This is a genomic window from Ornithinimicrobium sediminis, from assembly GCF_021272345.1.
In the GTDB taxonomy this organism is placed as follows: domain Bacteria; phylum Actinomycetota; class Actinomycetes; order Actinomycetales; family Dermatophilaceae; genus Ornithinicoccus; species Ornithinicoccus sediminis_B.
This window is the reverse complement of sequence record NZ_JAJSDQ010000002.1, coordinates 111,664-336,494: the sequence shown is the minus strand read 5'-3', so window position 1 is coordinate 336,494 and position 224,831 is coordinate 111,664. Positions and strand designations below refer to the sequence as shown.

The window sequence follows — 224,831 nt, the reverse complement described above, 5'->3', positions numbered from 1 at the left end:
GGCGCGCTCGGCAGCCGCGACGACCTCCTCGTCCCGGATCGAGCCGCCAGGAGCGACCACCGCACGGACACCCGCGTCGAGCAGCACCTGGAGCCCGTCCGCGAACGGGAAGAACGCGTCGGAGGCCGCCACGGAGCCTCGAGCCCTCGCACCGGCACGGTTCACCGCCAGATGGCAGCTGTCCACCCGGTTGACCTGACCCATGCCGATGCCCACGCTGGCGCCGGAGTCGGCCAGCAGGACCGCGTTGGACTTCACCGCCCGCACCGCCCGCCACGCGAACGACAGGTCGGCCATGGTGGCCTCGTCGGCCGCATGGCCGGCGACCAGGCGCCAGCGCTGCGGCGCGTCCCCTCCCCCCTCGACCTCCGCGTCGATGGCGTCGCGGTGCTGCATGAGCAGGCCCCCCGACACCGGCCGGATCTCCACCCCGCCGCGGGCCGGGGACGCGGCGCGGATCAGCCGCAGGTTCTTCTTGCGCTGCAGCACGGCCAGGGCGTCGGCCTCGAAGCCAGGGGCCACCACGACCTCGGTGAAGATCTCGGCGAGCTGTTCGGCCATCCGGCCGGACACGGGGCGGTTGGTGGCGACGATGCCGCCGTAGGCCGAGACCGGGTCGCAGGCATGTGCCTTGCGATGGGCCTCGGCGATGTCCGACCCGACCGCGATGCCGCAGGGGTTGGCGTGCTTGATGACGGCGACGGTCGGCTGCTCCCCCTGGTCGTGGGCGGCCCGGCGGGCAGCGTCGGCGTCGACCCAGTTGTTGTAGGACATCTCCTTGCCCTGCAGCTGCTCGGCCTGCGCCAGCCCGGGGCCGTCGGGGTGTCCGTCGGCGTAGAGGGCGGCCGGCTGGTGCGGGTTCTCCCCGTAGCGGAGCACCCCGACGCGCTCCCAGGTCGCGCCGACCCAGCGCGGGAAGCCGGTGCCGTCGGAGGTGTCGGAGACGACGTTGCCCATCCAGGAGGCCACCTGCACGTCGTAGGTGGCCGTGTGGACGAAGGCCTGCGCGGCCAGCTGCTGTCGCGCGGCGAGCGTGAAACCGCCCGCCCGGACGGTGTCCACGACGGTGCCGTATGCCGTCGCGTCGACGACCACGGCGACGCTGCGGTGGTTCTTCGCCGCGGCCCGCACCATGGACGGGCCGCCGATGTCGATCTGCTCCACACAGGCCTGCGGGTCGGCCCCCGCGGCGACGGTCCGGGCGAACGGGTAGAGGTTGACGACCACGAGGTCGAACGGCTCGATCTCGAGGTCGCGCAGCTGGGTGACGTGCTCGGGGTCACCCATGTCCGCGAGCAGGCCTGCGTGCACACGAGGGTGCAGGGTCTTGACCCTCCCGTCGAGGCACTCGGGGAAGCCGGTGAGCTCCTCGACCCGGGTGACGGGCACCCCGGCGTCCTCGATGCGTGCGGCGGTGGAGCCCGTCGAGACCAGGGCGACCCCGGCCTCGTGCAGGCCACCGGCGAGCTCCTCGAGACCGGACTTGTCGTAGACCGAGATCAGGGCCCGGCGCACCGGACGGCGCTGGTCGGTGGAGTTCACAGGAGCGTGACCTTTCTGTCGGTGAGGGTGTAGCCGTGGGTGACGATGCGACCGACCGTGCGCACCAGGAGGTCACGCTCGACGACCTTGATGCGTTCGTGCAGGGACTCCTCGGTGTCACCGGCGCGCACCGGCACCGCCCGCTGTGCCACGATCGGGCCGGTGTCGACGCCGGCGTCGACCAGGTGGACCGTGCAGCCGGTGACAGCCACACCGTGCGCCAGCGCGTCGCGCACGGCGTGGGCGCCGGGGAAGGCCGGCAGCAGCGCGGGGTGGGTGTTGAGGACGGTGCTGCAGCCGAGCACGGCCGGCCCGAGGACCTTCATGAAGCCGGCGCTCACCACCCATCGCGGGTCGACGTCGGGCAGGTGCTCGACGAGCAGGCCCGCCATGGCCCTGTCCCAGGCGCGTCGGTCGGGGTGGTCCCCGACACGGCAGACGAAGGTGGGGATGCCGGCTCGCTCGGCGCGCGCGAGGCCGGTGACCGCCGGCCGGTCGGCTCCGACGGCGGCGATCCGCACACCGTAGGACGGGTCGGCTGCGGCGTCGACGAGCGCCTGGAGGGTGGTGCCGCTGCCGGAGACGAGGACGACGACCGGCCGGGCTGCACTCACGGGGTGAGCCTATCCCCCCGTGCTCAGAGGCGACGCCGGGCGAGATGAAGGACGGTGACGGCCACCACGGCTCCGACGAGCAGCTGGCCCAGGAGTGCCGCCGTCACGCCCACCGGGTCGACCCCCACGGTGCCGAGCAGACCAGGGGTCAGCCCACCGCTGGACAGCCAGCTCAGCACGAGCACGGCGACGGCGACCCACGCCGAGGCCGCGAGGGCCACCTGGGCCTTTGTCCACCACGAGGCCAGGCGTGGTGCCGACCGGGCACCACGGAACCCCAGCCACACGCCCGCCAGGACCGGGACCGCGCCGAAGGCCCACATGGCTGCCGGCATCGGACCCGGCTCGGGCAGCGTCGCCAGGACAGGGATCAGCGGGAGGTCCCCTCCGGTGACACCGGCCCAGCTGACATGCACCGTGCCGACGCTCACCCCGGAGCCGACCAGCCAGGCCAGAGCCCACAGCATCACGTTGGGCAGCAGCAGCAGCTGCCCCAGGGTCATGACGGCCACGCCCACACCACCGGCGTCCAGCGCCGTCGTGAGCGTCAGCACCCGGTCGACCCGCACCACGAGCAGCACGACGACCACGAGCAGCGAGGCCACCATGAGCCCGGCCAGGGCCTCGCCCGCGGGCGCCAGCCCTCGACGGACCAGCACAGGGATGCGCGCGGCGACCCAGCGCAGGGCGCGGTCGACGGTGGGGTGCTCCTGACGACGGTGCTCACGCACCAGGGCCAGGACGATGCCTGTCGTGGCCACCAGCACCAGCCCGGGAAGCAGGGGGACGACCGGGACGGGCGCCTGCCCCAGCCCGGTGAGGAGGGCCAGGACCACGCCGAACCCGACGTAGCCGAGCACGAAGATGACGAGCTCGGTGGCGCGCAGCGCCTGCCACGCACCGGCGAGCCCGCCGATGCGCGTCGGTCCCGAGGCGGAGGGCGGGTCGGCGAGCACCTGGCGCACGGCATACCTGGTGAGCAGCACCGCGGCTCCGGTCAGCACCAGCGGGGCCAGCCGCACGGAGACCTCAGGAGTGGTGACCACACCGTGGTGGGCCAGAGCCCAGACATCCCCGGCGATCCCCATCGCCGGCCACATCGGGACCGTGCTCATCGGGTCGGCCAGCCAGGCGAGCAGCACCGGCACGGCGACGAGCAGCCACCCGACGAGGCCGGCCATCGCACCGGCGGCCAGCGCCAGCGCGACGGCACGGGCCCGTGCGGCCAGCGAGGGTCTCGGCGCGCCGGGGCTGGTCCGGTCGCGGACGGCGGCGATGCGTTCCTGGACAGTCATGACGGGACCATGGTCACCTTCCCTGCCGAAGGTGGCGGGGAGGCGCACCGAGGGCCAAACAAAATTTCCGTCCGGCCCTGCGGGTCGTGGGTGCCGGCGGAGCCGGCCCGGGCTCAGCCCTGCAGCCCCCGCACGATCTCGTGGAGCAGCTCCGCGGTCTGCGACGGCGTCTTGCCGACCCGCACGCCGGCGGCCTCGAGCGCCTCCTTCTTGGCCTCTGCCGTGCCGGAGGACCCCGAGACGATGGCACCCGCGTGGCCCATCGTCTTCCCCTCGGGTGCGGTGAACCCTGCGACGTAGCCGACGACCGGCTTGGTCACGTGCTCGCGGATGTAGTCGGCGGCACGCTCCTCGGCGTCCCCGCCGATCTCACCGATCATCACGATGGCCAGGGTGTCCGGGTCCTCCTCGAACGCCTTCAGACAGTCGATGTGCGTGGTGCCGATGACCGGGTCTCCCCCGATGCCGACGCAGCTGGTGAACCCGACGTCGCGCAGCTCGAACATCATCTGGTAGGTGAGCGTGCCCGACTTGGACACCAGACCGATCGGCCCCGCCTTGGTGATGTCGGCCGGGATGATGCCGGCGTTGGACTGTCCGGGGCTGATGAGGCCCGGACAGTTGGGGCCGACCAGGCGGGTGGTGCCCGCCTGTGCTGCGTAGGTGTAGAGCTCCGCGGTGTCCTTGACCGGCACCCCCTCGGTGATGACCACCGCGAGCGGGATGCCCGCGTCCACGGCCTCCACGACGGCACCCTTCGTGAACTTGGCCGGGACGAAGATCACCGTCACGTCGGCACCGGTGGCCTCCACGGCCTCGGCCACGGAGCCGAAGACAGGCACCTGCACGCCGTCCTCGAAGTCGACGGTCTGGCCGCCCTTGCCGGGGGTCACACCGCCCACGATGCTGGTGCCGGAGCGCAGCATGCGCTGGGTGTGCTTGCGCCCCTCGGAGCCGGTCATGCCCTGGACGATGACCTTGGAGTCGGAGTCGAGAAAGATCGCCATGTGTGTAGTCCTTCGTCCTCAGCTGTTCGTGGTGACGGCGAGCTCGGCGGCCTTGCGCGCCGCACCGTCCATCGTGTCGGCCAGGGTCACCAGCGGGTGACCGGCCTCGGTCAGGATGCGTCGCCCCTCCTCGACGTTGTTGCCGTCGAGACGGACGACCAGCGGCTTGGTCTCCTTGTCGCCCAGCATCTCCAGAGCCTGGACGATGCCGTTGGCCACCGCGTCGCAGGAGGTGATGCCACCGAAGACGTTGACGAACACCGACCGCACCTGCTCGTCACCCAGGATGACGTCGAGGCCGTCGGCCATCACCTCCGCCGAGGCACCTCCGCCGATGTCGAGGAAGTTGGCCGGGCGCGCCAGCACCCCGTCGACCTCGCCGAGGTCCTCGCCGGCGTAGGCCACGACGTCGAGGGTGGACATGACCAGCCCCGCGCCGTTGCCGATGATGCCGACGTTGCCGTCGAGCTTGACGTAGTTGAGCCCCTTCTCCTTGGCCTTCGCCTCGAGCGGGTCCGCCGACGCGGCGTCCACGAGCTCGGCGCGGTCCGGGTGGCGGAAGTCGGCGTTGTCGTCCAGGCTGACCTTGCCGTCCAGCGCCAGGATCGCGCCGTCCTCGGTCTTGACCAGCGGGTTGACCTCGACGAGCGTCGCGTCCTCGGCCTCGTAGACCTTCCAGAGCTGCTGCAGGACGTCGGCGATGGCGTCCTGGTCGGTGGTGAAGCCCGCCTGCTGCACGATCTCGGCTGCTGTCGCGGCGTCGATGCCGACCAGCGGGTCGACCGGCACCCGGGCCAGCGCCTCGGGCCGCTCGACCGCGAGCTGCTCGATCTCCACGCCACCCTCCTTGCTGCACATCGCCAGCAGGGTGCGGTTGGCCCGGTCCAGCAGCAGCGAGACGTAGTACTCCTCCGCGATCCGGGCCCCCTGGGCGATCATCACGGTGCCCACGGTGTGGCCCTTGATGTCCATGCCCAGGATCTGCTCTGCGGCCTCGGTGGCCTCCTGCGGGGAGCGGGCCAGCTTGACGCCGCCGGCCTTGCCCCGCCCGCCGGTCTTGACCTGTGCCTTGACGACGACCACGCCGCCGCTGGCGGCCCCGACCCGCTCGGCGACCGCCGCTGCCTCGGCCGGGTCGGTGACGACCTCAGCCGGCAGGACGGGCACACCGTGCGCCTCGAACATGTCGCGTGCTTGGTACTCGAACAGATCCACGTGTCAGCTTCCCATCGTTATGTCGGTGGAGGTGGTCCCGAGCGCACAGGGCGCTGCGGACCGGATCACGCGCGGGCCCGGGCCAGGTGCTCGTGCACCCACCCCGTGATCTCCCCGGTCGTCGCCCCGGGCGTGAAGATCTGGGCGACCCCCATCTCCTGCAGGAGCGGGATGTCGGCCTCCGGGATGATCCCGCCGCCGAAGACGACGATGTCGGAGGCGTCCCGTGCGGCGAGCAGGTCGATGACCTTGCGGAAGAGGGTCATGTGGGCGCCGGAGAGGACGGACAGGCCGACCGCGTCGGCGTCCTCCTGGATGGCGGCCTCGACGATCTGCTCGGGGGTCTGGTGCAGCCCGGTGTAGATGACCTCGACCCCCGCGTCACGCAGAGCCCGGGCCACCACCTTGGCGCCCCGGTCGTGCCCGTCGAGACCGGGCTTGGCGACGACCACGCGCAACGGTGAGTTGGTCATGCAGCGCAGGTTAGCGCACTCACGACGAGCCGCGACCGCTCGCACCGGCGGCTCACCCGGCCCGCCGGGGCCGTCCACATGCTCGGTCCGGGCCTTGGGTGAGACGCGCGGTTGCGCTAGCCTCGGTGGCCCGACGACCGCACCCTGCCGTGGTCGACGGATGCCCGTGCTGACCCGACCCTGGAGTCCCCCTGTGTCCTCGCGTCGAACCGGACGTCACCGCTGCGTCGCCGTGACCCCGGACGACGCCCTGGCCAAGGACGACCTCACCCGGCGGGAGTACCGCGCGCTCGTCCAGCAGAGGCCCGGTCACGTCCCGGAGCACCGCACCTCGCCCCGGCGCCGCCGTCGGGAGCACCTGAGGCGGCGACGCCGGCAGCATCTCCTCGGCCGGGTGGCGCCCACCCTCGCCACGGCCGCGCTCGTCCTCGGCACCGGCACGGTGGTCGCCTCGCAGCAGACCGGCCTGGCCGCCGGCTCCGCGGAGGCGGCCCTGCCGTCCGCCCAGGTGGTCTCCTCCGGCAGTGGCGGGCAGCCCGCCCGGGTTGCCGTCGCGGCACCGGACCCCCGCGCCCAGGGTGCGTCGCGCTCCCAGGCCCGCCCCGCGCTGGCCGTCGTCGCCGCTGTCGCCGCCGACGTCACCGCGGCCCGCTCCGAGCTGCACGCCGGCGTCCGCGCGCACGCGGCCGTGGCCGCCACCACCGCGTCGACAGCAGCCGCGACGAGCGAGACGCTCGACGGGGCGCGGTGGCGGGAGTCGTTCCACCCTCCGATCACCGACGCCTCGGTGACCTCCGACTACGGCCCACGCTGGGGTCGCATGCACCAGGGGATCGACTTCGGCGCTCAGACGGGCCACCCCTTGCACGCCGTCGCCGACGCCGTGGTCACGACGGCCGGCTACAACAGCGGGCTCGGCTACCACGTCCGGCTCACCCTCACCGACGGGACCGTGGTGTCCTACGGCCACCTCTCCCGCGTCCTCGTCGAGCGCGGTCAGCGGGTCGACGCCGGTGACATCGTGGGCCGGGTGGGCAGCTCGGGACTGAGCACCGGGGCCCACCTGCACCTCGAGGTGTGGCAGGACGGGGAGCCTGTCGACCCACGACCGTGGCTCGTCGAGCGCGGCCTGCTCTGATCAGAGCTTCTCCAGCGGCGCGTAGCGCAGCAGCAGCCGCTTGACGCCCGTGCTGCCGAAGTCGACATGCGCCATGGTGTTGTCGCCCGCTCCTTCCACCCGCACCACGGTGCCCAGCCCGAAGCTGTCGTGTGTGACCCGGTCACCGGATGCCACGGACACCAGCGCCTCGGGACGAGGACCCCGGGGCCGCGAGCCCCGCGGGTCCAGACGGACCACGCCGGGGCTGCTCGAGGCACTCGGCCTGCCCCGCACGCTCGCACGGTCGGCGTCCGAGCGCTCCCACGTGACCAGCTCGTGGGGGATCTCGTCCAGGAACCTCGACGCAGGGTTCCACTGCGGCGAGCCGAAGGCGGCCCGGCTGCCCGCCCGGCTCAGGAACAGCCGCTGCCGCGCCCGGGTGATCCCGACGTAGGCCAGACGCCGCTCCTCCTCCAGCTCCGACGGCTCGTTGAGGGACCGGACGTGCGGGAAGGTGCCGTCCTCGAGCCCGGTCAGGAAGACGACGGGGAACTCCAGCCCCTTGGCCGTGTGCAGGGTCATCAGCGTCACCACACCGGCGCCGGCACCGGGCTCGCCGTCGGGGATCTCGTCGGCGTCGGCGACGAGGGACACCTGCTCGAGGAACTCCACGAGGGTGCCGTCGGGGTAGGAGTCGTCGAACTCCTTGGCGACGGCGACGAGCTCGGCGAGGTTCTCGACGCGGGACTCGTCCTGGGGGTCGGTGCTGGCCCGCAGCTGGTCCAGGTAGCCCGAGCGGTGCAGCACGGCCTCCACCAGGTCGGCGACCCCGGTGCCCGGGTCGGCTGCCAGCTCCTGGAGGCCCTCGAGCAGCGCGGTGAAGCCCCGGATCGCCGTGACCGACCGGGACACGATGCCCGGAGCGTCCTCGGGACGTCCCAGGGCCGCGACGAAGGGGATCCGTTCGCGCTCGGCGAGCGAGGCGATGCTGCCTTCGGCGCGGTCCCCGATCCCCCGCTTGGGGACGTTCAGGACCCGTCGCAGGTTGACGTCGTCGGTGGGGTTCGCGACCACCCTCAGGTAGGCCAGCGCGTCCTTGATCTCTCGCCGCTCGTAGAACCGCGTCCCCCCGACCACCTTGTAGGGAAGTCCGGTGCGCACGAGGACCTCCTCCAGTGCGCGGGACTGGGCGTTGGTCCGGTAGAAGACCGCCACGTCCCCCGGTCGGACGCCGTGCGCGTCGCCGAGCGCGTCGATGCGGCCCGCGACGAAGGAGGCCTCGTCCCGCTCGTCGTCGGCCACGTAGCCGACGATCGCGTCCCCGTCACCCTCCTCGGTCCACAGCCTCTTGTCCCGGCGGGTGGTGTTGCGTGCGATGACCGCGTTGGCCGCCCGCAGGATGGTGGACGTGGAGCGGTAGTTCTGCTCCAGCAGGATCGTGCGCGCCTGCGGGTAGTCCTGCTCGAACTCGATGATGTTGCGGATCGTCGCACCACGGAAGGCGTAGATGGACTGGTCGGCGTCGCCGACCACGGCGAGCTCTGCCGGGGCCGTCCCGGTGTCGTCGCCCTCGTGCCCGACGAGCTCCTTGATCAGGACGTACTGCGCGTGGTTGGTGTCCTGGTACTCGTCGACCAGCACGTGGCGGAAGCGTCGGCGGTAGTGCTCCCGCACGAGGGGGAAGGCCTGCAGCATGGTCACCGTCATCATGATGATGTCGTCGAAGTCGAGGGCGTTGGCCTGCCTCAGCCGCTGCTGGTAGAGCCGGTAGGCGTCGGCCACGGTGCGCTCGTAGTGGTTGCTGCCCACCTGGGCAGCGAAGTCCTCGGGGTCCAGCAGCTCGTTCTTGGCGGCCGACACCTTGGCCGTGAACGCGCGTGCGGGGTAGCGCTTGGGGTCGAGGTCCAGGTCACGGATCACCATCGACATGAGCCGCTGGCTGTCCGCCGCGTCGTAGATGGAGAACGAGGACCGCAGGCCGACGGTGGCGGCCTCCTTGCGGAGGATGCGCACGCATGCGGAGTGGAAGGTCGAGACCCACATGGCGCGCGCCCGGGGGCCCACCAGGGCCTCCACCCGCTCTCGCATCTCGGCGGCCGCCTTGTTGGTGAAGGTGATGGCCAGGATCTGCCCGGGCTGGGCGCCACGCTCCCCCAGCAGGTGGGCGATGCGGTGGGTGAGCACCCGCGTCTTGCCCGACCCCGCCCCGGCGACGATCAGCAGCGGGCTGCCTGCGTGGACCACGGCCTCGCGCTGCGGGGGGTTGAGCCCGGCGAGCAGGTCCTCCGTCGAGGTCGCCGCCCTGCTGCGGGAGGGGACGTCGGCGAAGCCCGGCGCCGGGGAGTCGCCCGCGCGTGCCCACGCAGGCAGGCCGCTGTCGTCCACCTCGGTCCGGGAGGTGCTGGAGACGGGCAGGGGGACGTCGTCGAAGAGGCTGCTCATGTCCGTCCCATTCTACGGTCGGGTCCCGACAGGAGCCCGCGAGCCGCGGCATACCCTGGACCTCGTGATCCGCGCCGCTGAACCAGCCGACCTGCCCCAGATCCTCGACCTGGTCCGCGAGCTCGCGGCCTACGAGCGCGAGCCGGAGGCGGTGACCGGCACGGTCGAGAGCTACGGCTCGTGCCTCTTCCCCGACGGCGGCTCCCCGACGGCGTGGGCTCACGTGGCCGAGGTCGAGGGGCGGGTGGTCGGCATCGCCGTGTGGTTCCTGACCTTCTCCACCTGGACCGGCCGCAACGGCGTGTGGCTGGAGGACCTCTACGTCTCCCCCGCGCACCGCGGGGAGGGGCTGGGTGCGGCCCTGATGGCGGCCCTGGCCAAGATCTGTGTCGAGCGCGGCTACCCGCGCATGGAGTGGACGGTGCTGGACTGGAACGAGCCGGCGCTGGAGGTCTACCGTTACCTGGGCGCCGTCCCGATGCACGAGTGGACCACCCAGCGGCTGACCGGAGACGCGCTGCGCACCCTGGGCGGCCGAGCGTGAACGAGCCCGCCGGCACCGGCTACCTCGACGTCTGGACCGGGATCTCGCTGGCGCTCGGGCTGGTCGTCGCCGGCATCTGCGGCGTCGCGGCCCTCCGCGGACGGCCGCCGGGCCGGGTCACCGTCGGGGCGACCCTGGTGCTGCAGGCCGTCCTGCTGGCCTACACCGTGCGCTACCTCGTCGTCTCGCTCCAGGGCCAGTCGCCCGTCGGTCCGGTCTGGGAGCTGTGGGCCTACCTCGTCACGGTCGTGCTCCTCCCCGCCGTCGGGCTGCTATGGGCCAGGGACGAGCACACCCGCTGGGGGACCCTCGTGCTGGCTGCAGCCGCGTTCATCGCCGCCGTGATGTGCGGGCGGGTCGCACAGATCTGGGCCGGGGTCGGCTTCTCGTGAACCCGGACCACCGCCGGCACGGCCCGGGCAAGGTCATCCTCGTCCTCTACGTCGTCTTCGTCATCGGCTCGGTCTCGCGCGCCGGCTACCAGATCCTGACCCGCTGGGAGGAGGCACCCCTGGCCTACGGGCTGTCCGCGTTCGCGGCGGCGGTCTACGTCGTGGCCACCGTCTCGCTGGCCCTGCCCGGGGACCGCGCATGGTGGCTCAGCGTCACGACGATCAGCATCGAGCTGGCAGGGGTGCTGATCGTGGGGCTGTGGAGCGTGCTGGACCCCGCGGCGTTCCCCGACGCCACGGTATGGTCCCGGTTCGGCCAGGGCTACCTCTACATCCCGCTCGTGCTGCCCGTGATCGGGCTCTGGTGGCTCCTCAGCCCCAGAGGACGGCCACCAGCACGTTGAGGGCGGCGAGGGCCCCGGCGGCGTGCACCAGGCCGGGGGCAGCGGACCCGCGCTTGCGAGCGCGCGCCGCGGCGATCTCGGCCACGGCCACGACCACCAGCGACACCGCCAGCTTGACGCCCACCTTCGCGTGGTCGTAGTCGTAGTCGAGCACGGCCTCACCCAGACCGACGATGACCAGCCCGGTGAGCAGCTGCACGCGGGCCCCCCACAGCATCACCGGTCCCGGCCCCCCGGAGCGGTCGCCACCGGTGCCCGCCACGACCAGGTAGCCGCCCACCAGCGCCGCCATACCGAAGAGGTGCAGTGCCACGACCAGGGAGTAGATGAGGTCCATGCCGGACAGGGTAGGTCACCCCAGGACCCGCTGGACCAGCGGGACCGCCCACGGCTGCAGCCTCCTGGAGGCGAGCACATCCACGGGCACCCAGTCTGCGCTGTCGGTCGACCCGCCGACGTCGTGCACCACCGTGGGGCCGGGCTGCGGGCAGTCGGCGACGTAGACCAGGCGCACCGCGTGGAAGTCCTCCCACCGGCCACCGGGCGAGCGCCCGGTCCAGTGGGCCGAGTCGACGGCCAGCTCCTCCCTGAGGTGCACCCACTGCCCCGTCTCCTCCCAGACCTCCCGCAGCACTGCCGCCCCCGGGTCCTCGCCGTCGTCGATCCCGCCTCCCGGGAGGCCCCAGAGCTCCGGTGCCCCCGTGAAGCTCGTCAGCAGCAGGCTGGGCGTCCCACGGTGCCGGGCCACGACGACTGCGTATGCCGCGACGCGCTGGAAGGGGTGCGGCCGCGGAGCCGGCAGTACGGCATACCGGATCACGGTGCGCCCGTGCTCGTGGTGGGCCCCGGTCCAGCGCCCCTGCCAGCCCGCGCCGCTGAGCACCGTCTCCGGGTCGGCGCCATGCGGGAGGTCGACCTCGTGGACGACCTCACCACTGCCGTCGACGGCACGGATGCGCACCCTGCTCACCTCGCGGTCCGCCCGTCCTCGATCCTCACCCCGACAGCCTGCCACGACGGGTAAGGTGCCTGAGTGCTCCGTACGCCTGCTGCGCCGACCCGGCCGCGGGACGGACACCGTCGCATCGGGAGGGGGGACGGGTGAGAAGGCCCGGCTGGAAGGAGCTGCTGCAGTCGGTCGTCGGCTTCGCGATCGCGATCGTGCTGGTCACCTACGCCCTCCCTGCGGTGACCGGCACCACCTGGCCGCAGATCGGCACGCAGCTGCGTCGCGTCGGCACCGGGCCGGCCGTGCTGATGTTCGTCCTGCTCATGGTGGGCCTGCTCTGCTACACGTTCACCCTGATCGCCTCGCTGCCGGGGCTGACCAACCTGCGGGCCCTGATCGTCAACGCCGCCGGGACGATGGTGAGCACCATCCTGCCCGGGGGCGGGGCCGTCGGGGTCGCGCTCACCTACATGATGTACCGGTCCTGGGGCTTCAGCCGGCGCAACATCTCGACCTCGATCGTGGTGACCTCGATCTGGAACATCCTGTCGCGTCTGGCGCTCCCGGTGCTCGCGGCGGTGGTCATCGTCTGGTGGACCGCGGACGCGCCGGATGCCCTGGTGTCGGTGGCCGTCGTCGCAGGGGTGGTCGGCACCGTCATCATCGCGCTGTTCGTGGCCGTGCTCTTCAACGACACCGTCGCCGGCGTCGCCCACCGGCTCGTCGGGAGCCTGACCCGGCCCCTGGCACGGCGGTGGCCGAGGGCGGCTCACTTCGAGCGGCTGCTGGCCGACCAGCGTGCCCGCACCGGCATCGTGGTGCGCACGGGGTGGGCGGGCATGACCTTCGGGCTCGTCGGGATGTTCGCCTGCTTCTTCGTGCTCTACGTCGTCTCGGCGCGCACGATGGGGCTGGACCTCGCGCTGCCGCAGCTGTTCGCGGCCTACGCCATCCGGCAGTTCCTCACCACGGTCGCGGTCACCCCCGGTGGGCTCGGGGTGACGGAGGTGGGCACGGCCGGTGTGCTCGTGGCGTTCGGCGGGGACCCGTCGGCAGCGGCGGCGACCGCCCTCCTCTACGCCATCTACACCCACCTGCTGCAGGTCCCGATCGGGCTGACGGCCTGGGGCGCCTGGTGGTTCGGTCCGCGGGACCGGCAGGCGCAGGGCCAGATCGCCTACGAGCTCCTGGACGACGTCGAGGAGGCCGAGGACGACCGCTCCCGGGTCATCGACGACGACCGGTGAGCCGCACCACCTGACGCTGGTGAGCCTCGTCGGCGATGCGGTCGTCGAGCTCCCCGGGCACGAACTCGCCCGTCACCCGCCGCGCCGCGATCTCCAGCAGGCCGTCCGCCAGGCGAGGGTTGGCCGGCAGGATGGGCCCGTGCAGGTAGCTGCCGACCACGTTGTGGGTGCGGGCGCCCTCGGTCCGGTCCTGGCCGTTGTTGCCCTCGCCGTGCAGCACCGAGCCGAAGGGCTGCTGGCCAGGCCCCAGCACCGTCGACCCGGAGTGGTTCTCGTAGCCCACCACGGTGCCGAAGTCGGTGTCGAGCACGACCGGCCCGATCATCCGGGTCCTGTTGCCCGTCGTCGTGACGTCCAGGACACCCAGGCCGGGCAGGCGCCGTCCCTCCACGGTGATGAAGGCCTCCCCGAACAGCTGGTACATCCCGCAGATCATCAGCATGGGCACGCCGTCCGCAGCGAGCTCGCGCAGCCGGTCGGCCTGACGGTCCAGGTCGTCCTGGACCCGCACCTGTCCGGAGTCCTGGCCACCTCCGCCGAGCACCAGGTGGGCCTGGGCGGGCCACCGCTCCCCCGGGTGGTGGCCATGCACGACCGGCTCGTAGCCGTGCCAGCGCAGCCGCGCCGCGAGGCACCGGGTGTTGCCCAGGTCGCCGTAGATGCTCATCTCCCGGGGGTACAGGTGGACCAGGTGGACCTCGCCCTTGTGGGCTGCGCTCATGCGTCCGGGTCCTCTCCGAAACGGGCCAGGTCGTAGCGCGTCGCCAGGCGCCGACGCAGGTGCATCATGGCCGTGTACGTGCAGAAGATGCGGGTCGGCTCGCCCCGGTGCAGGCCGAGGAAGGCATCCAGCGCGGTGTCCAGGTCCGCCTCGACCCGGTCGACCTCCACCGCGTCGTAGCGCAGCCGTAGCGCCATGTCCCAGGCCCGCACACCGGACGTCACGGAGACGCCCCTGTCCCGCAGGGACTCGAACGACACGTCGTAGAGCCACGACACGTCACGACCGTCGGCGTAGTTGTCGTTGATGGCGATCATCGTCGCCACGGGCTCGTTGCCGTACGTGCCGAGCGCCACCGTGAACCCGGCGGGGTTCTTGACCAGGACCAGCTCGAGCGGGGCGCCGTCGACGTCGATGACCTCACCCCGGCCGAAGGGCGGGTGCACCGCCTCGAGGGCCGACGAGGCCGTCGCGGCGTCCCAGTCTGGCCCGAGCAGCACCCGCGCCATGGTCGTGGCCGCCGTGGCGTTGATCATCGCCGCCAGCCCCCGCTGCCGTAGGGTGAGCGGCCCGACGTCGACGCCCCCCGGGAAGCGGATGGTGAAGGAGCGCTCGTCGTGCGGCAGCAGCAGCCCGTCCTGGTCGCCCAGGGTGGGCGCGTCCGCAGGGTCGTCGAAGCGGACGTCGGCCTCCTGGATCTCGGGCAGGCGGTCGGCGACCGCGGGGTCGACGGCGAACCACTGGACGCCGACGCCAGGAGCCAGCTGTCCCGCGATCCGTGAGACGAAGGCGTCGTCGGCGTTGAGCACCACGGCCTGGGTGGTCTGCTCCGCGAGCGTGGTGAGCAGCCGGGCGGTGTGGTCGATCTCGGCGAACCGGTCCAGCTGGTCGCGGGCGACGTTGAGCAGCAAGGCGTGGGTGGGCGCCACGACCTCGGCGAACTTGAGGGCATGCGCCTCGTCGAGCTCCAGGACCGCCACGTCGGCGTCCACCCGGCCGCTGATGCCGACCTCGCCCAGCAGCGCCGAGATCACCCCGCGGGTGAAGTTGCTGCCGGTCGGGTTGGTGAAGACGCGCAGCCCGTGCGCGCGCAGCAGCGCCACGACCATCTTCGTGGTGGTGGTCTTGCCGTTGGTGCCGCTCACCACGACGACGCCACGCGGCAAGGAGCCCAGGGTGTGCTGCAGGATCGCCGGGTCGACGCGCTCGGCGACCAGGCCGGGCAGCGCGGAGCCGCCACCTCGCATCCGGGACGCCACGCGAGCGGCCTTGCCGGCGGCGATCGCTCCACTGGTGCGCAGTCCGGCGATCACCCCCACGTGCTCGCCGCTCTCGTTCCGGGACCGATCCGCATGGGCGACACGCTACCGTCCGCCGCCGCGGCCCCGGCACCGAGGCACGCTGGTCGGCGCAGGACGAGCGGGCGTGGCTCCACCTGTCCGTCGACGGTGGGAGCCACGCCCGTCAGGGCCGGTCGACTACGCGCTGGGCACGCAGTGGGTGGTGTCGAGGTCGACAGGCTTGCCCTGGTGGTTGTAGCACGCCACGACGTAGGGGTCTCCACCACCGGTGGTCTCCATGGAGAAGCCCTCGCCGGCCGCAAGACGGTAGACGGTCTGCTCGCCGGGGTAGTAGACGTCCACCGTCCACTCCTGCTGCGGGTGCGACGCGGGCACACCGTAGTCCGTCCAGCCCTCGGTCCCGACGGTGCAGGTCCGGACCCGGTCACCGCCGGGACCCGAGTCGTCGTAGGTGCCGCCTGCTGCCAGGCACGCCGCCTCGTTGGCGGCCAGGTTCGCGCCGGGCTCGTGGTCATCCGCCGCGGCGGGTGCGGCCGCCAGCCCGAGGACCATCAAGGGTGCTGCGAGTGCTCCGAGAATGCGCTTCATGGCAGTTGCCTCCTCGCCGGTGTCACTCACCGGCCACGGTGTGGGAGGGGCCCCGTGTGGCCCGTCCCGGTGCGCGCACGAGACCCCACACCCCCGAGCCCCCGACGAGCCTCGTCCGACACAAGTGACCTTACTCACACCTCGGCGGTACCGCACTCGCACTGCCCCGCCCGATCCGTTGTGTCGCAGTCACTCCCACTCGCAAGTTCTAACAACAGTGCTTGGAGTACACTTTGAGATCTCCCGCCAGGACGAACAGCCCGCGCATATGCACGGGCAGAAAGGTTTTGGCGATGGGAGTTACTTCTATCTCGCTCGAAGCGGCGATCGAGCAGTACCTTCGCAACCGGTCCTCTCGGTGCGCGGCTACGACGGTCCGCAACGAGGGCCACGTGCTGCGTCGCTTCTCGTCTTGGTACGGGCCGTGTCAAGTCCGACACCTGCGAGCGGCACGTGTAGAGGAGTGGTTCGTCAGCCTGAGGTCTCAGCACCGGACGAGGGACAGACGCCTCCGGCCAGCGATCGGCGCTACGACGTACAACTACTACCGCACACGCCTGGCGATATTCTTCACATGGTGCACCCGCCAGGGTTGGCTCAAGAGTGATCTGTTGGCTGATGTGTGGCCGCTCCCGGTCACGAGGCGTCCCCGGCTCCGCCCCGACGCTTACGTCCTCAGCGAGTTGCCCACCCTGACGGACAATGCCCGTGACAGGGCGTACCTGACTCTGATCATCAACTCGGCCCTTCGGGCAGGCAGCGCGGCTCAGATCACGGTGGGGGACGTCGATCTGGACGGCGGCTGGCTGACCGTGAAGATCACTAAGACCTACGAGGTCGACCGCTTCCCGATCACAGCCGACCTGTCGCCTGAACTTGAGGGCTGGTTGCACGAGTACGCACTCACCATCGGCAGGCCGCTCAGGCAGTCGGACTACCTCTTTCCCGTGCGTGTCCCCAGCCGGTATGCCTGGGTCACGCTGGAGGACGGGACCAAGGAACGTCGCCACACTCCGTCATCCTGGGAACCCACCCGGCATGTGACCAAGACCGAGCGCATCGTTCAAGGCGCACTGAAGAAGGCGGGCTTGCCCACGAGGGGTGAAGGGACGCATACGATCCGCAGGGGGGTTGCTCGTGCCTACTTCGACATGCGCAGCCAGGTCGTGGGGTACGACGGGGCTCTACGAGACGTCAGCGCCATGCTGCACCACTCTAGTAGTGCCACCACGGAGAAGTACCTAGGCATGCAGGCCGAGCGGGAGCGCCGGGACAAGGTCTTGCGAGGTCAACCCTTCTTGTCGGCTATGACCGGGACGAGTGCCTCGGTGCTGCCCCTTCATCGCGCGGGGGCCTCTTCCCCCCACCAGTGAGCCCGTCGCGCGGCAACTCGGTCTGGGCGGGGCTGGCTGGGGTCACGGGGGTCCGGGTGCGTCCGGCCCTGTCCCTTTGCGGCAAGCACCGACTAAAGGCTGGACGGGGCACTCACGCTCCGCTCAGGGCCCCACAAGGCCCTGCGTGCCGACCCTCGGGAGCCAGCGTGAACTCCGAACACGCAACCACTAGTCCTTCTCTCCATCTTGATCACCTAGGTAGGACTTTCGACAAGTCGTTGATGTTGCCAAACGGATCCAGACACCGGCGATGCGGCGAACGACCGAGCCTGTGTCCGCATCGACCTTCTTGGCTTGATCACAGCACCGGAGAGGTCATCCAGGACCAACGTTGTCGTCGTCTGACCTGCGACCACTGCGTCCACACGCATGTCTTCCACACCAGCCTTGCGATCATCCTGGCCGAGCCCGAGCAGATGGTCACGCTCACCCTGCTGCCTGACTCCGCTCATAAGGCGCGCCCATGCATCACCAGAGTCTTCAGGACCCTACGAAGACACTATGGCACCGCTCACTGCGCCACCATCGAGCGCCACCGGTCGGGTCGTCTGCACTGCCACGCGCTCACGCACGGCAGGCCGCTCCCCAGATCGGAAGTCCAAGAGGTCGCGACCAGGGCAGGGCTGGGAGCGAGCCATGTCTCCGCGATGAGGGTGCAGACGGTCAGTGGAGGCGGCTACCTGATGAAGGAGTCACTCGATCCGGCGACGAGGTCCGCATACCTAGCCAACAACGGGGGCCGGCTGCTGCTGTCGGCCTCGCGTTCATTCTGGCGGGACGGTGTTGACGGTCCCCTCCTCGGCGGCAGGACGGGAGCCACCGCTCGCGTGCGGCAGTCATACCGGCTTGCCAACAGGTGAGGTGAGAGGCGTGCCTCTGGGCACCTCGTTGACCCTGGCACGGTCAGGCCCTGTCTCAGACGACCCCACTCCTGGCGAAAGGGTGGAGGACCTGTCATCCGGACGGGTCCGGAAAGCACGAGGACCACGATGATCCATCAACCAGAGCACGTGCCAACGCTGATGACCCTGCGTCAGGCGGCGAAGTACACCACGTTGAGCGAGCGCACCCTGCGCCGCGAGATCGCAGGGGAGCGTCTGGCAACTGTCCGTGTTGGACGGTGCCTTCGCCTGCGCCGACAGGACCTCGACAGTTACGTGGGGCAGCACCGCGTTCCGGCCCGTGACGAGTTCAAGACAGAGGGCGACGGTCGCCGCGTTGGCGGAAGGAGCGACCGATGAAGGATCACGCTGGCGACGGCAACTCGCGGCAGGTCAAGGTAGAAGTAACTCAGCCTCCACCGACCCGACGACTGCACCATCTGTGCGAATGCGGCCATTACGCAAGTGAGCATCCCTACAAGGGTCTCAGGAAGTGTCATCGCCATGGCTGCCCCTGCACGGTGTACAACCGGACTCCCCTGCCCGTGTGCAAGACCTGCGGGCACCGCGCGTCACTACACGGCTCGCCCGAGCGCAACCCGGACGGCCACTGCAAGGCCCTCTATTGCAGGTGTGCAGCATGGGCAGGGGACGGCCACGGCTCCTCGTCGGCGTCAGTAGTCGTGAGCATCGCTGGAACGGCGGAGATCATCATCAACATCACCGTCACCTGATGAGGACAAGGACGAGGCACACCCACCTTCACACCCAGCGTTGTGGGTGTAGCCCTCGCTCGGACCTATACCTTGGACGACGCTATAAGTCACGCACGGCGCGGGTCGCGGATCCTGGGGCATACCAAGGACGCTTGAAGTGGCGGTGCACTAAGTGGTAGCGCTGGACCGCTTGGTGCATCGCCACAGAAGGCCTAGGCCGAAACAGCGCTGTAGTCTTTGGCCCGACTGCAGAACAGAGACGGCATCCAGCGATGAACAGGACGATGGGGACTAAATGCGACACACCGTGACCATGGTGGTCTGTCTCGCCTTCCTTTTGGCTGGGTGCTCCCAGGACTCGGAGACGTCGGGCACGACCGGAACACAAGGCGTTGCGGCACCTGTGGCCACGGCCACTCCCGACCCAGCGCCTGTGACGGTCACTGTCACCGCTGAGCCGACCGCCACCGTTACCCAGACGGCGGAGCCCGAAGCGGACACGAGTGAGCCTCCTGTTGACCTTGACGACCTTCAGCAGGCGGCCATGGAAAGAGTGTGGAGCGACAGCAGCGAGGAAGAGCAAACGTTCATGTGTCTGGACGCACAGGATCGGGGTTACGACGAGGTCGGCAAGTTCTTGGCGGACGTGGAGGGCAGCCTCGCTGACGCGGGACTGGCTGCGGACTTCCTGCGGACCACCTGCACTGCACTCTTCGCCTCCGAGGACTTCTGCGACCCCTATGCGCTGCCTGAGACCGAGGACGACATCTGCTGGTTTGGCGACGAGGAGTTGGGCACCGATGCGGGGGGCGGCTCCTCGGAGTTCGAAGACACGCTGGAGTGGACTGCATGGGAGCGGACGTGGAGCGAGTTGTCCTCGGCAGACCGGTCGGACTGGTGCGAGAGCATCGATCTGTTCGGGATGGACTACGTCCTGGACGCGGGTGAGGAACTCGACCCGCTGTTCGATAGGGAAGTGTCGCGTGCCTTCTTCGAGTCCAAGTGCGGTTCCTGATGTGTAAGGCGGCGCGGCATGAGTGAAGACTCCGTCACGCTCGACAGCCACCCCCGTTCACCATCTGGTAGGGCTGTCGTCAGCGGACTCCTGGCAGTGCTCCTCGTCAGTGCGTGCAGCGATGGCGGAAGCGACGCTGACACGGCCAGCGGGCCCACTCCGGCGTCAGCCAACGAAGACCGTGCAACCGTCACCGTGACAGCCACTGCGACCGTGACGGTCACCTCGCCAGAGCCCACTCCAGCAGCATCAAGCGAAGGCAATTCGATCGACTCGTTGGCCGAGTCGGTGCTCTTGCAGATGTGGTTGGAAGGTGACGACGACGACCGTGCCGTCAGATGTGACCTCGTCAACGATGACGGTGATCTGTACCTGGACATGACCAGAGATGCCCTGACCCTGAACCCCAACATGGACGGCACGCCATCTCGGGAGGTCATCGAGCAGTTCTACGCGGAGCGCTGTGGCGACGTCGAGACCGAGAACGGCGAGGAGGAAACGGATGCTGGGTCTGGGGCTGGCACCTCGACCGAGTCTGGTAGCCGCGCCGATCCGTACCCCCCTGGTGAGCCGAGCACCCTGCCGAACTGGGAGGTCACCGTTGGCCCTACGACTCGGGACTGGGAGGCAGCGGTGATGGCAGAGAACCAGTTCAACGACCCAGCGGGATCCGGCAACTCTATGGTGCGCACCCAAGTCGATCTCACCTTCACGGGTCGGGCCGACGGTGAGGAGTACGACTCTCCCTGGCTATCCCTGGACTTTGCCTTCGTCGGCAGCGACGGCAGGGAGTACGCCGAGGACTGTGGCGTGATACCCGAGGACGTCGGCGACATCGACGACCTGTTCCAGGATGCCTCTGCCAGTGGCAACGTGTGCATGATTGTGGCGACAGATGCGATCGAGGGTGGGACTTGGTACGTCCAGGAGTCCTTTGGAGACCAGGAGCGCTACTACTACGCCACTGATTGACCGGTCCCAAACCTGGTCTCGACACTCGGATGCGGATGGCGCCCTAGTGGCTGATGGCCGGGCGCACGTGGGTCAGCGGACGCACCCCGAGTAAACAGCCCATTCACTGGGGTCAGCCCAGGCCATCTGGGTGCGCCTGTGCGGGAACCGATGAACGGCGCCCGACGTCACACAGGCACATTTACTTGCATCTCTGCCAACGGAGCCATGTCGTGCCTGCTGCTCGTCCCGTCATTGCCTTGCCCTTCCCCGCCGACAGCCCGGACTGGGCCACCGCCGCTGAGGTCTTCCTCCGTCGAGACCTGGCCCCGGGCACCCGCCGGGTGTACCGGCTCACCCTGAAGCGGGTCGGAGCGCACCTGCCATCAACCTCCCTGCACGGCCTCTCAGTGGGCGACGTGGCCCTCGGGGTGGCCAAGGCCTACCCGGCGGCCTCAGCGGCCTCCTGGAACCGCGTGGTGGCCACCGTGCGGTCGTTCCTGGCGTTCAACGCTCGCCACGGATGGGCGTCCGAAGGACTGGCCTCCGGCCTGGAGCGGCGCACCGTCGTCGTGGACCACAACCGGGCCCTCTCCCGCGACGAGGTGGACCGGCTGCTGAGCCTGCGCACCGCCCACGTCCGCGACCGGGCACTGTGGACGTTGCTGTACGAGAGCGCCGCCCGAGCCAAGGAGGTGCTCCTGCTCAACGTCGAGGACCTCGACCTCTCAGCGCGCCAGGCACACACCATCCGCAAGGGCGGCGACATCGATACCCTCCACTTCGCCACCCGCACCGCCCGGCTGCTGCCCAAGATCATCGACGGGCGCGCCCACGGTCCCCTCTTTCGCACGCACACCCCCTACGGAGGCACCCGCGTCGTGGCTGCCGCAGACACTTGCCCTGACACCGGCAGAGGCCGGCTGTCCTACGACCAGGCCCAAGCCATCTTCAAGGAAGCGAGCCGAGGCAGGACCCTGCACCAACTCCGCCACTCAGCCATCACCCACCTCGCCGAGCAGGGAGTCCCCCTACCCCTGCTGATGGCCAAGTCCCGCCACACCTCCCTGGCGACCCTGCAGCGATACGCCAGACCCTCCCAGGACGCCGTGGCGCGCCTGACCGCCACTCACGACCCCCTGGCACGCCGCTGAGAGAACAGCCCAGCGGGATGCAGCCAAGTGCAGGGCGGGGCGAGCGAAGGTGTGACAACTCGGTCCTGACTGGTCCCGCATCTTCTGGGCCCATGCTCTCGTCACGGGCTCTGCGGCGGGTCGTCCGTGATCTCGGCTTCGTCTCGGCGAATATGGCTAAGGCAAGATGCATGGTTGGAGAGATGCCGTCGCGGGCTGATCCCAGTCGATCCCGCTGGTGGGGTCCCGACGGGGGTTGCACCTGGCCGGGGGTGCTCCACGTGCACTGTTACCCGGCATAGTGGCGGACTCGGAGGAGTGGAAGACGTGGGGAACCCCAACAATCCAGCCGGGAGGTTGCACACCGTTCTCGCCAGAGTACGTGAAGCCTCCAGTGGATCGGTCTCAGTGCGAACAGCGTGGGCCAGTGTGCTCGGTGTGCAGGACGATTCCGCAGCCGTGATGCGTGGTCTGGCGATCGTGGCAAGTCTGCTCCGCGATCTCGAGCGGAGGGTGGACAGCACCAATTCTCAAGAGGTTCGAGACATTTTTGATCAGCACTGGGGCGCTTGGGCCTCGCCTGTGTTCACCCCTGGCTTGCTCTGGAAGAACGCGTCGGAAACGCTGGTGGACAACAGTTCTCTGGTAGCGCTTAACGGACTCTCGTTCACACTCGCTGTGGCTGCTCCCGACGGCCCTCCTCTGCCCGATCCCGAGGTGACCGCCGACTTGGCGCAAAGTCTGCGCGACCTGGAGCAACTGGTGCAGGAAGCGAGCGACCTAGGCGAGGACCTACGGGCGCTGCTCCTCCGCCGCATCGCCGACATTCTCTGGACGCTTGAGCATGTCGATATCGTTGGCCCAGGGGGTGTAAGGGACGGTGTAGCCGGGCTTGCCGGGGAGGTAGCCATTCATGTCAACAAGGATCCCTCGTCTGTCAGCAACCCGCTGCTAAAGAGGTTGATGCTCATCGCCGGTGTGGTTTGGGCCGTCTTCACCGGGGTGCCTGAAGCACAAGACGCCTGGGACGATTGGGCCGCCATGGTGCCTGTCATGTCGCTGCCCACCGAGGTGCCGGAGCCGTCAGAACTCCCCACCTACCCGCTCCAGGCCGCTCTACCGCCTGGTCGAGGCGACCTCGAGGAGGTCTCACCGGAATCGAGACAAGTGCCTGAGGACGAGGACTCCCCGTAGCGGAACGGCTACCCGGGGCCTGCCTCGTCGTCGCCCAGGGTGCGTGAAGGCAGCCGGAACTGGGCATACAGGAACATGGCGGAGAAAGATCCCCTGGTTGCACCTGCAGCATCGACCAATGCAACCGGGATAGCGCGGCGGTCACTACCCAGTTGAGCAGGCGGAGACTGCCTCGTTCTCAGTGAAGTACGTGATCCAGGTTCCACCAGAGGGGACAGAGCAAGTCGGGTTCAAAGACAAGAGGTCCTCGTTTACGAAAAGGCGGTCTGGGGAGACGATCACCCCTGAGTCGCCAAGCATGCCCTCAATGACCGGCTGAGCCTCTTCCTCAAGGACCGACCTGAGCCTAGCCTTGTGGTCCAGCGAGACGACCGACGAGTCGCCGACGTCCAGATTGGGGATGTTGAAGGACACTAGGTCTCGCGAGCAGTAGTCACCTAAGGAGACACCCCTTATGGTCCTAACCCAGTCCGGGCAGAACTCGATGGGGGTAAAGACCTCCAGGCTCGCGCCCATGTCCTCCGTGTTACGTCCGTCCGAGACATTCGTCACCCTGACTGTCCCGAAGGTCTCGATGAAGATTTCCGTCTCACCGGCGTCAGCGTCCGCCTTGTCTTCCCTGACATCGAACGAGCCGTCCAGTTCCAGACGCACTGTCCGGTCAGCGTCCATCCGGACCTCCCAGGTGCCCTGCATCTCCCTCTCACCTTCGGCATCCTCCTCAGCCTCGGTCTCCTCGGCTTCAGCGGGAGGGACTGGTGGTGGGTCCTCGCGCGACGCCTCTGGCTGGGCTCCGGGATCCGGTTCATTCCTGTCGGCTGCACAGGCACTCAACAGAACCAGTGCTGCACCCACCCCGACAGCAAACATCGATGGTCCCCCTGCTGTCCGCCCTACATGTGTGCCCCAAGGTGAACGCATACCGGCACTCTAGCGGCGACGTCACGGCTCCCATGAGATGTTGGTCGCGAGTTGGTCGAAGGGCAGCAGCCGGTAATTACCTCTGCCCGGCGTGCCATCATGAACCATGACTAGTGGTTGCCCAGCGCGAAGATCGCCAGGGACCTCGGCATCGGCCAAGCGACTCCGCACAACGCGTTGCCGCCCGTAGGGCCTCTTCATGAGCACTCGTCATCAGCCAGGCTGCGACCGCTGTTCTCACCCACTGGGCCGGTACACAGCCCGGTCGAGTGGGGACTCTGCCGACCTGGAACGAAACGGTGAACCGTACATGGCAGTCAACGTGCTGAGTTCGAAGGGCGTAGCACCGTTGTACGAGGTGCAGTTCAGCGACGGCATCTGGAGGCTGGCCTCGCTGTGCGACCTCCTACCGGCCTTCCGTCTGCCCTGCTGGTCCCCCCATACGTGGCTTGCATGGGACTACTCCGAGAAGTGGAAGGGCTGGGATACGCCCGTGATTGATCGAGACACACTGACCGATCTCCTCGGGTGGACAGCAGAGCCTCACGAGTGGGCGAGCCAGTGCCTAGTCGCGCAGGACCGGCTAGAGCCCCGTTGCGATGGTCTCTATGACCTCAGCGCTCTCGGCTGGACCATTAGGAAACTGCCCCTACCTCAGACGCGGCGTCACCTCGGTTGACCACTTGAGTCCTGCCGGTCGCTTGCCGGGATGAGCGGCCCCCGCTCCCGGACACGACGGTGAGGTTGTACTTGACGCGGTGCTGCGAGATCGAGGAGTAGCGGGGTGGTCCGGACTCCCACCCAGGAACGAGGCGAAGCCGTAGCGTCGATCGACAGCCCTGCTCCCTGTTGAGAACGCCGACCTTCATGCTTCGGGGATCGACACGTTCGCCGCCGCCGGACAGGACGGCGACGAGGCTGCACCGCGCGGAGGACCGATGACGACCTGGCCGTCCGGTTCTCCCTGACGGCGTCCACCGGGGCGGGCGCTCGGGACCAAGGGGCATGGGTGCACACGGCGTCGCCCCGACGCTGCCGCTCGGGTGCGGAGGGGTGTGATCACCGTGACGTCCTCTCGAACCGACAGGTGTCGCGCAAGGGGCTGAGCAGTGCGGGCCGACAGATGACCATGCGACCGGGTCAGGCTATGCGTCTCCTCGCGGCACACCTTCCTACTGGTTTGCCTCTCCTTGCTCGTCGAGCATGATCTCGCTATCCAGACCACGGATCTCCGCCTCGACTCCTAGCGCCTGCTGCAACAGGACTCTGAAGTCCAAAGGAAGTCCGTGCCGCTGCACCTTGCCTATGGCTTCACCCAAGGTGGACCCAGTCTCCATGTGCTGATGAATCTGGGTGAGCACCTCATCAATCCGCTGCCGCTCGGGAGCCGTGTGCGAGCGGACCTCATCACCGTCTCCCTCGAGTTCAAGCACGAAGTCGGCCAGCGCCTTGGTCCCGGAGTAGGTGGACAGTTTCACCCACAGGTTCTCGCGCTCCACAATCTTCCCCCGCCTCAACATCCCTGCCCGTGCGCGGTGACCCTTCCGGCGGTACTCGTCTGCCAGTCGTTGTCCCAGTCCGTTGGTCTCATGGTCGACCGCAACTTGGTTCAGAGCCTGCGGCAGCCTTTCCCATCGCACCCCATCGACCCACCCCCGACTGGACTCCAGGAGTCCGTACTCGGCCAGGAACGCGCGACTCCTCTTAGACGCAGTACTGCTGGTGCCTACGGACTCCAGGCGCGCAGTGGACCAGGGGCCGGTGGTCAACGACAGGTGCAGGACCAGCGGATAAGCAGCACGTGCGCGACGCGCTCGCCAGCCATCGTGCGCAGGCATCGTCCGCCTCAACCAACCGCGAAGGTCCGTCGAGTACGGATAACTACCACTACTACTACTAGAAGAGACGTCAGCATGCGTACTCAACGGACCATTGGACGGTCTGCAGTGCAAGTCGTAGACAGCCGACGTCATCGTGAGGAGGTCACCCTCGCGGATCTTCGTGACGTATGTCCCAACCGCTTCGTCCGTGATGGGACGGCCCGCAAGCACCTTCTGCACAACCGACTCCGAGTACGCACACCGCTGGGAGATACCGAAGGCCCCCTCTTGGATGCGCCCGGCGTCACGTGCAGCATCGGCCATGACCATGAGCACGATCTGCTTGGCTGCCGTGAGCGCGGCGTCGCTGTGAACTTGTTCAAGGAACCGTTGGACGTCCCAGGGTTGCTCCGGGGGTGGCGTCTCCGTCCTGTCCGGCGGTGGGGTCACTGTGGAATCACCAACCTTCGGGGACGCGGTGACGCATCCCCGTGAGGTGGGAGCGCAGCGACCACCGAGCCGCGAAAAAGAGCGACCGAGCGTCCGGGAGCGAGCGCAGCGAGCGGTTCGGCGCGAGGGAGAGTTACCGCGCGGAGCGCCCGCAAGGATCCCGTCTCAGCACCACGGCAGCGCTTCAGCGCTGTCATCTCGGGTCAGACCCTGGAGACGAGACTCGGGACAGGTCCGTGACCAGTCTTCCGAGCGACCGGAGTTCGATGATCACCTGCTGCAAGGTGATGTCGGGCGGGTATTGGACTCTGGCTCCGAAGAGGCAGCCACCCCCGCGTTGGCGTGCCTGGGCTTCACCGAACCCGACACCGAGGTAGCGGGGCGCTCCGGCGGCCACGATCCGCTGGTGGCCCTCCCGGTCATGAGCGGCGCGGGGCCGGGCTGCGTGGGTGACCCAGTCCGTGCGGGCGGCTGCCATGGTCGGCCAGAGCGCGTGCAGGTACTCCCAGTCGAACCCGGCGGAGGTGCGCACTTCGGGTTGCATGAGCATCACCTTGGCGCTGGGGCCGAGTGGTTGGTGCCGGTTGCTGGCGTAGTGGTACTTCGGGTAGTCCCGCACCGGCAGGTTCTCCTCAACTTCGGCGACCATCTGGTAACCGGAGCGGGGGGCGTCGGCGATCTGCCGCAGGACCCAACTCACGCCGGCTGCGGAGCCGACGAGGTCGAGGTCGATTCCCTCAGGAGGCTGGTAGTTGCTGTAAAGCCACGCCATGCGGGCCCTGAGAGCCAGAACGAAGTCCTGCCCCTCGTCCAGGTCACCCCAGACCGTGGAAGCGTCCACGCGGGGCAGCGAGGTAGCCAGATGGTGGCACCACGCAGCCGCTGTCTGAGCGACCCAGGGGTGGCTGCTGGAGGTGTAGCAGTCGAGCAGGTCCTCCCAGTCCAGTCCTCGCCAATCCGGCGCACCGGTCACGTCAAGCGCGAGCCTTCGCGGATACACCAAGACGTAAGCCCTCGCCCCGGGCTCGGCGGCCTGGTACCGCAGCAACTGGCGGTACCCCAGACCGGCCAGGACCTTGATTTCGATGACCGCGACCCGTTGACCGTCGTGGGTCAGGACGATGTCGGGTCGGTTGGCCCGGTCCACCGCTACCTCACGGTGCACCTGCACCGCAGCAGCCGGGACCTCCAGATCCAGGAGGCGGCACATCGGTTCGGGGTCGGTGGCGACCAGGGTGGCGAGCATGTCGGACCACCGGGATTCCGAGCCCAACGGCAACGCGTAGTCGATCCGCAGGGTCATGGTCAGTAGTCCGTGGCGACGTCGCCGGTGTACAGGGCTTTAGCGTCCTCGGTCTGCCGGACGGCGGACCGGACGTGGGGTTTTGTCATGTCGAGGACTCGCAGGTCTCCTGCGACCTTGGCGACGGACTCGATGCGTCCGTACTGCTGGCCGTGCTCTTCGGCGAACTCGGCCAGGCCCCGGAGTTTGGGGACCGCGTCGGCGAGGTGGGCTTGCATCCGGCAAATGCTTGGTTCATCGCTCCTCGTCCATCTCCGAACCCATGACCTCTGCCTGCTTCAGGATGAGTTCGGTGGCTTCGTGGGTCCTGTCGGGCGGGTAGCCGTGCTTGAGCAGCAGCCGCTTGATGGTGGTCCGCAACTTTGCCCGTACTTGCTCTTTGACTGCCCAGTCGGTCTTGGCGTCGCGTCGGACGATCTCGGTCAGTTCGTGAGCGATCTGTTTCATCACCTCGTCTTGCATGGCCTTGACGGCGGACTCGTTGGTGCGCAAGGCGTCGTAGAAGGCGAGTTCGTTCCCCGACAGGCCGGTGCTGGCCCCTCGGTCGTGCTCAGCGTTCATGGCGCGCGCGAGGCCGACGAGTTCGGCCACCACGGTGGCCGTGTCGAGGCTTCGATTCTGGTAACGAAGCAACGAGTCGTTTAGCATCTCGGAGAACTCGCGACCCTTCACCACGTTGCGCTTGGCGATGGCCTTGATCTCGCTGCTGAGCAGTCGCTTCAGCGCTTCCAACTGGATGTTGGGGCGGTCGGACTCGGTGATCTTCTGGACGAATCCCTCGTCGATGAGAGAGATGTCGGGGTTGGCGATCCCAGCCTCGGCGTAGATGTCTACCACCCCAGTCCCGGTCATATTCTCCGAGACGATCTGCCGGATCGCGGTGTCAAGTTCGGCGTTGGCGTCTGTGGCTCCCCGGCCCTGGTTCTCGATCTTGGCGATGGCAGCCCGTACGGTGTCGAAGTACGCCACATCCTCGCGGATGCGGGTCGCCTCTGGGGTGGCTGGGACGAGGGAGAAGAACGACCGTAGCCGCTTGGTGTGCTCCACGAACCGCTGCTTCACGGTGAGTGGCTTCTGGGCTCCGGCGGCCCCCAGGCCGTCCGTCGCGTTCCGGGCGTGCTCCCCGGCCATCAGCCATTCCACGCACGCCAAGACAGCGTTGAGGAATGCCTTGGGAGAGGTGTCGTCTACCAGGGGACGCCACTGAAAGCCAGCCAGGATGGAGCACACAATGTGGTGCTCCTGAAGCATCTCCGGGACGGCGGTGTCTTCGATGGCGGCACCGATCTGGCCGTTTTCCTGGTCGCGCTTGGTGTAGTTAGACAGGGCTTCCTTCAGGTCTTCCGCGACGCCGATGTAGTCCACGATGAGCCCTGCGGGCTTGTCCTTAAAGGTCCGGTTGACCCGGGTGATCGCCTGCATCAGCGACACGCCGCGCATCGGCTTGTCCACATACATGGTCGTCATCGACGGCGAGTCGAACCCTGTCAGCCACATGTCCCTGACGATCACGACTTCCAGTGGGTCGTCCGGATCTGAGGCCCTTGCCTTGAGCGCTCGCATTTGAGCCTTGTTGCGAATGTGCTCCTGCCATCCTTCGGGGTCGGTTGCGCTGCCGGTCATGACGACCTTCATCCGTCCCCGTTCGTCGTCAGCGTCGTACCACTGCGGACGCAACGCCTTGAACTTGTCGTGGAGGGCAACTGCGATCCGGCGCGACATGGTGACGATCATGCACTTGGACTGGGGCATGATCTCGTGAGTGCGGTCCCAGTGGGAAAGGATGTCCTTGGCCAACTCCTCTAGTCGCTCGTCCGCACCGACGATGGCCTCGATCCTCGACCACTTGCTCTTGAGACGCTCCTGAGCCTCTTCCTCGGTTCCGGAGACGGCTTCTGCGAACGCCTCGTTAATGTCATCGAACGCCCTTTTGGGGAGCCGCACCTTGGCGAGTCGGGCCTCATAGAGCACCTTGACCGTGGCACCGTCCTCGACCGCCTGGGTGAGGTCGTAGGCATCGATGACGGGTCCAAAGACGGCTATCGTGGATTTGTCTTTGGCCTCGATCGGGGTGCCGGTGAAGCCGATGAACGTGGCGTTGGGCAAGCCATCCCGCAAGTGACGAGCGAAGCCGTCGATGAAGTCATAGTTCGAACGGTGGGCCTCATCCACCATCACCACGATGTTCGTGCGCTCCGAGAGCGTGGGGAAGGAGATGCCCGCTTCCCGCTCGTCCTTGGTCAGGCCGAACTTCTGGATCGTGCTGAAGATGATCCCGCCCGACTGCCGCCCTGTGAGCAGGTCCTTCAACTCCTGACGGGTCTCGGCCTGCACCGGCGGGTCCAGCAGTGGAGCGCCCGGCTTGGTCGCGGCGAACGTCTCCTCGAACAGTTGGTTGTCCAGGTCGTTGCGGTCTGTGAGCACGACCAGAGTCGGGTTCTCCAACGCTGGGTGTCGGCTCAGCGCACCCGCGTACCAGGCCATCTCGAAGGACTTGCCCGACCCCTGGGTGTGCCAGACGACCCCCGCCCGACCGTCATTCTCGACCGCCTCAACAGTCTGCGCTACAGCCTTGGTCACCGCCCAGTACTGGTGGTACTTCGCTCCGATCTTGGTGGCTCTTTCCCCATCGCCCGAAAAGGCCACAAAGTTGCGCACCCAGTCCAGGAACACGTCGGGGCGAAGGTACCCGGCAACCATGACCTCGACCTGAGGGCGGTAACTGGACACCAGGTTGCTACCATCGATGGTCTTCCACGCCTGGAAGTGGTTCGCCGGAGCCGTCACAGTCCCCATCTGAGCGAGCAAGCCGTCCGAGATGACCACGCCTTGGTTCCACGTGAACAGGTCAGGGACCTGCGACTTGTAGGTCTGAATCTGGTTGAAAGCCCCCCCGATCGTGGCGTGTTCCTCGCCCGGCTTCTTCAACTCGACCACGCACAAGGGGAGCCCGTTGACGAAAAGGACCACATCGGGACGCCGCGTCTTCTTGGGCCCTTGCACCGTGAACTGATTTACGGCCACCAGGTTGTTGGCGGCCAGGTCGCACCAATCCACCAGTCGCGCCCGAACGCTCCGCAGCGCTCCCTCGGTGTCTCGGTACTCGACCGGCACCCCGAACACCAGCAATTGGTACGTCCGCCAATTCTCAGTCTGGATGACTCCCGACTCCGGGCGGAGCGCAGCCTTGATGGCGTCCTCGACGGCGCTGCTTGGAAGGCCGGGGTTGAGCCCGTGGATTGAGTCACGAAGTCGCTCCACCAGAACGACCTCGCGATAATCCGAGCGCTCCGCACTCGGCATGCCCGGCGCGATGTCAGCCCCATGTATGGTCTGCCAACCCTGATGGGCCAGCATCTCCATAACCCAGTCCTCCAAGTCAGCCTCCGCCACGACCATGACTAGGCAACCCCCTCCAGGCTAGACACCCTTAAATCGCCCGACATCAAGAGCGGAAGGAGTTCATCGCGCTGACTGACAAGTTCCGCAGCCTCTGTCCGACCTTGGCCCGCTCCTTGCACTAGAGCGGTGATCGCCACGCGGGCACTCGGCGCTAGCATGCGAACGTCTGGAACCATGATCCTTGGGACTGCGGCCTTGTCTACGCGCTGACGACTGTTGGTGGTGCCGCTGGCAGACCCTTGCATCTGGCTCCAGAAGTCATCCGTGCTGGCCACGGCCCATACCTCCTCGGCGTCCACATCGGCGGCACCCATAGCCACGACAAACTCGGGCGAGCAGACCGCCTCTCTCTCTCCGGGATATGCCATCCAGGTCCGCGCTGTGGACGGGTTCAAGCGCGACACTAGAACAGAGGGTTCAGTCAAGGTGTGCTTGCCGCTGAGGATCCTGTCACCAGATTCGCGCAGCGAGAGGCGGCCCGCGTCGAACGCCGGAATCGAGAAGTGGTCAACTGTCCCCAGCGGGCGACGCTGTTTCAATTTCGGAAAGGTCGCCAGTTGGTCCAGGGGCACCTGCTCCGGGACCTGGGAAGCCAGCACCTGCGCCAGGCGCTCCTCGCTGATTGCGAGTCTTAGGTTCGTGTCGATGAGATCATCGAAGGCCCCGAGCACACGTGCTATGCGCTCCTGCTCAGGTCGCGGCGGTAGTAGGACGGGGAGGCGACTGAGGATGTCGGTGTTCAGGTTTGCCATGGTGGCGCCCACTGACTGGTTGAGCAACCACCGGTGGATCTTTGGTTGACTCAACCAAAAGGACAACCAGAGCGGATCAACTCGTGCGGACGGCCTCACTAGCAGACACCCGGTCCCGCACAGCCAGCCTGCCTCGGTCGGGGTGATGAGACCCCGCTTCGTGATGTCGCCTCGCCGGGAGTACACGATGTCACCCGGTTCCACCCTGTGGCGGGCAAGAGTTGTGGCGATGTCCGCATGATCCCCAACTCAACGACGCGACCATCGCCGATGTTCGTAGGCATAATGACGGGCACACCGACCGCCGTGTAGTCGCTCATGTGCAACTGCGAACCGAACGGACCAGTCTGGATCAAGCCATCCCCCGCGCAGACGGATTGGAGGTCCGACTCTTCCCACTGCGTGTTCACTCGTCCGACTCCAGCGAATCTAGCGCCGCGACGATGCGTCCCTGGAGTTCGGCCCGCCGCTCGAAGGCCTCCCGCACCGTGCGGCTGAGCAGGGCGATCCGTTCGTCGACCGGCATGGCATCGACCTCGGCCTCTTCGGTGCCAACGAAACGTCCGGGACTCAAAGCATAGTTTGCTTCGGCCACCTGTTCGTTTGTCACCGAGACGCAGAAGCCCGGTACGTCCTCAAACGGTGGGAGGTCTGGGTCGCCGCGCCAGGCGTTGTAGGCCGCCGCGATCTTCGCTGCGTCCTCGGGTGAGAGATTGCGGTGGGTACGTGACTCCATGTATCCCATCTCGCGGGCGTCGATGAAGAGAACCTCACCTTGGCGATCCCGCTGAGGGCGCTCCGGCTTCACCCTTCGGGCGCTTTTGTCCTTGGTAAGGAACCACAAAGAGACGGGGATCTGCACGGAGTAGAATAACTGGGATGGGAGAGCGACGATGCACTCCACCGCATCGTCCTGGACCATTCTGCGTCGGATGTCAGCCTGGCCAGACGAGTTGACCGTCAACGACCCGTTCGCCAAGACCACTCCCATCGTTCCCGTGGGTGCCAGGTGGTGGAACATGTGCTGGAGCCAGGCGTAGTTCGCGTTGCCAGGAGGCGGCGTGCCGTACTCCCAGCGGGGGTCAGTCGTGAGCCGTTCGCCACCCCAGTTCGAGACGTTGAACGGCGGGTTGGCCAGGATGAAGTCGGCCCTCAGGTCGGGGTGCTTGTTGTCGTGAAAAGAGTCGCCCCACTCCGGGCCAAGGTTTGCTTCGATACCCCGGATGGCCAGGTTCATCTTCGCCAGACGCCAGGTCGTGGGGTTCTGCTCCTGGCCGAAGACCGAAATGTCGTTGCGCGCGCCACCATGAGCCGTGACGAAGTGCTCAGCCTGGACAAACATTCCGCCCGACCCGCAGCAGGGGTCATACACCCGTCCGTTGAAGGGCTGGAGCATCTCCACGATCAGCGAGACGACCGAGCGGGGGGTGTAGAACTCTCCGCCGTTCTTCCCCTCATCGGAAGCGAACTGCGCGAGGAAGTACTCGTAGACGCGTCCGAGCACGTCTAGGCCATCGTGTTCGGCGGCAGCGAGGTCATCCCGCGAGAAGGTGTCGATGAGACCAGCGAGGGTCAGGGCGGTGAGTTCGCGCCGGTTGAAGTTCTTGGGAAGCACACCTTTCAGTGAAGGGTTGTCCTTCTCCACCGCTTCCATCGCGGTGTCGATCCGGGCACCAAGGTCGGCCTGCTTCGCAGCCTTACGCAGGTCGCTCCAGCGGTGACCTTCCGGTACCCAAAAGACCCCGACAGCGGTGTACTCATCGCGATCGTCCAGCACGCTCTGCCGTGCCGCCGCCGTGGGCATGAAGTAGTCGCTCGACTCGTCCTGGACTAGATTGTTTAGACGGACGCGGTGGAACTCGAACTTGTCCGAGATGTACTTCAAAAAGAGCAGCCCCAGAACGACGTGCTTGTACTCAGCAGCATCCATGCTCGACCGCAGTTGGTTGGCAGATGCCCAGAGTGCATCCTCCAAGCCAAGTGAAGCCGTCTTGGTCCCACGTGGTGCCATATGTGCTCTCGATTCCAGTGTCTAGGGTGCGTCGCCCAGCCTAGGACGACGGCGCTGCAGGTGACGGGTCAAACTCGCTCGGATCAGAACCCCCCATCAACGCGGCCCCTGTCGCACATACACCACTCGGCACTTATTGCATGCTTCCGGAGGTGTCATGGGGCGGACGCTAGTAGCCCTCGCGCCGAGGTGCACAGTCAGTCGAGCCACCCCGTCGATCAATCTGGGTATCCAGCCGCCCGCAGTTCGGCCAGAGCGATGGGCTCATCGAACTGCGCCTCCCAGTACGTCCAGCCGTCAACATCCTCAGCGCCGTCTGCTTTGGCTGCCAGATCCGGAGTCCGATGCTCGGTGTCGTCGAGCCGGATCGTGCCATCCTCCGTTACTTCCGCGATGGAATCAGTCTCGGCATCGGCGGGGGTCAGGAGTGTACCGATCGGGAGCACCCCCGACCTGACGAGGGCGTCGAATGTCGGCATCGCCGGTTCGGTCCGTGGCGCGTCCGCTGGTGGGGAGGGCCGGTAGTTCGGATCGGCGAGTTTGCGGAAGCCCTCGCGCGTGACATCTGCGATGAGTCGACGCCGTCGTTCCAGAAAGACGGAGTAGCCCATACCGACCCATCCCTCGGGGAGGGCATGCCACCAGGCTTGCTCAGCAAGCCGATCGCTGCCGATCTGCTTGTCCTCAACCTGAGCAGGCCAATACGTCGCTGGTGCAGTGTTGGAGATATCAATGTTGTCAGACCACTCCACGAGCGCCTGATTCGCGACTTGGTTAATCTGCCTGGTCGTGGTCACTCCCAAAGCAGTGCGTAGGTGGTCCTTCGGGAAGAGGTGGTGCTTCTCGATACCCTTTACAGGTCGCCGGTTGGGGTCGATCCAGTCCTTGACCTTCAGGGTCGAGAGCAAGACATCGGCATCAAGGATGTTCAGGGCCGCGATGTAGCCCGTGTACGCGGGACCCGTCATGGACGAGGTGTGCAGGTCCTCCGGGAGAGTGACCCTCCACCAGTCATCAGTGAGCGCGGTCTCGATCTGCCCGTTGATGGCCTTGACGAACTCTTCCGGGCGGGGTGACAGCCCGGAGAACCGGTTGAGGTCCTCTTGACCTCGCGTCTCGGCGCTGCCGCTGTACCGGCCAGTGATCTGAGCCATGAAGTACCACCTGGCCATCACCTCGCGTAGATCATCGACGGGCACGTGGAACTCGGTCCGCCCGATGAGCCAGTACGCGTAGCAGAAGAGGAGAGCATTCTTGGACGTGACCATCGTGCTGGTCCGGATGCCGGCCCGCTCGATGACCTTGAGGAACTCGTCCCAGTGCTTGGGATCTAGCGCTCGTGCCTGACCGTCCTTGAGGCGGCTTAGTTCGGCCTCGCGGAGGCTCTTGACGATCTGTCGGGTTCGTGGGTCTCGGCCACGTAGTGCGTTGTACGCATCTTGCAGTTGGGCACGCTTGTTCCCCACAGCCACGACGACGCGCAAGACGTTGCCCGGATCGAGTGTCAGATAAGCGTTCTTGGGGGTCCAGCGTACCGTCGGGTCCTGGCCCATCCGATTCATCTCCTCTGGGGTGAAACGAGAGGCCCGAGCGAAGTCTTCCATCTGCGTGCGGCCCTCCTCCCAGAAGACCGACAGCCAGGTCAGGATGAAGTCAGTCGAGGAGAGTTTGACTCCCTCGGAGTTGATCCTGACGAACACGTCAGCGACGGTCTCCCGGGTCACCGCTGGCTTGAGTTGAACGACCTGGAACTCGTAATTAAGGACCTCGCCCAACCGCGTGATGGCTGTCTCGATCTGCTCTTCGTCCTCGGGCTCCAGACCGTCGACCTCCCGCGCCTTGGCCAACCGCTTCAGGAAGGCCTTTCTTGCCTTGATCGGGGAGTCGAACACGTCCCTGATGTCCTGTACCCACTCTGCTGACCGAGTAGCCGCCGTTGGCACCTCGAAGCGTTGCGTCAGAGGATTGAACGCGATGGTGATCCGGTCGGGGAGGTAGTCATCTCGGAGGACGGGAGCACCCTTGACGACGGCGTATAGGGATGTAAGACGCTGCTGTCCGTCGATGACCTGCATAGACCCGTGTTGAGTCTTGGGCTCTGAGCCGATAGTCCGGGAGTGAGACTCATCGGTGTTCTCCCAGAACATCAACTCCCCCACTGGGAAGCCCTTGTACATCGAGTCGACTAGGTCCCGCACCTTCGCATTGGCCCAGACAAAGGGCCGTTGAATGTCTGGCAGACGCACTGTCCCGCTAGCAACCCCGCCCACTAGGTCCTGCACCGTCCACGGGTGGTGACCGAAAGTCTCAGCCATGAACATGCCCCGTCATCCGAAGGCTGCTAGGTCGTGCAGAAGCACGCAAGGGCGCATGGCTCGCTCGGACCGCCGAGAGCCAGCCCACGCGTGTCTGTCTGCTGCATGGATGCGCAATCCCGTCCGGAAACCGCTGAACGTCACCTAAGGGTCTTCCGCCCTCTGGGATCACACGAACCAGGTCGCCTCGCCGCACTCCCCCCTGGGACGGTCCTACAGCCTTCGGCTGATGTGGCTCGCTGTCCAGGCCGGACGAGCGTTGGGCGTGGAGCGTCTTGTAGTCCGGCTCCCTTTGAACAGCCAGGACTGAAGCGTTGGCTTGCACCTGCCGGATCAAGCCCATCCGTCGTGACATCGAATCCCCTGCATATCGTTTAGTCACCTTCCGATCCCGGCAGCCTACCTAGCGGCGAAGACAGTTGCACGAGCGACACCCCGGCAGTGAACCGAGACTGTCCAGGCTGCCGCACCGCCGGTACGCTGTCCCAACCGGGGCATCCGCCCCGTCCACACGCTTGATGGCGGGCCGCAAAACTGCAGATCAGAGTTGCTGTCTCACTCCCACTCGATGGTGCCCGGCGGCTTGCTGGTCACGTCGAGCACGACCCGGTTGACCTCGGCCACCTCGTTGGTGATCCGGGAGGAGATGCGGGCCAGCACGTCGTACGGCAGCCGGGTCCAGTCGGCGGTCATGGCGTCCTCGCTCGACACCGGGCGCAGCACGACCGGGTGGCCGTAGGTGCGGGCGTCGCCCTGGACCCCGACGGAGCGGACGTCGGCGAGCAGCACCACGGGACACTGCCAGATCTCGCGGTCCAGGCCCGCGGCCGACAGCTCCTCACGGGCGACGGCGTCGGCACGGCGCAGCGTCGCGAGCCGGTCGGCGTCCACGGCACCGACGATGCGGATGGCCAGCCCCGGGCCGGGGAAGGGCTGACGCCATACGATGGCCTCCGGCACACCCAGCTCCAGGCCGACCTGGCGCACCTCGTCCTTGAAGAGCGTGCGCAGCGGCTCGATGAGCGTGAACTGAAGGTCGTCCGGCAGACCCCCGACGTTGTGGTGGCTCTTGATGTTGGCGGCTCCGGTGCCCCCGCCGGACTCGACCACGTCCGGATAGAGGGTGCCCTGGACGAGGAACTCCACGGGATGGCCCTCGGCGTCGGCCGAGCCGGCGATGTCACGGGCTGCCTGCTCGAACACCCGGATGAACTCACGCCCGATGATCTTGCGCTTCTGCTCCGGGTCGCTGACGCCCGCCAGGGCGTCCAGGAACCGCTGCTGTGCGTCGACGACGACGAGATCCACCCCCGTGGCGGCCACGAAGTCCTGCTCGACCTGCTCCGCCTCCCCCTCGCGCAGCAGTCCGTGGTCGACGAACACGCAGGTGAGCTGGTCGCCGACGGCGGCGTTGACCAGAGCGGCCGCCACGGAGGAGTCCACTCCCCCGGAGAGCCCGCAGATGACGTGGGCGTCACCGACCTTCTCGCGGATGCTCGCGACGAGCTCCTCGGCGACGTGCGCGCTGGTCCAGGTGGGCTGCAGACCCGCGCCACGCAGCAGGAAGTTCTCCAGCACCTGCTGGCCGTGGGAGGTGTGCAGCACCTCGGGGTGCCACTGCACACCGTAGAGCCGGCGCTCGTCGTCCTCGAAGGCGGCCACCGGCGCCCCCGGCGTGGTCGCGGTGACCCGGGTGCCGGAGGGCGCCGTCGTCACGGCGTCACCGTGCGACATCCACACGGACTGCTCGGCCGGCTGCCCGGCGAACAGCGTGCTGTCCGGCTCGGTGATGGTTGCAGGCGTGTGACCGTACTCCCGCTGTCCGGTCCGTGCCACGTCCCCACCGAGGCAGCCGGCCATCGCCTGGAAGCCGTAGCAGATGCCCAGGACCGGCACACCGGCCTCGAGCAGCCCCCCGTCCAGCCACGGTGCACCGTCGGCGTAGACCGACGACGGCCCCCCGGAGAGGACCACGGCCGCGGGCTGCCTGGCCAGCATCTCCTCGGTGCTCATCGTGTGCGGCACGATCTCGCTGTAGCAGTGGGCCTCCCGCACGCGGCGGGCGATGAGCTGGGCGTACTGCGCGCCGAAGTCGACGACCAGGACGGGGCGCTCGTGCAGGGTGTCGGTCACCCGGACAGGGTACCGGCGGCGTGCCGATCGGAGATCTCCTGCTGGGCGCCCGCGCTCACCCTGTGCTCGACCCAGAAGGACAGGAACGGCACGGTGCCGGCGAGCATCACGCCCACCATCTTCAGCAGCCCCCACCGCAGCTCGAACCCGAGGAGGGCCACGGCCACGAGGTAGACCATGTAGAGGAAGCCGTGCGGCTGCGCCCACCAGTCGAGCAGATGGTTGTCGAAGCCGTAGCGCAGCACCATGTGCAGTGTCAGCACCAGGAGGGCGACACCCACGACGAAGGCCATCACCCGGAAGAACGTCAGCTTGCCCTGATCGGTCACGACGGCACTGTATGACGTGAGCCTGAGGCCTCCTTGAGGAACCTCAGGTACATGTAGACCGCGAACCCGGCGAAGACCCACCACTGGAGGGCGTAGCCCAGGTTGCCCCAGTCCACCCCCCGGCTGCTGAGCAGGGGGGGCGGCACGGGCTCGACGGCCTCGGACGTCAGCGGGGGCTCCTCGCCGGTGGCGAAGACGAAGGCGTTGTAGAGGTCGCCCTCCCAGGTGTTGGCCAGGACCGCGAGGTCGACCGAGGCCAGCTGCCCAGGGGGCAGCACCTCGGTCGCCGGCGACTCGCCCGGCGCGAGCGTGCCGGTCACCGACACCGGCGTGCCCGGGGGCGCATCCGCCTCGGCAGGGTCCGCGACCCAGCCGCGGAGCACGGTCAGCAGGTCGCCCTGCTCCGTGCGGAGCGGCGTCATCACCCAGTAGCCCTCGCGCCCCTCGAGCAGCCGGTCCGGGACGAGGAACTGCAGCTGCGCGTCGTAGGACCCGTCGACCTGGACGGGACGTCCCGACGCGTCGTTCGGGAACGGGCTGAAGGGTTCCAGCACCTGCGCGATGGGCACCTCGGGCTGCGCGGCCTGGGCGGCCAGGGTGTCCTCGAAGACGCGGTCCTGGGCGACGGCGAGCTGCCACAGTCCCAGCCGGACGAAGGTGTAGACCACGACGACCAGGACAGCCAGCAGCGCGAGCCAGCGTGGCTGCAGGGCCGTCCTGATCACGTCGCGGCGGCCTGGTCGTCGAAGACGTAGATGCTGCCGCCGTAGCAGGCGACCCACACGGTGTGCGTCACCGGGTCGTAGGTGATGCCGATCGGGTTGGCGTCCGTGGGCTCCTTCTGCAGGACCTGCATGTCCTCGGTGGAGATCTTGGAGACCGAGGGCTCGTAGTAGTTGACGACGTAGAGGGCCGTGCCGTCGGAGGACAGGATCATGCTGCGCGGCTCACGGCCGGACTCGACCTGGTCGACGATCTCGTCGGTCGCGGTGTCGATCTTGTAGATCGTGTCGGAGCCGCTGACGGCCATGTAGAGGTAGGCACCGTCGTCGGAGAGGTTGAGGTGGCGAGGCTTGCGTGGTGTGTCCATCGCCACCTCGCTGGTGCCCGCCTCCAGGTCGACCTTGAACAGCTTGTCGGCATACATCGCCGCGACGTAGGCGGTCGTGTTGTCGGGCATCACGTCGATGCCCCGGGGGGCCGCGGCGATCGGGATCGTCTCGGTCTCCTGGGCGGTCTCGATGTCGACCACCGAGACGGTGGAGTCGCACCAGTTGCTGACCAGCACGCGGGTCTGGTCGGGTGTGATGTCGACATACTTCGGCACGGCGCCCACCTCGATGACCTGGTCCCAGGCCATATCCTCGGCGTCGAAGCGGTAGAGCATCGAGGCGCCCACGCCGCTGTCCGGTGTGCAGTTGTCGAAGCCCTCGACGCCGAACCCCTGGCCGTACATCGTGTACTGCGACACGTAGGCGTAACGGCCGTCCTCGGTCCAGGCCGCCTCGACCGGGGCCCCACGTGAGGTGCCGGGGTGTCCCTCGATGCCGTAGTCGGCCAGGTCCACCGCGTCGTCCAGCGTCGCCACCAGCTCGCGGCTCCCGGTGTCGTAGACCGTCGCGGTGTGGCTGTACATCATGTTGTTGGCGATCACCAGGCCGTGCCCGTTGGCCACGACGGACTTCGGCGTGATGCCGCCGGTGATGTAGTCGACCCGTTCCATCTGCGACTGCGCGGACGGCACCGCCGGGGGCTCAGGGGTCGTGCCACCGGCCTCCGCCTGCTCGTCCGCCCCGGAGCCGCTGTCCTCGTCCGCCCCGGAGCCGCTGTCCTCGTCCGCCCCGGAGCCGCTGTCCTCCGCCGCCGCCGTCGCGTCGGCCGTCACGTCGGCGTCCTCGGCCGTCGACGACGCCGCCGGAGGGGTCGGCTCGTCCTCCCCTGCGGTAGCGAGACAGGCCGTCAGGCTCCCCGCGAGGACCAGCCCCAGGCCGCCGAGCACGGCCCGTCGGCGACGACGGTAGACGGCTTCCTGGCGCACCTGCATGTGGGACCTCCCGAGAGTGTGTGCCTCCAGGGTAAGTCGCGAGCCCCCCAACCCCGGAAACGCCGGGCCACGACGCGCGGCGGCGTCCTCAGTACGGCGAGACGACGACCTCGACGCGCTGGAACTCCTTGACGTCGGTGTAGCCGGTCGTCGCCATGGCGCGGCGCAGGGCACCCATCAGGTTGGTCGCACCGTCGGCGTCCCGGCCGGGGCCGAGAAGGATCTCCTCGAGTGTGCCCTTGGTGCCGACGTGGACGCGCTCACCACGGGGCAGCAGCGGGTGGTGCGCCTCCGAGCCCCAGTGGTAGCCGCGGCCCGGGGCCTCCTGCGCACGGGCCAGCGCCGCCCCGATCATGACCGCGTCGGCACCGCAGGCCACTGCCTTGACGATGTCACCGGACTGGCCCATCCCGCCGTCGGCGATGACATGGACGTAGCGGCCGCCGGACTCGTCGAGGTAGTCCCGCCGCGCTGCGGAGATGTCGGCGATGGCGGTCGCCATCGGGGCGTGGATGCCCAAGGTCGTGCGGGTGCGGTGCGCCGACCCGCCCCCGAAGCCGACCAGCACCCCCGCTGCGCCCGTGCGCATCAGGTGCAGGGCCGCGGTGTAGGTGCCGGCGCCCCCGACGATGACGGGCACGTCCAGCTCGTAGATGAAGCGCTTGAGGTTGAGCGGTTCCGCGTGGCTGGAGACGTGCTCGGCGGAGACGGTGGTGCCCCGGATGACGAAGAGGTCGACGCCCGCGTCGACGACGGCCCTCCAGTGCTGCTGGGTGCGCTGCGGGGACAGCGCTCCGGCCACCGTCACGCCGGCCTCACGGATCTGGCGCAGGCGGGCGGTGATGAGCTCGGGCCGGATGGGCGCGGCATACAGCTCGCGCATCCGGGGCGTGCACTCCTGCGGGGCGAGCTCGGCGATCTGTGCGAGGTGCTCGCTGGGGTCCTCGTAGCGGGTCCACAGCCCTTCGAGGTCCAGCACCCCCAGCCCTCCCAGACGCCCCATGGTGATGGCCGTCTCGGGGGAGACGACGGAGTCCATCGGCGCGGCGATGACGGGCAGGTCGAAGTGGTAGGCGTCGATCTGCCAGCCGATCGACACCTCCTCCGGCCCGCGGGTGCGCCGCGAGGGCACGACGGCGATGTCGTCGAAGGAGTAGGCGCGGCGGGCCCGCTTGCCTCGGCCGATCTCGATCTCGCTCACCGGGCAAGGGTACAAGCGAACTGCCCGGGCGCGAGCGCCCTCACCGGGAGGAGTAGTTGGGCGCCTCCGCCGTCATCTGGATGTCGTGCGGGTGCGACTCCTTCAGCCCGGCCGCGGTGGTCTGGACGAAGCGTCCACGCTCCTTCAGCTCCGGGACCGAGCGGGCCCCGACGTAGAACATCGACTGCCGCAGCCCGCCGATGAGCTGGTACGCCACGTTGGCGAGGGGGCCGCGGTAGGCGACCTGCCCCTCGATCCCCTCCGGGATGACCTTGTCGTCGTCCGCCACGTCGGCCTGGAAGTAGCGGTCCTTGGAGTAGGAGCGTCCCCGTCCGCGGGACTGCATGGCACCGAGGCTGCCCATGCCACGGTAGGACTTGTACTGCTTGCCGTTGATGAACACGAGCTCCCCCGGCGACTCGTCGCAGCCGGCCAGCAGCGACCCGATCATGACCGTGTCGGCCCCGGCCACGAGTGCCTTGGCGATGTCGCCGGAGTACTGCAGGCCACCGTCGCCGATGACCGGGACCCCCGCCGGACGGGCTGCCCTCGCGGCCTCGTGGATCGCGGTCACCTGGGGCACGCCGACCCCCGCGACCACGCGGGTCGTGCAGATCGAGCCTGGGCCGACCCCCACCTTCACGGCGTCAGCACCGGCCTCCACCAGCGCTCGGGCGCCGGCGTGGGTCGCCACGTTGCCGCCGATCACGTCGACGTGAGCGGCGCGAGCCTCCCTCTTGATGCGGCGGATCATGTCGGTGACGCCCCGCGCGTGGCCGTTGGCGGTGTCCACGACCAGCACGTCCGCCCCCGCGTCGACCAGAGCCATGGCCCGCTCCCAGGAGTCGCCGAAGAAGCCGATCGCCGCACCGACCCTCAGCCGACCCTCCTCGTCCTTGGTGGCCCACGGGTACTGCTCCGACTTGGTGAAGTCCTTGACGGTGAACAGCCCGCGCAGCACGCCCGCGTCGTCGACGATGGGGAGCTTCTCGATCTTGTGGGTCGCCAGGAGCGCCAGTGCCTCCTTCTTGTCCACGCCGACGCGTGCGGTGACGAGCCCTTGTGCCGTCATCACCTCACCCACCGGTCGCGAGAAGTCGTCCTCGAAACGGATGTCCCGGTTGGTGATGATGCCGATGAGCCGGCCGTCGTCGTCCACGACCGGCAGGCCGGAGATGCGGAAGCGGCCGCAGAGCTCGTCCATCTCGGCCAGCGTGGCCTCCGACCCGATCGTCACAGGGTCGGTCACCATGCCGTTCTCCGAGCGCTTGACCCGGTCGACGTGAGCCGCCTGCTCCTCGATGGACAGGTTGCGGTGCAGGATGCCCAGCCCACCCTCGCGAGCCATCGCGATGGCCATGCGGGCCTCCGTCACGGTGTCCATCGCGGCTGAGACCAGGGGCATCCGCACGTCGATGCGCCGGGTCAGCCTCGTCGTCGTGTCCGCCTCGCTGGGGATGACGTCGGTCTCCCCGGGCAGCAGGAGCACGTCGTCGTAGGTGAGCGCGAGGGCGGCGAAGGTGGACGGGGCATCAAGGGGGATCTCGCCGGACGTCATACCAGCGATTGTAGGCGTCCGGTGCGGTCAGCCGGTCGGCCCGCCGTCCCCCAGGTCACCGGTGGTGGGCTCCACCGGAGCGATGTCCTGCGACGGGTCCGTGCCGGTCGCTCCGCCGCCGCCGGGGGCTCCTGCACCGCCGGGGGCTCCTGCACCGCCGGGAGACGTCGCAGCGGGGTCCGTCGGTGCGGGGTCCGTCGGTGTGGGGTCCGTCGGTGTGGGGGGCGTCGGTGACGAGGGCCCGCGGCGCGGGTCGTCCGTGGCGGTCGGCAACGACGACGGGGTAGGCAGCTCGCTGGGACGTCCGGTGTCGGTCGCCCTCGGCGGGTCGGTGCGGCTCGGCGGCGCAGTCGGGGTGGTGCGGCCCTCCTCGACCTGCCCCGGAGGGTCGGCCGGCCGCGGCGGGTCGGTGCGGCGCGGCGGCGCAGTCGGGGTGGTGCGGCCCTCCTCGACCTGCCCCGGAGGGTCGACCTGCCCCGGAGGGTCGGCCGGCCGCGGCGGGTCGGTGCGGCTCGGCGGCGCAGTCGGGGTGGTGCGGCCCTCCTCGACCTGCCCCGGAGGGTCGGCCGGCCGCGGCGGGTCGGTGCGACGCGGCGGGTCGCTCTGCGTCGCCGAGCCGCTCTGCTGCGGGCTGCTCGTCCCGTCCCCCTCGGGCTCCTCGGCCGAGGACGACACCGGGCCCTGAGGAGGATGTGTGCCGTCGTCCTCGCCCACCACCGTCGAGCCGCTCCCGGTCCCCTGGAGCACGTCCGCGGTCTCCTGAAGCACGCCCGCGGAGCTCTGCAGCCAGTCCGAGCCGGACCAGCCGTCCAGGACCGCTGACAGCAGGACACGCGTGCTGGAGGCCTGCTCCACCTCGTGGTCGTGGTCGTGGTCGTCGGCCGTCACACCGGTCGCATCATGCTCTGCCGAGGCACGGTCGTCGGCTGCGGCCGACGCCGCGTCGACCTCGGCCAGCCACGCGTCGCCGCCCGGGGCGAGCGCCAACACCTCGCGCCCCATCGCCGTGAGCACCGGCACGTCCGCACCGGTGAGGGCAGCCGCCACGGACGAACCGCCGAGGGTGAGCACGACCGCTGAGATCAGTGGGACGCCCGGAGACCGCCGGCGATGGCGCCCGCGGGCTCGCGGGCGGCTCGTGGCGGAGAGATCCGCGTCGATGTCGTCCACCCAGGCGACCAACCCGCGCACCACGGGGTCCGCGGAGCCGGTCGGACGCCGGGAGCCCAGCGCATCGAGCAGCGCGTCGTCGGCGGCGATGTCCCGCAAGGAGTCCTTCATATCGCCACCTTCCACTGGTCGCGGAGCTGGTTCAGCGCCCGGTGCTGTGCCACCCGGACCGCGCCGGACGTCATGCCCAGGGCCCGGCCCGTCTCCTCGGCGGTCATCCCGACGGCCACCCGCAGGACGAGGATCTCGCGCAGGTGGTCAGGCAGCGTCCCGAGCATGCGGGACACGCGGCGGGACTCGTCGCTCGAGAGCGCGATGTCCTCGGGGCCCGGAGCCGGGTCGACGGAGTCGGGGACGTCGTCGGTGGGCCGCGGGGCGCGCAGGGCACGTCGCTGCGCGTCGCTGACCTTCCTGCTGGCGACGGCATACACGAAGGACTCGAACGGTGCCCCTCTGTCCTCGAAGTCCGGCAGGGCTGCCAGGACGGCCACACACACCTCCTGGGCGACCTCCGCGGAGGCCCCCGCTCCGTCGGGAAAGGCTCCCAGCCGGCCGCGGGCGTAGCGCAGGGCGATGGTGTGGGTCTGCGCCAGAAGCCGCTCGCGCGCGCTCTCGTCCCCGGAGCGTGCCTGCCCCACCAGCTCGGACAGGCAGGGAGGCCCGGGCACCCGGTCGAGGCTGCGCACTACGGCCGGGCGGGGGGCGCGCTCAGCCACGGGACGGGGGCCGCGCCCAGCGCCTGCGTTCGGGACCGGCACGGCCCACATGGTCCCCCTCCTCGTCTTCTCGCTCGCACAGAGAGTACCGCCTCGACGGCGCCCGTGGACAGCCTCGTGTTTGCGGAGTCTACGGATGGGTAACTACCCCTGTACGAGGTGCACACGCGCCGGACTACGACATGAGGAGGAGCACGGTGGCCGAAGTAGCACGTCAACCCGGGCCGGTAGCCGAGCTGTGGGAGTGGCAGTACCGCGGACTGTGCCGGACCGTCAGCCCGGAGGTCTTCTTCCACCCCGAGGGTGAGCGGGGGCCGGCTCGCCGGCGCCGCGACGAGCGGGCCAAGCAGGTATGCCGTCAGTGCCCGGTGCTGGAGCAGTGCCGTGAGCACGCACTCCAGGTGCGGGAGCCCTATGGGGTCTGGGGCGCCATGACCGAGAGCGAGCGCGAGGCGGCCTACGGGCCGGCCTGAGCGACGACGACGGCCCCGGACGATCCATGGATCGTCCGGGGCCGTTGCCGTGTGCGCGGCAGGGTCGGTCAGTGACCGTGCCCGTGCCCGTGCCCGGCGGCGGCCGGCTCCTCCTCCTCGGGCTTCTCGACCACCAGGGTGTCGGTGGTGAGGACCATCGCGGCGATGGAGGCCGCGTTGCGCAGGGCGGAGCGGGTGACCTTGACCGGGTCGATGACACCCGCGCCGAAGAGGTCACCGTACTCGCCGGTGGCCGCGTTGAGTCCCTGACCGGGCTCCATCTCGGCCACCTTGGCAGTGGCCACGTAGCCCTGCATGCCGGCGTTCTCGGCGATCCAGCGCAGCGGCTCGGCGGCCGCCTTGCGCACGATGGTGGCACCGACGGCCTCGTCACCGGCGAGGTCGAGCGAGTCGATCACCGCAGCGGCGTGGATCAGCGCAGACCCACCCCCGGCGACGATGCCCTCCTCGATGGCGGCGCGCGTGGCGGAGACGGCGTCCTCGATGCGGTGCTTCTTCTCCTTCAGCTCCACCTCGGTGTGGGCGCCCACCTTGATGACGCAGACACCGCCGGAGAGCTTGGCGACCCGCTCCTGGAGCTTCTCGCGGTCCCAGTCGGAGTCGGTGGCCTCGATCTCGGCCTGCAGCTGGGCGACGCGCGACTGCACGTCCTCGTGGCTGCCGGCACCCTCGACGATGGTGGTGCCGTCCTTGGTGGCGACGATGCGACGGGCCTTGCCCAGCACCTCCAGCCCCACCTGGTCGAGCTTGAGGCCGACCTCCTCGGCGACGACCTGGCCACCGGTGAGGATCGCCATGTCCTGCAGCATCGCCTTGCGGCGGTCGCCGAACCCGGGCGCCTTGACCGCGACCGCGTTGAACGTGCCGCGGATCTTGTTGACCACCAGGGTCGACAGGGCCTCGCCCTCGACGTCCTCGGCGATGATCATCAGCGGCTTGTTGTCGGCGACGACCTTCTCCAGCAGCGGCAGCAGGTCGGAGACCGAGGAGATCTTGCCCTGGTGCAGCAGGATGTAGGCGTCCTCGAGGACGGCCTCCATGCGGTCGGTGTCGGTCACCATGTAGGGCGAGAGGTAGCCCTTGTCGAACTGCATCCCCTCGGTGAAGTCCAGCTCCATCAGCGTGGTGGAGGACTCCTCCACGGTGATGACACCGTCCTTGCCGACCTTGTCGAACGCGTCGGCGATGAGCTCGCCGATGGTCTCGTCCTGGGCGGACAGGCCCGCCACCTGGGCGATCTCGTCACGGCCCTCGAGCTCGCGGGCGGTCTCCAGGAGACGGTCGGACACGGCGGTGACCGCCGCGTCGATGCCGCGCTTGAGGCCGGACGGGGCGGCCCCCGCAGCGACGTTGCGCAGACCCTCCTTGACCATGGCCTGCGCCAGGACCGTCGCGGTCGTGGTGCCGTCACCGGCCACGTCGTTGGTCTTGGTCGCGACCTCCTTGGCGAGCTGTGCCCCGAGGTTCTCGAAGGGGTCCTCGAGCTCGACCTCGCGGGCGATGGTCACGCCGTCGTTCGTGATCGTGGGGGCGCCCCACTTCTTGTCGAGGACGACGTTGCGGCCCTTGGGGCCGAGGGTCACCTTGACAGCGTTGGCCAGGGCGTCGACACCCCGCTCCAGCGCCTTGCGCGCGTCGTCGTTGAATTCCAGTTGCTTGGCCATGGGCAGCCAGTTCCTTCCTACGGGTGGACGGACGACGCCCCGGCTCCCCGACGAACGTGGGGTGACCGGGGCGTCCTCGGTTGGCTCAGACGACGACGGCGAGGATGTCGCGCGCGGACAGGATCAGGTAATCCTGGCCGCCGTACTTCACCTCGGTGCCGCCGTACTTGCTGTAGATGACGCGGTCGCCGACGGACACGTCCATCGGGACACGGTTGCCGTTGTCGTCGATGCGACCCGGGCCGACCGCCAGGACCTCGCCCTCCTGGGGCTTCTCCTTGGCGGTGTCCGGAATGACCAGGCCGGAGGCCGTGGTCTGCTCGGCCTCGACGGCCTTCACGACGATCCGGTCTTCGAGCGGCTTGATGGAAACCGACACGGTGGGGCCTTCCCTTCGTCAGTGTCGACTGGGTGATGTCAACTGCTGGTGGTGAGTCACTCGTCCTGGTCGGACCGCCGTCGCGGGGGTCGACCCGACCAAGCTCTGGCACTTGCATGCCGCGAGTGCTAAGTCGAATCTAGGCAGTCTTTAGCACTCGGTCAAGCCGAGTGCCAGAGGCCCGTCCTCACAGCAGGGGCTGCAGCGGGCGCAGCACCCGCTCGACGGCCCGGTGCACCAGGTCGCGGTCCTCCCACTCCTCGAGCGTCATCTCGACACTGTTGGCGAGGTCGGCGCGGAAGATGGACTCCATCACCTCGGCCTGCCCGGCGTCGAGGATCTCCAGGTTGACCTCGTAGTTGCCACGCAGGGAGAGCCGGTCGATGTTGGCGGTGCCCACCGTGGTCCACGCACCGTCCACCGTCGCGGTCTTGGCGTGCACCATGGCGTCGCAGTAGAGGAAGATCCGCACGCCGCCGCGGAGCAGGTCGGCGAAGTAGCTGCGGGCCACCGCGTCGGCGACGACGTGGTTGGACCGCTCCGGGGTGAGCACCCGCACGTCGACGCCGCGGGCCGCCGCACTGAGCAGGCCGTGCATGATCTCCCGGTCGGGGATGAAGTAGGCCTGGGTGATCCAGATGTGATGGCTGGCCCGGTCGATCGCCTCGAGGTACACACCGCGCACCGGGAAGACCACCCGGCTCGGCTCGTTGCGGGCGGCCCGGATCGTGGCGTCCCAGCGCGGTGAGCCGCTGTCGTGCAGCGCCGGCAGGCCGGGTCGGCGATGCCGGTTCCAGAAGTCGACGAAGGTGTTGGCCAGCTCCCACACCGCCTCCCCCTCCACCTGCAGGTGGGTGTCCCGCCACTGCGTGGCGTAGAGGTCGCCGATGTTGTAGCCGCCCACGAAGCCGATCCGGTCGTCGACGACGAGGACCTTGCGGTGGTCCCGGCCCGTGCGACGGACGTCGACCAGGGCCAGGCCCGGGCGCAGCGTGGGGAACTTCATCAGGTGGACGCCGGGAGGGAACTCCTTGAACTCCCGTGGCACGACGAGGTTGGCGAAGCCGTCGAAGACCACGCAGACCTGCACGCCCCGGTCGGCCGCCGCGACGACGGCGTCCTTGAAGCGCTGACCGACCGCGTCACCCTTCCAGATGTAGCTGGCCAGGTAGACATGGCTCTCGGCCTGCTCGATGGCCTCGAGCATGGCCTCGTAGAGATGGTCCCCGTAGGTGAAGGTGGTGAGGGCGTTGCCGCTCACCACCGCGCGTCGCGGCGGGTGGTCGGGTGCCTCGTGGACCTCCGTGGTGCGCCGCTTGCGCACGGCGTCGACGCCGGTCACCACTGCGGCGACGCCCAGCGGGGCGCCGGCCGCCAGCGCTCCCGTCCGGAGGACCCAGGACTTCCATGCGTGCCCCATGCGCCCATTCAACCAGCAGGTCACGGCAGGATAGGGGGGTGGACGCCCGCACCGTCGCCTGGCTGGCCGGCCCTGAGGGGCGGGCCGTGCTCGGGTCCCTGCCTCCCTACACGGAGGACCAGGCGCTCGCGGTCGCCGAGCGGCTGCGGCACACCGGGCTGGGCGCCGACCTGGTCGCGGCCGTGATGACCCAGTCCCGGCTGCGGGGGCGCGCGGTCACCAAGCTCGGTCCGGCCTCGCAGCGGATGCTGTTCACCGCCGACGGCCTCGAGCAGGCGTCCCGGGCCGCAGTGGCGCGGCGCCATGCCGGACGGTTCGCCGACGCGGGCACGCAGCACGTCTGGGACCTCGGGTGCGGCATCGGGGTGGACACCGCAGCGCTGGCACAGCGAGGTCTGGAGGTGACGGCGGTGGAGTCCGACCCTGTCACAGCAGCAGTGGCAGCGGCCAACCTGGCGGACCACGACCGGGTCAGGGTGCTGCACTCCCGGGCCGAGGACGTGGTGCTGCCCACCCCCCCGGCCGAGGGCGCGGGGGCCTGGCTGGATCCGGCCCGGCGGGTCCCGGGCGTCGCGGACGCCCGTGGCCGCACCAGGCGGGTCTTCCGTCTCGGCGAGGTGTCACCGTCCTGGGACTACGTGCGGTCCGTCGCTGCCCGGCTCCCGGCCGTCGGAGCCAAGCTCGGCCCCGGCTTCCCGCATGCCGAGGTGCCCGACGGGGCTCAGGCGGAGTGGCTGTCCTACGGCGGGGAGGCGCTCGAGTGCACCATCTGGTGGGGCGACCTCGTCGACCGGCCCGGCCGCAGTGCCGTCGTGCACGACGGCGCCCGGTGGCACGCGCTGTCGGCTCCGGTCGCGGACCGACCGGAGACCGGAGGGACGGTCACCGCCGGTGACTACGTCTACGACCCCGACCGGGCCGTCCTGGCCGCAGGCCTGGTCCCGGCGGTGTGCGGGGTCGTCGGGGGCGGCGAGTGCGCGCCCGGTGCGGGTTATGTCGTGTCCGACCGTCGGGTGCTCACGCCCTGGGCACGCTGCCTGCAGGTGCGCGAGGTGCTCCCCCTGCAGGTCAAGGTCCTGCGGCAGTGGGCGCGCAGCAACGACATCGGCCCCCTGACGGTGAAGAAGCGCGGTGGCTGGGTCGATGCCGAGGAGCTCCGCCGCAGGGTGCGCCCGCGGGGGAGCCAGGAGGCGACGCTGGTGCTGGTGCGCGTGAGCAGCCGGGGACGGACCGCGGGCCCGGCAGGCACGGCCCTGTGGGTGACGCCCTGCGCCGGCGGGTCGACCTGAGGGCGGTCAGCCCGTGCACCCGGTGCCGATGGCGTGCCGGCCGACCTCCACCGGCAGCGTGCCGGGGGCGTCGGCGGCTCCGGTGAGAACCGCCACCACGGCTGCCATGGCCGCCGCCGAGTCGTCGTAGGCACCGATCACCACCTGGTCGGGTGCCGCCTGCGCCAGGGGGAACGGTGCACCGAGGCTCACCACCACGTCGGCCTGTCCCGCCACGCCAGCCGGGTCACCGGGGTCGTCACCGGCAGCGCGCAGGCCACGTGGCGGCACCAGCGCGACCACGGGCCCCGTTCCCGTCGTCAGCCCGGCCTCCGTGGCTGCGGTGCTGAAGCGCTGCCGGTCCTGCTCACGTCCGCCCGCCACCTGGACGGCGTCGTCCAGCACGGGCTCGGCGCAGCCGTCCCCGAGCCAGGTGACCGCCGCGGCGGCGAGCTCGTCGGCCAGTGCGCCGTCCGCCCCGACCCGTCCCGGGTCCGGTCCGGCGACCGCTCCCGCCGCGCGCACGGTGGCCACGACGACCGCGGCCGACCGCTCGAGGCGAGCACGGTCCAGCCGTCCCTCCTCCACGGCAGCGACCAGCGCGTCGACCGCAGCGCCGGGGTCCGCCGGCATGAGCACGACGTCGGCACCGGCCTCGACCGAGCGCACGACCGCCTCACCCGACCCGGCGACCCCGGCCACCGCCTGCATGTTCAGCGCGTCGGTGACCACCAGGCCGCCGAACCCCAGCTCATCCCGCAGCAGCCCGGTGAGCACGGGACGCGACAGGGTGACGGGCGCGTCGGGGTCGAGGGCCTCCAGGACGATGTGAGCGGTCATCACCGCCGGCACCCCCGCGTCCACCAGCACCTCGAAGGGCAAGAGGTCACGCTGCGCCAGGGTGTCGAGGTCGGCCTCCTGGCGGGCCTCCTCCACATGGGTGTCCGCCGGCACCGACCCGTGCCCCGGGAAGTGCTTGGCGACGGGCACCACCCCTGCCTGGAGGTAGCCGTGGGTCTGGGCGAGGGCGATCCGGCCCACCAGCGCCGGGTCGGAGCCCGGTGAGCGCAGGCCGATGGTGGGGTCGTCGGGCCCCGTGGTGACGTCGGCGACCGGCGCGAGGACGACCGTGTAGCCCAGGGCCCTGATCTGGCTGCCCGAGGCCCGCGCCACCCGGCGGGCCAGGTCGGTGTCCCCGGCCGCCCCGAGGGCCATCGCAGCCGGCCAGCGGTCCAGCGGGGCGCCGACCCGGGTCACGGGCCCGCCCTCCTGGTCGATCGCGAGGAAGGCGGGCCAGTCCCGTCCGTCCGCGCGCACCGCGGCGTCGACCGTCTCGGTGAGCGCGGTGAGCGTCTCGACCCGCTGTCCGGGGTCCGCAGGCACGTTGTCGCCCAGCGTGATCACACCGGCCAGGTGGTGCTGCGCCACGAGGTCTGCGGCGGCACGAGGGTCGGTGCCACCGTAGGAGGCGACCACCAGCTGGCCGGCGAGGCGGCGGAGGCTGAGCTCGCCGACCTCGGACCCGGCCTGCGCCACGTCCTCCTCGGACGGCAGGCCCGGCAGGACGGCGTCGGTGGCGGTGGCGGTGGGTGTGGCGGTGTCCCCCTCCGAGGGCGTCGCAGTCCGCGCTGACGGTGCCGTGGCGGTGGCCGTGGCCGCCGGCGCCCTGGTCTCCCCGCCGCCGTCACCCTCGGAGGTGCTGCACGCGGTCAGCAGCAGGACCAGCGCGGCGGCCGCGGACCCCGTGCGGCGCAGAGACCTCATACCTGGACGACCTCCACGGGCTGGGAGGAGTCGGCGGGCAGGTCGAGCCGGGAGGGTGGCCGTCCCGCCGTGACCATCAGTGCGCCCAGCGCAGCGACCATGGCTCCGTTGTCGGTGCAGAGCCCGGGGCGTGGGACCCGCATGCGGATGCCGGCCGCGTCGCACCGTTCCTGGGCCAGCGCACGCAGCCTGGTGTTGGCGGCCACGCCGCCGCCGATGAGCAGGTCGTGGACGTCGTGCTCGCGGCATGCAGCGACGGCCTTGCGGGTGAGCACGTCCACCACCGCCTCCTGGAAGCTCGCGGCCACGTCGGCCACCGGCACCGGGTCGCCCGACTCCTCACGGGCGTGCACCCACCGGGCGACAGAGGTCTTCAGACCGGAGAAGGAGTAGTCGAACCGGTGTCGCTGGAGGTCACGACCAGAGGTGAGGCCGCGAGGGAAGTCGATGGCGACACGGTCACCCTCCCGGGCGACGCGGTCGATGTGCGGTCCCCCCGGGAAGGGCAGCCCCAGCACGCGGGCGACCTTGTCGAACGCCTCTCCGGCGGCGTCGTCGACCGTGGCGCCGAGCGACCGGATGTCGTGGGTGACGTCGGGCACCAGCAGCAGGTTGGAGTGACCACCGCTCACCAGCAGCGCCATCGTGGGCTCCGGCAGGGGACCGTGCTCCACGACGTCGACCGCCACGTGCGCCCCCAGGTGGTTGACCCCGTAGAGCGGGACATCGAGCGCCAGGGCGAGCGCCTTCGCGGCAGCGACGCCCACGAGCAGCGAGCCGGCCAGGCCCGGGCCGGCAGTGACGGCGACGGCGTCGAGGTCCTGGAGCCGCACCCCCGCCTGCGTGCAGGCGCGCTCGACCGTGGGGACCATGGCCTCGAGGTGGGCGCGGCTGGCCACCTCCGGCACGACCCCGCCGAAGCGTGCGTGCTCGTCGACGCTGCTCGCCACGGCGTCGGCCAGCAGCGTGTGGCCGCGCACGATGCCCACGCCGGTCTCGTCGCAGCTGGTCTCCAGGCCGAGCACCAGCGGTGCGTCAGACATCGTGTCCCTCCTGGGCCTCTGCTCCGAGACTGCGCCGGAGCACGAGCGCGTCGACACCGGACGGCTGGTAGTAGCCACGCCGCCGGTGCACCAGGACGTAGCCGTGCCGGTCGTACAGCCCACGGGCGGCACGGTTGTCCTCCCGCACCTCCAGCAGCACGGAGTCGCAGCCCGCACGGGCAGCCCGGGAGTGCAGGTGCTCCATCAGCGCGTCACCGTGTCCCTGGCCCTGCCGCTGCGGGTCGACGGCGACGGTCATCACGTCGGCGCTGTCGCCCGCGAGGTCGAGCCCGGCGTAGCCGACCAGCTGCTCGCTCTCGACCCGCACGACGTAGTCGCGACGAGGGCGCTCGGCGAGCTCGGCCCACCACGTGGCCACGCTCCAGGGGTCGTCCGGGTGCAGCAGCTGCTCCAGCGAGGCGACCGCGGACAGGTCCTGCCAGCGCAGGGGCCTGGTGACCGCACTCATCGTGCTCGCGCTCCTGCAGGAGCCGCCGCGACGGCGTCCGGGCGGCGGAGGTAGAGAGGCTCCGGGGGCAGCAGGACGGTGTCGGGGCCGTGCCCGGCCAGCGCGCGCACCGCCAGGGAGGCGAGCGCGCCGGGTCGCACGTCGCGAGGGCCCGGTATGCCGTGCAGCGCCTCCGGGTAGAGGTCCGGCCCGCGCCCCACCGCGGGGAGGCCACGCAGGTCCTCGGGCAGGTCCGTCGCCCGCGCCACCCCCGGGCCCTGGACGCGTCGCGCCAGCCCCCCGGACACGGCATACCGCGCCCAGTAGACCTCCTTGCGGCGCGCGTCGGTGGCGACGAGCAGGTCGGCCGGCGCAGACGCGGACGTGGCGGCGTCGGCCGCCATCGCGTCCAGGGAGCACAGCCCGTGCACCGGCACCCCCAGCACGTGCCCCAGCACGAGGGCGGTGACCACACCCACCCGCAGCCCGGTGAAGGGTCCCGGTCCGACGCCGACCGCCACGACCGTGACGTCTCGGCGGGAGCACCCCGCCTCCCCCAGCGCCGCCTGCACGGCCGGGGCGAGGAGCTCACCGTGCCGACGGACGTCCTCCCTGGCCACCTCGCTGCGCAGGACGTCGCCGTCGTGCACGGCCGCCCCGACCAGGGACGTGGAGGTGTCGATCGCGAGCAGCACCGCCTCAGGCTAACGTGGGAGGCCCAACCGCACACGGAAGGACCACCATGCTTTCCCGTCTGTTCTCCCTCGTCGGCATCGAGACCCTCGAGGTCTCCGCGCACTGCGACCTGCCCTGCGGTGTCTACGACCCGGCTCAGGCTCGGATCGAGGCCGAGTCGGTCAAGAAGATCATCGAGAAGGTCAACGACAGCGACGACACCGACATGCGCATGCGCGGGACGATCATCAAGGAGCAGCGCTCCGAGCTCGTGAAGCACCACCTGTGGGTCCTGTGGACCGACTACTTCAAGCCTCCGCACTTCGAGGCCTACCCCGAGCTGCACACCCTGTTCAACGAGGCGACCAAGCTCGCCGGGGCGTCCGGCACGAAGGGCTCCTGGGACGTGGCCAAGGCCGACGAGCTGCTGGCCAAGATCGACCGGATCGCACAGATCTTCGCCGAGACCAAGAAGGCCTGAGCAGCGCCGCGGCGGCGGTCAGAGGTCGAGCGAGCGGAGCTCCTCGTGGGTGATCTGGCCGCCGCGCCGCAGCACCCGGCCCAGCGCCCTGAGCACCTGGGGGTCGTAGTCGTACCCCGCGCCGAGGCGTAGCCGCTCCAGGGCCGCCACGCGGTCGCCCTCGCTCCCGGTGCACCCGGTCAGGTCGTCGTAGGCGTTGACCACGCGGACGATCCGGCTGCCCAGCGGCAGCACGCCCAGCTGGTCGGTGCGCCAGTAGGGCGTCGCCTGGTGGGCCACGACCGCGGAGAGGCGGGAGAGCTCGGCCGTGCGGGCCAGCAGTGCCGCCCCCGTCGCCGCCATCCGCCGCTGGTCCACCGCGGAGATGTGCACGGTGGCCCCGCCGGGGATGGGGCGGTCGAGGGAGACCTGACCGAGGTCGTGCAGCAGCGCTGCGTACTCCACGTCACGCAGCTCCGGCTCAGGCATGCCGAACTCCCGACCCACCTGCACGGACAGCCGGGCCACCCGGGTAGCGTGCCCCGGCCGGGTGAAGCCACCCTGGTCGGTCAGCCGGGACAGCGCGTAGACGGTCTGGCGCTGGGCGGACCGGACGACCGCCTGCCGCCGGATCGCGATCACGAGGAGCACCAGGGGGAGCAGGAAGACGGGCACGGCGACCGCGCCCACGGCGCGCGCGGCCAGCGCGACCATGACAGCGCTGCTCACCATGCCCAGGCCCAGCGGACCGAGCGCGATGACCTCCTCGGCGACGGCGTGCCGCAGCACGATGTGCTCGCGGACGCTCCGCTCGACGCTCCAGACCATGAGCTGCAGCAGCACGGCGACCGCCGCCACGATGAGCAGGCTCAGCGCCAGGGTCCAGCCGTAGCCGGACCAGTCCCCCTGCTGTTCCAGCAGCGCCTCGCCGCCCGGGAGCGGGACCCGCGTCAACGCGATGACCAGGCAGGTGACCAGCAACCGCGTGGCGATCTCCGGCATGGTCCAGGTGCGCCCCTCTCGTCGCAGGCGGACCCACGAGCCGACCAGCATGCCGGCACCGACGACGAGCACGACCAGACCGCCCGGCAGCGTCACCACCTGACCACCGGGGAGCTCGGCGATCATGGGCAGCGCCATGCTCGCGGTCAGGCCCACCGGGGCGCTCTCCCGACCGTCGGCGATGATGACCGGTCGGCTGTCGGCCACGACGATGACCCCGAAGGTGAGCAGGATGAGCAGCCAGACGTGCCCGTCCGACGGCGGCGGGGGCACCGGCGGGGAGAGCACCAGCAGGAGGGCCACCAGACACGCCGAGGCCAGCACGACGGCCTGCCGCAGGCGTCTGGCGCGGTGCGCGATGCTCACAGCCGCAGGCTCTCGACGTCGGGCTGCCACGCGGCGTAGTGGTCACTGACCTCGGGGTCGTCGTGGTCGTAGACGTCACCCGTCCGCTGCAGGACCGCGTCGTCGATGATGGTGGGAGTCCACGGGGAGGCGTCCAGCACCTCGTGCAGCGCCTGCACGACGCGCGCGTCGAGGTGCGATCCTGCACGGCTGTCCATGCGACCCAGGGCCTCTCGCTGCGTCAGCGCGGGCCGGTAGGACCGGGTGGTCGTCAGGGAGTCGAACGCGTCGGCCACGGCGATGACCCGGGCCGTCAGCGGGATCTCCTCACCGACGAGACCGGCCGGGTAGCCTCGTCCGTCCACCCGCTCGTGATGGTGCAGGATGCCCGGCAGCGCCGGCGCGAGGAAGTCGATGTCCTCGAGCATGCGCACCCCGGCGGCCGGGTGCTCCACGACGGCGGCGAGGTAGCTGATGTCGACCGGACCGGACCCCCGGGGCAGCCGGGGAGCGGTGGCGACCAGCCCGAGGTCGTGCAGGTGAGCGGCATACAGGAGCGCCTCCGCGTCCTCCCCCGCGATGCCCAGCCGCGGAGCCATGCGGTCACACAGCTCGGCGACACGCGCGCTGTGGCCGACGGAGTAGGGGTTGGCCAGCTCCAGCGCTCCCATGAGGGTCGAGACGGTGCGTGCGTGGGCGCGGCGCTCGGCGGCGTCGCGGCTGAGCGTCCACTGGGCCAGGAGCAGGGGCCCGAGGATGAGCACCGCGCTGAACACGCCCACCTCGACGGGCACCCACAGGATGACGAGCAGCAGACCGAGCACCACATGCATCAGGTATCCCGGGCCCAGGCTGCGCAGGACCTCCCAGGCCGCGCGGAGTGCCGGGCCCCCGCGGACCAGACGCGCCATGACCCCGATCAGCAGGGTGTTGATGAGCGTCATCACCAGGTAGCCCAGCACCAGGGGACCAGCGACCCCGACGAGGATCTCGCGTGGTGAGATCGCCACCGGGATGGGCGTCAGCCCCCCGGCGGCCACATAGACGAACCCGCCGACGCCCCCCAGGCATCCGGTCATGCCGGCGTTGAAGAGCCGTGTCCGGAGCCGCTGCCGGCGGACGTCCGCGAGGTAGCTCAGGAACCCGACCACGACCGCGCCGCCCGGCCCCACCAGCGCCAGGGCTGCGGCCAGGACGACGGTCGCGAACGAGACCCCCAGGTATGGGCCCAGCTCGCGCTCTCGCAGGGAGGCGCCGGTGGCACCGAGGGCCGTCAGGACGGCGACGAAGTGCCAGGCGGGGGGGTCGACAGCAGTCAGGCCGGCCCAGCACAAAGCCCCCGCACCCGCCACGACGAGCGCGACGTATGCGGGGACGAGGCGAGGGGCAGCGTCCGGGCCCGCTCGCCGCGGGCCCCGTCGGCGCCCTATTTCTTCTTGTCCTCCCAGGACACCACATCGAGACCGGCGGTCCCGGTGCCGAAGGGCGAGGACAGGGTCAGGAAGTCGAGAAGGGAAAGCATATGTCGTCCTTTCGTCCGTCCCGGGCTCGCGGCTGGTCAGGGGTGTTGCTCGCCGACTGGGACCGGGATCTGCAGTAAGAGTGACACATCCGCAGCCCTGACACCTACGCACAGGCCCTTGCGCCCCAAGCCTTTAACAAACCTTTACCCTTGCAGGCCCCCCGGCACGCCTCGGACCGTGTGCGAAAATGAGGTCCACGGCCCCGCACGCACGGTGCGGGCGCCCGCACATGCGTTGGGAGTGACATGAGCAAGCGAGCCCGCAAGCGCCGCGACCGCAAGAAGAAGGGCGCCAACCACGGCAAGAAGCCGAACGCCTGAGCGTGGCCGCGAAGGCCCCGTGACCGGAACGGTCGCGGGGCCTTCGCATCTCGGGCAGCGCGGCGCACGGGAGGGTGTCCCTGTCAGGAGCCGTCCTGGGTGACGTCGCTCCGCACGACCGTCACCGAGGTGATCCGGGTGAGGATCTGCATCCGGAGCTGGTGCGGTGCTCGCTCCGGGCCGCAGGCCCGACGGACCAGGGACTTCAGGAGCAGGTCGCGCTCGTACTCGCGCAGGCAGGAGCCGCAGGCGTCCAGGTGCTGCTCGATGCGCTCGCGGTCCTCGGGCCCCGCCTCGTTGTCGACGTACTCGAACAGCCGGAGGACGACCTCCGCACAGTCCGGCTCGGTCGACCGGCGCTCGGGGTGGACGTCACTCACCGGTCCACCTTCCCTTCGTTGACGAAGCCACGGTCGACGGCGTAGTCGGTCAGGAGGTCGCGCAGCTGGCGACGGCCGCGGTGCAGCCGTGACATGACCGTGCCGATCGGCGTGTCCATGATCTCGGCGATCTCCTTGTAGGCGAAGCCTTCGACGTCGGCCAGGTAGACCGCCATACGGAAGTCCTCACCGATCGAGGCCAGCGCCTCCTTCACGTCGGAGTCGGGCAGGTGGTCCAAGGCCTCCGCCTCGGCCGATCGCAGACCCGAGGACGTGTGCTGCGCGGCACGCGCGAGCTGGTAGTCCTCGACCTCGGCCGCGTCGGACTCCTTGGGCTGCCGCTGCTTCTTGCGGTAGGTGTTGATGTAGGTGTTGGTCAGGATGCGGTACATCCAGGCCTTGAGGTTGGTGCCCGGCCGGTACTGGTGGAACGCGGCGAACGCCTTGGCGTACGTCTCCTGCACCAGGTCCTCGGCGTCGGTCGGGTTCCGGGTCGTGCGCAGAGCGGCGCTGTACATCTGGTCGAGCAGGGGCATGGCCTCCCGCTCGAACCGTGCGGCGCGCTCCTGCGGGCTCTCGGTGGACACGTCCACCGTGGCGTCCGCCTCGCGCTGGGTGTCGTCGTCGGTCGGCAGTGTGGTCATCGCCCTCCAGGCTACCGTCCGGCGCGCGGCGCCCGTGCAGCGCAGGGCGCTGGTGCGCACGCCGTCGACGGGCGCGAAGGCCGACACTGTCATGGCTGCTCTGCTCCTCCGGGTGGGCACGGGTCCTGTGAGGCTCAACAGGGCCAACCCGGTCGCCATTCCCCCACGTCCTGCGCGATCCGGACGGACGAGCCTCACCGGCTCACGGCGCGAGGGCCTCGCTGACCCGCTGTGCCCACAGGTCCGCCGCCTCGGCGGTGGGGTTGCCCTCCGCGTCGTTCACCCCGACGTCGGGGGTCTGCTCCGCCCAGGCCGCGTCCACGTCCAGCACGGCGACGTCCGCCGACCCGGCCCACTCGCGGACCGCCTCCGTCGTCTCCTCGTCCCCGCCGGGCTGCACCACGACGCCCACCGGTGCGTCCGGGGCGATGGCGCGCAGCTCGTCGACGAGCTCCTCCAGGCCCGAGGCCACCTCGTCCGCCTGGTCGTCGCGGCCGAAGCTCAGCAGCACGAGGTCCGGGGCCTGCGGGACCAGCGCCTCCAGACGGTCCGCAGCATCTGCGGCCGACGAGCCCGTCACGCTGCCCGACCACACGGTGGCCGGCTCCTCCCCCTCGGTCAGGGTGACGTCGTCGTTGTACCCCTCGTCGTCGGCCTCGTCCCAGTGCGCGACCGTGACGGCACGGTCCTCACCCAGCCCCTCGGCCCACAGCTCGACCCACTCGGCCCGCGAGTTGCTCGTCGAGTCGCCCAGCACCAGGACCTGCACGTCCTCGACGGCGAGTGCGGTGCGCAGCGTCCCGAGGTCGACGGGAGCACTCGTCGCGGTGAGCTCGGTCTCGTCCCCCGGAGCCGGCGACGTGACGGCCGCGTCGTCGGGGGCCGCGCCGGTCGCGGTCGCACCGACCGCCTCACCCTCGGAGCCCCCCGGTCCGGGGAGCACCTCGACGTGCTGCAGGGCGAGGTAGGCCAGGCCGGCCGTCGCGACGGCGAGCACACCCAGCCCGAGATCGACTGCCCGCATCGGTGCCCTCCTCGTCTCGACCGCCTCACCCTCTCCAGGGTGACACCATAGAGGGGTGAACGCCTCGCCCGCCGTCGCCCGGCAGCTCCGTCCCCTGGGACAGTCCGGCAAGCTCGCCAACGTGCTCTACGAGATCCGCGGGCCCGTGGCGGCACGCGCGGCTCAGCTCGAGGCGGACGGGCACCGCATCCTCAAGCTCAACATCGGCAACCCTGCACCGTTCGGCTTCGACGCGCCCCAGACGATCCTGCACGACATGCTTGCCGCGCTCCCGGACGCGCAGGGCTACTCGGACTCACGCGGCATCTACCCTGCCCGACGGGCCATCGTCTCCCGCTACCAGGAGATCCCGGACTTCCCGCGGTTCGACGTCGACGACGTCTTCCTCGGCAACGGCGTGTCCGAGCTCATCATGATGACCCTGTCGGCCTTGCTCGACACCGGTGACGAGGTGCTCGTCCCTGCCCCCGACTACCCGCTGTGGACCGCCGCCACGAGCCTGGCCGGAGGCACCCCGGTCCACTACCTCTGCGACGAGCAGGACGACTGGAACCCCTCCGTCGACGACATCAGGGCTAAGATCACGCCACGCACGAAGGCCCTGGTCGTGATCAACCCCAACAACCCGACGGGCGCCGTCTACGCGCGGGAGGTGTTGGAGCAGATCGCGGAGATCGCCCGCGAGCACTCGCTGCTGCTGCTCTCGGACGAGATCTACGACCGGGTGCTCTACGACGGCGCCCGTCACGTGAGCACGGCCGAGGTCGCACCCGACCTGCTGGTGCTCACGTTCAACGGGCTCTCCAAGACCTACCGGGTCGCCGGGTACCGCTCCGGGTGGCTGGTCATCACCGGGCCCACGGCACACGCGCGGGGGTTCCTCGAGGGGATCGAGCTGCTCGCCTCCACCCGGCTGTGTCCCAACGTGCCAGCGCAGCACGCCATCCAGGCGGCCGTGTCGGGACATCAGAGCATCACCGAGCTCATCGGGCCCGGGGGCAGGCTCAGCGAGCAGCGGGACGTCGCGTGGTCGATGCTCAACGCCATGCACGGCGTCAGCTGCGTGAAACCCAGAGGGGCGTTGTACGTCTTCCCTCGCCTGGACCCGGAGGTCCACGAGATCCGCGACGACGTGCAGCTGTGCCTCGACCTGCTCGAGCGCGAGCACATCCTGGTCGTGCACGGCAGCGGCTTCAACTGGCCCGCCGCCGACCACTTGCGCATCGTGACCCTGCCCGGTGAGCGCGACCTGCGCACCGCGCTGGAGCGGATGGGCAACTTCCTGGCGGGCTACCGCCAGTGACCGGCCGAGGTCTGCTCTGATGTGCGGGAGGTATGCCGCGAGCGCGCAGCCCGACGAGCTGGTGGAGCTCTTCGAGGTCGAGCTCGACGGCACGGGAGAGCCCACACGCAGTGTCCTGGTCAACCCCCAGGACCCTCCCCCTGCCACGCCCGACTACAACATGGCACCGTCCAAGCAGGCGCAGGTGGTGCTGGAACGAGCAGGGCGTGACCCTGCCGACGACGCCGTCCGTCGCCAGCTCCGGCTGCTCACCTGGGGCCTCGTCCCCTCCTGGGCCAAGGACGCCCGCACCGGAGTGCGGATGACCAACGCCCGTGCCGAGACGCTGCTGGACAAGCCCGCCTACCGTCGCGCCGCGACCTCCCGCCGGTGCCTGGTCCCCGCATCCGGGTGGTACGAGTGGCAGGCGTCCCCGGTGGCCGTCGACGCACGCGGCCGCCCGCGCAAGCAGCCCTTCTTCGTCCGCCGCCACGACGACGACGTGCTGGCGATGGCCGGGCTGTACGAGTTCTGGCGGGACCCCGCGACCGCACCGGAGGACCCGCTCGGCTGGCTGGTGACCTTCACGGTGGTGACCACCGCGGCCGAGCCCGGCCTGGACCGCATCCACGACCGGCAGCCCGCCGTCCTGGACCGGGACCGCTGGGACGCCTGGCTCGACCCGGGCCTGACCGACCCCGACGCCGTCGCCGACCTGCTCAGCGCCCCCGACAGCGCCAGGTTCCGGGCGTGGCCCGTGAGCCGGGCGGTGAACACCACGGCCCACAACGGGCCCCACCTGCTCACCCCGGTGCCCGACGAGGACCTGGTCGGCGTCGTCGACCCCGCGACCGGCGAGGTGCTCGGAGCGTGACCGGCCGGGCACGGGGGCGACGCGTCGACACGCCGCAGGGGCCGGCAGAGGTCCGGCTGCACCGTGCCGAGGGGCCGGGCGGCGGCACCCTCGTGCTGGGTCACGGCGCGGGAGCGGGAGTCGAGACGGCCGACCTGCAGGCGCTCGTCGGGCTGGTCTCCAGCGGGTGGACGGTGGCTCTGGTGCAACAGCCCTGGCGGGTCGCCGGACGCCGGGTCGCCACCTCGGCGCCCACCCTGGACGCCGCGACGACGGCTGTGCTCTCGACGCTGCGTCACGGCCGGTGGCGTGTGCCCGAGCCGGTCGTCCTGGGTGGACGCAGTGCCGGTGCCCGGGTCGCCTGCCGGCTGGCCGGCGCCGTCGGTGCGGCCGGTGTGGTGGCGCTGGCCTTCCCGCTGTATCCACCCGGCCGGCCGGAGAGGTCGCGCGCCGACGAGCTGCTCGCCCCGGTCCGCGACGGCATACCGACCCTCGTCGTGCAGGGAGCCCGTGACCCCTTCGGCGGACCGCGCGAGATCCGCTCGGTCCTCGCCGGTCGTGCGGCCCGCGTGGTCGAGGTGCCCGGCGACCACGGGCCCACACGCGACCTGCCCACCCTGCGCGACGCCGTCAGCGACTTCCTGGACGGACTACGGTTGTCGCCTGCCGCGGGCCCCTCGGGACGGGCTCAGGAGCCGGACACCGACGAGCACCCGCCACCGACCAGGAGCACACACGTATGACGTCCCCGCAGAGCGCCGCGGCATGGGCCGCCCCGGCCACCCGTGACCCGGTGCACGGGACGGTCCGCGTCCCCGGCAGCAAGTCGCTCACCAACCGCTACCTCGTGCTCGCCGCGGTCGCCGCAGGCCCCACGACGCTGCACCGTCCACTCGTCTCGCGGGACACGCTGCTGATGGTCGGCGCCCTGCGGCAGCTGGGCGTCACGCTGGACCGTGGGGACGACAGCACCTGGGTCCTCACCCCGCCGGCGCGGCTGCGCGGCGGCGGTGACGTCGACTGCGGCCTGGCGGGCACCGTGATGCGGTTCGTGCCCCCGGTGGCCGCCCTGGCCGAAGGCCCGGTGCGCTTCGACGGTGACGCCGCCGCCCGCACCCGTCCGGTCGCCCAGCTCGTCGGTGCCCTGCGCGACCTGGGCGTCGTCGTCGACGCCGGGGGCGACGACGACCCTCGTCTGCCGTTCACCGTCGCCGGCTCCGGCTCCGTCACCGGCGGCAGGGTCGTCATCGACGCGTCCGCCAGCTCCCAGTTCGTCTCCGCCCTCCTGCTGGCCGGGGCTCGCTACGACCGAGGCCTCACGCTCGTGCACCGCGGGGAGGCCCTGCCGTCCCGGCCGCACATCGACATGACGCTGCAGGCACTCGCCACCGTGGGCGTCGTCGTGCACGAGGACGCCCAGGACACCTGGCACGTGGAGCCCGGGCCGGTGCAGGGCGTCGAGGTGACCATCGAGCCCGACCTGTCCTCGGCCGCCCCGTTCCTGGCCGTGGCCGCGGCGACCGGGGGACGTGTCACGGTGCCGGACTGGCCCGCGTCGACCACCCAGGCGGGCGACGCCATGCGTGAGCTGCTGAGCCGGATGGGGGCCGCGGTGACGCTCGGGCCGGCGGGTCTCACGGTGACGGGCCCACCACGGGGCGAGCTGCGGGGTCTGGACCACGACCTGGGCGACGTCGGCGAGCTCACACCCGTGGTCGCCGCGCTGTGCGCCCTCGCCTCGTCACCCTCCCGGCTGCGTGGTGTCGCCCATCTGCGGGGTCACGAGACCGACCGGCTGGCGGCCCTGGAGACCGAGCTCGGCCGCATCGGTGCCGACGTGACGCAGACCCACGACGGGCTGGTGGTCCGGCCCGGGCGCCTGCGGGCCGCGACCCTGCAGACCTACCACGACCACCGCATGGCGATGGCGGCCTGCCTGCTCGGCGCCCTCGTCCCGGGCACCCGGGTGGTCGACGTGGCCACCACCGGCAAGACCTTCCCCGGCTTCGCCGAGACGTGGGCCGGGCTGGTGGGCTGACCGTGGGGCGCTACGACCACTACGACGAGGACTCGGTGCGGGTGCGGCCGGCACGGCGGAGCCGGCCTCGCACCAAGGACCGCCCCGCCCACAGCGATGCGGAGGTCGCCATGGTGGTGGCCGTCGACCGCGGCCGCTACACGACACAGCTCGACGGTCGCCGGGTCGTCGCGATGCGGGCGCGCGAGGTCGGTCGCAGGCAGGTGGTGGTCGGAGACCGGGTCGCCATGGTGGGTGACCTGTCCGGCGACCCTGACACCCTGGCCCGCATCGTGCGTGTCGAGGAGCGCGACACCGTGCTCAGGCGCAGCGCGGACGACACCGACCGCGTCGAGCGGGTCATCGTGGCCAACGCCGACCAGCTGGTGGTCGTCACCGCCCTGGCCGACCCCGAACCGCGGCCCCGCATGATCGACCGTTGCCTGGTGGCCGCCTACGACGCCGGGCTGGACCCGCTGCTGGTCCTGACCAAGGCCGACCTGCAGGACCCCCGACCGCTGGTTCAGCAGTACGCCGCACTGGAGGTGCCCTACGTCGTCCTGGCTCTCGGACCGGACGGGCTGGACGGCGACCAGGCCGGCCTGGAGTCGCTGCACGAGCATCTCGACGGCCGGGTCAGCGTGCTCGTGGGCCACTCCGGCGTCGGCAAGTCGACCCTCGTCAACGCCCTGGTGCCGGACGCCGACCGCGCCGTGGGTGTGGTCAACCTCGTCACCGGGCGCGGCCGGCACACCAGCACCAGTGCCGTCGCCCTGCCACTGGCCGGTGACGGATGGGTGGTGGACACACCCGGGGTCCGCTCGTTCGGTCTGGGTCACGTGGACCCTTCCACCTTCGTCTCACACTTCCCGGACCTGGCCGACGGCATCGCCGGGTGCCCCCGCGGCTGCAGCCACGACGAGCCCGACTGTGCGCTCGACACCTGGGTCGAGCAGGGGCATGCCGGGCCCAACGGTCCGGCCCGCCTGGAGTCGCTGCGCCGGCTGCTGCGCAGCCGCACGGGCGAGTAGACGCACCACCCCGACGGGCCGCCGGATACGGTGATGCCCGTGGCCACCTTCGCTGACGACCTCCGGCTCGCCCATGTCCTCGCCGACGCGGTGGAGCGCTACACCCTCGAGATGTTCCACTCGGTGGACCTCCACGTCTCGCTCAAGGAGGACGGCTCCCTGGTGACCCAGGCCGACCGGCACACCGAGGAGCTCCTGCGACACCAGCTGGGGCGCACCCGCACCCGCGACGTGGTGCAGGGCGAGGAGCTGCCGACGACCGGGCACGGCCATCGCCGGTGGATCCTGGACCCCATCGACGGCACCACCAACTACATCCGGGGCGTCCCGGTCTGGGCCACCCTCATCGCGCTGGTGGTGGACGACGAGCCGGTGCTCGGCCTGGTGTCCGCACCGGCGCTGTCGCGGCGGTGGTGGGCCGCCGTCGGCTCAGGGGCCTGGACCGGCCGCACGCTCAGCAGCGCACGGGAGATCCAGGTCTCCGACACGACGGTCCTCGAGCACGCCTCCCTGTCGCACGCCGCCCTCGACAAGTGGTGGGACCACCCCCAGCACGCCGGCTTCCTCGCGCTCGCGGAACGCTGCTGGCGGACCCGCGGCTACGGCGACTTCTGGACGCACGTGCTGGTGGCCGAGGGCGCGGTGGACATCGGCGTCGACCCCAGCCTGGCTGTGCACGACATGGCGGCGCTGGCCCCCATCGTCTCCGAGGCCGGGGGTCGGTTCACCGACCTCGACGGCATCGACGGACCGTTCGGGCTGAGCGCTGTCTCCACCAACGGCATCCTGCACGAGGACACCCTGCAGACCCTCCGGATGGTCGGTGAGGGCTGAGCGCCGGCAGCACGCTCCGGCCGGTGACGTCAGCCGCGGACGACGGTGACCTCCCCGAAGCCGGTCGTGGCCAGGCCCTCGGCGTGGAGCGTCGCGTCACCCACGACGACCAGGGTCCACGCAGGACCGGCGCGGACCTCGTCCCACGCTGCCGCGACCCGGCTACGGTCGAGGGTGCGGACCTGCTCCACGGTGCTGGTGACCGTGTCGACGTCGAGGCCGTCCAGGCCCAGCCGCACCACCTGGTCGGCGACCGCGTCCGAGGTGGCGTAGCGACCCGGAGCCGTCTTCGCCACGAAGTCGGCGGCATGCCTGACCTCGTCGTCGGTGAGGTCGTCACCGGTGAAGGAGAGCACCTCCTGCAGCGCCGCCACCGCCTCCACGGTCGCGTCGGCGCGCACTGCGCCGCTGACGACGCACAGCCCGCCGCTGCGCCGCGGTCGGAAGCCGGCCCGGATGCCGTAGGTGTAGCCGAGACCCTCTCGGAGCACCGCGTCGATCCGCGCCTGTGGTGAGCCGCCCAGGAGGAAGGCCAGCACCTGGAAGGCGCCCCAGCCGTGGGGCGTCCGCCGGTCCGGCCCGGGACGGCCCAGGTAGAGCTCGGTCTGCGCCGCCCCCGGCCGGTCGACCAGGACGACACGACCGGCGTCCGGCGCCCGCGCCCCTGACGACGCACCCGGGCGGCGCTGTCCCTGAGTGGCGGACCACCGCCCCAGTGCCCGGTCCACGAGGTCGGCCGGCGCACCCGGCATGCCGTTGACGTCACCGGCCACCACGACGAAGGCGCGGTCGGGATGCACGTGCGCGGCATGGAAGGCCCGCACGTCCGTAGCACTCACCGCTCCCACCGTGTCAGCGGACCCGCCGGCGGGCCGGGCGGCACGGTCGGTGGCGTCGTAGTAGGAGCCGATGAACTCCAGCGCCGCGCGGGAGCCGGCGTCGGCCCGTTCGTGGGCGATGTCGGTCAGCCGGCTGCGCACGTGCCGGGCGACCTCGGGCTCTGGGAAGACCGGGTCGACCAGGCACTCGGCGAGCAGTCCCAGCGCTTCGGGGAACGAGCTCCCCGGCACCTCGAGCTCGACGACGAGCCCCCGTTCGCCGACGCCGGCCCCCAGGGCGATGCCCGCCCCCTCGATGCGCTGGGCCATCTGCTCCGCGTCGTGCGCGCGGGTGCCCTCGTCGAGCGTGCGTGCCATGACCAGCGCCACACCTTCCCTGTCCCGCGGCTCTGCGGTCAGGGTGAGCGGCACGGCGACCCTGACCGAGACGACGTGCTGACCCGGGAGGTCGACACACCGCACGCGGAGCCCGGAGGGCAGGACATGGTCGGCCACCTCCGGGAAGGCCCAGGCCGGTGGGGGTGTCACCGCGGGGCAGGGCCGCCGGCTCACCGTCCCCGCCCCGCGTCCGACGCACCCGGCCCGGCCCGGTAGGACAGCACGGTCCTGCTCTCCGGTGTGAGCCAGCGGCCTGCCACCCTGGCCACGTCCTCGGCCGTGACCCCACGGACCAGGTCGTGGTGCGCGTTCACGTAGCAGGCATCACCGTGGGTCGAGGCCGCGCGGGAGAGCAGCTCGGCCCGCTCGTCCGTCCCCGCCAGGGCCTCCAGGTAGGACCGTTCGGTCTGGGCCAGGGCTGCCCGCACCTGCTGGTCGCCGGGCCCGCGCCGGGCGAGGACCTGCAGCTCCTCGCAGACCGCGGCGTCGACCTCGGCGCCGCTGTGCCCGTCCTCGACGTCAGCGACCAGGTAGCCGAGGGAGGTGCCGTCCACCAGCCCCATGGCTCCCGCCCCGCAGCCGGAGACCGACTCCTCGCGACGCACCAGGCGCTGGTGCAGCGAGGACACCGCCAGCCCGGCCAGGACGTCCAGGGCGACCGTCGCGACGAGGAAGTCACGGTCGGTGACCGCAGGCAGCCGGAAGCAGGCGTAGACGCGCTCGGAGGGGACGTCGTCCACCACGGTCTCGTTCACGCCTCCGGCAGGCGGGAGCGGGTCGGTTGCAGGCATCCGTGGGACGGTCCGGTCCGCTGCATCCCCGAAGTAGCGCTCGGCCAGCTCGAAGGCCTCGTCGGGGTGCACGTCCCCCACCATCGTCAGCACGGTCGTGGAGGGCCCGTAGTGGTCCAGGTAGAAGCGGTGGACGTCCTGCAGCGTGGCGGCCCGGAGATCGGTCATGTCGCCGATGGGTGTGTGCCTGTATGGGTGTCCGTCAGGGAAGACGAGCCGGCACATCCGTTGGAACGCGTCGCCGTAGGGGTGGTTGTCGTAGCGCTCGCGCTTCTCCTCGAGCACGACGTCTCGCTGGTTGTCGAGGTTGCTCTGGGTGACCGCCGGCAGCAGGTCGGTGTGCCGGTCCGACTCCAGCCACAACGCGAGCTCCAGGGCGCCCGTCGGCATCGACGACAGGTAGGTCGTGCGGTCGAACGAGGTGGTGGCGTTGGCGTGGCCGCCGTGCCCCTGGAGTGCGCGGAAGTGCTCCCCCTCGGCCACCTGCGCCGAGCCCTCGAACATGAGGTGCTCGAACAGGTGCGCCAGGCCGGTGCGACCCGGCGACTCGTGGCGCGAGCCCACCTCCACCCACATGTTGAGGCTGACCCGCGGCACCAGATGGTCCTCGCTCACCACCACGCGCAGTCCGTTGTCCAGGGTGCGGGTGGCAACGGGGTAGGTCAGTGACACCTGTCCACTGTAGGTCGACGGCGCGCGCGGCCCTCGCGGTGCCCCCTCGGGGCCGGGGCTCAGCCCCCCTGGGGTCCGGGCTGCTCCGTCGCCGCGTCCGGGATGTCGCCGTCGGGCACCCCCGGACCGATCTTGCGCGCGGCCTTGTCCCGGATCTCACGGCCGGACGCCAGCATCGCCAGCCTGCCGAACACCTGCTGCTCGGTGATGGTGCGCTCCCCCCGCTCGCTGCCCAGCCAGGTCACGGCCCAGTGGATGAGTGTGGTCACCTGTGACTTGAACCCGATGATGTAGAAGAGGTGGACCACCAGCCACATCACCCATGCCGTGAAGCCGGTGACCCGGAGTGCGCCGACCTCGGCCACGGCCCGGAAGCGCGAGATCGTCGCCATGTTGCCCTTGTCGTTGTAGACGAAGTCGCGACGCTCGTGGTCACCGCGCAGGGCCCGCCGGATGTGGTCGGCGGCGTGACGCGCGCCCTGGATCGCGACCTGCGCCACGCCCGGCAGGTCGTCCAGGGCCATCATGTCGCCGACCACGAAGATCTCGGGGTGACCCGGCAGGCTGAGGTCGGACTGCACCGGCACCCGCCCTGCACGGTCGACCTCGACCCCGCACTGCTCGGCCACCATCCGGCCGAGCGGGCTGGCGCTCACCCCGGCGGCCCAGACCTTGGTGGCCGCTTCGATGCGGTGCTCGGCACCGGCGGCGTCCACGTAGTCCAGGCCGCTGCTGTCGAGGTCGACGACCTTGGCACCGAGGCGCACGTCCACCCCCAGCTCGCCGAGCTCGGCCCGGGTGCTGGCCTGCAGCTCGGGGTGGAAGGTCCCGAGCACCGCGTCCGCGGCGTCCAGCAGGACGATGCGGGCGTCGCGCGGGTCGATGTGTCGGAAGTCGCGTCGCAGCGTGCGGTGGGCCAGCTCGACCAGCTGCCCGACCATCTCCACCCCCGTCGGTCCGGCCCCGACCACGACGAAGGTCATCAACCGGTCGAGGGCCTCCTGGTTGCCCCTGGCCGCAGCCACCTCCGCCAGCTCGAAGGCACCGTAGATGCGGCCGCGCAGCTCGAGCGCGTCGTCGATGCTCTTCATGCCCGGTGCGTTGCGGGCGAAGTCGTCGTTGCCGAAGTAGGACTGCTCGGCTCCGGCCGCGAGGACGAGGTAGTCGTAGTCGTAGTCCAGCTCGATCCCGAGCGTGGTGGCCGTGATCCGCCGGGACTCCACGTCGATCGCGGTGACGTCACCGAGCACGACCTCCACGTTGTCCTGCTTGGCGAGCACCTCACGCGTGGCCGGGGCGATGGCGCCCGGGGAGAGGATGCCGGTCGCGACCTGGTAGAGCAGAGGCTGGAAGAGATGATGCGTGGTCCTCGCGAGCATCGTGATGTCGACCTCGGCCCGCTCGAGTGCCTGGGCAGCGAACAGGCCACCGAAACCGGAGCCGACGATGACCACGCGAGGGCGTCCGGGAGTGGTGTCCATGACCCGACGATAGTGGCCAGGAGCCGCAGCGCTCATGCCGAAGGGGCCCCGGCGCGCCGGGCGCACTAGGGCTGCGCCTCGATGACCCCCATCATCCCCAGGTCCTCGTGGTCGAGGATGTGGCAGTGGTAGACGGTGCGTCCTGGGATGTCCTCGAAGGCGATGCGGACGGTGACCTCCGAGCGCGCCGGCACGTTGACGACATCCAGCCAGAGCGGGTCGCGGACCTCGCCGTCCGCGTCGCGGACCACCTGCATCGGCCAGACGTGCAGATGGAACGGGTGGTCCATCGGGCTGTCGTTGCGGACCGTCCACTCCTCCACGGTCCCCAGACCCACCTGCTGGTCGGTGCGGTCCGCGTCGAACTCGCGCCCGTCGATGGTGAACGCCATGCCGGGCCCGCCGCCCGGGCCGCGGCCACCCCCGGGCCCTCCCATCGCGAACGTCAGCGTGCGGCTGCCGTCCACCGGCGATCCGCGCAGGTCCCGCGGCCCGGGGCGGGACGGCGGGGAGTCCGGCTGCTCGACGGACTCCCCGGAGCCCTCCAGCACCACGAGGCCCATGGTGCCTCCGCCGCCGGGGCGGGAGCCCTGCATCATGCCCATGCCACCGCGGTCGACCGGGTCGGTCATCAGCGCCCCCTCGCCCGGAGCCACGGTCACCAGCAGCTCGGCCCTGTTCCCCGGTGCCAGCAGCAGGCCCTCTCCGAGGTCGTGGGGTGTTCCGAGCACCCCGATGTCACGTCCGAGGACCTGCGCGTCGTGGTCCCCGGCCATCCGCAGCGACAGGAAGCGGGACGTGCAGGCGTTCACGACGCGCCAGTGCTCGCGCTCACCCGGCCGGGCGGCGAGCCGGGGCTCGACCTGGCCGTTGACCAGGAGGAGGTCGCCCTCGCGCCCCGCCATCCGGTCCATCATCGAGGCCTGGACGACCCTGCCGTCCGAGCCGAGGGCGATGTCGCCGACGACGAGGAGCCGCTCCCTGCTCGCCTCCACCGGGGAGGGGCCCTCCACCACGATCGCCCCGTAGAGGCCCCCGAAGAGCTGGTCCGCCACGGTGCCGTGATGGTGCGGGTGGTACCAGTAGGTCCCGGGTGGGTGGTCACCGGGCAGGACGTACTCGTAGTCGAAGGAGTCCCCCGGCGCGACCATGAGGAAGACGTTGTCGCTGTTGCCTTCCGGCGAGACGTGCAGACCGTGCACGTGCAGGTTGGTCGGCTCGTCGAGGCCGTTCGCCAGGCGGAGCCGGATCGTGTCACCGGGCCGCACCCGCAGCGTCGGGCCCGGCACCGCACCGTTGAAGGTCAGGGTCGTGGCCTCCCGCCCGGCGAGCCGGTGCGTCGTCATGGCGGCGTCGAGCTGCAGCTCCAGCACGCCGTCCTGGCTGCGCAGGACCTCCGGCTCGACGACCTCGCCGCCCTCCACGGGCGAGAGCCCACTGTCCGTCCCGGAGACCTCGGTGTCCGGAACGAGCCATCGCTGCGAGAGGCCGACGGCGCCGAGCGCGACCGAGGCTGCCCCCGCTCCCCCCAGGACGAGGACCCCACGGCGGCTGACCGGCTGCATCAGTCCTCCTCCAGCGCGCGCACCCGCTCGCGGTACTCCTCCGTGGTCAGCTCACCCCCGGCATACCGCTCGTCCAGCCGTTGCCGTGCCGCACTGCGGGCTGCGTTCCGGCGGCCGGAGGAGCCGACCCCGCCCACCAGCACCCACACCACCAGGACCACCAGGAGCACGATCCCGACCATCACCAGCAGACCCCACAGGCCCATCCAGCCCATTCCGTTCCAACCCATGCCGTTCCACATACGGGCCTCCTCGTCCTCAGGCTACGCCTTGCACGGGCTCTGTCGTCAGTCGCCGAGCCCGGCGACGCTACGGCCACCATCCACCGAGTGCAGGTTGCCTGTCCCGGTCACCACGAGCACGTCGGGGTCACCGGTGCCGGACGCGACCCAAGTGAAGGCCTGGATGTCCGTCCTGACCTCATCCCGCACCTCCCACGTGCTCGCGTCGTCCGTCGGGACCGCTGACACGCAGCTACCCGTCGAAGCCGACGACATGCCCTGGTTGAGGCGGAGAGTGCGTGGAAGCCGGAGTCCCCCACCCGTGACAGGAGCCCGTGCCCCCGAGGCCACCAGTCGTCGTGGTCCGACCACCGCGAACCCCGTGCGGTCGATCTGCGGTCCCACGCGCTCAGTGTCGTCGGCGCCGTCGTGGTACAGGCCGTCGTGCGCCACGACGTGGACCGTGCCGTCAGCGGGGTCGACGCCGACGCTGCTGCCGTGGCAGCGGAAGTCCGGTGGCACTCGAGTCCGCGACCGCGGGCTGCCGGTCCGTGTCGCGATCGGAGCACGCCGCCACGGCAGGCCCCAGCGCGATCGTGACGACCAGGAGAGCACAGGCTCGCGACGTCTTCATGCGGTGAAGGCCACGCCGGGTCGAACGCGACAGGGCGGGCTCCCTGCGGGAACAGCGCTTGGACGTTCGCCGTTGCCGCCACCGTCCCCCACGAGAGGTATGCCGTGAGCGCCCCCCGGATCTACGCCCTGCACGAGAACCCCGAGTGGTTCCCACCGTTCGCCCGGGCGTTCGCCGCCGAGGGCCTGCCCTACGAGGAGTGGGTGCTGACCGAGGGCACTGTCGACCTGGACTCCGCACCTCCGGAAGGAGTGTTCTGGTCGCGCATCAGCGCCTCGGCGCACACCCGCGACCACGGGCTGTCCAAGGACTACACGCGCGCCGTCCTGTCCTGGCTGGAGGCGCATGGTCGGCGCACCGTCAACGGCCGGCGCGTGCTGGAGCTGGAGATGAGCAAGGTCGACCAGCTCGCGCAGCTGCGTGCTGTGGGGATCGAGACTCCCCGCACCGTGGCCGCGGTGGGACGCGAGCAGATACTGCGCGCGGCACGCCGGGTCGCTCCTCCGTTCGTCACCAAGCACAACCAGGGCGGTAAGGGTCTGGGAGTGCGCCGCTTCGACTCCTTCGACGAGCTCGCGGCCCACGTCGGCTCGGAGGACTTCGAGGCGTCGCCGGACGGCGTCACCCTCGTCCAGGAGTTCGTCGTGGCCGCCGAACCGACGATCACCCGTGCGGAGATCGTCGCCGGGGAGCTCGTCTACGCGATCAGCGCCGACACCGCTCGGGGCGGGTTCCAGCTGTGTCCCGCGGACGCCTGCGCCGTCGACCCCGCCACCGGGCAGCCGGTGATGCCGCCCGGCGCGACGATCGCCCCTGAGCCCGGGCAGGAGCTCTTCAGCCTGCGCGAGGGCTTCGAGCACCCCGTCATCGACCGCTACCTGGAGTTCACCCGCCGTGTCGGGCTCGAGGTGTGCGGCATCGAGTTCATCGAGTCCGCCGACGGGCGGCTGCTGACCTACGACGTCAACACCAACACCAACTACAACGCCGCCGTCGAGGCCGTCGCCCCCAGGTCGGCGCCTCGGGCCCTCGCCCAGCACCTCGGGCGGCTCCTGCAGGAGTGCGTCTCCCGGTGACACGGAGAAGGCCCCCAGGGTCTCCCTGGGGGCCTTCTCCAACGTGGTAGCGGGGGCAGGATTTGAACCTGCGACCTCCGGGTTATGAGCCCGGCGAGCTACCGAGCTGCTCCACCCCGCGTCGGTGTCACCACCATACGTCAGGCCCCGCAGCCCCACCAAATCGGTGCGGCGCGGGGCCTGACGTGGCCGTCCCAGCCTGGCTTCAGGGGGCCTGCGTCTCCTCTGCACTGTCCTCTGCAGGGGGGTCCAGCTCGACCGAACCGCCCTCGGGTGCGGCCGCCACGGCCCGCTCGATGGCCTCGGCCAGCCGGTCCTGGGCCTCCGCATAGGCTGCGAGGTCGCCGTCGCGCAGGGCTGCCTGGCCCTCGTCGTAGGCCGCCTGGATGTCGGCCAGCGCCTCGGCGAGGTCGCCTGCCGGCTCCTCCTCCTCCGGCGGAGGAGCGGTCGAGTCGGCGCCGTCTCCCTCACCTTCGGCGTCCGGGTCGAGCACCGGGTCGTCCTCGGGGTCGATGGGAGTGTCCGTGCCCGTGCCCGAGTCCGGAGCCGTGGCCCCCGAGTCGCCGCCGTAGAGCTCGTCCAGCGCACCGTCCAGGGTGTCCGACCAGGCCAGGTCGTTGCCGAAGGCCACCACGACCAGCCGCTGCAGCGGGTAGGACGACCCGCTGCGCGCGCTCACGTAGATCGGCTCGACATAGAGCAGCCCACCACCCACCGGCAGCGTGAGCAGGTTGCCGAGGTCGACCGTCGACCCCGCCTGGCGGTTCAGGCTCAGGAACTGCGAGAGCGTCTGGGTGAACGCCTCGGAGTTGGCGTTCGAGCTCTCGATGTCGTTCTGGAACTGGCCTGGCCCTCGCACGGTCGAGTCACGCGGCAGCTCGAGGATGCGCAGCTGGCCGTAGTCCTCCCGGCGCATCCCGTCCTCGGAGCCTGCGTCCGCGTCGGCCGCCATGTAGCCGACCAGGTTCTGCCGGTCCTCACCACGTGGGATGAAGTTGGTCGTCAGGGAGAAGGTCGGCGCGTCCTGCCCGGGCATCTCGATGCTCAGGTAGTAGGGCGGCATGTCGACGTCGATCTCGCCCCCGGCGCTGGGGTCCTCGGAGACCCGCCAGAAGTCCTGCCCGCCGAAGAACGCCTCGGCCGACTGCACGTGGTAGCTCGACATGATCTCGCGCTGCACCTTGAACAGGTCCTCGGGGTAGCGCAGGTGGCTCATGAGCTCACCGTCGATCTCGCTGAGCGGCTGCACCGTGTTGTCGAAGGCCTGCGACCAGGCCATCAGCAGCGGGTCCTCCTCGTCCCAGGCGTACAGCTCGACGCTGCCGTCGTAGGCGTCCACGGTGGCCTTGACCGAGTTGCGGATGTAGTTGACCCTGCCCGCGCCGATGGACCGCACGTTGCCGGCCTGGGCCACCAGGGAGTCGGTGGTCACCGACTCGAGCTCGGCCAGCTGGGAGTAGGGGTAACGGTCCGACGTCGTGTAGCCGTCCACGATCCACGTGATCCGCCCACCCACCACGGCGGGATACGGGTTGCCGTCCAGCCGCAGCCACGGCGCCACCCGCTCGACCCGCTCCCGGGGCTCCCGGTGGTCGAGGATCCGCGACTCGGAGTTCACACCGTCCGAGAGCAGGATCTCCAGCTGTCGGTACTTCAGGGCGTAGGCCACCTGGCGGGGCAGGGAGCCGATCGGCACGCCGCCCTCGCCGCTGTACGTGTTCCGGGTCTCCCCCGTGTCGCTGTCGCTGTCGGGGAAGTCGAGCTCGCGCGGTGTCGCCCCTTCGGGCGCGCCGACGATGGAGTAGGTCGGGGAGTACTCCCCGAAGTAGATCCGCGGCTCGTAGTCGCCGAGCGCGCCCACCGGCGGGATGTTGCGCTCGAAGAAGATGGGCTCCCCCTCGGTCGAGCGGCGGTTGCCGTAGGCCGCCACGGCGCCGAAGCCGTGTGTGTAGACGGTGTGGTCGTTGACCCAGTTGCGCTGGGCCTCCGGAAGGCCGCTGAGCCGGATCTCGCGCAGTGCGATCACCGTGTCCACCAGCTCGCCGTTCACGTCGTAGCGGTCCACGTCGAGAGCCTCGGGGAACTGGTAGTAGCTGCGGACACCCTGCAGCTGCCGGAAGGTCGGCGAGACGATGGAGGGGTCCACGATGCGGATGCCGGGGATGGTCGCCGCGTCGTCGCGCAGCTGGCCGCGAGTCGCCTCGACCTCCTCGTTGCCGTACGGGATGAACTCCGCCTCGTCGATGCCGTACGCGGTGGTGGTGGCGTCGATGTTGCGCTGGATGTACGGCTCCTCCAGGATCGCCTCGGAGGGGCGGACCCGCAGCGACTGGATGAGGGCCGGGTAGGCACCGCCCACGAGCAGCGCGACGACGACGAGGCCGACGAGGCCGACGATGGGCAGTCGCCAGGTGCGGGTCCAGATGGTGCTGACGAAGAAGGCCGCACAGAGCAGGGCCGCCACGGCCAGGACACCGCGGGTGGGCAGCACCGCGTTGACGTCGGTGTAGTTCATGCCTGTGATCCGTGGGTGGCTGCTGGTGGTGAGCCCGTACCGCTCCAGCCAGTACCCGGCGGCACGCACGGCCACCAGGGCCGCGAAGAGCAGGGCCAGGTGGATGCGGGCGGCCGGGGTGGTCTTGTCCCCCGGACCCTGCAGCTGGACGCCGCCGTAGACGTAGTGCGTCAGCACGGCACCGAGGGCGGACACACCGAGCGCGAGCGTGGCGAAGCCGACCAGGAAGTCGAGGAAGGGCAACGTGAACACGAAGAAGCCGACGTCCATGCCGAACTGGTCGTCCTGCACGCCGAACGGCTGTCGGTTGAGCCACAGCAGCACGGTCTGCCACTGCGCGAGCGCGGCCGCGCCTGCGAACAGGCCCAGCACCACCGGGACGGCGACGAAGACGAGCTTGCGGACCGGCTCCAGCGCCGCGCGGTAGCGGTCCAGGTTGGCCTGCTCCGGGCTGCTGGGAGCGTAGATGGGCCGGTTGCGGTAGGCCAGCCACAGCGAGGACCACACGAGTAGCCCGGTGACCAGACCAGCGAGCAGGAACAGGCCGACCTGGGTGAGCAGGCGTGTGGTGATGACGTCCCGGTAGCCGACGGACTCGAACCACAGGAACTCGGTCCACAGCTGGGCGACCCACGTGATGCCGGCGAGCACCGCGACCACGATGGCGATCGTCGGACCGAGACGTCCGCCCCCGCCGCGCCGCGGCGGGGCAGGCCGGCGCGGCCCTGAGGGGCCTCCCCCTCCCGGCCCGGGGACTGGGCCCCCACCGGGCACTCCCGCGGCGCCGAAGGCGCTCGTCGGGTCCTGGGGCTGCTCCGGACCCGCCGGTCCCCCACCCCCGGTGCTGTCACGTCCGAGGTCGTCGTCCCGACCATCCTCGTCGCGGGGCTCTGGCCCGTCCATCTGACTCACTGCAGACCTGCTCCTGTGCCATGGGCCGACCTCACCGCGAGGGTGTGCGCCGGGTGCGTGCGTGGGTGCTCAACCTAACCGACGTTCCTGACAGACAGGTGAGCGCATCGCCTGGGAGACCGGCGGTCCGTGGTGAGACCATGCCGGGGTGTCCTCACCGAACCAGCCCGACCGCACGTCCGCTGCCCTGCACCCGCTCACGGCGGCCGCCGCCGACACCGAACGCCACGTGGCGCGCGCCGGGTGGGACCAGCCACCGCGTATGTTCGCCCTGGTGCGCAACGCGCTCCTGCTCGAGCGGGAGCCGAGCATGGCCGAGCAGCTGCGGGAGGCCGAGCCCGCGGGCTACACCGCCGTGGAGCAGGACGGCCTGCCGCGCACCACCGACCTCGAGTCGCTGCTGGCACGCGTCGGGTGGCCCGAGGAGGTCGCCGGCGTCGCCCTGGCGGTCGAGCGGATCGTGGTGCCGCCCGACGCCGAGCGCGACCTGCCCAGGAGCCGCGACGAGGCCACCGAGCAGCTCGCCGCCCACCCGGACCGCAAGGACGTGCGGCTGCTGGTCGCGGTCACCCGGGACGGCGGCTCCGTCTGCCTGCTGCGCCAGCGCGACCACGACGACGACGACGCGGTCGCCGTCGGTCAGGACATCGCGCCCGGGCTGGTGCACGCCCTCCGGGTCACCCTCGAGGACTGAGCGCCGGCTACGCGGCGTCCGCGCAGGTGGGCACCTCCACCTCGGCTCCCTCACCGAGCGCCTCGACGAGCTCGAGCGCCTGGTCGAAGGTCTCGATGCGGGCCACGGTCAGCCCCTCCGGCTCGTGGCCCAGGACCTCGGGACAGTTGGCGGCCGGCGCGAGGAAGTAGTCGGCTCCCGCCCGGTCGGCTCCCACCAGCTTCTGCTGGATCCCTCCGATGGGCCCGACCTCCCCCAAGGAGTTGATGGTCCCTGTCCCGGCGAAGTCCAGGCCTCCGGTGAGCTCGCCCGGGGTGATCGTGTCGTAGAGGGCCAGGCTGAACATCAGGCCGGCCGACGGTCCTCCGACGTTGCCCGCGTCGATGGTGACCTCGTAGGGCAGGTCGAAGTCGGACCGGATGTAGACCCCGATGACGGTGCGGCCCTCGTCCTCGCCGGTGGGGACCTCGATCGTCTGCTCCTCGCCGTCCCGCACCAGCCTGAACGGCACGTCGGTGCCGGGCTCGAAGTCCTGCAGGATGTCGCGCACGTCGTCGGGGTTGGCGACGTCCCTGCCGTCGACCTGACGGATCTCGTCGTTGACCCGCAGCACCCCGTCAGCAGGAGCGTCGACGATCACCTGTGCCACCTTGACCTGTTCGGGGACGCTCTCACCGACGGCCCGCAGCGCCACGACCGCCGCCTCCTGCTGCGAGTTCTGCATGAGGGCGACGTTCTGCTCCCGGATCTGGTCTGCGGTCGCGTCGGGAGGGAAGACGTCGGCCTCGTCCGCGACGGTGGTGGAGGGGTCGAGGTAGGACGTCAGCCAGTCCCAGGCCGTCACAGGGAAGCGTGGGCCACCGGACACCGTGACCGTGGTGAAGTCGAGGCGTCCTGTCGTGGGGAAGGTCTCGACGTCCTCGATGGAGACCACCGGTCTGCCGTCGACCTCGCCCAGGGTGTCGTAGACCGGGCCGGGACGGTAGATCACCTTGGGCACCTCGACGAGGTTGAGCAGAGCCACCACGGACACCGTGGCGACGACGAGCAGCAGCGCGATCGCGGCCCTGGCCGAGACCCCGGTGTGCTCCGGACGGGAGAGAGGGGTCTCGGTCACAGTCCGACCCACTGCTGCTCGCCGTCCTGGAAAAGCTGGTGCTTCCAGATGGGCACCTGCGCCTTCAGCTCCTCGATGAGCGCACGGCCGGCCTCGAAGGCCTCCGCACGGTGCTCGGCGGAGACCACGCAGACCACCGCCAGGTCACCCACGGCGAGTGCGCCCTGACGGTGCACGGCGGCGACCCCGCATACGCCGTCTCGCCCGGCCACACGGTCGACGGTCGCGGCCAGGACCTCCTGGGCCTGTGGGTGCGCGGTGTAGTCCAGGCGCTGCACTCCGGCACGCCCGTCGTCGTGGTCCCGGACGACGCCGATGAAGGCCACGACGGCTCCCGCGCGAGAGTGCTGCACCACCTCGAGGGCAGCATCGACGGACAGCGGCTCGGACTGCACGGCCGCCCAGGTCGTCTCACTGCGCACGGTCATCGGGCCATCATCCACGATCTCTCCTGGGCGGTCGCTGGGAATGCGGGACGGCGACCAGGGCCGACGGCTCAGCCGCGCTTGCGACGCCGTCGCATGATCGCTGCCGTGGCGGCCACGGCCACCGCCGCGCTGGCTGCCCCGGCGGCACCGATGGCGGCATCACGACGCTCCACGCGCCGGGCCATCACCGCGTGCCGGCCCCGGACCGTCTCCAGCAGGATGCTGAGACAGGTGGAGTTGTCGTAGGCGGGGTACCACCCGTGCTGGCTCAACGCGGTCGGCGCGACCACCCAGGGGAAGGAGACGTAGGCCAGGTCGCTGGAGGGCACCGGGATGACGCCGAGGCGGTGCAGCCGCTCGGCGGCTCCCTCGGCCGAGGCCGGCGAGAGCTCCACCCTGCGCAGGCCGGAGATCTCCTCCACCTCATCCTGGGTGAGACTGCCCCAGGCACCGACGGCGACCGCGTCGGCGAGCTCCTCACGCACCACGACGGAGACGGCGGTCGCGAGGTCCTCCACGTGGCAGAACTGCCAGGCCGGCACGCGTCCGCGCAACGTCAGCAGGCGCGGCGCCTCGAAGTGCCTGGAGACCATCGTGTCGAGGCCGGGTCCGACGAGCGCGGCAGGTCGCACCGAGGTGACCAGCAGGCCCGGGTGCACCTGTCGGGCGACCTGCAGCAGCTCCTCGACCTCGACGAGGTCGGCCACGATGCCCTCGGTGTCGTCGGCCCGCAGAGGGGAGTCCTCCGGCAGAGGGACGGGGTTGTCCTCCCGGGCGCCGTAGACCATGGCGCTGGTGACGACGACCAGGTGGGCCACACCCGCGGCGGCCGCCGCCGTCGTCAGCGTCTGGACCTCCCGGATGAGCCGGGCCCGTCGTGTGGACGGCTGCTCGGCCAGCGCAGCCTCGAGATCGGCGTCGTAGGCCAGGTGGACCAGGGCGTCGATGTCGCCGAGCGCGCCGACCACCGACGGTGACGTGATGTCCGTGAGGCGCCAGTCGACATCCCCGGCGGTGCCGCTGCGCTGGTCCAGACCGACGACGCGCTCACCCCCGCTGGCCAGAGCACTCGCCAGTGCGGATCCCACCGCCGAGGTGGCCCGGGTGACCGCGACCCGCTGCGGTCCGACGCGTCGCCGGGAGCGGACCGGACTGGGCTGGGAACTCACAGGCCCTCCTTGTGGTTGTCTGGTGGGAGACCATCCTGTCAGCACGGACACGCCGATGCACCACCCGATGTGGAAGGAACCCCAGCCGTGTCGCACCCCGAGCACAGCCCGGACGACCAGCCCGACGACGACCCGCTGTCCGCGATCTTCGGTGGGCAGGTCCCTCCGGAGATGCGTGAGGCCCTGGAGTCGATGGGCCTGACCAACCTGGACCCCGCCATGGTCCGACAGATGCAGGCCCAGGTCCAGGCCATGATGAGCACCTCCGACGACAGTGCGATCCACGAGGACCTGGCGAGGGACACCGCACGCGGGGTCGTCGCGCAGCAGGGTGACACGTCGTTGTCCGACCGCACCCGCAGCGACGTCGAGCAGGTGGTGCAGGTCGCGACCCTGTGGCTGGACGCCGTCACGGACTTCCCACCCCCGCAGGGCCGGGGCACGGCGCTGAGCAGGGCCGAGTGGGTCGAGCAGACGCTGCCGCTGTGGCGCACCCTGACGACCCCGGTGGCCGAGGGAGTGCGCGCGGCGCTGACCTCGGCGATGCAGCAACAGCTCAAGGACCTGGGCGAGGGCGACATGCCTGTCGAGATCCCCGGGTTGCCTCCGGGCGTGAACCCAGCAGCGGTCATGGGACAGATGGAGCCCATGATGCGCCGGATGAGCGGCGCCATGTTCGGGGCACAGGTCGGTCAGGCGGTCGGGACGCTCGCGGGCGAGATCGTGAGCGGCACCGAGGTGGGTCTCCCGCTCATGCCCGACGAGACCGTCGCCATGCTCCCGAGCAACGTCGCGGCGTTCGCCGAGGGACTGGAGGTGGATGCCGGTGAGGTCCACCTGTACCTGGCGGTGCGCGAGGCGGCCCGCGTGCGGCTCTTCGCCGGGGTGCCCTGGCTTGGCCCCCAGCTGCTGACCGCGGTGCAGGACTATGCGCGCGACATCCGCATCGACACCGAGGCCATCGAGCAGGCGGTGCGCTCGGCCGACCCGAGTGACCCCGAGGCGATGCAGCAGGCGCTCTCGGGGTCGATGTTCTCGCCGGAGCCGAGCCCCGCCCAGCAGTCGGCCCTCAGCCGTCTGGAGACCTACCTCGCCCTCGTCGAGGGCTGGGTCGATGTCGTCAGCGAGCGCGCCAGCTCGGCTCACCTGCCTCATGCCGCGGCCCTGTCCGAAGCGGTCCGCCGGCGCCGGGCCACCGGTGGCCCGGCCGAGAAGGTCTTCGCGTCGCTGGTCGGCCTGGAGCTGCGGCCACGACGGCTGCGGGACGCCGCCAACCTGTGGTCCGCCCTGGAGTCGGCACACGGAAGCCACGCCCGGGACGAGGCATGGGCCCATCCTGACGTGGCTCCCACCGCGGCCGACCTCGACGACCCACTGGGGTTCGTGGACCGACGCAGTGCCGCTGCGTCGTCGGAGACCTCCCTGGACGACGAGCTGGAGGCTCTGCTGCGCGACGAGGGGGAAGCCGGCCCGTCGGGCCGCGCCTGACCGCCGAGCCCGGAGGTGCCCAGGAAGGTCGGCCTCAGTCCCGGCCGTCCGGGCCCTCCGCGGCGGTGGCCCCACCCCGTGCCCATGCCGCCCCGGAAAGGAAGGCCTGGGCCTCGGCGTAGCGCGGGTAGCGGCTGACCCAGGCGTGGAAGGCCGCAGAGTGGTCGGGCACGAGCAGGTGGGCCAGCTCGTGCACGAGCACCGCGTCGACCACCCAGGAGGGCATCTGCTCCAGGGCGTCGGAGAGGCGGATGGTCCGCGAGCCGACCGAGCACGACCCCCACCTGCGGCCCTGGTTCGTGACCCACCGCACGGACACCGGGTCGGCCCGCCCCTCGAGGTAGGTCTCGGAGAGACCGCGGGCCCGCCCCAGCAGGTCCTGGGTAGCGAGCCGGAGCCGTCGACGGGAGCGCTGCAGGCGGGCGACGAGTTCCTCGACGTGACGCTCCTCCTCTGCCGGGGTCAGCCCGCTCGGCATCAGCACGACCACCCGGTCGGCCTCCACCCGCGCGCTCACCGTGCGCCGTCGGCGGGCGCTGCGACGGATCTCGATCCGCTCCGGGACGGTAGGGCCCCCGTCGATGCCGCTCTGCTCGCTCACAGGAGGCACGCTAGCCCGCAGCGCCGACACGGGTCCCGTGGCCGCAGCTCGCTCCGACACGCCAACGGCCCGACCCGCCACGCAACGTGGCGAGAACCCGCAGGTCGTCTAGGGTGGTCCAACAAAGCAGGGCCCGCGCGCCCGCTCACTGCCGGGTGCGTGCACCCGGCCCGGACCCAGGAGGCACCCCATGGCTGAAGGCACCGAGACCTACGCAGGCGAGTTCTACTGCGTGAAGTGCAAGGAGAAGCGCGAGGCAGAGGGCCGCGTCGTCGAGACCAACGGCCGCAGGATGGCCAAGGGGGTCTGCCCCGTCTGCGGCACCAACCTGAACCGCATCCTGGGCAAGGCTGCCAGCGCCTGAGCCACCCCGTGACACCGCCGTAGGGCGGGACCGGCCACGTGTGCCGGCCCCGCCCTACGGCCGTCCTGTGGACGGTCACCGTCGAGCGACGGGCCGAGGTGACACGCTGGCGACATGTCCCAGACAGCTGCTCGCCGCACCGGCCCCGCGGGGAGCCCCCGTCCCGTCGACCCTCAGGCGGTGGCCGCCGCTGAGGGTCTGCGACCGCTCGTGACTCCGCTGCGCAGAGGTGCCGGCGAGGTGCAGTTCGGGACCGCGCCGGGCAGCGGCGTGGTGCTCGCCGGCCTGACGGAAGCGGAGTCGGCCTGGCTCCTCTCGCTCCGTCCGGGCCGCACCTCCCGGCCCCCGGGCGCCGGTGTCGCCTGGGGACTGGACCCGGTGCGGGTGACCGCGCTGGCCGACCTGCTGCGCGCCCACGGTCTGGCCGACGTCGACCGGTCCCCGTCGGCCCGTGAGGGCCGCAGCGTCGCGGTGCTCGGCCGTGGTCCCCTGCACGACCAGGTGTGCGGCCAGGTCCGGAGGGCGGGGGTCCCACAGGTCACTTCTGCGCTGGACCCCGAGGACCCTCCCGACCTCGCCGTGCTGCTCGCGGCCGAGGCGGTCGCACCCCACGAGGCGAGGTCCTGGGCAGCGTCCGGCGTCCCGCACCTGCCCCTGGTCGTGTCCGGGCGTCGCGCCGTGGTCGGACCCCTCGTCGGCAGGTCGGGTGCTCCCTGTCTGCACTGCCTGGACCTCAGCCGCCGGGACCTGGACCCTGCCTGGCCCTGGCTGTTGAGCCAGCTCCTGGCTTCGGACCGGCATGCCCAGGTCGGTCTCTCGGTCGATCCGGCACTGGCCACCACCGTCGCCGGACTGGTCGGGATCCTCGTCCAAGGGCACCTCGACGGCATACCCGTGCCGGCGGGGGTCACCTGGGAGGTGGCACTGCCCTCCCCCACGGTGACCGCCCGCCGGTGGAGCCGACACCCGCGCTGCCCCTGCGCGCAGGAGACGGGTCAGGCTGCCACGTCGTTCTTGCGTGGCCGCCCCCTGGGGCGCTTGCGGGCGACGACCACTCCCGAGAGCACGAGCTGACCGCCCCAGACGCCCCATGGCTCGGCACGCTCGAGGGCACCGGCCAGACACTGCTGACGGATCGGGCAGTCGGTGCACAGGGCCTTGGCCGCCTCCACCTGTTCGGGCAGCTCGGCGAACCACAGGTCCGCGGGGTGCTCATGGCAGGGCAGGCTCGCGGCGGGCCGGAGGCCCACCCGGTCGAGAGTCGCTGCGTGAGTCGACACGCTGGGTCCTTCCTGGTCTGCGGGGGGTGGTGCTGGAGGGCGGTGCAGGTCGGTCATCGGGGTTCTTCCGTGTGCTGGAGGATCCGCCGGATGCCGCCGCACCGCCCCTGTGCGGGGCCCGTGGGCAGACACATCGGCCGCGGATCCGGTCCTGGTGGGGACGGGGCCGCGGCCGGGGCTGAGGACGTCAGAGGGTCATGAGGTCCGTGAGCCGCACAGGCCGGAGGCCACGTCGGGGGCAAGGTGGGCGAACAGCGCGCGAGGTCGCTTGGGCAGGGTGAACCCCTGCGCGGAAACGACGGGTGCACCGCTCGGCACGACGCCGACCGTGGTGATGATGAGCTTCATCGTCTCCGCCTCCTCTCGCATGGCAGCTGCTGCCCCACCGCCGACGCCTTCTCGGACACGACCTGTGGGACGGACGACGAACAAACTACGCCCCCCTCGGCCCGTGGCGCAACGCCTTTTACTGCGACACCTCTCCCGGGACCTCCTCGGCGAGGATCGACAGCACCTCGTCCCCGTAGAGGTCGAGCTTGCGCGGCCCGACACCCGAGATGCCGGCAAGGTCACCGTGGGAGCCCGGCCTGCGCTCCGCGATGGCGGTGAGCGTCGCGTCGGTGAACACCACGAAGGCGGGCACCTTGGCGTCCGTGGCTGTCTGCAGCCGCCAGGCACGGAGGCGCTCGAAGGTGGCCTCGTCGTAGGACGGCGGACAGTCCGAGCACCGCCCGACCTTGCGCTCCGCGGCAGCGGCGAGCTCGGTGCCGCAGACCCGGCACACCCTCGGCACCGGCGCCGACCTCGAGGCCCTGGAGCGTGGGCGCGGCGTGGAGGCCGCCGACGCACCGAGCACGGAGGCCGCGGGCGCGAGGAAGCGTGAGATCTTGCGCGTGCCCCGCCCTCCGGCCCCGCGGCCGGCCGCCCAGCTCAGCCGGAGCTCCCGTCGGGCCCGTGTCAGGCCGACATAGAGCAGCCGCCGCTCCTCCTCGACCCGCTCCGCGGAGTCGGCCATCGAGATGGGGAGCAGCCCCTCGCTGCACCCGACCACGAAGACCGTGTCCCACTCGAGCCCCTTGGCCGCGTGCAGGGAGGCCAAGGTGACCCCCTGCACCGCGGGCGCGTGCTGCTCGCTGGCACGCCGGTCGAGCTCGGTCACGAGCTCGCGCAGCCCGGCGCTCGGTTCCACCTTCGCCAGGTCGTCAGCGAGGTGGCACAGTGCCTGCAGCGACTCCCACCGCTCCCGGGTGGCACCTCCGCGCGAGAGCGGCTCCTGCGTCCAGCCCGCACCGCCCAGCACGTCCCTGACACGGTCGCCGAGTGGCATACCTCCGTCGTCACCGCGCACCTGGCCCCGCAGGAGCAGCACGGCCTGGCGGACCTCGGTGCGCGAGAAGAAGCGCTCCCCTCCACGCACCAGGTAAGGGACCCCTGCCTGGGACAGCGCACTCTCGACCGCCTCGGACTGGGCGTTGGTCCGGAAGAGCACCGCGACCGAGGCGGGGGGCACTCCCCCGTCGACGATCTCACGCACGGCCGAGGCGACCCCCCGTGCCTCCGCCTCGTCGTCGGGGTATGCGGTGAGCCTCGGCTCGGGGCCGGGGTCCTGCTGGGAGCGCAGCCGACCGGATCCACCGGGGAGGACGAGGTTGGCCAGGTGCACCACCTGGGGGGTGCTGCGGTAGTTGCGGACCAGGTGCACGGTGCGCGCGCCGGGGTGCCGGGCTGCGAACCCGCGCAGATGGTCGGCAGACGCGCCGGTGAAGGAGTAGATCGTCTGGGCGGGGTCGCCCACCACACAGACGTCCTCGCGCTCACCCACCCAGAGGTCCAGCAGCTGCTGCTGCAGCGGGTTCACGTCCTGGTACTCGTCGACCACGAAGTGCCGGTACTGCTGGCGTACCGCCTGTGCGACCTGGGGGTGCTCGGCCAGGACGCCCACCATGAGCAGCAGCACGTCCTCGAAGTCGATGACATGCCTCTCGGCGGTCACCTCCTGGTAGGTCTGCATGAGCCGGGCGAAGGCCGTGCCGTCCAGCCCGGCGGGCCTGCGGTCCTGCTCGCGCGCGACGCGAGGGTAGTCCTCCGCGGTGAGCAGGCTCACCTTGGCCCACTCCACCTCGGCCGCGACGTCCCGCAGCTCGGTGCGGTCCAGGCCCAGCCGAAGCCGGCCCGCGGCCTCGGCGATGGCCGGCGCCTTGTGTGCGAGCACCTCCGGAGGTGGTCCCCCGACGGCCTGGGGCCAGAAGAAGTGCAGCTGACGCAGGGCAGCGGCGTGGAAGGTCCGTGCCTGGACACCAGGCACACCCAGGGACCGCAGACGTGTGCGCATCTCGCCCGCAGCGCGGGCCGTGAACGTCACAGCGAGCACCCGGGGGGCCTGCAGCGCACCCGTCCGCACGCCGTAGGCGATGCGGTGCGTGATGGCCCGGGTCTTGCCCGTGCCCGCACCGGCCAGCACCACCATCGGCCCCAGCGGGTGGGCGGCGACCTCTCGCTGCTCGGGGTCGAGGTCCTGCAGCACCTCCTCAGGGCTGCCGGGTGCCGCAGCACTCACGATGCGTCGCGACCACGGAACGGCCCCGCGGGCTCCGCGAGCTGCTCGATCGGGCCGCCGTTCCAGTCCTCGATCAGGCGTCGGGCGATGGACACCCGTGGAGGCAGCGCCACCCGGCCCGAGCGCACCGACCAGCCGAGCTCCCCGCGGGCGAACCACGCGGCCTCCGCGATCTCCCGTTCGTCCAGGACGAGCTCCTCCTCCAGGGTGCGCGCGGTGAAGCCGACCATGAGGGAGGCGGGGAAGGGCCACGGCTGGTTGCCGCGGTAGGTCACGTCGCGCACCGTGAGGCCGACCTCCTCGCGCACCTCGCGGGCCACGGCAGCCTCGAGCGACTCGCCCGCCTCGACGAAGCCCGCGAGCACCGACATACGACCCTCGGGCCAGTGCGGCCCACGCGCCAGCAGGATCCTGTCCTGGGTGTCCGTGACCGCGACGATCACGGCGGTGTCCGTGCGGGGGTGGTGCTCGGAGCCGTCGTTATCGCAGAACCGGACCCAGCCCCCCTGGGCGGGCGTCGTCTCGGCCCCGCACCGTGGGCAGCGAGGGTGGCGGGCGTGCCAGTTGGCGAGGGCGACCGCACTGGTGAGGATGCCGGCGTCGGTCGCCCCCAGCTCGGCACCTGCCTCCCGCAGGTTGCGCCACCCCTTGGCGCGGGCGTCGGGTCGCTCCGGGTCGGCGTCGGCCCGGACGACGGCGATATGGTCCCGTTCCTGGTCGTCACGCCCCAGGTAGAGCGTCAGACGGCCGGCGTCGGCGACCTCGGGCGCCCGGGGCACCAGCCGGAGAAGGCCGTCCACCCTGCAGGTGCGGACCTTGCCCTCGACGAGGTCGTAGACACGTGTGCCCGAACGCCCGAGGGCCTGCCTGACCAGCTCGGTGTCCCGACGGGCGTTGCCGACACGGTCGAGGGTGCCCCGCGCGAGCGAGAGGTCGAACAAGGTCTCGTCCGCGTTGCTCACACCATCACTCTAAGACCGATCCGGACCGCCAGCGGCCTCGCCTGCGGCGAATGCGCGGGTCGACGTCCTACGGTGGCCGTGTGACCCGCAGCGACCTTGCCCTCGCAGGACTCGCCTGTGCTGCCGTGCCCGGCATGAAGCCCGTCTCGGTGCAGGAGCTGCACCGAGGCCCGGAGGCCGAACCCGCCGGACACCAGACAGCACTGGTGGAGGACTCGACCGGCCGACGCTGGCTCGTCGTCGCTCCGTTGACGGCCGCCGCTGCCGCCGACCTGGAGCGCAACGACGTGCTCGTCCGCCAGCTCGGGAGACATCTCCCGTTCAAAGTGCCGGTGGCGACCGGGTATGCCACGGCCGGTGACCACGGGAGGGCCGCGGTCTTCCCGTACGTCGAGGGAGCAAACCTCAACCTGCACACGCTGCCGGCCGGTCCTGGCCTGGCCAGCGCCATCGGACGGGCCGTCGCGGCGGTCCACAACATCTCGGCCGGGCTCTTCGAGGAGTTCGGTGTGCCCGTCTTCGACGCTGCCGCCCACCGCGAGCGTCGGCTGTCCGAGCTGGACCGCGCGGCAGAGACCGGTCGTGTGCCGACCGGGCTGCTCGCCCGCTGGGAGCATGCCTTCGAGGCGCCGGCCCTCTGGCACTTCGCCAGCACTCCGGTCCATGGGTCCCTGGACGGCTGGGCCTTCCGTGTCGCCTTCTCCGAGAACGACGCCTCCACCGGCCGCGTCGTGGCTCTCACCAACTGGGGACAGGCCAGCGTCACCGACCCTGCCGAGGACTTCGCCCTGCTCGTACAGCAGGCCACGCCGGCTGCTGTGGACAGCGTGCTGGAGAGCTACGCGCTCGCACGGTCCCAGCGTCCCGACCCGCACCTGCTGACCCGCGCCCGCCTTGCGTCCGAGATGCGCCTCATCAGGGGCCTTGCCGCTGCGGTGGGCGCAGGCGACGAGGAGACGGTCCGCGACAGGGTCGACCAGCTCCGCAAGCTCGACCGGCTGACCTCGGCCGACGACTCCCTGGTGCCGGCTGCGCCGGTGGAGCACGTCGTGGAGACCAGCCCCGCGAACGACCCTGAGGAGGAGACCGAACAGGAGATCGACAGGGCGGAGGGCGAGCAGGAGCTCAACCAGGCGGAGGACGTGCCTGCGCACCGGTCGCCCGCCGGTGCGGAGACGGAGGCGGACACCGCCGACCCTGGGACCGGGCAGCCCTCTGGGCACGAGCCGGCACAGGGACCGCTGGAGACCGACGAGGACTCCCCCTCCGACCCCACCGAGACGATCCCGGTCGTCCGTCTCGGGGAGGGGCTGGACGAGCGCACCCGGCTGCAGGACCTGTACGGCATGCCCGAGGACGTGGTGCACGACCTGCGGGCGCAGGACCCGGACCGGTCCGCGGCGCAGAGCGCTGCCGAGGAGTCGCCGGCACCGTCGGAGGTCTCCGGCAGCACAGACAGCCAGGAGACCTCCCCCCTTCACGAAGGACGCACCGAGGTGCCCCCTGACAGCGAGCCCACGGATGGCGACGACGGCTCGGCCGACGCGTCGGAGGCGCCCCCGGACGCGCGACCGGACGGTGCGGCACCGCCACCTTCCCGCTGACCTGCGCCACCGGCGGTCGCGGCGTCGGCCATGACCGCTGAGAGGCGCCGCTCCAGCTGCTCGGCGGAGGGCAGCTCAGGGCGGAAGGTCTCACCCGTGGAGGCGAAGTAGAAGGCCGCGTCGACGGTGTCCACCTCACACCCGTGCAGGCGCGCGTAGGCGACGCGGTAGACCGCCAGCTGGAGGGACCTCACCTCCTGCTGTGTGGCCGTGCCGGGACGGCCGCTCTTCCAGTCCACGACCGTGAACCCGCCGTCCACCCGAGGGAACACGGCATCGATGCGGCCTCGCACTGTCCTGCCGGCCAGGGAGGTCTCGACGGCCACCTCGACCTCGACCGGGACGCGCGTGGCCCACTCGCTGGCCAGGAAGCGCGCGCGCAGCTGCTCCAGGTCATCGGCGGTCGGCTCGTCCGCGCTGCCTGGCAGGTCGTCCAGGTCGACGAGGCTGGCCGCGGAGTAGTGCTGCTCGACCCAGGCGTGGAAGTCGGTGCCCACCTGCGCGAGGGGAGACGGGGGGCCGGGCATGGGCCGTCGGGTCCGTCGCAGGAAGTCCTCACGGTCCTGTGCGAGCGCCAGGAGTGCCGATGTCGACAGGTGTTCGGGGAGGGCAGCAGGCTGCGCCGACCGTCCACGCTCGGCGTCCCGCTCGGACAGCAGCATCCGCGCCTGCTGAGCGCGGGCGTCGTCGTGAGGCATGGTCCCCGTGGTGCCGCGGCGTGCCAGACGGCTCTCCCGCACCGCCTGCACGACCTCGGCCGCCGCGCGCCGGCGGGCCGAGGGCTCCACCGGCCACGGCGCCGTCGTCTGCTCGGCCAGCAGCGGGTTGTCCTCGCTCCCGTCGACCGGCATGTCGGCCCACGGGTCGGCCGGGATCCCGGTCGTGGGACCGTCCGCCCCCAGCACCTCCTCGAGGAAGCGGGAGGTGACCCGCGGGGTCTTGCCGGTCGACCAGACCGGCGCCGTCAGCAACAGCTCGTGCCGGGCACGGGTGAACGCGACGTAGGCGAGCCGTCGCTCCTCCTCTACCCGGTGCGCGATGCCGGCCTGGTAGACCTCCTGGAGCGCATCGTCCAGGTCGTGTGTCGTCCGTTGTGCCTCCCAGGCCAGCGATGGCAGCCCGTCCCTGTCACCCCGGAGCGGGTAGGGCAGCGCACCGATGCCGGTGAGCCAGCCCTTCACAGCGTGGGGGTGGTGCACCCACCTGCCCTCCACGACCCTGGGGGTCCCCCGGACGACAGGGAAGACCCCCTCGGCCAGACCCGGCACAGCCACGACGTCCCACTCCAGCCCCTTGGCGGCGTGCACTGTCAGCACCTGGACGGCACCTGAGCGCACCGAGACCTCTGCCAGCTCGGGCACCTCGACGTCCTCCAGACCACGTTCGTGCTCACGGGCCGCTTCCAGCCAGTCGAGAAAGCCCCCGAGCGTCGGCCTGTCCGCCGTGGCCGCGAAGGTCGCAGCGACGTCGGCCAGCGCATCCAGGTGCGCCCGGGCCCAGCTCTCGCCCCAGCCGTCCGGCAGGTCGGGGTCGGCCCCGACCTCGATGTCCAGACCGAGGGCTCGCTCGGCCTCCACCACGAGGTCAGGCAGCGGCAGTCCCGTGGCAGCGCGCACCCGTCGGACCACCTGGGACAGCATCTCCAGACGCCCGTGGGCGGTCCCCGAGAGCTGGTTGCCACGCGGGCTGGTCCACTGCGGCGGCGGCAGATGGTCCAGTGCCTCGCCCAGACTCGCGTCGTCGTCGGGGTGCTGCTCCACCAGGTGGCGTGCCCAGGCCCACAGGACCTCCAGGTCTGCCGCTCCCAGACGGCTCACCGGACCGGTGAGCAGGCGCATCACATGGTCACCGCGGCCGGGGTCCTGGACGGTCCACAGCAGGCTCACGAGGTCGAGGAGCTCCGGGGCGTTGAGCAGCCCGCCCAGCCCGACCACCTCGACCGGCAGCCGCTGCGCGCGCAGCGCGGTCACGACCGTGTCGAACTGCGCTCGGTTGCGGCACAGGACCGCCGCGCTCCGCCCGGTCCAGGCACCCTCTGCGGTGTGGAAGCGCTTCTTGACCCACCGCGCGACGTGGTCCGCCTCCGCCACGTGCGTCGTGAGTCGGGCGGACTGCACCTCCCCCTGCACGGCGTGCGGTGCTGCCCGCAGCTCACGGACGTCGACGCGGCTGAGACGCCGCAGGGGCTCGGAGACCGTGTTGGCCACCCGGAGGACGGCGTGGCTGTTGCGCCACGACGTGCTGAGTGGCATCACCGGTGCGGGTTCGGACGGGGATCCGAACAGCCGGGGGAAGCGACTGAGCGTCGTGGCGCTCGCTCCGCGCCAGCCATAGATCGACTGGTGGGGATCGCCGACCGCCGTGACCGGGACGTCGCTGTCGGCGAACAGCGAGGCGAGCAGCACCATCTGCGCCTCCGAGGTGTCCTGGAACTCGTCCAGAAGCACGACCCGGTAGCGGCTGCGCTCCGTCGCCCCCACGGTCGGCAGGTCACGTGCCAGCCTGGCCGCCAGGGCCATCTGGTCGGCGAAGTCGAGCGCGGACCGGGCCCGCTTGGCCGCACCATAGGCCTGGACCAGCGGGACCACCAGCGCCTTCGTCCGCAGCAGCGCCGCGGTCTCCGCCCCGTGCCGGGTCACCTTCTTGCCGTCCCGGCCAGGGAGCGCCACCAGCGCGTCGGCCTGCCGCTCCAGCCAGGCACTGACCTGCGAGGTCTCCACGAGATGCTCTGCCAGCTCGCCGGAGAGGTGCATGACCGCATGCACCACCGTGCTGCCGGCCAGGTCCAGACCGGGCATCTCGCCCGTGTGGGAGTGCACCACCTCGTGTGCGAGCTGCCATGCGGCCGCCTCCGTCAGGAGCCGGGCATCCGGCTCCACCCCGACGCGGAGGCCGTGCTCGCTCACCAGGCGCCCGGCATACGCGTGGTAGGTCGACACGGTCGGCGGGACCAGGTCGGCCTCCCCCGGGCCACGACCTGCCGACCAGACCCCGGCCTGGCGGAGCAGCCGGAGCCGGTCACCCAGCCGGGTCGCCAGCTCCATCGACGCCTTGCGGGTGAAGGTGAGACCGAGGATCTCACCAGGGTCCACCAGGTCGTTGGCGACGAGCCAGAGCACCCGGGAGGCCATCGTCTCGGTCTTGCCCGAGCCGGCACCTGCCACCACGAGTGTCGAGCGCAGGGGACCTTCGATGACGGCCTGCTGCTCCGGTGTCGGAGGCGGGGCGTCCAATGCCTGGGCGATCTGCCGGGCCGACCAGGTGACGGCCTCCTCACGACGCGCGGTCATCGCGAGTCGCCGTCCGGCTGGAGCGGGCAGGAGAAGGTCACCGGACAGGTGCGGCACCAGTCACCGACGGTCGCGGTGAAGGACGCCCCGGCCATGCCGTCGGCCGAGGAGCGCAGCAGCGCCTCCGCCCACCCCGGGTCCTCGTCCTCCTCCAGCGGGGGCTGTACCTGCGGGACGCCGGTGCGGACCGCCGCCCGTCCCAGGTGTGCCAGAGCCGCCCCCGCCGAGACCGGCGACGGCCCGGTGACCTCTGCGAAGGCTCCTGCCCGGAGTGCCACCTGGTAAGCCCCGAGCTGCGGGTGCCTGGGCACGTCGGCCTTGGCCGGCTTGCCCGATCCGGTCTTGAGGTCGACCACCAGGAACCTGCCATCGGCGTCCTGCTCGAGCCGGTCGACCTGGCCGACGACGAGCGCCCTCCCGACCTGCACGCGTCCGGGGACCTCGACCCCCACCAGCTCACGGCCCTGTCCTCCTGCATGCTGTCGGTAGGTGACGTAGGCATCCAGCATGGCCTCTGCCCGGGTGAGCTCCCGACGGGAGACCCACGAGTCGTCCATCCGGAGCTCGGGCCAGCGCGCCCGGAGCTGCTCGCACAGGACCGACCTCTCGGCGTGCGGGGACGCGGCCACGACTGCGTGCACGAGCGTGCCCACGGCGCTCGAGACGACCGTGCGACTGTCACCGCCGTGGCTGGTGAGCAGCCAGCGCAGGGAGCACTCGCTGAAGGCCTGGACCTTGGACGGCGACACCGGCACGGGGCCGTCCGGGACGCGGGGCAGGTCGGTCGAGGGCTCCCGTGCGTCCCACCACCGCGCCGGGTCGCTGCCCGGGACCCCTGCGTCGGCAAGGACCTCGAGCAGGTCGGCCCTCGCGTCACGCACCGCGGCGTCCCCGTCGGCGTGGGCCCGTGCCAGGTCCCGTCGCAGCGCCGCGACGAGACCACGCAGGGTCGGCGCCACCGGGACCTGGCGTGCCGCGGACAGGTCGGTGTCCGGGTCGACGAGCGACAGGAACGAGGAGGGCTGCTCGTCCGTGCTCGCGACCGCGGTGACCAGGAGCCGCCGGCGCGCCCGGCTGACGGCCACGTGGAACTGGCGCGTCTCGTCGGCCAGCACCGAGGCGTGGGCGGCTCGGATGCCGGCAGCTCCGTCGACCGGTCGGCCACGCAGCACCTCCACGAGGGCCTGTGCCCCGAGCAGCGAGTCGCGCAGCCGGAGGTCCGGCCACACGCCCTCCTGGACACCCGTGACCGCGACCACGTCCCACTCCCGTCCTGCGGCTGCGAACGGGGTGACCACCTCGACCGCGTCCACGCGGAGGCCGTGCGGGACGAGGCTGTCGGGTGCCAGCTCCTGCGCGGCCACGTGCTCGAGGAAGCCGCGCGCGTCGCTGCGACGCAGCCGGGTGACGTAGTCCTCGGCTGCTCCGAAGAGCACCAGCACCGCGTCGAGCTGACGGTCTGCACGCGCACCTGCCGGCCCGCCCTGGAGCGCCTGGCGCTCCCAGACCGGGGCGAGCCCGCTGGCCTGCCACAGCGACCAGAGCAACGTGTGCGCGTCCTTGGCCGCCCCGGAGTCGCCGCTGAGCACGGCGACGCCCTCGCGCAGCAGGTCCGCCAGACGCACGGCAGGAGCCAGGTCCTCCGTCTCTCGCACCGCGGGGTCGAGGGACCACACCGGGTCGCACACGACGCGGGCGAGGAGCTCGTCGGCGGTGGGCTGCAGCGCCGGCCGCAGGTCGACCGGCTCCCGAGGCGCGTGAGGAGGCGGCCCACCGCCGTCGACCGCTCCCCCGCGCTCGGCGTGGTCCCGGCGCAGTGCGCGCCGGAGGCGTCGCAGCGTCACCGGGTCGGCACGCCCGAGCGGCGAGCCGACGAGCTCGACGGCGTGCTCAGCCGTCAGGGCGGGGGACGCCCCGTCCCGGGCACGCAGGACAGCACCGTAGGCCAGCAGAAGTGGTCGGGTCGCCGGATCCTGGCCCAGCGGCACGGTGCTGCGCCCGGGCTGCACCGGGACCCCTCCCGACTGCAGAGCACGGCTGACGGCCCCGTGCGCGGACCTCGACCGCGCGACCACGGCCATGTCCGACCACGCGACTCCCTCCAGCAGGTGGGCCCGCCGGAGGCACTGAGCGACGTAGGCCGCCTCCTGCGCAGCGGTGTGCAGCGTGACCACCTCGACCTGACCGTCACCGGGTCGGCCGGTCACGGCGGGACGTCGGTGCCCGGCTCCCGCGGAGACACCGATGCGGTCCGCCACCCGTGCCGTCACCTCGGCCAGAGCCGGAGCCTGGCGGTATGCCGTGGACAGCACCAGTCGCACCGGGGAGCGACGAGGGGTCCTCGCCGCGAGCTCGTCGGCGAGTCCGACGAACCGCTCCGGCGCCGCGCCGCGAAACCCCTGGACGACGGCATCCCCGTCACCGATCAGGACCACCGTCAGGCCCGCGCCGTGGAGCGCCGCCAGCAGCCGTGCCGCAGAGGCGGACACCTCCTGTGCGTCGTCGACGACGACCAGACGCAGACGCTCGGTGAACCGGCGGCGCAACATCTCGTCGCCCTCGAGACGGTCGGCGGCCGCAGCACAGATCCAGGCAGGGTCGTACGCGCCCGGCGTCGACAGCGCGGTGACCTGGTCGTACTCCTCCATGACCCGCGCCGCAGCGACCCATTCGGGCCGGCCCAGCCTCCGCCCGAGGTCGGCCAGAGCGTCGGCGCCGACGCCGTGCTCGACGGCTCGCATCAGCAGGTCGCGCAGCTGGGTCCGGAACCCGGAGGTCCCCAGCGCCCCCCGGACGTCCTCGGGCCATCCCGGGGCCGGCGCGTCACCGGAGGCGTGGCCCTCCAGGAGGTCCCGCAGCACGGCGTCCTGCTCCGCCCCGGTCAGCAGCCGCGGCGCACCGAGACCCTCCGTGGCAGCTGCATGGCGCAGCACGGAGAAGGCCAGGGAGGACGCCGTGCGGACCAGGGGCTCGGTGTGCGTGCCACCGATGTCCCGATCCATCCTGGCTCGCAGCCTGCCGGCCTGGACACGGCTGGCGGCCAGCACGAGACACCCGTCGAGGGCCACACCGTCGCGCACGGCCCGGTGGACGACGGCCCTCGCAGCGGTGGTCTTGCCCGTGCCGGGCGCCCCGGTGACCAGGGCGACCGACCCCGGCTGGGCAGCGACGACGTCGGCCACCCCGTCGGGCTCGGTCGTCCTGGTCTCCGGTGGCATGCCCCTATCCGACCAGGCGGCACCGACAGAGGTGTCGCCGGGTCGTCGCACCTCGCCTCGATCGGGCCTAGGATCAGGGCGAACCGACAAGGGAGTGACCGGTGGCCATCCAGAGCAGCGGAACCCGTCAGCGCCTGTCCCGCACGGAAAGACGGGAGCAGCTCCTCGATGCCGCGCGCACCGCGTTCGTCCACACGGGCTACCACGCCACCGCGATGGACGACATCGCCGAGCGGGCCGGCGTGTCCAAGCCCGTCCTCTACCAGCACTTCCCGAGCAAGCTCGACCTCTACCTGGGACTGCTGGACCAACAGGCACACACGCTCGTCGACCTGATCGAGCAGGCACTGCAGTCCACCGAGGACAACGAGCAGCGCATCGCGGCCACCGTGGACGCCTACTTCGAGTTCGTGGACACACCCGACGGTGCCTACCGCCTGGTCTTCGAGTCGGACCTCGTGGCCGAGGCCGACGTCAAGCGGCGGGTCGAGGCCGTGACGGACGCGTGCGCCGGCGCGGTCGCCGAGGTGATCCAGGAGGACACGGGGCTGGACGCCGACCAGGCCTTCCTGCTGGGGGTGTGCCTCGCGGGCATGGCCCAGGCCTGCGCCGCGCGATGGGTGGCCCTCGGCCGCACCGTCCCCCGGCAGCGGGCAGCCGACCTGGTGAGGGCCCTCGGCTGGGGTGGTCTGGAGTCGTTCCCGCTGACCCGGCCGGAGGACTGAGGCCAGGATCAGGCACCATGGCTGTGACCAGCCCACCCGCACCGGTGGGCAGCACGAGCAGGAGGACCACTGTGGAAGTACGGATCGGAGTGCGAGAGGTCGCACGCGAGGTCACCTTCGAGTCGGCCCAGTCCCCGGAGGAGGTCCAGGCTCTGGTGACCGCGGCACTGGAGGGGAACGACCAGACGCTGACCCTGGCCGACGAGAAGGGCCGCACCGTCGTGGTCCCCGTGCAGGCGATCGGCTACGTCGAGATCGGCGCTCCCGAGAAGGGAAGGGTGGGCTTCGGCACCCGCTGAGCGCAGCGCGGGCGTCACCGGCCTCAGCCCCTGGCCCACCGGGTCAGGCGCTGAGGCCGATCCGTCGCATGCGCAGCGTGTGCGCCTCGGTGAGCCGGGTCAGCATGCGACCGAGCTCCACAAGATCCCCTTCCGCTCCCGGCACGTCCCACGCGCCCACCAGGAGCGCGGCCAGGGCGTCCCGCTCGACGGCCACCCGCTGAGTCTGGGCGATCGCCTCGCCCACGAGCCGTCGGCCCCAGAGGGCGAGCCGCCCGGCCTCCTGAGGGCTGCGCTCGAGCGCATCGCCGATCACCTCCGCGAGCAGGGCCTCCTGCCCTCGGTCGGCCAGCACGCTGTCCATCAGGTCCCGGGTCTGCGGGTCCACCCGGCGGGCCACCTCCCGGTAGAAGTCGCGGGCGATGCCGTCACCGACGTAGGCCTTGACCAGCCCCTCCAGCCAGTCGCGCGGCTCCGTGCGCTCGTGGAACCCGTCGACGGCCACCGTGAACGGGCTCATGACCTCCTCCGGGGACTCGCCGAGGTCGGTCAGGCGCGACTCCAGACGCGTGTAGTTGTCCCAGGAGTGAGCAGCGATGCGCGCCAGGGTCAGGCGCTCCGACAGGCCCGGAGCACGGTCGGCGTCCACCGACATGCGCAGCGAGCCGGACAGCTCGGCGTACGCCAGTGCTCCCAGCACGTCCACCACTGCCTGGTGGTAGGTGGCCTCGCCGACGCTCGCGGGATTCATGCCCTCACGCTACTGCGGCCTACACTGGAGGCACCACGGTGCCCGGTCGGCACGAACGGAGTGGCCGCCGGCGCGGCCTGCAGGAGAAAACCCCGATCGGCTCCGCCGCTTCGCGGCGTCTCCCGCGCCGCGACCACCGATCAGAGGACCTTCATGGAAGAGCACCGCAGCTTTGCCGATTTCGGCATCCACCCCGACGTCGTGGCCGCGCTGGCCGACCACGGGATCACCCACCCCTTCCCGATCCAGGCGATGACGCTCCCGGTCGCCCTCGGCGGGCACGACATCATCGGCCAGGCCAAGACCGGCACCGGCAAGACCCTCGGGTTCGGCATCCCGATCCTGCAACGGGTCGTGGCCCCCTCGGACCCCGGGTTCTCCTCCCTGGCCGTCCCCGGCGCCCCTCAGGCGCTGGCCGTCGCCCCCACGCGCGAGCTCGCGGTGCAGGTCTCACAGGACATCACCCGTGCCGGCGCCCGCCGCGGCGTCCGCGTCCTCACCGTCTACGGCGGCCGCGCCTACGAGCCGCAGATCGAGGCGCTGCAGAAGGGCGTGGAGGTGGTCGTCGGCACCCCGGGCCGCCTCATCGACCTGGCCCAGAAGGGCCATCTGTCCCTGGGACACGCGCGGACGGTCGTGCTCGACGAGGCCGACGAGATGCTCGACCTGGGCTTCCTGCCCGACGTCGAGAAGATCCTGGCCATGACCCCCGCGGGGCGCCAGACGATGCTCTTCAGCGCCACCATGCCGGGGGCCGTGGTCTCCCTGGCCCGCGGCTACATGACCCAGCCCACCCACATCCGCGCGATGGCCGAGGGTGACGAGGGCGCCACCGTCGCCGCGGTGGAGCAGTTCGTCTTCCGCGCGCACGCAATGGACAAGGTGGAGATGCTGGCCCGCATCCTCCAGGCGCGGGAGCGTGGTCTCACGATCGTCTTCACCCGCACCAAGCGCACGGCCGCCAAGGTCGCCGACGACCTGGCCGCGCGCGGGTTCGCCGCGGCGGCCATCCACGGCGACCTCGGGCAGGGAGCCCGTGAGCAGGCGCTCCGGGCGTTCCGTGGCGGCAAGATCGACGTCCTCGTGGCCACCGACGTCGCCGCCCGCGGCATCGACGTCGAAGCCGTCACCCACGTCATCAACTTCCAGTGCCCGGAGGACGAGAAGACCTACCTGCACCGCATCGGTCGCACCGGCCGCGCCGGGGCGACCGGCATCGCCATCACCTTCGTCGACTGGGACGACCTGCACCGCTGGGCGATGATCAACAAGGCCCTGGACCTCGGCATCCCCGAGCCCGAGGAGACCTACTCGTCCTCGTCGCACCTCTACTCCGTGCTCGACATCCCGACCGGGACGACCGGGGCCCTGCCGAAGTCGGCACGGACCCGTGCCGGTCTGGAGGCGGAGCAGGTGGAGGACCTGGACGGTCCGGGGGGCAGGCGGACCCGTCGCCCGGAGCGCGGCCAGACCCAGGGACGCTCCTCCGGCGCACGTTCCGGTGGCGGCCGCAGCCGCGGACCGGCCCAGGGCTCGGGCGAGGGCGGGTCACGCCGCCGCCGGCGCCGCACCACCCCGGGCAGGGAGGCCTCCGCCTCGGGCGAGTGAGCCGACGTCGGGAGCCCGGGGGCGGGAGTCACCGGAGCGGAGCGCCCCGCGTCGACGTGCCGGAGGCCAGGGAGACGATCGCCTGCAGGACCTCCGGTGAGGTGGTGTTCTCCCCGAGGCGGTTGGGCTTGCCCAGCCCGTGGTAGTCGCTGGCCCCCGTGGCGAGCAGCCCGAGCCGACGGCACAGACGACGGGCGTGCGCGCGCTCGGCGGCCCCGTGGTCGCGGTGGTCCACCTCCAGACCGCGCAGCCCGGCCTCGACCATGGCCTCGATGACCTCGTCCCCGACCGTCCGGCCCCGAGCCGCGGCGAAGGGGTGTGCCATGACCGGCACTCCCCCCGCCGCGGCCACCATCTGCACCGCCTCGACCGGGTCCGGGGCCCAGTGCTGCACGTAGTAGCGGCTGCGCCCGTGCAGCACGTCGGTGAAGGCCGCGTCGCGGTCGGGGTAGCGCCCGGCACGCACCAGCGCGTCCGCGACGTGGGGCCGTCCCAGCGTGGCGCCCGCGCCGGCATGGGCCACGACGTCTGAGTAGTCGACGGGGTACCCGTCCGCGGCCAGCAGCTCGACGGTGCGCTGGATCCGCGTGTCCCGGTGCCTCCTGACCGCCTCCAGCGTGCTGCGGAGCCCGGGCTCGTCCGGGTCGGGCAGGTAGGCCAGGAGGTGCACCGAGACGCCGGAGACCTGGCAGGACACCTCGATGCCCGGCACCAGCACGATGCCGAGCTCCGTCGCCGCCTGTTCGGCCTCGTCCCATCCCGTCACCACGTCGTGGTCGGTGAGCGCCACCACGTCGACGCGCGCGCGGACCGCCGCGTGCATCACCTCCGCGGGGGTGTCCGTGCCGTCACTGCAACGGGAGTGGGTGTGCAGGTCGATGACCGGACCGATGGATGACATGACTGCACGGTATGCCAGGAAGATCGGCATACTGAGACCGTCCGCACGCTGACGGTGCCCGCGCTCGGGTGCCTGCCCGGAGGAGTCAGATGAGCAACCGCGCCCGCGCCTGGGTCGTCCCGACGACCGTGGCACTGTCCCTGGCCCTCCTCACCGGGTGCTCCGGGGAGGACGACCCTGCAGGGTCCGCCGACCCGGTCACCGACGTCCAGGAGACCTCCGCGCCGGACGACGCGGCGGTCACGACGTCTCCGCCCGACGACGCGGAGTCCACCACCGAGGCACCGGCTCCCGTCACCTCCGCCGACGACGCGTTCTCCTTCGAGGTCCCTCAGGAGTGGAGCGACGCGGGCGACCAGGCCGGCGCCGACGCCGTCGCGGCCGCGAGGGCCGACGAGCGCACCGACGACTTCTTCACCAACCTCGTCGTCGTCACCGAGGAGCCCATCTCCGACCTCGAGGAGGCCATCGAGGAGGCGGCTGAGACGATCGCGGGCGAGGACGGCAGCCACGAGATGCTCGAGGACATCGAGATCGACGGCCGCACCGCGTACGGCTACCAGCTGACCCGGACCGTCGAGGACGTCGACATCGTGCAGGTCCAGCGCTGGGTCGAGCACGAGGACTCGCTGTACATCCTCACGCTGTCCGCCGCGGAGAGCAGGCTCGAGGAGGCGCAGGCCGAGCTGGAGGAGATCCTCGGCTCCTGGACCTGGCAGTGAGCTCGGGGGAGCGCGTGCCTCAGGAGCGGTAGGCACCCACCGACCGTCGGCGTGCCCGGATCGAGGCACGGTCGAGGCCGAACCTACGGCGCGCCGCGTAGGCACCCAGGGACAGCCCGGCCGCGAGCCCCAGCCCGGTCGACGCCGCCGTGACGAACTCCATCGCCGCAGCAGTGACCAGCTGCGGCGAGTCCGACATGATGTAGAAGAGACCGCGGTAGACCGCGAGGCCGGGCAGCAGGCTGACGATGGCTGCCGTCGTGATCGCGAGCTCCGGGACCCGCAGCACCCGGTAGACGGTGTGTCCGAGCACCCCGACCACCGTCGCTGCGGCGGTGACCGTGGCCGTCGTGCCCACGCCGAGCACCGACACCAGCTCTAACGCGACCCAGGCGACGGCCCCCAGCGCCGCTGCGACGGCCGTCGCCCGCGGGCCGCTGTAGCTCGACAGGGAGAACCCGATGGCCACCACCGTCGCACCGATGGTGCCGAGGACCGGTGAGCCGCCGAGCGCGATGAAGGGCGCGATCTCCATCGGGACGCCCAGGCGGTTGGCGGTAGCGAGAACGGCCGAGATACCGATCGCGATGCCCAGGGTCATCATGACGACCTCCAGGCCGCGGGCTCCCGCCGTCACGTAGTAGCCGTCGACCGCGTCCTGGGCTGCACCCATGACCCCCAGGCCGGCCAGCAGCACGATGATCCCTGAGATGACGACCAGCGAGGGCGAGTCGACCCCGGGCACCGACAGCCCGACGTCGTCCAGGGTGAACAGCAGGACCGCGATCGTCGTGGGGATGCCGGCGCTCACGGCCTGGCTGAAGAAGGCGGCGACCCCTGCCGAGTGCAGCAGCCGCTGCACCCGGTCGACGATGGCCGCGCTGAGCCCGGCGACGACCCACATGCCGGGCCCTCCTCCGAACAGGACGACGACCCCGACGGCGATCAGCACCTGGCCCATCGTCACCACCCAGCGCCGGTAGGGGTGCGGCGCCGAGAGGATGTCACCGAGGTCCTGCCGGGCCTCCTCGACCGGGCGCATCTCCTCCCCGCGCCGCGCTCTGCCGGCGACGTCGTCCACGAGCAGCTGGATCTGCTCCAGCCGTGAGTAGTCGGGCGAGCGCGTCTTGATGACGCGCATGACGGCCAGGGGGTCCTCGTCGACCCCGCGCTGGATCGACACCGAGATGGAGGTGTAGGTGATGTCGACGTGCGCCGAGCGCACGCCATAGGCGTAGGTCAGCCGCAGGACGGTGGTGACGACGTCCGCAGCCGAGGCGCCGGTGCTCAGGAGAGCCTCACCGATGCGCAGCGCGAGGTCGATCACGGAACGGGCGTGACGCTGGGACAGGTCGTCGTCACTGCCCGGCAGCGCGAGGGGCACGGTGGGCGGACCGAGCCCGCGCACCGCCCACTGCGCCTTGGCGCGCCAGACCCGACCGACGTTCGTCGCGGGCCTCACCATGGGTCCGGTGATCTCGGTGCGACCAGGGAGGGCGGCGTCGTGCCGGGGGGGCTGCTGCGTCACGCCCTCAGCGTAGGCAGGCGGGGCGACGGGAGCGAAAACTCCATGCCACGATGGCGGGGTGAGTGAGAAGCAGCCCAAGGCCGAGCACCGCAGCCGCCCCACGGGGGCGGCCTTCCGACGTTTCATGACCCAGGGCTGGGCGGCGCGCGCCGACGCACGCCCCGACCTGACGGAGGCGGCACGGTATGCCGTCGCACGACGGGACGCCGTGTCCGCCGCGTTCCCCGGCGAGCGTCTGGTCGTCCCTGCCGGTGGCTTCAAGGTCCGCAGCAACGACACCGACTACGTCTTCCGCCCGCACAGCGCCTTCGCGCACCTCACCGGCCTGGGTGCCGACCGTGAGCCGGACGCGGTGCTCGTGCTGGAGCCCCTCGCAGAGGGTGGTCATGAGCCGGTGCTCTACTTCCGTCCGCCGGCCGACAGGGACAGCGACGAGTCCTTCGCCGACTCGCGCGTCGGGGAGTTCTGGGTCGGCGACCGGCCCACCCTGCGGACCGCGGCCACCGAGCTGGGCGTCACCACGCGGCACCTGGACGAGCTGTCGGACGCGCTTGCCAAGGATGTGGGCTCGGTCGGCGTGCGCGTCGTGCGCGACGCCGACCAGGAGGTCACATCCCTGGTGGAGCAGGCGCGGGCGCAGGCGGCGGAGACGGTCTCCGCAGAGGAGCAGACCGAGCAGGACCTGGCCCTGGCGCGCTTCCTGTCCACGCTGCGGCTGGTCAAGGACGAGTGGGAGGTCGCCCGGATGGAGGAGGCCGTGGAGGCCACCGCCGAGGCGTTCGACGCCGTGGTCGCCGGCCTGCCCGAGGCGATCCGCCGGGGTCGGGGAGAACGCTGGGTGGAGGGCCTGTTCGGGCTGCACGCCAGGCACCGAGGCAACGGTGTGGGCTACGACTCCATCTGTGCCGCCGGCGACCACGCCACCACCCTGCACTGGATCCGGAACACCGGAGAGGTGCGCGACGGGGACCTGGTCCTGGTCGACGCCGGTGTCGAGACGGACGCGCTCTACACCGCCGACGTCACCCGCACGCTCCCGGCCAACGGCACCTTCACCGAGGCACAGCGGCGAGTCTACGACGCCGTGCTGGCGGCCCAGGAGGCCGGCCTGGCTGCGGCCCGTCCGGGCAACAGGTTCAGTGACATCCACGCGGCCGCGATCGCCGTGGTCGCCGAGGCCCTGCACGACTGGGGTCTGCTGCCCGAGGGGGTCGACGTGGAGGAGACCCTGCACGAGGAGCGTGGCCAGTTCCACCGGCGGTGGATGGTCCACGGGACCAGCCATCACCTCGGCATCGACGTCCACGACTGCGCGCAGGCCCTGCGTGCCGACTACCTGGACGCCGAGCTGCGCGAGGGCATGGTGCTCACGGTCGAGCCTGGCCTCTACTTCAAGTCGGACGACGAGCTCGTGCCCGAGGAGCTGCGGGGCATCGGGGTGCGCATCGAGGACGACGTCGTCATCACCGCCGACGGCTGCCGCAACCTGTCCGCGATGCTGCCTCGCACGGCCGACGACGTGGAGAGGTGGGTGCGCGCAGGGGGTCAGCGCTGAGGCGCTGCGGGCATCCGCTCCAGCAGGTCCCGCGCCTGCTGGGCGAACTTGTGCTCGGTGAGCAGCTCGTACCGCGTGGCCACCACCTGGGAGACGGAGGTGAAGTCACGCTTGCCCCGGGTCAGCGCGTACCCGGTCATCGCCCAGACCAGCCCGAACACGGCGCCGTAGGCGATGCACCACATGATCGTGGTGAGCGTGTCACCCGGGGTGGCGAAGAGCGCGAAGATGAGGCCGACGAAGAGGCCCAGCCAGGCGCCGGACAGCAGCCCGCCCAAGGCCACACGGCCGGTGCTGAGACGACCGGTGACCCGCTCCACCTGCCGCAGCTCGGTGCCGACGATCATGCAGTTCTCGACCGGGAACTCCTCGTCGGAGAGGTAGTCCACCGCGCGCTGCGCGTCCTCGTAGCGGTCGAACACGCCCAGGGACATCGGGTAGTTGAGGGTCAGGCCGGCGGTGCGACGAGGCTTGCCCTGCTGCATCGGGGAGGTCACCTCCCCATTTTGTCATCATGGACGCCCGTGTGCCGTCCCTCGCGCCGGTGAGGCACGACGAAGCCCCCGTGCCGGCGGTCCGGACGGGGGCTGGGCGCACAGTGAGGCTGAGGCGTGCTCAGCCCCGGCGGGGCCGGCGGCGTGGCTTGACGGGCCGGCGCGACACCTCGGCGGCGTGGGTATGCCGGAACGCACGTCCGGCGGCGGGGGTGTACGTGATCCCGGAGGGGATGGCCATTGCGGGCGACGACCTTTCGGTGGTCTCGACGAGTTCAGGGGCATCATGGTCAGCGCCGCAGGGCCCGCAGGCATTCCCGCCGGGCGGGTGACCGCCGTCACCCGACCCTCCCGGCTCGGTATCCTGCAGCGGTGAGCAGCACTCGCGTCTTCGTCGCCCGGTTGAACGGCCTCAGCGTCTTCGACCCGCTCGGTGACGAGGTGGGCCGGGTGCGCGACGTGGTGGTGGCCCTCTCCGGCCGCGCCTCCGAGCTGGCCCCTCCCGTCATCGGGCTCGTGGTGGAGGTGCCGGGCCGACGCCGGGTCTTCGTCCCCATGACCCGCGTGACCAGTGTCGACGCCGGGCAGGTCATCACCACGGGCCTGGTCAACATGCGGCGCTTCGAGCAGCGTCGCGGCGAGACCCTGGCGGTGGCCGAGCTGCTGGACCGTCGCGTCACCGTCCGCCATGACGGCGAGGGCTTCCCCGCGGTCGTGGTGGACCTGGCGATGGACCTGCAGCGCAACCGGGACTGGCGGATCACCAAGGTCTTCTGCCGCAAGGGCGACGGGGACGAGCGACGGCACCGTGGCCTGCGCCTGCGGCGCCGCGGTGGGGAGACGCTCCTCGTCGACGTCGACGAGGTCGTGGGCCTGGCGAGCAGCGGGCCTGTCCAGGCCGCCGACGCCCTCCTCGAGGCCTACGAGGACCTCAAGCCCGCGGACCTCGCGGAGGCGGTCCACGAGCTCTCGGTCAAGCGTCGGGGCGAGGTCGCCGACGCGCTGGACGACGCCACGCTGGCCGACGTCCTGGAGGAGCTGCCGGAGGACGACCGGGTGCACATCCTGGTCAACCTCGACATCAAGCGGGCCGCCGACGTGCTCGAGGCCATGGAGCCCGACGACGCGACCGACCTCATCTCCGAGCTGCCCGAGGAGAAGGCCGAGCAGCTCCTGCAGCTGATGGAGCCCGACGAGGCCGCGCCGATCCGTCGCCTGCTCACCTACGACGAGGACACCGCGGGCGGCATGATGACGACCGAGCCGGTGATCCTGGGGCCTGACGCCAGCATCGCCGAGGCCCTGGCCGTGGTCCGCCGGGAGGAGCTCTCCCCGGCGCTGGCCTCGCTGGTGTTCGTGGCCAGGCCGCCGCACGAGACCCCGACCGGCAGGTACCTCGGGCTCGTCCACATCCAGCGGCTGCTGCGCGAGCCCCCCCACGAGGCGATCGGCGGCATCCTCGACAAGGGCGTCGACGCCATCGGCACACAGGCCAGCCTGCCGGTGGTCACGCGTCTGCTGGCCGCCTACAACCTGGTCGCCCTCCCCGTCACCGACGACGAGGGCCGCCTCGTCGGGGCGGTCAGCGTCGACGACGTCCTCGACCACCTGCTGCCCGACGACTGGCGCGAGCGGGACATGACCCCGGAGGCCGCAGATGTCTGAGCCCACGCGCCCCCGGGCGGCGGTGCGACCCGGCGGCAGGCCGGCCGCCCGGCTGGACCAGCCCCTCGTCGACCGTCGCAACCCGTTGTGGCAGCCCCGCATGGACCCCGACGCCTTCGGACGCTTCGCCGAGACGTTCGCCCGGTTCATGGGCACCGCGCGGTTCCTGTTCTACATGACGATGTTCGTCATCGTCTGGCTGCTCTGGAACAGCCTGGCCCCGGCGGACCTGCGGTTCGACCCCTACGCGTTCATCTTCCTGACGCTGATGCTCAGCCTGCAGGCGTCGTATGCCGCACCGCTCATCCTGCTGGCACAGAACCGCCAGGCCGACCGCGACAAGGTCATGATGGAGCAGGACCGCACCCGCGACGAGCGCAACCTCGCCGACACCGAGTTCCTCACCCGGGAGGTGGCGGCCCTGCGCATCGCACTCAGGGACGCGGCGACGCGTGACTTCGTCCGCTCCGAGCTGCGGGGCCTGCTGGACGACATGGAGGAACGCGGGCTGCGGGTCGTGAACGCGGAGGTGGCCCACGAGCCGGACGAGGCCGGGGACCGGGACCGCTGAGCGGCGACCTACCATAGGGAGCATGCCTGTCCCCTCCCTCGACGCCCTGCATGCTGCTCTGGCCACCGTCGACGACCCAGAGATCCGCAAGCCGATCACCGAGCTCGGCATGGTCGAGTCCGTCGACGTCGACGAGTCGGGCGGGGTGCTGGCCACCATCCTGCTGACCGTCCCCGGATGCCCCATGAAGGAGACCATCACCAAGGAGGTCACCGCCGCGCTGACCGGGGTCGAGGGGGTGCGCGAGGTGCAGGTGCGGCTGGGCGTCATGAGTGACCAGCAGCGCGCCGACCTCCGCTCGAACCTGAGGGGCAACGCTCCCGAGCGCGAGATCCCCTTCGCCCGGCCCGACACGCTCACCCGGGTGTATGCCGTGGCCTCCGGGAAGGGGGGCGTGGGCAAGTCGTCGGTCACCGTCAACCTCGCGGCCTCCATGGCTCAGCAGGGGCTGCGGGTCGGCGTGGTCGACGCCGACATCTACGGCTTCTCGGTGCCCCGGATGCTGGGGGTCGCCCACGCGCCGACCCAGGTCGACGACATGATCCTGCCGCCGGTCGCCCAGGACGTGAAGGTCATCTCGATCGGCATGTTTGTCCCCGGCAACCAGCCGGTGGTGTGGCGCGGGCCGATGCTGCACCGGGCCATGCAGCAGTTCCTCGGGGACGTCTTCTGGGGCGACCTCGACGTGCTGCTGCTCGACCTGCCGCCCGGCACCGGGGACATCGCCATCACCGTGGCGCAGCTGCTGCCCAACTCCGAGCTCATCGTCGTCACCACCCCGCAGCAGGCGGCTGCCGAGGTCGCCGAGCGGGCCGGCGCGATCGCGCTGCAGACCCACCAGCGGCTGGTGGGCGTCATCGAGAACATGTCGTGGCTGGAGATGCCGGACGGCAGCCGCCAGGAGATCTTCGGGTCCGGGGGCGGCCGGCAGGTCGCCGACTCGCTCAGCCGCTCGATCGGCGCGGAGGTGCCTCTGCTGGGCCAGGTGCCGCTGGACACCCTGGTCCGCGAGGGCGGCGACCGCGGGGTCCCGGTCGTGCTCGGCGAACCCGACTCGCCGGCCGCCACCGCACTGCGGGCGGTCGCCCGGGGGCTCGCGGCGCGCGGGCGTGGCCTGGCCGGACGCAAGCTCGGCATCACCCCCACCTCGCGGGTGTGAGCCGCAGGGCTCAGGTCGCGTCGACGTCGAACGGGGTGGGCAGCGCCGGGTCGTGACGCACACGGGTCCGACGAGGGCGGGAGCGAGGGCTCCGCGCGCCTGCGGGCGACCGCTGGGACGTCGTCGGCTCCACCGGCACCATGCCGGCGGCGGCCGCGGTCGTCGTGGCCCCTGCGGCGCTCTGGCCGGGCCCCGCGGGGGAGCCTGACGGCGTGGACAGCGCGTCCCGGACGATCCGTCGCGGGTCGTACTGCCGGGGGTCGAGCTGGCGCCAGTCGATGTCGTCGAACGCCGGGCCCATCTCCTGCTTGATCTGGGTCTTGGCGCCCTCGGCCATGTCGCGCAGCGCACGCACCGCGTGGGCCAGCTTGGCGGCATACTCCGGCAGCCGGTGGGGGCCCAGGATGACGACGGCGAGGACGAGCAGGAGCAGCAGCTCGCCACCCTGGATGTTCAGCATCAGCAGACCCCTCGCGTCACGGGGTCAACTATGGCAGCCGTCACCCGTTCGACCCCTGCAGCGTCACCGAGACGGTGCGCTCGTCGCCGTCGGAGGACCGGACCAGGACCTGCACGCTGTCCCCGATCCGGTAGGAGCGCAGCACCACGATGAGCTGGCTGCTGTCGTCGATGCGCCGACCGTCGATCTCCAGGATCACGTCACCGGGGCGCACCCCGGCCTCCGCAGCAGGTCCACCGGGGATGACCGGCTCGACGTCCTCGGTGGCCTCGGTCAGCACGCGGGCACCCTCCCCGGCGTACTGGACGTCCACGTGGATGCCCATCACCGGGTAGTCGCTCGTCCCGGTCTCGATCAGCTGGGAGGCCGTGCGCTCCGCCTGGTCGGCAGGGATCGCGAAGCCGAGGCCGATGCTGCCCCCCGGGCTCAGGCCGGCACTGTTGGGCAGCTGCGCGATCGCCGAGTTGACCCCCACGACGCGCGCGGCCATGTCCAGCAGCGGGCCACCCGAGTTGCCCGGGTTGATCGCGGCGTCGGTCTGGATCGCGTTGATGTAGGAGGTGCTCTCGACGTCGCCGGCCACCACCGGGCGGTCGAGGGCCGACACGATGCCCGAGGTCACCGTGTTGTCCAGCCCCAGCGGCGCACCGACCGCCACGACCGGCGCCCCGACCTGCAGGGCCTGGGAGTCCCCGAACTCCAGGGCCGGCAGTCCGTCCCGGTCGACCTTGAGCACCGCGATGTCGTAGTTGGCGTCACCGCCCACGAGCTCGGCGGGCAGCGACTCGCCGTCGGTGAACTCGACGGTCACCTCTCCGTCACCGTCGGCAGCCGCCTCGATGACGTGGTTGTTCGTGACGATGTAGCCGTCCTCCCGGATGACGAAGCCCGAGCCGACGCCGCTGTCGCTGTCCGACTCCACGGTGATGAACACGACGCTGGGCAGTGCGACCCGGGCGATCTGGCTCACCGTCGCACCGCCGGAGGACGAGTCGGACGACACCGGCACAGCCTCGGTGACGGTCGGACCACCGGCCGAGGTGTCGCCGCCCCTGCTCACCGCATACCCTCCGGCCAGGCCGCCCACGAGACCGGCCAGGAGTGCGGTCAGCAGGACGGTGAGCGGACCCGCGCCCCGACCGGCGCGGTTCCCCTGGCGCGCAGGGTGGGCCGACGTCGGGGGCGCGGGGTGGGCTAAGGGTGGAGGCAGAGGTGCAGGCCCGGTCCGGGACCATGGGGTGTCCACGGGGAGACCCTGGGTGCGCTCGTCGTCGGGCATACGGCTGATTCTGCCTGATCGACGGTGCTGCCCGGTCCCCCGGACCGGTCAGCCCAGCACCGGGACGGCGCGCCCCGGGCGTGCGGGCCGTGTGGCGCGTGCGGGCTCGCGGTGGGCCAGCGACTGGCGCAGCTGCGCGCGGCCCCGATGGATGCGGGAGCGCACGGTGCCCAGCTTGATCCCGAGCGTCTGGGCGACCTCCTCGTAGGAGTAGCCCTCGATGTCGCAGAGCACGACCGCGGCCCGGAACTGCGGGGAGAGCGCGTCCAGCGCTGCCTGGATGTCCCCGTCGAGGTGGGTGACGTCGAAGACCTCCTCCGGGGCACCGGTCCGCGACGGGAGACGGGCCGCGAGCTCGTCGGAGAGCGCGTCGAAGCGGATGCGCTGCTTGCGGCGGGCGCGGTCCAGGAAGAGGTTGGTCGTGATGCGGTGCAGCCAGCCCTCGAAGGTGCCGGGCCGGTAGGAGTCGAGCGAGCGGAAGACCCGGACGAACACGTCGTGCGTGAGGTCCTCGGCGTCGTGCTGGTTGCCGGTGAGCCGGTAGGAGAGCCGGTAGACACGGGCGGAGTGGTCGCGCACGACGTCCTCCCACGTGGGTGGCTGCCATTCCGGCGCGACGGAGGAGGGCGGGACCTGGGGGACGGGGGTCTCCATCTCGCGAACCTCCTCACGGGCGTCGCACGGGGGGTGCGTCGGGCCTCGATCGTGGCAGCGCAACCTGTGGATTGTCTGACAGGTCACGCCGTCGGGCACGTGCGGCCCCGCGCACTAGGCTGGGTCCCATGGCAGCCCCACGCATGGCCTCATGGACCTACGCCGAGGAGTTCATCACGCCCGCCGAGGTGGTGGAGCAGGCGACCCTGCGCGGTGAGGGGCTGGGCTGCACCCCGGTGCCGTCGTCCGTGGGTGCGACCCTGCGCCTGCTGGCCGCCGCCGTCGCTGCCCGGCACGTGGTCGAGATCGGCACCGGCGCCGGTGCCTCAGGCCTCTGGCTGCTGGAGGGCATGAGCCCGGACGGGGTCCTCACCACGATCGACGCCGAGCCCGCCCACCAGCGTGCGGCCCGTCAGGCCTACGCCGCAGCGGGCGTGCCCCCTCAGCGCACCCGGGTGATCGGTGGCGACGCCGCCCAGGTGCTGCCCCGGCTCACCGACGGCGCCTACGACATGGTGCTCGTCGACGCGGACAAGGACGCCTACCCGGTCTATGTCGAGCAGGCGGTGCGGCTGCTGCGCAGCGGAGGGGTCCTCGCGGTGGACAACATGCTCTGGCAAGACCAGGTGGCCGACCCCGCGGCCCGGGACGAGACGACGGTGACGCTGCGCGACCTCGGCAAGCAGCTGCGCGAGGACGAGCGCCTGCTCCCCTGCCTGCTGCCCGCCGGCGACGGGCTCTTCGCCGCAGTCCGCCGCTGAGCGAGCCGTCCGCACCCGCACGCACGAGGGCCCCGTCGTCTCGAGACGACGGGGCCCTCGTGCTGACAGGGGAGACTCAGCCCAGGCAGTCCTTGATCGCGTCGCCGAGGGCGCCCGCCTCCTCGGCGTTCATCTCGACGACCAGGCGGCCGCCCCCCTCGAGCGGCATGCGCAGGACGATGCCCCGTCCCTCCTTGGTGACCTCGAGGGGCCCGTCCCCGGTGCGAGGCTTCATAGCTGCCATCGTGAACCTTCCTCCTGACGCGGCGGCGCCGCAAACGCCCACCGCTCGTCTGCGGCTGAGCTGAATTAGTCGCAGCCCAGTATCCCCCGATCTCCAGCACACGTCCTAATCAGTCGGGCACACTGGACCTCGTGCAAGCGCGTTCAGCGGTATTCGACCTGTACGGCGACCATCTGGCCGGTCACGGGTACTGGGCACCCATCTCGGCGGTGATCACGCTGACCCGGACGTGCGGCATCCAGCCACCGGCCACCCGCACCGCCGTCTCCCGGATGGTGGCGCAGGGGTGGCTGCAGCCCCGGACCATCGACGGGCTCCGCGGGTATGCCGCGACCCCGGTGGCCCGGGAGCGGCTGCGCCGTGCACACCAGCGCATCTACGCCGCAGGCGGAGACCCGTGGGACGGACGCTGGCACGTGGTGGTCGTGGACGCGCCGAAGGACCGCTCCCTGCGCGACCGGCTGTCGGCCAACCTGGGCTACCTCGGCTACGGCCGGCTGGCCCAGTCCACGTGGGTGAGCCCGCACCGCAGCACCGAGCTCGCCGAGACACTGCAGGACGCCGACGTCACGTGGACCGACTTCCACGGGCCCTCCCAGGAGGACCCGGTGGCCCTCGTGCGGCAGGTCTGGGACCTGCAGGAGCTCAGCGAGGCCTACGGCGCCTTCCTGGCCGGCATCCCCGACCTCGAGGTGGCCTCCGCGCTGGCCCCCGAGGACGCCTACCCCGTGCGCACCGACCTCGTCCACCGGTGGCGCAAGTTCATGTTCACCGACCCCGGGCTCCCCCGGGAGGTGCTGCCGGCCGGCTGGCCGGGGCAGTCCGCACGGGAGCGCTTCCTCGAGGTGGCCGACGAGCTGCAGCCCGCAGCCCGTATGTTCGTCACGGCAGTCCTGGCCGAGACCCGTGACCAGGCACCCGCGACACGAGGAGGACCCGATGACTGAGCCGGTGAGCGTGACCCGTGGCGGTGGCGTGGCCACGGTGCGCTTCGAGCGACCCGAGGCGATGAACTCCCTGGACATCGCCACGAAGGAGTCACTGCTGGCGGCGTTGCAGGACGTCGCGGAGGATCCGGCGGTGCGGTGCGTCGTCCTCACCGGCAGCGGGCCGGCCTTCTGCGTGGGACAGGACCTCAAGGAGCACGTGAGGCTGCTCCAGGAGGACGCCGCGGCACTGTGGTCCACGGTGCGCGAGCACTACAACCCGGTCGTCCGGCTCATCGCCACGATGGACAAACCTGTCGTCGCCGCTGTCAACGGGGTCGCGGCCGGCGCCGGAGCAGCCTTCGCGTTCGCCGCGGACCTGCGCTACGTCGCCGACACCGCGGGCTTCAACCTCGCCTTCGCGGGGGTCGCGCTGTCCTGCGACTCCGGGTCGTCGTGGTCGCTGCAGCGGCTTGTCGGCGTGGCCAAGGCCAAGGAGCTCCTCTTCATGCCCCGCACGGTCAAGGCCGCCGAGGCCGCCGAGCTCGGACTGGCCACCGAGGTGGTCCCCGTCGACGCACTGGAGCAGCGGGTCGCCGAGGTGGCGGCCCAGCTCGCTGCGGGCCCCACCCTCGCCTACGGAGCGATGCGGCGGGCGCTCGCCTTCTCGGCCGGGCACCCGCTGACGGAGTCGCTGGCCCACGAGGCCGACATGATGGACCGCACCGGGACCAGCGCCGACCACGCCGCGGCGGTGGCCGCCTTCCTCGCCAAGGAGCGGCCCACCTTCACCGGGCACTGACCCCGGAGCCGCGAGGGCTCACGGCGGGAAGTCGCTCGGCGGGACGAAGCGGAACAGCTCCCAGGTCCACCACACCTGCCACCCCACGAAGAGGGTGACCAGGACGGCGGTGCGCACGCCCAGCAGCCACCCGGGTTGTCGTCCTCGCCGGTCGTCGCGCGCCCAGCCGGCCCCGACCAGCAGCACGAAGAGCGGGAAGAGCGGCAGCAGGTAGCGGTAGATGCTCGTCCACGGGTCGAGCGCGGCGGCGAGGTAGAGCGGGTAGGCCAGGCACCACGTGCGCAGCTCGACGCCCAGCCCGCGGGCCCACGGCCCTGCCACGGCCAGCACCAGCAGACCACCGGCCCCCAGCAGCAGCAGCGGCCCGCGCAGGTCACCGAAGAGGAGCTGGGTGACCTCGACCGTGGGCACGAAGGGGGTGATCGGCTCTCCCTGCCGCCAGGCCGACATCGTCACCGTGTAGGCGTCGGGCCTGCCCGTCCGCACCCAGGCGACGGCCGGCCAGATGAGGCCGGACGCGGCACAGGCTGCCAGGGCGGAGACCATGCCGAGCCCCTCGCCCCGCGAGATCGGCTCCTCGTGCCGCGAGCGCCAGCGCACGAGGACGGCGACGAGCGCCACCAGCCCGAGCGGGAGGGCGATCGGGCGCGCCAGCCCGGTCAGCAGGGCGACACCCGCTGCGGGCAGCCAGCGGCGACGCACCAGCAGCCACAGGACGGTGGCGAGGAGCAGCAGTGCCAGCGACTCGGTGTAGGCCACCTGGAGCGTCGGTGCAGCAGGGAAGGCTCCCACGAGGGCTACCGCAGCCAGCGCGCCCGGTGCCCCCACCAGGTGCCGCAGCAGCCCGGCGATGGCGAGAGCGGCGGCATACCCCAGCACCGTCGCGACGGCGGTCGCAGCGACGCCGAAGGGCAGCCCGGTCCCCCCCATGAGGAGGCGGACCGTCAGGGGGAACACCGGGTAGAAGGCCCAGGGGTTCTGCTGCACGTCGCCGGCAGCGTCGACGGGCAGCTCGCCGGGGTAGCCCTCGACCGCGATCCGCTGGTACCACTTGCCGTCCCACAGGATCGCGACGTCGAAGAAGGGGGGCTGGGTCCCGGTGAAGACCGACGGGTCCTGCTCGGCATACGTGACCCAGAGCAGGATCGTCGTGGTCACGATCCGCAGAAGGGTCCAGACGGCCAGCACCGTCAGGACGAAGGGCACCCGCTCCCCCGTCAGCGCCCGACGGATCATGCGTCCGCCCGGTGACACCCGGCCAGGTGGTCGTCGACCACGCCGCAGGCCTGCATCGCGGCATACACCGTGGTCGGTCCGAGGTGCGCGAACCCACGGTCCTTGAGCTGCCGGGCCAGCACCACCGACCCGGGGGTGCTCGCCACGACGTCCGCCGCGGTCGCCGGCCGACGGTGCACCGCGGGCTGCGCCGACCAGACGAGGGCGTCCAGCCCGCCGCGGTCGCGCAGGGCGAGCGTGGCACGGGCGTTGGTGACCGTCGCCTCGATCTTGCGCCGGTTGCGCACGATGGCGGGCTCGTCCATGAGCGCCTCGACCTGCCCGGTCCCGAACTCTGCCACGACCTCGGGGTCGAAGCCCGCGAAGGCCGCGCGGAAGGCGGGCCGCTTGCGCAGGATCGTGAGCCAGGCCAGCCCCGACTGGAAGGCCTCGAGGCAGAGCCGCTCGAGGAGCGCACGCTCGCCGTGCACCGGACGCCCCCACTCGAGGTCGTGGTAGTCCCGGTAGTCCTGGTGGCGCTCCAGCCCGGGCCACGGGCAGCGCACCAGCCCGTCCGGCCCGGGCAGCTCCCCGGGCCGGTGGTCCTGCGCGCTCACCCCTGCTCCGCCCGCCGCACCATCCGGTCCAGCGCGCGGCCGAACATCCACCGGTTGACCGGGTCGAGCAGCGGCCCCAGACGGCTGCCGAGCACCGCGGGGCGGGGCACGATCTCCTCTCGCCACACGAGACGGGTGAACGGGCCGTCCTCACTGAGGTGCACCTCGGCCCACCCGTCGAGGGCAGGGCCCCGCTTGTCGACCCGGAAGTGCCGGTCCGGCTCCCAGACGGTCACCTCCATGCGGTCGACCAGGGCCAGCGGGCCCAGGCCGCTGCGCCCCACGAAGCGCCAGCCGGGTCCGGGCGACCCGGCGTCCGTCTCCATCCGGGTCAGCGGGATGAACTCGCCGTGCGAGCCGAAGTCGGAGACCACCGCGAACACCCGGCTCCGGTGGGCCCGGGCCGTGCGGACCACCTCAAACGTGCCCATCGCCGTCCTCCCCCCGCAGCCGCGTGATCTCGGCGTCGCGCTCGGCCAGCTCCGTGGCCAGCCGGGCCAGCGTCTCGTCGACCTGCGCCATACGGTAGCCGCGCAGGGCCTGGTCGAAGCGCAGGTCGTGCAGGTCCTCGCTGCGCAGCGGCCCCTCGGGCACACCGGGGAAGGACTCGGTCGTCACCGCCGGCGCGACGCCGGGCACCTGGATGCGCGCCAGGGCGACCGCCGCCAGCAGCCCCACCAGGAGCACCCCGAGGGCGACGAAGACGATGATCACGGGGCGATGGTGCCACGGCGGGCTGTGACGATGATGTCGACCGCCTCGTGGGGGTCGTCGGTCAGGTGCAGCAGGGCCACCTCGGCCTCGGAGATGGTGCCGTGCCCGACGAGCGACTGGCGCACCCAGTCGACGAGGGGGCCCCAGAACTCCGTGCCGACGAGCACGATCGGGAAGTGCGTGACCTTGCCGGTCTGCACGAGGGTGACCGCCTCGAAGAGCTCGTCCAGGGTGCCGAACCCACCAGGGAGCACGATGAACCCCTCGGCGTACTTGACGAACATCGTCTTGCGGGCGAAGAAGTAGCGGAAGTTGATGCCCAGGTTGACGTGGTCGTTCAGGCCCGTCTCGAAGGGGAGCTCGATGCCGAGGCCCACCGACGTGCCACCGGCCGTCGCGGCACCCTTGTTGGCGGCCTCCATGGTGCCTGGGCCGCCCCCCGTGATGACGGCGAAGCCGGCCTCCACGAGAGCCGTGCCCACCTGTTCGGCCAGCTCGTAGGAGGGGTGACCGGGGCCGGTGCGTGCGGAGCCGAAGACGCTCACGGCCGGGCCGACCTCGGCAAGAGCGCCGAAGCCCTCGACGAACTCCGCCTGGATGCGCAGCACGCGCCACGGGTCGGTGTGCACCCAGTCGGCCGGCCCACGGCTGTCCAGCAGGTTCTGGTCGGTGGTCCGCTTGGGGACCTTCAGTCCACGCAGGGTGACCGGGCCTCGGTGGTAGTCCTTCTCGTCGCTCACCCGCCTGACGCTACCGGTCAGGACAGCCAGCGTCGCAGCGCCTCCTCGCAGGCCGGGATGTGGCGGACCGGGCACCGCTCGTCGTCGGTGTGCGCGTAGCCGGTGAGCCCGGGGCCGAAGTTGACCGCGGGCACGCCGAGCGCGCTGAAGCGCGCCACGTCGGTCCAGCCCAGCTTGGCCCGCACCGGGAGCCCGACCGCGCTCACGAAGTCGGCGGCAGCCGGGCGGTCCAGGCCGGGCCGGGCGCCGTCTGCGGTGTCGACGACGTCGAGCTCCAGACCGGCGAAGACCTCCTCACGCAGGTGTCGCACGGCCTCGTCGGCGCTCCGGTCCGGGGCGAAGCGGTAGTTGACCCGCAGACGCGCGACGTCGGGGACCACGTTGTCGGCGACCCCGCCCTCCACGGCCACGGCGTTGAGGGACTGCCGGTAGGTCAGCCCGTCCACCTCGACCGGGGCGGGCTGCGCCACCGCGATGCGCTGAAGCACCTCGCCGAGGTCGTGGATGGCGTTGTGCCCCTTCCACGGCCGGGCGGAGTGGCTGGCCACCCCACGGGTCGTGACGGTCACGGTGGCGTTGCCGTTGCAGCCGCCTTCGACCCCCTCGTCCGTGGGCTCGAGGAGCACGGCGAAGTCGCCGCCCAGCAGCTCCGGACGCTGTGCCGTGACGCGCCGGAGGCCGTTGAACTCGTCGGCGACCTCCTCGCAGTCGTAGAGCACGTAGGTGACGTCGCGGGTGGGGCGCAGGAGGCCTGCGGCCAGCCGCAGCAGCACGGCACAGCCGGCCTTCATGTCGGTGGTCCCCCGGCCCACCAGGTCGTCTCCCTCGACGCGCACCGGCAGGTTGGGCGGGTCGGTGAGCGGGACCGTGTCGATGTGGCCGGCCAGGACGACGCGCTGGTCGTGCCCCAGGTCGGTCCTGGCCACGACCGTGTTGCCGACACGCTCCACCTGCAGATGGTCGCGTCCTCGCAGCGCCCGCTCGACACGGTCGGCGAGCTCCTGCTCCTGGTGGCTGACCGAGGGGATGTCGCAGAGCGCCCGGGTCAGGGTGACGACGTCGGTGTCGAGGTCGAGCTCGGGAAGGTCGGCGTCCATGAGGGCTGAGCGTAGCGCCCGCGGCTACAGTGCCCCCTGTGCCACCGACCGCTCGACTCCTGACCGCGCTCACCGTCGTGGCCGTGGTCGGCACCGCGGGTGTGCTCGGGGCCGGGTGGGCGGTCGACGCGCTGCGCGACCCGGTGTGCCGCTTCGAGGCCACCGAGAGCACCCACGAGGTCACGCCGGAGCAGGCCGCGAACGCCGCCACCATCAGCATGGTCGCCGTGCAGCGCGACCTGGCCCCGCGCGCCGCCACGATCGCCCTGGCGACCGCCGTCCAGGAGTCGAAGCTGCGCAACATCTCCTACGGCGACGCCGACTCGCTGGGGCTGTTCCAGCAGCGCCCCAGCCAGGGCTGGGGCACCCCGGAGCAGGTCACCGACCCGGTGTATGCCGCAGGCCGCTTCTACGACGCGCTCGTGGAGGTCGAGGGGTGGCAGGACGGCGTCGTCACCGAGGTCGCCCAGTCGGTGCAGCGCAGCGCCTTCCCGGACGCCTACGCCGACCACGAGGGCGAGGCGCGGGTGATGGCCACGGTGCTGACCGGGCAGACCCCTGCCGCCCTCACGTGCCGCCTCGAGGCCCCGGCGGGGCCTGCAGACCCTGCGGGAACGGCCCGGAAGGCCCGTGAGCAGGTGGGCGCGGCTCCCGAGGTCGACGGTCCCACCCTCACCTTCCAGGCACCGACGTCGGCCTCGGCGTGGGCCACGGCCTCCTGGGCGGTGGCCCACGCCGAGGCCGAGTCCGTCGTGCGGGTCGACGTCGCGGGTCAGCGGTGGACGCGCGGCACCGATCCGCACCGGTGGGGCGGGTCGGGCCTCACCGTCGACGGCTCGACGACCGTCGTCGTGCGGCTCTCGAGCGGCTGAGGGCGCACCCGCCGAGGGTGTGCGGTCAGCGGCTCTCGACCGGAGAGTAGGCGCGCTCCGGGGAGCCGGTGTACAGCTGGCGGGGGCGGCCGATCTTGGTCTGCGGGTCGTTGATCATCTCGCGCCACTGGGCGATCCAGCCGGGCAGCCGGCCGATGGCGAAGAGCACGGTGAACATGTTGCTCGGGAAGCCCATCGACTCGTAGATGAGGCCCGTGTAGAAGTCGACGTTCGGGTAGAGCTTGCGGTCGACGAAGTAGTCGTCCTCCAGCGCCGTCTGCTCCAGCTCCATGGCCAGGTCGAGCAGCTCGTTGGTGCCGATCTTGCTGAGGATCTCGTGTGCCGTCTCGCGGATGATGGCGGCCCGGGGGTCGTAGTTCTTGTACACCCGGTGGCCGAAGCCCATCAGACGGACGCCCTCCTCCTTGTCCTTGACCTTGCGGACGAACTCCTTGACGTCGCCACCCTGGGCCTTGATGTCCTCCAGCATGGCGAGCACCGCGGAGTTGGCACCGCCGTGCAGCGGCCCGGACAGCGCGTGGATGCCGGCGGACACCGAGGCGAAGAGGTTGGCCTCGGAGGAGCCGACCAGGCGCACCGTGGAGGTCGAGCAGTTCTGCTCGTGGTCGGCGTGCAGGATGAAGAGCAGGTCCAGCGCCTTGGCCAGGTCGGGGTCCATCTCGTACTTCTCGGTGGGCTGCCCGAAGGTCATCCACAGGAAGTTCTCGACCAGGTTGTAGTCGTTGTTGGGGTAGAGGAACGGCTGCCCCAGGCTCTTGCGGAAGGCGTAGGCCGCGATGGTGGGCAGCTTGGCCATGAGCCGGATCGTGGAGATCTCGACCTGCTCGGCGTCGAAGGGGTCCAGGCTGTCCTGGTAGAACGTGCCCAGCGCGGAGACCGCGGAGGACAGCACCGGCATGGGGTGGGCGTCGCGGGGGAACCCGTCGAAGAAGCCCTTCATGTCCTCCACCAGCAGGGTGTGCCGGCGCAGCTTGTCGTCGAACGCGGCCAGCTCGTCGGCGGTCGGCAGCTCCCCGTAGATGAGCAGGTAGCTGGTCTCCAGGAAGGTGGACTGCTTCGCCAGCTGCTCGATCGGGTAGCCCCGGTAGCGCAGGATCCCCTCGGCACCGTCGATGTAGGTGATCTCCGAGCTGCAGGACGCGGTGTTGACGAAGCCGACGTCCAGCGTCACGTCTCCCGTGGTCTTCAACAGCGCTGAGATGTCCAGCCCGCTGTTGCCCTCCACCGCAGGCACGATCGGGAGCTCGAGCTCGTGGTCACCGTGACGGAGCGTGGCGTTGTCGGTCATGCGTTCCTCCTGGTCGCGCCCGTCGTCGGGCGTGTCTGCGGACGTTGCGTGTGTGGACAGCGGTGAGTCACCGTGCGGGGCTGCGGCCCCCTCGGGTCACTCGTCGTGTGACTGCGGGGGCAGGTCGGCGATGATCGGGTGGTCCTTGGGGATGAGCCCCAGCTTGGCCGCGCCACCGGGGCTGCCGAGGTCGTCGAAGAACTCGACGTTGGCCTTGTAGTACTCAGCCCACTGCTCCGGCACGTCGTCCTCGTAGTAGATCGCCTCGACCGGGCAGACGGGCTCGCAGGCACCGCAGTCGACGCACTCGTCGGGGTGGATGTACAGCGACCGCTCACCCTCGTAGATGCAGTCGACGGGGCACTCCTCGATGCAGGCCTTGTCCTTGAGGTCCACACACGGCTGGGCGATCACGTATGTCATGCCGACAGTATGCCTGCCCTGCGGCCCGTCCCGAAGTTCGGCCCGTGCTCGGCGCCGCTACCCCGTGCAGGTGACTCCGGGCGAGGGCTGGTACGTCGTCGTCCAGCTCTCCTCCCGCACGACGTCTCCCGAACGGGACAGGGTGCGGGTGACCGTGACCGTGAACCCCTCGACCGCGGTCTGCGTCAGGCAGTCAGGGCTGTCGTCGGTGAAGGAGTCCGGCTCCTGGATGTCGCGACGGGGGCCGGTGGTGGTGTCCACGGTGTACTGCCGGTCCCCCCAGAACCGCATGACGATCTCGTCACCCTCGATGCGGGTCTGGACCACGACCGGGCTGTCGGTGTCGTTGGTCCAGACGTTGTCGATGAGCCCGACCGCGATGGTCGCCTCCCGGCCCTCGGGGTAGCGGGAGATGTAGAAGGAGTGCGGCGTCCACTCGTTCAGCTCCACCCCGGCGAACCACGCCGTGTTGAGCAGGGTCGTGGACACCTGGGACAGGCCACCGCCGATCCCGTCGACCAGCCGCCCGTCGACGATCACCCCCGCCTCGACATACCCGCGGTCGGCGGTGATGGGAGCCAGGGTGTCGGCCAGGCTGAACTGCTCGCCGGGCATGACCACCGACCCGTTGACGTAGCGCAGGCCCACCCGGATGTTCTCGGTCCGGTCCTCGTTGGCCTCGCCCGTCGGGAACTGGCTGCGGAACTCCGACATCACGGCGTCCACCTGCCACGCGTCGGCGTCCTCGTCGGTGATCTCGGGCTCCACCTCGATGGTCTGGACCGTCACGGTGCGGTCCTCGACCGTGGGCTCGGCGGCGGGCTCGGGCCGCTCCGGTGACGAGGTGGCCTCCGCCTCCTCACCCTCGCCGTCGGACTCCGTGCCCTGCGGCAGCGCGTCGTCCACCTGCAGCACCTCGCGCACGCCGAGCAGGACGGCCGCGTCGTCGATCTCGGCCCCCACGCGCGCAGGCAGGACCTCCGGGCGACCGGACTGTCCCAGGCGGACGGCGGCGTCCCGCGGTGCCTGGGCGACGTCGCCCAGACCGCCGTGCACGAGCTCGAGCAGGCCCTCCTCGTCGAGCAGCAGCACCAGGCCCTCGTCGTCGGCACCCTCGCCCGGCTGCTCGACCGTGAGCAGACGGGAGAGCTGGTTGGGGGTGACCGTGGCGGTGCTCTCGTCGACCACGACCTCCACGGGCGAGGCGACCGCCGGCTCGACGACGTCGGCGACGAAGGTCTCGACCTCCTCCGCCGTGAGAGCGGCCGGGACGGCGCTCACCGCGGCCTCCACGACAGGCTCCTGCGGCCACTGGTCGGCCACCCGTTCGGCGGTCTCCTCGACCTCGACGGCCACACCCGGCTCCGGCAGCACCACCCGCACCTCACCGCGGCTCAGCGCGACCTGGGCCTGGACCGGCTCGGCGTCGAGCTCCTGCGCGACGGAGGCCAAGGCGCCGTGGAGCGCGTCCTCGTCGACGGTGGTGCGCAGCTCGAGAGCCCGCCCCTGCCCGGTGAGCGAGGCCCACAGGTTGCGCGGGTCGAAGGTGAGCCCGGTCACGCCGTCGACCGTGCCCTCGTAGTCGGGGGCCAGCCCGAGCTGGCCGGGCTCGACCTCGACGCTGCTGCCGTCCACCACGACCTCGACGGGCTGCTCGACGAGGGGGTCGAGCTTGTCCCCGAGCACCTCCACGGCAGACTCCTCGTCGAGGGTGCCGATGTCGACGCCCTCGACCGTCGTGCCGTTGGGGATCCGGTCCCCGAGGTAGTAGGCCAGCGCCACGTAGGCCCCGGCGAGCACGAGGAGGGCCACCAGCGAGCGGACGGCGATCCCCCACCACTCGTTGCGCCGGGGCTCGTCCGCGACCGGCTCGGGGCGCGGGGTATCGGCGAGGGGCTCCGGGTCGGTCCGGTCCTGGTCCACGTGTCGTCCCTCGTCGGTCGGTGCGGCGGGCTGCTCAGCCGAGCGCCGTGTAGGTCCCTCGGAAGTGTACGAGCGCGGGCGCGGCATCGGGCCCGGCACTCACCGACACCACGTCTCCGACGATGAGGCTGTGGTCACCGGCGGCGTGCACCTGCCGGGTCCTGCACTCCACGGTCGCCAGCGCACCGTCCAGGAGGGCCACACCGGTCGCACCGCGGTGGTGCGCTACCCGGTCCAGCTGCCCGTGCAGCGGCCGGCCGGGCATGGAGAGCCACTCGGCGGTCCCGCGAGCCGTGGCGGGCAGCACGCTGACGCCCCAGACGCCGGCCTCCATGACCGCCTCGTGCCACCGCCCCTCCTGCTGGGCGCTGATGAGCAGCAGGAGCGGGTCCAGCGACACGCTCGTCACCGAGTTCACCGTCATGGCGACGTCGTGCCGGCCCGACAGCGTCGTCGCCGCCACCACACCCGTGGCGAGGCGACCCATGGCCCGGCGGTAGTCGCCCTCGCTGACCGCGGGCTCGCGGCGCTCACCCATCGAAGCGCCACGGGGTGTAGCCCTCCCGCACCGGCAGCCGTGCGGCGATGTCGTTGCTGAGCGTGAACCAGCCGTCGTGCACGGTGACCTGGGTGCGGTGGTGCCGCAGCGCGCGGTCGCGCAGCCCGACGGCCTCCGGTGCCACCAGGTGATGGGTCACCCGCTCGTCGGGGACGACGGAGGGCGGGAAGGGGGCGTCCGGAGCCGGCACGCTGACCCCGCTGTCGCCCCGCACGTGCTCGGCCAGCCAGCGGCGGTCCTCCTGGGCCCAGCTCACGGGGGTCAGGACCGTGAGAAGGACCGGGCGCTCGTCGGGCGGGAGCGAGGCCACGGCGGCGACCGTGACCCGGTGGGTCTGGATGTGGTCCGGGTGGCCGTAGCCTCCCTCGGGGTCGTAGGTGAGGACCACGTCGGGTGCAACGGCCCGCACCTGCCCGGCGAGGACGGCAGCGGCCTCGGCGACGTCCGCCCGGGCGAACGCACGGGGGTGCTCGTATGCCGGGGAGCCGGCCATCCCGCTGTCCCGCCAGCGTGGCAGGTCACCGCCGAGGAAGTGGTGTCGCACGCCCAGCGTCGCCATCGCCCCCGCGAGCTCGCCGGCGCGGTGGGGGCCCAGGTCGTCGCTGCCCTCGAGATGAGCGAGCTCGGCGGGGATCACCTCACCCTCCTCCCCCAGGGTGCACGTGACGACGTGCACCTCGTCACCGAGCAGGCAGTGGTGCGCCAGCGCCACCCCGGTCGCCAGGGTCTCGTCGTCGGGGTGCGCGTGGACCGCGAGCAGCCGGATCCCCGGCCGGCCCGGTGCCGGCACGGCGCTCACGACCGCTTGGCCCGGGCGGTGGCTCGTCCCCGCTCGGTCGCGTTGAGGATGACCTTGCGGATGCGCACGGCCTCGGGGGTCACCTCGACGCACTCGTCCTCGCGGCAGAACTCCAGCGACTGCTCGAGGCTCAGCATGCGTGGTGGCACCAGCCGCTCGAGCACCTCGGCACCGGCCGAACGCACGTTGCTGAGCTTCTTCTCCTTGGTGATGTTGACGTCCATGTCGTCGGCCCGGGAGTTCTCGCCGACGATCATGCCCTCGTAGACCTCGGTGGTCGGCGAGAGGAAGAGCGTGCCACGCTCCTGCAGGTTGAACATGGCGTAGCTCGTGGCCACCCCCGCGCGGTCGGCCACCAGGGAGCCGGACTGACGGGTGCGGATCTCGCCGTACCACGGGGCGTAGCCGTCGAACACGTGGTGGGCGATGCCCGTGCCCCGGGTCTCGGTGAGGAACTCGGTGCGGAAGCCGATCAGGCCGCGGGAGGGCACCACGAACTCCATCCGGATCCACCCGGTGCCGTGGTTGGTCATCTGCTCCATGCGCCCCTTGCGGGCCGCGAGCAGCTGCGTGATCGTGCCGAGGTGCTCCTCAGGGGTGTCGATGGTCAGCCGCTCGACGGGCTCGTGGACCTTGCCGTCGACCGTGCGGGTGACGACCTGGGGCTTGCCGACGGTGAGCTCGTAGCCTTCCCGGCGCATCTGCTCCACGAGGATCGCGAGCGCGAGCTCACCCCGGCCCTGGACCTCCCACGCGTCCGGGCGGTCGGTGGGCAGCACCCGCAGCGAGACGTTGCCGACGAGCTCCTTGTCCAGGCGGTCCTTGACCAGGCGGGCCGTGACCTTGGCGCCCTTGACCCGCCCGGCCAGCGGGGAGGTGTTGATGCCGATCGTCATGGAGATCGCCGGCTCGTCCACGGTGATCAGCGGCAGCGGCACCGGGGACTCCGGGTCGGCCAGCGTCTCACCGATGGTGATCTCGGGGATGCCCGCGATGGCGATGATGTCGCCGGGCCCGGCCGACTCGGCGGGGAAGCGCTCGAGGGCGTCGGTCATCAGGAGCTCGGTGATCTTGACCCGCTCGACGGAGCCGTCCCGGCGGCACCACGAGGCCTGCTGGCCCTTGCGGATGGTGCCGTTGTGCACGCGGCAGAGCGCGAGCCGGCCGAGGAAGGGCGAGGAGTCGAGGTTGGTGACGTGGGCCTGCAACGGCGCGCCCTCGACATACGTCGGGGCGGGGATCGTCTCCAGGATGGTGTCGAAGAGCGGCTCGAGGTCGGGGCTGTCCGGCATCTGCCCCCGGCCAGGCGACGCCATCGCGGCCCGGCCCGCCTTGGCCGAGGCGTAGACGATGGGGAACTCCAGGGCGTGCTCGGCGTCGGTGGTGTCCTCGATCAGGTCCATGAAGAGCGCGTAGACCTCGTCGACCACGGCGTCGATGCGGCTGTCCGGCCGGTCGACCTTGTTGATGCAGAGGATGACGGGCATGTGCGAGGCGAGCGCCTTGCGGAGCACGAAGCGGGTCTGCGGCAGCGGCCCCTCCGAGGCGTCGACCAGCAGCACGACCCCGTCGACCATCGACAGCCCGCGCTCCACCTCGCCGCCGAAGTCGGCGTGGCCCGGGGTGTCGATGATGTTGATGGTCACGCCGTCGGGCGAGCCGTGCTGGGCGGCAGCGGGACCGGTGTAGCGGATGGCGGTGTTCTTGGCCAGGATGGTGATGCCCTTCTCCCGCTCCAGGTCGCCGGCGTCCATGACACGCTCGACGTCCTCGCCGCGGCGGTCGTCGAACGCTCCGGACTGGGAGAGCATGCCGTCGACCAGGGTCGTCTTGCCGTGGTCGACGTGGGCGATGATCGCGACGTTGCGCAGGTCGGAGCGGGTGCGCAGGTCCTGCGCGCCGGAGGCAGTTGAAGGCATGGGCCCCAGTCTCTCAGCCCGAGGTCATGACGTCCGCATCGTCGCCCGGAGCACCTCGACGACGGCGCCGTTGCTCGGCAGCCAGGCGACCTCGTCGAGCTCCTCGGCACCGAGGCTGCGCAGCGCGTCGTGGTCCTCCAGGGGGGTGGGCGTGCCGTCGACGACCTGGGCCCACCACAGCAGCATGTGCAGCCCCGGCGCGAGCGGCCAGGCACCGTCGTCGGGCCCGGGGACGCCGGCGCCCAGGCGCACTCGCACGCCCAGCTCCTCGGCGAGCTCGCGGTGCAGGGCCTCCTCCGGCTCCTCGCCCGCCTCCACCTTGCCGCCGGGGAGCTCCCACCGTCCCGACAGGTGGGCGGGGGCGGTGCGCCGGGCCGCGAGCAGTCGACGCGGTGCGGCCAGGTCGTCGACGAGCGCCGCCGCGACGACGAGGATCTTCGGTGCCTGGCCCCGGGACATAGGGAATGGGTAGCACACAGGCCCACCCGTCCTCGGGAACGGCCCAAGGTCAAGGTTGGGTCACGTTTCGTCGCGCCGGGAAGCAACCGGCTCGGGGCGTGGGTAGATTGCGGTCGTCGGCCGCGTGATCGGTCGACCCCCGGCGAGCGAGACGCTGCGTGGGGGCTATCCACGAGGAGGCACAATGATCAACCGCAAGGTTGCAGCTGTGGCGGGGACAGCAGCCCTGGCTCTGGCACTCACGTCCTGCGCGGAGTCCGAGCGCGACGACGGCGACGCCGGTGGCGGCGACGCCGGTAGCGCCACCGATGACGGCGGCTCGACCGGCGAGGATGCGGGCAGCAGCGACGCCCAGTTCGTGTTCGGCGCCGCGGGGGCTCCCACCACCTTCGACCCCTTCTACGCCAGTGACGGCGAGACCTTCCGGGTCACCCGCCAGATCTTCCAGAACCTCATCGGCATCGAGGAGGGCGGCACCGAGGGCGTTCCCGAGCTGGCGACCTCCTGGGAGGGCAGTGAGGACGGGCTGACCTGGACCTTCGAGCTCCAGGAGGGTGTGACCTTCCACGACGGCACGGAGTTCAACGCCGAGGCCGTGTGTGCCAACTTCGAGCGCTGGGCCGACCAGAACGAGGTCGGGCAGAGCCAGGCGGTCGCCTACTACTACGGCAACGACTTCGGCTTCGGCGACGACTCGCTCTACGAGTCGTGCGAGGCCACCGACGACCTCACCGCCGAGGTCACCGTCACCCGGGTGACCGGCAAGTTCCCGATGGTCCTGAGCCAGTCGAGCTACGCCATGCAGTCGCCGACGGCGATGGAGGAGTACAACGCCAACGACGTGCAGGCCGAGGGCGAGGCGTTCGTCTACCCGGAGTACGCCCAGGAGCACCCGACCGGCACAGGCCCGTTCGTGTTCGAGGCCTACGACAACGCCGGCGGCACCGTGTCGCTCACGCGCAACGACGACTTCTGGGGCGAGCCCGCGGGGGTCCAGGACCTCATCTTCTCGATCATCCCCGACGAGAACGCCCGTCGCCAGGAGCTCGAGGCCGGGACGATCCAGGGCTACGACCTGCCCAACCCCGTCGACTGGCAGTCGCTGGAGGACAACGGCAACCAGGTGCTCATCCGCGACCCGTTCAACATCCTCTACCTGGCGCTGAACCCGGTCGCCGACCCGCAGCTGGAGGATCCGCTGATCCGCCGGGCGCTCTACCACGCCATCAACCGCGAGACGCTGGTGCAGAACCAGCTGCCGGACGGCGCCACCGTGGCCACGCAGTTCTTCCCGGACACGGTCTCGGGCTACAACACCGACATCCAGCCCTACGCCTACGACCCGGAGGAGGCGGAGGCGCTGCTGGCCGAGGCGGGCGCCGAGGACCTGGAGATCGACCTGTGGTACCCGACCGAGGTCACCCGCCCCTACATGCCGGACCCGCAGCGCATCTACGACGCCGTGCGGGCCGACTGGGAGGCCATCGGCGTCACCATCAACCCGGTGTCGCGTCCCTGGGCCGGTGGGTACATCGACGGCACGCAGAGCTCGCAGTCCCCTGCGTTCTTCCTCGGCTGGACCGGTGACCTGAACTCGGCGGACAACTTCCTGTGCGCCTTCTTCTGCGGTGACGACAACCAGTTCGGCACCTCGGCGTACGACTGGCACGGTGAGCTGCAGGACGCCCTGCGCGAGGCCGACGGCGAGCCCGACGAGGCGGCCCGCGAGGAGATGTACCGTGAGCTGAACGAGAACATCATGAGTGAGGAGTGGCTCCCGGGGCTGCCGATCTCGCACAGCCCGCCGGCCATCGTGGTGGCGGAGAACGTGCAGGGTCTGACCCCGAGCCCGTTGACGGCGGAGGACTTCTCCACCATCACGCTGAGCGAGTGACCGTGGTCGCGAGGCGTTCGCGCCCCACCCCGCGTCGCTCCTGACGCGGTCACGGACACCACGGCGGGCTGGGCATCCTGTGCCCGGCCCGCCGTGCGTGACCGGCCCATCCGTCCCTGACCCTGCGGAGGACCCGTGCTGAGGTTCATCGTGCGCCGGCTGCTGCAGGCCGTCCTGGCGCTGTTCATCCTGAGCGTGCTGCTCTTCGCCTGGCTGCGGTCGCTGCCCGGGGGCCCGGTCGCCGCCCTGCTGGGCGAGCGTGGCACCCCCGAGTCGGCGGCCGCACTCCGCGCGCAGCTGGGCCTGGACCAGCCGCTGCCGGTGCAGTACTTCCGCTTCGTCGAGCGTGCGGTGCAGGGCGACTTCGGCATCTCCAACGGCGTGTTCCGCGGGCAGCCGGCGATGGAGGTCTTCCTCCAGCGCCTTCCTGCCACGATCGAGCTCAGCGTGGTCGCGATGGTCATCGCGCTGAGCCTGGCCATCCCGCTGGGCTACATCGCGGCCCGGCGCCGGGGCGGCCCGCTGGACACCGGCAGCGTCGTCTTCTCCCTCATCGGCGTGGCCGTGCCGGTGTTCTTCCTCGCCTACGTGCTCAAGTACGTCTTCGCCGTCCAGCTGGGCTGGCTGCCGCCCTCCGGGCGGCAGACCGTGGGCATCGGCGCCACCCACATCACCAACTTCTACGTCCTCGACGGCATCATCACGCGTGAGTGGGACGCCGCCTGGGACGCCTTCCGGCACCTCATCCTGCCGGCACTGGCCCTGAGCTCCATCCCGTTCGCCGTCGTCTTCCGCATCACGCGGGCCGCGGTCATCGACGTGATGGACGAGGACTACGTGCGCACCGCCCGCGCCAAGGGGCTCACCGCGGGCACGATCCGCGGCCGGCACGTCATGCGCAACGCGCTCATCCCGGTGATCACCATCATCGGTCTGCAGATCGGCGCCCTCCTCGCCGGTGCGGTGCTGACCGAGAAGGTCTTCGCCTTCCAGGGCATCGGCCAGGCCCTGGCCATCGGGTTCGAGCTGCGCGACTACCCCGTGCTGCAGGTGCTCATCATGATGGCCGCCCTGATCTACATCGTCGTCAACCTGCTCGTGGACATCGCGTATGCCGTGATCGACCCACGCGTGCGGACCAAGTGAGGAACGGGTCGATGACCGACAAGCACACCGAGCCCGAGGCACAGCCCACGCAGGAGCCGGACTCCGCGGAGGGCCACCGCCCCCGGTCCTACGGCCAGTGGCGCAAGGACCGGATCGACCGTCTGGCCGAGTCCGGCAGCATCGCCGACGAGGACGGCGTCAGCCTGTGGCAGAGCGCCTGGCGGAGGCTGCGACGCGACCCGGTCTTCCTGGTGGGCGCCGGCATCATCGCCGTCTTCGTCGTCGTCGCGATCATCGCGCCGTTCATCGCGCCGCACGACCCGACCCGGGCCATCCCGGAGCTGCGCGCGCAGATCACACCCTCGACGCCCATCCCGCCCGCGCAGCCCGGCCACCTGCTCGGCGGTGACAACGCCGGGCGTGACCTCTTCTCCCGGCTGCTGGTGGGCTCGCGGCAGACGCTCATCGTGGGTGTGCTCGCCACCCTGGGCGGACTGACGGGTGGGATGGTGCTCGGCACCCTCGCGGGGGGCATCGGCGGCTGGGTCGACAGCGCGGTCATGCGCATCGTCGACGTCATGCTGTCCATCCCCTCCCTGCTCATGGCCTTCTCGATCGCGGCCCTCTTCGCCCGGCCGAGCCAGTGGACCGTCATCCTGGCCATCGCGATCATCCAGATCCCGATCTTCGCCCGGCTGCTGCGTGGCTCCATGCTCTCCCAGCGGCACAGCGACCACGTGCTGGCGGCCCGGGCTCTGGGGGTCAAGCCGACGCCGATCGTCTTCCGCCACATGCTGCCCAACTCCGTCGGGCCGGTCATCGTCCAGGGGACGCTCGTCCTGGCCATCGCCATCATCGACGCAGCGGCGCTGTCCTTCCTCGGGCTGGGCAACCCGGACGACACCGTCCCCGAGTGGGGCCAGATGCTCGGCAAGGCGCAGACCTTCTTCAACACCTACCCGCACATCGCGGTGTACCCGGCCCTGTGCATCATCGTCGTCGCCCTCGGCTTCACGCTGATGGGCGAGTCGCTGCGCGAGGCTCTCGACCCCAAGTCCCGACGGTGAGGTGCGCACGATGACGACCACGACCGGAGACCGCCTGGACGGCAGGCATCCATCCGGCTCCGCGGAGCCGCTGCTGCGGGTCGAGGACCTGCGGGTCACGTTCGGACGAGGAGCCACCGAGTTCGCTGCGGTCGACGGCATCAGCTTCGACGTCGCGCCCGGACAGACCGTGGGCCTGGTCGGGGAGTCCGGCTGCGGCAAGTCGGTGACCTCGCTGGCGATCATGCGGCTGCTGCCCGAGCGCGGCAACACGGTCACCGGGCGGGTCCTCTTCGAGGGCAAGGACCTGATGACCATCAGCACCGCCGAGATGAGGGACCACCGCGGAGCCGACCTGGCGATGATCTTCCAGGACCCGCTCAGCTCCCTGAACCCGGTGGTGCCGCTGGGGGTGCAGGTCGCCGAGGTGCTGCAACGGCACAAGGGCATGAAGCACGACGTCGCCCACCGCAGGTCGGCCGAGCTGCTGGAGAAGGTCGGCATCCCCGACCCGACCCGCCGCCTGAGCGAGTATCCCCACCAGCTGTCGGGAGGCATGCGCCAGCGCGCCCTCATCGCGATGGCGCTGGCCTGCGAGCCGCGGCTCCTCATCGCGGACGAGCCGACGACCGCCCTGGACGTCACGATCCAGGCACAGATCCTCGCTCTGCTCAAGGAGCTCGTCACCGAGTCCGGGACGGCGCTGGTCATGATCACCCACGACCTGGGCGTGGTCGCCGGCCTGTGCGACGAGGTCAACGTCCTGTATGCCGGCCGCATCGTCGAGCGGACGCTGCGGCACGACCTCTTCGCGATCCCCCGGCATCCCTACACCGGCGGCCTGCTCGACTCCATCCCGCGGCTCGACCTCCCCCGGGGCGGGCGGCTGAACCCGATCCAGGGGTCCGTGGCGGACAACATCCCGTGGGAGCAGGGGTGTGCCTTCGCCCCTCGGTGCTCGTCGGCGACGGAGATCTGCCGTCAGGAGACTCCCGAGCTGCTGGCGGACGACGCCGTGCCCGACGAGCGTCTGCTGCGCTGCCACAACCCGCTGCCGGTCACCGGCCGGCACCCCGAGGAGACGTCATGAGCACGGTCGCCCCCGAGACCGCCCGCACGGACGCGCAGGACGGCGACGTCCTGGTCGACGTCCGCGGGCTGAAGGTCCACTTCCCCATCAAGCGCGGGATCATCTTCGACCGCACCGTCGGCTACGTCTACGCGGTCGACGGCATGGACCTGCAGATCAGGCGCGGCGAGACCTACGGTCTCGTCGGTGAGTCCGGCTGCGGCAAGTCCACGTTCGGTCGCGCCCTGCTCCAGCTGGAGGAGCTCACGGACGGTGAGGTGCACTTCGACGGAGTCGACCTGTCCTCGCTCAAGGGCGAGGAGCTGCGGCTGCAGCGGCGCCACATGCAGATGGTCTTCCAGGACCCGATGGGCAGCCTGGACCCACGGCAGACGGTGGAGCAGCTGCTGCTGGAGGGCATGCGGGCGCACGGGCTCACCAAGACCCAGGATGCCCGGCAGCGGCTCGTCGACCTGCTCAAGGCGGTGGGGCTGCCGCGCAACGCTCTGAACAAGTACCCCCACGAGTTCTCCGGCGGGCAGCGTCAGCGCATCGGGATCGCGCGTGCCCTGGCCGTCGACCCGCAGCTCATCGTGGCGGACGAGCCGGTCAGTGCCCTGGACGTGTCGGTACAGGCCCAGGTCATCAACCTGCTGGAGGACCTGCAGGAGCAGTTCGGCCTCACCTACCTGGTCATCGCGCACGACCTGGCCGTGGTCCGGCACATGAGCGACCGCATCGGGGTGATGTACCTCGGGTCCCTGGTCGAGGAGAGCCACGCCGACGAGCTCTACGCCGAGCCGCTGCACCCCTACACCCGTGCGCTCATGTCCGCCGTCCCGGTCCCCGACCCCGTCGTCGAGGACTCGAGGGAGCAGATCCTGCTGCCGGGCGACCTGCCCAGCCCGGCGAACCCTCCGAGCGGATGTCGTTTCCACACCCGGTGCCCCTGGCGCCAGGAGACGCTGTGCGACACCGAGCGGCCGCAGCTGCGCACCCTCGACCTCCCCGAGGTGACGGCAGGGCACCGGGTCGCGTGCCACTGGGCAGAGCAGATCGCCTCCGGTGAGATCCAGCGGCACGAGGTGAGCGCGGTCGCCACCGAGCGGACGCCGACCGGCAGCGCCGACGGCTCCAGCCTGTTCGGCCCACAGTCGGAGATCGAAGCCGAGTGACCCCGCGTCTGCTCGTCGTCCAGCACGAGGACACCTGCCCGCCGGGGCTGCTCGGTGCGTGGCTCGCCGAGGCCGACGTGGCCCTGGAGGTCGTCCGGGCGCACCGCGGCGACCCTCTCCCGGAGTCGCTCGGCCAGCAGGACGGCCTGGTGGTGCTCGGCGGCGAGATGGGCGCGCTCGACGACGACGTCGCCCCGTGGCTGCCGCGGGTCCGCCGCCTGGTCGCGAGCACCGTCGAGGCCGGCCGCCCGTTCCTCGGCGTCTGCCTGGGCCATCAGCTCGCAGCCGCGGGGCTGGGTGGCACGGTGACCCGCAACCCGGCCGGCCACTCCCAGGGGGTCACGCCGTTCCGGCACACCGGGCAGGGCGCCGACGACCCGCTCCTGTCCTCGGTCGCCCCGGACAGCCCGGTCGTGCAGTGGAACAACGACATCGTCGTCGACCTGCCCCCGGGGGCGGAGTCACTGGCGACCTCCCCCGACGGGTCGGTGCAGGCGGCGCGGTTCGGCCCGCTGGCGTGGGGGGTGCAGTGCCACCCGGAGGCGACCCCGGCGATCTTCCGCGGCTGGACGGTGGAGAAGCCGTCAGCGGCCCGGCTCGCAGAGGTCGGCATCGACATCCACGCCGCCGCCCGCGTCGTGGCGGAGCGGGCGCGCGAGATGGAGGCCGCCTGGGCGCCCTTCGGCCACCGGTTCGCCGCGGTCGTCCGGGAGCACGCCCACTCCTGACGGGCCCCGCCCGTGCGAGGCCCTCAGCCGACGACGGGCAGGGGCGTCGCCCCCGACTCCGCAGCCACCGCCTCGGCAGGGTACGCCGTGCAGTCCCCCTCGACCCACAGCCGCACGTCGTCGCCCGGCTCGACCGCCGTGACCGGGTCGTCGATGACCCGCACCATCGCGGTCTGCGACCCCGGCACGTCGACCGTGATGAGGGCGTCGTGGCCGTGGTAGGCGATCTGGGCGACCCGGCCCGGCACGGCGTGGCCGGGGGCCAGGGTGCCGGCGCGCACGATGCGCACCTGCTCCGGCCGCACCAGCGCGGTCGGACCTCCGGCGAGGTCGACCAGGTCAGGGCGCAGCCGGACGACACCGAGGCGGCTCATCCGCTCCGCGTGACCGGCCGGCCCCTCCAGGGGCAGGAGCATGGCCTCGCCGACGAACTGGGCGACCCAGCTGTCCACCGGGTGGCGGTAGACCTCCGCGGGGGTGTCGAACTGGTGGATGCGTCCGTCCCTCATGACCGCCACCCGGTGGGCCATGGACAGCGCCTCACCCTGGTCGTGGGTGACGAGCAGGGCGGTGGCTCCGTCCTCGGCCAGCGCGCGGCGCACGTCCTCGCGCAGTCCGGTGCGCAAGGAGGCGTCGAGCGCGCTGAACGGCTCGTCCAGGAGCACCAGAGGTGGGTGGGGGGCCAGGGCCCGGGCCACGGCCACCCGCTGCTGCTGACCGCCGGACAGCTCGTGCGGCATGCGCGCCCCCAGCCCACCGAGCCCGACCAGCTCGAGGCACTCCTCCACCCGCGCAGTCTTGCCCCGCCCGCGGCCGAGGCCGTAGCCGACGTTGTCGGCGACCGACAGGTGGGGGAAGAGCGCCCCGTCCTGGGGCACGACGGTGACATGGCGGCGATGCGGCGGCATGTGCACACCGGGCAGGGTGACGACGCGACCGCCGAGGGTGATGCGACCGTGGTCGATGCGCTCGAAGCCGGCGATGCACCGAAGCAGGGTGGTCTTGCCGCAGCCCGAGGGGCCCAGCACGGCGACGAACTCACCTGTGTCCAGGGTGAGGTCCACCGAGTCGAGCGCGACGACGTCGCCGTACGACTTGCCGACCTGCACGATCTCTACCGCGGTCACTGCTCACCTCCCGTTCCGGCACCGGTCAGGACTCTATTGTCACCCGGGTCCTCGGTGACCAGGTCCAGCACCTCCGGCCGCCGCTCCAGCCGCGGCGCACCGACCACGCCGGTGCGCCTGGCCAGCACCCAGGTCGGGAGCGCAGCCAGCACCACCAGGAGGAACGCGTACGGGGCCGCCTCCGCATACCGCTGCACACCCGTGGCCTGCCACAGCTCGGTCGCGAGCGTGTCCAGCCCGGTGGGTCGCAGCAGGAGCGTCGCCGGCAGCTCCTTCATACAGGCGAGGAACACCAGCGCGGCCCCGGCACCCACCCCCGGCATGGTCAGCGGCAGCGTGATGGTGCGGAACACCTCCCAGCGGTTGCGCCCGAGCGACTGGCCGACCTCCTCCAGGCTGGGCGGCGCCTGGCCCGCCGCCCCGATGACGGCTGCCACCCCCAGGGGCAGGAAGAGCGTCGCGTAGGCCAGCGCCAGCAGCCAGGTGGTCTGGTAGAGGGGCAGGGCGACGGTGACCCCGAAGAAGACCAGCGACAGGCCCACGACGATGCCGGGCAGGCTGTGTGCGACGTAGGCCGCACGCTCCAGGGCTGCGCTCAGCCGGCTGGAGTGGCGCGCCGCCAGCAGGCCCACCGGCACGGCCAGCAGCATGGTCACCACCGTGCCGGCCAGCGAGACGCTCAGCGAGCCCGCGGCTGCAGCGGCGACGTCGGCGACCGAGTCGGGCCGCGACACCCCGGCACCGACCCACCGAACCATCGACAGGGCGGGGACCCCGAGGGCGGCTGCCGCCACGGCCAGCAGACCCGCCAGCCCGGCCCACCGCCATACCCCCAGGTCCGCCGGCTGCACCGGGCGCGAGGTGCCGCGGCTGGAGTAGCGGGCGCCCGAGCGCCGGGTCCGCGACTCCAGGGTGAGGATCACGAGGGTGAGGAGGAGGAGCAACGTCGACAGGGTCAGCGCCCCGATCCGGTCGAACCCGGCCGTGAAGGCGGTGAAGATGGCCCGGGTGAAGGTGTCGACCCGCAGGATGGACACCGCCCCGAAGTCGGCGAGCACGTAGAGCACCGCCAGCAGGGACCCGCCCGCGACGGCAGGACGCACCTGCGGGAGGGTCACGGTGAACAGGGTGCTCCACGGGCCCCGCCCCAGCGAGCGCGCCACCTCCTCCTGCGCCTGGTCGGCACCGACGAGCGCCGCAGCCACGGGCAGGTAGACGTAGGGGTAGGTGTAGAGGGTGAGCACGAGCGCAGCCGGCCAGAAGCCCTCGAACCGTGCGGTGGAGGACCAGAGGTCGGCCACCGAGACCCAGGTGAAGGCGGCGACGTAGCTGGGCACGGCCAGGGGCAGGGCGGCGACCACGGCGAAGAGCCCACGCCCCGGGACGTTCGTGCGGGTCACGAGGTAGGCGCTGCCCACCCCGACCACCAGGCAGCCGACCGAGACGACGACGCCCAGCAGGATGCTGGTCATCGTCAGCTCGGCGACCCGAGGGGTCGTGACCCGGTCCCACCACGCCGGCAGGCCGGCCTGCACCGTGCGCAGCAGCAGGTAGACCAGAGGGATGAGTGCGACCGCCGTGGCCGCAAGGGCCCCGGCGGTCAGCACCAGAGGGGGTCGACGGGTCAGGACAGGCCTGCCTCGCTGATCATCTCGACGGTGGTCTGCAGGTCCTCGAGGTCGTTGAGGTCGATGTCGGGCACCTCGAGGTCGTCCAGCGCGGGGAGCCCCTCCTCGGCGTCCACGCCCTCGACGAGGGGGTACTCGTGGGTCTCGCCGCGGAAGTACTCCTGGCCCGCGGTGCTGAGCAGGTAGTCGACGAACGCCTGGGCGTCGCCGTCGGGCTGCTCGCCGACCAGCCCGACACCGGAGATGTTGACCAGCGCGCCGGTGTCCCCGTCCGGGAAGAAGTGGTGTGCCGCGTCCATCTCGTCCACGGTGACACCCTGCTCCTCCGCGAGCTCGTAGAGGTAGTAGTGGTTCACGAGGCCGGTGTCGACCACGCCGTCGTTGACGTCCGCGACGATGAGGCCGTTGCCTTCCCGGATCTGCGGGTCGTTGGCGGCCAGGTCCTCGAGCCACTGCCGGGCGACGTCCTCGCCGTGCTGGATGCGCATGGCGGTGACGAAGGCCTGGAACGAGGCGTTGGTCGGGGCGATGCCCACGCGGCCCTCCCAGTCCGGCTCGGTGAGCTCGAAGACGGACTCCGGCAGCTCCTCGGCCGACACCGCGGACGTGTTGTAGATCAGCACGCGCGAGCGGCCCGTGACACCGACCCAGGTGTTGTCGGCGGAGCGGTAGGTCTCGGGCACGAGGTCGAGGGTCTCCTGGTGGATGCCCTCCAGCATCCCCTCGGCGCTCACGGCGCCCAGGGCGCCTGCGTCCTGGGCCAGGAACGCGTCGGCCGGCGAGCTGTCCCCCTCCTCCAGGAGCTGGGCGGCCATCTCGGCGGTCCCGCCGTAGCGGACCTCGACCTCGATGCCGGTCTCCTCGGTGAACAGGTCGATGACGGGGCCCACGAGCTCCTCGTTGCGGCCGCTGTACAGCGTGAGCGTGCCGTCGGACTCCCCGGCGGTGGCGCCGTTCTCCTCGGCGTCGGTCGTGCTCTGCCCGTCGTCGCCGCAGGCGGCCAGTCCGGTGGTGAGAGCGAGGGCGGCCACCAGCGCGGCGGTGCGCGTGGGGCGGATGGTGCGTCGAGCCACGAGCGGGACTCCTTGGGGTGTGCGGGTTAGGACAGCCTTACCTCAGCACACGTGGCACCCGAAATCAATTCCGTGACGGCGATGTGTCGTTAATCACCCTACGGTCGGGATGCCGCCTCAGGCCGGGCGTGGACCCGAGCCGCCCCGCACCCGCAGCCAGCGGTAGCCGTAGCCGTCCAGCGACAGCTCGGTGGTGCCGTCGTCCCGCACCTCGACCCTGCCCCCTTCCAGGACGTCGACGACCTCCTGGTCGTCGTCGACCTGGGGCACCGGCACGTCCAGGGTGACCGGCTCGGCGGCCAGGTTGTGCACGGCCAGCACCGCGGAGCCGTCCAGCACGCACTGGTGGGCCAGCACCTGGGCGTGCGGCTGCTCGACGATCTCCACGTCGCCCCACCCGATCTCCGGGCAGTCGCGGTAGGCCACGATGAGCGACCGGACGAACGTCCAGAGGGAGTCGGGGTCGCGGATCTGGTCGGCCGCGTTGACGTGCTCCGGGGCGTAGCCGTCGGGGGCGACCGGCTGGACGAGCCTGCTCGGTGCCGCGGTCGAGAAGCCGCCGTTCCTGCCAGGCGTCCACTGCATGGGTGTCCGCACGGCCATGCGTCCCTCGGCCGCGAGGTCCTCGCCCATGCCGATCTCCTCACCGTAGAACAGCGTCGGCGTGCCCGGCATGGAGAACAGCAGGCTGTAGGCCATCCGCACCCGCCGCGGGTCGCCCCCGAGCATCGGCGGCAGGCGCCGCTTGAGGCCTCGCCCGAAGACCTGCATCCGCTCCTCGGGTCCGAACGCCGCGAAGACCTCCTGGCGCTCCGCCTCCGACAGCTTGTCGAGCGTCAGCTCGTCGTGGTTGCGCAGGAACGTCGCCCACTGGCAGGTGGGGTGGATCGGGGGCCGGTCGGCCAGTGCCGTGGCGAGCGGGCGGGCGTCACCCCGGGCCATCGAGAGGTAGGCCGCCTGCATGGCGATGAAGTCGAACATCATGTCCAGCTCGCCGCCGGTCTCCCCGCCGAAGTACGCCAGCTGCTGCTCGTGCGTGACGTTGACCTCGCCGAGCATCATGGCGCTGCCCTTGCGGCGCGACAGGAAGGCCCGGATCTGCCGCAGCAGCTCGTGGGGGTCTCCGGCCAGGCCGTCGGAGGCCCGGGTCTCGATGTCGTCGAGGAAGAAGGGCACGGCGTCGACCCGGAAGCCGTCGATCCCCAGCTCGAGCCAGAAGCCGATCACCCGCATGATCTCGTCCCGGACCGCGGGGTTCGCGACGTTCAGGTCGGGCTGGTGGGCGTAGAAGTGGTGCAGGTACCACTCCCCCGTGCGCTCGTCCAGCTCCCAGATCGAGTCCTCCTCGTCGGGGAAGACCACCTTGTCGGAGGTGTCCGGCGGCTCGGAGTCGCGCCAGACGTAGTAGTCGCGGTAGGGGCCGTCCTTGCTGCGCCGGGCGGCCTTGAACCAGGGGTGCTGGTCGGAGGTGTGGTTGACGATGAGGTCGGCGATGACCCGGATGCCACGGTCGTGGGCGGTCCGGATGACCTCCACGAGCTCGCCGTGGTTGCCCAGACGGGGGTCGACCCCGTAGAAGTCGCTGACGTCGTAGCCGTCGTCCTTGTCCGGGCTGGGGTAGAACGGCATCAGCCACAGGCAGGTGATGCCGAGGTCGGCGAGGTAGTCGATGCGCCGCGCCAGGCCGGCCAGGTCCCCGGTGCCGTCCCCGTTGGCGTCGTCGAACGTCTCGATGTCGAGACAGTAGATGACGGCGTTCTTCCACCACAGGTCGCTGGTGTCGGTGATGCGCATGGCTCAGCCCTTCCGTCCGGCGAGCTGCGGGAGCACGCTCTCGCCGAACGCGTCGATGTAGGCGGTCTGCTCCTGGCCCACGTGGTGCAGGTAGATGTCGTCGAACCCCAGGTCGGCGTACTCCCCCAGCCACTGCACGTGCTGGTCGAGACTCTCCGAGACGCGCACCGCCTGGTGCACGGAGTCCATCGTGACGTGGGCACCCATGGCGTCGAAGGTCTCGGCCGTCTCGGTGTTCCACGCGACCGGTGTGTCGAAGACGTTGGTGCGCCACTGGTCGAAGGCGAGGGCCTCCGCCTCGTCCCGGGTCGCGGCGTGCGACAGGTGCACCTGCAGCACCACGGGCCCGGTGCCGCCCGCGCCGCGGTAGGCGTCGATGATGCGGCGCAGCGTGTCGTGCGGCTGGTTGATGGTGATGAGACCGTCGGCCCACGACGCGACGCGGGCCGCCGACTCGACGGTGACCACCGGGCCGATGAGGGCCGGCATCTCCTCCGGCCGGTCCCACAGCCGTGCCCGGTCGACGGTGACCAGCCCGTCGTGCGAGACCTCCTCGCCGGCGAGCATGCGACGGATCACGTCGACACACTCCTCCAGCCGCTCGGTGCGCACCGCCTTCGGCGGCCAGCGGTCACCGGTGATGTGCTCGTTCATCGCCTCACCGCTGCCCAGCGCGGTCCAGACCCGGCCGGGGAACATGACGGCCAGGGTGGCGATCTTCTGCGCCACGATCGCGGGATGGTAGCGCTGGCCGGGTGCACAGACGCAGCCGAAGGACAGGTCCGTCGTGGCCAGCGCCGCCCCGAGCCAGGCCCAGGTGTAGCCCGCGTGGCCCTGACGCTCGCTCCACGGGGAGAAGTGGTCGGAGCACATCGCCATCTGGAAGCCTGCCTGCTCGGCGTGCTGCACGTCGGTCAGCAGCCGACGTGGGTCGATCTGCTCGTGGGAGGCGTGGAATCCGTAGCGGGTCATCCCTCCACCTCACCCCATCACAGGGCAGGTGACAACTCAGCTGTCGCGGGAGCGCACGACGACCACGGGGCAGCGGGCCACCTGCAGCACCTTCTGGCTGGTCGAGCCCAGGAGCTTGCCCACGAAGCCGCCCTTGCCCCGCGTGCCCATGACCAGCAGGTCGGCCTCGGTGCTCTGCTGCGCGATGACGCGTGCGCTGGGGCCGTGCAGGACGGCGACCTCCGTCGTCACGGAGGGGTGGCGCTCGTGGGCCTGCGCCAGGGCCGCCTCGACGCGACGGGTCTGACGCTCCTCGATCTCCCGCCACTCCGGGCTGGACGGCTCCGTCACGACATACCCGTTGACGACCTCGATGTGCCAGACGTTGAGCCCGACGAGCGTGGCGCCGCGCAGCTCGGCCTCCGCGAAGGCGGTCTCCGCCGCGCGTTCGCTGTCCCGGCCCCCGTCGAGCGCGACGACGACGCGTCCCCGGGGAGCGTCGTCGTTGCCGACCTCGGGGTCGACGACAGCGACCGGACAACGGGCGTGCGTCACCGTGGCGAGCGACGTGGTGCCCATCAGGATCTGGTCCAGGGCCGTCTTGCGTCCCCGCCCGACGACCAGCATCAGGGCGTCGTCCTGCTGGGCGAGCATGAGGGCGGACGCGCCTCCCATCGCCTCGAGCACCTCCACCTGCAGGTCCGGGTGCCGCTGTCGCACCTGCTCGGCGGCGGTCGCCGCGACCCCGGGCGCCACCCCGACCGCTGCCAGTGCCCCGGTCATCTCGGGGGTCGGGGTGCCCATCTCCACGGCCATGGCGCCCATGGAGAGGGCCTCGACGGCATGGACGATGCGCAGCCGTGCGCCGTGCAGCCGGGCGGTGTCGGCGGCCCAGAGCAGCGCTGCACCGTCGGATCCCGACCCGTCGACCCCGACGACGACCACCGGATGGGTCTCGGTCATGTGCGGGCTCCTCATCCCTCGACGGCACGTGCCTGCATTATGTCGCGCCCGGATAGCCTGGCCCCATGAAGGTCCTTCATCTGCACGACCTGGACGACACCGAGCGCGATGTCGAGCATGGCACGTGGCGCAGCCGCCGCTTCGTGCTGGCCGAGGACGGCGTCGGGTTCTCCTTCCACGACACCGTGCTGTATGCCGGCACCGCCACCGAGATGTGGTACGCGCACCATGTGGAGTGCGTCTACTGCTACGCCGGCACCGGCACCCTGGTCGACCGGGAGACCGGTCAGGAGCACCCCATCCGGCCCGGCACGATGTACCTCCTGGACGGCCACGAGCGGCACACGGTCGTCGCCGAGACGGACCTGCACATGGCCTGCGTCTTCAACCCCCCGGTCACCGGGCGCGAGGTCCACGACGAGCACGGCGTCTACCCACTGCTCACCCACGACGCAGCGGGCGACGACCCGGCGCACGCCCCCTGACGGCCCGGTCGAGACACGCGAGGGAGCGGACATGGCCACCATCTCGATCTACCTCGGCGTCACGTTCATCGCGGCGATGCTGGCGATCGGGCTGCGGCTGCCACCGCTGGTCGGGTTCCTCGCGGCAGGGTTCATGCTCAACGCCCTCGACGTGGGCGAGTTCCCCGGGCTCGACGTCGCCGCCGACATCGGCGTCACCCTGCTGCTCTTCGGCATCGGGCTCAAGCTGGACGTCCGCAGCCTGCTGCGGCGCGAGGTGTGGCTGACGACGGTCGTCCACATGAGCACCACCGTGCTGGTGGCCCTGGTGCTGCTGGGCATGATGAGCCTGACCGGCATGGCGCTGCTGGCCGACGCCGGGTGGACCGGCCTGCTCATGGTCGCCTTCGCCCTCTCCTTCTCCAGCACGGTCTTCGTCGTGAAGGTCCTCTCGGACCGCAGCGAGTCCCAGTCCCACTACGGACGGGTGGCGATCGGCGTCCTCATCGTGCAGGACATCGCCGCCGTGCTCTTCCTCACCGCCGCCGGCGGCTCACCTCCCAGCCCGTGGGCTCTGCTGCTGCTGCTGGCCGTGCCGGCGGCCTGGGGGATGCGCCGCATCTGGGACCAGGTGCCGCACGGGGAGATGCAGGCCCTCTTCGGCATCGTGGTGGCGTTCGTGCCCGGATACGCCGCGTTCGAGCTCGTCGGGATCAAGGGCGACCTGGGGGCGCTGGTCATGGGCGCCCTCATGGCCGGGCACCCCGCGGCCAACGAGCTCGCCAAGAGCCTGTTCTCCATCAAGGAGCTGCTGCTCGTCGCCTTCTTCCTGTCCATCGGCCTGGGTGCCATGCCCGGGGTCGAGACCACGGTCCTGGCGGTGCTCCTGCTCCTCCTGGTGCCGCTGAAGGCCGCGGGCTTCTTCCTGCTGCTGTGGCGCATGCGGCTGAGCCACCGCTCGTCCTTGCTGGCTGCTCTCGCCCTGGGCAACTACTCCGAGTTCGCGCTCATCGTCGCCGCTGTCGGCGTCGACGCGGGGTTCATCGACCAGCAGTGGCTGGTCGTCCTCTCGATCGCGGTCGCCCTGAGCTTCGTCGGGTCGGCGATCACCAACCGCACCGAGCACCTCTCCGTGCCGGCCCTCATCCGGCGCCTGCCCCCGCAGGAACCGGACCGGCTGCACCCGGAGGACCGGCCCATCGACCTGCGCGAGGCCGAGGCGGTCGTCCTGGGCATGGGACGCATCGGCAGCGCGGCCTACCGGCAGCTGCGCGACCAGTACGGCGAGCGGGTGGTCGGGATCGAGACCGACCTCAGCCGGGTGAAGACGCTGTGCTCACAGGGGTTCGACGTGCAGGAGGGAGACGCCACCGACGCCGCGTTCTGGGAGCGGGTCCGCCTGGCCGACGCGCTCGACCTGGTCGTCCTGGCGATGCCCTTCCACGGCTCCAACGTCGAGGCGCTGCACCTGCTCCACCGCGGGGGTGTGCAGAGCACGGTGGCCGCGATCGCGCAGTACGACGACGAGATGCAGGAGATCCGAGCCCTGGGCGCCCACGCCGTCCTGCATCTCTACAGCGGTGCGGGCACGCAGCTCGCCGACGAGGCGGTGGAGGCAGCCCGTGAGCGGACCTGAGGTGGACGTGGACGTCGTCGTGGTGGGCTCCGGCTTCGGCGGGAGCGTCACCGCCCTCCGCCTGGTCGAGAAGGGCTACCGGGTCGTCGTGCTCGAGGCGGGCCGCCGCTACCAGGACGCCGACTTCGCGCGCACCAGCTGGCGCCTGCGCTCCTTCCTGTGGGCGCCCGCTCTCGGGTGCTACGGCATCCAGCGCGTGCACCTGCTGCGCAACTGCCTCATCCTGGCCGGCGCCGGCGTCGGCGGCGGCTCGCTCAACTACGCCAACACGCTCTACCAGCCCGGCGACGCCTTCTACCAGGACCCGCAGTGGGCGCACCTGGCCGACTGGCGCTCCGAGCTCGCCCCGCACTACGACACGGCCCGCCGGATGCTCGGCGTGGTCACCAACCCCCACCTGACGCCCGCCGACGAGGTGATGCAGGAGGTCGCCGAGGAGATGGGAGTCGGGCACACCTTCACCCGGGCACCCGTGGGAGTCTTCTTCGGCGAGCCCGGCACGACGGTGCCCGACCCGTACTTCGGCGGGGTCGGCCCGCCCCGCACCGGGTGCCTGCAGTGCGGCGAGTGCATGACCGGATGCCGGCACGGCGCCAAGAACACCCTGCTCAAGAACTACCTGGGGCTGGCCGAGCGTGCCGGCGCGCAGGTGGTGCCGATGACCACGGTCACCGACGTCGAGCAGCGCAGCGACGGTCGCTGGACGGTCCGGGCACGCCGCACCGGCCCCGGCCGGCCGGGACGGGCGAGCACGTGGACCGCCCGTCACGTCGTCCTGGCCGCCGGCACCTACGGCACCCAGCGGCTGCTCCACCGGCTCCGTGACTCCGGCCGGCTGCCCGGGCTCTCACCCCGGCTGGGCGAGCTGACCCGCACCAACTCGGAGTCCATCGTGGGGGCGAGCACCATGCGGGTCGACCCTGCACGCGACCTGACCCGGGGGGTGGCGATCACCTCGTCGTTCCACCCCAGCGCCAGCACGCACATCGAGCCGGTGCGCTACGGCAAGGGGTCCAACGCGATGGCCCTCCTGCAGACCCTGCTGACCGACGGGGGCACCGGCCGGCCCCGCTGGCTGCAGCTCCTCGGCGAGGCCGCCCGCCGTCCGCACCATCTCGCGCGGATGCTCATCGCGCACCGCTGGAGCGAGCGCACGGTCATCGCGCTCGTCATGCAGAGCCTCGACAACTCGATCACGACGTTCACCCGCCGAGGGTGGACGGGGCGCCGGCGGCTGACCAGCCGGCAAGGACGGGGCGAGCCCAACCCCGGCTGGGTCCCGGAGGGCAACGACGCTGTCCGGCGGGTGGCACGGCTCATCGGCGGCTTCCCGGGAGGGTCCTGGGGGGAGCTCTTCGACGTGCCCCTGACCGCACACTTCCTCGGCGGCTGCGTCATCGGGGCGACCCGGGAGTCAGGCGTCGTCGACCCCTACCACCGGGTCCACGGCTATCCCACACTGTACGTGGTGGACGGCTCGGCGGTGTCGGCCAACCTCGGGGTGAACCCCTCGCTGACGATCACGGCCCAGGCCGAGCGCGCCATGTCGATGTGGCCCCGCCACGGCGAGGCGGACCCGCGGCCGGCGCAGGGCACCGCCTACCAGGTCGTGCCGCCCGTGGCCCCCGTGCGGCACGTAGTGCCCCTGTCGGCACCGATCTGGCGTCACTCCTCCCGCGGTGGCGGGAAGCCTCCCGTCGCGACCGGTCCCCAGTCGTCGATGCGCACCCGGATGAGCGACTTGCCCTGACGGCGCATCGCCTCGCGGTACTCGTCCCAGTCGGGGTGCTCCCCCGCGATGACGCGGTAGTAGTCCACCAGCGGTTCGACCGCGTCGGGCAGGTCGACGACCTCGGCGGTCCCGTCCACCTGCACGTAGGGCCCGTCCCAGTCGTCGGAGTGCACCAGCAGCGACACCGCCGGGTTGCGGCGGATGTTGCCGGCCTTGGCCCGTCGCGGGTAGGTCGAGACGACGATGCAGCCCTCGCGGTCCACCCCGGCGGCCACGGGCGAGATCTGAAGGCGTCCGTCGGCGCGACGCGTCACCAGCGTCACGTGGTGACGCTGCCGGACGAACTCGAGCAGCTCCTCGTGGGAGACCTGGTCTGCGGACGCGTAGCGGGGCGGCATGCGACCAGCGTAGGCCCCGGACCTCACCCGCGACCGCCCGGTGCGTGCACCGGCGGTCAGGGCCGGAAGGCGGACCCCACAGTCTCGAGCGCACCGTCGCTGACGGGGAGTCGTCCGTGCCGGACGGCCTCGACCAGGGCGGTGTGGTCGGCCTCCGTCTGGTCGGCGTAGCGGCGGGCGAAGGCGCTCAGCGCGGTGTCCACCTTGTCGGAGTGCCCCATGTAGCCCGCGATCATCGAGGCGCCGCTGGTGCGGGCGTGTCCCTTGGCGAGCAGGTGGCCGACGATGCCCGCGTAGTCCCGCAGCGCGGGGGCGTCGATGGCGTCCAGCGGGATGGTGCCCTTGCTGTTGCGGAACTGACGCACGTAGTAGGTGCGCCCCTGCACCGTGGCCCAGCCCAGGAGCGGGTCGCTCGCGGTCTGCAGCGCCTGCTGGTACTCCACCACCCGCTGGCCCTGGTGGTCGTGCCAGGCGGAGTCACCGTGCACGTAGCGGGCGATGACCGACCGGCGGGCCTGCTTGAGCTGCAGGAAGAGCACGTCGTCGGACGTGCTGCCCTCCAGCAGCGCGACATACGCACGCAGCCCCACGCTGCCGACGCCGACCACCTTGTGGGCGATGTCGACCAGGGTGTAGCCCCCCACGACGCGTCGCCAGTGCGGGGCCAGCGTCAGCAGGTACTCGTCCAGTGCGGCGGCGAGGGCCTCCCCTTCCTCAGGGTCGACCCACGTGACCGTCGGAGGGTCCTCGATGATGCGCCGCCGGCCGTCCTGCTCCTCGGTGAGCTTGGGCAGGGCCCGGTCGCTGGTGCGCTTGCGGGCCCGCCGGGCCGAGCGCTTGATCTCCTCGCGCAGGGTCTTCTCGGTGGTGGTCTCGTGGAGCCGGTGCACGTCGAGCCTGTTGTAGGACCTCATCATGAGCGGCTGCTCGGCGAGGAAGACGAGCTCGTCGCGGTATGCCGCCACGCACGCCCGCACCGCGTCCTCGCACTGCTCCTCGCTCGCGCCGTTCTCCCGTCCCGCGACCCAGATGCTGGTGACCAGCCGGCGCAGGTCCCACTCCCAGCACCCGGGGTGGGCCTCGTCGAAGTCGTTGAGGTCGATGACCAGCTCGCCTTCCGGGGAGGCGTAGAAGCCGAAGTTGCCGAGGTGCGCGTCACCGCAGATCACGGGCATGATGCCGGTCGCCGGAAGCCGGGCCACGTCGTCGGCCATGACGACCGCCGAGCCGCGCAGGAAGCCGTAGGGAGAGGTCACCATGCGCGCCACCCGCACCGGCACCAGGGACTCGACCCGGCCCTCGTGCGACTCCTCCAGGAGGGTGATGGGGTCGGGCCGTCCCGGCCAGGCGCGCCACTGCCCCAGCGAGCTGCGGGGGACGTCCTTGCGCATGGCCTTGCCCATCGCATAGCGCTCACCGCGTGAGGTGGGGCGCTTGCGCACGGAGGCGTAGGCGGCGCTGTCCGCGGTCGCGAGCACCCGGTGCCCGGACGATGTCGGCATGAGCCACTCCTCGGTGTCGCGGCCGGCTGACGCCGGTCCGCCGCCCATCCTGGCAGGGTCAGCGCCCCGATGCCTCCGACGAGTCCGGGGCGTCGAGGTCCTCGTCCCAGGGCACCGGGGTCGTCGTCCCGTGCTGCCAGTCGCGCCGCAGCACGGCATACGCGACCGAGGCGACCGGTGTGCCGCCCTCGACGGGCCAGCCCTCGCGGTAGTGCGCCTCCTTGACGTAGCCGGCTCGCACGAAGGTGCGTCGCATCGCCCGGTTGTCCTCGCGGGTCTGCCCCTCGAGGCGGTGCACGTCCAAGGTGGTGAACACGTGGTCGGTCAGGGCCCGCAGCACGACTGCACCCAGGCCGCGGCCCCGGTGCTCCTCGGCGAGCCTCAGGTCGAACAGAGGGGTCTCGTCGGTCAGGTCCTCCAGGACGACCAGGCCCAGTCGGCCCTCCTCGTCGCTGTCGACCCAGAAGGCCGCGTGGTCCTCGTCGTCGAAGCGCCCACGCTCGAGGGCCGCGGCCACGACGTCGGGTGTCGGCCTGGTCACCACGTGGAAGGGCCAGGTGTGAGCGGTGAGGAAGGAGACCAGCGCGTCCCGGTCGTCCCCACGGTCGTCGACAGGAGTGAAGGTGATGAGCACGACGTCGATGCTAGACGTCCGCAGGCCTATCCGCCGAGGTCACGCGGGTGCTACCTTGCGCAAAGTGGTCCGCGTCACAGTGCCGCGGCCGACTCACCCCAGGAGACCGGCATGAGCAGTGCCCCACGTCGACGCGCACGGCTCGCCATGGCTGTGGCCGGTGTCCTCCTCATGGCAGGCATGGTGCCGGCAGCGACCGCGGAGCCGCAGCTGCAGGAGGACGAGACCACGCTGGCCGCCGTCGCGCTGCCGGACAAGCCGGCCGAGGCGGGCACCTACATCGTGCAGCTCGCCGAGCCACCGGTGGTCGCCTACGAGGGCGGCGTCAAGGGGATCAAGGCCACCAGGCCGGCCAAGGGCAAGAAGGTCGACCCCCACCGTCCCGAGGTGCGCGCCTACGTCGACCACCTCGCGGCCCGGCAGGACACTGCCTTGCAGCGGGCCGGCGGCGGCACGAAGCTCTACAGCTACGCCTACACCTTCAACGGCTTCGCGGCCGAGCTCTCCGCCACGGCCGCTGCCGAGATGGCGTCCGTCCCGGGCGTGCTCGCGGTCAGCGAGAACGAGCTCCTCACGCTCGACACCTCCACGACCCCCGACTTCCTCGGTCTGACCGACGAGGGCGGGCTGTGGGACCAGCTGGGCGGGGGAAGCGCCTCGGCCAAGCGGGGTGACGGGCCAGGGGAGGACGTCATCATCGGGATCATCGACGGTGGCATCTGGCCCGAGCACCCGAGCCTGTCCGACCGGGACTCGGCCGGCAAGCGGGTCTACCAGCAGATCCCGGGGTGGAACGGCCGGTGTGTGCCCGGTGAGGAGTTCACCGCCGCCGACTGCAACCAGAAGGTCATCGGCGCCCGCTACTACAACGCGGGATGGGGCGGCAACGCCGGCATCGACGCCCAGCTGCCGGACGAGTTCAACTCTCCCCGAGACCTGGGCGGCCACGGCACCCACGTGGCCACCACGGCCGCCGGCAACAACGGGGTCCAGGCCACCGGTCCCGCCTCGGTGTTCGGCTCGGTGAGCGGCATCGCGCCGCGCGCCCGCCTCGCCGTCTACAAGACCTGCTGGGAGACCGGCAGCGGCGGCTCCTGCTTCTCGGTGGACAGTGTCGCCGCGATCGACCAGGCCGTCGCCGACGGCGTCGACGTCATCAACTTCTCGGTGAGCGGAAGCCGCACCAACTTCCGCGACCCCGTCGAGATCGCGTTCCTCTTCGCCGCCGACGCGGGTGTCTTCGTCGCCACCTCGGCCGGCAACAGCGGCCCCGACGCCTCGACCGTGGCCCACCCCGGACCCTGGCTCACCACGGTGGCCGCCGGCACCCACAACCGCACCGGCGTCGGGTCGGTCACCCTCGGCAACGGCGAGACCTACGAGGGTGCCTCCTTCGCGACCGCGGTGACCGGCGACCTCGTCGACGCCGCGGACGCGGCACTGTCACCGGCTACGGCCACCGACGCCGAGCTCTGCAACCCCGGCGCTCTGGACCCGGCTCTCGTGGCCGACGCGGTCGTGCTGTGCAAGCGCGGCGCCATTGCGCTGGTCGACAAGAGCCGGGCTGTGGCGGAAGCGGGAGGGGCCGGCATGGTGCTCTACAACGACCCGGCGGGAGCCGGCAACACCCTCGCCCTCTTCCACTCCGTCCCGGCGGTCCACGTGGCCGCGGACGACGGCCTCGCGGTCAAGGCGTATGCCGCGGAGGCCGGGGCCACGGCGACCATCAACGACGCGACCGCCGTCGAGGACGAGCCGGCACCGTTCACGGCGACGTTCTCCTCACGCGGCCCGCTGCAGGCCAGCGGCGACCTGCTCAAGCCCGACCTGATCGCTCCCGGGCAGGACATCCTGGCCGGGGTCGCACCCCCCGGCAACAACGGCCGGCTCTTCGACCTCTACAGCGGCACGTCCATGTCGAGCCCGCACGTGGCCGGTCTCGCGGCCCTGCTCATCCACGCCCACCCCGAGTGGTCGCCGATGGCGGTGAAGTCGGCACTCATGACCACCGGCTACGACGTGCTCGACAGCGCCTCCGAGGCCGACCGGATCTTCCGCCAGGGCGCTGGGCACGTGGACCCCAACAAGGCCGTCGAGCCGGGCCTGGTCTACGACGCCGACTTCGACGACTGGCTGGGCTTCCTCTGCGGCACCCAGCTGCCTGCCTCGTTCTGCACCGACTCCGGCATCGACGTGCTCGACCCGAGCGACTACAACAGCCCCTCGATCGCCATCGGCGCCCTCGCCGGCAGCCAGACGGTGACGCGCAGCGTCACCCACGTCGGCGACGAGCCCGCCACCTACGCGAGCTCCGTCACAGGCCTGTCAGGGGTTTCTGCCACCGTCGAGCCCGCCGGCCTGACGCTGGACCCGGGCGAGACACAGTCGTTCACGGTAACCTTCGCCACCACCGGAGCAGCGGCACTGAACAGCTACACGGGTGGAGAGCTGACCTGGACCGACGGGGCACGGGACGTCCGCATCCCCCTGGTCGTCCGGCCCGTCGCCCTCGGCGTGCCCGCCGCCGTGAGTGGCACCGGAGACCCCATCACCTACGACGTCGGCTTCGGCTACACCGGTGGCTTCTCGGCCACGGCCCGGGGCCTTGTGGAGGCGGCGACCACCGCCGGGAGCGTGACCCAGGACCCGGACCAGACGTTCGACCCGGCCGACCCGACCGGCACGGTCGCGATCCAGGTGGCCGTCCCGGCAGGGTCGACCTACGCCCGCTTCGCCCTCTTCGACGAGGACGTCGCACCCGGAGCCGACCTGGACCTCTACGTCTACCGGGAATCGACCCTGGTGGGAGCGAGCACGACGGCCACGTCGGCCGAGGAGGTCAGCTTCGCGCTCGGCGCACCGACCGGTGCTCCCATCGCGCTGACGGTCTACGTCCACGGCTGGGGCGTCCCGGGCGGCAGCTCGCCCTTCGTGCTGCACGAGTGGGGTGTCCCGGCGTCGTCGGACGGCACCATGACGGTCGACGCTCCGGCCACGGCCACGGCAGGCACGACCGGCAGCATCACGCTTCAGTTCACCGGGCTGGAGGCCGCCACCCGCTACCTCGGGTCGGTCGCCTACGGCGGCGCATCCGACCTGCCCTCCCCGACGGTCGTGAGCGTCACCACGCCGTGAGCGGCTGACCACCGGCGAGGGGCGGGTCCACGACGGACCCGCCCCTCGCTGGTCGCCGAGCCGGCGCGCTCCTAGACTGAGGGCGTCGCGGCAGGTCCGCGCTTCGGGGGAGGTGCATGCCGGACCTGGCCGCACGCCGATGCGACCGGGAGGCGGGCATGAGTGCAGCGCAGGTGCTGGAGCCACTGGTGAGGGCGGCCCTGCCGGCGTCCGCCCCCGTGCGGATCGACTGCTGGGACGGCAGCTCACTGGGGCCTGCGGATGCGCCGCTGCACGCCGGCTTCGAGCGTCGGCGGGCCCTGCGCCGGCTGCTCTGGCAGCCCAACGAGCTGGGGTTCGCCCGCGCCTACGTCTCCGGCGACCTCACCATCCATGGGGACCTGATGGCGGCACTGTCCTACCTGGACTCCCTCGCGGACCCCGACAGCGGGCCGGGCGTGCACATCGGCCGGGACACCACCGCAGCCATCGCCTCGGCCGCCCTGCGGCTGGGGGCCGTGGGTCCTCCTCCTCGACCTCCGGCGGAGGAGGCCAGGCTGTCCGGGAGGCGGCACAGCCTGCGCCGCGACGCCCGTGCGGTCGCCCACCACTACGACGTCGGCAACGACTTCTACGCCCTCGTCCTGGGCCGGTCGATGGTCTACTCCTGCGCCTACTTCGAGCGGCCCCCCTCCACCGGGTTCACCCTGGAGGACGCGCAGCAGGCCAAGCTCGAGCTGGTGGCACGCAAGCTCGGGCTGGACGCCGGCATGAGGGTGCTCGACGTGGGGTGCGGGTGGGGCAGCTTCGTCTGCCACGCCGCGCGCGAGCACGGTGTCGAGGCGGTCGGCGTGACACTGTCGCAGGAGCAGGCCGCCTTCGCGCGAGAGCGGGTGCGCGTGCGTGGCCTGGAGGGACAGGTCGAGATCCGGGTGCAGGACTACCGCGACGTCCCGGACGGTCCGTACGACGCGATCGCCAGCATCGGGATGGCCGAGCACGTGGGGCTGGCCCACCAGCCGGAGTACGCACAGTGCCTGCACGCCCTGCTGGCGCCCGGCGGCCGCCTGCTCAACCATGCGATCGCACGACGTGGCGACGCCGAGGGTGCGCCCGGGGACGCCCGCACGTCGTTCATCGAGCGCTACGTGTTCCCGGACGGTGAGCTGGTGCCGCTGGCCACAACGGTGGAGGCCCTGGAGTCCGCCGGTCTCGAGGTGCGCGACGTCGAGTCGCTGCGGGAGCACTACGCCCTCACCCTGCGGGCCTGGGTGGCCAACCTCGAGCAGCACTGGGAGGAGGCCCTCGCCCTGTCCAGCCCCGGGCGGGCACGGGTGTGGCTGCTCTACATGGCCGGGTCGGCGCTGGCCTTCGAGGCCCGACGCATCGGGGTCAACCAGGTGCTCGCCGTGCGTCCCGACCACGAGGGGCGCAGCGGTATGCCGTTGACCCGCCACCGCCTCCTCGACGGCGGTTCGGCCCGGGAGTCTGTCGCACATCCCGGGCAACCGTCGTCGATGTAACCGTTGCCGGCACCTTGTGGGGCGGCTCGTCCTGAGTACCGTGGGAAGAGCCAGATCCGCACCCGGACCTGACGACGGTGCCAGCTCGGGGGAGGCGCCGCCCCTTAGGTCGTCACGCTCTCGTGACCATCAGGCGTGGCGACGCACACGAAAGGCACACCCATGTCCCACACACCCCCTCGTCGTCGTCTCCTCACGTCCGTGGCCGCCGGCGCAGCCGCAGTCGCTCTCGCGGCCACACCCGCGATGGCGGGCAACCCGCACTTCATCGCCAGCCAGACGCGGGTCAGCCTGGTCGGCATGGACCTGTCCGTGAAGTTCAAGGAGGCCGGTCTCGAGAGCGGCTCACAGGTCACCGTGGAGCTGAGCGCCCACCTCGAGGCCACCTACCAGTGCATCAACAAGGGAGGCAACAACCCGGCCGATCCCAAGAAGACCACTGTCGACACCGACGTGGCGGCCAACGCACCGTTCACCGTGCCCAAGAACGGCAACCTGGTCGGCACGATCAACCTCCCGGCACCTGCGGCCGCCGACGTGCTGGACTGCCCGGGTGGGCAGACCTCCACGCTGACCGAGGTGACGTGGAGCATGCTCGAGCTCAACGACCTCACCACCGGGGCCTACCTCGCCCTGCCGGGGACCTACTCTGCCGGCGCCACAGTGGGCAAGGGCAAGTAGCCCTGCGCCGCCCATGTGCCGGGCTCCTGGCACGGGGCCCGGCACCCGGTGCCCGGTGCCGCACCTGCGCCTCAGCCGTCTCGGGCCGAGGCGTCCGCGACGTCGTCCACGAACGGCACCTTCGCGACATACTGCTGGTAGAGCGCGACGGCATGGGCAGTGGACACCTGCTCGAACTCGACCAGGGTCTCCAGTCCCTCCAGCTCGGCCCGGCACGCCTCGGCGCTCACGATGCGCTCCTGGGTGTCCTGCGACCTGATGAGGTTGGCGGCGACCGCCGCGACGACCGAGGCCACGGTGGCCAGCAGGCAGAGGGGACGCCAGATGTCGGACGCCACGCCCCCCACTGCATCGGCGGCAGCGTCCACGAAGATCTCCCCTCCCAGACCCGGCCCCGCGGTGAGCGCCGCCGCCACCGCGCTGCCGATGACGGAGGCGTAGGTCAGACGCGTCGCCCGCGGCCTGGCGGACCTGAGGTAGTCGTCCAGGGCACGCCGTCGTGCGGCGATCCGGGTCAGCAGCTGCTGCGGTGTCGGCTCCTGAGACATGGCTGTGGTCCTCTCGCCCCCCGAGGGTGGGTTGTGTCGTCTCCACCACCCAGCCTGGCAGCGACCGGACGGGCTGACCAGGGCAGGCCTCAGGCAGCCGGCCCGTCGGAGAACATGGCAGCGATGTCGCGGAGACGTCGGGCGAGGCGTGTGCCGAGCGCACGACCCAACGGCGGGTCCAGTGGTCGCAGCCAGCCGACCGTGTGCATGGTCTCCTGCTGACGCAGCACGGTGTGCCCGTCCTGCACGGTCAGCGTGTAGGTGAGGTCGCCCTCCATCGAGCCGCCCCAGAACCGCATGGCCAGGAGCCGACCCGGGACGACGTCGGTGACCTCGCTCCACATCGTCATCGCCAGCCCGGGGCCGACCCGGACCACCTCGCGCCATCGCGTGCCCACGCAGGTGGGACCCGGTGGCACCTTGTCCATGGCCCTGACCGGGGAGCCTGGCCCCGCCGCCCGGTCCTGGATGTCGGCGAGCACCGCGTACAGCTCACCCGGGGAGCACCGGACCGGCACGGACATGTCGAACTGCACAGCACCATCATGCAGGCGGCCCGAGGCTGAGGACTTCGGACGGGCAGCCGGGTCCTCCGTCGACGTCACACGTTGAAGCGGAACTCCACGACGTCGCCGTCCTGCATCACGTAGTCCTTGCCTTCCATGCGGACCTTGCCGGCCGCCTTCGCCTCGTTCATCGAGCCGAGGGCGTCCAGGTCCTCGAACGAGACGATCTCGGCCTTGATGAAGCCTCGCTGGAAGTCGGTGTGGATGACGCCCGCCGCCTGAGGCGCGGTCCAGCCCTTGCGGATCGTCCAGGCCCGCGTCTCCTTGGGCCCGGCGGTGAGGTAGGTCTGCAGCCCGAGGGTCCCGAAGCCGACGCGAGCCAGCTGGTCCAGCCCGGCCTCGCTCACCCCGACGGAGGCCAGCAGCTCGGCGGCCTCCTCCGCCTCGAGCTCGGCGAGGTCCTCCTCGAGCTTGGCGTTGAGGTAGATCGCCTCCGCCGGCGCCACGAGCGCGGCCAGCTCGTCGTGCAGCGCCTCGTCGGTCAGTCCGTCCTCGTCGAGGTTGAAGACGTAGAGGAAGGGCTTGGTGGTCAGCAGCCCCAGAGCCCGGGCCTGCTCGGCGGAGTAGCCGTCCACCCCGTCCTTCGCCGCCGCATACAGGGTCTCGCCCCGCTCGAGGACCGTCTGGGCCGCGAGGGCGGTGTCCAGGACCGCCCGGTCGACACGCTTGCCCTTGACCTCCTTCTCCAGGCGCGGGATCGCGTTCTCGAGGGTCTGCATGTCCGCGAGGATGAGCTCGGTGTTGATGGTCTCGATGTCGTCCTTGGGTGAGACCACCCCGTCGACGTGCACCACGTCGTCGTCGCGGAAGGCACGCACGACCTGACAGATGGCGTCGGCCTCGCGGATGTTGGCCAGGAACTTGTTGCCCAGGCCCTCCCCCTCCGAGGCGCCCCGCACGATGCCGGCGATGTCGACGAAGGAGACCGTGGCGGGCAGGATCTTGGCGCTGCCGAAGATCTCGGCCAGCCGCGCCAGGCGGGAGTCGCTGAGCGGGACCACGCCGATGTTGGGCTCGATCGTCGCGAACGGGTAGTTCGCGGCCAGGACCGTGTTCTTGGTGAGGGCGTTGAAGAGGGTGGACTTGCCGACGTTGGGCAGTCCGACGATTCCGATGGTGAGGGCCACGGGGACAGGAGTCTAGCCGCTGTGCTCCGCTCTCAGACCTCCAGCGCCCTGCGCACCCACGGGACGACCTGCCGGGCACCTGGGGCGGACATGACGACCGTGTCGTGGTCGACATCGGCCGGGTCGGCGACCATGACGTCAGGATGTCCTCCCCGTATGCCCGTGCGCGGACTCGACCGGCGCCCTCGGCCGCCAACGTCGTGTCACCGAGCCTGGGTGCCAACGTCCGGCGGTCTGTCGGTGGTCGGTGACAGAGTCAACGGCATGGAGATCTGGCAGCTGGTCCTGGTGTCGGCCTCGGTGGCCGTCGTCGCCGTGGTCGCGGGCATGTTCCTGGGCGCAGCCGTGGCCCGTGGTCGGGTCCGCGGCGAGCTCGGCGGGCTGCGTGGCGAGCTGGCCGGCGCCCGCGCCGAGCGCGACCTGCTGCAGGGCCAGGTGCAGGCAGCGGAGGCGTCGGCCGCCCGCGACCGCACGGTGGCGGCCGAGCTGGCACCCCTGCGCCAGTCCCTGGCCAGGGTCGAGCACCAGGTCGGGACGCTGGAACGCGACCGGATGGAGCAGTTCGGCCGGTTGGGAGAGACGCTGCGCGAGGTGGCCTCCCGCACGGACGCGCTCGGCCAGGAGACAGCCACGCTCGCCGGAGCGCTGAACTCCTCAGGGATCCGCGGCGCCTGGGGAGAGGCCCAGCTGCGTCGCGTGCTCGAGCACGCCGGGATGATGGCTCGCTGCGACTTCGACGAACAGGTCAGCGCGGTGACGGAGCATGACGCGCGGGTGCGCCCCGACGTCCTGGTGCGGCTCCCCGGTGACAAGTGCCTGGTGATCGACGCCAAGGCACCCCTGGAGGCCTTCCTGCGTGCGCAGCGGGACGACCTCGCCCCCACCGAGCGTGCGGCCCATCTCCAGCAGCACGCCCGGTCGCTGCGGGGGCACGTCGACTCTCTCGCCGGCAAGGCCTACTGGAGCGCGTTCCCGACCAGCCCCGAGCTCGTGGTGTGCTTCGTGCCTAGTGACGCCGTGCTGGCCGCCGCGCTGCAGGCCGCCCCGGAGCTCTACGACCACGCCCAGTCGCACAAGGTGGTGCTGGCCTCACCGGCGACCCTGCTCGCGGTGCTCCGCGCGACGGCCTTCGCCTGGCAGCAGGACTCGCTGACCGAGCACGCTCGTGAGGTGCTGCGTCTGGGGAGCGACCTGCACTCCCGTCTCGGCACCCTCGGCCGACACGTCTCCGACATGGGCTCGGCCCTGCGGCGCTCGGTGCAGACCTACAACAGGATGGTGGGCACGCTCGAGTCCAGGGTCATGGTCACGAGCCGGCAGATGCGCGAGCTGGGTGTCGTGCCGGAGGCACACCCGGAGGTCACCGCGGTGGAGGACTCGACCCGCCCACTGACCCAGGCCGACCTGATCGCCGAGCTGGACGAGGTGGCACCACCTCGGGCGGAGGCCGAGGAGGACGACACCGGCCAGGTCGGCGTGCGCGGCCTGCGCCGCAGTGGCTGAGCCGCGCTACGGCGCGGTCAGTGCAGTGCGCCTGCGTCGTGCCGCAGCTTCTTCGCCTCGACCCCGGTGCGGGCCTTGAGGTCCCGGCGCAGCTCGTTGGGCAGGGAGAAGACGAGCGACTCCTCGGCCGCGGTGACGAGCGCAACGTCCTCGTAGCCGCGGGTGGCGAGCCAGTCGAGCACGTCGCGCACCAGCAGCTCCGGCACGCTGGCACCGCTGGTCACGCCGACGGTCTCGACCCCGTCCAGCCAGCTCTCGTCGATCTCGTCGGCGTAGTCCACGAGGTGGCCGTCGTTGGCGCCGTGCTCGAGGGCGACCTCGACGAGGCGCACCGAGTTGGAGGAGTTCTGGGAGCCGACCACGATCATCAGGTCGGTCTGGGCGGCCATCTGCTTCACCGCCACCTGGCGGTTCTGGGTGGCATAGCAGATGTCGTCGCTCGGCGGGTCCTGCAGCTGGGGGAACTTCACGCGCAGGCGGCGGACCGTCTCCATCGTCTCGTCGACCGACAGGGTGGTCTGCGAGAGCCAGACCACCTTCTCCGGGTCACGCACCTCGACGTCGTCCACCTCGTCCGGGTTCTGCACCAGGACGATGTTGTCGGGGGCCTCCCCGGCCGTGCCCTCGACCTCCTCGTGCCCCTCGTGCCCGATGAGCAGGATGTCGAAGTCGTCGTCGGCGAAACGCACCGCCTCACGGTGCACCTTGGTGACCAGCGGGCAGGTGGCGTCGATGGTCTTGAGCTGCAGGCTGCGTGCCTCCTCGTGCACGGCGGGAGACACGCCGTGGGCGGAGAAGATGACCGTCTGGCCCTCGGGCACCTGGTCGGTCTCGTCCACGAAGATCGCTCCGCGCTTCTCGAGGGTACGCACGACGTGCTTGTTGTGCACGATCTGCTTGCGCACGTAGATCGGCGGACCGTACAGGTCCAGCGCCTTCTCCACGGTGATGACGGCGCGGTCCACACCCGCGCAGTAGCCACGCGGCGCGGCCAGCAGGACCCGCTTGCCGCTCGGTGCGGGGTCGGGGACGTTCTCGGTCGTCGGCTGGGTCGGCGAAGTCACCCCTCCATCGTAGGTGCCGTCGCTGGGCGCCCCCTGACCCACCCGCTCGACCCCCACCAGCACCCCGGACAGCCCGGTATGCACGACGCGAGCCGGGCCGGTGACCGCTGGACCTCCTAGGGTGTGGCTGTGACCTCCACCCCTCCCGGCGGACCGAGCGCCCTGCCGCAGGTCGCCCGCGAGACCACGGCCGAGCGCCCGTGGCCGGTGCGCACGCTCTCCCTGAAGATCTCCGACTACGTCGACAAGATGTCGCCGCTGTGGGTCGAGGGACAGATCGTGCAGCTCAACCGGCGCCTGGGCATGGGCACGGCCTTCCTCACGCTGCGTGACCCCGACGTCGACATGTCCCTGTCCGTCGCGATCCCGGTCCCGGCCCTCGACGCCATGCCCTCCCCACCGCAGGCCGGCGCCCGCGTGGTGGTCCACGCCAAGCCGTCGTTCTGGACCAAGCGCGGCACCCTCCAGCTCGAGGCACGTCAGATGCGGCACGTCGGCGTCGGCGAGCTGCTGGCGCGCCTGGAGCACCTGAAGCAGCTGATGCGCTCGGAGGGCCTCTTCGACCCCGACCGCAAACGGCCCCTGCCCTTCCTCCCGCGGCGCATCGGGCTGGTCACGGGCCGCAACACCGCCGCCGAGCGGGACGTCGTCACCACCGTGCTGCGGCGCTGGCCGGCAGCCCGGTTCGAGATCCGTCAGGTCGCGGTGCAGGGCACCGACACGGTGCCGGCCGTCACCGCTGCCCTGCGCGAGCTCGACGCCCTGGCGGAGGTCGACGTCATCGTCGTCGCCCGTGGCGGTGGCTCCTTCGAGGACCTGCTGCCCTTCAGCAACGAGACCCTGGTCCGCGCGGTGGCGGCGGCACGGACCCCGGTGGTCAGCGCCATCGGCCACGAGACGGACACCCCGCTGCTGGACTTCGTGGCCGACGTGCGGGCCTCCACGCCGACCCATGCGGCCACCCGGGTGGTCCCGGACGTGCAGGACGAGCTCAGCGGACTGCACACCGTGGTCACCCGCGCCCGCCGCGCGCTGGCCCAGCGCGTCGACCGCGAGCGCCGACGGGTGCTCGACCTGATGGGCCGACCGGTCATGGCCGACCGGCACGCCATCGTGCAGCGTCACCGTGACGAGGTGCTGGCGGTGCGCCTGCGCGGCCGCCGGCACGTCGTCTCCGTCCTCACCCGCGAGCACGACCGGGTCGACCACCTGACCCGCCACCTGCGGGCCGTGTCGCCCCAGCACACCCTCGAGCGTGGGTATGCCGTGGTCCGGCACACCGGCGGGGCCATCGTCCGCGACCAGGCAGAGGTGGACGCCGACGAGGTGCTGCGGGTCACGGTCGCCCGCGGCGACTTCGCGGTGCGCCCGGTCACCGGCGCCGCTCGCTAGGGTGTCCGGATGGCGGACGACACCCAGACCCCTGTGGCAGAGCTGAGCTACGAGCAGGCACGCGACGAGCTGGTGCGCCTGGTCGCCCGGATCGAGTCCGGCGAGGCACCCCTGGAGGAGTCGATGGCGCTCTGGGAGCGCGGTGAGGCACTGGCCGCCCACTGCCAGGCCAAGCTCGACCAGGCCCAGTCACAGCTGGACGCCGGCGCCGTCACCGCAGCCGGCAGCGATGCCACCACCCCGGGCACGGTCACGCAGGCCGAGGAGACCTGAGCTCCCCAGCCCCCGGCAGCCGGCAGCCGGCAGCCGGCAGCCGGCCTAGGGTTCGGCGACCTCGAGCGCCTCGACGAAGACCGCGATCTCCGGCACGTCGGCCGTGCCGTGCACGATCGTGGTCGCCGGCTGGTCCGGGGTGGGCGCGAGCACGAGCGCGACCTCCGGCACCCCGTTGCGGTCGACCCCGGTGAAGACGTCCCAGTCCTGCTCGCCGGCCGGCCCCTGCAGGGCCACGGGGCCCTGCTGCTCGAGGCCCCGCAGCACCTCACCACTCCAGCTCTCGGGCGGGTCCACGGTCTGCCGCAGGGCGACGTACTCGGTCTGCGGGGACACCCAGCCCATGCGCCAGGTGGGCACCCCGTCGATCGTCGCGTAGCTCACGGACGTCCCCGACCAGGTCTCCGGAAGGCCCACCGGGCTCCAGATGGGCCAGTCGGCCTCGCGGGCGGCGAAGCCCGCGGCCTGCTCCACCTCCGCCGGACGACGCTGCGGCTCGTCGGGGTTCGGCATGAGGGACCACCAGGCGAAGGCGACGACCAGGACGGCGAGCATCGAGTAGATCATGTTCTTGCTCGAGTAGGACAGCAGGCGCTTGCGGCGGGCGTCCTCGCTGGTCGGCGGTGTGGCCGACGGTGCCGGTGTCGGGGGGGTGCTCACCTCACCATGGTCGCACTGCCTCCTGTGAGACCCCTCCGATAGGGTCGTCGTGACCGGACACACAGGCGCGACGAAGGAGTCCCCATGGCCGACGAGACCCGCACGCGACGGGAAGCCGTGATCCCCGACCGCAACCTGGCCCTGGAGCTGGTCCGCGTCACCGAGGCCGCCGCCCTGGCCGCCGGCCGCTGGGTCGGGATGGGCCAGAAGGAGCTCGCCGACAACGCCGCCGTGGAGGCGATGCGCAAGGTCATCGCCAACGTGTCCATGGACGGCGTCGTGGTCATCGGTGAGGGCGAGAAGGACGAGGCCCCGATGCTCTACAACGGGGAGAAGGTCGGTGACGGCACCGGGGCGAAGGTCGACGTGGCGGTCGACCCGGTCGAGGGGACGACCCCGACCGCCAAGGGCATGAACAACGCCATCGCGGTCATGGCCGTGTCCGAGAAGGGCACGATGTACGACCCCAGTGCCGTGTTCTACATGGACAAGCTCGTCGTCGGGGCGGACTGCGCCGACCGGGTCGACATCCGCCTTCCGGTCGCCGAGAACGTGCGCCGCGTCGCCCGTGCCAAGAAGCGCTACACCGAGGACGTCACGGTGATCATGCTGGACCGCCCGCGCCACGAGCAGCTCGCCCAGGAGGTGCGCGATGCCGGGGCCCGGCTGCGTTTCATCACCGACGGCGACGTCGCAGGGTCCATCGCGGCCTGCCAGGAGGAGAGCGGCGTCGACATGCTGCTCGGCGTCGGCGGCACCCCCGAGGGCATCATCACCGCGTGCGCCATGAAGGCCATGGGCGGTGTGATCCAGGGCCGGTTGTGGCCCAAGGACGACGAGGAGCGGCAGAAGGCCATCGACGCCGGCCACGATCTCACCCGGGTGCTGACCACCGACGACCTGGTCACGGGCAACAACGCCTTCTTCGTGGCGACCGGCATCACCGACGGGGACATCCTCAAGGGTGTGCGCTACGGCTCGGGCACCGCGGTGACCAACTCGATCGTGATGCGCAGCAAGTCCGGCACGATCCGCTACATCGAGTCGCACCACCGGCTCGACAAGGTGGCGGCGATCGCCGACGAGCACGCCCCCCATGCCTGAGCCCGACGCCTCCTCCGTGCGGGTCCTGGCCGCCGGGGAGGCGCTCATCGACATCGTCCGCCCGCAGGACGGCACGGAGACCGAGCACGTGGGCGGCAGCCCGGCCAACGTGGCCGTCGGCCTGGCCCGGCTCGGTCATCCCACCCGGCTGGCGACCCACGTCGGCACCGACGAGCGGGGCCGCAGGATCACCGCATACCTGGCCGAGCGCGGCGTCCGGCTGACGCCCGGCAGTGACAGCGCCGAGCGCACCCCCACGGCCGCGGCGACGCTCGACGCCACCGGCGCCGCGAGCTACGAGTTCGACCTGAGGTGGGAGCTCCCCGAGATCGACCTCGCCGGGGTCGGCCACGTCCACACCGGCTCGATCGCCGCCACGCTCGAGCCGGGCGGCAGCCAGGTGGTGCGTCTCATCGAGCGGGCACGCGCGACAGCGACCGTGTCCTACGACCCCAACGCACGGCCGACCATCATGGGTGCCCCCGAGGACGCGCGGCAGCGCGTCGAGGAGTGCGTGGGGCGCAGCGACGTGGTCAAGAGCAGCGACGAGGACGCGGAGTGGCTGTATGCCGGGGCCTCGGCCGAGGTGATCGCCCGGGAGTGGGCACGGCTCGGCCCCGGGCTGGTCGTCATCACCCGTGGCGGTGACGGCGTCCTCATCCACGTGTCGGGCACCGGTGAGACGACGCAGGTGCCCTCCCGTCGCGTCGACGTGGTGGACACCGTCGGTGCGGGCGACTCCTTCATGGCCGGCCTCGTCTCGGGGCTGCTCGACGAGGGGCTGCTCGGCTCGGTCGCGGCCCGCGGCCGGCTGGCCCGAGCAGACCTGGCCACCGTCCGGCGGGCCGTCGCGCGCGGCATCGCGACGGCGTCCTACACCGTGGCGCGGGCCGGGGCCGCAGCGCCGACCCGGGGCGAGCTCGACACCTGAGTCACAGCGCCCCGAGGGCGCGCAGCCGCCAGGCCGCGAGCAGGCCGAGCGGCACGGGCAGCCACAGGGTGAGCAGGCGGTAGAGGACGACGGCGGGCGCGGCTGCCTCCAGCGGCACCCCGGCCGCCACGAGACCGCCGGTCATGGCCACCTCCACGCCACCGGTGCCACCAGGGGTCGGCACTGCCGCACCCACCCCCACGCCCACCAGCACGACGACGAGGGCGTCGGTGATCCCCACGGGAGTGCCCAGAGCGCTCGTCACGGCCCACAGCGTGCCCGCCAGGGCGAGGGAGAGCAGACAGGCTCCCCCGAACCCCTGGCCCAGGCGTCGCGGCGAGCGCACCACAGGCACGAGCGGGCCCACGGCCCGGCGCACAGCGGTCCGCAGCCGGTGCCCGTGGCGGGCTACGACCAGGCACGCGAGCCCCACCAGCGCCACCAGCACGAGCCCGTGGACCGGCGTCGGTGGCCCTGGGACGCCCGGCAGCACCAGCGCGCGACCCGGCACCACCGCGACGGCACCGAGCAGGACGACCGTGACGACCCCTTGGGCCGCCTGTGCCCCGGCCACCGCGGCGACGGCCGTGCCCGTCCCGCCGCCCGTCCGCTGCATCAGACGCACGTTGACCGCCAGGGCACCGGCTCCAGCGGGCGTCACCAGCTTCAGACCCGTGGCCGCCACCTGGACGGCCGTCGCTCGCAGGATGCCCAGGCGCCCGGGGGCGAACCCGGCCACGTTCCATCCTGCTCCGACGAAGGCGGCAGCCGAGCACACCCCCGCCACCAGGACCCACGCCCACTGGGTCCTGGCCAGCGCGCCGCTCCACGTCGCCGGCTCGAGCTGCAGCACCAGCGCCACGAGCACCGCACCGGCCGGCAGCAGGAGCAGCGCACCACGCCAGGCCCGCAAGCCCCGGGCGCCGGACAGGGCCGGTGCTCCGGCGGCCGCCGGCACCACGACACACGCGTCGACCTGTGCCATGCGCCTGCCTCCCGTCACCGGCGGCGGGGCGGCACCGGGCTCCGCATGCACCGGCGCCCGCACGGGTCCGCCGACAGGCAGGAGCGCCGTCGGCTGCGCCGTGATACGCGCGGTGCCGCCCGACCCCCCGGCACGAGCGCCCCGAGGAGCACTACCCTGTGCCCATGCCGGAGTTCCGCTACACCGACCTGCTACCTCTCGGTGCCGACGAGACGCCCTACCGTCTCCTGACGACCGACGGGGTGCGCACGGTCACCGGACCGGACGGGCTGGACTTCCTCACCGTGCAGCCCGAGGTCCTGCACCTGCTCACGGAGACCGCGATGCACGACATCGCGCACTACCTGCGCCCCGGGCACCTGCAGCAGCTGCGGACGATCCTCGACGACCCGGAGGCCAGCGCCAACGACCAGTTCGTCGCGCTCGACCTGCTGAAGAACGCCAACATCGCCGCGGGAGGTGTCCTGCCGATGTGCCAGGACACCGGCACGGCCATCGTCATGGGCAAGCGCGGGCAGCGCGTCCTGACCCCGGGCTCCCCGGGCGGTGACGAGGAGTCGATCGCCCGGGGCGTCTACGACGCCTACACCCGGCTGAACCTGCGCTACTCGCAGCTGGCGCCGATCACCACCTGGGAGGAGCGCAACACCGGGTCGAACCTGCCTGCGCAGGTCGAGCTGTATGCCGACACCAGGGCCGGACACGAGACGTCCTACTCCTTCCTCTTCATGGCCAAGGGCGGCGGGTCGGCCAACAAGTCGTTCCTGTTCCAGGAGACCAAGGCGATCCTCAACCCCGACTCGCTGATGGCCTGGCTCGACGCCAAGCTGCGTGCGCTCGGCACGGCGGCCTGTCCGCCCTACCACCTGGCGATCGCGATCGGTGGCACCTCCGCGGAGTTCGCGCTGAAGACCGCGAAGTACGCCTCTGCCCGCTACCTGGACAGCCTGCCGACCGAGGGGTCGCTGTCCGGCCACGCCATCCGCGACCCCGAGCTCGAGGAGCGCGTGCACGAGCTCACCCGGGACTTCGGCATCGGCGCGCAGTTCGGCGGCAAGTACTTCTGCCACGACGTGCGCGTGGTGCGCCTGCCGCGGCACGGCGCCTCCCTGCCGGTGGCGATCGCCGTCTCCTGCTCGGCGGACCGCCAGGCCCGGGCCAAGATCACGCCCGAGGGCGTCTTCCTCGAGCAGCTAGAGACCGACCCCGCACGCTTCCTGCCGGAGCAGGTCGACGCCGGCCTCGACGCGGAGGCCCACGGTGTCTCCGGCACGGGACAGCGTGCCGCCGTCCGCATCGACCTCAACCGGCCGATGGAGGACGTCCTCGCCGAGCTGACCCGGCACCCGGTGAAGACCCGCGTCTCGCTCACCGGGCCCCTCGTGGTGGCACGCGACCTGGCCCACGCCAAGATCAAGGAGCGGCTGGACGCCGGCGAGCCGATGCCGGGCTACCTACGTGACCACCCCGTCTACTACGCGGGCCCCGCCAAGACCCCCGCGGGCATGCCCTCCGGCTCCTTCGGCCCGACGACGGCCGGCCGGATGGACTCCTACGTGGAGCAGTTCCAGGCCGCCGGGGGCTCGAAGGTCATGCTGGCCAAGGGCAACCGGTCGCAGCAGGTCACCGACGCCTGCGCCGAGCACGGTGGCTTCTACCTCGGCTCCATCGGCGGACCGGCGGCTCGCCTGGCCCAGGAGTGCATCCGCTCGGTCGAGGTCCTGGAGTACGAGGAGCTCGGCATGGAGGCGGTCTGGAAGATCGAGGTGGAGGACTTCCCCGCGTTCATCGTGGTGGACGACAAGGGCAACGACTTCTTCGCCGACGTGAGCACACCCCTGGCGATGACGATCCAACGACGACCCGGCATGGAGGACGCATGAACAGCGAGCAGACCGACCCCTTCGACGACCTGCTGGAGGCCAACCGCGCCTACGCGCAGGACTTCGCGCATGCCGGCTTCGACGGCATCGCCCGTGCGGGGGTGGCCATCGTCACCTGCATGGACTCGCGCATCGAGCCGCTGCGGATGCTCGGTCTCGAGCACGGCGACGCCAAGATCTTCCGCAACCCCGGCGGTCGGGTGACGGACGCGGCCCTGGAGGCCCTCGTGCTGGGGGTGCACCTGCTGGGGGTCCGGCGTGTCGTGATCGCCCCGCACACGCGCTGCGCCATGGCCGCACACACCGAGGACGCCCTGCGCGACCGGATCACCGAGCTCGCGGGTCAGGACGCGTGGTGGCAGCACTTCCACGTGGTGCCGGACCAGCGTGCCGCCCTGGTCGAGGACGTGCGGCGGGTCACCTCCCACCCGCTCATCGCAGACCGGGTCGCCGTCGGAGGGTTCATCTACGACGTGGACACGGGCCTGCTCGAACGCGCCGTCTGACGCGGCGCCCACAGGTCCCGCAGCAGCACCGGCGGCCCGCCACGGAAGGTGTCGGGCCGCCGGAGGCGAACGGTCAGGCTGCGAGGCCGGTGACCGTGACCCCGATGTTGCCGCGCGTGGCCTTGCTGTAGGGGCACATCTGGTGGGCCGCGTCGACCAGGCGTTGGGCGGTCGCGTCGTCGACCCCGGGGATGCGCGCCTCGATGTCGACGGCCAGGCCCGCCCCGGTGCCGGTGTCACCCAGCGTCACGTCTGCGGTGACCGTGGAGTCGCTGGTGTCCAGACCCTCCTGCGAGGCGATGAGGTTCAGCGCCCCGCCGAAGCACGCGGCATACCCGGCCGCGAAGAGGGTCTCCGGGTTGGCCTTGGGGTTGGCGGTGCTGCCCGGCTTGCCCAGGGGAAGGTCGACGACACCGTCGGCGCTGGTGACCTGACCCCCTCGGCCACCCTGTGCGGTGGCTGCGGCGCTGTAACGGGCCTTGACGATCTGCTCCATGCTCATCCTCTTCGCGTCGGGGTAGGTCGTGGGACCCGCCCCTGCGGGCCGGGTCCGACGTCGTCAACCGGCTGAGCAGGGCAGACATTCCACCCCGCGCCGCCGCCGGGTCGTCGGGCGAAGCCTGCCCCGGGCTCAGAGGGCCCGGACCCGAAGGCCGGGACTCACAGGGAGAGGTGCCGGCGGACCACCCCGGCGAGGTGGTCGCCGAAGTGCTGGGCGCGCTCGGCGGTGTCGGCCTCGATCATGACGCGCACCACCGGCTCCGTGCCCGACTTGCGCAGCAGCACCCGCCCGCGCTCGCCCAGCTCGGCCTCGACAGCCTGCACCTCGGCCTGTACCCCCCCGTGGGTGTCGACGGCGTTCTTGTCAACGTCCTTGACGTTGATGAGCACCTGGGGCATGCGCTGCATGACGGCAGCCAGCTCGGACAGCGGCTTGCCGGAGGAGACGACCGCCCCCGCCACCGACAGCGCGGTGAGCACCCCGTCACCCGTGGTGCCGTGGTCCAGCATGATCACGTGCCCGGACTGCTCGCCCCCGAGGGAGTAGCTGTGGGCGCGCATCTTCTCCAGCACGTAGCGGTCGCCGACGCCGGTCTGCACCACGATGATGCCCTGCTGCTCCATGGCGCGCAGCAGGCCGAGGTTGCTCATGACGGTGGCCACCAGCGTGTCGTCGCGCAGCCGACCCCGCTCGTGGAGCTCGACCGCGAGGATCGCCATGATTTGGTCACCGTCGACGACCTGCCCGTCGGCGTCCACCGCGAGGCAGCGGTCGGCGTCGCCGTCGAGGGCCAGGCCGAGGTCGGCACCGCGGGCCACGACCGCCCGCTGGAGCTGCTCGAGGTGGGTCGAGCCGTAGCCGTCGTTGATGTTCAGCCCGTCGGGGTCGGACCCGATGGCGTCGACCGTCGCGCCGGCGCGCTGGAAGACCTCGGGGCCGACCACGCTGGCCGCCCCGTGCGCGGCGTCGATGACCACGTGCAGGCCGTCCAGACGCGCCGGCACGGCCTCGAGCAGATGGTCGATGTAGAACTCGGCACCCTGCGGGAACGGCCGGATCCGACCGACGGCAGCCCCGACGGGTCGCTCCCAGCCGGTGCCCATGCGCTCGGAGATGCGGTCCTCGATCTCGTCGGCCAGCTTGTGTCCGCCGGAGGCGAAGTACTTGATGCCGTTGTCGGGCATCGCGTTGTGCGAGGCCGACAGCATGGCACCCATCTCGGCGGACAGGCGCTTGGTGAGGTAGGCGATGGCAGGGGTGGGCAGCACACCGGCGTCCAGCACGTCGACCCCCGCCGAGGCGAACCCGGCCATGACCGAGGCACTGAGGAACTCCCCGGAGGCCCGTGGGTCACGCCCGACGACGGCGGTCGCGCGGCGACCGCCGTAGGCACCCCTCGCGCTGAGCTCGTGCGCCACCGCGACGGAGAGGTTCAGCGCCAGCTCGGCGGTCACGTCCCGGTTGGCCAGTCCCCGCACCCCGTCGGTGCCGAAAAGTCGTCCCATGTCGTCCTCGTCCTTTCCTGCGGGCGTCCTGCCCGTCCGGCGCATCCGATGGCGATGCGCCACCGGGCAGTATGACGCACGCGAGAGACCCCGGTCTCCCCTTCACGGGGAGGCCCGGGGCCTGTCACGTGCGGTGCCGCCTGATCAGCGCTTGCTGTACTGCGGAGCCTTGCGGGCCTTCTTCAGACCGGCCTTCTTGCGCTCCGGGACGCGCGGGTCACGGGTGAGCAGACCGGCCTTCTTCAGCGCGGGACGGTTCAGCTCGGCGTCCACGCCGTTGAGCGAACGGGCCACGCCCAGACGGACGGCGCCCGCCTGGCCTGAGGGGCCGCCACCGTGCACGCGCACGAGCACGTCGTAGGCGTCCTGCAGCTCGAGGACGCTGAACGGCTCGTTCACGATCTGCTGGTGGACCTTGTTCGGGAAGTAGTCCTCGAGGCTCTTGCCGTTGATCTTCCACTCGCCGGTGCCGGGCACGATGCGCACGCGGGCGATGGCCTGCTTGCGGCGACCCGTGGCTGCGCCGGGGACGGAGACCGAGCGACGCTCGGCCGCGGTGGCCGACGGAGCGGCCTCGGACTCGCTGGTGTACTCGGTGAGCTCGACCTCGTCGAGCTCGACGTCGGTGTCGTTGACAGTCATGTGTGTCAGATTCCTTACTGCGCGACCTGGGAGATCTCGTACGGGACCGGCTTCTGGGCCGCGTGCGGGTGGGTGTCACCGGCATAGACCTTCAGCTTGGACAGCTGCTGCCGGCCGAGGGAGTTCTTGGGGACCATGCCGCGGATGGCCTTCTCGACCGCCCGGGTCGGGTGCTTCTCCAGGAGCTCCTCGTAGCCCATGGCCCGCAGGCCACCGGGGTAGCCGGAGTGGCGGTAGGCCTTCTTCTGGGCCAGCTTGGAGCCGGTGAGGGCCACCTTGTCGGCGTTGATGATGATGACGAAGTCGCCCATGTCCATGTGCGGCGCGTAGGTCGTCTTGTGCTTGCCACGCAGGAGGATCGCGGCCTGGGACGCGAGACGGCCCAGCACCACGTCCGTGGCGTCGATGACGTGCCAGGCGCGGGTGACCTCGCCGGCTTTGGGGGAGTAGGTGCGCACGGTGCAAACCTTTGTGAGTCGTTCGGATGGCAACAGCTCCCCAGTCTACGGATCGCCACCCCCAGACCCCAAAACGCGTGTCGCCGCAGGTCAGCAGGCGTATGCGGTGCTGCCGCGCGGCTGTGCGGACGTCCGTATGCACAATGATTGTGCACTGGGCCTGTCGACCGCTACCGTCGGTCCATGCCGTCCGCCTCCTCGACCTCGGCCCTGCGGGTGCTGGCGCACCCGCTGCGTTCCCGTCTGCTCGCCGAGCTCCGCGTGCACGGCAACGCCACGGCGAGCGAGCTGGCCCGCGCCCTGGACACGCACTCGGGCGCCACCAGCTACCACCTGCGACGCCTGGCCGAGGTGGGTCTGGTGGAGGACACCGGGTCCGGTGGCGGCCGGCGCCGGGTCTGGCGGGCCGCCCCGGACCCCGAGCTGCGTCCCGACCTTACCGAGAGCCCCGAGGACGAGGACGACGCGAGCGCGGCCCGGTGGCTGGCGCTGGACTACCTGGCTCACTTCCACGACCGCGCGCAGGGCTGGGTCGAGCAGCGCGACGCCTGGCCCGCCGCCTGGCAGGTCGCGGGCCTGGAGGACCACCTGGTGCTGGTGAACGCCGAGCAGCTGACCGCCCTGCGCGCCGAGCTCGTCGAGGTGCTCGACCGCTACCGCCGCCTCGGCCAGGGCAACCCGCAGGCCAAGCGGGTGGTCGTCTACACCTGCGCTCTGCCGGTCGACCCCCCGCCGCGGGCCCGGGAGGAGACGACACCGTAGGCCGCGTCGAGCCGGCCGAGCTGGGCACGGACCAGGGGCTGGAGCGCCGAGGTCGCCGGGAGGCGCTGCTCCAGGGCGCGCCACATCTCGTAGTCGTCCGCACCCCACGGGCTGCGGGTCCACACCGTCATCAGGTCGGTGCGGCCGCTGCGGAACACCGCCTGGCGGACCTCCCCCTCCACCTCGGCGCGCAGGTCACGCACCCTTGGGGACTCCGAGTGCGGCAGCACCGGGCCCACGTAGGTGCGCAGCGCCGAGGCCACGTCGCCGGCTGCGACGTGAGCCTGCACCGCGTGCCAGTCCCCCGCCACCGGCACCCGCAACCGGTAGGGCCGTGAGCCCACCACGTCGTCGCCCACGAGATGGCGCAGCCTGTTCACCTCCACCCGGAGCGTCGAGGCCGTCACCTCGTGGGGGTAGGTCAGGGCAGCGAGCTCCTCGCCACTGAGACCGCCCGGCGCTGCGGCCAGCACCACCATCATCTCGGTGTGCCGCGGGCTGAGCGCGACGGTGCGCCCACCACGGCCCAGCAGACCCTCGCGCCTGCCCAGGCACTGCAGCTGGAACGCGTCCCCGCCGGCCTCCGGCACCCTGCCGTGGACGCCCCGGGAGGGAACAGTCCGGGCCAGCTCGGCCTCGGCCAGCCGCGCGGCGGTGGTGACCATGGCCAGGGTCTGGGGCACCGCGACGTCCGGCCCCCCGGTGATGTCGAGCACCCCGAGCACGGCACCCGTGAGCGGGTCGTGGATCGGGCTCGCGACGCAGTTCCACGGTCGCACCGCCACGCGGTAGTGCTCCTCGCCGGTGACCACGACCGGGCGTCCGAGGGCGAGGGCCGTGCCCGGAGCGTTGGTGCCTGCCAGCCGCTCGTCCCAGTTGGCGCCCTCGACGAAGCCGATGAGCTCGGCCCTGCGCAGCGTCGTGCGTGAGCCGCTCACCCACAGCAGCTGGCCCGCGTCGTCGCTGAGGGCGAGCAGGGCCTCGCACTCCCGTGCGGCACGGCCCAGGACCTCCTCCAGCAGGGGGTAGACCCGTGCCAGTGGGTGCGCGTCGCGGTGGTCCTGCAGCGCGTCGGAGGGCAGCGTGATGGCCGGGTCGGTGGACTCGACATCCACCCCGGCCGCCGCGGAGCGACGCCAGGAGTCGGCCACCTCGGACCGCATCGTGCGAGGCATACCGCCAGTAGAGACCGGATCGCGCGCCCAGGCAATACCCGCAGGGCGGGTCGGGTGCAACGTCGATGCAACGTGCCGCTGCCTACGGTGGCCGACACACCCCGCACAGGGGCCCACCAAGGACGTTGGGAGCACATGCAATGACTGTCTACGCAGCCCCGGGGAGCGCCGGTTCCCCGGTCTCCGTCAAGAGCCGCTACGGCCACTACATCGGTGGCGAGTGGGTCGAGCCGGTCAAGGGGGCCTACTTCGAGAACATCACCCCGGTCACGGGGCAGGCGTTCACCGAGGTGGGCCGTGGCACCGCCGAGGACATCGAGGCGGCGCTGGACGCCGCCCACGAGGCGGCCGGCCCGTGGGGCCGCACCTCACCCGCCGAGCGCGCCGTCGCGCTCCACAAGATCGCCGACCGCCTCGAGGACAACCTCGAGATGCTGGCCGTCGCGGAGAGCTGGGACAACGGCAAGGCCGTGCGGGAGACGCTGGGTGCCGACCTGCCCCTGGCCATCGACCACTTCCGCTACTTCGCGGGCACGATCCGGGCCCAGGAGGGCTCGATCTCCCAGCTCGACGAGGACACCGTCGCCTACCACTTCCACGAGCCACTGGGTGTCGTCGGACAGATCATCCCCTGGAACTTCCCGATCCTCATGGCCACCTGGAAGCTCGCACCAGCCCTGGCAGCGGGCAACGCGGTCGTGCTCAAGCCCGCGGAGCAGACGCCGTGGTCGATCCTCAAGGTGGTCGAGCTCATCGGCGACCTGCTGCCGCCGGGGGTGCTCAACATCGTCAACGGCTTCGGTGTCGAGGCCGGCAAGCCGCTGGCCTCGAGCCCGCGGATCGCGAAGATCGCCTTCACCGGCGAGACCACGACCGGCCGGCTCATCATGCAGTACGCCAGCCAGAACATCATCCCCGTGACCCTGGAGCTCGGTGGCAAGAGCCCCAACGTCTTCTTCGAGGACGTCGCCCGGGCCAAGGACGCCTTCTACGACAAGGCCCTGGAGGGCTTCGCGCTGTTCGCCTTCAACCAGGGCGAGGTCTGCACCTGCCCCTCACGGGCCCTGGTGCAGAGCTCCATCTACGACGGCTTCGTCGGCGACGCCCTCGCCCGGGTCGAGGCCATCAGGACCGGCAACCCGCTGGACACCGAGACCATGATGGGCGCCCAGGCGAGCAACGACCAGCTCGAGAAGATCCTGTCCTACCTCGACATCGGTCGGCAGGAGGGAGCCAAGGTCCTCACCGGCGGGGAGCGCAACGTGCTGGAGGGTGACCTCGCCGGGGGCTACTACGTGCAGCCCACCGTCTTCGAGGGCACTAACGTGATGCGTATCTTCCAGGAGGAGATCTTCGGTCCGGTGCTCTCCCTGACCCGCTTCGACGACGAGGCCGACGCCCTCAAGATCGCCAACGACACGCTCTACGGCCTCGGCGCGGGCGTGTGGAGCCGCGACGGCTCCACGGCATACCGGATGGGCCGCGGCATCCAGGCCGGCCGGGTGTGGACGAACTCGTACCACACCTACCCCGCGCACGCGGCGTTCGGCGGGTACAAGAGCTCGGGCATCGGACGCGAGAACCACAAGATGATGCTGGACCACTACCAGCAGACAAAGAACCTGCTGGTCTCCTACTCCCCCGACGCCCAGGGCTTCTTCTGATCGGCGGATGCCATGACCGAGCAGACTCCCCCCGCACCGACCCGGGCCGAGCCGCCCCCCGCACGGGTCGCCGTCACCGAGGCCGCCGCAGACCTGCTGCGGCGCCTGGTGGACCAGCACGGGCCGGTGATGTTCCACCAGTCCGGCGGGTGCTGTGACGGCTCCTCCCCCATGTGCTACCCCGCGGGAGAGTTCATGACGGGCGCTGCCGACGTGCACCTGGGCGACCTGGTCGTCGCGGGAGTGCTCGAGCCGGTCGCGGTCTGGATGTCGCGCAACCAGTTCGAGTACTGGAAGCACACCCATCTCACGATCGACGTGGTGAAGGGTCGCGGCGGCGGCTTCTCTCTGGAGGCCCCCGAGGGTGTGCGCTTCCTGATCCGTTCACGGCTGCTCACCGACGAGGAGGACGCCTACTTCGCGACCCTGACGACGTAGGCGGTCCTCCGCCACACGGCGGAGGGTCCGGGCCACCCTGTTCCCCTGCGGCCCGGGCCCTCCGTCTTCCGTGGTCAGCGGCCGACGAACACCGCCACCGTGTAGGCCGGCACGCTCGCCGTGGCACTGCCGGAGTCCCAGGTGGCCGCCTTCACCACGTCGTCGGCGCCCTCGGCCTGCACCTCCGACAGCTCGAGAAGCTCGCCCTCTAGGCCGGGCACCGGCTGCTCGACCGCCTCGCCCGACGCGTTGAAGACCACGACGAGCCGCTCGAGCTCGTCGTCCGCGTCGACCCCGACGGTGTCGTCGACATGCATGACGATGACGTCGGCGCTGCCGTCGTCCGTGCCCGACACGGGGAAGGACACCTTGTCGTTGACCGCCTCGGGGTCTCCGAGCCGGAACAGGTCGGTCGAGTAGCGCAGGCGCAGCAGGTCCTGGGACGTCTCGGCGGCCAGCTCGATGTCGGCCGGAGCCGGCGTGAGCGAGGGGTCGGCCAGCAGGGGGCGCATGAGGTCCCACTTGTCCTCGTTGTCCGCGGCCGGCGGCAGGCCTCGAGCGAACCCGTTGTCCTGCATGGTGAAGTCGAGCAGGTTGAACCAGTCACCGCTGTCGTAGGAGTTGCGGTCCAGGCTCTTGCTGCGCAGCAGGTCGGAGCCGGCGTGCCAGAACGAGATGCTCTGGCTCAGCGTGACCGTCGCCATGGACAGCGTGTTGAGGCGCACCCGGTCTGCCATGGGGGTGTCCTGGGGCAGCTTCAACGTCAGCGAGTCGAACAGCGTCTCGTTGTCGTGGGCATCGGCGTAGTTCACGACCTCGTCCGGGTGCTCGGCGTAGCCCGCCGGGGAGCCGTTGTAGCTGACCTGCGCACCGGTCACCTCGTCCCCGGTCTCCTGGCTGCGCAGCACGAAGTCGCGCAGGTTGCCGGCCAGGCCGACCTGGACCAGGTCGGTGTCGTTGGCGCTGGTGCCACCGGAGCCGAAGCCGCGGTCCGCCGTCGGGTCCTCGTCGAAGGGGCCACCGCCGCGCACACCGTCACGCAGACGGTCGTTGAAGGTCGCGATCGAGGTGCCGTCGAGCTGGCCCTGGGTCGCCTGGTAGAAGCGCGCGTTGTCGGCCACCTCGCCGAAGTTCCAGCCCTCGCCGTAGAGGGTGACGGCGCTGCCGTCCACCCCGTCGTACGAGACCGTGAGCTCGTCGAGCGCAGCGCGGACCGCCTCCATGTTCTCGCGGCTGTGGTGCCCCATCAGGTCGAAGCGGAACCCGTCGACCCGGTAGTCCCGGGCCCAGACGACGACGGCGTCCACCATGAGCTTCTCGGCCATCACGTGCTCGGTGGCGATGTTCTGACAGCAGGTGGAGGTCTCCACCTGCCCGGTCGCGTTGAGCCGGTGGTAGTAGCCGGGCACGACCCGGTCGAGCACGGACTTCTCACCCTGCCCGGACTGGGCGGTGTGGTTGAAGACCTTGTCGAGCACGACCCGCAGGCCAGCGTCGTGCAGCCCGCCGACCATCGTGCGGAACTCCGCGACCCGCTCCCCGCCGTCGGCCGCCTGCGCGGTCGAGGCGTAGGAGCCCTCGGGGGCCATGAAGTGCCAGGGGTCGTAGCCCCAGTTGAAGGCGTCGTCGCCCGAGGCGGCCTTGACACAGGCCTGCTGCTCCTCGCTGTCCGGGGCGTAGGACTCCAGGTCGCACTGCGGCTCGGACTGCTGGGCGGGGTCCTCCTCGATGGAGGCGATGTCGAAGGTCGGGAGCAGGTGGACCGTGTTGAGCCCGGCGTCGGCCAGCTCCTCCAGGTGGCGCCGACCGTAGCCGTCCTCGGCGAAGGCGAGGTAGGACCCCCGCAGCTCCTCCGGGATGTCGGGGTCGCTCACCGAGAAGTCACGCACGTGCAGCTCGTAGATGCTCTGGTCGACCTCCTGCTCCAGGGCCGGCGGGGTGGAGTCCCGCCAGATCTCGGGCTGCCATGCGGGGTCGTCCAGGTTCACGACCACCGACCGTGTGGAGTTCAGGGTGAGCGCCACCGCATACGGGTCGGTCACGAGGTTCTGCTCCACCTCGCCGGTGGAGGGGACGAAGACGGTCACCTCGTAGAGGTAGCGACCGTCCCGCCACGACCTCTTGCCCTTCGCCTCCCACGAGCCGTCGCCGGAGCGCTTCATCTGGATGCGCTGCGCGTCTTCCACGGGGGCGTCGTCGGCGGCGTCGGCCGGCCACAGGAGCAGGTCGACGTCCTGGGCCGTCGGTGCCCACAGGCGCAGGCTCGGGTTCGGGCCGCGCCAGGTCACGCCGTAGGCCGCCTCGCTCGCCGAGGCACCGTAGAGGTCGTCGAGCACCCCGGGGACCTGCAGCCCCGTCGCGTCGGTGACCCGGCCGAGGTCGTCGTAGGCTGCCACGGCCACCTGGCCGCGGAGGATCTCACCGGCCTGCCGCGCGGTCCTGGAGTCCAGCCGCAGGGCGCTGTAGCCCTCCAGATGCGGGAACCGCTCGAGCACGTCCTCCGGCAGCCCTGCCGGGTCGTAGGTCAGCGCGGCGGAGTCACCGCCGGTGACGCCCTCCGCGTCCACGGCCAGGCCGCCGTCGGGCGACCAGTGCAGCCGACCCGAGCTCAGCTCGGGATCGTCCAGGGTCGGCACCGCCACGAGGTCGGTCTCCACCCAGTAGGCCCGGGCCGTCGTGAGGTCGGGAGCGACCCCGGCCACCGACGTCGACACCGACATGACGTGGGTCTCGAGCACATAGCTGATCGTGGTCACCACGCCGTCGCTGGGCACCGAGAAGCCGACGTTCGGCCCGTCCTGGACCCCGCCCTCCCCGTAGTTGGTCGTCCAGGACAGGTCGTGGGCCACCTTGAACTCGTAGTTGCCGGCCGGGATCTCGGTCGTCGACCAGGTGTAGGTGCCGTCGCCGTCCGGGTCCTGCAGCCACGGACGCATGCAGTCGGGCTGCCAGTCACCCGGGCAGCCCAGCTCGGACTGGTAGCTGCCGGGCGCCGTGATGATGTCGCCCTGGGCGTCGCTGGTCACCCAGTGGGTGGCGTGGTCGTAGTAGAAGCTGACGTCACCGCCGTCGGTCGAGTAGCCGATGTCGGGCCCGCCGGGCACTGCGCCGGCGCCGTAGTTCTCGTCCCAGGACCGGTCGATGGCGGCCTTGTACTCCCAGTCACCGGCAGGGACCGCGTAGGTGCCCTTCCAGATCTGGTCCTTGGTGTCCAGACCGAGCTGGGCCTGGTCGCAGTCGGGCTGCCAGTCACCCGGGCAGCCCATCTCGGAGTTGTGGTTGCCCGGCACCGAGACGGCCTCGGGCTGCTCGACGGGGCCGACCGGCCCCGGGCCACTGCCCCCGCCGCCTCCGGAGCTCGCCGCACCGACGACGCCGTAGCTGCTGTCGGCCGAGAGCCGACCGTCGTGGTCCTTGAGCACCGCGCGGTACTCCAGCAGGGTGCCGTGGGCCATCTCTGAGACGTCGTGGAAGACGCGGTAGGGCTTGTTGTCGTCCGTGCCGAGCGGGGTCCACCCGGTGGTGCCCACCGGGCGGTAGGCGAAGCTCACCTGCGCGAAGGCGTTGACCGGGACCGCGGCACGGATCTCGGCGCGACCTCCGACAACACCTCCGGCCGAGGGGCTGGTGAGGTGCACCGCGGGGGCCTCGCCGGTGCCGCCGGCGGCCTTCGGCCCCTTGGGCCTGCCGGCCGGCGACAGGGCCTTGCCTGCCCGGTACACCTCGCTCGACAGAGGCCCGACGGTCACGTCGAGGAAACCCTCGGCGTCGGTCTTGACGCGCGCGTCGTCACCGTGGACGGCCCGGAACTGGGTCTTGCCCTGGTAGGTCGGGACCGACACGGTCTGCTCGCTCGTGGAGTTGTTGGTCACGACGACGTACTCGACGAGCTCCTCCGCGTCGATCCTGCTGAAGGCGTAGACGCCCTCGCCGCCGGAGGCGTAGCGGTGGACCTGGGCGCCGTCGACGAGGGCCGGGTGCTCCTCACGCAGGTCGGACAGCGCGGCGATCTGCCGGTAGAGCGGGTGGTCGGTGTCGTAGCGCTCGACGGCACCCGACGGGCCACCGAGCACCTCCTCCTCGGCATACTGCTGCGTCTGCGTGGCGAACATGTCCTGCCGGGCGTCCTTGTCGCCGCCGGCCCCGATGAAGCCCTGCTCGTCGCCGTAGTACACGACCGGCTGGCCGCGGGTGAGGAACATCAGCTCGTTGGACAGCTGCACCCGCTCCATGAGCTCGTCACCGGAGTAGCCGGCACCAGCCAGCATCATCGCGGCCCGGCCCATGTCGTGGTTCCCGGTGAAGGTGGGCAGCTGGTAGGCGTTGGAGTCGGTGTCGATGTAGTAGTCGTCCTGCGCGTAGAAGTCGCGCAGGTTCGTCGTCGCGGCGCCCTGGGCGAAGTCGACGGAGCGGGCCTGGAAGCCGAAGTCGATGACGCTCTGCAGCTCACCCTCGGTGGTGAAGGTCGACAGGTACTCCGGGCTGCTGTCGTAGACCTCGCCGAACATGAAGAAGTCCTCGTTGCCCGCGTCCTGTGCCGCCTCCAGCACGCGCGGGCTGAACTCCTGCCAGAACTCGATGTTGACGTGCTTCACGGTGTCGATGCGGAAGCCGTCGATGCCGAACTCGGCCCAGGTCGAGTAGATGTCGACCATGCCGTCGACGACCTCGTGGCGCTCGGTCCACAGGTCGTCCAGGCCGATGAAGTCGCCGTACTCGCTCGACTCCCCGGCGAAGGTCGAGTCCCCGCGGTTGTGGTAGAGCCGCGGGTCGTTGAGCCACTCCGGCACCTTGACGGTCGCGTCTGCCTCGTCACGGAAGACCGGGGTGTAGGGGAAGGAGTCGAGGTCGACCTCCGGGAAGGTGTCGCTGCCTGCGTAGTCCTTGTCGTCGAAGACGGCACCGTCGGCGTCGACGTAGGGGTAGTCGGTCTTCGAGCGGTAGCCGTACTCCCCCTCCTCGTAGTCGATCACGTCGGCAGTGTGGTTGGTGATGATGTCGAAGTAGACCTTCATGCCACGGCCGTGCGCCGCGTCGATGAGCGCGCGCATCTCGTCGTTGGTGCCCAGGTGCGGGTCGATCTGGGTGAAGTCGGTGATCCAGTAGCCGTGGTAGCCGGCGCTGACGTCGTCGCCGGAACCCTGCACGGGCTGGTTCTTGAAGGAGGGCGTGAGCCAGATGGCTGTCGTGCCCAGGCCCTCGATGTAGTCGAGCCGGTCCATGATCCCGGCCAGGTCGCCGCCGTGGTAGAAGCCCTTGTCGGTCGGGTCGAAGCCGTGGTCGAGCCGGTCGCCCGCGATGCCTGCCGTGTCGTTGGACGGGTCACCGTTGGCGAAGCGGTCGGCCATGACGAAGTAGAACTGCTCGTCGGTGACGAACTCGCGCAGGCTGTCCCCCGCGAGCGTCTCGTCACCCTCCTGGACGCCGCCGGCAAGGTCCTGCGGGACGATGCCGATGGCCTCGGACTCGGTGTCGAACGAGAACTCCAGCGTGGCCGGGCCCTCGAGCACGAGCGGCACGTCGTTCTCCGGGTAGGAGACCTCCCAGGCGCCGTCGAGGGCGACCTTGTAGAGGTAGTCACCGGCGGGGACCTCGAAGACCCCGGTGTAGGCCGTGTCGCTGCCCTCGACCGGTGTCAGAGCGGTGTCTGGGCAGGTGGGATCCCAGTCCTCCGCGCACCCCAGCTCGTCCTGCAGGGAACCCACCAAGGTGACGGTGGGGCCGCCGGCCTGGGTGGGCAGCACCGGCCCTGCGCTGCTCGTCAGAGGCACGGCCAGGGAGGTGGCGAGCAGGGTGGAACCGGTCAGGACTGCCAGTAGTCGGCGCGACATTGCGTCTCCAGAAGGATGCTGCGACAGGAAGGGCGGTCGAGAGGCACCGCCTACCTGGGCACGTTAGACCGCTGACGACAAAATCTCAACAGGTTCTCGCAAGATTTTGCGAAATCCTTACCCTCAGGGCACGACTCAGCTGTGCCGCACGCACCGTGTCGACCACGGACGGACCTCCAGGCGCCCCGGCGGGATCAGCTCGCCACAGGTGTCGCAGGCGCCGTAGGACCCCTCGTCCTCCTTGGCCAGCGCGCGTCGGACCTCGGCCAGCAGGGCACCGAGGGCGTCATGGGCGGTGACGGCGCTCAGGCGGTCGACCGCCATCGCCGTGCCGTCGCCCACCCGCTTGCCGAAGGAGATGCTCCCCTGGTCCTGCTGAGGTCGCGTCAGCACGTGCATCTGCTCCACGAGCTCGGCCTCCTTGGCCTGCAGGACGGAGCGCACGGTCGACGTCATCGGCCCAGCATGGCACGGCGGTGCGCGCGCGTGCTCGGGTCAGCGCGAGGTGGTGCGTCCGAACCTGCGCACCGCCAGCGGGACGAAGACGGCCAGCATGACCGCAGCCCCCAGGATGACGGTGACCACCGGGTGCTGCATCGGCCAGGTGTCCGGCGCGGGCACACCTCCGGTGTTGCCGAACAGCTCGCGGGCGGCCTGCACGAGCGCGGAGACGGGGTTCCAGTTGGCGAAGAACTCCAGCGGCCCCGGAAGGCTCTGCGCCTGCACGAAGGCGTTGGAGATGAAGGTGAGGGGGAAGAGGATCATGAACGAGGCGTTGTTGATCACCTCGGGCGTGCGCACCATCATGCCCAGCAGTGCCATCACCCAGCTGAAGGCGTAGGAGAAGAGCAGGAGCAGCCCGACCCCGGCCAGGAAGGACCAGAAGCCGTTGGTGAAGCGCCATCCGAGCACCCACGCGGTGGCGATCATGATGACCATCGAGATGCCGTTGAGGACGAGGTCCGAGTTGGTCCTGCCCACCAGCACCGCCGACGGGTTCATCGGCAGCGTGCGGAAACGGTCGATGAGACCTTCCTTGAGGTCCTGGGCCATCGCAGCGCCCGAGAAGGTCGACCCGAAGACGACGGTCTGCGCGAAGATGCCGGCCATGAGGAAGCTCGTGTAGTCGAGGTCGCCCCCGACGTCGATCGCGCCGCCGAAGACCTGGGAGAAGAGGACGACGAACATGATCGGCTGCAGGACCGCGAAGAGCAGCATGTCGGGAGACCGCTTGATCTTGCTCAGGTTGCGCCAGGTGACGGTCCAGCCGTCGGCGACCCAGGTGTTGAGCGCTCCGGTGACCTGGGGCCGCAGCGGTGGCGTCGCCGGGTGGGCGGGCGTCCGGCTCGGCGAGGTGGGGGCTGCGGTGCTCATCGGGTGGCCTCCTGCAGGCTCGGGGCGGACTCGTCGGGCAGCTCCTCGGCACGGTGCCCGGTCAGGGTGAGGAACACGTCGTCGAGGGTGGGGCGGCGCATCCCGGCGTCGTGCAGCCTGATGCCGTGGTCGCCGAGCTCGGCGAGCACCTGCTGTAGCGCCGGCGGCCCCTGGTCGACGGCGACGTCGAGCTCACGCCGGTTGTCGCTGACCGAGGGCTCGCCGCTGCCGGCGCGGGCCAGAACGGCGCGCGCCGCCGGAGCATCGCCGTCGTCGACCAGGGTGACCACCACGCGGTGTCCGCCGACCTGGGCCTTGAGCTCGTCCGAGGTGCCCTCGGCGATGACCCGGCCCTGGTCGATGACCGAGATGTGGTCGGCCAGGTAGTCGGCCTCCTCGAGATACTGCGTGGTCAGCAGCAGGGTCGTGCCGCCCTTGACCAGGTCGCCGATGATCTCCCACAGCGCCAGCCGGCTGCGTGGGTCGAGGCCGGTCGTGGGCTCGTCGAGGAAGAGGATGCGGGGGTTGTTCACCAGCGCACCCGCAAGGTCGATACGGCGGCGCATGCCTCCGGAGAAGCCCTTCACCGGTCGGCTGCCGGCCTCGGTGAGGTCGAACGCCTCGATCAGCTCCCGCGCCCGGGCCCGGGCCTGCCGGGTGCCCAGATGGTAGAGCCGACCCACCATCTCCAGGTTCTCCAGGCCCGTGAGGTTCTCGTCGACCGCGGCGTACTGACCGGAGGCGCCGATGACCCGGCGCACGCCCTGCGGGTCGGCCACGACGTCGATGCCGTCGATGGTGGCGGTGCCGGAGTCGGGCCGGATCAGGGTGTTCAGCACCTTCACAGTGGTCGTCTTGCCTGCTCCGTTGGGGCCGAGCAGCCCCTTGACCGTGCCCTCCGGCACGGTCAGGTCCAGACCGGCCAGCGCGTGCACCGTCTGGGACCGTGACATGTAGGTCTTGGTCAGGCCATGGGCCTCGATGATCGGCACTGGGGCCCCCTTCGGCTGGTCGGTCGCTCTGGGACAACGCTAGAACTCAGCGCCGACAGACCCCGGTTCATTCCCGGACCGCGCCACGACCTGCATGAACGTCCGGTGGACGGGCGCCCGGTCGACGATCAGCCGGCGCCCGTTCCCGCCCCGGGAAGCGTCCGCCGGGCCCGCGCCTGTGCCGCGCGCGCCGCCAGCCCCTCTTCGGAGGGGTAGCGGACCTCCTCCAGCGTGAGGCCGTGCGCCGGCATCACCGGCACCCGTGGGTCGCGCACGCCCCGGTCGCGGACACGCGCGGGCCAGCCCTCGTCCTCACGCCCTTCCCCCACCACGACGGTGGCACCCACCAGCGCGCGGACCATGCTGTGACAGAAGGCGTCCGCGACCACTGTGGCCACGAGGGTGCCGTCCTCCGCACGCTCCCACCGGTAGGTCAGGAGCGTGCGCACCGTCGTCGCTCCCTCGCGCCGTCGGCAGAAGGCCGCGAACTCGTGCAGCCCCACGAGCCCACCGGCCGCCCGGTCCATCGCCCCCACGTCCAGGGCCCGCCGGTGACGGACCGTGTCGTGCCGGCGCAGCGGGTCCAGGCGGGGCTGGTCGTCACAGAGCCGGTAGGTGTAGCGGCGGTCCAGCGCCGAGAACCGCGCGTCGAAGCCGGCGGGGGCCACCTGTGCGGACCGGACGACGACGTCGGCCGGGAGGACCCCCGCCAGCCGGGCGACAGCCGCCTGGCCCGGCGTCCGTTCGCTGCGCCCCGGCATCGCCTCCCACGCCTCGACGGGGACGTCCAGGTGGGCCACCGCCCCCCGGGCATGCACGCCGGCGTCGGTCCGGCCGCCGACCGTCAGCCGAGGGGGGGCGACGCGCAGGACGGTCGCCCAGGCCCTGGCCAGCTCGTCCTCGACGGTGCGCAGACCGGGCTGCGCCGCCCACCCCGAGAAGCCCGTGCCGTCGTAGGCCAGGTCCACCCGCACCCGGACGGTCGGCTGAGGGCTGGTCATGGTGCCCGACTGTACTGCGACGCCGCTGTCCCGAGTGCCGTGCCGGGCACGACGACGGGGCCGCTCCACCGTGAGGTGGAGCGGCCCCGCAGAGGTGCGGCAGGAGGGCTCAGGCCTTCGTGTCGTCCTCGGTGCTCTCGTCGGCACCGTCGGTGGCGGTGGTGTTGGCCGCCTCCGTGGTGTCGTCGGTGGCCGTGTCGTTGACCTCGACCGTCTCGGCCGGAGCGGCGACGGTGGCGCCCTCCTCGCGAGCGGCCTCGGCGTCGGCGAGCTCGGCCTCGGCGACGTCGGAGTCGGGCTCGACAGCCGGGGCGGCCGCGGCCTTGCGGTCCTTGGCGGAGCGCTTGGTGGCGCCCTCGGCCTGCTCGACGACCTTCTTCTTGGCGACGGGCTCACGGACGAGCTCGATCACGGCCATGGGGGCGTTGTCGCCCTTGCGGGGGGCGATCTTCGTGATGCGGGTGTAGCCACCCTCCCGCTCGGCCATGTCGGGCGCGATCTCCGTGAAGAGACGGTGCACGACGCCCTTGTCACGGACGATGGCCATGACCTTGCGCCGGTTGTGCAGGTCGCCACGCTTGGCGAAGGTCACCAGACGCTCGGCGAGCGGGCGGACCCGCTTGGCCTTGGCCTCGGTGGTGGTGATGCGGTCGTGCTCGAACAGGGCGGTGGCGAGGTTGGACAGGATCAGGCGCTCGTGCGCCGGACCGCCGCCGAGGCGCGGGCCCTTCTTGGGGGTAGGCATGGTGGGTCTCCTTCAGCGGAATATCAGTACTGCTCGTCCTCGGCGAACGAGGCGTCGCCCTCGTCCTCCAGGTCCTCGGTGTAGTCGGCCTGGCTCGGGTCGAACCCGGGCGGGCTGTCCTTGAGGGCCAGGCCCATCTCGCCCAGCTTCTCCTTGACCTCGTCGATCGACTTGGCCCCGAAGTTGCGGATGTCCAGCAGGTCGGCCTCGCTGCGCCCCACGAGCTCGCCCACGGTGTGGATGCCCTCGCGCTTGAGGCAGTTGTAGGACCGGACGGTCAGGTCGAGGTCCTCGATGGGCAGCGCCAGGTCGGAGGCGAGGGCTGCGTCACCGACGGACGGGCCGATCTCGATGCCCTCGGCCTCGACGTTGAGCTCACGCGCCAGGCCGAACAGCTCGACCAGGGTCTTGCCGGCCGACGCCATGGCGTCACGCGGAGCCATCGAGTTCTTGGTCTCGACGTCGACGACCAGACGGTCGAAGTCGGTGCGCTGCTCGACACGGGTCGCCTCGACCTTGTAGGTCACGGCGAGCACCGGGGAGTAGATGGAGTCGACCGGGATCCGGCCGATCTCCTGGTCGGCGTACTTGTTCAGCTGCGCCGAGACGTAGCCACGACCGCGCTCGACGGTCATCTCCATCTCGATCTTGCCGGAGTCGTTGAGCGTGGCGATGTGCAGGTCGGGGTTGTGCACCTCGACCCCGGCCGGCGGGGCGATGTCCGCGGCGGTGACCGCACCGGCCCCCTGCTTGCGCAGGTACATCACGACGGGCTCGTCGTGCTCGCTGGAGACGACCAGGCTCTTGAGGTTGAGGATGATCTCGGTGACATCCTCCTTGACCCCGGGGATGGTGGAGAACTCGTGCAGCACGCCGTCGATGCGGATGCTGGTGAGCGAGGCACCCGGGATGCTGGAGAGCAGGGTGCGACGCAGGGAGTTGCCGAGGGTGTAGCCGAAGCCGGGCTCGAGGGGCTCGATCGAGAACCGCGAGCGGGACTCGGAGAGAACCTCCTCGGACAGGGTGGGGCGCTGTGCGATGAGCACGGTTGTTCCTTTCCACACGGGCGACCGCTATATGACGCCGTGTCAGGGTGCAGGCCAGGGCCTGCGCAGGTCGGGCGACTCTGTCCTCGCCCGACCGACGTGCTGGTGTGGCATGACGGGCGTGCCACACCAGCACACCGTCCGGGACGAGCCCGGACGGAGGGTCCACGGGGGACGGAGCCCCCCGTGGGTGTCAGTTCTTCGAGTAGAGCTCCACGATCAGCTGCTCGGTGAGGATCGTGTCGATCTGCTCACGCGTCGGCAGCTGGTGGATGAGGATCTGCAGCGAGCCCGGGACGACCTTCATCCAGGCCGGGATCGGACGGTCGCCGAAGGTCTGGCGGGCCAGCTCGAACGGGAACGTCTCGACGGACTGCTTGCGGGGCTCGATGATGTCGTACTTATCGACCCGGTAGGACGGGACGTCGACGCGCTGCCCGTTGACCGTGAAGTGGCCGTGCGTCACGAGCTGGCGCGCGGCGCGGCGCGTGCGCGCCAGGCCGGCACGGTAGACGACGTTGTCGAGCCGGGACTCGAGGATGACCAGCAGGTTGTGACCGGTCTGGCCGGGGCGGCGGGCCGCCTCCTCGTAGTAGCGACGGAACTGCTTCTCCATGACGCCGTAGGTGAAGCGGGCCTTCTGCTTCTCCTGCAGCTGCGTCAGGTACTCCTTCTCCTGGGTCCGGCGACGGCCGTGCTGACCCGGAGGGAAGGGGCGGAGGTCGAAGTTCTTGTCACCGCCGACCAGGTCGACCTTGAGTCGGCGGGACTTCTTGGTGATGGGTCCGGTGTAGCGGGCCATAGTTGTCTTACCTTTCCGTTCCGACGCTCAGACGCGGCGCTTCTTGGGCGGGCGGACGCCGTTGTGTGCCTGCGGCGTCACGTCGCTGATGGCACCGACCTCGAGGCCGGCGGCGGTGAGCGAACGGATCGCGGTCTCACGACCGGAGCCCGGGCCCTTGACGAACACGTCGACCTTGCGCATGCCGTGCTCCATGGCACGACGGGCGGCGGCCTCGGCGGCCATCTGGGCGGCGTACGGTGTGGACTTGCGAGAGCCCTTGAACCCGACCTGGCCGGACGAGGCCCACGCGATCACCGCGCCGGTCGGGTCCGTGATCGAGACGATGGTGTTGCTGAACGTGCTCTTGATGTGAGCCTGCCCGAAGGCGACGTTCTTCTTCTCCTTGCGACGCACCTTGCGGGCGCCGGCCGTGCTACGGCTCTTGGGGGGCATTGCTGGACTCCTGATGACGAGGCAGTTGGGGGGTGTGGGGGGCGAGGCCCTCCACGGTGGTTACTTGCCGGCCTTCTTCTTGCCGGCGACAGTGCGCTTGGGACCCTTGCGGGTGCGCGCGTTGGTCTTGGTGCGCTGGCCGTGCACGGGAAGACCGCGGCGGTGCCGCAGGCCCTGGTAGCTGCCGATCTCGACCTTGCGGCGGATGTCGGCGGCCACCTCACGGCGGAGGTCACCTTCGAGACGGAAGTGGGTCTCGAGGTGGTCGCGCAGCTGCACCAGCTGCTCGTCCGTCAGGTCCTTGACGCGGGTGGACGGGTCGACACCCGTGGCCTCCAGCGTCTGGTCGGCGCGGGTGCGTCCCACGCCGAAGATGTAGGTGAGGGCGACCTCGACGCGCTTCTCGCGCGGGAGGTCGACACCGATGAGTCGTGCCATGTGGCGGTGCTCCTGATGGTCTCGCGTGGTCTGGAGCAGCACCGGTCCGCGTGTAGCGAGCGAGCGCATCGTGTGCTCGCTCCGCGGTCCTCGGCCAACGCGTCCGAGGGTGACGTCCCGACGAGGTCGGGGGCCGGGTGCTGCGTGTTCTGTTGTTGCTGGCGTGCGGGGAAGCCCGCGACGCGTGGTCGGTCAGTCGAGACTGACGGTGAGGCTGCTCAGCCCTGGCGCTGCTTGTGGCGCAGGTTGTCGCAGATCACCATGACCCGGCCGTTGCGGCGGATCACCTTGCACTTGTCGCAGATCTTCTTGACGCTCGGCTGAACCTTCATGTGTTCGCTGCCGTCTTTCGATCTGGGGGTGAACAGGTGGTGTCCCGGCTCCCGGACGTGGCCCGGGTGCCGGGGTCGTGCTCTGTGGTGCGTCAGCGGTAGCGGAAGACGATGCGACCGCGGGTCAGGTCGTACGGGCTGAGCTCCACGACGACCCGGTCCTCGGGGAGGATCCGGATGTAGTGCTGACGCATCTTGCCGGAGATGTGGGCCAGCACAACGTGACCGTTGGTCAGCTCCACCCGGAAGTTCGCGTTCGGGAGGGCTTCGACAACCGTGCCCTCGATCTCAATGACGCCGTCCTTCTTCGCCATGTCCTCCACATTTCGTTGACTGCACAAGAATCGGCCCACACGGGACCGACACACCAGTCTACGACACCGTGCGCGCAGGACACCAATCGGCAGGGCTGCTGCCACATCCGGCAGGAGGGCAGGTCAGGCCAGCGGCGCGAAGGTGGCGCCGGCGGCGGCCAGCCCCGCCTGGCCGCCGTCGAGCGCGGTGAGGACCCACAGCCCGCCCTCGGTGACGGCGACGGTGTGCTCCCAGTGGGCGGCCCGGGAGCCGTCGTCCGTGACGACCGTCCAGTCGTCGTCCAGCGTGTGGGTGTCGATCGTGCCGAGCGTCACCATGGGCTCGACGGCCAGCGTGGCGCCGACGGGCACCGTCGGGCCCTTGCCGCTCACCGCGAAGTTGGGCACGTGCGGGTCCATGTGCATCTCACGGCCGATGCCGTGCCCCACGTAGTCCTCGACGATGCCGTACTCGACCGACAGGTCCTGGGCACGTCGTCGCTCGAGTGCTGCGGCGACCGACTCCTCGACGGCCTCACCGACGGCATACAGCCGCTCGCCGTGCCGGAGGGCGGCGATGCCGGCCCACAGCGCCGTCTCGGTGTCGTCCATGACCGCGAGGTCCTCGGGGCGCGCCTCCTCGCGGCCGCCCACGACGAAGGACAGGGCCGCGTCGCCGTGCCACCCCTCGACGATCGCGCCGCAGTCGACCGAGACCAGGTCACCTGCGCGCAGCACGCGCTCCCCCGGCACCCCGTGCACGACCTCGTCGTTGACGCTGATGCACAGCGAGCCGCTGAAGCCGTGGTAGCCCTTGAACGAGGGCGCCGCCCCCTGGGCGCGGATGTGCTTCTCGGCCATCTCGTCGATGTCACCGGTGCGGGCACCGGCGACGGCCGCCTCGCGAGCCAGCTGCAGCGTCTCGCCCACGACCAGACCTGCCCGCCGCATGAGCACCAGCTGCTCGGAGCTCTTCGCCTCGATCTTGGGCCGGCGCAGGAAGGACATCAGTCCGCGGCGCTCTCGGCGGGCACGACATCGGCGAGCGTGCTCTCGATGCGCGCCGTGACCTCCTCGACCGTGCCCATGCCGTCGACCTGGCACAGCAGCCCGCGCTCGCGGTAGATCCGCGACAGCGGGGCCGTCTCCTCTGCGTAGAGGCGCATCCGCTCGCGGATGACCTCCTCGGTGTCGTCCACCCGACCCTGTTCCTGTGCGCGCTGCAGCAGCCGGGCCACGACCTCGTCGGTGTCCACGGTGAGCTCCAGCACGGCGTCGAGCCCGACACCGCGGTCCGTCAGCATCTCGTCCAGCGCCTCGACCTGGCCCGGCGTGCGGGGGTAGCCGTCGAGCAGGAAGCCGTCCCCGGCGTCCTGCTGTCCCAGCCGGTCACGGACGATCGCGTTGGTCACCTCGTCCGGCACCAGGCCACCGGAGGAGAGGATCGCGGTCACCTGCCTGCCGAGCTCGGTCTCGCCCTTGATGTTGGCCCGGAAGATGTCGCCGGTCGAGATCGCGGGGATGCCGTGGTGCTCGGCGATCCGGACCGCCTGGGTGCCCTTGCCTGCTCCGGGGGGGCCGAGGATGAGAAGACGCATCAGCGGAGGAACCCTTCGTAGTCGTGCTGCTGCAGCTGGGACTCGATCTGCTTCACGGTCTGCAGCCCGACCCCGACGATGATGAGGATCGAGGCGCCGCCGAACGGGAAGTCCTGCGAGGTCCCCAGCATGTTGAACGCGATCAGCGGGATGAGCGCCAGGATGCCCAGGTAGAGGGCTCCCACCGTCGTGATCCGCGTGATCACGTACTCAAGGTACTCGGCGGTAGGCCGTCCCGCACGGATGCCGGGGATGAAGCCGCCGTACTTCTTCATGTTGTCGGCGACGTCGACGGGGTTGAAGGTCACCGAGACGTAGAAGAACGTGAAGAAGATGACCATGGCGGTGTACAGCGCCATGTAGACCCAGTGCGTCTCACCGCTGCCGAAGCCGATGTAGGTGTTGACCCAGGTCACCCACTGTGGCGGCAGGCTGCCGTCCGAGGGGGTGTTGAACTGGGCGATCAGGGTCGGCAGCGTGAGGATCGAGCTGGCGAAGATAATCGGGATGACGTTGGCCATGTTGAGCTTGAGCGGGATGTAGGTCGACGTCCCGCCGTACTGGCGACGCCCGATCATCCGCTTGGCGTACTGCACCGGGATGCGCCGCTGGCACTGCTCGACGAAGACCACGAGCGTCATGATGACCAGGCCCAGCGCCAGCACGATGCTGAAGGTGGTCCAGGAGCGCTGCTGGATGACCGCCAGCGAGCCGGGGAAGCCCGCGGCGATGGCGGTGAAGATGAGCAGCGACATACCGTTGCCGACGCCACGCTCGGTGATCTGCTCGCCGAGCCACATGATGAGGCTGGTGCCCGCGGTCATCGTGAGCACCATCATCAGGATGACCGGGACCCCCTCGTCGGGCATGACGGTCGTGCACGTGCCGCCGAAGAGGTTCTCCGGGGAGCGGGCGAAGGTCACCAGCGTGGAGGACTGCAGCACCGCCAGACCGATGGTCAGGTAGCGCGTGTACTGCGTCATCTTGGTCTGGCCGGCCTGCCCCTCCTTCTTCAGCTGCTCGAACCGTGGGATGACCACGGTGAGCAGCTGCACGATGATGGCGGCCGTGATGTACGGCATGATCCCCAGCGCGAAGATCGACAGCTGCAGCAGGGCGCCGCCGCTGAAGAGGTTCGCGAAGCCGAGCACGGAGTTGGTGCTGGCGGTGGCGGCGTCCTGGCAGGCCTGCACGAGCGTGTAGTCGATGCCGGGTGCAGGGATGTGGGACCCCAGGCGGAACAGCGCCATGATGCCCAGCGTGAACAAGATCTTCTTGCGAAGATCGGGCGTCCGGAACGCCCGCGCGAACGCGGAGAGCACGTCGGATCCTCCTCGATGATCCCGAAGTGAGTGTTCCGGTCCGTGGGATCAGGCTCGGACCGGGCGACGATAACACCTGTGGGTGGACGAACGATGCCCCGAGCACTCGGTGAGGGCTCGGGGCATCGTTCGCACTGGCCGCCTCAGGACACTGCCGGGCAGGACCCGTAGGCCGTCGGCGACCGGAGCATCACTGCCCAGTCGCGGTGACGGACCCGCCGGCAGCCTCGATCTTCTCCTTGGCGGAGCTCGAGAACCGGTCGGCGGTGACGGTCAGGGCCACGGAGAGCTCGCCGTCACCCAGCACCTTGACGGGCTGGTTCTTGCGGACCGCGCCCTTGGCGACCAGGTCGGCCACGCCGACCTCGCCACCCTCGGGGAACAGCTCGGCCAGGGTGTCCAGGTTGACGACCTGGTAGGTCGTCTTGAACGGGTTCTTGAAGCCACGCAGCTTGGGCAGCCGCATGTGCATCGGCGTCTGGCCGCCCTCGAAGCTCTCCGGCACCTGGTAGCGGGCCTTCGTGCCCTTGGTGCCGCGGCCGGCGCTCTTGCCCTTGCTGCCCTCACCACGGCCCACGCGGGTCTTGGCGGTCTTGGCGCCGGGGGCAGGGCGCAGGTGGTGCACCTTGAGCGCGGCGCGCTCGGTCTTGGCTGTGCTGTCAGCCATGGTCAGTCAACCTCCTCGACGGTCACCAGGTGGGCGACCGTGCGGACCATCCCGCGGAACTCGGGACGGTCCTGCTTCACAACGGTGTCACCGATGCGCTTGAGCCCCAGGGAGCGCAGGGTCTCCCGGTGCATGTGCTTGCCACCGATGCTCGACTTGGTCTGGGTCACCTTGAGCTGTGCCATCACGCACCTGCCTCTGCACGAGCCTTGAGCATCGCCGCGGGCGCGACGTCCTCCAGGGACTTGCCCCGGCGGGCGGCGACGGACTCGGGACGCTCGAGGTCCTTCAGCGCCTGCACGGTGGCGTGCACGACGTTGATCGAGTTGTCCGAGCCGAGCGACTTGCTCAGCACGTCGTGGATGCCGGCGCACTCCAGGACGGCGCGCACCGGGCCCCCGGCGATCACACCGGTACCTGGGCTGGCCGGGCGGAGCATGACGACGCCGGCCGCGGCCTCACCCTGGACAGGGTGCGGGATGGTGCCGCCGATGCGAGGGACGCGGAAGAAGTTCTTCTTCGCCTCCTCGACACCCTTGGCGATCGCGGCGGGCACCTCCTTGGCCTTGCCGTAGCCGACACCCACGGTGCCGTCGCCGTCGCCGACGACGACCAGGGCGGTGAAGCTGAAGCGACGACCACCCTTCACGACCTTGGCGACACGGTTGATGGTGACGACACGCTCCAGGTACTGGTTGCGCTCGTCCTCTCGACCCCCGCGGCGGTTGTCACGGTTGTCACGGTTGGAGCCGCCGCGGCGGTCCCGACGGTCCTGACCGTCGGCACTGCCGTCGCCGGCGCCTCGGCGCTGCGGTTCTGCAGCCATCAGACGTTCCTCTTCTCGACGTTGACGTTCAGGATCACAGGGACAGACCACCCTCGCGGGCGCCGTCGGCGACCGCCGCGACGCGACCGGCGTACCGGTTGCCACCACGGTCGAACACCACGGTCTCCACGCCGGCGGCCTTGGCGCGCTCGGCGAGGAGCTCGCCGACACGACGGGCCTTGGCGGTCTTGTCACCGTCGAACCCGCGCAGGTCCGCCTCCATGGTCGAGGCCGAGGCCACGGTGTGGCCCTCGGTGTCGTCGACCAGCTGGACGAACACGTGGCGCGAGGAACGGTTCACGACCAGGCGCGGACGCTCGCCCGTGCCGGTGACCTTCTTGCGCAGACGCAGGTGCCGACGCGAGCGCGCAGCGCTCTTGCCCTTGGCACGCTTGACGATCATTGCCATGGCTTACTTACCAGCCTTTCCGACCTTGCGGCGGATGCGCTCACCCTCGTAACGCACACCCTTGCCCTTGTAGGGGTCGGGGCGGCGGAGCTTACGGATGTTCGCGGCCACCTCGCCGACCTGCTGCTTGTCGATCCCGCTGACCGAGAACCGGGTGGGGCCCTCGACCGCGAAGGTGATGCCCTCGGGGGCGGTCACCAGGACCGGGTGCGAGAAGCCGAGGGCGAACTCGAGGCCCGAGCCCTTGGCGACCACGCGGTAACCGGTGCCGTGGATCTCCAGCTTCTTGGTGTACCCGTTCGTGACGCCCTCGATCATGTTGGCGATCAACGTGCGGGTGAGTCCGTGCAGCGAGCGGGAGTTGCGCTCGTCGTCGGGCCGCGACACCTCGAGGGTGCCGTCCTCGGCACGCTCCACCGAGATCGGCGAAGCGACCGAGTGGGCCAGCCGGCCCTTCGGCCCCTGGACGGTCACGTCCTGGCCCTCGATGGACACGTCGACGCCCGCGGGCACGGTGATGGGAAGTCGTCCAATACGCGACATCTCTTGGCGCTCCCTTCGTTACCAGACGTAGGCGAGGACTTCCCCACCCACGCCCTTCTCAGCCGCCTGCTTGTCGGTCAACAAGCCGGAGGAGGTGGAAATGATGGCCACGCCCAGGCCGCCCAGCACGCGGGGCAGGTTGGTGGACTTGGCGTAGACGCGCAGACCCGGCTTCGACACCCGGCGCACGCCCGCGATGGAGCGCTCCCGGTTCGGGCCGTACTTGAGGTCGATGACGAGCGTCCTGCCCACCTCGGCGTCCTCGACGGACCAGCCGCCGATGTAACCCTCGGCAAGGAGGATCTCGGCGACGTGGGACTTCAACTTGGAGAACGGCATGCGGACCTGGTCCTTGTGCGCCGAGTTGGCGTTACGGATGCGGGTCAGCATGTCCGCGATCGGGTCGGTCATGGTCATGGGGCTTCGAGCCCTTCCTCATCGTGGTTTCAGCCGGAGCGCGGGTGCGATGCCGGCCGACCTGCGATGTCGTGTGGAGAGGTGTGGAGAGTGCGGTGAGCCGGACTACCAGCTGGACTTGGTCACGCCCGGCAGCTCGCCGGCGTGCGCCATCTCCCGCAGGCAGATCCGGCACAGGCCGAACTTGCGGTAGACCGAGTGCGGACGGCCACAGCGCTGGCAGCGGGTGTAGCCGCGCACCTTGAACTTCGGCTTGCGGTTCGCCTTGTTGACGAGGGCGGTCTTGGCCACGGTCAGTTCTCCTTGAACGGGAAGCCCAGCTGCTTCAGCAGCGCGCGCCCCTCTTCGTCGTTGTGCGCAGTGGTGACCACGGTGATGTCCATGCCACGAACGCGGTCGATCTTGTCCTGGTCGATCTCGTGGAACATCGACTGCTCGGTGAGACCGAAGGTGTAGTTGCCACGGCCGTCGAACTGCTTGGGCGACAGGCCACGGAAGTCACGGATGCGGGGCAGGGCCAGCGAGAGCAGCCGGTCCAGGAACTCCCACATCCGGTCGCCGCGCAGCGTGGTGTGCGCACCGATCGGCATGCCCTCGCGCAGCTTGAACTGCGCGATGGACTTGCGGGCCTTGGTCACGGCCGGCTTCTGGCCGGTGATCGTGGCAAGGTCGCGGATGGCGCCCTCGATCAGCTTGCTGTCGCGGGCGGCCTCACCCACACCCATGTTGACCGTGATCTTGACGATCCCCGGCACCTGCATGGGGTTGGTGTAGCCGAACTCGCTGGTCAGCGCGGGCTTGATCTCGTCGTGGTAGCGCTGCTTGAGGCGCGGCACGCCGGTCACGTTGTCGGTGGTCGTGGTCATCACAGGTCCTTACCCGAGCGCACGGCGATGCGGGTGCGCTGCGTCTTCGTCCGGCCGTCACGCTCGACGGTCTCGACCCGGGTGCCGACCCGGCTGGGCTTCTTGGTCTCCGGGTCGACCACGGCCACGTTGCTCACGTGGACCGGGGCCTCGGTGACCAGGATGCCGCCGGTGTTGACACCGCGCTCGCTGCCGGCCTTGGTGTGCTTGGTGATGCGGTTGACACCCTCGACGAGCACGCGGTTCGTGTCGGGGTAGACCTCGATCACCCGACCCTGCTTGCCGCGGTCGCCGCCCTTGGCCTGGGTGCGGCCGGCGATGACCTGGACGAGGTCGTTCTTCTTGATCTTCATCTTCGCCATGGCTCAGATCACCTCCGGGGCCAGCGACACGATGCGCATGAACTTCTTGTCACGCAGCTCGCGACCGACCGGGCCGAAGATTCGGGTGCCCCGGGGGTCGCCCTCGTTCTTGAGGATGACGGCGGCGTTCTCGTCGAACTTGATGTAGCTGCCGTCGGGGCGACGGCGCTCCTTCTTGGTGCGCACGATCACGGCCTTGACCACGTCGCCCTTCTTGACGTTGCCGCCGGGGATCGCGTCCTTGACGGTGGCGACGATGGTGTCACCGATGCCGGCGTACCGGCGGCCGGAGCCACCGAGCACGCGGATGCACAGGATCTCCTTCGCCCCGGTGTTGTCCGCGACACGCAGTCGCGACTCCTGCTGGATCACTGTCGAACTCCTGTCGTCGAGCGGGTTCTCCCCCGGTGGTCCCGGGTGAGCCTTGCCGAACGTTGTGGATGGATACGTGGAGGGATGATGTGGCTTACTTCGCGCGCTCGAGGATCTCCACCACACGCCAGCGCTTGGTCGCCGACAGCGGACGGGTCTCCATGATGAGCACGAGGTCGCCGACACCGGCCGAGTTCTCCTCGTCGTGCGCCTTCACCTTGTGGCTGCGGCGCATGACCTTGCCGTACAGGGCGTGCTTCACGCGGTCCTCGACCATGACGACAACGGTCTTGTCCATCTTGTCGCTGACCACGTAACCCTGGCGGGCCTTGCGGTAGTTGCGGGACGTCTCGGCCGCGGCGTCGTCCTGCGGAGCGTTGCTCACGTCAGCTGGCGTCTCGGTCATGTCAGCCCACCTTCTCGGTCTCGTCGGTCGTCTCGGTCTCGGTCCGGGCGGCCGGCTCGCGGCCGATGCCCAGCTCACGCTCACGCATCTCGGTGTAGATGCGCGCGATGTCCTTGCGGACCGCGCGGAGCCGACCGTGGCTCTCCAGCTGGCCGGTGGCCGACTGGAACCGCAGGTTGAACAGCTCCTTCTTGGCCTCGGTGAGGGCGTCCCGCAGGGGGTCGTCCTCCAGGCCACGCAGCTGCTCGGGAGTCAGGTGCGAGGATCCGACTGCCATCAGTTGTCACCACCCTCACGCGCGACGAAGCGGCACTTCATCGGCAACTTGTGCATGGCCAGGCGCATGGCCTCACGAGCGATCTCCTCGGAGACACCCGAGAGCTCGAACATGACGCGGCCCGGCTTGACGTTGGCGACCCACCACTCCGGTGAGCCCTTGCCGGAGCCCATGCGGGTCTCGGCCGGCTTCTTGGTGAGCGGACGGTCCGGGTAGATGTTGATCCAGACCTTTCCGCCACGCTTGATGTAGCGGGTCATGGCGATACGAGCGGACTCGATCTGCCGGTTGGTGACGTAGGCAGGCTCCAGAGCCTGGATGCCGTAGTCACCGAAGGCGATCGTGGTGCCGCCCTTGGCAGCACCACTCCGCTTGGGGTGGTGCTGCTTGCGGTGCTTGACTCGACGGGGAATCAACATCAGGACTGCTCTCCCTCGGTGGTGGCAGGGACGCTGGGCGTCTCGGCGGCCGGAGCCTCGGCCGGAGCCGGGGCAGCGGACTCACCGGCGCCACGGCGCTCGGGACGGTCGCCACGACGAGGACGGCCACCGGGGCGGTCGCCACTGTCACGACGGCCACGGGCCGGACGCGACGGGCCGGCAGCGGCCTCCTCGCGCGCGAGCTCCTTGGCGGTGAGGTCACCCTTGTAGATCCACACCTTCACGCCGATCCGGCCGAAGGTGGTGCGGGCCTCGTAGAAGCCGTAGTCGATGTTCGCCCGCAGCGTGTGCAGCGGCACCCGGCCCTCGCGGTAGAACTCCGAGCGGGACATCTCTGCGCCGCCGAGACGGCCCGAGCACTGGATCCGGATGCCCTTGGCGCCGGCCCGCAGGGCGGACTGCATGCCCTTGCGCATCGCGCGACGGAAGGTCACGCGGGCGGCGAGCTGCTCGGCGATGCCCTGAGCCACCAGCTGAGCGTCGATCTCGGGGTTCTTGACCTCGAGGATGTTCAGCTGAACCTGCTTGCCGGTCAGCTTCTCCAGCTCGCCACGGATGCGGTCGGCCTCGGCCCCGCGACGCCCGATGACGATGCCCGGGCGGGCGGTGTGGATGTCGACGCGGACGCGGTCGCGGGTGCGCTCGATCTCCACCTTGGAGATGCCGGCCCGGTCCATGCCGGTCGACATCAGCTTGCGGATCGCGACGTCTTCCTTGACGTAGTCGCGGTAACGCTGACCCGGCTTGGTCGAGTCGGCGAACCAGCGGCTGCGGTGGTCGGTCGTGATCCCCAGGCGGTAGCCGTTCGGGTTGATCTTCTGGCCCATCAGCGGGTACCTCCCTTGGTGGTCGTCGGGCCCTCGGCGACGACCACGGTGATGTGGCTCGTGCGCTTGAGGATGCGGCTCGCGCGGCCCTGGGCCCGCGGACGGAACCGCTTCATGGTCGGGCCCTCGTCGACCCAGGCGGCGGTCACGACGAGGTTGCGCTCGTCGAAGCCCTGGGCGGTCTGGTCGGCCCGGTAGCGCGCGTTGGCGATGGCGCTGTTCAGCAGCTTCAGCACCGGCTCGCTGGCCGACTGCGGGGCGAACTGCAGCGTCGCGATGGCGTCGGTGGCCCGCTTGCCGCGGATGAGGTCCACGACACGACGCGCCTTCATGGGCGTGACGCGCACGTACCGCGCCTGCGCCTTGGCTTCCATCGTGTTCCCTTCGATCTCGCTGGTGGTCATCGGCGACGGCCCTTCTTGTCGTCCTTCTCGTGACCCTTGAAGGTCCGGGTCGGAGCGAACTCACCCAGCTTGTGGCCGACCATCGACTCGGTCACGAAGACCGGGACGTGCTTGCGGCCGTCGTGCACGGCCAGCGTGTGGCCGAGCATGTCCGGGGTGATCATGGACCGACGCGACCAGGTCTTGATGACGTTCTTGGTGCCGGCTTCGTTCTGGGCGTCCACCTTCTTGACGAGGTGGTCGTCGACGAAGGGGCCCTTCTTCAGACTGCGAGGCATGTCTTCGTTAGCTCCTACTCAGCGCTTCTTGCGACGGCGACGAACGATCATCTTGTCGCTGGGCTTGTTCGGACGTCGGGTCCGGCCCTCCGGCTGGCCCCACGGGCTCACCGGGTGACGACCACCGGAGGTCTTGCCCTCGCCACCACCGTGCGGGTGGTCGACCGGGTTCATGACCACACCACGGACGGTCGGGCGCTTGCCCTTCCACCGCATCCGGCCTGCCTTGCCCCAGTTGATGTTGCTCTGCTCGGCGTTGCCGACCTCGCCGACGGTCGCGCGGCAGCGCGCGTCGACGTTGCGGATCTCGCCCGAGGGCATCCGCAGCTGAGCCATGGAGCCCTCCTTGGCGACCAGCTGCACGCGGGTGCCGGCGGAGCGGGCGATCTTGGCCCCACCACCGGGCCGCAGCTCGATGCAGTGGATGACCGTACCGACCGGGATGTTGCGCAGGGGCAGGTTGTTGCCGGGCTTGATGTCGGCCGACGGGCCGTTCTCGACCAGGTCGCCCTGGCGCAGCTTGTTCGGCGCGATGATGTAGCGCTTCTCGCCGTCGACGTAGTGCAGCAGCGCGATGCGCGCCGTGCGGTTGGGGTCGTACTCGATGTGGGCGACCTTCGCGTTGACACCGTCCTTGTCCGCGCGGCGGAAGTCGATGACGCGGTACGCACGCTTGTGGCCACCACCGATGTGACGGGTGGTGATCCGGCCGGAGGCGTTGCGGCCACCGGTCTTGCTCAGCGGGCGCACCAGCGACTTCTCCGGCGTGGAGCGGGTCACCTCGACGAAGTCGGCCACGCTCGAGCCACGACGGCCCGGCGTTGTCGGCTTGTACTTTCGGATAGCCATAGTTGTTGCAGTCCTTAAGATCTCGTCTCGACTACCGCGACACTCAGAGAGTGCCGAAGATGTCGATGGTGCCTTCCTTGAGCGTCACGATGGCGCGCTTGGTGTCCTTGCGCTTGCCCATCCCGAAGCGTGTGCGACGCGCCTTGCCCTGGCGGTTCATGGTGTGAACCGACTCGACCTTCACGCCGAAGATCTGCTCCACGGCCTTCTTGATCTCGGACTTGTTGGACCGGGGGTCCACCAGGAAGGTGTACTTGCCCTGGTCCAGCAGCGCGTAGGACTTCTCGGACACGACCGGCGACAGCAGCACGTCGCGGGGGTCCTTGTTGGTCACGGTGCTCACTTGGTGTCCTCCTGAGCAGCGGCGGCCGGCGTCCCGGAGGACGAGGCGGTGCCGTCGATGAAGGCGGTCAGTGCAGACTGCGTGAAGACCACGTCGTCGCTGCACAGCACGTCGTAGGTGTTGAGCTGGTCGACGAACAGCACGTGCACGTCGGCCAGGTTGCGCAGGCTCTTGACACCGATCTGGTCGCTGCGGTCGATGACCACGAGCAGGTTCGGTCGCGTCGTGAGCGTCGACAGGGCCGCCAGCGCCGTCCTGGTGGACGGGGCGTCGCCCTCGACCACGGCGGACAGGCAGTGGATGCGACCGTGGCGCGCCCGGTCGGAGAGGGCCCCGCGCAGGGCGGCCGCCTTCATCTTCTTCGGGGTGCGCTGCGCGTAGTCACGCGGCTTCGGGCCGTGCACGACGCCACCGCCGGCGAACTGCGGCGCCCGGATCGAGCCCTGGCGGGCGCGGCCGGTGCCCTTCTGGCGGTACGGCTTGCGACCACCGCCGCGGACCTCGGCCCGCGTCTTGGTGGAGTGCGTGCCCTGACGCGCCGCGGCGAGCTGGGCGACGACGACCTGGTGGATCAGCGGCACGTTGGTCTGCACGTCGAACATCTCGGCGGGCAACTCCAGGGTGCCGGCGTCGCCACCGGTCGGAGTGGTGATGGTGATCGTCGTCATGACGGTCAGGCCCCCTTCGCAGCAGTGCGGACCAGGACGACGCTGCCACGGGGGCCGGGGACGGCTCCCTTGACCAGCAGCAGGCCCTTGTCGGCGTCCACGGCGTGGATCGTGAGGTTGGCGGTGGTCTGTCGCTCGCCACCCATCCGGCCGGCCATCTTCAGGCCCTTGAAGACGCGGCCCGGGGTGGACGCGCCGCCGATCGAGCCGGGCTTGCGGTGGTTGCGGTGCGAGCCGTGCGAGGCACTGACACCGGAGAAGTTGTGACGCTTCATGACACCGGCGAAGCCCTTGCCCTTGGTGGTGCCCGTGACGTCGACGCGCTGGCCGTCCTCGAAGGTCTCCACCGTGAGCTCCTGCCCGAGGGCGTAGTCTCCGGCGTCGGCCGTGCGCAGCTCCACCAGGTGGCGGCGCGGGGTGACCCCGGCCTTGGCGAAGTGGCCCTTCATCGGCTGGTTGACCTTGCGCGGGTCGATGGCGCCGTAGGCGATCTGGACCGCGTTGTAGCCGTCGGTGTCGGTGCTCCGCACCTGGGTGACGACGCAGGGGCCGGCCTTGATCACGGTCACCGGGACCAGCCGGTTGTCGGCGTCCCAGACCTGGGTCATGCCGAGCTTCTCGCCGAGGACGCCCTTGACGGTGCGCTCAGTGGTAGCAGTCATGGTCGTAGGCACCTCCTTACAGCTTGATCTCGATGTTGACGTCGGCCGGCAGGTCGAGACGCATCAGCGAGTCGACCGCCTTGGGGGTCGGGTCGACGATGTCGATGAGGCGCTTGTGCGTGCGCATCTCGAAGTGCTCGCGACTGTCCTTGTACTTGTGAGGCGACCGGATGACGCAGAACACGTTCTTCTCCGTCGGCAACGGCACCGGGCCGACCACGGTCGCGCCGGCACGGGTCACCGTGTCGACAATCTTGCGCGCCGAGCTGTCGATGACCTCGTGGTCATACGACTTCAGCCGGATGCGGATCTTTTGTCCCGCCATCGCTTGTCTGACTCTCTCTCGTCGAACCGCTTACATGTCTGGCCGGTCAGTGCTCCGACCCCCGAGGTCGGGCGTGTCGCCCTCCCTCCGGGCACACGGTGATCAGTCTGCGATCGGTGTGTGTCGTCCGGAGCCCGTCTGACCGGGGCTTGTGCTGCCATCGCCCGCCGCGTGGGAACCCCTCGAGGTCCCGCTGCGGCGTGCCGGACGGCCGGCGGCGAGGACATGGGTCAACGCCGCGCAACAAGCAACCTGCCCAGTGTGCCACGACGGACCGTGCCGACTCAAATCGGTGGCGGAGCGGGCCCAGGAAGGCCCTTCGTAACAGGGCGAACGGGCTCGCCCGGCGGGCACAGCGAAGGGGCCCACACCGCATACGCGGCATGGGCCCCTCTCACGTCCCTGGCGCTTCCAGGGGGTGGGTCACTTCAGGATCTTGGTGACCCGGCCGGCGCCGACGGTGCGGCCGCCCTCGCGGATGGCGAAGCGCAGACCCTCCTCCATGGCGATGGGCTGGATCAGCTCGACGCGCATCTCGGTGTTGTCGCCGGGCATGACCATCTCGGTGCCCTCGGGCAGGTGCACGACACCGGTGACGTCCGTGGTCCGGAAGTAGAACTGCGGACGGTAGTTGTCGTAGAACGGCGTGTGCCGGCCACCCTCGTCCTTGGACAGGATGTAGACGTTCGCCTCGAACTCGGTGTGCGGCGTGATCGAGCCGGGCTTGCAGACGACCTGGCCGCGCTCGACGTCCTCGCGCTTGGTGCCACGCAGCAGCAGACCGACGTTCTCACCCGCACGGCCCTCGTCCAGGAGCTTGCGGAACATCTCGATGCCGGTGACCGTGGTCTTGGCCGGCGGGCCGGTGTGGATGCCGACGATCTCGACCTCCTCGTTGACCTTGAGGATGCCGCGCTCGATGCGACCGGTGACGACGGTGCCACGACCGGTGATCGTGAAGACGTCCTCCACGGGCATCAGGAAGGGCTTGTCCGTCTCGCGCTCCGGCTCCGGGATCGCGTCGTCGACGGCGTCCATGAGCTCCATGAGCTTGTCGCCCCACTCCTTGTCGCCCTCGAGCGCCTTCAGAGCCGAGACCTGCACGACCGGGAGGTCGTCACCGGGGAACTCGTAGGAGGACAGCAGCTCACGGACCTCCATCTCGACGAGCTCCATGATCTCCTCGTCGTCCACCATGTCGGCCTTGTTGAGGGCCACCACGATGTAGGGGACGCCGACCTGGCGCGCCAGCAGGACGTGCTCCTTGGTCTGCGGCATCGGGCCGTCGGTGGCCGCCACGACCAGGATGGCGCCGTCCATCTGCGCCGCACCGGTGATCATGTTCTTCACGTAGTCCGCGTGACCGGGGCAGTCGACGTGAGCGTAGTGCCGCTTCTCCGTCTGGTACTCGATGTGCGCGATGGAGATCGTGATACCGCGCTGCTTCTCCTCGGGCGCCTTGTCGATCGAGTCGAACGCGGACGCCTCGTTCAGGTCCGGGTACTTGTCGTGCAGCACCTTGGAGATGGCAGCGGTCAACGTCGTCTTGCCGTGGTCGATGTGACCGATGGTGCCGATGTTGACGTGCGGCTTGCTCCGCTCGAACTTAGCCTTCGCCACTGGGGGTCCTCCTCAGGACTTGTTGCGATTCGCCACTGACTCTTTTGACGCAGGTGGCGACGTGGGTGGATTACTTCTGGTGGTCCATCATCCCGCAGGGAGTGTACTGCTCACTCACCACGGATCTTCTTGATGATCTCCTCCGCGACGCTCCGGGGAACCTCGGCGTAGGAGTCGAACTGCATGGTGTAGTTGGCCCGACCCTGGGTGCGCGAGCGCAGGTCGCCAACGTAGCCGAACATCTCCGACAGCGGGACGAGCGCACGCACGACCTTGGCTCCGCTGACGTCCTCCATGGCCTGGATCTGACCACGGCGGCTGTTGACGTCACCGATCACGTCGCCCATGTACTCCTCGGGCGTGCGGACCTCGACCGCCATCATGGGCTCGAGCAGGACCGGGTCCGCCTTGCGGGCCGCCTCCTTGAACACCATGGAGCCGGCGATCTTGAACGCCATCTCCGAGGAGTCGACGTCGTGGTAGGCACCGTCGAGCAGGGTGGCCTTGACACCCACCATGGGGTAGCCGGCGAGGATGCCGTACTGCATGGCGTCCTGGATGCCCTGGTCGACGCTGGGGATGTACTCCTTGGGGACGCGGCCACCGGTGACCGAGTTGCTGAACTCGTAGAGCTCGCCCTCGCTGGTGTCCAGCGGCTCGAAGGTCATCTGCACCTTCGCGAACTGGCCGGACCCACCGGTCTGCTTCTTGTGGGTGTAGTCGTACTTGACGACGGGCTTGCGGATGGTCTCGCGGTAGGCGACCTGGGGGGCCCCGACGTTCGCCTCGACCTTGAACTCACGCCGCATACGGTCGACGAGGATGTCCAGGTGGAGCTCGCCCATCCCGCCGATGACGGTCTGTCCGGTCTCCTCGTCCAGACGGACGGAGAAGGTGGGGTCCTCCTCGGCCAGCTTCTGGATCGCGGTGGACAGCTTCTCCTGGTCGCTCTTGGTCCTGGGCTCGATGGCCACGTGGATGACCGGCTCCGGGAAGCTCATCGACTCCAGGAGCACCGGCTTCTGCGGGTCGCAGAGGGTGTCACCGGTCGTGGTGTTCTTCAGGCCGATCATCGCGTAGATGTGCCCGGCCGTGGCGAACTCCACGGGGTTCTCCTTGTTGGAGTGCATCTGGAACAGCTTGCCGATGCGCTCCTTCTGGCCCTTGGTGGCGTTCATGACGCCGGTGCCGGCCTCGACCCGCCCGGAGTAGACGCGCACGTAGGTGAGGCGCCCGAAGAACGGGTGGGAGACGACCTTGAACGCCAGCGCGGCGAAGGGCTCGTCGGCCGAGGGCTGGCGGACGATCTCCACGTCCTCGTCCTTGACGTCGTGGCCGACCATCGGCGGGACGTCCAGCGGGGAGGGGAGGTAAGAGATGACCGCGTCCAGCATCGGCTGCACGCCCTTGTTCTTGAAGGCGGACCCGCACAGGACGGGGTAGGCCATCGAGTTGACCGTCATGTGCCGGATGCCGGCGACGAGCGCCTCCTCCGACACCTCCTCGCCACCGAGGTAGGTCTCCATGAGCTCGTCGTCGTGCTCGGCGACCTGCTCGATGAGGGTCTCCCGGTACTCCTCGGCCTTGGCCTGCAGGTCGTCCGGGATCTCCTCGACGGTGTAGTCCTCGCCGATGGCGACCTCGCCACGCCAGGTGAGCGCGCGCATCTTGACCAGGTCGATGACGCCGATGAAGTCGTTCTCCACGCCGATCGGCAGCTGCACGACCAGCGGGGTCGCACCCAGGCGGTCCTTGATGGTCTGCACGGTGAAGTAGAAGTCCGCACCCAGCTTGTCCATCTTGTTGACGAAGCAGATGCGCGGGACGTCGTACTTGTCGGCCTGGCGCCAGACAGTCTCGGACTGTGGCTCCACGCCCTCCTTGCCGTCGAACACGGCCACCGCACCGTCGAGCACCCGCAGCGACCGCTCCACCTCGACGGTGAAGTCGACGTGCCCGGGGGTGTCGATGATGTTGATCTGCTGGTCCTTCCAGAAGCAGGTCGTCGCGGCGGACGTGATCGTGATGCCGCGCTCCTGCTCCTGCTCCATCCAGTCCATGGTCGAGGCGCCGTCGTGCGTCTCGCCGATCTTGTAGTTGATCCCGGTGTAGAACAGGATCCGCTCGGTGGTCGTCGTCTTGCCGGCATCGATGTGAGCCATGATGCCGATGTTGCGGACCTTGTTCAGGTCCGTGAGGACGTCGAGTGCCACTGTCTCTCTTCTCTGCTCAGTGCGGTGCTGGGTATGCGGTGTGCTGGCGGTCCGGGGTGCCGTCGCCGAGGGCGTCGGCACCCGGAGCGGGTCACCAGCGGTAGTGCGCGAACGCCTTGTTGGCCTCGGCCATCTTGTGGGTGTCCTCGCGGCGCTTGACCGCGGCACCCAGACCGTTGCTGGCGTCGAGGATCTCGTTCATCAGCCGCTCGGTCATGGTCTTCTCACGGCGCTGCCGCGAGTAGCCGACCAGCCAGCGCAGGGCCAGCGTGGTGGAGCGGTTCGGCTTGACCTCGATCGGCACCTGGTAGGTCGCGCCACCCACGCGGCGGCTCTTGACCTCCAGGGCGGGCTTGACGTTGTCGAGCGCGCGCTTCAGCGTGGCCACGGGGTCGGTGCCGGTCTTGGCACGGCAGCCCTCCAGGGCACCGTAGACGATCGTCTCGGCGACGGACTTCTTGCCGTCCGTCAGGATCTTGTTGATCAGCTGCGTCACCAGGGGCGAGCTGTAGACCGGGTCGGCGATGAGGGGACGCTTCGGAGCGGGGCCCTTGCGAGGCATTACTTCTTCTCCTTCTTCGCGCCGTAGCGGGAACGGGCCTGGTTGCGACCCTTCACGCCCTGCGTGTCCAGGGACCCGCGGATGATCTTGTAGCGGACACCTGGAAGGTCCTTCACACGGCCGCCGCGCACGAGCACGATCGAGTGCTCCTGCAGGTTGTGGCCGACGCCCGGGATGTAGGCCGTGACCTCGATGCCGCTGGTGAGCCGCACACGGGCGACCTTGCGCAGGGCAGAGTTCGGCTTCTTCGGGGTGGTCGTGTAGACGCGGGTGCAGACACCGCGTCGCTGCGGGTTGCCCTTGAGGGCGGGACTGTTGGTCTTCTTGACCTTGTCCTGCCGCCCCTTCCGGACCAGCTGGTTGATCGTGGGCACAGAGTCTCCGTCACATCGATGTTGTCCGTGCCTCCGCCGCAGGGCGAAGAGCACTCCTTGGTCGTCCCCCTCCCGGCACCCGCGTTCGGGTGTGTCGGTCGGGCCTCTCCCCTGCACTTCCCGGCTCACCGCAGACCTCGGCCCGTCGTGGGATGAGATGGTGAGACCGGACTGCCCGGCGAGAGCGGCGCCGGCTCCGACCCGATGTCCGTGTCCTGGCCCATCGAGCGGTTCCGGCCGTGCGCAGGCGAGCCCACACACAAGTCTCTACGTTACCGGCCGCGCAGAGCAGGACCAAATCCGCGGCCGGACGCCGGACGCGCCGCCCCCGGACAGCATCCCTGTCGGGGATGGCTGCCCGGGGCACGGCGCGTCCGGTCGGTCTGTCCTGCTCAGAAGCGACGCTCGTCGACGGCGAGGTCGTCGAGGCGCACGGCCTCGCCCGATCCCGGGCCGAAGTTGGCGTACTCATCGTAGGAGTCGTACGTCGGCACGGCGTAGGCCGCGGCCTTGGCCTCCTCGGTGGGCTCCACCGTGAGGTTGCGGTAGCGCGGCAGGCCGGTGCCGGCCGGGATCAGCTTGCCCAGGATGACGTTCTCCTTCAGGCCCAGCAGCGGGTCCGACTTGCCTTGCATCGCGGCCTCCGTGAGCACCCGCGTCGTCTCCTGGAAGGAGGCGGCGGACAGCCACGAGTCGGTCGCGAGCGAGGCCTTCGTGATGCCCATGAGCTCCGGACGACCCGAGGCGGGCTTGCCGCCCTCGGACACGACGCGCCGGTTCTCGGTCTCGAACCGGCCACGCTCGACCAGCTCACCGGGCAGCAGCTCGGCGTCCCCGGCCTCGATGATCGTGATGCGGCGCAGCATCTGCCGCACGATGACCTCGATGTGCTTGTCGTGGATCGACACACCCTGCTGGCGGTAGACCTTCTGCACCTCGTCGACGAGGTGCTGCTGGGTCTGCCGCGGGCCGAGGATGCGCAGCACCTGCTTGGGGTCGATCGCGCCGACCACGAGCTGGGTGCCGACGTCGACGTGCTGGCCGTCCTGGACGAGCAGACGCGCGCGCTTGCTGACCGGGTAGGCGTGCTCGTCGGAGCCGTCGTCCGGCACGAGCAGCAGACGCCGCGCCTTGTCGGTGTCCTCGACCTGGACCCGGCCGGTGGCCTCCGCGATGGGAGCGACCGCCTTGGGGGTCCGTGCCTCGAACAGCTCGACCACACGCGGCAGACCCTGCGTGATGTCGTCACCGGCCACACCACCGGTGTGGAAGGTGCGCATCGTCAGCTGGGTGCCGGGCTCACCGATGGACTGGGCCGCGATGATGCCGACGGCCTCACCGATGTCGACCAGCTTGCCGGTGGCCAGCGAGCGGCCGTAGCACCGTGCGCAGGTGCCCACCAGCGACTCACAGGTCAGGACCGAGCGAACCTTGACCTGCTCGACGCCGGCCGCGACGAGGGCGTCGATGACCACGTCGCCGAGGTCGATGCCGGCCTCGGCCAGCGTCTGGCCCTCGTGCACGACGTCCTCGGCGAGGGTCCGGGCGTAGACCGCGGTCTCGACGTCGTCGTGCTCGCGCAGCGCGCCGTCCTCGGTGCGGACCGCGATCGGCATGAGGAAGCCGCGCTCCGTCCCGCAGTCGTCCTCACGGATGATGACGTCCTGGCTGACGTCGACGAGCCGACGTGTCAGGTAGCCCGAGTCGGCGGTCCGCAGCGCGGTGTCCGCCAGGCCCTTGCGGGCGCCGTGCGTGGAGATGAAGAACTCCAGCACCGACAGGCCCTCGCGGAAGTTGGACTTGATCGGACGCGGGATGATCTCACCCTTGGGGTTGGCCATCAGGCCACGCATGCCGGCGATCTGCCGCAGCTGGAACCAGTTACCACGCGCACCCGAGGTCACCATCCGGTAGATGGTGTTGTCCTTGGGCATGGTGGTCTCCAGCTCGCGGGCGACCTCGTTGCCGGCCTGCGTCCAGATCTCGATGAGCTCCTGTCGGCGCTCGTCGTCGGTGATCAGACCGCGCTCGTACTGCGTCTGGACCTTGGCTGCCTTGGTCTCGTAGCCGGCCAGGATCTCCGGCTTGCGGGCCGGGGGCAGCACGTCGGAGACGGCCACCGTGGTCCCGGACCGGGTGGCCCAGTAGAAGCCGGTGTCCTTCAGGGAGTCCAGCGACGCGGCGACCTGCACCTTGGTGTAGCGCTCGGCCAGGTCGTTGACGATCCCCGACAGCCGCTTCTTGTCGACCACGTCGTTGACGAACGGGTAGTTCGGCGGCAGCGAGTCGTTGAAGATCGCCCGGCCCAGGGTGGTGTCGAGCAGGAAGCTGTCCACCACGCCGTCCTCGGAGACGGCGGCGTCCTCGGGCAGGTCATGACCCACCGGGGCCGCGGTCTCCCTCAGCCGGATGCGCACCGGGGTGCCCAGCTCGATCTGGTGGGCGTCGAAGGCCATGCGGGCCTCGGACACGGAGCCGAAGCTGCGCAGGTGCTCTCCGCCGTCCTCGTCGGTGAGGATCGGCTGCTCGCCGAAGCCCTCGCTCGTGAGGTGGAAGAGGCCGATGATCATGTCCTGCGTGGGCATGGTCACCGGGCGCCCGTCGGCCGGCTTGAGGATGTTGTTGGACGAGAGCATCAGGATCCGCGCCTCGGCCTGCGCCTCGGCGGACAGCGGCAGGTGGACCGCCATCTGGTCACCGTCGAAGTCCGCGTTGAACGCGGTGCAGACGAGCGGGTGGATCTGGATGGCCTTGCCCTCGACCAGCTGTGGCTCGAAGGCCTGGATGCCCAGGCGGTGCAGCGTGGGCGCCCGGTTGAGCAGCACGGGGTGGTCCGTGATGACCTCCTCGAGCACGTCCCACACGACCGAACGGCCGCGCTCGACCATGCGCTTTGCCGACTTGATGTTCTGCGCGTGGTCGAGGTCGACCAGACGCTTCATCACGAACGGCTTGAAGAGCTCCAGGGCCATCTGCTTGGGCAGGCCGCACTGGTGCAGCTTGAGCTGCGGACCGACCACGATGACCGAACGGCCGGAGTAGTCGACGCGCTTGCCCAGCAGGTTCTGGCGGAAGCGGCCCTGCTTGCCCTTGAGCATGTCGGACAGCGACTTCAGCGGACGGTTGCCCGGGCCGGTGACGGCACGACCACGACGGCCGTTGTCGAACAGCGAGTCCACGGCCTCCTGCAGCATCCGCTTCTCGTTGTTGACGATGATCTCGGGCGCACCGAGGTCGAGCAGCCGCTTGAGACGGTTGTTGCGGTTGATGACGCGCCGGTAGAGATCGTTGAGGTCCGAGGTCGCGAAGCGGCCACCGTCCAGCTGCACCATCGGGCGCAGGTCCGGCGGGATGACCGGGACGCAGTCGAGCACCATACCGGCGGGCTCGTTCGTGGTCTGCAGGAACGAGGTCACCACCTTGAGGCGCTTGATGGCGCGGGTCTTCTTCTGGCCCTTGCCGGTCGCGATGATCTCCCGCAGCGAGGCTGCCTCGGCGGTGAGGTCGAAGGTCTGCAGACGCTGCTGCAGGGCCGCCGCGCCCATGCCGCCCTCGAAGTACATCCCGAAGCGGTCACGCATCTCGCGGTAGAGGATCTCGTCGCCCTCGAGGTCCTGGACCTTGAGGTTCTTGAAGCGGTCCCAGACCTGGTCGAGACGCTCGACCTGCTGGTCGGCCCGGCGACGGATCTGGTTCATCTCGCGCTCGGCGGAGTCGCGCACCTTGCGGCGCGCGTCGGCCTTGGCCCCCTCCGCCTCGAGCTCGGCGAGGTCGGCCTCGAGCTTCTTGGCACGAGCCTCGACGTCGGCGTCGCGACGGTTCTGCAGCTCCTTGCGCTCGACGTCGATCTGCGCCTCGAGCGAGGGCAGGTCCTGGTGGCGGCCGTCCTCGTCGACGCTGGTGATCATGTAGGCAGCGAAGTAGATGACCTTCTCCAGGTCCTTCGGCGCCAGGTCCAGCAGGTAGCCGAGGCGGCTGGGGACACCCTTGAAGTACCAGATGTGCGTCACCGGGGCGGCGAGCTCGATGTGGCCCATCCGCTCACGACGCACGGCCGCACGGGTCACCTCGACGCCGCAGCGCTCACAGATGATCCCCTTGAAGCGGACACGCTTGTACTTGCCGCAGTAGCACTCCCAGTCACGGGTCGGGCCGAAGATCTTCTCGCAGAAGAGCCCGTCCTTCTCCGGCTTCAGGGTGCGGTAGTTGATGGTCTCGGGCTTCTTGACCTCGCCGTGGCTCCACTTGCGGATGTCCTCCGCGGAAGCCAGGCCGATCCGCAACTCGTCGAAGAAGTTGACGTCGAGCACGTGATTCCTTCTCTCGTGAGATCAGTTCGTCTCAGTTAGTCGTGACATCGATTTCAGGGGGTATGCCGTGGCACCCGGCCGGCCCGTCCTCGCGGGCGGGAGCCGGCCGGGGCACGTTCAGACTTCCTCGACCGAGCTCGGCTCGCGCCGGGACAGGTCGATACCGAGCTCCTCCGCCGCGCGGAAGACCTCCTGGTCGGAGTCACGGAGGTCGATGTGCGTCCCGTCGCTGGAGAGCACCTCGACGTTCAGGCACAGGCTCTGCATCTCCTTGATGAGCACCTTGAAGGACTCGGGGATGCCGGGCTCGGGCACGTTGTCGCCCTTGACGATCGACTCGTAGACCTTGACCCGGCCGGTGACATCGTCGGACTTGATGGTGAGCAGCTCCTGCAGCGCGTAGGCCGCACCGTAGGCCTCGAGGGCCCACACCTCCATCTCACCGAAGCGCTGGCCACCGAACTGGGCCTTACCACCCAGCGGCTGCTGCGTGATCATCGAGTACGGCCCCGTGCTGCGCGCGTGGATCTTGTCGTCCACGAGGTGGTGCAGCTTCAGGATGTACATGTAGCCGACCGACACCGGGTCGGGGAACGGCTCACCGGAGCGACCGTCGAGCAGCCTGGCCTTGCCGGACTCGCCGATGAGGCGCTGTCCGTCACGGGCCGGCATGGTCGACTCCAGCAGACCGGTGATCTCCTCCTCGCGGGCACCGTCGAAGACGGGGCTGGCGACGCGGCTGCGCGGCGGGGCCTCGCGGGCGTCCTCGGGGATGAGCTTGGCCCAGTCGGGCTGGCCCTCGATCTGCCAGCCCTGGGCAGCGGCCCAGCCGAGGTGCAGCTCCAGGATCTGCCCCACGTTCATGCGGCCGGGGACACCCAGCGGGTTGAGCACGATGTCGACCGGTGTGCCGTCCTCGAGGAACGGCATGTCCTCGACGGGCAGGATCTTGGAGATGACGCCCTTGTTGCCGTGCCGGCCGGCGAGCTTGTCACCGTCGGTGATCTTGCGCTTGTTCGCCACGTAGACGCGCACCAGCTGGTTGACGCCCGGGGGCAGCTCGTCACCCTCGTCACGGTCGAAGACCTTGACGCCGATGACGGTGCCGGTCTCGCCGTGCGGCACCTTCATGGAGGTGTCGCGCACCTCGCGCGCCTTCTCGCCGAAGATCGCGCGGAGGAGACGCTCCTCCGGGGTCAGCTCGGTCTCACCCTTGGGGGTCACCTTGCCGACCAGCAGGTCGCCGTCGCGGACCTCGGCGCCGATGCGGATGATGCCGCGCTCGTCCAGGTCGGCCAGCACCTCGTCGGAGACGTTCGGGATGTCCCGGGTGATCTCCTCCGGCCCCAGCTTGGTGTCGCGGGCGTCGATCTCGTGCTCCTCGATGTGGATCGAGGACAGGACGTCGTCCTGCACGAGACGCTGGGAGAGGATGATCGCGTCCTCGTAGTTGTGACCCTCCCACGGCATGAACGCCACGAGCAGGTTGCGGCCCAGCGCCATCTCCCCACCGTCGGTCGCCGGACCGTCGGCCAGCAGCTGGCCGTCCTCGACACGCTGACCCTCGTCCACCCGGACCTGCTGGTTGTAGCAGTTGCCCTGGTTGGAGCGGGTGAACTTGTCCACGCGGTAGCTGGTGTAGGTGCCGTCGTCGTTGGCCACGGAGACCAGGTCGGCGGACACCTCCTGCACCACGCCGGCCTTGGTCGCACGGACCACGTCACCGGAGTCGAGGGCGGCACGCCACTCCATACCGGTCCCGACCAGCGGGGCCTCGGCACGGACCAGCGGCACGGCCTGACGCTGCATGTTGGCGCCCATCAGCGCACGGTTGGCGTCGTCGTGCTCCAGGAACGGGATCATCGCGGTCGCGGCCGAGACCATCTGGCGGGCCGAGACGTCCATGTAGTCGACCTCGGAGGCCGGGACGTCGACCGCCTCGCCCTCCTTGGCGCGCACCAGGACGCGCTCGCCCTCGAACGTGCCGTCGTCGAGCAGCGGCGCGTTGGCCTGCGCGATGACGAAGCGGTCCTCCTCGTCGGCGGACAGGTAGTCGACCTCGTCGCTGACCTTGCCCTCGAAGACCCTGCGGTAGGGCGTCTCGACGAAGCCGAACGGGTTGATCCGTCCGTAGGAGGCCAGCGAGCCGATCAGACCGATGTTGGGACCCTCAGGGGTCTCGATCGGGCACATGCGCCCGTAGTGCGACGGGTGGACGTCGCGGACCTCCATGCCGGCACGGTCACGCGACAGGCCGCCCGGGCCCAGTGCCGACAGGCGGCGCTTGTGGGTCAGGCCGGCCAGCGGGTTGTTCTGGTCCATGAACTGGGACAGCTGGCTGGTGCCGAAGAACTCCTTGATGGAGGCGACGACGGGCCGGATGTTGATCAGGGTCTGCGGCGTGATCGCCTCGACGTCCTGGGTGGTCATCCGCTCACGGACCACGCGCTCCATCCGCGACAGGCCGGTGCGGACCTGGTTCTGGATGAGCTCGCCGACGCTGCGCAGGCGGCGGTTGCCGAAGTGGTCGATGTCGTCGACCTCGATCTGCAGCTCGGTGTCCTCACCCTCCCGGGTCACCGGCAGGGACTCCTCACCGGCGTGCAGGGCGACGATGTAGCGGATCGTGGCCACGATGTCGTCGACCCCGAGCACCGACTCGCTGAGCGGGGCCTCCAGGCCCAGCTTCTTGTTGATCTTGTAGCGACCGACCTTCGCGAGGTCGTACCGCTTGGGGTTGAAGTACAGGTTGTCAAGCAGGGTCTGGGCCGCCTCGCGGGTGGGCGGCTCGCCCGGGCGCAGCTTGCGGTAGATGTCCAGCAGCGCCTCGTCCTGGTCGGCCGTGTGGTCCTTCTCCAGGGTGAGGCGGATCGACTCGTAGTCGCCGAACTCCTCCAGGATCTGGGCCTCGGTCCAGCCGAGGGCCTTGAGCAGCACGGTGACGCTCTGCTTGCGCTTGCGGTCGACGCGCACGCCGACCATGTCCCGCTTGTCGATCTCGAACTCGAGCCAGGCACCACGGCTGGGGATGACCTTGGCGGTGTAGACGTCCTTGTCGGAGGTCTTGTCGAGCGCACGCTCGAAGTACACGCCGGGGCTCCGGACCAGCTGGGACACCACGACACGCTCGGTGCCGTTGACGATGAAGGTGCCTCGGTCGGTCATGAGCGGGAAGTCGCCCATGAAGACCGTCTGGCTCTTGATCTCACCGGTCGAGTTGTTGATGAACTCCGCGGTGACGAACAGCGGAGCGGAGTACGTCATGTCCCGCTCCTTGCACTCGTCGATCGAGTACTTCTGCTCCTCGAAGCGGTGGTCGCGGAACGACAGCGACATGGACCCCGAGAAGTCCTCGATCGGGGAGATCTCCTCGAAGATCTCCTCCAGACCGGAGCGGTCGGGGACGTCGGATCGCCCGGAGTCCTTGGCTGCGGCGACACGAGCCTGCCAGGACTCGTTGCCGAGCAACCAGTCAAAGCTCTCCGTCTGCAGCGCCAGGAGGTCAGGGACCTCCAGGGGCTCACGAATCTTTGCAAAGCTCAGGCGGCCAGATGCCGTCCGAGCGGTGGACACAGTCTTCTTCGCAGTGCGCGAGGCAGCCAAGGATGGTCCTTCCACGGGCCTGTACAAGCGGCTAGGTCAGCGCGGTGCTCACCACAAGCCCCGGTCCTCGACGGGTGAGCCCGGGACGGACGCCGGCACACCGTGATGGGCGTGACAGGCGGTCGGTCGTCGGCCGGCCGGAGAGGTGGGGCTGGAGGAGGGCAGCGCAAAGCACAACCATACACATCTGGGCACACTCCGTCCAATCCTCCCCCGAGGTCGGACGGACCTCTGCGCGGGCCTCCAGGGGGTCTCCTCGACGGAGCCGCGACCTGGTCGTCGCCTGCGGACGCGACGATCGTCCTCTCTCCCGGGGGCCACGTCAAGTCCTGGGAGTGCCGCACCTCCCCGGGAGGTGCCACGACGCGGACGGGCGGGACCACCGTGGGTGGTCCCGCCCGTCATACGTGCTGGGGTGTCCCGGGCCTGGCCCGGGACGGTGTCACTTGAGGGTGACGGTGGCGCCGGCGCCCTCGAGGGCCTCCTTGGCCTTCTCGGCGGCCTCCTTGTCGACCTTCTCCAGGACGGGCTTGGGGGCGCCGTCCACGAGGTCCTTGGCCTCCTTGAGGCCGAGGGAGGTCAGCGCGCGGACCTCCTTGATGACCTGGATCTTCTTGTCGCCCGCGGCCTCGAGGACGACGTCGAACTCGTCCTGCTCCTCGGCCTCGGCGGCCTCGCCGCCACCGGCGGCGGGGGCGGCACCGGCAACGGCGACGGGGGCCGCGGCGGTGACGTTGAAGGTGTCCTCGAACTCCTTCACGAACTCGGACAGCTCGATCAGGGTCATCTCCTTGAACGCGTCAAGGAGCTCTGCGGTGCTCAGCTTCGCCATGGTGGGCGTTCCTTCCTACTGGTGCCGTGAGTGGCGTGGTGTGGATGATGCTGGTCCGGGCGAGCCGGCTCAGCTGTCCCCAGCGGTGCTGGGGTCCGTGTCGCCACCCTCGGCGACGTCGGTGGTGGCCTCGGCGGGGGCGTCGGCGGTTGCGCTTTCACCCTCCTCCTCGACCTTGGCTCGCAGCGCGTCGACGACCCGGGCGGTCTGCGACAGCGGCGCGGCGAACAGGTAGACGGCCTGGCTCAGCGAGGCGTTCATCGCGCCGGCCAGCTTGGCCAGCAGCGTCTCGCGGGACTCCAGGTCGGCGAGCTTGGTGATCTCCTCGGCCGTCAACGGCTTACCGTCGAGCAGGCCGGCCTTGATCACCAGTGCGGGGTTGGCCTTGGCGAAGTCACGCAGTCCCTTGGCAGCCTCGACCGGGTCACCGGTGACGAAGGCGATGGCCGTCGGGCCCTGCAGGTGCTCGTCGAAGCCGGTGATGCCGGCTTCTGCAGCAGCACGCTTGGTGAGCGTGTTCTTCACCACGGCGTAGGTCGCGTGCTCACGCATCGAGGTCCGCAGCTGCGAGAGCTGGGCCACGGTCAGACCGCGGTACTCGGTGAGCACGGCCGCACCCGAGCCGCGGAACTTCTCCGTCAGCTCGGCAATGGCTGCAGCCTTCTCAGGTGTCGCCATGGGGCCTCCTTCGTCACGTGGTGCCGGACGGCCCGGACATGACGGGAGCCCCGGCGCAGGCGCACGGGGCTCGGGCAGCAGAGGATGCTGACTGACACTCGTTCACCTGCGCTGGTCGCCCGTCGATGCGGGGCCTTCGATCGGTGTGCCCCTCGCTCTTGCGAGCAGGGCACACCGATGACCGGCGGTCATTGGTAGGCACAGACTATCCGCACCCCGCCCCTCGACCCAAATCCCCTCCGTGGTCCTCCCCCACCGCGCCCGCACCCGTGACCGGTCCGCGCGCCGGTGTCGGCTTCGAGAGGGACACCGGCGCGCACATCGGTCACCGGGGGCCGGGCAGCACGAGGCCCCCTGGGCGTGCTGCTCAGGGGGCCTCGGGGTGATGCGTATGAGGTCAGCTCACTCCGCGGCGGAGTCCACCAGGTTGCTGGTGCGCGACGTGTCCAGCGGGATGCCCGGGCCCATCGTCGTCGCCATGGTCGCCTTGGTGATGTAGCGACCCTTGGCTGCAGCCGGCTTCAGCCGCAGGATCTCGTCCATCGCGGCGCTGTAGTTCTCCGCCAGGGCCTTCTCGTCGAACGAGGTCTTGCCGATGATGAAGTGCAGGTTGCCGTGCTTGTCGACGCGGAACTCGATCTTGCCGCCCTTGATGTCGGTGACCGCCTTGGCGGTGTCCATCGTGACGGTGCCGGTCTTCGGGTTCGGCATCAGACCACGCGGGCCCAGGACCTTGCCCAGCCGACCGACCTTGCCCATCAGGTCGGGGGTCGCGACGACGGCGTCGAAGTCGAGCCAGCCGCCGGCGACCTTCTCGATGAGCTCGTCGGAGCCGACGTGGTCGGCACCTGCCGTGCGGGCCGCCTCGGCGCGGTCACCGTTGGCGAAGACCAGGACCCGGGCGGTCTTGCCGGTGCCGTTGGGCAGGTTGACGGTGCCACGGACCAGCTGGTCCGCCTTGCGCGGGTCGACGCCCAGACGCAGGGCGACCTCGACGGTCGCGTCGTACTTCGTGTTGGACGTCTCCTTGGCGAGGCGGATGGCCTCGACAGGCCCGTACAGGGCGTCGGCGCCGATCTTCTCGGCGGCGGCGCGGTATGCCTTGCTGCGCTTCATGAGTGCTCCTTGTGGAGAGGGTGGAGGTGTGGTGAACGGACCAGCGCTGGTCCTGCCACGACGGGGCGGCCTGCGGCCGCCGACCGTCTCGTCGGGAGCGTCAGCCCTCGACGGTGATGCCCATCGACCGTGCAGTGCCGGCAATGATCTTGGCGGCCTGGTCGAGGTCGTTGGCGTTGAGGTCGGTCATCTTCTGCTCGGCGATCTCCCGGACCTGGGCCTGGGTGAGCTTGGCGACCTTGGTCTTGTGCGGCTCGCCGGAGCCCTTGGCGACTCCAGCAGCCTTCTTGATGAGCTCGGCGGCCGGCGGGGTCTTGGTGACGAAGGTGAAGGAACGGTCCTCGTAGACCGTGATCTCCACCGGGATCACGTTGCCGCGCTGGCTCTCCGTCGCGGCGTTGTAGGCCTTGACGAACTCCATGATGTTGACGCCGTGCTGGCCGAGGGCCGGGCCGACGGGCGGGGCGGGCGTGGCCTGTGCGGCCTGGATCTGCAGCTTGATGAAGCCGGAGACCTTCTTGCTCTTGGGGGGCATGTGTCGGGTCCTTCGTGTTGGGGTGTTGGGCCGACGCCATGGGCGATGACCCGGTTGCAGTGTCCTCGCGGAAGCGAGGTCCGTCGTCCGCTCAGATCTTGGCGACCTGGTTGAACGACAGCTCGACCGGGGTCTCCCGGCCGAAGATCGAGACCAGCACCTTGAGCTTGTGCGACTCGGGGATGATCTCGGAGATGGTGGCAGGCAGGGTCTCGAAGGGACCCTCCATGACGGTGACGGACTCACCGATCTCGAAGTCGACCTCGGGCTGGGTCTGCGGGGAGAGCCCGCCACCGGAGGCCGCCGCGGGCGTCTTGGCTGCTGCCGGCTGCTCGAAGACCGGGGCGAGCATGGTGAAGACCTCGTCGAGGCTCAGCGGCACGGGCTGGTGGGCGTTGCCCACGAAGCCGGTCACACCGGGGGTATGCCGCACGGCACCCCAGGACTCGTCCGTGAGCTCCATACGGACCAGGACGTACCCCGGCATCCGCACGCGGCGCACCTGCTTGCGCACGCCGCCCTTGATCTCCGTGACCTCCTCCATCGGCACCTCGACGGCGAAGATGTAGTCCTCCATGTTGAGGGAGGTGATCCGGGTCTCCAGGTTGTGCTTCACACGGTTCTCGTAGCCGGCGTAGGAGTGGATGACGTACCAGTCGCCGTACTGCGAGCGCAGCGTGGCCTTGAACTCCTCGACCGGGTCCACCTCGTCCTCCGCCTCAGCCGCGGCGGCGTCGTCCGCCGCGTCCTCGGCGGCGTCGGCCTCGCCGTCACCACCGGTCACGTCGTCGGTCTCCGCGAGGTCGACGGTCGGCGTCGCGTCGGTGTCCTCGGACGCGACGTCCTGCGGCGTGGTGTCCTCGTCGTTCTCGGGGGTCCACTCCTGCGACATGACCTAACTTCCTCACTTCTGACTAGCGGTGACCGCACGAGGGCGGTCAGGACGACCGGGCGACCCGGCGCGGTGTCGGTCGGACCGACGGCAGGCTCACCCGCCGAAGACGAAACCCACCAGGCGGGTGAAGACCTGGTCCAGCCCGAACACGTAGGCCATGATCACGCTGACGAAGACCATCACGACGATCGTGTAGGTGATCAGCTCGCGCTGGGTCGGACGGACGACCTTGCGCAGCTCGGCCATCACCTGGGCCATGTACGAGCCCGGTCGCGCGGGGAGGCCGGAGCCGCCGGAGCGGTCGACACCCTGGGTGTCGTGCGCGCTGCTGTTGGCCACGTCGGCGCCTCTCTGCTGGGTTGCCTGTTGTGCTGCTCTTTCGGTCGGGTGACCGATCGCGCAGGGCACGAGGGACTCGAACCCCCAACCGCTGGTTTTGGAGACCAGTGCTCTACCAATTGAGCTAGTGCCCTCCGGCGCCCGGTGGGCAGACGCCAGTGTGAGTGACTCAACACCCGACGCGGAAGTCTACGTGACATCGGGGGTGATGGCGAAACGGCCCTGATGACAGGATGGGCCTGTGAGCCAGAGCACCCAGCACCCGTCCCGCATCTCCGCCCGGATCGGCTCGATCGCCGAGTCTGCCACCCTCGCCGTCGACGCCAGGGCCAAGGCCCTCAAGGCGGAGGGCCGTCCGGTCATCGGCTTCGGCGCCGGCGAGCCGGACTTCCCCACGCCCGACTACGTCGTGGCGGCCGCGGTCGCCGCGTGCCAGGACCCGGTGAACCACCGGTACTCACCCGCGGGGGGCCTCCCTGCGCTCAAGCAGGCCGTCGTGGACAAGACGCTGCGCGACTCGGGGTATGCCGTGGAGCCCGCGAACGTGCTCATCACCAACGGCGGCAAGCAGGCGGTCTACAACACCTTCGCGGCGCTGCTCGACCCCGGCGACGAGGTCGTCCTGCCGACCCCCTACTGGACGACCTACCCGGAGGCGATCCGGCTCGCCGGCGGCGTCCCCGTCGAGGTGTTCGCGGGCGCCGACCAGGGCTACCTGGTGACCGTCGACCAGCTGGAGGCGGCCCGCACCGCCCGCACCAAGGTCCTGCTGTTCTGCAGCCCGTCCAACCCCACCGGGGCGGTCTACCCCCCCGAGCAGGTCGAGGCCATCGGCCGCTGGGCGCTGGAGCACGGGATCTGGGTCGTCACCGACGAGATCTACGAGCACCTGCTCTACGACGGAGCGCAGGCGCCGTCCATGCCTGTCGTGGTGCCCGAGCTGGCGGACACCTGCGTCGTGCTGAACGGCGTCGCCAAGACCTACGCCATGACCGGTTGGCGGGTCGGCTGGATGATCGGCCCGAAGGACGTCGTCAAGGCGGCCACCAACCTGCAGTCGCACGCCACCTCCAACGTCGCCAACGTCTCCCAGCGTGCTGCGGTCGCGGCCCTCCAGGGGTCCCTGGAGGCCGTCGACGAGATGCGGGTGGCCTTCGACCGGCGACGTCGCACAATGGTGTCGATGCTCAACGAGATCGACGGCCTGCACTGTCCGACACCGCAGGGTGCCTTCTACGCCTACCCCAGCGTGGAGGGACTGCTGGGCCGCACCATCCGCGGCCGCACCCCGCAGACCTCGGCCGAGCTCGCGGCCCTGATCCTCGACGAGGTGGAGGTCGCGGTCGTGCCGGGTGAGGCCTTCGGCCCCAGTGGCTACCTGCGGCTGTCCTACGCGCTCGGCGACAACGACCTCGCCGAGGGTGTGGGCCGCATCCAGCAGCTTCTCGGCGAGGCCCGCTGACCGCGTTGCCAGGGAGTCTGCACCCCCGCTGACCGTCTTGCCAGGGAGACTGCACCCCCGCTGACCGTCTTGCCAGGGAGACTGCACCCCCGCTGACCGTCTTGCCAGGGAGACTGCAGGCTGAGCGTCTTTGGCGATCCGTGCAGACTCCCTGGCAACGGACGAGATGAGCATGCAGACTCCCTAGCAAGGCGCGACGAGGGCATGCAGACTCCCTAGCAAGGCGCGACGAGGGCATGCAGACTCTCTAGCAAGGCGCGACGGGGGGGTGCAGACTCCCTGGCAGTCAGTCGTCGCCGCGGAGCTCGAACGAGCGCAGCCGGTGAGCCGTGACCAACGCCCCGCCGACGGTGAACACCAGGGCCGCGACCACGCCGTACACCAGGCTCATGTCGCGCACCACGAGGTCGAGGTCGTCGGTCAGCGCGCCGGCGACACGGCGCCCGAAGGAGCCCACGGACAGGTAGCGCAGCCCGGAGAGCCACGACGCGAGCAGGCCCTCGAAGACCAGCACGTAGATCAGCCCGGCGACCGTGCCATGACGCAGCAGCGCCGAGAGCGCGACGAAGAGCCCGCAGTAGGCGAGCCCGGCCACCACGGCCCCGAGGCCGAGTGCCAGCGCCTGGCCCGGCGACCCGGGGGCGAGGACCAGGGCGGAGGTGAGGACCGCACCGGCACCGAGCACCACGGTGACCACGGAGGCGACGACCTGCTTGCTCACCGCCACCGACAGCCGTGAGACCGGGGTGGCGAGCAGGTAGACGATCGAGCCGTCCTCGATCTCCGGGCCGATCACGCCGGTCGAGACGAGCAGCGCGACGAGCGGCAGGACCAGCCCGAGACCGAAGACGGCCGTGACCGGGTCGACCGCGGACGTCGCCTCGGTCAGCAGCGCCACCGCCATCGACAGCGCCACGAGCAGGAAGGGCAGGACGACCAGGAGGACGCCGCGGCGTCTGCCGAAGAGCGAGCGCGCGGCCAGGCGTGTGATGGTCGCGTTCACGCCGACACCAGGTAGGTGAAGACCGACTCCAGCGACTCGTCGGTGGGGATGACCTCCAGGAGGGTCAGGCCCGCCTCGCGGGCCAGCCGCGGAAGCGCGTGGGCGAACGTGCCGAAGTCGGTGACCTGCACCGCGACCGCCCCCCGTGGCTCGAGGCTGACGCCGCGGACGAAGTCCTGCGCCATGAGCAGCGCGGCCAGCGCCCGGTCGTCGTTGCTGCGCACCCGGTAGCGGGTGGGCCGGTCGGTCATCAGGCGTCGGATCGCGCCGAAGTCTCCGGAGGCCGCGTGGCGGCCCGCCACGACGACCTCGACCTGCCGCGCGATCTGCTCGACCTCTTCGAGGATGTGCGAGCTGAAGAGCACGGTGCGCCCCTCCTGGCCCATCCGGCTCAGCAGCACCATGAGGTGCAGGCGCTGGCGGGGGTCGACGCCGTTGAACGGCTCGTCCAGCAGCAGGACGGACGGGTCGTGCACCAGCGCCGAGGCCAGCTTGGCGCGCTGGCGCATGCCCTTGGAGTAGGTGCCGATGGGCCGGCCGGCGTCGGCGTCGAGCTCGACGATCTCCAGTGCCCGCTCGGTGGCACGCCCCACCTCGGAGAGCCCGTGCAGCTCGGCCTTCGCCCGGACGAACTGACGCGCGGTGAGGTAGCCGAAGCTCACCTCGCGCTCGGGGACCAGCCCCAGATGCCGGTAGGCCGTGGGGTGGTGCCAGACCTGCTCCCCGTCCAGGGTCACGGTGCCTGCCGACGGTGCCAGGAAACCGGCCATCATCGCGATCAGGGTGGTCTTGCCCGCGCCGTTGGGGCCGAGCAGCCCGGTCACCCCCGGGCCGATCTGCATCGTGACGTCGTTGACGGCCACCACGTTGCCGTACCAGCGCGAGACCGCGCGCACCTCCAGCATGCTCATCGCTTCCCCTGACGGTGGTAGTGCCGGACGAGCAGGGCCAGGCCCGTCCCGATGACGGCCAGCGCGGTGAGCAGGTAGACCGCAGCCATCACCCCTGTCTCGGGGGCGGCGGGATAGGACGACGTGCCGCCGAGCAGTCCGCTCTGCACCCCGTCGACCAGCGTGAACGGTGAGAGCAGCCCGGCCCACACCGCGACCGCCTCGTTGCCCTCGACGACGGCGATGGACTGCACTGCAGCGACGAAGCCGGTGCTCACCAGCAGTGCGATGACAACGGCACCGACGGCCAGGCCGCGCCGCAGGGTGAGTGCGCTCACCAGCCCGGCCAGGGTGGCCAGCACGGCTGACAGCAGGGCGATGCCGGCCGTCGCGACGAGCAGGTCGCCGGTCTGCTCGCTCACGTCGGCCTCTGCCGCAAGCGCGCCCGCGTAGAGCACCAGGACCGGCAGCATGACGAACATGAGGATCGCCACGGCCAGCGAGGCCCAGCGCACGAGGGCGAAGCCGGCGGCGCTCAGCGGCCGGGCGAGGTAGAGCACGATGGCCCCGGAGCGCAGGTCGCGCGAGAAGAGCACCGGAGCCTGGGCCGCGACGAAGATCGAGATGATGAGGAACAGGCTGGTCGCGTAGGTGCTGTAGTCGATGAACCCCTCGCCCAGACCGACCACGACCATGATCGCCACCAGGATGACCGCCGGCACGAGCATGATCGCCAGCACGACGAGGGGCAGCACCTTGGCCTTGGCCGACCGGCCGAAGCCGTAGGCGTTGAGCAGGCCGGTCGTGAACAGCGACGTCGCGACCGAGCCGGTGCCCAGCCGTGGGCCGTCGTAGGTGCGGTAGCCGATGTCGTGGATGACGGCCCGCCGTTCAGGACTGCTGGACATGGCTCACCTCCTGGCGGAAGACGTCCTCGATGCGGCCGTGCTCCGCCTGCACCCGCACGAGACCCACGTCGAGGGACACGGCTGTGTCGCGGACGGTGTCGTGGACGCGCTGTTCCGGGCGGTGGTGCCGCGTGTCGACCTCGATGAGCCCACCACGCGGTCGGCAGGCCAGGCCGGCCGCGGCCAGGGCCTCCCCCATGCGGTGCTGCGCCTGCGCGTCGCCGAGCACCTCCACGAGCAGCACACCGGTCGTGCCGGTGAACTCCCCGGTGGCCTGTGAGCGCAGCAGGGCGCCGGAGTCGAGCACGATGACGTGGTCGCTGACCCGCTCCAGCTCACCGAGGAGGTGTGAGGTGACGAGCACGGGGATGCCGAAGTCGTGCCCGATCCGGCTCACCAGGTGGAGCATGTCCTCCCGCGACGCCGGGTCCAGGCCGTTGGTGGGCTCGTCGAGCAGCACGAGCCGAGGGTCGTGGACGAGGGCCTGCGCGAGCTTGGCCCGCTGCTTCATACCGGTCGAGTAGCCCCCCATCAGCCGGTAGCGCTCCTCCGCCAGCCCCACGTGGCGCAGCACGTCAGCGGCCCGCTCGCGTGCCGCGGTCGGCGGCAGGCCCGACATCCGGCCCATGTGCACGACGAAGTCGATGGCCCGCACGTCCGGCGGCAGGCACTCGTGCTCGGGCATGTAGCCGACCTGGGCACGGATGGCGGCACCGTCGGTGCGGATGTCGTGCCCCAGCACGTCGGCCCGGCCCTCCGTCGGCGCGAGCAGCCCCAGGAGGATCTTGATCAGGGTCGACTTGCCTGCGCCGTTGGCCCCGACCAGCCCGGTGATGCCCTCCGACACCTGGACGTCGAGGGAGGTGAGGGCTGTCACGGGGCCGTAGCGCTTGGTGAGCCCCCACGTCTCGATCACCGGCATGGGCGTCACTGTAGCCACCCGCGCGGACGGTCCACGCCGTGCGATAGACAGGGCGCATGACCCGATCGGTGCTCGCGCTGCCCAAGGCGCACCTGCATCTGCACTTCACCGGGTCGATGCGCATCGAGACGCTGCGCGACCTGGCCGCCAAGCACGACCTCCGGCTTCCCCCGGCGCTGACCACGCAGTGGCCGCCGCAGCTGGACGCCCAGGACGAGCGGGGGTGGTTCCGGTTCCAGCGGCTGTATGACGCAGCTCGCGCCTGCGTGCGGGACGAGTCGGACATGCGCCGGATCGTGCGGGAGGCCGCCGAGGACGACGCCCGCGAGGGCTCCCGGTGGCTGGAGATCCAGGTCGACCCGACGTCCTACGCGCCGTTCGTGGGCGGGATCACCCCCGCGGTGGAGATCGTGCTCGACGAGGCCCGGCTCGCCGGCGCCGCCACCGGGACCCAGGTCGCGGTGGTCGTCGCCGCGAGCCGGATGCGGCACCCTCTGGACGCCCGGACGCTGGCCCGGCTGGCGGCCCGGCACGCCGGTGACGGCGCCGGGGCGGTCGTCGGGTTCGGGCTGTCCAACGACGAGCGCCGGGGCCGCACCTCGGAGTTCGCGCGGGCGTTCGACATCGCACGCCGCGCCGGCCTGGCCTCCGTGCCGCACGCCGGTGAGCTCCTCGGTGCCGACCACGTGGCGGTCGCGGCCGACCACCTCGCACCGGACCGTCTGGGCCACGGGGTGCGGACCGTCGAGGACCCGCCGCTGCTGCACCGGCTCGTCGCGGCCGGAGTGACCTTCGAGCTGTGCCCGGCCTCCAACGTCGCGCTCGGGGTCTACCCCCGGCTGGGCGCGGTGCCGCTGACCACCCTGCTGGAGGCCGGGGCGCAGGTGGCCCTCGGCGCCGACGACCCCCTGCTCTTCGGTTCGCGGCTGGCCGACCAGTACCAGTCGGCCCGTCTGGACCACGGGCTGGACGACACCGCCCTGGCGGACCTGGCCAGGTCCTCGGTGCAGGGCTCCCGAGCACCGTCGACGGTCAAGGCCTCGATCCTGCGGGACATCGACGCCTGGCTGGCCGCGGAGCCGGGACCGCCGGCCCTGCGCTGACACGGCAGCCCTCCCCCGGGGCCCGCTCACCCGGCCGACGACACGGGGGTCAGGGCCCCCTGGAGGTCCACCTGCTCGGGCGTCAGCCAGGGCGACACGGCCTCGAGCACGGCCTGGGTCGTGCGCTCGTCGGCCACCACCACCGCGACGTCCAGCACTCCGGTCGGACCCGCCCCGGAGCTCTGCAGCCCGTCGATGCCCGCGGCGCCGAGCGCGTCCTGCGCCTCACGTAGCTCGGCGGCCGTGGCGGCGTCCTCGCGCTGCTCCACACAGAGACCACCCGGCCACTCCTCGCGGAAGGCCTCGCGGGCGGGCTCAGGGTCACCGGTGACGAGCACGTTGAACACCGAGAACCCGTCGCTCACCCAGGAGCCCACATACCCGTCGTACCCCTCGAGCAGCAGCCCGAACCGGTCCATGGCCAGCATCTCGTCCTCGGTCTGCGGCACGAACCCCTCCTCACCACCGTCGTAGGGGTTGTCGCAGAGCTGCTCGAGCTCCGGGCCGCCGGCACCGCCGTCGGGCTCGACCGGCAGGGTGGGCTCGGCCGGCTCCTCGGTCAGCGTGAAGGACTGCCCGTCGTAGCGGCCGACGACCTCGACCTGGCCCCAGGTCACACCGGAGGCGCTCTGCGTGCCCGGCACGTCGTCCCAGTCGAGGCCGACCAGCGCCACCCCTTCGCACTGCGGTGGGAAGGACTCGGCCACCGGACCCAGACAGAGCTGCGGCCCGCCGCCGTCGGCCGTCTCGATGGCCATGCCCTGGCCGGTGTAGACGCCCGCGGGGTCCTCCGACGTCCCACCCGCGTCATCGGCCGGCCCGTCTACCTGGCTGCCACAGGCGCCCAGGGCCACGGCCGCGGCCAGCGCTCCTCCCGCCGCAAGGCCTCGGCGGTGCCACGTGGCCGGCTGCTGTCCCATGGGCTCTCCTCGGTGGTCGGCGCGCTGCTGCGGCTGAGCGGGGTGGGATGTGCTGGGGGTGGGACGCTCCTGAGCAGAGCAGGGTTCCGGGACCCGGCCGGCCCGGTCAGACGAGCCCCAGCCACGCCGCCACGCGGTCGGTCTCCCACCGGTAGACCTCCCCCCGCAGCTCGGGCACGACCGCACCGACACGCTGGCCGAAGAGCTCCAGCGAGACCGCACCGAAGACGTACGTCCAGGCCATGAGGCCGCGCAGGGCCCAGTCGGGCGGCACGTCGGGTCCCATGAACTCGACGAGGGGCGCCAGACCCTCCGCGGCCGGCCCCGTCACCGGCACGTCCGCGACCTGGGGCGGCCCGGCGTCCAGGATGTCGTGCAGGAGCGCCACGAGCAGCCGGGTCACGCGGGTGGCAGGGCCGATGGTGTCCTGCGGCGCCGCGTAGCCGGGGACCGGTGAGCCGTACACCAGGGCGTAGAGGTGCGGCTGCTCCAGCGCCCAGCTGCGGACCGCCCACGCGGTCGCGCGCCACCGGCCGAGCAGGTCTGCACGCGGCACCTGGGCCTCGGCCGCCTCGACCGTCCGGCCCAGCGCGTCGTAGGCGTCGACGATCAGCGCGGTGAGCAGCGCGTCTCGGCTGTCGAAGTAGCGGTAGACCGCCGAGGACACCAGACCCACCTCGCGCGCCACTGCGCGCAGCGACAGGCCTCCCGCCCCCTGCTCGGCGAGCTGCTCGCGCGCGGCGTCGAGGATCTCGGTGCGCATCTGGGCCCGGGCCCGCTCCCGCACTCCCTGGGCTCGTCCGGCGTTCGGCATACGCAGCAGTCAAGCACATCAGTGAGCGTTGCACCACGACGAGAGCAGTGCTCTTGACAGCGCCGGCAGTCGAGGTGTTCACTGATCACATCAGAGAGCACCGCTCACACAACGGAGGAACCGTGACCCACCATCTCGTCGTCGGCGCCGGCCCGGTCGGCTCCCGCGTCGCCCTGCTGCTGGCGGAGGCCGGCAGCCACGTGCGCGTCGTGACCCGCTCCGGCTCCGGGCCGGACCACCCACTCGTCGAGCGCGTCGCCGTTGACGCCGGGGACGCCACCCGTATGCAGGCGCTCGCCTCAGGAGCGAGCGCCGTCTACAACTGCGCCAACCCCGCGTACACGCGCTGGGACACCGACTGGCCACCGGTCGCTGCCTCCCTGCTCTCTGCGGCAGAGCGCAGCGGTGCCGTGCTGGCCACGGTCAGCAACCTCTACGGCTACGGTCGGGTGGGCGGCCCGATCGGTCCGGCCACCCCCCTCTCCCCCGCGGAGCACAAGGGGGAGGTCCGGGCACGCATGTGGACCGATGCCCTGGCCGCGCACGAGAGCGGTCGCGTGCGCGCCGTCGAGGTCCGGGCCAGCGACTACGCCGACGCCGGTCAGGCCTCCCACCTTGCCCGCAACGCGCCGGTCGTGCTGGCCGGCAGGACGGCGTGGGTGCTGGGCTCGGCCGACCAGCCGCACTCGTGGACCAGCACCCGGGACACCGCCCGGCTGCTCGTCGACGCGGCGGCGGACGCCTCCAGCCACGGACGGCCCTGGCTCGTGCCGAGCGCGCCTCCCCGCACCCAGCGCGAGGCCCTCGGGGACCTGGCGGAGGTAGCCGGTGTGCCGTCACCCACCGTGCGCGTGGTCGGCCCACGTCTGCTGCGCCTGGCCGGTGTGGCCTCACCCATGATGCGCGAGCTGTCGGGCACCGCCTACCAGCTCACCGCCCCCTTCGTCGTCGACGACGCCGCCACGCGAGCCCACTTCGGATGGGCGCCGGAGGACTGGGAGGTGACGCTGGGCCGGGTGGTCGCTGCAGCGCGGAGCACGGGCGGACCTGCCGACCCTCCTCGCCGAGGTTGAGGACCTAGGTCCCTGTCCCGCAGGCCCATCCGGGTGGATGCTGGAGACGTCGGTCAGCGGACCGTCACCAGCCGGAGGCGGCCCTGTGACCGGCGACCCAGGGAGGAAGCACCATGCGCACCCATCGACCACTCGTGGCCACCGCCCTCGCGGCGGCACTGCTGGCAGCGTCCGGAGGCACCGCAGCAGCCGTGCAGCCACAGGACACCTTCGGCGCCCACGTCAGCTGCGTCGCCCAGGCCCGGGGCGGGTTCTCCGGTGACCACAACCCTGGCAAGCATCAGGGCATGTCGGGCTGGGGGACCTGGAAGGGGGACGGCACGGGGGGTGGCTCACACGGCTGCCCGACCCGCCCGCACGGCGGCCACTGACGCTACAGCTCGAGACCGACCAGCACGGGCTCGTTGACGAGGGCGACCCCGAACGCGTCACGGACCCCGTCGCGCAGCTCGCGCGCCAGGGCCAGCACGTCGGCCGCCTTCGCGCCCCCGCGGTTGGTCACGGCGAGTGTGTGCTTCGTGGACAGCGCTGCCCGCCCCGGCAGCCCGTGCCCCTTGGCGAACCCCGCCTTGTCGATGAGCCAGGCGGCCGAGGTCTTCACGGTGCCGTCCTCGGACGGGAACTCCGGAGGCAGCGGACCGCCCGGGCCCAGCCTGTGCACGGCCCGCTCGCGCAGGAGTGCCATGTCCTCGGCCGACAGGATCGGGTTGGTGAAGAACGACCCGCACGACCAGGTGTCGTGGTCGTGCGGGTCCAGCACCATGCCGCGCCGGCGGCGCTGCTCCAGCACGGCCTCGCGCGCCACCGTCAGCGGGACCCGCTGCCCGGGCTGCACGCCGAGACCGCGGGCCAGGTCGGCATACGCGATGGGCTGGGACATCTCCGTGGGGCGCAGCTGGAACGCGA

General features: G+C 70.7%; 218 protein-coding genes, 2 tRNA genes and 1 pseudogene (2 of these 221 only partly in view). 66 read left to right on the top strand and 155 right to left on the bottom strand.

The window, feature by feature from the left end; translation table 11 throughout:
• The 6 genes from purH to LVO85_RS05975 form a co-directional block, all read right to left on the bottom strand.
• A protein-coding gene (purH, locus tag LVO85_RS06000; RefSeq protein ID WP_232746500.1) for a bifunctional phosphoribosylaminoimidazolecarboxamide formyltransferase/IMP cyclohydrolase crosses the window boundary here: on the bottom strand, window positions 1–1,542 show its 5' portion. The gene continues 45 nt to the left of window position 1, outside the view; 1,542 of the gene's 1,587 nt are visible here — the first part of the coding sequence; its start codon is at window positions 1,540–1,542; its stop codon lies beyond the left edge, outside the window.
• A complete protein-coding gene (gene purN, locus LVO85_RS05995; RefSeq protein WP_232746499.1) occupies window positions 1,539–2,156 on the bottom strand; it encodes a phosphoribosylglycinamide formyltransferase in 618 nt (205 codons plus the stop codon). Before purN ends, purH begins: the two co-directional genes overlap by 4 nt.
• Window positions 2,157–2,179: 23 nt before the next feature.
• Window positions 2,180–3,451 carry a cell division protein PerM gene (locus LVO85_RS05990; protein WP_232746498.1) on the bottom strand — a complete coding sequence of 424 codons (1,272 nt, stop codon included), beginning with the start codon at window positions 3,449–3,451 and terminating at the stop codon, window positions 2,180–2,182.
• A gap of 113 nt (window positions 3,452–3,564) precedes the next feature.
• Window positions 3,565–4,458: a succinate--CoA ligase subunit alpha gene (sucD, locus tag LVO85_RS05985; RefSeq protein WP_232746497.1), complete on the bottom strand. Its 894-nt coding sequence runs from the start codon at window positions 4,456–4,458 to the stop codon at window positions 3,565–3,567.
• Window positions 4,459–4,476: 18 nt separating this feature from the next.
• Window positions 4,477–5,673 carry an ADP-forming succinate--CoA ligase subunit beta gene (sucC, locus tag LVO85_RS05980; RefSeq protein WP_232746496.1) on the bottom strand — a complete coding sequence of 399 codons (1,197 nt, stop codon included), beginning with the start codon at window positions 5,671–5,673 and terminating at the stop codon, window positions 4,477–4,479.
• A 65-nt stretch (window positions 5,674–5,738) separates the two neighbouring features.
• Window positions 5,739–6,146 carry a cobalamin B12-binding domain-containing protein gene (locus LVO85_RS05975; protein ID WP_232746495.1) on the bottom strand — a complete coding sequence of 136 codons (408 nt, stop codon included), beginning with the start codon at window positions 6,144–6,146 and terminating at the stop codon, window positions 5,739–5,741.
• A gap of 232 nt (window positions 6,147–6,378) precedes the next feature.
• Here LVO85_RS05975 and LVO85_RS16965 point away from each other — a divergent pair, with 232 nt between their 5' ends.
• On the top strand, window positions 6,379–7,284 hold the full coding sequence (locus LVO85_RS16965; RefSeq protein WP_232746494.1) for a M23 family metallopeptidase: 906 nt from the start codon (window positions 6,379–6,381) through the stop codon (window positions 7,282–7,284).
• On the opposite strand, the gene pcrA is transcribed toward LVO85_RS16965, so the two are convergent.
• On the bottom strand, window positions 7,285–9,687 hold the full coding sequence (gene pcrA, locus LVO85_RS05965) for a DNA helicase PcrA (RefSeq protein ID WP_232746493.1): 2,403 nt from the start codon (window positions 9,685–9,687) through the stop codon (window positions 7,285–7,287).
• Here pcrA and LVO85_RS05960 point away from each other — a divergent pair.
• The 3 genes from LVO85_RS05960 to LVO85_RS05950 are packed head-to-tail and all read left to right on the top strand — an operon-like array spanning window position 9,686 to window position 11,027.
• Window positions 9,686–10,231, top strand: coding sequence for a GNAT family N-acetyltransferase (locus LVO85_RS05960; protein ID WP_232746492.1), 546 nt, complete (start codon window positions 9,686–9,688; stop codon window positions 10,229–10,231). The two genes, pcrA and LVO85_RS05960, sit on opposite strands and share 2 nt — an antisense overlap.
• Window positions 10,228–10,623 carry a hypothetical protein gene (locus LVO85_RS05955; protein WP_232746491.1) on the top strand — a complete coding sequence of 132 codons (396 nt, stop codon included), beginning with the start codon at window positions 10,228–10,230 and terminating at the stop codon, window positions 10,621–10,623. Before LVO85_RS05960 ends, LVO85_RS05955 begins: the two co-directional genes overlap by 4 nt.
• Complete coding sequence (locus tag LVO85_RS05950) at window positions 10,620–11,027, top strand: hypothetical protein (RefSeq protein WP_232746490.1); 408 nt, start codon at window positions 10,620–10,622, stop codon at window positions 11,025–11,027. The genes LVO85_RS05955 and LVO85_RS05950 overlap by 4 nt, the downstream gene beginning before the upstream one ends.
• Here the strand turns inward: LVO85_RS05950 and LVO85_RS05945 are convergent.
• Entirely contained in the window at window positions 10,996–11,364 is a 369-nt protein-coding gene (locus tag LVO85_RS05945) for a hypothetical protein (RefSeq protein ID WP_232746489.1), read from the bottom strand. The two genes, LVO85_RS05950 and LVO85_RS05945, sit on opposite strands and share 32 nt — an antisense overlap.
• A gap of 15 nt (window positions 11,365–11,379) precedes the next feature.
• A complete protein-coding gene (locus tag LVO85_RS05940; RefSeq protein WP_232746488.1) occupies window positions 11,380–11,988 on the bottom strand; it encodes an NUDIX hydrolase in 609 nt (202 codons plus the stop codon).
• A gap of 140 nt (window positions 11,989–12,128) precedes the next feature.
• Between LVO85_RS05940 and LVO85_RS05935 the strand changes: the two genes are divergently transcribed.
• Window positions 12,129–13,223 carry a lysylphosphatidylglycerol synthase transmembrane domain-containing protein gene (locus LVO85_RS05935; protein WP_232746487.1) on the top strand — a complete coding sequence of 365 codons (1,095 nt, stop codon included), beginning with the start codon at window positions 12,129–12,131 and terminating at the stop codon, window positions 13,221–13,223.
• Here the strand turns inward: LVO85_RS05935 and LVO85_RS05930 are convergent.
• The 3 genes from LVO85_RS05930 to LVO85_RS05920 form a co-directional block, all read right to left on the bottom strand.
• A complete protein-coding gene (locus tag LVO85_RS05930; protein WP_232746486.1) occupies window positions 13,204–13,944 on the bottom strand; it encodes a type 1 glutamine amidotransferase in 741 nt (246 codons plus the stop codon). The two genes, LVO85_RS05935 and LVO85_RS05930, sit on opposite strands and share 20 nt — an antisense overlap.
• Window positions 13,941–15,191, bottom strand: a complete 1,251-nt coding sequence (locus LVO85_RS05925; RefSeq protein WP_232746846.1) for a MurT ligase domain-containing protein — start codon at window positions 15,189–15,191, stop codon at window positions 13,941–13,943. The genes LVO85_RS05930 and LVO85_RS05925 overlap by 4 nt, the downstream gene beginning before the upstream one ends.
• 231 nt (window positions 15,192–15,422) lie before the next feature.
• Complete coding sequence (locus tag LVO85_RS05920) at window positions 15,423–15,833, bottom strand: hypothetical protein (RefSeq protein WP_232746485.1); 411 nt, start codon at window positions 15,831–15,833, stop codon at window positions 15,423–15,425.
• A 683-nt stretch (window positions 15,834–16,516) separates the two neighbouring features.
• Here LVO85_RS05920 and LVO85_RS05915 point away from each other — a divergent pair.
• From LVO85_RS05915 to LVO85_RS05890, 7 genes are all read left to right on the top strand, one after another.
• Window positions 16,517–17,206 (top strand): tyrosine-type recombinase/integrase, encoded by a 690-nt coding sequence (locus LVO85_RS05915; protein WP_232746484.1) that lies wholly within the window; start codon window positions 16,517–16,519, stop codon window positions 17,204–17,206.
• A gap of 1,010 nt (window positions 17,207–18,216) precedes the next feature.
• Entirely contained in the window at window positions 18,217–18,468 is a 252-nt protein-coding gene (locus tag LVO85_RS17175) for a helix-turn-helix domain-containing protein (protein WP_408637671.1), read from the top strand.
• Window positions 18,465–18,842, top strand: a complete 378-nt coding sequence (locus tag LVO85_RS05910; protein ID WP_232746483.1) for a hypothetical protein — start codon at window positions 18,465–18,467, stop codon at window positions 18,840–18,842. The genes LVO85_RS17175 and LVO85_RS05910 overlap by 4 nt, the downstream gene beginning before the upstream one ends.
• A 415-nt stretch (window positions 18,843–19,257) precedes the next feature.
• A complete protein-coding gene (locus tag LVO85_RS05905; RefSeq protein WP_232746482.1) occupies window positions 19,258–19,839 on the top strand; it encodes a hypothetical protein in 582 nt (193 codons plus the stop codon).
• Between the two features lie 18 nt (window positions 19,840–19,857).
• Window positions 19,858–20,811 (top strand): hypothetical protein, encoded by a 954-nt coding sequence (locus LVO85_RS05900; RefSeq protein WP_232746481.1) that lies wholly within the window; start codon window positions 19,858–19,860, stop codon window positions 20,809–20,811.
• Between the two features lie 212 nt (window positions 20,812–21,023).
• Window positions 21,024–21,944, top strand: coding sequence for a tyrosine-type recombinase/integrase (locus tag LVO85_RS05895; RefSeq protein WP_232746480.1), 921 nt, complete (start codon window positions 21,024–21,026; stop codon window positions 21,942–21,944).
• A 408-nt stretch (window positions 21,945–22,352) separates the two neighbouring features.
• Entirely contained in the window at window positions 22,353–23,117 is a 765-nt protein-coding gene (locus LVO85_RS05890) for a hypothetical protein (protein ID WP_232746479.1), read from the top strand.
• A 144-nt stretch (window positions 23,118–23,261) separates the two neighbouring features.
• On the opposite strand, the gene LVO85_RS05885 is transcribed toward LVO85_RS05890, so the two are convergent.
• The 16 genes from LVO85_RS05885 to shbA all read right to left on the bottom strand — a co-directional run bounded on the left by LVO85_RS05885 (window position 23,262) and on the right by shbA (window position 45,194).
• Entirely contained in the window at window positions 23,262–23,972 is a 711-nt protein-coding gene (locus tag LVO85_RS05885) for a hypothetical protein (RefSeq protein WP_232746478.1), read from the bottom strand.
• Between the two features lie 1,238 nt (window positions 23,973–25,210).
• Window positions 25,211–25,537 (bottom strand): hypothetical protein, encoded by a 327-nt coding sequence (locus LVO85_RS05880; protein ID WP_232746477.1) that lies wholly within the window; start codon window positions 25,535–25,537, stop codon window positions 25,211–25,213.
• 964 nt (window positions 25,538–26,501) lie between these two features.
• Window positions 26,502–27,611 (bottom strand): type I restriction enzyme HsdR N-terminal domain-containing protein, encoded by a 1,110-nt coding sequence (locus tag LVO85_RS05875; protein ID WP_232746476.1) that lies wholly within the window; start codon window positions 27,609–27,611, stop codon window positions 26,502–26,504.
• 2 nt (window positions 27,612–27,613) lie between these two features.
• On the bottom strand, window positions 27,614–27,829 hold the full coding sequence (locus LVO85_RS05870) for a hypothetical protein (RefSeq protein WP_232746475.1): 216 nt from the start codon (window positions 27,827–27,829) through the stop codon (window positions 27,614–27,616).
• A gap of 16 nt (window positions 27,830–27,845) precedes the next feature.
• Window positions 27,846–31,010, bottom strand: coding sequence for a type I restriction endonuclease subunit R (locus LVO85_RS05865; protein ID WP_269813038.1), 3,165 nt, complete (start codon window positions 31,008–31,010; stop codon window positions 27,846–27,848).
• A gap of 2 nt (window positions 31,011–31,012) precedes the next feature.
• Window positions 31,013–31,951 (bottom strand): restriction endonuclease subunit S, encoded by a 939-nt coding sequence (locus LVO85_RS05860; RefSeq protein WP_232746473.1) that lies wholly within the window; start codon window positions 31,949–31,951, stop codon window positions 31,013–31,015.
• Between the two features lie 220 nt (window positions 31,952–32,171).
• Window positions 32,172–33,776 (bottom strand): type I restriction-modification system subunit M, encoded by a 1,605-nt coding sequence (locus LVO85_RS05855; protein ID WP_269813037.1) that lies wholly within the window; start codon window positions 33,774–33,776, stop codon window positions 32,172–32,174.
• Window positions 33,777–33,994: 218 nt separating this feature from the next.
• A complete protein-coding gene (locus LVO85_RS05850) occupies window positions 33,995–36,091 on the bottom strand; it encodes a GmrSD restriction endonuclease domain-containing protein (protein ID WP_232746471.1) in 2,097 nt (698 codons plus the stop codon).
• A gap of 555 nt (window positions 36,092–36,646) precedes the next feature.
• Complete coding sequence (guaA, locus tag LVO85_RS05845) at window positions 36,647–38,224, bottom strand: glutamine-hydrolyzing GMP synthase (protein ID WP_232746470.1); 1,578 nt, start codon at window positions 38,222–38,224, stop codon at window positions 36,647–36,649.
• Complete coding sequence (locus tag LVO85_RS05840) at window positions 38,221–38,553, bottom strand: DUF3817 domain-containing protein (RefSeq protein ID WP_232746469.1); 333 nt, start codon at window positions 38,551–38,553, stop codon at window positions 38,221–38,223. Before LVO85_RS05840 ends, guaA begins: the two co-directional genes overlap by 4 nt.
• A complete protein-coding gene (locus LVO85_RS05835) occupies window positions 38,550–39,278 on the bottom strand; it encodes an SURF1 family protein (RefSeq protein WP_232746468.1) in 729 nt (242 codons plus the stop codon). The genes LVO85_RS05840 and LVO85_RS05835 overlap by 4 nt, the downstream gene beginning before the upstream one ends.
• On the bottom strand, window positions 39,275–40,597 hold the full coding sequence (locus LVO85_RS05830; protein ID WP_232746467.1) for a YncE family protein: 1,323 nt from the start codon (window positions 40,595–40,597) through the stop codon (window positions 39,275–39,277). Before LVO85_RS05830 ends, LVO85_RS05835 begins: the two co-directional genes overlap by 4 nt.
• Window positions 40,598–40,685: 88 nt before the next feature.
• Window positions 40,686–41,798, bottom strand: a complete 1,113-nt coding sequence (locus tag LVO85_RS05825) for a GuaB3 family IMP dehydrogenase-related protein (protein WP_232746466.1) — start codon at window positions 41,796–41,798, stop codon at window positions 40,686–40,688.
• A 40-nt stretch (window positions 41,799–41,838) separates the two neighbouring features.
• Window positions 41,839–43,356: an IMP dehydrogenase gene (guaB, locus tag LVO85_RS05820; RefSeq protein WP_232746465.1), complete on the bottom strand. Its 1,518-nt coding sequence runs from the start codon at window positions 43,354–43,356 to the stop codon at window positions 41,839–41,841.
• 27 nt (window positions 43,357–43,383) lie between these two features.
• Window positions 43,384–44,637 carry a hypothetical protein gene (locus tag LVO85_RS05815; RefSeq protein WP_232746464.1) on the bottom strand — a complete coding sequence of 418 codons (1,254 nt, stop codon included), beginning with the start codon at window positions 44,635–44,637 and terminating at the stop codon, window positions 43,384–43,386.
• Window positions 44,634–45,194: an RNA polymerase sigma factor ShbA gene (gene shbA, locus LVO85_RS05810; protein ID WP_232746463.1), complete on the bottom strand. Its 561-nt coding sequence runs from the start codon at window positions 45,192–45,194 to the stop codon at window positions 44,634–44,636. Before shbA ends, LVO85_RS05815 begins: the two co-directional genes overlap by 4 nt.
• A 245-nt stretch (window positions 45,195–45,439) precedes the next feature.
• On the opposite strand from shbA, the gene LVO85_RS05805 reads away from it, so the two are divergent.
• Window positions 45,440–45,715 carry a WhiB family transcriptional regulator gene (locus LVO85_RS05805; RefSeq protein ID WP_232746462.1) on the top strand — a complete coding sequence of 92 codons (276 nt, stop codon included), beginning with the start codon at window positions 45,440–45,442 and terminating at the stop codon, window positions 45,713–45,715.
• A 68-nt stretch (window positions 45,716–45,783) separates the two neighbouring features.
• On the opposite strand, the gene groL is transcribed toward LVO85_RS05805, so the two are convergent.
• The 3 genes from groL to LVO85_RS05790 form a co-directional block, all read right to left on the bottom strand.
• Window positions 45,784–47,400: a chaperonin GroEL gene (groL, locus tag LVO85_RS05800; protein WP_232746461.1), complete on the bottom strand. Its 1,617-nt coding sequence runs from the start codon at window positions 47,398–47,400 to the stop codon at window positions 45,784–45,786.
• Window positions 47,401–47,485: 85 nt separating this feature from the next.
• The gene (gene groES, locus LVO85_RS05795; RefSeq protein ID WP_232746460.1) at window positions 47,486–47,779 is read right to left on the bottom strand and encodes a co-chaperone GroES; all 294 of its coding nucleotides are present in this window, start codon (window positions 47,777–47,779) and stop codon (window positions 47,486–47,488) included.
• Between the two features lie 187 nt (window positions 47,780–47,966).
• On the bottom strand, window positions 47,967–49,199 hold the full coding sequence (locus tag LVO85_RS05790) for a phospholipase D-like domain-containing protein (protein ID WP_232746459.1): 1,233 nt from the start codon (window positions 49,197–49,199) through the stop codon (window positions 47,967–47,969).
• A gap of 38 nt (window positions 49,200–49,237) precedes the next feature.
• Here LVO85_RS05790 and LVO85_RS05785 point away from each other — a divergent pair, with 38 nt between their 5' ends.
• A complete protein-coding gene (locus LVO85_RS05785) occupies window positions 49,238–50,488 on the top strand; it encodes a class I SAM-dependent methyltransferase (RefSeq protein ID WP_232746458.1) in 1,251 nt (416 codons plus the stop codon).
• Window positions 50,489–50,494: 6 nt separating this feature from the next.
• On the opposite strand, the gene LVO85_RS05780 is transcribed toward LVO85_RS05785, so the two are convergent.
• The 4 genes from LVO85_RS05780 to tsaB are packed head-to-tail and all read right to left on the bottom strand — an operon-like array spanning window position 50,495 to window position 54,417.
• Window positions 50,495–52,231 (bottom strand): glycoside hydrolase family 3 protein, encoded by a 1,737-nt coding sequence (locus LVO85_RS05780; RefSeq protein ID WP_232746457.1) that lies wholly within the window; start codon window positions 52,229–52,231, stop codon window positions 50,495–50,497.
• Complete coding sequence (gene tsaD / locus LVO85_RS05775; RefSeq protein WP_232746456.1) at window positions 52,228–53,274, bottom strand: tRNA (adenosine(37)-N6)-threonylcarbamoyltransferase complex transferase subunit TsaD; 1,047 nt, start codon at window positions 53,272–53,274, stop codon at window positions 52,228–52,230. Before tsaD ends, LVO85_RS05780 begins: the two co-directional genes overlap by 4 nt.
• Complete coding sequence (rimI, locus tag LVO85_RS05770) at window positions 53,267–53,743, bottom strand: ribosomal protein S18-alanine N-acetyltransferase (protein WP_232746455.1); 477 nt, start codon at window positions 53,741–53,743, stop codon at window positions 53,267–53,269. Before rimI ends, tsaD begins: the two co-directional genes overlap by 8 nt.
• Window positions 53,740–54,417 carry a tRNA (adenosine(37)-N6)-threonylcarbamoyltransferase complex dimerization subunit type 1 TsaB gene (gene tsaB / locus LVO85_RS05765; RefSeq protein ID WP_232746454.1) on the bottom strand — a complete coding sequence of 226 codons (678 nt, stop codon included), beginning with the start codon at window positions 54,415–54,417 and terminating at the stop codon, window positions 53,740–53,742. Before tsaB ends, rimI begins: the two co-directional genes overlap by 4 nt.
• A 47-nt stretch (window positions 54,418–54,464) precedes the next feature.
• On the opposite strand from tsaB, the gene sodN reads away from it, so the two are divergent.
• On the top strand, window positions 54,465–54,878 hold the full coding sequence (gene sodN, locus LVO85_RS05760) for a superoxide dismutase, Ni (protein ID WP_232746453.1): 414 nt from the start codon (window positions 54,465–54,467) through the stop codon (window positions 54,876–54,878).
• Window positions 54,879–54,896: 18 nt separating this feature from the next.
• Here the strand turns inward: sodN and LVO85_RS05755 are convergent, their stop codons facing one another.
• The gene (locus LVO85_RS05755; RefSeq protein ID WP_232746452.1) at window positions 54,897–56,225 is read right to left on the bottom strand and encodes an HD-GYP domain-containing protein; all 1,329 of its coding nucleotides are present in this window, start codon (window positions 56,223–56,225) and stop codon (window positions 54,897–54,899) included.
• Window positions 56,222–57,556: an HD-GYP domain-containing protein gene (locus LVO85_RS16960; RefSeq protein ID WP_232746451.1), complete on the bottom strand. Its 1,335-nt coding sequence runs from the start codon at window positions 57,554–57,556 to the stop codon at window positions 56,222–56,224. The genes LVO85_RS05755 and LVO85_RS16960 overlap by 4 nt, the downstream gene beginning before the upstream one ends.
• A gap of 416 nt (window positions 57,557–57,972) precedes the next feature.
• Here LVO85_RS16960 and LVO85_RS17170 point away from each other — a divergent pair, with 416 nt between their 5' ends.
• Window positions 57,973–58,047 (top strand): 50S ribosomal protein bL37, encoded by a 75-nt coding sequence (locus LVO85_RS17170; RefSeq protein ID WP_390623317.1) that lies wholly within the window; start codon window positions 57,973–57,975, stop codon window positions 58,045–58,047.
• An 83-nt stretch (window positions 58,048–58,130) separates the two neighbouring features.
• Here the strand turns inward: LVO85_RS17170 and rsrA are convergent, their stop codons facing one another.
• The 3 genes from rsrA to LVO85_RS05735 form a co-directional block, all read right to left on the bottom strand.
• Window positions 58,131–58,427: a mycothiol system anti-sigma-R factor gene (gene rsrA, locus LVO85_RS05745; protein WP_232746450.1), complete on the bottom strand. Its 297-nt coding sequence runs from the start codon at window positions 58,425–58,427 to the stop codon at window positions 58,131–58,133.
• Complete coding sequence (locus tag LVO85_RS05740) at window positions 58,424–59,071, bottom strand: sigma-70 family RNA polymerase sigma factor (protein ID WP_232746449.1); 648 nt, start codon at window positions 59,069–59,071, stop codon at window positions 58,424–58,426. The genes rsrA and LVO85_RS05740 overlap by 4 nt, the downstream gene beginning before the upstream one ends.
• Window positions 59,072–59,273: 202 nt before the next feature.
• Entirely contained in the window at window positions 59,274–60,095 is an 822-nt protein-coding gene (locus LVO85_RS05735) for an SGNH/GDSL hydrolase family protein (RefSeq protein ID WP_232746448.1), read from the bottom strand.
• A 55-nt stretch (window positions 60,096–60,150) separates the two neighbouring features.
• Here LVO85_RS05735 and LVO85_RS05730 point away from each other — a divergent pair, with 55 nt between their 5' ends.
• From LVO85_RS05730 to LVO85_RS05705, 6 genes are read left to right on the top strand one after another with little or no spacing between them, the layout of a single operon-like run.
• A complete protein-coding gene (locus tag LVO85_RS05730) occupies window positions 60,151–61,398 on the top strand; it encodes a pyridoxal phosphate-dependent aminotransferase (RefSeq protein ID WP_232746447.1) in 1,248 nt (415 codons plus the stop codon).
• Window positions 61,399–61,417: 19 nt separating this feature from the next.
• On the top strand, window positions 61,418–62,251 hold the full coding sequence (locus LVO85_RS05725; protein WP_232746446.1) for an SOS response-associated peptidase: 834 nt from the start codon (window positions 61,418–61,420) through the stop codon (window positions 62,249–62,251).
• Complete coding sequence (locus LVO85_RS05720) at window positions 62,248–62,973, top strand: alpha/beta hydrolase family protein (protein ID WP_232746445.1); 726 nt, start codon at window positions 62,248–62,250, stop codon at window positions 62,971–62,973. The genes LVO85_RS05725 and LVO85_RS05720 overlap by 4 nt, the downstream gene beginning before the upstream one ends.
• On the top strand, window positions 62,970–64,268 hold the full coding sequence (aroA, locus tag LVO85_RS05715; RefSeq protein ID WP_232746444.1) for a 3-phosphoshikimate 1-carboxyvinyltransferase: 1,299 nt from the start codon (window positions 62,970–62,972) through the stop codon (window positions 64,266–64,268). The genes LVO85_RS05720 and aroA overlap by 4 nt, the downstream gene beginning before the upstream one ends.
• Entirely contained in the window at window positions 64,265–65,278 is a 1,014-nt protein-coding gene (gene rsgA, locus LVO85_RS05710) for a ribosome small subunit-dependent GTPase A (RefSeq protein WP_232746845.1), read from the top strand. The genes aroA and rsgA overlap by 4 nt, the downstream gene beginning before the upstream one ends.
• 33 nt (window positions 65,279–65,311) lie before the next feature.
• Window positions 65,312–66,112 carry an inositol monophosphatase family protein gene (locus tag LVO85_RS05705; protein ID WP_232746443.1) on the top strand — a complete coding sequence of 267 codons (801 nt, stop codon included), beginning with the start codon at window positions 65,312–65,314 and terminating at the stop codon, window positions 66,110–66,112.
• Window positions 66,113–66,141: 29 nt separating this feature from the next.
• On the opposite strand, the gene LVO85_RS05700 is transcribed toward LVO85_RS05705, so the two are convergent.
• From LVO85_RS05700 to LVO85_RS05675, 6 genes are all read right to left on the bottom strand, one after another.
• Entirely contained in the window at window positions 66,142–67,479 is a 1,338-nt protein-coding gene (locus tag LVO85_RS05700) for a M16 family metallopeptidase (protein ID WP_232746442.1), read from the bottom strand.
• A 20-nt stretch (window positions 67,480–67,499) separates the two neighbouring features.
• A complete protein-coding gene (locus tag LVO85_RS05695; protein ID WP_232746441.1) occupies window positions 67,500–68,792 on the bottom strand; it encodes a M16 family metallopeptidase in 1,293 nt (430 codons plus the stop codon).
• A gap of 59 nt (window positions 68,793–68,851) precedes the next feature.
• The gene (locus LVO85_RS05690; RefSeq protein ID WP_232746440.1) at window positions 68,852–70,273 is read right to left on the bottom strand and encodes an NAD(P)/FAD-dependent oxidoreductase; all 1,422 of its coding nucleotides are present in this window, start codon (window positions 70,271–70,273) and stop codon (window positions 68,852–68,854) included.
• Window positions 70,274–70,338: 65 nt separating this feature from the next.
• Window positions 70,339–71,838, bottom strand: a complete 1,500-nt coding sequence (locus tag LVO85_RS05685) for a multicopper oxidase family protein (RefSeq protein ID WP_232746439.1) — start codon at window positions 71,836–71,838, stop codon at window positions 70,339–70,341.
• Complete coding sequence (locus tag LVO85_RS05680) at window positions 71,838–72,080, bottom strand: SHOCT domain-containing protein (RefSeq protein ID WP_232746438.1); 243 nt, start codon at window positions 72,078–72,080, stop codon at window positions 71,838–71,840. Before LVO85_RS05680 ends, LVO85_RS05685 begins: the two co-directional genes overlap by 1 nt.
• Window positions 72,081–72,125: 45 nt before the next feature.
• Window positions 72,126–72,308, bottom strand: coding sequence for a hypothetical protein (locus LVO85_RS05675; RefSeq protein WP_232746437.1), 183 nt, complete (start codon window positions 72,306–72,308; stop codon window positions 72,126–72,128).
• Between the two features lie 489 nt (window positions 72,309–72,797).
• On the opposite strand from LVO85_RS05675, the gene LVO85_RS05670 reads away from it, so the two are divergent.
• Window positions 72,798–73,769, top strand: a complete 972-nt coding sequence (locus tag LVO85_RS05670; RefSeq protein ID WP_232746436.1) for an ATP-grasp domain-containing protein — start codon at window positions 72,798–72,800, stop codon at window positions 73,767–73,769.
• Window positions 73,770–73,813: 44 nt separating this feature from the next.
• Here LVO85_RS05670 and LVO85_RS05665 read toward each other — a convergent pair.
• Window positions 73,814–73,890 (bottom strand) — tRNA-Met (locus tag LVO85_RS05665).
• Between the two features lie 84 nt (window positions 73,891–73,974).
• Window positions 73,975–77,187 carry a UPF0182 family membrane protein gene (locus tag LVO85_RS05660; protein WP_269813036.1) on the bottom strand — a complete coding sequence of 1,071 codons (3,213 nt, stop codon included), beginning with the start codon at window positions 77,185–77,187 and terminating at the stop codon, window positions 73,975–73,977.
• Window positions 77,188–77,344: 157 nt separating this feature from the next.
• Here LVO85_RS05660 and LVO85_RS05655 point away from each other — a divergent pair, with 157 nt between their 5' ends.
• A complete protein-coding gene (locus LVO85_RS05655) occupies window positions 77,345–77,890 on the top strand; it encodes a PPA1309 family protein (protein WP_232746434.1) in 546 nt (181 codons plus the stop codon).
• Between the two features lie 7 nt (window positions 77,891–77,897).
• On the opposite strand, the gene LVO85_RS16955 is transcribed toward LVO85_RS05655, so the two are convergent.
• From LVO85_RS16955 to LVO85_RS05640, 3 genes are all read right to left on the bottom strand, one after another.
• Complete coding sequence (locus tag LVO85_RS16955) at window positions 77,898–78,986, bottom strand: YlbL family protein (RefSeq protein WP_232746433.1); 1,089 nt, start codon at window positions 78,984–78,986, stop codon at window positions 77,898–77,900.
• Window positions 78,983–79,414, bottom strand: coding sequence for a molybdenum cofactor biosynthesis protein MoaE (locus tag LVO85_RS05645; protein ID WP_232746432.1), 432 nt, complete (start codon window positions 79,412–79,414; stop codon window positions 78,983–78,985). Before LVO85_RS05645 ends, LVO85_RS16955 begins: the two co-directional genes overlap by 4 nt.
• 68 nt (window positions 79,415–79,482) lie before the next feature.
• The gene (locus LVO85_RS05640) at window positions 79,483–80,583 is read right to left on the bottom strand and encodes an NAD-dependent epimerase/dehydratase family protein (RefSeq protein WP_232746431.1); all 1,101 of its coding nucleotides are present in this window, start codon (window positions 80,581–80,583) and stop codon (window positions 79,483–79,485) included.
• 87 nt (window positions 80,584–80,670) lie between these two features.
• Here LVO85_RS05640 and LVO85_RS05635 point away from each other — a divergent pair, with 87 nt between their 5' ends.
• Window positions 80,671–82,071 (top strand): zinc-dependent metalloprotease, encoded by a 1,401-nt coding sequence (locus LVO85_RS05635; RefSeq protein WP_232746430.1) that lies wholly within the window; start codon window positions 80,671–80,673, stop codon window positions 82,069–82,071.
• A 34-nt stretch (window positions 82,072–82,105) separates the two neighbouring features.
• Here the strand turns inward: LVO85_RS05635 and LVO85_RS05630 are convergent, their stop codons facing one another.
• Window positions 82,106–82,672 (bottom strand): M48 metallopeptidase family protein, encoded by a 567-nt coding sequence (locus tag LVO85_RS05630; protein WP_232746429.1) that lies wholly within the window; start codon window positions 82,670–82,672, stop codon window positions 82,106–82,108.
• Between the two features lie 190 nt (window positions 82,673–82,862).
• Here LVO85_RS05630 and LVO85_RS05625 point away from each other — a divergent pair, with 190 nt between their 5' ends.
• Both LVO85_RS05625 and LVO85_RS05620 read left to right on the top strand, forming a co-directional pair.
• Window positions 82,863–83,036: a DUF5679 domain-containing protein gene (locus tag LVO85_RS05625; RefSeq protein WP_232746428.1), complete on the top strand. Its 174-nt coding sequence runs from the start codon at window positions 82,863–82,865 to the stop codon at window positions 83,034–83,036.
• Window positions 83,037–83,150: 114 nt separating this feature from the next.
• Window positions 83,151–84,110 carry a hypothetical protein gene (locus LVO85_RS05620; protein ID WP_232746427.1) on the top strand — a complete coding sequence of 320 codons (960 nt, stop codon included), beginning with the start codon at window positions 83,151–83,153 and terminating at the stop codon, window positions 84,108–84,110.
• Here the strand turns inward: LVO85_RS05620 and LVO85_RS05615 are convergent.
• The 4 genes from LVO85_RS05615 to nudC all read right to left on the bottom strand — a co-directional run bounded on the left by LVO85_RS05615 (window position 84,032) and on the right by nudC (window position 87,835).
• Entirely contained in the window at window positions 84,032–84,286 is a 255-nt protein-coding gene (locus LVO85_RS05615; RefSeq protein ID WP_456299707.1) for a WhiB family transcriptional regulator, read from the bottom strand. The genes LVO85_RS05620 and LVO85_RS05615 overlap by 79 nt on opposite strands.
• 225 nt (window positions 84,287–84,511) lie before the next feature.
• The gene (locus LVO85_RS05610; protein ID WP_232746425.1) at window positions 84,512–84,685 is read right to left on the bottom strand and encodes a hypothetical protein; all 174 of its coding nucleotides are present in this window, start codon (window positions 84,683–84,685) and stop codon (window positions 84,512–84,514) included.
• 97 nt (window positions 84,686–84,782) lie between these two features.
• Window positions 84,783–86,876 carry an ATP-dependent DNA helicase UvrD2 gene (locus LVO85_RS05605; protein ID WP_408637678.1) on the bottom strand — a complete coding sequence of 698 codons (2,094 nt, stop codon included), beginning with the start codon at window positions 86,874–86,876 and terminating at the stop codon, window positions 84,783–84,785.
• A complete protein-coding gene (nudC, locus tag LVO85_RS05600) occupies window positions 86,870–87,835 on the bottom strand; it encodes an NAD(+) diphosphatase (RefSeq protein ID WP_232746423.1) in 966 nt (321 codons plus the stop codon). The genes LVO85_RS05605 and nudC overlap by 7 nt, the downstream gene beginning before the upstream one ends.
• A gap of 50 nt (window positions 87,836–87,885) precedes the next feature.
• Between nudC and LVO85_RS05595 the strand changes: the two are divergent.
• Window positions 87,886–88,680 (top strand): annotated as a pseudogene (locus tag LVO85_RS05595) (phosphotransferase); the annotation flags it as partial.
• Window positions 88,681–89,312: 632 nt separating this feature from the next.
• On the opposite strand, the gene LVO85_RS05590 reads toward LVO85_RS05595, so the two are convergent.
• Together LVO85_RS05590 and LVO85_RS05585 are read right to left on the bottom strand one after the other, a co-directional pair.
• On the bottom strand, window positions 89,313–92,729 hold the full coding sequence (locus LVO85_RS05590) for an ATP-dependent DNA helicase (RefSeq protein ID WP_232746422.1): 3,417 nt from the start codon (window positions 92,727–92,729) through the stop codon (window positions 89,313–89,315).
• Entirely contained in the window at window positions 92,726–95,947 is a 3,222-nt protein-coding gene (locus LVO85_RS05585; protein WP_232746421.1) for a UrvD/REP family ATP-dependent DNA helicase, read from the bottom strand. Before LVO85_RS05585 ends, LVO85_RS05590 begins: the two co-directional genes overlap by 4 nt.
• Before the next feature lie 101 nt (window positions 95,948–96,048).
• Between LVO85_RS05585 and LVO85_RS05580 the strand changes: the two genes are divergently transcribed.
• Both LVO85_RS05580 and LVO85_RS05575 read left to right on the top strand, forming a co-directional pair.
• Entirely contained in the window at window positions 96,049–96,672 is a 624-nt protein-coding gene (locus LVO85_RS05580) for a TetR/AcrR family transcriptional regulator (RefSeq protein ID WP_232746420.1), read from the top strand.
• Between the two features lie 71 nt (window positions 96,673–96,743).
• On the top strand, window positions 96,744–96,971 hold the full coding sequence (locus LVO85_RS05575; protein WP_232746419.1) for a DUF3107 domain-containing protein: 228 nt from the start codon (window positions 96,744–96,746) through the stop codon (window positions 96,969–96,971).
• Between the two features lie 43 nt (window positions 96,972–97,014).
• Here LVO85_RS05575 and LVO85_RS05570 read toward each other — a convergent pair whose 3' ends face one another.
• Window positions 97,015–97,701: a ferritin-like fold-containing protein gene (locus LVO85_RS05570; protein ID WP_232746418.1), complete on the bottom strand. Its 687-nt coding sequence runs from the start codon at window positions 97,699–97,701 to the stop codon at window positions 97,015–97,017.
• A 153-nt stretch (window positions 97,702–97,854) separates the two neighbouring features.
• Between LVO85_RS05570 and LVO85_RS05565 the strand changes: the two genes are divergently transcribed.
• Complete coding sequence (locus LVO85_RS05565) at window positions 97,855–99,309, top strand: DEAD/DEAH box helicase (RefSeq protein ID WP_232746417.1); 1,455 nt, start codon at window positions 97,855–97,857, stop codon at window positions 99,307–99,309.
• A 28-nt stretch (window positions 99,310–99,337) separates the two neighbouring features.
• Here the strand turns inward: LVO85_RS05565 and LVO85_RS05560 are convergent, their stop codons facing one another.
• Window positions 99,338–100,210, bottom strand: coding sequence for a PHP domain-containing protein (locus LVO85_RS05560; RefSeq protein WP_232746416.1), 873 nt, complete (start codon window positions 100,208–100,210; stop codon window positions 99,338–99,340).
• Between the two features lie 89 nt (window positions 100,211–100,299).
• Between LVO85_RS05560 and LVO85_RS05555 the strand changes: the two genes are divergently transcribed.
• Window positions 100,300–100,932: a PsbP-related protein gene (locus tag LVO85_RS05555; protein ID WP_232746415.1), complete on the top strand. Its 633-nt coding sequence runs from the start codon at window positions 100,300–100,302 to the stop codon at window positions 100,930–100,932.
• A 19-nt stretch (window positions 100,933–100,951) separates the two neighbouring features.
• On the opposite strand, the gene LVO85_RS05550 is transcribed toward LVO85_RS05555, so the two are convergent.
• A complete protein-coding gene (locus LVO85_RS05550) occupies window positions 100,952–102,460 on the bottom strand; it encodes a threonine/serine exporter family protein (protein ID WP_232746414.1) in 1,509 nt (502 codons plus the stop codon).
• A 58-nt stretch (window positions 102,461–102,518) separates the two neighbouring features.
• On the opposite strand from LVO85_RS05550, the gene LVO85_RS05545 reads away from it, so the two are divergent.
• Window positions 102,519–104,015, top strand: coding sequence for an aminopeptidase P family protein (locus tag LVO85_RS05545; protein ID WP_232746413.1), 1,497 nt, complete (start codon window positions 102,519–102,521; stop codon window positions 104,013–104,015).
• On the opposite strand, the gene LVO85_RS05540 is transcribed toward LVO85_RS05545, so the two are convergent.
• A complete protein-coding gene (locus tag LVO85_RS05540; RefSeq protein ID WP_332875412.1) occupies window positions 104,006–104,512 on the bottom strand; it encodes a general stress protein in 507 nt (168 codons plus the stop codon). The genes LVO85_RS05545 and LVO85_RS05540 overlap by 10 nt on opposite strands.
• Before the next feature lie 369 nt (window positions 104,513–104,881).
• On the opposite strand from LVO85_RS05540, the gene LVO85_RS05535 reads away from it, so the two are divergent.
• The 3 genes from LVO85_RS05535 to LVO85_RS05525 are packed head-to-tail and all read left to right on the top strand — an operon-like array spanning window position 104,882 to window position 107,904.
• On the top strand, window positions 104,882–106,174 hold the full coding sequence (locus LVO85_RS05535; protein ID WP_232746412.1) for a magnesium transporter MgtE N-terminal domain-containing protein: 1,293 nt from the start codon (window positions 104,882–104,884) through the stop codon (window positions 106,172–106,174).
• Window positions 106,167–106,745 carry a DUF1003 domain-containing protein gene (locus LVO85_RS05530; RefSeq protein WP_232746411.1) on the top strand — a complete coding sequence of 193 codons (579 nt, stop codon included), beginning with the start codon at window positions 106,167–106,169 and terminating at the stop codon, window positions 106,743–106,745. Before LVO85_RS05535 ends, LVO85_RS05530 begins: the two co-directional genes overlap by 8 nt.
• A 22-nt stretch (window positions 106,746–106,767) precedes the next feature.
• Window positions 106,768–107,904 carry an Mrp/NBP35 family ATP-binding protein gene (locus LVO85_RS05525; protein WP_232746410.1) on the top strand — a complete coding sequence of 379 codons (1,137 nt, stop codon included), beginning with the start codon at window positions 106,768–106,770 and terminating at the stop codon, window positions 107,902–107,904.
• 10 nt (window positions 107,905–107,914) lie between these two features.
• On the opposite strand, the gene LVO85_RS05520 is transcribed toward LVO85_RS05525, so the two are convergent.
• The 3 genes from LVO85_RS05520 to sigE are packed head-to-tail and all read right to left on the bottom strand — an operon-like array spanning window position 107,915 to window position 110,297.
• Window positions 107,915–108,364 carry a twin-arginine translocase TatA/TatE family subunit gene (locus LVO85_RS05520; protein WP_232746409.1) on the bottom strand — a complete coding sequence of 150 codons (450 nt, stop codon included), beginning with the start codon at window positions 108,362–108,364 and terminating at the stop codon, window positions 107,915–107,917.
• Window positions 108,365–108,404: 40 nt separating this feature from the next.
• Window positions 108,405–109,643, bottom strand: coding sequence for a S1C family serine protease (locus LVO85_RS05515; protein ID WP_232746408.1), 1,239 nt, complete (start codon window positions 109,641–109,643; stop codon window positions 108,405–108,407).
• A 48-nt stretch (window positions 109,644–109,691) separates the two neighbouring features.
• Window positions 109,692–110,297 carry an RNA polymerase sigma factor SigE gene (gene sigE, locus LVO85_RS05510; protein ID WP_232746407.1) on the bottom strand — a complete coding sequence of 202 codons (606 nt, stop codon included), beginning with the start codon at window positions 110,295–110,297 and terminating at the stop codon, window positions 109,692–109,694.
• A 128-nt stretch (window positions 110,298–110,425) separates the two neighbouring features.
• Between sigE and LVO85_RS05505 the strand changes: the two genes are divergently transcribed.
• Window positions 110,426–111,058 carry an O-methyltransferase gene (locus tag LVO85_RS05505; RefSeq protein ID WP_232746406.1) on the top strand — a complete coding sequence of 211 codons (633 nt, stop codon included), beginning with the start codon at window positions 110,426–110,428 and terminating at the stop codon, window positions 111,056–111,058.
• 76 nt (window positions 111,059–111,134) lie between these two features.
• On the opposite strand, the gene LVO85_RS05500 is transcribed toward LVO85_RS05505, so the two are convergent.
• Window positions 111,135–111,302, bottom strand: a complete 168-nt coding sequence (locus LVO85_RS05500) for a DUF3117 domain-containing protein (RefSeq protein WP_153393079.1) — start codon at window positions 111,300–111,302, stop codon at window positions 111,135–111,137.
• Between the two features lie 131 nt (window positions 111,303–111,433).
• Here LVO85_RS05500 and LVO85_RS05495 point away from each other — a divergent pair, with 131 nt between their 5' ends.
• Window positions 111,434–112,249, top strand: a complete 816-nt coding sequence (locus LVO85_RS05495; protein ID WP_232746405.1) for a PaaX family transcriptional regulator — start codon at window positions 111,434–111,436, stop codon at window positions 112,247–112,249.
• Window positions 112,242–113,030, top strand: coding sequence for an enoyl-CoA hydratase/isomerase family protein (locus tag LVO85_RS05490; RefSeq protein WP_232746404.1), 789 nt, complete (start codon window positions 112,242–112,244; stop codon window positions 113,028–113,030). Before LVO85_RS05495 ends, LVO85_RS05490 begins: the two co-directional genes overlap by 8 nt.
• Window positions 113,031–113,048: 18 nt before the next feature.
• Here LVO85_RS05490 and LVO85_RS05485 read toward each other — a convergent pair whose 3' ends face one another.
• Genes LVO85_RS05485 through dapE form a run of 6 tightly spaced genes read right to left on the bottom strand, consistent with a single transcriptional unit; the run spans window position 113,049 to window position 117,413 of the window.
• Window positions 113,049–114,266, bottom strand: coding sequence for a hypothetical protein (locus tag LVO85_RS05485; protein ID WP_232746403.1), 1,218 nt, complete (start codon window positions 114,264–114,266; stop codon window positions 113,049–113,051).
• A complete protein-coding gene (locus tag LVO85_RS05480) occupies window positions 114,263–114,862 on the bottom strand; it encodes a DNA-3-methyladenine glycosylase I (protein ID WP_232746402.1) in 600 nt (199 codons plus the stop codon). Before LVO85_RS05480 ends, LVO85_RS05485 begins: the two co-directional genes overlap by 4 nt.
• The gene (locus LVO85_RS05475; RefSeq protein ID WP_232746401.1) at window positions 114,859–115,293 is read right to left on the bottom strand and encodes an SRPBCC family protein; all 435 of its coding nucleotides are present in this window, start codon (window positions 115,291–115,293) and stop codon (window positions 114,859–114,861) included. The genes LVO85_RS05480 and LVO85_RS05475 overlap by 4 nt, the downstream gene beginning before the upstream one ends.
• The gene (locus LVO85_RS05470) at window positions 115,280–115,576 is read right to left on the bottom strand and encodes a DivIVA domain-containing protein (protein WP_232746400.1); all 297 of its coding nucleotides are present in this window, start codon (window positions 115,574–115,576) and stop codon (window positions 115,280–115,282) included. Before LVO85_RS05470 ends, LVO85_RS05475 begins: the two co-directional genes overlap by 14 nt.
• The gene (locus LVO85_RS05465) at window positions 115,573–116,316 is read right to left on the bottom strand and encodes an LOG family protein (RefSeq protein ID WP_232746399.1); all 744 of its coding nucleotides are present in this window, start codon (window positions 116,314–116,316) and stop codon (window positions 115,573–115,575) included. Before LVO85_RS05465 ends, LVO85_RS05470 begins: the two co-directional genes overlap by 4 nt.
• Before the next feature lie 17 nt (window positions 116,317–116,333).
• Window positions 116,334–117,413 (bottom strand): succinyl-diaminopimelate desuccinylase, encoded by a 1,080-nt coding sequence (dapE, locus tag LVO85_RS05460; protein WP_232746398.1) that lies wholly within the window; start codon window positions 117,411–117,413, stop codon window positions 116,334–116,336.
• A 38-nt stretch (window positions 117,414–117,451) separates the two neighbouring features.
• On the opposite strand from dapE, the gene LVO85_RS05455 reads away from it, so the two are divergent.
• On the top strand, window positions 117,452–118,285 hold the full coding sequence (locus LVO85_RS05455; protein WP_232746397.1) for a hypothetical protein: 834 nt from the start codon (window positions 117,452–117,454) through the stop codon (window positions 118,283–118,285).
• A gap of 25 nt (window positions 118,286–118,310) precedes the next feature.
• Here LVO85_RS05455 and LVO85_RS05450 read toward each other — a convergent pair whose 3' ends face one another.
• The 7 genes from LVO85_RS05450 to LVO85_RS05420 form a co-directional block, all read right to left on the bottom strand.
• Entirely contained in the window at window positions 118,311–119,594 is a 1,284-nt protein-coding gene (locus LVO85_RS05450) for a citrate synthase (RefSeq protein WP_232746396.1), read from the bottom strand.
• Between the two features lie 96 nt (window positions 119,595–119,690).
• Complete coding sequence (gene fdxA / locus LVO85_RS05445) at window positions 119,691–120,017, bottom strand: ferredoxin (protein ID WP_232746395.1); 327 nt, start codon at window positions 120,015–120,017, stop codon at window positions 119,691–119,693.
• Between the two features lie 57 nt (window positions 120,018–120,074).
• Window positions 120,075–121,940 (bottom strand): VanW family protein, encoded by a 1,866-nt coding sequence (locus tag LVO85_RS05440; RefSeq protein WP_232746394.1) that lies wholly within the window; start codon window positions 121,938–121,940, stop codon window positions 120,075–120,077.
• 34 nt (window positions 121,941–121,974) lie between these two features.
• Window positions 121,975–122,478, bottom strand: a complete 504-nt coding sequence (locus tag LVO85_RS05435) for a flavin reductase family protein (protein ID WP_232746393.1) — start codon at window positions 122,476–122,478, stop codon at window positions 121,975–121,977.
• Window positions 122,471–123,298 (bottom strand): N-acetyl-1-D-myo-inositol-2-amino-2-deoxy-alpha-D-glucopyranoside deacetylase, encoded by an 828-nt coding sequence (mshB, locus tag LVO85_RS05430; RefSeq protein WP_232746392.1) that lies wholly within the window; start codon window positions 123,296–123,298, stop codon window positions 122,471–122,473. The genes LVO85_RS05435 and mshB overlap by 8 nt, the downstream gene beginning before the upstream one ends.
• Window positions 123,295–125,217 (bottom strand): translational GTPase TypA, encoded by a 1,923-nt coding sequence (gene typA, locus LVO85_RS05425; RefSeq protein WP_232746391.1) that lies wholly within the window; start codon window positions 125,215–125,217, stop codon window positions 123,295–123,297. Before typA ends, mshB begins: the two co-directional genes overlap by 4 nt.
• A 24-nt stretch (window positions 125,218–125,241) precedes the next feature.
• Window positions 125,242–125,676 (bottom strand): (deoxy)nucleoside triphosphate pyrophosphohydrolase, encoded by a 435-nt coding sequence (locus LVO85_RS05420; RefSeq protein WP_232746390.1) that lies wholly within the window; start codon window positions 125,674–125,676, stop codon window positions 125,242–125,244.
• Between the two features lie 208 nt (window positions 125,677–125,884).
• Between LVO85_RS05420 and LVO85_RS05415 the strand changes: the two genes are divergently transcribed.
• From LVO85_RS05415 to LVO85_RS05390, 6 genes are all read left to right on the top strand, one after another.
• A complete protein-coding gene (locus tag LVO85_RS05415) occupies window positions 125,885–127,570 on the top strand; it encodes an ABC transporter substrate-binding protein (RefSeq protein WP_332875411.1) in 1,686 nt (561 codons plus the stop codon).
• A 135-nt stretch (window positions 127,571–127,705) separates the two neighbouring features.
• On the top strand, window positions 127,706–128,716 hold the full coding sequence (locus tag LVO85_RS05410; RefSeq protein ID WP_232746388.1) for an ABC transporter permease: 1,011 nt from the start codon (window positions 127,706–127,708) through the stop codon (window positions 128,714–128,716).
• An 11-nt stretch (window positions 128,717–128,727) separates the two neighbouring features.
• A complete protein-coding gene (locus LVO85_RS05405) occupies window positions 128,728–129,744 on the top strand; it encodes an ABC transporter permease (RefSeq protein ID WP_232746387.1) in 1,017 nt (338 codons plus the stop codon).
• 10 nt (window positions 129,745–129,754) lie between these two features.
• Window positions 129,755–130,813: an ABC transporter ATP-binding protein gene (locus tag LVO85_RS05400; protein ID WP_232746386.1), complete on the top strand. Its 1,059-nt coding sequence runs from the start codon at window positions 129,755–129,757 to the stop codon at window positions 130,811–130,813.
• Complete coding sequence (locus LVO85_RS05395) at window positions 130,810–131,967, top strand: ABC transporter ATP-binding protein (RefSeq protein WP_232746385.1); 1,158 nt, start codon at window positions 130,810–130,812, stop codon at window positions 131,965–131,967. Before LVO85_RS05400 ends, LVO85_RS05395 begins: the two co-directional genes overlap by 4 nt.
• Complete coding sequence (locus tag LVO85_RS05390; protein ID WP_232746384.1) at window positions 131,964–132,695, top strand: type 1 glutamine amidotransferase; 732 nt, start codon at window positions 131,964–131,966, stop codon at window positions 132,693–132,695. The genes LVO85_RS05395 and LVO85_RS05390 overlap by 4 nt, the downstream gene beginning before the upstream one ends.
• A gap of 23 nt (window positions 132,696–132,718) precedes the next feature.
• Here the strand turns inward: LVO85_RS05390 and LVO85_RS16950 are convergent, their stop codons facing one another.
• The 6 genes from LVO85_RS16950 to LVO85_RS05360 all read right to left on the bottom strand — a co-directional run bounded on the left by LVO85_RS16950 (window position 132,719) and on the right by LVO85_RS05360 (window position 140,231).
• Entirely contained in the window at window positions 132,719–133,822 is a 1,104-nt protein-coding gene (locus LVO85_RS16950; protein ID WP_232746383.1) for an ABC transporter ATP-binding protein, read from the bottom strand.
• The gene (locus LVO85_RS05380; RefSeq protein ID WP_232746382.1) at window positions 133,819–135,429 is read right to left on the bottom strand and encodes an ABC transporter permease; all 1,611 of its coding nucleotides are present in this window, start codon (window positions 135,427–135,429) and stop codon (window positions 133,819–133,821) included. The genes LVO85_RS16950 and LVO85_RS05380 overlap by 4 nt, the downstream gene beginning before the upstream one ends.
• A 17-nt stretch (window positions 135,430–135,446) precedes the next feature.
• The gene (locus tag LVO85_RS05375) at window positions 135,447–136,523 is read right to left on the bottom strand and encodes an iron ABC transporter substrate-binding protein (RefSeq protein WP_232746381.1); all 1,077 of its coding nucleotides are present in this window, start codon (window positions 136,521–136,523) and stop codon (window positions 135,447–135,449) included.
• A 117-nt stretch (window positions 136,524–136,640) separates the two neighbouring features.
• Window positions 136,641–138,317 (bottom strand): alpha-amylase family protein, encoded by a 1,677-nt coding sequence (locus tag LVO85_RS05370; protein WP_232746380.1) that lies wholly within the window; start codon window positions 138,315–138,317, stop codon window positions 136,641–136,643.
• A gap of 3 nt (window positions 138,318–138,320) precedes the next feature.
• Window positions 138,321–139,289, bottom strand: coding sequence for a TIGR03885 family FMN-dependent LLM class oxidoreductase (locus LVO85_RS05365; RefSeq protein WP_232746379.1), 969 nt, complete (start codon window positions 139,287–139,289; stop codon window positions 138,321–138,323).
• 36 nt (window positions 139,290–139,325) lie between these two features.
• Complete coding sequence (locus LVO85_RS05360) at window positions 139,326–140,231, bottom strand: universal stress protein (RefSeq protein ID WP_232746378.1); 906 nt, start codon at window positions 140,229–140,231, stop codon at window positions 139,326–139,328.
• Between the two features lie 65 nt (window positions 140,232–140,296).
• Here LVO85_RS05360 and LVO85_RS05355 point away from each other — a divergent pair, with 65 nt between their 5' ends.
• Genes LVO85_RS05355 through LVO85_RS05345 form a run of 3 tightly spaced genes read left to right on the top strand, consistent with a single transcriptional unit; the run spans window position 140,297 to window position 144,081 of the window.
• A complete protein-coding gene (locus LVO85_RS05355) occupies window positions 140,297–140,716 on the top strand; it encodes an ectoine synthase (RefSeq protein WP_232746377.1) in 420 nt (139 codons plus the stop codon).
• A 31-nt stretch (window positions 140,717–140,747) separates the two neighbouring features.
• Entirely contained in the window at window positions 140,748–142,331 is a 1,584-nt protein-coding gene (locus LVO85_RS05350; protein WP_232746376.1) for a cation:proton antiporter family protein, read from the top strand.
• The gene (locus tag LVO85_RS05345; RefSeq protein WP_232746375.1) at window positions 142,318–144,081 is read left to right on the top strand and encodes an FAD-dependent oxidoreductase; all 1,764 of its coding nucleotides are present in this window, start codon (window positions 142,318–142,320) and stop codon (window positions 144,079–144,081) included. Before LVO85_RS05350 ends, LVO85_RS05345 begins: the two co-directional genes overlap by 14 nt.
• Here the strand turns inward: LVO85_RS05345 and LVO85_RS05340 are convergent.
• Genes LVO85_RS05340 through LVO85_RS05330 form a run of 3 tightly spaced genes read right to left on the bottom strand, consistent with a single transcriptional unit; the run spans window position 143,997 to window position 146,597 of the window.
• Window positions 143,997–144,461 (bottom strand): PPOX class F420-dependent oxidoreductase, encoded by a 465-nt coding sequence (locus LVO85_RS05340; RefSeq protein WP_232746374.1) that lies wholly within the window; start codon window positions 144,459–144,461, stop codon window positions 143,997–143,999. The genes LVO85_RS05345 and LVO85_RS05340 overlap by 85 nt on opposite strands.
• A gap of 56 nt (window positions 144,462–144,517) precedes the next feature.
• On the bottom strand, window positions 144,518–145,963 hold the full coding sequence (locus LVO85_RS05335) for a DUF2252 domain-containing protein (RefSeq protein WP_232746373.1): 1,446 nt from the start codon (window positions 145,961–145,963) through the stop codon (window positions 144,518–144,520).
• 58 nt (window positions 145,964–146,021) lie between these two features.
• Complete coding sequence (locus LVO85_RS05330; protein ID WP_232746372.1) at window positions 146,022–146,597, bottom strand: GNAT family N-acetyltransferase; 576 nt, start codon at window positions 146,595–146,597, stop codon at window positions 146,022–146,024.
• Window positions 146,598–146,708: 111 nt separating this feature from the next.
• Here LVO85_RS05330 and LVO85_RS16660 point away from each other — a divergent pair, with 111 nt between their 5' ends.
• The 3 genes from LVO85_RS16660 (at window position 146,709) to LVO85_RS05305 (ending at window position 151,915) form a co-directional block, all read left to right on the top strand.
• Window positions 146,709–149,732, top strand: coding sequence for a S8 family serine peptidase (locus LVO85_RS16660; RefSeq protein ID WP_269813034.1), 3,024 nt, complete (start codon window positions 146,709–146,711; stop codon window positions 149,730–149,732).
• A gap of 158 nt (window positions 149,733–149,890) precedes the next feature.
• Window positions 149,891–151,234 (top strand): SAM-dependent methyltransferase, encoded by a 1,344-nt coding sequence (locus LVO85_RS05310; RefSeq protein ID WP_232746371.1) that lies wholly within the window; start codon window positions 149,891–149,893, stop codon window positions 151,232–151,234.
• Between the two features lie 201 nt (window positions 151,235–151,435).
• Window positions 151,436–151,915 (top strand): hypothetical protein, encoded by a 480-nt coding sequence (locus LVO85_RS05305; RefSeq protein WP_232746370.1) that lies wholly within the window; start codon window positions 151,436–151,438, stop codon window positions 151,913–151,915.
• 71 nt (window positions 151,916–151,986) lie between these two features.
• Here LVO85_RS05305 and LVO85_RS05300 read toward each other — a convergent pair whose 3' ends face one another.
• From LVO85_RS05300 to ychF, 3 genes are all read right to left on the bottom strand, one after another.
• Complete coding sequence (locus tag LVO85_RS05300) at window positions 151,987–152,463, bottom strand: hypothetical protein (protein WP_232746369.1); 477 nt, start codon at window positions 152,461–152,463, stop codon at window positions 151,987–151,989.
• Window positions 152,464–152,552: 89 nt separating this feature from the next.
• Complete coding sequence (locus LVO85_RS05295) at window positions 152,553–152,999, bottom strand: SRPBCC family protein (protein WP_232746368.1); 447 nt, start codon at window positions 152,997–152,999, stop codon at window positions 152,553–152,555.
• Between the two features lie 65 nt (window positions 153,000–153,064).
• The gene (gene ychF, locus LVO85_RS05290; RefSeq protein WP_232746367.1) at window positions 153,065–154,156 is read right to left on the bottom strand and encodes a redox-regulated ATPase YchF; all 1,092 of its coding nucleotides are present in this window, start codon (window positions 154,154–154,156) and stop codon (window positions 153,065–153,067) included.
• 264 nt (window positions 154,157–154,420) lie between these two features.
• Here ychF and LVO85_RS05285 point away from each other — a divergent pair, with 264 nt between their 5' ends.
• Window positions 154,421–155,659 (top strand): DNA recombination protein RmuC, encoded by a 1,239-nt coding sequence (locus LVO85_RS05285; RefSeq protein ID WP_232746366.1) that lies wholly within the window; start codon window positions 154,421–154,423, stop codon window positions 155,657–155,659.
• A 17-nt stretch (window positions 155,660–155,676) separates the two neighbouring features.
• Here the strand turns inward: LVO85_RS05285 and LVO85_RS05280 are convergent, their stop codons facing one another.
• Window positions 155,677–156,723, bottom strand: a complete 1,047-nt coding sequence (locus LVO85_RS05280; RefSeq protein WP_232746365.1) for a 4-hydroxy-3-methylbut-2-enyl diphosphate reductase — start codon at window positions 156,721–156,723, stop codon at window positions 155,677–155,679.
• Between the two features lie 129 nt (window positions 156,724–156,852).
• On the opposite strand from LVO85_RS05280, the gene xseA reads away from it, so the two are divergent.
• Both xseA and LVO85_RS05270 read left to right on the top strand, forming a co-directional pair.
• Window positions 156,853–158,115, top strand: a complete 1,263-nt coding sequence (gene xseA / locus LVO85_RS05275; protein ID WP_232746364.1) for an exodeoxyribonuclease VII large subunit — start codon at window positions 156,853–156,855, stop codon at window positions 158,113–158,115.
• A 9-nt stretch (window positions 158,116–158,124) separates the two neighbouring features.
• On the top strand, window positions 158,125–158,388 hold the full coding sequence (locus tag LVO85_RS05270; protein ID WP_232746363.1) for an exodeoxyribonuclease VII small subunit: 264 nt from the start codon (window positions 158,125–158,127) through the stop codon (window positions 158,386–158,388).
• 45 nt (window positions 158,389–158,433) lie between these two features.
• On the opposite strand, the gene LVO85_RS05265 is transcribed toward LVO85_RS05270, so the two are convergent.
• Window positions 158,434–159,048 carry a DUF4245 domain-containing protein gene (locus LVO85_RS05265; protein ID WP_232746362.1) on the bottom strand — a complete coding sequence of 205 codons (615 nt, stop codon included), beginning with the start codon at window positions 159,046–159,048 and terminating at the stop codon, window positions 158,434–158,436.
• Window positions 159,049–159,132: 84 nt separating this feature from the next.
• On the opposite strand from LVO85_RS05265, the gene glpX reads away from it, so the two are divergent.
• Both glpX and LVO85_RS05255 read left to right on the top strand, forming a co-directional pair.
• On the top strand, window positions 159,133–160,152 hold the full coding sequence (gene glpX, locus LVO85_RS05260; RefSeq protein WP_232746361.1) for a class II fructose-bisphosphatase: 1,020 nt from the start codon (window positions 159,133–159,135) through the stop codon (window positions 160,150–160,152).
• Window positions 160,145–161,083 carry a carbohydrate kinase family protein gene (locus tag LVO85_RS05255; RefSeq protein WP_232746360.1) on the top strand — a complete coding sequence of 313 codons (939 nt, stop codon included), beginning with the start codon at window positions 160,145–160,147 and terminating at the stop codon, window positions 161,081–161,083. The genes glpX and LVO85_RS05255 overlap by 8 nt, the downstream gene beginning before the upstream one ends.
• A 1-nt stretch (window position 161,084) precedes the next feature.
• Here LVO85_RS05255 and LVO85_RS05250 read toward each other — a convergent pair whose 3' ends face one another.
• Window positions 161,085–162,068, bottom strand: a complete 984-nt coding sequence (locus LVO85_RS05250; protein ID WP_232746359.1) for a lysylphosphatidylglycerol synthase transmembrane domain-containing protein — start codon at window positions 162,066–162,068, stop codon at window positions 161,085–161,087.
• A gap of 164 nt (window positions 162,069–162,232) precedes the next feature.
• On the opposite strand from LVO85_RS05250, the gene LVO85_RS05245 reads away from it, so the two are divergent.
• Both LVO85_RS05245 and LVO85_RS05240 read left to right on the top strand, forming a co-directional pair.
• Window positions 162,233–163,951, top strand: a complete 1,719-nt coding sequence (locus LVO85_RS05245) for a fumarate hydratase (protein ID WP_232746358.1) — start codon at window positions 162,233–162,235, stop codon at window positions 163,949–163,951.
• The gene (locus LVO85_RS05240) at window positions 163,948–164,457 is read left to right on the top strand and encodes a beta-class carbonic anhydrase (protein WP_232746357.1); all 510 of its coding nucleotides are present in this window, start codon (window positions 163,948–163,950) and stop codon (window positions 164,455–164,457) included. The genes LVO85_RS05245 and LVO85_RS05240 overlap by 4 nt, the downstream gene beginning before the upstream one ends.
• Before the next feature lie 73 nt (window positions 164,458–164,530).
• Here the strand turns inward: LVO85_RS05240 and LVO85_RS05235 are convergent, their stop codons facing one another.
• From LVO85_RS05235 to rplM, 4 genes are all read right to left on the bottom strand, one after another.
• On the bottom strand, window positions 164,531–164,953 hold the full coding sequence (locus LVO85_RS05235) for an Ohr family peroxiredoxin (RefSeq protein WP_232746356.1): 423 nt from the start codon (window positions 164,951–164,953) through the stop codon (window positions 164,531–164,533).
• 164 nt (window positions 164,954–165,117) lie between these two features.
• Window positions 165,118–166,464, bottom strand: coding sequence for a phosphoglucosamine mutase (gene glmM, locus LVO85_RS05230; protein ID WP_232746355.1), 1,347 nt, complete (start codon window positions 166,462–166,464; stop codon window positions 165,118–165,120).
• Window positions 166,465–166,608: 144 nt separating this feature from the next.
• Entirely contained in the window at window positions 166,609–167,106 is a 498-nt protein-coding gene (rpsI, locus tag LVO85_RS05225; RefSeq protein WP_232746354.1) for a 30S ribosomal protein S9, read from the bottom strand.
• 14 nt (window positions 167,107–167,120) lie between these two features.
• Window positions 167,121–167,564, bottom strand: a complete 444-nt coding sequence (gene rplM / locus LVO85_RS05220; RefSeq protein WP_232746353.1) for a 50S ribosomal protein L13 — start codon at window positions 167,562–167,564, stop codon at window positions 167,121–167,123.
• A gap of 183 nt (window positions 167,565–167,747) precedes the next feature.
• Here rplM and LVO85_RS05215 point away from each other — a divergent pair, with 183 nt between their 5' ends.
• The gene (locus tag LVO85_RS05215; protein WP_232746352.1) at window positions 167,748–168,326 is read left to right on the top strand and encodes an ArsR/SmtB family transcription factor; all 579 of its coding nucleotides are present in this window, start codon (window positions 167,748–167,750) and stop codon (window positions 168,324–168,326) included.
• Here LVO85_RS05215 and LVO85_RS05210 read toward each other — a convergent pair.
• Window positions 168,266–169,501, bottom strand: coding sequence for a GAF domain-containing protein (locus LVO85_RS05210; RefSeq protein WP_232746351.1), 1,236 nt, complete (start codon window positions 169,499–169,501; stop codon window positions 168,266–168,268). The two genes, LVO85_RS05215 and LVO85_RS05210, sit on opposite strands and share 61 nt — an antisense overlap.
• Before the next feature lie 140 nt (window positions 169,502–169,641).
• Here LVO85_RS05210 and exaC point away from each other — a divergent pair, with 140 nt between their 5' ends.
• Together exaC and LVO85_RS05200 are read left to right on the top strand one after the other, a co-directional pair.
• Complete coding sequence (exaC, locus tag LVO85_RS05205) at window positions 169,642–171,165, top strand: acetaldehyde dehydrogenase ExaC (RefSeq protein ID WP_232746350.1); 1,524 nt, start codon at window positions 169,642–169,644, stop codon at window positions 171,163–171,165.
• A gap of 12 nt (window positions 171,166–171,177) precedes the next feature.
• The gene (locus tag LVO85_RS05200) at window positions 171,178–171,603 is read left to right on the top strand and encodes a DUF779 domain-containing protein (protein ID WP_232746349.1); all 426 of its coding nucleotides are present in this window, start codon (window positions 171,178–171,180) and stop codon (window positions 171,601–171,603) included.
• Between the two features lie 74 nt (window positions 171,604–171,677).
• On the opposite strand, the gene pulA is transcribed toward LVO85_RS05200, so the two are convergent.
• From pulA to LVO85_RS04955, 49 genes are all read right to left on the bottom strand, one after another.
• Window positions 171,678–177,434 (bottom strand): pullulanase-type alpha-1,6-glucosidase, encoded by a 5,757-nt coding sequence (gene pulA, locus LVO85_RS05195; RefSeq protein WP_232746348.1) that lies wholly within the window; start codon window positions 177,432–177,434, stop codon window positions 171,678–171,680.
• 135 nt (window positions 177,435–177,569) lie between these two features.
• On the bottom strand, window positions 177,570–177,890 hold the full coding sequence (locus LVO85_RS05190) for a TraR/DksA family transcriptional regulator (RefSeq protein ID WP_232746347.1): 321 nt from the start codon (window positions 177,888–177,890) through the stop codon (window positions 177,570–177,572).
• A 39-nt stretch (window positions 177,891–177,929) separates the two neighbouring features.
• On the bottom strand, window positions 177,930–178,808 hold the full coding sequence (locus LVO85_RS05185; protein WP_232746346.1) for an ABC transporter permease: 879 nt from the start codon (window positions 178,806–178,808) through the stop codon (window positions 177,930–177,932).
• A complete protein-coding gene (locus tag LVO85_RS05180; protein ID WP_232746345.1) occupies window positions 178,805–179,800 on the bottom strand; it encodes an ATP-binding cassette domain-containing protein in 996 nt (331 codons plus the stop codon). The genes LVO85_RS05185 and LVO85_RS05180 overlap by 4 nt, the downstream gene beginning before the upstream one ends.
• A 128-nt stretch (window positions 179,801–179,928) precedes the next feature.
• On the bottom strand, window positions 179,929–180,801 hold the full coding sequence (locus LVO85_RS05175; RefSeq protein ID WP_232746344.1) for a tRNA pseudouridine synthase A: 873 nt from the start codon (window positions 180,799–180,801) through the stop codon (window positions 179,929–179,931).
• Between the two features lie 109 nt (window positions 180,802–180,910).
• A complete protein-coding gene (gene rplQ / locus LVO85_RS05170) occupies window positions 180,911–181,546 on the bottom strand; it encodes a 50S ribosomal protein L17 (RefSeq protein ID WP_232746343.1) in 636 nt (211 codons plus the stop codon).
• Window positions 181,547–181,569: 23 nt separating this feature from the next.
• On the bottom strand, window positions 181,570–182,592 hold the full coding sequence (locus LVO85_RS05165; RefSeq protein ID WP_232746342.1) for a DNA-directed RNA polymerase subunit alpha: 1,023 nt from the start codon (window positions 182,590–182,592) through the stop codon (window positions 181,570–181,572).
• A 193-nt stretch (window positions 182,593–182,785) separates the two neighbouring features.
• Window positions 182,786–183,394 (bottom strand): 30S ribosomal protein S4, encoded by a 609-nt coding sequence (gene rpsD, locus LVO85_RS05160; protein ID WP_232746341.1) that lies wholly within the window; start codon window positions 183,392–183,394, stop codon window positions 182,786–182,788.
• A 27-nt stretch (window positions 183,395–183,421) separates the two neighbouring features.
• Entirely contained in the window at window positions 183,422–183,829 is a 408-nt protein-coding gene (gene rpsK, locus LVO85_RS05155; RefSeq protein ID WP_232746340.1) for a 30S ribosomal protein S11, read from the bottom strand.
• Window positions 183,830–183,889: 60 nt separating this feature from the next.
• Window positions 183,890–184,267, bottom strand: coding sequence for a 30S ribosomal protein S13 (gene rpsM / locus LVO85_RS05150; protein WP_232746339.1), 378 nt, complete (start codon window positions 184,265–184,267; stop codon window positions 183,890–183,892).
• A 218-nt stretch (window positions 184,268–184,485) separates the two neighbouring features.
• A complete protein-coding gene (gene rpmJ / locus LVO85_RS05145; protein ID WP_007928044.1) occupies window positions 184,486–184,599 on the bottom strand; it encodes a 50S ribosomal protein L36 in 114 nt (37 codons plus the stop codon).
• A gap of 92 nt (window positions 184,600–184,691) precedes the next feature.
• Complete coding sequence (gene infA / locus LVO85_RS05140; RefSeq protein WP_022925313.1) at window positions 184,692–184,913, bottom strand: translation initiation factor IF-1; 222 nt, start codon at window positions 184,911–184,913, stop codon at window positions 184,692–184,694.
• A gap of 123 nt (window positions 184,914–185,036) precedes the next feature.
• Complete coding sequence (gene map / locus LVO85_RS05135; RefSeq protein WP_232746338.1) at window positions 185,037–185,900, bottom strand: type I methionyl aminopeptidase; 864 nt, start codon at window positions 185,898–185,900, stop codon at window positions 185,037–185,039.
• Entirely contained in the window at window positions 185,900–186,490 is a 591-nt protein-coding gene (locus LVO85_RS05130) for an adenylate kinase (RefSeq protein ID WP_232746337.1), read from the bottom strand. Before LVO85_RS05130 ends, map begins: the two co-directional genes overlap by 1 nt.
• Entirely contained in the window at window positions 186,490–187,812 is a 1,323-nt protein-coding gene (secY, locus tag LVO85_RS05125; RefSeq protein ID WP_232746336.1) for a preprotein translocase subunit SecY, read from the bottom strand. Before secY ends, LVO85_RS05130 begins: the two co-directional genes overlap by 1 nt.
• 190 nt (window positions 187,813–188,002) lie before the next feature.
• Window positions 188,003–188,479, bottom strand: a complete 477-nt coding sequence (rplO, locus tag LVO85_RS05120) for a 50S ribosomal protein L15 (RefSeq protein ID WP_232746335.1) — start codon at window positions 188,477–188,479, stop codon at window positions 188,003–188,005.
• A gap of 2 nt (window positions 188,480–188,481) precedes the next feature.
• The gene (gene rpmD / locus LVO85_RS05115; RefSeq protein WP_232746334.1) at window positions 188,482–188,664 is read right to left on the bottom strand and encodes a 50S ribosomal protein L30; all 183 of its coding nucleotides are present in this window, start codon (window positions 188,662–188,664) and stop codon (window positions 188,482–188,484) included.
• Window positions 188,664–189,305 (bottom strand): 30S ribosomal protein S5, encoded by a 642-nt coding sequence (rpsE, locus tag LVO85_RS05110; RefSeq protein ID WP_232746333.1) that lies wholly within the window; start codon window positions 189,303–189,305, stop codon window positions 188,664–188,666. The genes rpmD and rpsE overlap by 1 nt, the downstream gene beginning before the upstream one ends.
• A gap of 34 nt (window positions 189,306–189,339) precedes the next feature.
• Window positions 189,340–189,714 carry a 50S ribosomal protein L18 gene (gene rplR, locus LVO85_RS05105; RefSeq protein ID WP_269813029.1) on the bottom strand — a complete coding sequence of 125 codons (375 nt, stop codon included), beginning with the start codon at window positions 189,712–189,714 and terminating at the stop codon, window positions 189,340–189,342.
• A gap of 3 nt (window positions 189,715–189,717) precedes the next feature.
• On the bottom strand, window positions 189,718–190,257 hold the full coding sequence (gene rplF, locus LVO85_RS05100) for a 50S ribosomal protein L6 (RefSeq protein WP_232746332.1): 540 nt from the start codon (window positions 190,255–190,257) through the stop codon (window positions 189,718–189,720).
• An 18-nt stretch (window positions 190,258–190,275) separates the two neighbouring features.
• Window positions 190,276–190,674: a 30S ribosomal protein S8 gene (rpsH, locus tag LVO85_RS05095; RefSeq protein ID WP_232746331.1), complete on the bottom strand. Its 399-nt coding sequence runs from the start codon at window positions 190,672–190,674 to the stop codon at window positions 190,276–190,278.
• 105 nt (window positions 190,675–190,779) lie between these two features.
• Window positions 190,780–190,965, bottom strand: a complete 186-nt coding sequence (locus LVO85_RS05090) for a type Z 30S ribosomal protein S14 (protein ID WP_143782484.1) — start codon at window positions 190,963–190,965, stop codon at window positions 190,780–190,782.
• A gap of 2 nt (window positions 190,966–190,967) precedes the next feature.
• A complete protein-coding gene (gene rplE, locus LVO85_RS05085; protein ID WP_232746330.1) occupies window positions 190,968–191,540 on the bottom strand; it encodes a 50S ribosomal protein L5 in 573 nt (190 codons plus the stop codon).
• Window positions 191,540–191,902, bottom strand: a complete 363-nt coding sequence (gene rplX / locus LVO85_RS05080) for a 50S ribosomal protein L24 (protein WP_232746329.1) — start codon at window positions 191,900–191,902, stop codon at window positions 191,540–191,542. The genes rplE and rplX overlap by 1 nt, the downstream gene beginning before the upstream one ends.
• Before the next feature lie 3 nt (window positions 191,903–191,905).
• Window positions 191,906–192,274: a 50S ribosomal protein L14 gene (gene rplN / locus LVO85_RS05075; protein WP_232746328.1), complete on the bottom strand. Its 369-nt coding sequence runs from the start codon at window positions 192,272–192,274 to the stop codon at window positions 191,906–191,908.
• Between the two features lie 94 nt (window positions 192,275–192,368).
• Window positions 192,369–192,680 carry a 30S ribosomal protein S17 gene (gene rpsQ / locus LVO85_RS05070; RefSeq protein ID WP_232746327.1) on the bottom strand — a complete coding sequence of 104 codons (312 nt, stop codon included), beginning with the start codon at window positions 192,678–192,680 and terminating at the stop codon, window positions 192,369–192,371.
• Window position 192,681: 1 nt separating this feature from the next.
• Complete coding sequence (gene rpmC, locus LVO85_RS05065) at window positions 192,682–192,957, bottom strand: 50S ribosomal protein L29 (RefSeq protein ID WP_232746326.1); 276 nt, start codon at window positions 192,955–192,957, stop codon at window positions 192,682–192,684.
• Complete coding sequence (gene rplP / locus LVO85_RS05060; RefSeq protein ID WP_232746325.1) at window positions 192,957–193,376, bottom strand: 50S ribosomal protein L16; 420 nt, start codon at window positions 193,374–193,376, stop codon at window positions 192,957–192,959. The genes rpmC and rplP overlap by 1 nt, the downstream gene beginning before the upstream one ends.
• Entirely contained in the window at window positions 193,376–194,224 is an 849-nt protein-coding gene (rpsC, locus tag LVO85_RS05055; RefSeq protein ID WP_232746324.1) for a 30S ribosomal protein S3, read from the bottom strand. The genes rplP and rpsC overlap by 1 nt, the downstream gene beginning before the upstream one ends.
• On the bottom strand, window positions 194,224–194,598 hold the full coding sequence (rplV, locus tag LVO85_RS05050) for a 50S ribosomal protein L22 (protein ID WP_232746841.1): 375 nt from the start codon (window positions 194,596–194,598) through the stop codon (window positions 194,224–194,226). Before rplV ends, rpsC begins: the two co-directional genes overlap by 1 nt.
• 26 nt (window positions 194,599–194,624) lie before the next feature.
• Window positions 194,625–194,906: a 30S ribosomal protein S19 gene (gene rpsS, locus LVO85_RS05045; protein WP_097188198.1), complete on the bottom strand. Its 282-nt coding sequence runs from the start codon at window positions 194,904–194,906 to the stop codon at window positions 194,625–194,627.
• 18 nt (window positions 194,907–194,924) lie between these two features.
• A complete protein-coding gene (gene rplB, locus LVO85_RS05040) occupies window positions 194,925–195,755 on the bottom strand; it encodes a 50S ribosomal protein L2 (RefSeq protein ID WP_232746323.1) in 831 nt (276 codons plus the stop codon).
• Between the two features lie 43 nt (window positions 195,756–195,798).
• Window positions 195,799–196,098, bottom strand: coding sequence for a 50S ribosomal protein L23 (rplW, locus tag LVO85_RS05035; protein ID WP_232746322.1), 300 nt, complete (start codon window positions 196,096–196,098; stop codon window positions 195,799–195,801).
• A complete protein-coding gene (gene rplD, locus LVO85_RS05030; protein WP_232746321.1) occupies window positions 196,095–196,766 on the bottom strand; it encodes a 50S ribosomal protein L4 in 672 nt (223 codons plus the stop codon). Before rplD ends, rplW begins: the two co-directional genes overlap by 4 nt.
• Window positions 196,767–196,771: 5 nt before the next feature.
• Window positions 196,772–197,428: a 50S ribosomal protein L3 gene (gene rplC, locus LVO85_RS05025; protein WP_232746320.1), complete on the bottom strand. Its 657-nt coding sequence runs from the start codon at window positions 197,426–197,428 to the stop codon at window positions 196,772–196,774.
• Between the two features lie 16 nt (window positions 197,429–197,444).
• A complete protein-coding gene (rpsJ, locus tag LVO85_RS05020; protein WP_006946210.1) occupies window positions 197,445–197,753 on the bottom strand; it encodes a 30S ribosomal protein S10 in 309 nt (102 codons plus the stop codon).
• Window positions 197,754–198,176: 423 nt separating this feature from the next.
• The gene (tuf, locus tag LVO85_RS05015; RefSeq protein WP_232746319.1) at window positions 198,177–199,373 is read right to left on the bottom strand and encodes an elongation factor Tu; all 1,197 of its coding nucleotides are present in this window, start codon (window positions 199,371–199,373) and stop codon (window positions 198,177–198,179) included.
• Window positions 199,374–199,483: 110 nt separating this feature from the next.
• Window positions 199,484–201,586 carry an elongation factor G gene (gene fusA / locus LVO85_RS05010; RefSeq protein WP_232746318.1) on the bottom strand — a complete coding sequence of 701 codons (2,103 nt, stop codon included), beginning with the start codon at window positions 201,584–201,586 and terminating at the stop codon, window positions 199,484–199,486.
• A gap of 91 nt (window positions 201,587–201,677) precedes the next feature.
• Window positions 201,678–202,148 carry a 30S ribosomal protein S7 gene (rpsG, locus tag LVO85_RS05005; RefSeq protein WP_232746317.1) on the bottom strand — a complete coding sequence of 157 codons (471 nt, stop codon included), beginning with the start codon at window positions 202,146–202,148 and terminating at the stop codon, window positions 201,678–201,680.
• The gene (gene rpsL, locus LVO85_RS05000; protein WP_232746316.1) at window positions 202,148–202,522 is read right to left on the bottom strand and encodes a 30S ribosomal protein S12; all 375 of its coding nucleotides are present in this window, start codon (window positions 202,520–202,522) and stop codon (window positions 202,148–202,150) included. The genes rpsG and rpsL overlap by 1 nt, the downstream gene beginning before the upstream one ends.
• 392 nt (window positions 202,523–202,914) lie before the next feature.
• The gene (locus tag LVO85_RS04995) at window positions 202,915–206,832 is read right to left on the bottom strand and encodes a DNA-directed RNA polymerase subunit beta' (protein WP_232746315.1); all 3,918 of its coding nucleotides are present in this window, start codon (window positions 206,830–206,832) and stop codon (window positions 202,915–202,917) included.
• A 117-nt stretch (window positions 206,833–206,949) separates the two neighbouring features.
• Complete coding sequence (gene rpoB, locus LVO85_RS04990) at window positions 206,950–210,435, bottom strand: DNA-directed RNA polymerase subunit beta (RefSeq protein WP_232746314.1); 3,486 nt, start codon at window positions 210,433–210,435, stop codon at window positions 206,950–206,952.
• 442 nt (window positions 210,436–210,877) lie between these two features.
• The gene (gene rplL / locus LVO85_RS04985) at window positions 210,878–211,267 is read right to left on the bottom strand and encodes a 50S ribosomal protein L7/L12 (RefSeq protein WP_232746313.1); all 390 of its coding nucleotides are present in this window, start codon (window positions 211,265–211,267) and stop codon (window positions 210,878–210,880) included.
• 69 nt (window positions 211,268–211,336) lie between these two features.
• Window positions 211,337–211,945, bottom strand: a complete 609-nt coding sequence (gene rplJ, locus LVO85_RS04980; protein WP_232746312.1) for a 50S ribosomal protein L10 — start codon at window positions 211,943–211,945, stop codon at window positions 211,337–211,339.
• 402 nt (window positions 211,946–212,347) lie between these two features.
• A complete protein-coding gene (gene rplA, locus LVO85_RS04975; protein ID WP_232746311.1) occupies window positions 212,348–213,061 on the bottom strand; it encodes a 50S ribosomal protein L1 in 714 nt (237 codons plus the stop codon).
• Window positions 213,062–213,161: 100 nt separating this feature from the next.
• Complete coding sequence (rplK, locus tag LVO85_RS04970; RefSeq protein ID WP_232746310.1) at window positions 213,162–213,596, bottom strand: 50S ribosomal protein L11; 435 nt, start codon at window positions 213,594–213,596, stop codon at window positions 213,162–213,164.
• Between the two features lie 91 nt (window positions 213,597–213,687).
• Complete coding sequence (gene nusG, locus LVO85_RS04965; protein WP_232746309.1) at window positions 213,688–214,488, bottom strand: transcription termination/antitermination protein NusG; 801 nt, start codon at window positions 214,486–214,488, stop codon at window positions 213,688–213,690.
• A gap of 96 nt (window positions 214,489–214,584) precedes the next feature.
• Window positions 214,585–214,830: a preprotein translocase subunit SecE gene (gene secE, locus LVO85_RS04960; protein WP_232746308.1), complete on the bottom strand. Its 246-nt coding sequence runs from the start codon at window positions 214,828–214,830 to the stop codon at window positions 214,585–214,587.
• A gap of 61 nt (window positions 214,831–214,891) precedes the next feature.
• Window positions 214,892–214,964 (bottom strand) — tRNA-Trp (locus LVO85_RS04955).
• 107 nt (window positions 214,965–215,071) lie between these two features.
• On the opposite strand from LVO85_RS04955, the gene LVO85_RS04950 reads away from it, so the two are divergent.
• The gene (locus tag LVO85_RS04950; protein WP_232746307.1) at window positions 215,072–216,292 is read left to right on the top strand and encodes a pyridoxal phosphate-dependent aminotransferase; all 1,221 of its coding nucleotides are present in this window, start codon (window positions 215,072–215,074) and stop codon (window positions 216,290–216,292) included.
• Between the two features lie 286 nt (window positions 216,293–216,578).
• Here the strand turns inward: LVO85_RS04950 and LVO85_RS04945 are convergent, their stop codons facing one another.
• From LVO85_RS04945 to LVO85_RS04930, 4 genes are read right to left on the bottom strand one after another with little or no spacing between them, the layout of a single operon-like run.
• Window positions 216,579–217,295, bottom strand: a complete 717-nt coding sequence (locus LVO85_RS04945; RefSeq protein ID WP_232746306.1) for an ABC transporter permease subunit — start codon at window positions 217,293–217,295, stop codon at window positions 216,579–216,581.
• The gene (locus tag LVO85_RS04940; protein ID WP_232746305.1) at window positions 217,292–218,206 is read right to left on the bottom strand and encodes an ABC transporter ATP-binding protein; all 915 of its coding nucleotides are present in this window, start codon (window positions 218,204–218,206) and stop codon (window positions 217,292–217,294) included. The genes LVO85_RS04945 and LVO85_RS04940 overlap by 4 nt, the downstream gene beginning before the upstream one ends.
• The gene (locus LVO85_RS04935) at window positions 218,203–219,093 is read right to left on the bottom strand and encodes an ABC transporter permease (protein ID WP_232746304.1); all 891 of its coding nucleotides are present in this window, start codon (window positions 219,091–219,093) and stop codon (window positions 218,203–218,205) included. Before LVO85_RS04935 ends, LVO85_RS04940 begins: the two co-directional genes overlap by 4 nt.
• Window positions 219,077–220,015, bottom strand: coding sequence for an ABC transporter ATP-binding protein (locus LVO85_RS04930; protein ID WP_232746303.1), 939 nt, complete (start codon window positions 220,013–220,015; stop codon window positions 219,077–219,079). Before LVO85_RS04930 ends, LVO85_RS04935 begins: the two co-directional genes overlap by 17 nt.
• A 56-nt stretch (window positions 220,016–220,071) precedes the next feature.
• Here LVO85_RS04930 and LVO85_RS04925 point away from each other — a divergent pair, with 56 nt between their 5' ends.
• Complete coding sequence (locus LVO85_RS04925) at window positions 220,072–221,118, top strand: adenosine deaminase (protein ID WP_232746302.1); 1,047 nt, start codon at window positions 220,072–220,074, stop codon at window positions 221,116–221,118.
• A 26-nt stretch (window positions 221,119–221,144) separates the two neighbouring features.
• On the opposite strand, the gene LVO85_RS04920 is transcribed toward LVO85_RS04925, so the two are convergent.
• Complete coding sequence (locus LVO85_RS04920) at window positions 221,145–222,038, bottom strand: hypothetical protein (RefSeq protein WP_232746301.1); 894 nt, start codon at window positions 222,036–222,038, stop codon at window positions 221,145–221,147.
• Between the two features lie 106 nt (window positions 222,039–222,144).
• The gene (locus LVO85_RS04915) at window positions 222,145–222,852 is read right to left on the bottom strand and encodes a TetR/AcrR family transcriptional regulator (RefSeq protein WP_232746300.1); all 708 of its coding nucleotides are present in this window, start codon (window positions 222,850–222,852) and stop codon (window positions 222,145–222,147) included.
• 122 nt (window positions 222,853–222,974) lie between these two features.
• Here LVO85_RS04915 and LVO85_RS04910 point away from each other — a divergent pair, with 122 nt between their 5' ends.
• Window positions 222,975–223,925, top strand: coding sequence for an NAD-dependent epimerase/dehydratase family protein (locus LVO85_RS04910; protein WP_232746299.1), 951 nt, complete (start codon window positions 222,975–222,977; stop codon window positions 223,923–223,925).
• Between the two features lie 113 nt (window positions 223,926–224,038).
• On the top strand, window positions 224,039–224,296 hold the full coding sequence (locus LVO85_RS04905) for a hypothetical protein (protein WP_232746298.1): 258 nt from the start codon (window positions 224,039–224,041) through the stop codon (window positions 224,294–224,296).
• A gap of 2 nt (window positions 224,297–224,298) precedes the next feature.
• Here LVO85_RS04905 and LVO85_RS04900 read toward each other — a convergent pair whose 3' ends face one another.
• On the bottom strand, window positions 224,299–224,831 hold the 3' end of the coding sequence (locus LVO85_RS04900) for a UDP-N-acetylmuramate dehydrogenase (protein WP_332875409.1). It continues 559 nt past the right edge of the window; the window shows 533 of its 1,092 coding nt (coding positions 560–1,092); its start codon lies beyond the right edge, outside the window; the stop codon is at window positions 224,299–224,301.

Excerpts from the sequence above, each read along its gene's own strand:
- LVO85_RS05990 (WP_232746498.1), bottom strand. The coding sequence starts at position 3,451 with ATGACTGTCCAGGAACGCATCGCCGCCGTCCGCGACCGGACCAGCCCC.
- sucD (WP_232746497.1), bottom strand. The coding sequence starts at position 4,458 with ATGGCGATCTTTCTCGACTCCGACTCCAAGGTCATCGTCCAGGGCATG.
- LVO85_RS05975 (WP_232746495.1), bottom strand. The coding sequence starts at position 6,146 with ATGACCAACTCACCGTTGCGCGTGGTCGTCGCCAAGCCCGGTCTCGAC.
- LVO85_RS05960 (WP_232746492.1), top strand. The coding sequence starts at position 9,686 with ATGTCCGTCCCATTCTACGGTCGGGTCCCGACAGGAGCCCGCGAGCCG.
- pcrA (WP_232746493.1), bottom strand. The coding sequence starts at position 9,687 with ATGAGCAGCCTCTTCGACGACGTCCCCCTGCCCGTCTCCAGCACCTCC.
- LVO85_RS05945 (WP_232746489.1), bottom strand. The coding sequence starts at position 11,364 with ATGGACCTCATCTACTCCCTGGTCGTGGCACTGCACCTCTTCGGTATG.
- LVO85_RS05930 (WP_232746486.1), bottom strand. The coding sequence starts at position 13,944 with ATGAGCGCAGCCCACAAGGGCGAGGTCCACCTGGTCCACCTGTACCCC.
- LVO85_RS05925 (WP_232746846.1), bottom strand. The coding sequence starts at position 15,191 with ATGCGAGGTGGCGGCTCCGCGCTGCCCGGCCTGGTCGCCGAGCGCGTC.
- LVO85_RS05920 (WP_232746485.1), bottom strand. The coding sequence starts at position 15,833 with ATGAAGCGCATTCTCGGAGCACTCGCAGCACCCTTGATGGTCCTCGGG.
- LVO85_RS17175 (WP_408637671.1), top strand. The coding sequence starts at position 18,217 with ATGATCCATCAACCAGAGCACGTGCCAACGCTGATGACCCTGCGTCAG.
- LVO85_RS05910 (WP_232746483.1), top strand. The coding sequence starts at position 18,465 with ATGAAGGATCACGCTGGCGACGGCAACTCGCGGCAGGTCAAGGTAGAA.
- LVO85_RS05900 (WP_232746481.1), top strand. The coding sequence starts at position 19,858 with ATGAGTGAAGACTCCGTCACGCTCGACAGCCACCCCCGTTCACCATCT.
- LVO85_RS05875 (WP_232746476.1), bottom strand. The coding sequence starts at position 27,611 with ATGACCCTGCGGATCGACTACGCGTTGCCGTTGGGCTCGGAATCCCGG.
- LVO85_RS05870 (WP_232746475.1), bottom strand. The coding sequence starts at position 27,829 with ATGCAAGCCCACCTCGCCGACGCGGTCCCCAAACTCCGGGGCCTGGCC.
- LVO85_RS05865 (WP_269813038.1), bottom strand. The coding sequence starts at position 31,010 with ATGGTCGTGGCGGAGGCTGACTTGGAGGACTGGGTTATGGAGATGCTG.
- LVO85_RS05855 (WP_269813037.1), bottom strand. The coding sequence starts at position 33,776 with ATGGCACCACGTGGGACCAAGACGGCTTCACTTGGCTTGGAGGATGCA.
- LVO85_RS05850 (WP_232746471.1), bottom strand. The coding sequence starts at position 36,091 with ATGGCTGAGACTTTCGGTCACCACCCGTGGACGGTGCAGGACCTAGTG.
- LVO85_RS05830 (WP_232746467.1), bottom strand. The coding sequence starts at position 40,597 with ATGCAGGTGCGCCAGGAAGCCGTCTACCGTCGTCGCCGACGGGCCGTG.
- guaB (WP_232746465.1), bottom strand. The coding sequence starts at position 43,356 with ATGACGTCCGGCGAGATCCCCCTTGATGCCCCGTCCACCTTCGCCGCC.
- LVO85_RS05815 (WP_232746464.1), bottom strand. The coding sequence starts at position 44,637 with ATGAAGGACTCCTTGCGGGACATCGCCGCCGACGACGCGCTGCTCGAT.
- groL (WP_232746461.1), bottom strand. The coding sequence starts at position 47,400 with ATGGCCAAGCAACTGGAATTCAACGACGACGCGCGCAAGGCGCTGGAG.
- LVO85_RS05790 (WP_232746459.1), bottom strand. The coding sequence starts at position 49,199 with ATGGGGCACGCATGGAAGTCCTGGGTCCTCCGGACGGGAGCGCTGGCG.
- LVO85_RS05780 (WP_232746457.1), bottom strand. The coding sequence starts at position 52,231 with ATGAGGTCTCTGCGCCGCACGGGGTCCGCGGCCGCCGCGCTGGTCCTG.
- tsaD (WP_232746456.1), bottom strand. The coding sequence starts at position 53,274 with ATGTCTGACGCACCGCTGGTGCTCGGCCTGGAGACCAGCTGCGACGAG.
- rimI (WP_232746455.1), bottom strand. The coding sequence starts at position 53,743 with ATGAGTGCGGTCACCAGGCCCCTGCGCTGGCAGGACCTGTCCGCGGTC.
- sodN (WP_232746453.1), top strand. The coding sequence starts at position 54,465 with ATGCTTTCCCGTCTGTTCTCCCTCGTCGGCATCGAGACCCTCGAGGTC.
- LVO85_RS05740 (WP_232746449.1), bottom strand. The coding sequence starts at position 59,071 with ATGACCACACTGCCGACCGACGACGACACCCAGCGCGAGGCGGACGCC.
- LVO85_RS05735 (WP_232746448.1), bottom strand. The coding sequence starts at position 60,095 with ATGCGGGCAGTCGATCTCGGGCTGGGTGTGCTCGCCGTCGCGACGGCC.
- LVO85_RS05725 (WP_232746446.1), top strand. The coding sequence starts at position 61,418 with ATGTGCGGGAGGTATGCCGCGAGCGCGCAGCCCGACGAGCTGGTGGAG.
- aroA (WP_232746444.1), top strand. The coding sequence starts at position 62,970 with ATGACGTCCCCGCAGAGCGCCGCGGCATGGGCCGCCCCGGCCACCCGT.
- LVO85_RS05705 (WP_232746443.1), top strand. The coding sequence starts at position 65,312 with ATGCCCGTGGCCACCTTCGCTGACGACCTCCGGCTCGCCCATGTCCTC.
- LVO85_RS05690 (WP_232746440.1), bottom strand. The coding sequence starts at position 70,273 with ATGGACACCACTCCCGGACGCCCTCGCGTGGTCATCGTCGGCTCCGGT.
- LVO85_RS05685 (WP_232746439.1), bottom strand. The coding sequence starts at position 71,838 with ATGCAGCCGGTCAGCCGCCGTGGGGTCCTCGTCCTGGGGGGAGCGGGG.
- LVO85_RS05680 (WP_232746438.1), bottom strand. The coding sequence starts at position 72,080 with ATGTGGAACGGCATGGGTTGGAACGGAATGGGCTGGATGGGCCTGTGG.
- LVO85_RS05660 (WP_269813036.1), bottom strand. The coding sequence starts at position 77,187 with ATGGACGGGCCAGAGCCCCGCGACGAGGATGGTCGGGACGACGACCTC.
- LVO85_RS05645 (WP_232746432.1), bottom strand. The coding sequence starts at position 79,414 with ATGACCGTGCGCAGTGAGACGACCTGGGCGGCCGTGCAGTCCGAGCCG.
- LVO85_RS05625 (WP_232746428.1), top strand. The coding sequence starts at position 82,863 with ATGGCTGAAGGCACCGAGACCTACGCAGGCGAGTTCTACTGCGTGAAG.
- LVO85_RS05620 (WP_232746427.1), top strand. The coding sequence starts at position 83,151 with ATGTCCCAGACAGCTGCTCGCCGCACCGGCCCCGCGGGGAGCCCCCGT.
- LVO85_RS05610 (WP_232746425.1), bottom strand. The coding sequence starts at position 84,685 with ATGCGAGAGGAGGCGGAGACGATGAAGCTCATCATCACCACGGTCGGC.
- LVO85_RS05590 (WP_232746422.1), bottom strand. The coding sequence starts at position 92,729 with ATGACCGCGCGTCGTGAGGAGGCCGTCACCTGGTCGGCCCGGCAGATC.
- LVO85_RS05585 (WP_232746421.1), bottom strand. The coding sequence starts at position 95,947 with ATGCCACCGGAGACCAGGACGACCGAGCCCGACGGGGTGGCCGACGTC.
- LVO85_RS05570 (WP_232746418.1), bottom strand. The coding sequence starts at position 97,701 with ATGAATCCCGCGAGCGTCGGCGAGGCCACCTACCACCAGGCAGTGGTG.
- LVO85_RS05565 (WP_232746417.1), top strand. The coding sequence starts at position 97,855 with ATGGAAGAGCACCGCAGCTTTGCCGATTTCGGCATCCACCCCGACGTC.
- LVO85_RS05560 (WP_232746416.1), bottom strand. The coding sequence starts at position 100,210 with ATGTCATCCATCGGTCCGGTCATCGACCTGCACACCCACTCCCGTTGC.
- LVO85_RS05555 (WP_232746415.1), top strand. The coding sequence starts at position 100,300 with ATGAGCAACCGCGCCCGCGCCTGGGTCGTCCCGACGACCGTGGCACTG.
- LVO85_RS05530 (WP_232746411.1), top strand. The coding sequence starts at position 106,167 with ATGTCTGAGCCCACGCGCCCCCGGGCGGCGGTGCGACCCGGCGGCAGG.
- LVO85_RS05525 (WP_232746410.1), top strand. The coding sequence starts at position 106,768 with ATGCCTGTCCCCTCCCTCGACGCCCTGCATGCTGCTCTGGCCACCGTC.
- LVO85_RS05520 (WP_232746409.1), bottom strand. The coding sequence starts at position 108,364 with ATGCTGAACATCCAGGGTGGCGAGCTGCTGCTCCTGCTCGTCCTCGCC.
- LVO85_RS05515 (WP_232746408.1), bottom strand. The coding sequence starts at position 109,643 with ATGCCCGACGACGAGCGCACCCAGGGTCTCCCCGTGGACACCCCATGG.
- sigE (WP_232746407.1), bottom strand. The coding sequence starts at position 110,297 with ATGGAGACCCCCGTCCCCCAGGTCCCGCCCTCCTCCGTCGCGCCGGAA.
- LVO85_RS05505 (WP_232746406.1), top strand. The coding sequence starts at position 110,426 with ATGGCAGCCCCACGCATGGCCTCATGGACCTACGCCGAGGAGTTCATC.
- LVO85_RS05500 (WP_153393079.1), bottom strand. The coding sequence starts at position 111,302 with ATGGCAGCTATGAAGCCTCGCACCGGGGACGGGCCCCTCGAGGTCACC.
- LVO85_RS05490 (WP_232746404.1), top strand. The coding sequence starts at position 112,242 with ATGACTGAGCCGGTGAGCGTGACCCGTGGCGGTGGCGTGGCCACGGTG.
- LVO85_RS05485 (WP_232746403.1), bottom strand. The coding sequence starts at position 114,266 with ATGATCCGTCGGGCGCTGACGGGGGAGCGGGTGCCCTTCGTCCTGACG.
- LVO85_RS05475 (WP_232746401.1), bottom strand. The coding sequence starts at position 115,293 with ATGGGCACGTTTGAGGTGGTCCGCACGGCCCGGGCCCACCGGAGCCGG.
- dapE (WP_232746398.1), bottom strand. The coding sequence starts at position 117,413 with ATGGACGCCGACCTTCCCGAGCTCGACCTCGACACCGACGTCGTCACC.
- LVO85_RS05450 (WP_232746396.1), bottom strand. The coding sequence starts at position 119,594 with ATGACCGACAACGCCACGCTCCGTCACGGTGACCACGAGCTCGAGCTC.
- fdxA (WP_232746395.1), bottom strand. The coding sequence starts at position 120,017 with ATGACATACGTGATCGCCCAGCCGTGTGTGGACCTCAAGGACAAGGCC.
- LVO85_RS05435 (WP_232746393.1), bottom strand. The coding sequence starts at position 122,478 with ATGGGTGAGCGCCGCGAGCCCGCGGTCAGCGAGGGCGACTACCGCCGG.
- typA (WP_232746391.1), bottom strand. The coding sequence starts at position 125,217 with ATGCCTTCAACTGCCTCCGGCGCGCAGGACCTGCGCACCCGCTCCGAC.
- LVO85_RS05420 (WP_232746390.1), bottom strand. The coding sequence starts at position 125,676 with ATGTCCCGGGGCCAGGCACCGAAGATCCTCGTCGTCGCGGCGGCGCTC.
- LVO85_RS05405 (WP_232746387.1), top strand. The coding sequence starts at position 128,728 with ATGACCGACAAGCACACCGAGCCCGAGGCACAGCCCACGCAGGAGCCG.
- LVO85_RS05400 (WP_232746386.1), top strand. The coding sequence starts at position 129,755 with ATGACGACCACGACCGGAGACCGCCTGGACGGCAGGCATCCATCCGGC.
- LVO85_RS05395 (WP_232746385.1), top strand. The coding sequence starts at position 130,810 with ATGAGCACGGTCGCCCCCGAGACCGCCCGCACGGACGCGCAGGACGGC.
- LVO85_RS05370 (WP_232746380.1), bottom strand. The coding sequence starts at position 138,317 with ATGCGCATCACCGACACCAGCGACCTGTGGTGGAAGAACGCCGTCATC.
- LVO85_RS05365 (WP_232746379.1), bottom strand. The coding sequence starts at position 139,289 with ATGACCCGCTACGGATTCCACGCCTCCCACGAGCAGATCGACCCACGT.
- LVO85_RS05360 (WP_232746378.1), bottom strand. The coding sequence starts at position 140,231 with ATGACCGAGACCCATCCGGTGGTCGTCGTCGGGGTCGACGGGTCGGGA.
- LVO85_RS05355 (WP_232746377.1), top strand. The coding sequence starts at position 140,297 with ATGAAGGTCCTTCATCTGCACGACCTGGACGACACCGAGCGCGATGTC.
- LVO85_RS05350 (WP_232746376.1), top strand. The coding sequence starts at position 140,748 with ATGGCCACCATCTCGATCTACCTCGGCGTCACGTTCATCGCGGCGATG.
- LVO85_RS05340 (WP_232746374.1), bottom strand. The coding sequence starts at position 144,461 with ATGCCGCCCCGCTACGCGTCCGCAGACCAGGTCTCCCACGAGGAGCTG.
- LVO85_RS05335 (WP_232746373.1), bottom strand. The coding sequence starts at position 145,963 with ATGCCGACATCGTCCGGGCACCGGGTGCTCGCGACCGCGGACAGCGCC.
- LVO85_RS16660 (WP_269813034.1), top strand. The coding sequence starts at position 146,709 with ATGAGCAGTGCCCCACGTCGACGCGCACGGCTCGCCATGGCTGTGGCC.
- LVO85_RS05310 (WP_232746371.1), top strand. The coding sequence starts at position 149,891 with ATGAGTGCAGCGCAGGTGCTGGAGCCACTGGTGAGGGCGGCCCTGCCG.
- LVO85_RS05300 (WP_232746369.1), bottom strand. The coding sequence starts at position 152,463 with ATGTCTCAGGAGCCGACACCGCAGCAGCTGCTGACCCGGATCGCCGCA.
- LVO85_RS05285 (WP_232746366.1), top strand. The coding sequence starts at position 154,421 with ATGGAGATCTGGCAGCTGGTCCTGGTGTCGGCCTCGGTGGCCGTCGTC.
- LVO85_RS05270 (WP_232746363.1), top strand. The coding sequence starts at position 158,125 with ATGGCGGACGACACCCAGACCCCTGTGGCAGAGCTGAGCTACGAGCAG.
- glpX (WP_232746361.1), top strand. The coding sequence starts at position 159,133 with ATGGCCGACGAGACCCGCACGCGACGGGAAGCCGTGATCCCCGACCGC.
- LVO85_RS05255 (WP_232746360.1), top strand. The coding sequence starts at position 160,145 with ATGCCTGAGCCCGACGCCTCCTCCGTGCGGGTCCTGGCCGCCGGGGAG.
- LVO85_RS05250 (WP_232746359.1), bottom strand. The coding sequence starts at position 162,068 with ATGGCACAGGTCGACGCGTGTGTCGTGGTGCCGGCGGCCGCCGGAGCA.
- LVO85_RS05245 (WP_232746358.1), top strand. The coding sequence starts at position 162,233 with ATGCCGGAGTTCCGCTACACCGACCTGCTACCTCTCGGTGCCGACGAG.
- LVO85_RS05240 (WP_232746357.1), top strand. The coding sequence starts at position 163,948 with ATGAACAGCGAGCAGACCGACCCCTTCGACGACCTGCTGGAGGCCAAC.
- LVO85_RS05235 (WP_232746356.1), bottom strand. The coding sequence starts at position 164,953 with ATGGAGCAGATCGTCAAGGCCCGTTACAGCGCCGCAGCCACCGCACAG.
- glmM (WP_232746355.1), bottom strand. The coding sequence starts at position 166,464 with ATGGGACGACTTTTCGGCACCGACGGGGTGCGGGGACTGGCCAACCGG.
- rpsI (WP_232746354.1), bottom strand. The coding sequence starts at position 167,106 with ATGACTGTCAACGACACCGACGTCGAGCTCGACGAGGTCGAGCTCACC.
- LVO85_RS05215 (WP_232746352.1), top strand. The coding sequence starts at position 167,748 with ATGCCGTCCGCCTCCTCGACCTCGGCCCTGCGGGTGCTGGCGCACCCG.
- LVO85_RS05210 (WP_232746351.1), bottom strand. The coding sequence starts at position 169,501 with ATGCCTCGCACGATGCGGTCCGAGGTGGCCGACTCCTGGCGTCGCTCC.
- exaC (WP_232746350.1), top strand. The coding sequence starts at position 169,642 with ATGACTGTCTACGCAGCCCCGGGGAGCGCCGGTTCCCCGGTCTCCGTC.
- LVO85_RS05200 (WP_232746349.1), top strand. The coding sequence starts at position 171,178 with ATGACCGAGCAGACTCCCCCCGCACCGACCCGGGCCGAGCCGCCCCCC.
- pulA (WP_232746348.1), bottom strand. The coding sequence starts at position 177,434 with ATGTCGCGCCGACTACTGGCAGTCCTGACCGGTTCCACCCTGCTCGCC.
- LVO85_RS05190 (WP_232746347.1), bottom strand. The coding sequence starts at position 177,890 with ATGACGTCGACCGTGCGCTCCGTCCTGCAGGCCAAGGAGGCCGAGCTC.
- LVO85_RS05185 (WP_232746346.1), bottom strand. The coding sequence starts at position 178,808 with ATGAGCACCGCAGCCCCCACCTCGCCGAGCCGGACGCCCGCCCACCCG.
- LVO85_RS05175 (WP_232746344.1), bottom strand. The coding sequence starts at position 180,801 with ATGACCAGCCCTCAGCCGACCGTCCGGGTGCGGGTGGACCTGGCCTAC.
- rplQ (WP_232746343.1), bottom strand. The coding sequence starts at position 181,546 with ATGCCTACCCCCAAGAAGGGCCCGCGCCTCGGCGGCGGTCCGGCGCAC.
- rpsD (WP_232746341.1), bottom strand. The coding sequence starts at position 183,394 with ATGGCCCGCTACACCGGACCCATCACCAAGAAGTCCCGCCGACTCAAG.
- rpsK (WP_232746340.1), bottom strand. The coding sequence starts at position 183,829 with ATGCCCCCCAAGAGCCGTAGCACGGCCGGCGCCCGCAAGGTGCGTCGC.
- rpsM (WP_232746339.1), bottom strand. The coding sequence starts at position 184,267 with ATGGCACGACTCATCGGTGTCGACCTCCCGCGCGAGAAGCGCGTCGAG.
- rpmJ (WP_007928044.1), bottom strand. The coding sequence starts at position 184,599 with ATGAAGGTTCAGCCGAGCGTCAAGAAGATCTGCGACAAGTGCAAGGTG.
- infA (WP_022925313.1), bottom strand. The coding sequence starts at position 184,913 with ATGGCGAAGAAGGACGGCGTCATTGAGATCGAGGGCACGGTTGTCGAA.
- map (WP_232746338.1), bottom strand. The coding sequence starts at position 185,900 with ATGTCCTTCCTGCGCCGGCCCAAGATCGAGGCGAAGAGCTCCGAGCAG.
- LVO85_RS05130 (WP_232746337.1), bottom strand. The coding sequence starts at position 186,490 with ATGCGTCTTCTCATCCTCGGCCCCCCCGGAGCAGGCAAGGGCACCCAG.
- rplO (WP_232746335.1), bottom strand. The coding sequence starts at position 188,479 with ATGGCTGACAGCACAGCCAAGACCGAGCGCGCCGCGCTCAAGGTGCAC.
- rpmD (WP_232746334.1), bottom strand. The coding sequence starts at position 188,664 with ATGGCACAGCTCAAGGTGACCCAGACCAAGTCGAGCATCGGTGGCAAG.
- rpsE (WP_232746333.1), bottom strand. The coding sequence starts at position 189,305 with ATGGCTGCAGAACCGCAGCGCCGAGGCGCCGGCGACGGCAGTGCCGAC.
- rplR (WP_269813029.1), bottom strand. The coding sequence starts at position 189,714 with ATGGCAATGATCGTCAAGCGTGCCAAGGGCAAGAGCGCTGCGCGCTCG.
- rplF (WP_232746332.1), bottom strand. The coding sequence starts at position 190,257 with ATGTCGCGTATTGGACGACTTCCCATCACCGTGCCCGCGGGCGTCGAC.
- rpsH (WP_232746331.1), bottom strand. The coding sequence starts at position 190,674 with ATGACCATGACCGACCCGATCGCGGACATGCTGACCCGCATCCGTAAC.
- rplE (WP_232746330.1), bottom strand. The coding sequence starts at position 191,540 with ATGACCACGACCACCGACAACGTGACCGGCGTGCCGCGCCTCAAGCAG.
- rplX (WP_232746329.1), bottom strand. The coding sequence starts at position 191,902 with ATGGCGAAGATGAAGATCAAGAAGAACGACCTCGTCCAGGTCATCGCC.
- rpsQ (WP_232746327.1), bottom strand. The coding sequence starts at position 192,680 with ATGACCGAGACGCCAGCTGACGTGAGCAACGCTCCGCAGGACGACGCC.
- rpmC (WP_232746326.1), bottom strand. The coding sequence starts at position 192,957 with ATGGCAGTCGGATCCTCGCACCTGACTCCCGAGCAGCTGCGTGGCCTG.
- rplP (WP_232746325.1), bottom strand. The coding sequence starts at position 193,376 with ATGTTGATTCCCCGTCGAGTCAAGCACCGCAAGCAGCACCACCCCAAG.
- rpsC (WP_232746324.1), bottom strand. The coding sequence starts at position 194,224 with ATGGGCCAGAAGATCAACCCGAACGGCTACCGCCTGGGGATCACGACC.
- rplV (WP_232746841.1), bottom strand. The coding sequence starts at position 194,598 with ATGGAAGCCAAGGCGCAGGCGCGGTACGTGCGCGTCACGCCCATGAAG.
- rpsS (WP_097188198.1), bottom strand. The coding sequence starts at position 194,906 with ATGCCTCGCAGTCTGAAGAAGGGCCCCTTCGTCGACGACCACCTCGTC.
- rplB (WP_232746323.1), bottom strand. The coding sequence starts at position 195,755 with ATGGCTATCCGAAAGTACAAGCCGACAACGCCGGGCCGTCGTGGCTCG.
- rplD (WP_232746321.1), bottom strand. The coding sequence starts at position 196,766 with ATGACGACGATCACCATCACCACTCCGACCGGTGGCGACGCCGGCACC.
- rplC (WP_232746320.1), bottom strand. The coding sequence starts at position 197,428 with ATGACTGCTACCACTGAGCGCACCGTCAAGGGCGTCCTCGGCGAGAAG.
- rpsJ (WP_006946210.1), bottom strand. The coding sequence starts at position 197,753 with ATGGCGGGACAAAAGATCCGCATCCGGCTGAAGTCGTATGACCACGAG.
- rpsG (WP_232746317.1), bottom strand. The coding sequence starts at position 202,148 with ATGCCTCGCAAGGGCCCCGCTCCGAAGCGTCCCCTCATCGCCGACCCG.
- rplL (WP_232746313.1), bottom strand. The coding sequence starts at position 211,267 with ATGGCGAAGCTGAGCACCGCAGAGCTCCTTGACGCGTTCAAGGAGATG.
- rplJ (WP_232746312.1), bottom strand. The coding sequence starts at position 211,945 with ATGGCGACACCTGAGAAGGCTGCAGCCATTGCCGAGCTGACGGAGAAG.
- rplA (WP_232746311.1), bottom strand. The coding sequence starts at position 213,061 with ATGAAGCGCAGCAAGGCATACCGCGCCGCCGCCGAGAAGATCGGCGCC.
- rplK (WP_232746310.1), bottom strand. The coding sequence starts at position 213,596 with ATGCCCCCCAAGAGCAAGAAGGTCTCCGGCTTCATCAAGCTGCAGATC.
- nusG (WP_232746309.1), bottom strand. The coding sequence starts at position 214,488 with ATGTCGCAGGAGTGGACCCCCGAGAACGACGAGGACACCACGCCGCAG.
- LVO85_RS04940 (WP_232746305.1), bottom strand. The coding sequence starts at position 218,206 with ATGAGCATGCTGGAGGTGCGCGCGGTCTCGCGCTGGTACGGCAACGTG.
- LVO85_RS04935 (WP_232746304.1), bottom strand. The coding sequence starts at position 219,093 with ATGTCCAGCAGTCCTGAACGGCGGGCCGTCATCCACGACATCGGCTAC.
- LVO85_RS04930 (WP_232746303.1), bottom strand. The coding sequence starts at position 220,015 with ATGCCGGTGATCGAGACGTGGGGGCTCACCAAGCGCTACGGCCCCGTG.
- LVO85_RS04925 (WP_232746302.1), top strand. The coding sequence starts at position 220,072 with ATGACCCGATCGGTGCTCGCGCTGCCCAAGGCGCACCTGCATCTGCAC.
- LVO85_RS04920 (WP_232746301.1), bottom strand. The coding sequence starts at position 222,038 with ATGGGACAGCAGCCGGCCACGTGGCACCGCCGAGGCCTTGCGGCGGGA.
- LVO85_RS04915 (WP_232746300.1), bottom strand. The coding sequence starts at position 222,852 with ATGCCGAACGCCGGACGAGCCCAGGGAGTGCGGGAGCGGGCCCGGGCC.
- LVO85_RS04905 (WP_232746298.1), top strand. The coding sequence starts at position 224,039 with ATGCGCACCCATCGACCACTCGTGGCCACCGCCCTCGCGGCGGCACTG.